Raw genomic sequence first — 230686 nt, 5'->3', positions numbered from 1 at the left:
TTCTATGATCTGCTGGATCAGTTCGACGTGATTACGTGCGACAGTCAGATCATGTATTTTGCGACGAAGTGGCTGGGCACACCCGTTGGCGAGCGGGTGTCTGGCTCGGACTATTTTCCGAAATTTTACACGCGCTACGCCGATGACCCGTCGATGACCGTGTTCCTCTGCGGCGGCAAACCGGGCATTGCCGAGCTGGCCGCCAAGAACGTCAATGAAAAGGTGGGACGCGAGATGATCGTGGGCACTGACAGCCCGTCCTTTGCCTTTGACGAGGATCCGGCAGAGATCGACCGCATGATCGCCGCCATCAATGACAGCGGTGCCACGGTGTGCCTGGTGGGTCTGGCTGGGGCGCGGCAGGAGAAATTCATAATGAAGTATCGTGATCGCATGCCCGGCGTGAAACTGTGGCTGCCGCTTGGCGGCACGATCGATTATGAAAGCGGCACATTCGCCCGCCCGCCCGTCTGGATCACGGAATGGGGGTTTGAATGGCTATACCGCTTGTTAAAGGAACCCCGCGCCCGCTTTCACCGCTACGTGGTGCACGAGCCGCCCTTCTTGTGGGCGGTCCTGAAGCAAAAGCTGGGACGCTACCGGGATCCGTTCAAGAATACATAGAAGCGACAGACCCGGTCACATCACATTAAAGAAAAGCATTGGGACAGTGTAATGAAGAAACTTATAGGCAGCTTTTTGGTATCTCCGGAATTCCAGCGTTCCCTGCTGGCGTTACCGGTCCGCGCCATGGTGCGCGCAACAGACGGTTTCATGAAGTATTCGACCGCGTTCAAGATGGATATGCAGATCGTGGAGCGGCCGCACTATTCTTACTGCATGCTCAAGGCGGCGGAGCTGGCCGTGCGACTGGGACACGACCGAATTTCGGCGATCGAATTTGGCGTCGCGGGCGGCAACGGCTTGGTCTACATGTGCGCATTCGCCGAAGAAGTGAAAAAAATGACCGGGGTCACGGTCGACTGCTATGGGTTTGATACTGGCGAAGGCATGCCAGACCCCGAAGGCGAGGCCGACTTGCCCTATTGGTTCGCAGCCGCGCAGTACCGGATGGATGTGCCAGCGCTCAAGGCGCGTGTCCCACAAGCCAAGCTGGTGTTGGGCAACATCCGGGACAGCATCGACGGGTTCATCGAAGAGTATAACCCAGCACCGATCGGTGCGATCTTTAACGACACCGATTACTGGTCATCGACCCGGGAAAGCTTCCGGCTTTACGACAAGATCAAGTCACATCCTGATGCCTTCCTGCCGCGCCAGTTCATGTATTTTGACGACGTGCTTGGCTCCGAAACCGAGATGTATGGCCCCCACAACGGTCAGATCCTTGCGATCAACGAATTCAACGCGCAACAGGATGCGGTGAAAATTCATCGGAACCAGAACCTGCTGAGCTTTGATCACTTGGCCTACCGGTTCCAGATTTACTACGCACACCTGTTCGAGCATCCGACGTACAACACTTACGTGGGCGGCGAGCGGCAGGAACACCTGCAGGACCTGCTCAAGTTGAAAGCGGCGGGTTAAGGGAAAGCTGCTTTGGCGAAAGGAATTGCATGATGTCTTTTCCAGTGTACTCAACTCCAGAGGACAGAGCATGATTACCCCTGTTTTACTCTGCGGCGGCTCCGGTACGCGCCTTTGGCCGCTGAGCCGCAAGTCTTATCCCAAGCAATTTGCTGCAATTCTGGGTGAGGAGACCTTGTTTCAGGCCTCGGCTCGGCGTCTTTCTGGCCCGAAATTTGCAGCACCCATCGCGGTCACGGCCTCGGATTTTCGCTTTATCGTGACCGAGCAGATGCACGAAATCGGTATTGACCCCGGCGCGATCTTAATTGAGCCCGAGGGTCGCAACACCGCGCCCGCCATTCTGGCTGCGGCCTTCCATGTGGCGGCAAACGATCCAGCTGCGTTGATGTTGGTGGCGCCTTCGGACCATGTTGTTCCGGATGCGGATGCATTTCGCAAGGCTGTAGAAATCGGTTCTGGTCCTGCGCAAAATGGGCAACTGGTGACCTTTGGCATTACACCGACACATCCAGAGACCGGGTACGGGTATCTGGAGTTGGCCTCAATTCCAGAGGGAGACACGCCGGTTTCGCTCACCCGATTTGTAGAAAAGCCTGACGCCGAACGTGCGACTGCAATGGTCGCGGGCGGCCGGCATCTTTGGAACAGCGGGATTTTTCTGTTTCGCGCCTCCGATATCATTGCCGCGTTCGAAGCGCATGCGCCCTCGCTCATTGCGCCTGTGCGCGAAGCCTGTGAAATGGCGCAGCCTGATCTTGGTTTTTTGCGCCTCGCACCCGAGCCTTGGGCGAAGGCCGAGGAGATCTCGATCGACTATGCCGTCATGGAACGCGCTGACAATCTGAGTGTTGTCCCGTTTCAAGCTGGCTGGTCCGATCTGGGTGGTTGGGACGCTGTGTGGCGCGAAACAGATCCTGATGCGGACGGCGTGGCCTTGTCGATTGGTGCCACAGCCATCGACTGCCACGACACGCTTTTGCGCTCCGAAGTCGAAACGCTCGAACTTGTGGGCATCGGCCTCGACAACATCGTCGCTGTGGCAATGCCGGATGCGGTACTTGTTGCCGACAAATCCCGGGCCCAAGATGTGAAGGAGGCCGTGGTTGCCTTGAAGGCAAAACAAGCCTTACAGGCGACAACTTTCCCAAAAGACCACCGCCCTTGGGGCTGGTTCGAAAGCCTTGTCATCGGCCAGCGCTTTCAAGTCAAACGCATCCATGTCCATCCCGGCGCCGCCTTGAGCCTACAAAGCCACCATCACCGGTCCGAACATTGGATTGTCGTCGAAGGAACCGCCAAGGTGACAATCAATGACGACGTCAAGTTGGTGAGCGAGAACCAGTCTGTTTACATTCCCCTTGGCGCCAAGCACCGTATGGAAAACCCAGGCAAAGTACCTATGGTGCTGATTGAGGTGCAAACAGGCAGTTACTTGGGGGAAGACGATATCATCCGTTACGAAGACGTTTATGCGCGTGGGTGAGCCGTCCACGCGCTTGCCGTCTGATGCAAGCCGCATGAATGGCATAATCCAGATCATATGAGGCTCAGCTAAGCGGGCTTTACCGCGCCAAATCCAATTTGCTATTTGTACAGTACGACATCCAATAAATGGGGCTGTCACAGGCTACGAACGCGCTTAGATGTGCAATAAATCGCACCACCAAGCACCCAACATATGTTTCAAGGCCCTGGCTTCAGTGTGGGAAACCATCGGGAAGTCCAGTAGAGCTTCGTCGACAATGAAGGCTTCTCAGAATGTGAAGGTTTCAATTGGGCTGCGGCACATCTGAAAACAACAGCCCGCGGCGTCATGCGATCAATTCTCGGCAAGTGTGGCGCCACATCTAGTCAGATAAAATGAGCCACGGAATGACATTTGATGAACTGCACCTCCCAAACCGTCCGGGTACAAAAATTTGTCTCGCCCGCGAATTCGGAAAGTTATACTATTATGAGCATTGATTAAAGTTGTAGTGATTAGGAATGATTGTGCCTCACGACCCGTTGTATGTCACGCGTCCAACCTTACCGCCGCGCGATGATATTGAGGATCTTTTGAAGGAGATTTGGGACAGCCGCTTTTTGACCAATCGCGGCCCCCTACTGCAGCGTTTTGAAACCGAACTCGAACGTTATCTGGATGTGCCGCATGTCTCCATTGTGGCGAATGCCACATTGGGTTGCATGGTTGCGCTGCGTAGCTTGGGCATTGATCAAGGCGAGGTTATTACCCCGGCCTTTTCATTTGTGGCAACGGCACATGCGGCCCGCTGGGTCGGCTTCGACATCGTCTTTGCTGACATCGATCCTGTAACGCTGAATCTGGATCCCAAAGATGTCGAACGGCGCATCACACCACGCACCCGCGCCATTTTCCCGGTACATTGCTATGCCAACCCTTGTGATGTCGAAGCTTTGGCCGAAATTGGGGCACGCCACAATATCCCCGTGATATATGACGGAGCGCACTGCTTCGGAGCTGTTGACGAAGGCGGTAGCTTGCTACGTCATGGCGATCTTTCAGTCGTCAGCTTTCATGCCACCAAGGTCTTCAGCACTTTTGAAGGTGGCGCCATCATCTCGCATGATGCCAAAACCAAGCAGTTGATCGACCGACTGTGTAACTATGGCATCGTAGATGAAACACAAATTGAAACATTGGGGCTCAATGCCAAAATGAGCGAGCTCCATGCCGCTCTCGGCTTGGCGCAATTGCCCTACGTGGCCAGTGACATTGAGAAAAGAGCCAAGGTTTCGCAGAGGTATTGGGATCAGATGTCAAAGGTTCCAGGCGTTACCTGCGTTTGTCCGCCCAATCGCGCCGGTCTAAACTACTATTCCTTTCCCATCCTTGTGGGGCAGCAGTACCCGATGTCGCGGGATATGCTGTATCAGAAGCTGCAAGACGTAGGCGTCCACGCGCGGAAGTATTTCTATCCCTTGCTGGCAGATCTACCGATGTATTCCGACGTGTCGTCCGGCGGTTTGGACAACGCACGGCGAGCGTCAGAGCAAGTGCTGTGTCTGCCGCTCTACCCTGACTTGGCGTCGACAGATCAGGACAGGATTATTGCCTGCATTTGCGATCCATGCGGCTGAATACGCCCTATCTGAAATGGGGTATCCAGCGACTGGTGGCGCGCCATGCCAAAGACTTGCTGTCACAAGCCAGTCACAGTTGGGAAATCTGCCCAGCAGAAACAGCACAAATTCCGCCTGCCATTTGCCTTGATGGGTCAATGGACCGGGTCACGAGGGTCTCGCCCTGGTGCGATTGGGAAAGACAGTGGCTTCTCGTCAAAGGCGGGCAAGCGGAACATGCCGCAACACGTGCGTACATGATCAAGGATGTGGACCTGCGCGATGCCTTTCTTTACCGCGGAGCGGCCAAGGCTCAACCCGGGTTTGGGGCAGGGCGCCTGTTTTCGAACCAAGCTGGTCACGTGCAAAAGCTCAAGTCGGCCCATATGATGTCGCAATGGGCCGGCAGTCACTATTTTGGCAGTTACATGCGTGATGAACTGCCTTTGGGCCTTTTGCCACCCGAAGGCGCGCCATGTATCACGGTTACCACCAACGCGTATGGGCATGAGGCCGGCTATCGCAAGATTCTGTCCCTGCCCAAACCGCCCCGTACAACTGCAGCTCGGATCAGCGAACTGACATTATATTCGGATTTTTCCCAGAACAGTTCGAAAGCAGCGCGCTATAGGGAACTGCGCCAAAGGGTACAGGATCATTTCAAAGGATCAGACTCAAAGACTCCGAAGGGGGTCTACCTCAAGCGTGGAACAACAGGGGAGCGGCGCGTGGTGGTGAACGAGGCCGCCTTGGAACAGCTCCTCACAAAGTTGGGCTTTGACATTGTCGAACCAGTAAAGCTGACTGCTGAAGAGATTGTGCAGCGTTTGCTCAATGCACCTGTCATCATTGGCGTTGAAGGAAGTCATCTGGCCCATACCATGTACACGTTGGCAGATAATGGAACACTTGTGGTTATCCAGCCACCGGATCGATTTGCGTTGCCCTATAAGGAGTTTGCCGACCGGCTGGAACTTGGGTTTGCCTTCGTGGTTGGACATCCGGCAGAAGATGGATTCACCGTCGATCTTGACGAGATGAAACGCATTTTGGACTTGGTGCCATGCGCGTGATCCCGCAACCAGAATTGATCTTACTGCCCAGCCTCGCCGCACATGAGGACAAGAATGGATCGCTCTTCCTCACCCAAAAGTACCTGGACGGTGTTGCAGAGTTTGAAAAACTCTGGCCCGGCAAAGTAACATCGTTGATCACCGTGGACAAAACGCCGAATTCCGAGATGGATTTGGTTGAAGTTGATCTGAATGTCTCGCCCCCAACACTGGAACGACGGCCGACGGCGGCCGAGGATTTGGTCCGCCGACTACAGAACGTAACGGCTGTGTTGGCGCACCTGGCGCCGCAGGAGGCTGAAACCGCCGAACTGTGCCACCAAATGCAGGTGCCGATCGTTTTCACCAGTGAATACACACCCAAAACAGAAGCGCAGATCGTGGATGCAACCACAACCAACCCAGTGTTGCGGGTGCGACGCAAGCTGTGGATTCGGCAGGCCGAAAAAACCCGCGTTCACATACTTCGCAACTACGCTGCGGGACTGCAATGCAGTGGAACGCCCACCTATGATCACTACAAAGCATTGGTTCCAGACGCCCATCTTTTCTTTGATAACCGTGTGCGCAATGCCCACGTCATATCAGAGGACGATCTGGCCGCCAAAGCGAAGCGGGTTAAAGAGGGTAATCCCTTGCGCCTGGTGTTCGGCGGACGTCTTGTCGCGATGAAAGGTGTCCAGGACCTTCCCAAGGTGGCCCGTGCGTTACGCGAATTGAACATCCCCTTCACACTGGACATTGTGGGTAGCGGGCCTCTGCAAGAGTCATTGCAAAACGAAGTCTCCGCCATGGGTGATCCGAGCATACGACTACGGCCCGCCATGGATTTCAGGACGGGTTGGGTTCCATTCCTGCGCGAGGAAGCAGATTTGTTCATTTGCTGCCACCCGCAAGGGGATCCATCCAGCACTTACCCAGAGGTCATGTCCTGCGGCACACCCATCGTCGGCTATGACAATGAAGCCTGGGCGGGTGTTTTGCGCAGGTCAGGTGCAGGTTGGAGCGTTCCTCTACAAGACAGCGATGCCTTGGCCAAAAAGGTTGCTGAGCTGCACGTAGCGCGGGATGAAGTTGCGCAGATGGCAGTGCTCTCCCGTGATTTTGCTTTGGAAAACTGTTTTGAGAGAACGGAAGTTCAACGCGCCAGACACTTGATGCAAATCGCCTTACCTGAGATGCAAACCGCTTCCAAATCCTGACCAACTTCACAGAGGCGTTCATCACTCGAATGCAGAGATTGTGGCAAACCTAGGAAAACGTAGTTAGCATTCTCAGAGTCGGCACTGCGCGTCACAGCATCAAAAAAGACTGGCACACAAAAGAAAAGGGCCAGCGTGGAGGCTGGCCCGAAGTCTTTCGAATTTTACGCAGTTCAGGTCGTGGCTGTCGCCGTGATGGTGCGCCGCCGACGCATAAGTGCCAAACCACCCAAACCGGTCAGGATCAATAGACCGCCAGCGGGCAACGGCACAGCCGATACCAGATCAAACGTGATGTTTTGCAGGCGGAAGTTGTCATTCCAGCTGTCGACGCCAAAGCCGATGATGGATCCCACCAACTCACCTTCGCCGAACGCGAAAGTGTAAGGGTTATTTGCGCCACCACCCAGATTATCTTCGTACACTACAGGTGTCGAAGGGACAGCCGTGTCTTCGTACACGCCGTAAGCAAACGTGTCGTCGTTGTCCCAAAACGAGAACGTAATGGATGTGATCTGGACTATCAGGTCACCAAAATCGAGGAGAGCGAATTCGTCGGGGCCCGCGCCATCGATTTGGCTGTTGTCCAGACATGAGTTCGCCCAGCGGCAATCATAAACACCGAGACCGCCATTATCGCCGGGACCATCCCAGCTGGACGTCCAGTAGTTTTCGGTATTCGTGATCGTGCCAAATCGGTTCACGCGAACGCCATCAACGGCCACGTCGACCGAGCCGTCTGTGCTTGTGTAGGTATTGGTTCCGCTCGTGTAATATTCATTAACGTCGAAATTGATTGTCGTCGCACTGGCGGTGGAACCAACAAATGCTAAAGCGACTGAAAACACGCACGCGCTCAATCTGTTACTCAGGTCAAAAATCATAACTTCTGTACCACTTCATAAAAACTGGACGCTTCTAACGTCGTCCAAACCGACTTATTAACCGATGTTTAACATGCTTTGCATCTCATGCGCAATCTTACAAATAGCTGATTAAGCATGACTTTTCTCTTTTTGGTTGAATCATCGGAGGCGAAAAGTGTGGGAAGCGTCGGCATTTCCTACCTGAGATTGTTAAATGCTACGCGCGGTTGTGAGCGAAGCATTGAGTTTCTGAGAGCTTCTGTGAACGCCCTCGGCCAATCGAATCAGTTTACTCCGTTGGTGATACGAAGCTGAGCAGCCCTGAAAATGCGCTGATTGAGACCGTCTTGCGTTGGAAGGATATGCACGATTGACGAACACATGCCCTGCACCTCCGGCCCCCGTGCTCGCCTATCTGCGCAGCCCTCTTGTCGTACAATCCGATTTGTGCCACCAAAACCAAGTATTTGGATTGAGTTTTTTGACTTGCACTGCCCGTGCGTTCCCCAAGCATTCAAAAGGTGGGTAAGAGATGGAACGCAAACACAGAGTTTTAGTGATTGCCGAAGCGGCCAATCCGGAATGGACGAGTGTGCCTTTGGTTGGCTGGTCGCTTGCATCAGCTTTGCGTGACGCCGTTGATGCTCATCTAGTTACCCAAGTGCGCAACCGGGATGCAATTGTGCGCGCAGGTTGGGAAGAAGGTATCGATTTCACCGCGATTGATACCGAAGCTTTGGCGCGCCCGATGTATGCCTTGTCCGAGAAAATTAAGCTGGGCTGGTCTGGAACGACAGCGATCGCAGCGGTGACATACCCTTACTTTGAGCGTTTGGTTTGGCAGAAGTTTGGGCAAGATATAATGGCGGGCAAGTATGATGTGGTTCACCGTGTCACGCCCTTGTCTCAATCAGCCAACAGTTCGCTGGCACCAAAATGTGCAAAGGCGGGTGTGCCCTTTGTGGTAGGTCCGTTGAATGGCGGCGTCCCTTGGCCAAAGGGATTTCAGCGTGAACGACGGCGCGAACGGGACTGGTTGTCTTATATTCGCTGGACATACCGGCTTGTCCCAGGACGCCGAGCAATGCTGAAGAGTGCCTCAGCGATCATCACTGGCTCTCAATCCACCTTGAGGGAGATCCCGTCAGCCCATCACCATAAATGTGTGCATTTGCCGGAAAATGCGATTGATCCGGCACGTTTCAACCAGACAGCAGAGCAACCGGGAACACTGCCGTTGCGGGCCTGTTTCATTGCCCGCATGGACCCTTGCAAAGGGACCGACATGCTTGTCGAAGCGGCCGCACCGCTATTGAAAGATGGGCGCATGACACTCGATATGATTGGCGATGGACCGATGATGCCAGAGGTGCGTGCACTGGTGGATCGATTGGGTGTTGCTGATGCAGTTACCTTTCATGGCTGGATTGACCACAAAACGGTCCAGGATATTGCGGCTAAGGCCGATCTTCTGACCTTCCCAAGTATCCGTGAATTTGGTGGTGGCGTCGTGCTGGAAGCCATGGCACTGGGTGTTGTTCCCGTTGTTGTCGACTATGGTGGGCCCGGCGAGTTGGTTGTCCCGGGAACAGGTTTCAAGGTGGCGATCGATGACCGGCCCGTTGTGATTGCGGCGCTTCAAGATCAACTTGAAGCCATTGCGGCTGACCCGACCGTACTGCCCAAATTGGGGCAAGCCGCGCAAGATCGGGCTCTGACGCACTTTACTTGGCCAGCCAAGGCCAAGCAGATCATCGAAGTTTATGATTGGGTACTGGGCCACCGTAAAAACAAGCCCGATCCACTCGCCGCGCGGGAAAGCGCGTGATGCCTGCATGACAAAGCCCCGGTTTTGCCGTAGTTCTATGCCACACTTGTCGTAAATGTACCGCATGACACTGTAATTCTAGCGGACCAAGTGATACAAAGACGCTCCTGCGCGAGATGATTTCCTGGTCGCATAAGGCTGATTTATTTAGGTAGACCATTGAAAACGGATTTGTACCTCAAACATTTCCAGTTTCGGGAGCGTCCATTCACGCTGTTGCCCGACCCCGATTTTATTTTCTGGTCGCGGGGGCACACACGTGCCTTTTCCGTCTTGGAATATGGGCTGATGACCCAAGCGCCGATCACCGTGTTGACCGGAGAAGTGGGCGCGGGAAAAACCACTTTGTTACAAGCGCTTATCTCGCAAGTTCATAGCGATGTAGTTGTTGGTTTGATTTCCAACGCCCAAGGGGGCAGAGGCGAGCTGCTGCGTTGGGTGCTGAACGCGTTCGATCAGCCTGCAGAACCGCAAGCTGACTATGTCGCGCTGTTCCAACAATTTGTGGATTTTGTGCTGGCTCAGTACGCGGCGGGATTATCGGTTCTGCTCATCATTGATGAGGCTCAGAACCTGTCGCCAGAGACACTCGAAGAGTTGCGAATGCTCACAAACATCAACTCGGGCAAGGATGAGCTTTTACAGCTGGTTCTTCTGGGACAACCCGAGTTGCGGGAGGTCATTGCACAGCCCGAGTTGCGTCAATTCGCACAACGTGTGTCGGTCAGCTATCATCTGGAGCCGATGGATCATGACACCAGTTGCAGCTACATACGCTCGCGTTTGCAGCATGTCGGCGGCACGGGCGAAGAGTTTACTGACGCAGCTATGACAGCGATACATCGCGTCAGCGGCGGAATTCCTAGAGAAATCAACAAGATATGCGATCTGTCCCTTGTTTACGCCGTTAGCGCGGAAACGACTGTCGTGGATGAGCGCTTGGTAGACGAACTTTTGGCAGACGGTGTTATCCTTACGGCGCCGGGACGTCCGTTTTTTTTGTCCAGCAGTAGATACGCCGTGGTGCCTGATGGTCTCCCGGGGGAGGCCGCGGAATGAACCTTCCGCTGCGCTTTTATTGGTCACTGTTGATGCGCCGGATGCCGGCTATGATGGCCCTTTTTCTGGTCTGCTCATGCCTTGCTGTTGTAACGGCATTTCAGTTGCCGCCTACCTTTGAATCGACCGCCCGCCTGCAAGTTGATCCGCCGCAAATCCCGGATGAGATGGTGGTCTCAATGGTTCAGACCGAAGCAGCTGAACAGTTGCAGCTTATTCAAGAACAGCTGATGACCCGCGCAAACCTCATCGAGATCGCGCAAAAGTATCAGGTGTTTGACAACATGAGCGCGTTGACCCCCGACAGAGTTGTGCAAGGCATGCGGGACAGCACTCGTATCTTTCGCAGCGGCGGGCGGGGTCAGGCCACGCTGATGTCGCTAACATTCGAGGCCTCAGACGGGCAAACTGCTGCCAACGTTGTAAACGACTACGTGACATTGGTTCTCGAGGCCAACAGCTCGTTCAGGCGCGAGCGCGCGGAAAACACGTTGTCCTTCTTTGAACAAGAGTCGGAACGGCTTGCGGCCGAGATAGACACGCAATCCAACCGCATCATCGAATTCAAGAACCAGAACGTGAATGCGTTGCCGGACGACCTGCTCTATCGGCAGGATCGTCAATCCACGTTGCAAGAGCGTGTGGGCCGATTGGAGCAAGACCGCGCTGCAATTGTCGGACAGCGTAGCGAAATGATCGCTGTATTCGAGGCTACAGGTCGGCTTGGCAATGATACCCGTCGAACACTTTCGCCCGAAGAGCTACGCGTGCAAGAATTGGACGTGCAGTTGGCAGAGGCGCTGACAATTTATTCAGAGTCAAACCCACGAGTTATCCAGCTGCGCGGGCAAATTGCACAGCTTGAACGTAGCATCGCAGGGGCCCAGCCCCGAGAAGGTGAAGAGGTTGAGGACACCGAGTTGTCTTTTCTGGATATCACCCTGGCTGAGATGGATCAGCGCATAGAACAGATCGACCTGGAAATCACACGGGTCAACGACGAGCTTGAGCGGCTGTCCCTCGCGATTGCGGCCACTGCCACCAATTCCATAACCCTGGAACGGCTGGACCGGGATCTGCAAAGCGCACGTGCCCGATACAACACTGTTCTGGAAAACCTGAACCAGGCGCGCATGGCAGAACGGATCGAGATTAACGCCCAAGGTCAACGGATCAGCCTGATTGAGGGCGCGAGCGTGCCGCAGGAACCCTCTGGACCTCCGCGCAAGCGGATTGCAGCTATGGGTGCCGCCATTGGCATGGGGCTGGCACTTGCGTATTTCGTGCTCCTTGAAATTCTCAATCAAAAGGTGCGCCACCCGGCAGAACTACAGGCGCGGTTTCAGATCATGCCGATTGGAGTCATTCCATATTTGGATAGCAGGGCGGAACGTTGGCGTCGCCGCAGCGTGCAGTTGGCAGTGTTGGCGGCCGTCATCGTGGGCGTACCAGCCGCTCTGTATTACGTGCATACCGAACTTGTGCCTCTGGAAATCATTGCAAACCGGGTTCTGGCCCAGTTGGGGCTGGCATGAGCAGAGAGTGTAGAGGGTAGCATCACATGGAAAAGCTTCAGGCAGCCCTCTCAAAGGCCCGCACCGCCCGTCAAAAGACCGGTGGCCCAGCCACTGCAGCCCCCGTCACTTCGCGGCGGCAGCAAGTGCCCAAGGGTTCTTTTGCAGATGATCCCACTCCGGCGTGGGAGGAACTACAGCGCGTGGATCTGGCCCCCGCTGTGCTGCGTCGCCATCGCATCGTTTCGCGTGAAGCAACATCCGATGCCACACCTTTTGATATTCTACGAACTAAGATCGTCCTACAGATGGAACAGAACGGTTGGACCCGGCTGGCCATTACATCGCCGGAACCTAACAGCGGCAAGACGACTTTGGCATGCAATCTGGCGCTCGGGTTGGGGCGACAATCAAGCATGCGCTCAATGCTCTTTGACTTCGACCTCGGATCGCCCGAGGTTCATTCATTCTTTGATCTCAAGATGCGATATGGCCTGCCAGAGGTGATTATTAGGAATGTGGATTTTGCCAAACAGGCTGTCCGCGTGACCGAGAATGTGGCGGTTTCCGTATCGCCTCATCCCGAACGAGACCCCACACGCTTTCTGATGATGGATCGAACCGTTGATCTTCTCGATGAGGTGCAACGCGAATACGCCCCCGACATCATGGTCTTTGACCTGCCTTCTGCTCTGTCATCGGACAAGGCTTTGGCCTTTTTGCAGCATGTTGATTGCGCCTTGATCGTCGCCCGTGCCGAGCAAACCCGCTTTCGTAACTTGGATCGTTGTGAAATGGAGGTTGCCGCCAACACCAATGTTCTAGGTGTTGCATTGAATGGTTGCCGCCGCAGCGCTCTGTCTGCCAATGACATCAATTAATGGGTCCTGCGACCGTCTACGCGGGTCTCAAGCATTTTTAGATTTTTAAGGTTTCAAATTCGTTATGTGTGGCATTACCGGGTTTTTGTTCTCCGGACAGGCAGAAGTCAAAGCGCGATCTGAACCGCACCTGCGGGCGATGATGGACGCTATCTCCCACCGTGGTCCAGACAGTCAGGGGCTTTGGATCGACCCCGAAGCCGGCGTTGGCCTTGGTCATTTGCGATTGGCCATCGTCGATCTTTCGTCGGCGGGACACCAGCCCATGGCATCTGCATGTGACCGATATCAAATTGTCTACAATGGTGAAATCTACAACCACGCGACCCTGAGGCGAGACTTGGAACAAGCGGGCCATGCACCGTCTTGGCGCGGCACTTCAGATACCGAGGTATTGCTTGCAGGTATCACGGCATGGGGCTTCGAAGATACGTTGGCCCGCGCCGAAGGCATGTTTGCCATCGCACTTTGGGATCGCAAGGATCGCTCTTTGACGTTGGCCCGAGATCGGCTTGGGGAAAAGCCGCTGTATTACGGCTGGCAGGGGGGTGTCTTCCTCTTTGGCTCCGAACTCAAGGCCCTGCGCGCCCATCCAGCTTTCCATGGCGAGGTGCGCCGCGATGCACTCACGGCAATGCTGCGCCATGGCCATGTCCCCGAAGATCTCACCATCTATTCTGGTGTGCAGAAGCTGCGGCCGGGCGAGATGGCGACATTGTCAAGTGCGCAACCGGATCCGCGGCGCTGGTTTTATTGGGACGGGGGGTCAGTGGCCTCCATGCCCAAAGGACCTGTACCGACGGACAAGGAGGCGATTGACCAACTTGAGGCCCTGCTCTTGGACGCGGTGGGCAACCAGATGGTGTCTGACGTGCCGCTTGGTGCCTTCCTATCGGGTGGCATTGATAGTTCGACCATAGTGGGCCTGATGCAGCACTTATCAGACCGACCCGTGCACACCTTTTCCATCGGATTTCATGAAGCGCGCTACAATGAGGCTGAGTTCGCCAAGGCAATTGCCCAGCACCTTGGCACTCACCACACCGAGCTTTACGTAGCCGACACCGATCTGCGCGACGTGATCCCGGCATTGCCTGCGATGTATGACGAACCTTTCGCCGACAGTTCACAAATCCCTACGCATTTGGTGGCCAAACTGGCCCGCGAACATGTAACGGTCGCTTTGTCGGGGGATGGAGGGGATGAGCTTTTTGGCGGCTATGATCGTTATCGCCAAGGCGCGGGATTTCTCAAAATTCTGCGCGCCCTGCCCCAGCCGTTGCGCAGCCTCGGCGCTGCAACCATCCGTTCGCTGCCCGCCAGTTTGCTGAACAAAGTGATGGAGCCGATCCGGCCTACACCGCAAGGCAAGGAACCCAATGGCCAGCGCATGCACCGCATTGCAAACTATGCGCGCAGCCGGAATGTCGATGAGTTACATCGCAAGATGGTGTCGGTCTGGCGCTTCCCTGAAGCCGCCGTGATCAATGGTAATAACCCTCCGTCGATCTTGGCTGACCACCTGCCGCCGCGGGGGGATCTTACCGACATCGAACGCATGATGCAGTTGGACATGCTGGCCTACATGCCGGACGACATCCTGACCAAGGTGGATCGCGCGACAATGTCGGTGGCGTTGGAAAGCCGGGCTCCTCTTCTGGATCACCGGGTGGCCGAGTTCATCTGGCCGCTGCCATTGAATATGAAAATCCGCGAAGGCAAATCCAAGTGGCTTTTGCGTCAGGTGCTTTATCGCCATGTGCCCAAAGATTTGATTGAACGGCCCAAGATGGGGTTCGAAGTGCCAATCGGCCTCTGGCTTCGCGGTGGTTTGCGCGACTGGGCCGAAGCGTTGATCACGCCTGACCGACTGAAACGCGAGGGTTTTCTGCAACCGGCATTGATCCGTCAGATGTGGGACCAGCATCAAAAGGGCAGTCACAATTGGGGTCTGCAGCTATGGAACGTACTTATGTTTCAAGCGTGGCTTGAAGAGTTCAGCCTTTCAGGCAACTAGGTGGGGCAGCGGGCAATGTTTCAACGTGTGTTAGGAGGCGACGGGTTGCGCGCTCGGCTGTTGCGCAGCACTGGCTGGACGTTCATCGGTTTCAGCTCCGCGCAAATTCTGCGCTTGGCGTCAAACCTCGTTCTGACAAGACTTCTATTTCCCGAAGCCTTTGGGCTCATGGCGATCATCACCGTTTTCCTGGTGGGTCTGACAATGTTGTCAGACATTGGAATCGCACCATCCATTCAACAAAGTCCCAAGGGTGACGACCCAGATTTCCTGAACACCGCATGGACGGTTCAGGCGATCCGTGGGGGGATCCTGTGGCTGGTGTGCTGTGGATTGGGGCCGTTGGCTGCATGGTTCTACGAAGACGACCGATTATCAATGATGCTGCCTGTGGCCGGGTTGAGCCTGTTGATCGCTGGGTTCAATCCGACACGGATCGACAGCGCCAGTCGCCACCTGATGGTCGGGCGTATGACGATTCTCGACATCATCTCGCAGTTTTTCAGTCTCTTGGTGATGCTACTGTTGGCGTGGACGCTGCGTTCGATCTGGGCGTTGGTGATCGGCAGTGTCACGGGTGCGATCATTCGCCTTTGCATTATGCATCTCTTTCTACCGGGTGCACCAAATCGGTTGCGCTGGGATTCCGAAGCCGCTTGGGACCTGATACATTTCGGGAAGTGGATTTTCCTAAGCACGCTCTGCGGCTTCTTGTTAACGCAAGGAGACAAGGCAATCCTCGGCAAATACATGACCTTGGAAAGCCTCGGTATCTATAACATCGGATACTTCCTCGCAAGCTTCCCCCAAGCGCTTGCGGCAATGGTGATGAGTCGAGTGATGATCCCGCTCCATCGTGAGTGCCCGCCCCATGAGACCCGCGAGAACTTCAACAAGGTACGCAAAATGCGTTTCATGATGACCGCAGCGGTATTCTCAATGCAGTTCACGGCAGCATTCTTAGGCATCTGGGTAGTGGATTTCCTGTATGATGACCGGTTCTTGGCTGCAGGTGGTGTCGTGGTTGCGATCGCTTGCATGGGCGTGCCTTACCTCATCGGGATGACCTATGACTTCGCCGCGCTGGGGCGCGGGGACTCCCGCGGTGTCTTTTTTCTGCTCTTGGCAAAGGCGTCGACCCAAGTCGCATTGTTCATCCTGGGGATGGAGTATTACGGGCTGCCAGGTGCGTTGATTGGTTTGTGGATGTCCCAAATCCTTGTACATCCACTGGTGGTGCGCCTTGCCTACAAACACGGCGCTTGGGACCCTTGGCACGATCTGTTTTTTGCGTTGGTCGCTGCTGGACTAACCAGCTTCATGCTCTGGTTCCATCGCGACGGGCTCGAGGTGCTCTGGGCCTTCTAAAGGCCCTTTTCGGCTTCCGCCCAAAAGGCCGTCCACCGTTTCTGCAAGGAAACAGTCATCCAGTTCTGTTCGTGTAGGCGGGCCGGCGCGAACAAAGCAAAATCCGTTTGGATAGTGTGCCGCGACAGTTTCCCGTCCGGCATGCCCCATGTCAGCATGTTCAAAGCGGTCAAAGCCCAGACATTCGCTAATTCCGGATCCGACAGGCGGGTCGAATGCGCGCCAAGATAGGCACGATAGGCGAACTCGTACTCTGACGGTGCGCGGCGCTGCAATCGCTTCAGGCGCGCGACAACTTGATGTGCAGGCCTACTCGGGATATGCCGCTGCAAGGTTGGGAGCCGCATGTTCATATCAGCAACACCGCCCCCTTCCCTTACACCGTGAAACATCTGGCCCATCTGGTAGTGAAAGTAAGCACGCGGGCCGTGCCAATAATGTTCAATCAAATCCCTGCATTCAGCAATCTCCAACACGTCATGGAGGGCAACGGAACCCGCCAGTTGTTCCGCTGTAAAGACCGACCCATGTTTGCGCAGGTCTTCAAGAATCGCGACCGCAGTTTGCATCAACGAGGCATGTTCCGGCATCAGTCCGTAAACCCCAGCATTATGCATTATCGTTTGTGAGGATATGGGTCGTCCGGCAACGCGGCCCCCACAGTTTTGGATCAGGGCTTTCCATTCTGGCCACTCGGCACTGTTTTCAAGCGGCCCTTCGCATGCATGCATAAGCGCCCGTTCAGGTCCAAAGCGTTCAAACAAATGCTTTGGATGGTTCATGAACACAGTATCGCTATCGATCATCGCGACAGGGGCAGCATACTTTTGCAAAGCATGGTGCATCGTATGAAGCTTGATCGCATGGTGATAGGTGCCTCGCATGCTCCAGTCCGCCATCATCTGGGGCGACAAGAGCAGCGAATCGACAGGTAGGTCTGGCCTTTGGTTGGCCTCATCCGACGCCAATACAATGCGGATGTCGGCGGGGTCGTCCTTGAGGTACTGCCAAGCTGAAAGAATGCTGTACGTCAATTCCAGATGATAGACGCGTTGATCGCCGTAAATCAGAAAAAGCAGAACTTTCAATTATGTTCCTGACCTGTGTGTCGCATATTCGGCGCCGGAAACTGTGACAAGAAACGTTCCGAGCAGGCAAGAAACCCGCTCGCGACCAAGTCTGTTGTACCAGAATAATGCTGATCTTCTACGCTTCGGATGGAAAAGTCGGAATCTTGAATGACATTCAAGCGCTTCTCACCTTCGCCATGTTGCCACGTGCCAAGCGCAACCTGCTGCCGTTCTCGACTTAGGAAAGGTCCAGCAAACTTGTAGTGGCGTACAAGAACGGCAAAGTCCGCGCAGGTTACACGACTGGCAAAGTGTGGATGCGGACGCAGATCAATCCCTGGCAGGTTCTTGACCAATGGATGAATGGTCAGACCACAGTCTTCGCCAAATATCTCACCCCGAATGCCGCCAAACTTGAGCTTGATGGCTGGGTTGGTCACATCATTCGAACTTAGGAACCACCAGACATCGACGTTTTCGCGGTCGTGGTATTCAAACTCGGTAATCCCGTACTCGCTGAACTGATCAAAGCGACGTACAGAGTCCTCATAACTCCAGGACTCGGTTTCCGCCAATGGGTCCGTTGCATACATGTCCAACCTTTGCGCGATAACACATGTCGTGCCGTGCGCATTGCAGTAAGCCGTATACTCAGTGATGTCGCGCCCCTCTCCGTGCGAAAGGTCCAGCAGTTCGTCGCTGTCCAGAAAAAGAAACCAGCCGCCACTGATGACCTCTCGAGCAATCTCGGCGCGCATGTCACATTCATATGCCGCGACCGGTAGCAAGTTGGAAATCACGGTAACACCAGGTTCCTGTGCCAAACGTTCCCGGGTGCCGTCATCGGAACCGTTGTCAATGAACAGGAACTTTTTGACCCCTATCTTTCGATGGTGGGACAACAGCGTGTCCAGATAATACATACCGTTCCTGATCAAGCAGACCATCGCCACGTCAGCCTCGCCCAACACGATCGATGGCGGACCCGAAAGGAGTTTGGAGGCTCGCTTGATCCGTGCTTTTTTCGCTTGTTGCGCATAAACGTAGCGCAGCTTGTCAATTACACGGCTTACAAAAGGCAAGATGCGTATCCACCTTGATACATGTTCGAAATATGCCCGTAGGCCTATAAGCAAGATAGCGCCGTCACAACCGGCATGTTGATTTGATCGCCAAAATTTCACTGAGTGATGCATATCCGAACATCTCAGACACGCTTCGGTACGGCCGCTTACATCGGATTTTCCTGTGTAGCTTTACGGATTGATTCGCTACTGATTCTCTTGCCATATTGGAAATTTCTGAAATTTTTCTGAAATTCACTCGGAAAAGATGAAGCCATTCTATCATCAGTTGAGGGTTTCTGATCGAGCAACAAACCTTTTCAGCGTTTACCACGTTATTGGGCGGATTCACGCTAATTTCACTTTGGCGGCAGGTTAACAAATGGTAAACACGTTACGTGTCGGCACATCTGCTCCCGTCACAAACAACATCGAATTTTCAAAAAGGCCTGACTTTTTTACTGGGCTGACTGTTTTTAACCAAGCCGGAAGGCTCTTGTTTATGACCATTCAATCACACGATTTTCAGAACGAAATCTCTGTTTTCTTCAGGGGGCGCTACAAGTCTCGCCTCGGTGGTTTCTACCACTCCTATGCGAAGCGCTCCCTGGACCTTTTCCTTGTTGTCCTTACAGCTCCTATCGTTGTCCCAATCATTTTGGTTATGGCTGCTTTGGTGGCTATGGACGGTGGCAAACCATTCTATTCACAGCTGCGTATTGGGCGGAATGGGCGTACCTTTCGCATCTGGAAGATCCGCACCATGACCATCGACGCCGATGCGCGCCTGGAAAGCTATCTTGCTGCCAACCCTGATGCTCGCGCAGAATGGGAAAGCACGCAAAAGCTGAAGGAAGACCCCCGGATTACCAAGGTGGGGCGCATCCTGCGCAAGACATCTCTTGATGAACTGCCGCAGCTATTGAACGTTTTCGTCGGGTCAATGTCGCTCATTGGACCCCGCCCAATGATGGTATGCCAAAAGGCACAGTATCCTGGTGTTGCCTACTACTGGCTACGGCCTGGCATTACTGGTTTCTGGCAGATTTCGGACCGCAACGACTGTGACTTTGCAGACCGTGCCCTGTACGATGACAAGTATGCACGAGCAGTGTCATTCGGCACCGATATGAACGTTCTGGCCAAGACAGTGTCGGTAGTGCTCAAAGCAACAGGCCATTGATCTGATCAAACTTTGATTTGCGTCGAGTGTGCTGCCGTAGGTGTGAATTGCCTACGGCAGATCGAACGATTAGAACGATACTTGGTTCAAGTATGGCTCGCCTGACGGGCTAGTTTTTTTCTGTTGTTTCGGGATTTCACCATGTGGCCTCTGCTCGCGCGCAACTTTGTTCTGGCCATAAGCCTGTGCCTGTCTCTCGCGGCCTGCGACACTGCTGAGGAGCGCGCAGAAAAGTATCTGGCCTCTGCGCTTGAATTGATCGACCAAGGCGACTTGGATCGGGCCGCTATCGAACTGCGCAACGTGTTCGAACTGATGGCCAACCATGTTGAAGCGCGCGAAACCATGGCGCAGCTCATGCTCGACAAAAACGACAAGAGCGCTGCTTATGGCCACTATCTGCGACTGGTCGAACAGGTGCCCGACCATGTCGAGGGGCGAACCATTCTGGCCGAAATTGCTTTTGAGGCGCGCAACTGGCAAGAATTCGTGCGCCATGCTGCACAAGCAGTGGCCCTTGCCCCCGATGCTCCACGTAGCCAGATCATTGACCTCGCCCTACGTTACCAAGAGGCGTTAGAGGCACGCGATGGGCCGGCCCGGGATGCATTGCGAGACAAAGCAGAACGCCTTGCCGCAGACAATCCTGACAGCGACGTGCTACAGCAGGTCCTTTTTGACGCCTACATGCGCGACAGGAAGCTGGATCGGGCCTTGGGTCAGTTGGATCGCATGATCGCGAGTAAGCCGGACAACCGGACACTTTACACCCAACGCCTTGGACTGCTGAACGAACTACAGGACTATGCGGCGGTAGAAGACCAGTTGCGGAACATGGTAGCCCTCTTTGCCGATGATGATGGACCCAAGCAAGACCTGATCCGCTTCTACGTGAGGCGCAATCAGGTCAACAAGGCGGAGGCATTCTTTCGCGAAATTGCGGATCCTGCTGCAGAGGATCCAGCTCTGTTTATTGGCCTTGTGCGGTTCTTGCGCGACATGCGCGACCCCGAAACGGCCCACGCGGAACTGATCGCGGCGCTGGAAGTTTCGCCCCAGCCCGACAAATTAAAGATGCTACTGGCAATGCTCGATTTTGAAGCGGGTGCGCACGATAAGGCAATCGCCGACCTGCAAGCTCTACTTGATCAAGCCACGCCATCCGCGCAACCGAACGACATCAAGATCACCCTGGCGCAAATGATGATCCAAACGGGCAATGTGGTGGATGCGAAACGCTTGGTCGATGAAGTGTTGGAATCCGACAGCCGCCATGTTGAAGGGCTCAAGATGCGCGCAACCTGGCTGATCGGTAACGATGCAACCGATGCCGCGATCGCCGACCTTCGTCTGGCCCTCGACAAAGCTCCGAACGACGTGGCCGCACTTACCTTGATGTCGGAGGCCTATGCCCGTGCAGGTAATCGTGATTTGTCATGGGATTTTCTGGCTCTGGCGGTGGATGCCTCCAACAATGCCCCGGCGCCAACCCTGCGCTATGCGCGCGTGCTTGCTGCAGATGAGCGCTATCTGGCCGCGGAAGAAGTGTTGATCGCCGCTCTTCGTCGCGATCGGTCAAATGCCGATCTTCTGGTCCTCTTGGGCGAAGTCTATTTGGCGTCCGAGGATTACTCTCGCGCAGATCAAGTGATCAAACGACTGCGTAGCATTGGAACTGAACGCACTTTGGTTGTTGCCAACGCGCTTCAGGCGCGGCTTTTGGGCAGCCGAGAAGGACTGGAACAAGCACTTGGATTTTTGGAGGAGTTGGCAACCCGGGAGGATTCAGCTCTCAATACTCAAATGACTCTGTTGCGAGCACGGCTTAGTTCGGACCAGACAGAAAAGGCGTTGGAACAAGCCAAGGAGCTGGTCGCCAAACACCCCGAGAATCCGTCCCTCCAGTTCATCTTGGCAACGTCCCATGCAGCCAACGGAAATCTGGATGTTGCCGAAACACTGCTTAGCACGCTCGTACAAGAAGATCCCAACCGCATGCGGGTCTGGAGCCAGCTTTACCGTTTCCAGCGCCTTCAACAAAAAAATGCGGAAGCCAGCCAAACCTTGCGGGACGGGCTCGCGATTGATCCGGACAATCGGGATCTTCTCTGGTTTCAAGCGGCAGAGTTTGAGGCTTCCGGTGATATTGACAGTGCTATTACAAATTACGAACGAGATCTATGAGCGGAACTCTGGCGATCTGATCGCGGCCAACAATCTGGCAAGCCTCCTGGCAACCCACAAGACCGATGAAGACAGCTTTGAACGTGCGTGGATCGTGGCGCGGCGTTTCCGCGACACGAACGTGCCAGCAATGCAAGACACCTACGGTTGGGTTGCCTTCAGACGAGGAAACTTCGAAGAATCCCTACCCTATTTGGAGTTGGCGGCGTCCGCTCTGCCATCAGACCCAATCGTGCAGTTTCACTTGGGGCAAGTCTACGGCGCGTTGGATCGACGGGCCGACGCCATCGCGCAATATCAACAAATGCTTGAGCTTGCCGATGACAATGATCCACGCCCGCAGTTCAAAATAGCCAGGGACGAAGCAGCGCGCCTTGAACAACTGCCAGCGCTGAGCGACTAACTTAGTTCTGCCTTACACCACTGGGCGGGTAGGACGTCACAACGTCCCAAACCGTTTCCTGCATGACCCTCGCAGCCTCTGGCCCCGGGTCATCCGCAGTGCTGCCGTCGGGCAATCGCATATTGTGTGGCAGACCCACGGGCGACCGCCCGTAAAGCACCGCATAGTGGGTCAGCGCCACCAGATACCCACCGAAGTGACTGAAGTGAATGTCGTCATCAAAGAGATCAGTGCGGTCCCGGATGGCCCCGATACCATCCGCGGCTTCGACCTTGCGTACAAAGGACGCCATCACTTGCCCCGCTGGGATGATGTAAATGGGGTTATTGACCTCCTTATAGGCCAGGGCAGGTCGAAGGATTTTCCCTTCCCAATAGCGCTCAAGGTCGAGGTCAAGCCGCTCCAGCCAGCCCTCGGCGTCATCAAGGGTGTGCCAGGTTTCATAGAGATATACGCGGGTATCAGGGTTACCGTCCCAGGCCGCGACCGCCCACTTACGCAGGTAGTCATGCGGGTCATGGTACTTGATGGTATCGCGAATTTCGACCGCCTCCGTCAGAACAACTGCGTCATACTCCCCTGATGCCATCGCCTCTTTCGCGTCGCGATAGGCGGGTGGGCCATTGGATTCTTCAAAACCATTGATCGGAACGTCCGGTTCCCAGTGCTGCTGCAACGGAGATCCCCATCCCAATTGACTGTTATAGCCATGGCCCGTATCGGCCAGTTGCTGCAGCATCATGGGCATGTAAGGGCCAACCAGACTGTGGCCCAGATGATAGACCTTGAGCGGCGCATCAGGAATATCGTTCGGACTGGCATAAAGCGCATTGAACGTCGCCTCATCTACCGGATCGGGGGCACCACAGCGACTGGTCAACCCACAGGCAGACAGCAACAGGAACAGGGAAGCCGTTGATTTGCGCAATATCCTTCTGAGCATAAGAAAAATCCTTAGAGCAAAGTCACAATGCCAACGATCAACTCTTTGGGCAGGACCTTGGAACCAACAATGATCCCGGACCAGTCGTCGCCTCCACTCTTGATGCGCGCCGTGAATTGAGTGCCTTTCAGGGTAACAACAACGTCCTCAAAGCCCAGTAGTTGCCCGGTTATCGGAAACTGCGCCTTATAGACCGCTTCCTTGGCGCAAAAGATGCGCTTGGCACTGAGCCCGTTGTCGGTCCGGTCCCGTTCGTCTGGGGTCAGGACTGTATCCCACAGGTCTGTATCAAGCGGCTCGGCTTCTTCCATATCCACGCCCAGCGCGCGTATGTTTCCACTCCTTGCGACCATGGCTATCGCAGCACTGTTGCAATGGCTGATGGAACCTTCAACTCCTGCTGGCCAACAAGGCGACCTGTCCGGTCTCATAGGTACCGGCATGGGCGGCCAGTCGATGGCTTGCATTGCGCGCCGCGCGGCCGCACGCCCTGCAGCAAACTCGCGCAGGCGTTTGTCGATCATGCGTGTAGTCGCGACGGCTTCAACAGGATCAAGACCGTTGGCCAACCCCTTCGGGTCCGCCACACCTATGCCGACGCTCGGGCCTACATATCCCTGTACTTGCTGACATAGTGCATCAAGCGCACTCATCTCGCCCGACGCCGCCGGGCGCGCATGGCCCGACGTTGAGCCATGGCATCTGCGCGCCCAGATGGCACAGCTTCCACTTCAGGGGCCGTAGCAGGTGCGCTGACTTCTGCAGCGGTCGCAGCCCGGGCAGTTGGCGTGGCGCTCATCTTGGCTTCGACCGCTTGAGCGAGGTCTCCGAGAACCGGGAAACGGAAGATGTCGGTTATGGACAGTCTCGCCACGCCCAGTTGTGCCTTGATTTCCCGATGCGCCTGTACTGCCAGGATCGAGTGACCACCAAGATCAAAGAAGTTGTCGCGCGCGGTGATGTCGCCAACCCCAAGGATTGCGCTCCAGATTCCAGAGATCGCCATCGTGATATCCCCATCAAATCCAGCGGTCGCGGCAGGTGCGTCAGCTTGCGAGCTGGTTTGAGTGGGCGGAACGGAAGCAGGTTTGGGCCGCGCTGGTGCACCCGGTGCAGGCAATGCCTTTCGGTCAACCTTCTTGTTGGGTGTAAGCGGGAAAGCATCCAATACAACAAAACGGTTTGGGATCATGTGGGCGGGCAACACATCTGCCAATGCCGACTTGAGCCCCGGTTCAGTCACCGACCCGTCAGCCAACAGATACGCGACCAGCTGCTGCGCACCGGGGACATCCTCCCGCACCAGCGCAATAGACTGACGCACCCCATCCAGCGTGTCGATAGCGGACTCGATTTCGCCCAGTTCTATCCGGTATCCGCGCAGCTTGACCTGAAAATCGGCCCGTCCCAAGAAATCCAGCTCGCCGCCTGGCAGCCAACGCGCCAGATCGCCAGTACGATAAAGTCGGGCTTTCTGATCGGTTTGGAACGGATCGGGGACAAAGCGTTCCGCAGTGAGTTCCGGACGTTGCCAGTAGCCGCGCGTCACGCCATCGCCACCTATATGCAACTCTCCAGCAACACCAATGGGCTGTGGTTCCATTGCGTCATCAAGGACATAGACCTGCGTGTTGGCAATCGGTGTGCCGATGCCCGCCACTCCTGCATCTGCCGATGCATGGCCCGTGGTCGACCAGATCGTGGTTTCAGTGGGACCGTACATGTTTTTAATATGCGCTTCGGTCAGCGCATTCAGATCGCGCACCAACGCACCGGGCAAGGCTTCGCCGCCGAGCATGAGGTGTTTGACCGGGCGCAATGCGGCACTTGCCGCGTCGTTCATTACCAGCATGCGCGCCATTGAAGGTGTGCATTGCAGATGGGTAACCTTGTGGCGCGCAATCTGCGCGGCGATCGAGAAATCGTCAGCAGCCGGCGCGGTATCCGCATTTGCCCGGCGCACCACCTCCGCCAGCGGCGTCAGCCCGTCCAGAAGCGTGTCCACTTCGATCCCGTAGTCAATAAGACAAGCAACTTCGGTGACACCAATGCCTTTGACCTGTTCGACCCGGGCAAGCGCATCTTCGACAGTGCCGAACAGGCCGCTGTCGTTGAAATACCGTTCGAAAGCGAAATCGAGAATACCTTCCAACTCTTCGTCGGTCAGCGAGCCGAGGTCCAATTGGAATGCATTGTCGACCCCTTCGGGTTTCTTAAACGCTGGAAAGGCCCAGGCATATTGCTTGATCAACCCTGCAGCCGAACGCAGGTAGTCCTTCATCGGTTCGCGCGCGATCTCGCGGGCTTGATCCCGGGTGGCGGCAAGGAAGCTGTGTAGCATCAGCGTCACCTTGAACTGCGCGGGATCATAACCCGCCTCGCGCAAGGCCGCGTGGTAGAGTTTGATCTTGTCGCCAACCTCGTCCACCGATTGCCCCAAGAGGTGGGTTAACACATGGCACCCGTTGCGCCCGGCTTCTTTCCATGTCTCGGGATTGCCAGCAGTCGTGACCCACAGGTCCGGCGTGTCCGAGATTGGGCGCGGCTGGGTGACAACTTCGTGCATCTGGCCGTCTTTGCGCGGGAAGGACACAGGCGTGCCGGCCCAGAGTTTGCGCAAGTCTTCGATCTGGCGGAACATGGCAGGCTTGTTTTCAGGGGGCGTGTTTTCCGGGCGCAGCACGAAGTCATCCGGTTGCCAGCCGCTGGCAATGGCCAGTCCGGCACGCCCGTTGGTGAGGTTGTCGATCACCGCCCATTCCTCGGCAATCCGGGCGGTATGATGCAACGGTGCGACACAAGACCCCGCCCGCACACCGATATTGCGCGTCATGCCGGCCACTGCGGCGCCGGTCACCGACGGGTTGGGATAGGGCCCACCAAAAGCATGGAAATGCCGCTCGGGTGTCCAGACCGCTACAAAACCGTTTTCATCAGCAAACTTCGCGCCTTCCAGAAGCGATCGATACTTGTCGCGCCCCTTTCCGTCGTCGTTGCCCCAATAATACAGACTGAATTCCATACCGCCGGGCACGCCACCCGGGCCAGCTTCGTCCCCGGCCACGAGCGCGCGGCTTTCATCACCCGACAGCACAAGTTTGAAACCACGCGCGAGGGTCCAGAACAGCTCAAGCACCGAAATGTCGAAGGACAGCGACGTAACCGCCAGCCACACGCCGCCAGCCGCGTGGTCGAGCCGGTCATCCATGCCGACAAAGAAGTTGGCCACGTTGCGATGTTCGACCATCACGCCCTTGGGCCGTCCGGTCGAGCCGGAGGTGTAGATCATGTAGGCGAGGTCGGTGCTTGCGACACCGCTTGAAGGGTTCGCGACGGGTTGATCTGCGACGTCTGTGGCAATGTCAAAAACCTGGGTGTCACTGTTTGGAAGCGCCGCTGCCAATTCGGCATTGGTGATCACCACGCCTGCATGACTATCTTCGATGTAAAGCGCTGTACGGTCTGCCGGAAAGGCCGGATCCATGGGCAGATACGCCCCTCCAGCCTTCATGATCGAGAGCGCTGCGATCACCAATTCGGCCGACCTTGGCAAGTGCAGCCCCACGATCACTCCCGGTTTGACTCCCATGGCGATAAGCTTATGCGCGAGCCGGTTGGCAGCTGCATTGAGCGCCTCGTAGGTGAGGCTGTGGCCCTCGAAAGCGAGTGCCTCGGCGATAGGCGTCCGGGCAACTTGTTCTTCGAATGCCTGATGCACGCATTTGGTGCGGTCAAAGTCCGTGGCCGTTGCGTTCCACGTCTCAACTGTCAGCAAGCGTTCAGCGGGCGGCAGGATCGGTAGATTGCGGGCATTGTCGCAGCCGCTCAGGTTTTCCAACACATGGGTCAGGCGCGCAGCATAAAGATCAACTGCCGCCTCCCGAACTCGATTGCCGTCAGCCAGAAGAGTGACCCCTTCAGAGGTCGTTGCAAGTGTCAGTGCCGAGGGACCAACAAGTCCGGCCTCAACGTCATCAGACAGAGCCAATACGGGCAAGGCCGGATCACTGCCCGGAAGGCGCGCAATGAGGTCAGCGGCAAAGGCACCGCGCGCGTTTGCCGCTTCGATATCGGCGGCCAACTTGTCCGTCATCTGAGCAATGCTGTCGTCCAATGTGACCCGCACCGGCACCCATCCCGCCGCATGAGAAGGACCCGAAACAGCCACCGCCAAATCCATGCAGGCATTTTTGGTCATCCGGGTCATCATGATGGCAAAGGCGGCGTGCACCTCTTTCGGCGTCATCCCGGCTGGCACCACAACCGGTCGGGTCACCACCTGCACAGGTCCGGTGGCTTTGGCAATCAATGGAAGATCTGGAGAGGCAATATCCTCGAGCGTCTTACGCCACGCTGGATCAGTCTTGGCTAACGCAGCCAAGTCTTTCTCAAGGCCGCTCTTTTCCGCGTCTGTTGGACTGCGCAAAAAGACACCGGCGCTTGTCACCTCGTTTGGTGTAACAACCTGACCTTGCACATCGGTGATCCGGGTCAACACCAGATCACCCTGTCCTGTGGCGACGACAAGCTGTTCGGCATCCGCCGTAACGACCGTTCCCGGTGCGGCGCCTGAGGGGTTTTCTGAAATGATTGCCGCACGGGCTAGCAAGCGCTGCCCGCCCGCGTCAAAACAGGGCAAAGTCAACGGGTTCCAGTAGTCGCCGTGATCCAACGCCCGAATAAAACGCACAAGATCCCCGGCAGGTTGAGCAAAATCCAAGGTCGGTATTGGGCGTGCGTCTCGTGCAAAATAGCTGCGTTGGCTCAGATCCTGTGGCTGCCGGGCTGGTTCAGGTTTCGACAGTTCAGCCATCAACGCGGGAAAGCTCTCGATCGCTGCGCCGTAGCACTTCGTGTTCAGTGTCAGCGCTGTATCTTCGGGCGTGATCGTGATCGAGGCGCGGGCCAGCACATCACCCTCATCCACGCCACCTTCGATCAGATGCCAAGAGATGCCATGGCTCGTTTCTCCGGCCAGTGCTGCCCAGACTGGTGCGTTCAGGCCTGCGTACTTCGGCAAGGGACCGTCGTGGAAGTTCACGGCACCGCGCTTTGGTAAGGACAAGACCGCATCCGGAATGATGTCGAGATTGGCAATGGATAACAGCCAATCAAAGGTCTGCCCCTCAAGCCGTGTCGCCAAGTCGGCACCGGGCGCCAGTACTGGCACATTTGCATCGGCAGCCCAAACCTTCACATCAGCATTACGTGTGACAATCGCTACAATAGAGTGTCCATCTGCACGCAAAAGCTCGCCGCATTGAATGACAAGGCTTTCGTGACCAATCAGGACTGCTGAAAACTGAGACATTAGTGGACCAAACCCTATGCTTGAGACTGTGACTTGGTTGGAATGCGTGCCGGTGTTGGAGCAGTAAAGAGCGCGCGTAGATCATGGCGCAGCATCGTCGTCAGGAATCCGGGTGCCGTAGAGCGCGCCTTGCCTGTTACTGCACACCGCAGTGTATGCAGCGCACCACCCAGCACATGCAAAAGCGTCGCAAGAACCGCATAAGCCCGCCCATGGCTTTTGGAGAAATAGTACCACCTACTGTCAAACCAATAGTCCGGCACGCGTTGCCATGTCTTCATACCGGTAGAGGCTGATCCTATATGCGCAACCTTGCTGGCTGGCACATAGTCGGTGGCGTATCCCGCACGCGCTGCCCGCAGACACAGGTCTGTTTCCTCAAAATAAAGAAAGAAGGTTTCGTCAAAAAGCCCGATCTGATCCAGCACCGATTGCCGCATCATCATCGACGCACCAGCCAACCAATCAACGGTTCGCGTCTGGGTCGGGGTTTCGATTGGTACCTTATAGTTCTTCAAAAGTCGCGACACAGGACCAAAACGGATCGATCCTTCGAATTCGCTGGCGACGGATGGAAAGCGGAAGCTGGTTAGATGCGTGTCGCCCTCTGGTCCGTGAATATAGCTGCCCGCAAAACCCGCTTCAGGCGTGGCCTCCAAGTGGTCCAGAAGGACGCGAATAGCATCAGAGGCCGGGAAGGCATCGGAATTGAGAATATAGACGTAGTCAGGCGCTGACCCATCCGCGAGGCGCGCTCGGATACCTACGTTGTTGCCCGCGCCAAAACCACCGTTACGGCCCGACTGAAGCACGCGGACCCGGCCCTCGGCACCCCAGCCTTGACCTACGATATGCGCCGATAATTTTTCGAATGACCCGTCCTGACTGTCGTTGTCGACAATCACCAGACCACCCGCGATACCGTCCATAGCGGCAAGAGCGGAGTTTGCCGCCTTTATCGTCATGTCGGGAGTCTTGTAGTTCAAAAGAACGGTTAGAACCGTAGGCCCGGACGCATTCATTCCGCTGCCTCCCGGAAATTTGGTGGTGTCGGCGCGGTGGCCCAATCGGTCTCGGCCGCCTCCAATACCTTTTTCATACGCGCCGCGAGAACACGCACGTTTGGCTCCAGAACCATGGAATCATGATCCCCGGGCACCTCGTGAACCGTCACGCCTGGCACATAACGCGTCCAGTCGTTGTCGGGGAACATATAGTGCCGGTCCTTATCCACCAGCCGCCCCGGTGCCACCTCCCAACGCGCCATGAGGGGAGGACGGAACAGCGTTAGCGGGCCGTCCCACGACGTCACTTGATACTTGCCTACACTTTCAAGGAACGCTGCTTCGATGGCCACGTCATGGAACTGCTGACCCTCTTCGGTCGCTTCTTCCCCTTGGCCACGGCGCTTTTGCAACTCCCAAGCAATACGGTTCTTGGCCCATGTCGAGACATAGGAGACGCCTTCATCCTTCAGATTCAACCAGTTCAGCATGATCCTATCGCGCCGTGACAAGGGTGGACGTACAGGCAGCGGTGTATCGAGCAGGATCACCGAAATGATCTCTTCGCCCTGCGCCTCCAATTGGCGCGCGATTTCGAAGGCAGTAATGCCGCCACCAGAGAAACCGCCCAACATGTAAGGGCCCTTTTCCTGAACTTGCCGCATCTCAGCAATGTAGTCTGCCGCTGCCGCTTCGATTGTGCGGTGGGGTTCCTCGTCGCCGTAAAGTCCACGCGCCTGCAGGCCATAAAATGGTCTGTCCGAGCCCAGCAGATGCGCCAGGTGACGCAGGTTAAGAACATTGCCGAACATGCCAGCCACGAGGAAAAACGGCGTGCGCGGCCCCCCTTCGCCTGCATGCATCGGCACGAGGTGAGTAAAGCGGCGCTCGGGCCGTGCCTCGGCATCTGCCGCCTTGTCGCTGCTGGACTCGGTGTCTTCTGAAACACCCCCACGCTCGGCGATCAGGGCTGCGACCTTTCGGATAGTCGGTGCTTCGAACAGGACCGATATTGGAAAGTCCACGGAATACGTCTTGCGGATCTTGGCGAACAGCCTTACAGCAATCAGCGAGTGGCCGCCAAGATCAAAGAAACTGTCCTCAGCCCCGATTTGATCAACCCCTAAGAGTTCGGCCCAGAAACCAGCGAGGGTGGTTTCGATGGCCCCCTCTGGTTCAACGTATTCACTGTCGAGTTGCGGTCGTTCAAAGGTTTGTCCGCCGCCCGCGCCGCTGTCGTCAGCTTGACCCGCTTGTTCGATCAAGCCCGGTATGTCGAGCGATGACAGGACAACTTGCGGCGTTTTGAGGGCCAAAGCCCGAAGGAACAACATTGCCCCCTCCTCCGCGCGGATCCCCTGTCCGAGGTTGTGGCGCAGACGTTCCTCGGCGGGTGAGAGCGGTTGAACCACCTCCGCTGCAGCCGTTGTTGCAGGCGTATCTTCGGTGGCGGCGAAACCCACACTTGTCTCCATCCGCCGGATGGAAAAGCCCTGGATCTCTACACAGACCTCGCCTTCGGGCGTGACCAGAGTCACGTCAAAGTTGGCAATCTCACCCGTGGCCTTGTTGTCACCTGCGTTGCGCACCCAGGACAGGATACGGTCAGGCAAGTCTCTGAACACCTTGACCGAGCGATAGGAGACGGGGACCCACAGATAGGCCATCGGATCGTATCCTTCGATCAGATCCATGGCCCAACCCGTTGCCAGATCCATCAGGCCCGGATGCAAACGATAGCCAGCGGCAGGATCGTCTTGTGCGACTGTTGGCAATGACAGTTCTGCGAGCCCTTCTCCAGCCCCCAAGGCCGTGGATTGCAATACGCGCCAGCGATCGCCGAATTGCAGATGCGCCTCTTGGGCACCTTTGAGCGCGCCGCCTTCGGGCGCACGCACCGGCGTCGCACAGCGGGCGGCAATTGCAGCAACATCAAGCGGAGCCGGAGCCCGCATTGGCAAGAGGGACAAATGCGCCTGCGCGTTCATCTCCGAAGCACCTTCGGGACCGCTTTCCACCGTCATGTCATAGCCTGTGTCACTGCGCGGCAAGCGCAGGGTGACCGCGCGAGTCTCCGCATCCCCAACAGCAAGCGGGCGCAGGAAATAAAGGTCCCGAATTTCGAAAGCGGCGGTTTCGCCTTGGGCCCGCAGGGCTTGTGCTGCCAGATCAAGATAGCCCGTGCCGGGCATCAAGGCATCCCCTGCCCCAGTCCGGTGATCACCCAACACCCAGCGATCATGCACACTGTATTCAGCGGTGAATATCCGGTGCCCGGCCCGATCAAATGTCTTTTGATCCAGAAGTGGCACGTCCGCAGGCAGCACGGGTGCCTCGGCCCCTGCACCAGTGCGGGCCGCCATCGCATCGGCAGCCATGCCTGTGTCGGCCCAAATACCCCAACCGATAGCTTGAACCCGCGTTTTGCCACCCGCACGGGCCTTGGCATAAGCGTTAAGATATTCGTTCGCAGCGACATAATCGACCTGACCAGCCGGTGCTGTCGCGGTGGAACTTGAGGAAAACAGGACCATCCAGTCGACATCACCGTCGGGGAAAACCTCTTCGATCACCCGTGTGCCGTGCAACTTGGGAGCAAAGACATCTTCGACCTCGGTCATAGTCTTTGTCTGGATCAGCCCATCCTCAATCACACCTGCGGCATGGATGATGCCAGAGACCGGCCCCATCTTCGCCTCGACTTCGGCGCGTAACGCGGTCATGTCCTCGACATTGGAGACATCGGACGCAAGACACAGAACGTCGCCACCGGTCGCCTCAAGATCCTGAACGGCACGGATGCGGCGGGGCAATACATCACCCGGCGCAGTGTTGGCCAGCACCTTTTCCCAGTCCTTGCGCGGCGGCAGGCCGCCTCGAGACACCAGAACGATGCGTGCGCCCACGGTTTCGATCAGCTCCTGCGCCAGCGTAAGACCGATCCCGCCAAAACCGCCAGTTACCAGAACCACGCCACCTTTGGTCAGTCGATCCAAACCCGCGTCACGTGTAGCCAGAACCTGCGGCCGCCAAGACATGGAGTAGCGTTTGGCACTGCGCACCGCAGCCATGCGGTTGTCAGCCGGTGACAGGATTTCTTCGAGAACAGGTTGAACAAAGGCCTCAATGTCCGCTTGCGCACGTCCCTTGACCTGCGGCAAGTCCAGATCCAGCGAGGCCACTGAGATTTGCGGGAATTCGCGTGGCATGACCCGTGCCGGGCCGCTGAGCGTTGCCTTTTCAGGGTAGCTCAGCGCTTCACTCGCCACTTGCACAGCACCTGAGCTCAACACATCCATATGTAGGGGCTGGCTCCACCCCTCGTCGCCCATAGCCTGCGCAAGAAACAGCAGACTGAAGAAGCCTTGCTCCAGATTGCGATGGAAAAACTCGACCCCGGTCGAAAGGTCTCTCGGGTGGTTGCCAGCCAACCATGCAGCACCCGATCAGGCAGGAACGTCCGAGCAACAAGATCCCGGACCAAAGCGTCATAGCTGTCGCGCCCGCGTTCCGGCGACAGGATGTATCCGTCTTCACCCACCCGCGCGAAAGTGTCGCCTGCGCGCACCGTCACGATCTCGTGGCCCGCCGTCCGCAACCGATCCGTGACCCGGTCGCACAACCCGGCCTCATCCGCAAACACCAGCCATCGCTGCGGCGGCACGTCGGACAAGTCGCCCGTCACGTCCACATCGCAAGGGGCGTAGTCGGGACGCCACGACGGTTTCCACCCCCAGCTGTCCGGATCGTCGTTGCGCATCAACCAGGTATTGGCGGTTTCAGTCTGTGGCAGCGCGGGTTCGATGTAATAGGGCGCGCGCTGGAAAGCGTAGGTTGGCAAGGGCAGTTTGACACGCCGGGCCTCTCCCCAAACCTGCGCCCAGTCAATGTCACCGCCAAGCGCCCAGACCCGGCCCAGCATCGCCATGAAGTAGGCGTCATCGGATGTGGTGTCGGCAGAGTGGCGCAACGAACCAATCACCTGATTGACGTCGACACTCGGGTGTTGTCCAGCCAGCGACGACAGCGCTTTGCCCGGACCCACCTCAATAAAGATGCGGTTCTTTTCGGCTAAAGTGCCAACGCAATCGGCAAAGTGCACAGTGCCGCGCAGATGCCCCACCCAGTGTTCGGGATCGGTTGCTTCTGCATCAGTGATCATCTGGCCCGAGCGGTTCGAGGTAAAGGGAATCTGCGGCACACTCAGTGGCATGGACCGCAGATAATCGCCAAACTCCTTCAAAATCGGCTCGAGCATGCGCGAATGCGCAGCGATGTCGATCGGGATCTCGCTGACAATCCACGTCGCGCGCAGTCAACGCCTCTTGCAACACGTCCAGCGCCGCTTGGGGTCCGGTAGCCACCGATAGGTTCGGCGCATTCACAGCGCCAAGGTCCAGATCGTCTCCCAAAAGAGGACGTAGCGCATCGGCAGGCAACGCCACCGACAGCATGCCACCAGCCGGCACGGTATCGAACAAACGGCCACGCAGGTGCACAAGACCGATGCAGTCCTCAAAACGCATGACACCTGCCACGCATGCAGCGGTGTTTTCACCCATGGAGTGGCCCACCAGGGCCGCTGGCTGAACACCCCAACTCATCCAAAGTTGGGCCAGCGCATATTCGCAGATCATGATGAGTGGAAGCTGAACCGAGGGTTGCGTCAGCCTTGCGTCTGCGTCTGCTTCCTGTCCCTTTTCCGGCAACCAGAGCGCGCGAATATCATAGTCCAACTTCGGCGCGAGGATTTCGAGGCCCTTGTCCATCCATTCGGCAAAGACAGGTTCGGTCTCGTAGAGATCACCGGCCATACCGGCATATTGCGCGCCTCCGCCGGGGAACATGAACACAGTGTCAGGCCGGTCCAACGCCGTATGGGTAAAGACCTTGCGGGGGTCTCCATCCAACAACGTTTCTGCCGCCTCCTCATGAGTCTCAGCCACCACGACGCGGCGCCGTTCGAAGGCGTGGCGCCCTTCTTTCAAAGTCCAGGCAACGTCAGCCAGATCCTGCTCTGGATGGGACCGCAAATGTGCCGCGAGGTTGGCCGCATTGCCGTCGAGTGCGGCCTTGGACCGCGCCGACAAAAGCAGCATCTGGAACGGCCAGTCCGATGGCTCAGACGCCGCACGTTCTGGCGCTTCCTCAAGCACGACATGCGCATTGGTGCCACCCACCCCCAGAGAGTTGACCCCGGCTCGACGCGGGCCCTTGTGACTGACCCAATCGCTTAGCGTGTCATTGACCCGGAAGGGGGAGTGTTCAAAATCAATAGCAGGGTTCGGCCTTTCATATCCGAGTGACGGCGGAATCTGTTTGTGATGCAGCGACAGCGACGCCTTGATCAGGCTAGCCACACCAGCTGCAGTATCGAGGTGACCAATATTCGTCTTGACCGACCCGATGCGACAAAAGCCTTTTTCGTCCGTTGTCTCTTCGAAGGCTTGCGACAGGGCGGCTACCTCGATTGGATCGCCCAGATAAGTGCCGGTTCCATGGCATTCCACATAGTCAATCGTGTCCGCGGTCACACCAGACATCAGGTGCGCCTCGGCGATGGCTTCGGCCTGACCATCCACTGAAGGGGCCAAGTAACCGGCCTTGGCGGCGCCATCATTGTTAATGGCCGACCCTTTGATCACCGCGTAAATGTGATCACCGTCTCGTATCGCATCGCTCAGTCGCCGCAACACCACTGCCCCAGCGCCTGACCCAAAAACCGTACCTTGTGCGCGATGATCAAAGGCGTGGCAATGACCGTCGGGGGATAGGACTTCGCCTTCCTTGTAAAGGTAACCGCGATGCTGCGGCAGTTCGATCGTGACACCACCCGCGATGGCCATGTCGCAATCATCGTTCAGCAGCGCCTGCGTTGCGTAATGCGTCGCCACCAAAGATGTCGAACAGGCAGTCTGCACATTCACGCTGGGACCGGTCATGTCGAAGATGTGGCTGACGCGAGTGGCCAGAAAATCCTTGTCATTGCCGGTATGACGCAAAAGGAACATGCCCACGTCGTCCACCAGATCGCGGTTGGAACAGATGTTGAAATAGAAATAGCTGCCCATGCCGCAGCCAGCGTATACTCCGATGGACCCCTTGGACTTAGCCGGCGGGTGTCCCGCATTCTCAAGTGCCTCCCATGCAACCTCGAGAAATTGGCGATGCTGGGGATCCATGATCGCCGCTTCCTTGGGGGACAAACCAAAGAAATCCGCGTCAAAGGTTTCGAAGTTGTCGAGAGGTGCTGCAGCGGGCACGTAGTCGGGCCGTTCGATCAGATGCGGCGCCTCGCCTGCATCCACGAGCTCGTCTCGCGTATAGCGACGGATCGACTCAATGCCCTGGCGCAGGTTTTCCCAATAGGCTTCTGCCCCGTCTGCTCCCGGCAAATGCGCGGCAAGCCCCACGATGGCAATATCCGTTTCAGAGATATCGGGTGCAGCACGGCTCATTGAAATCCACCTGCCTAACAAAAATTCAAAATGCCTTGCCCAGCATAGAACGCCCTGGGCCGTAAATAAATATCGGTATACCAGTAGGGTAAGCGGTGAAGCCAGCCAATAATACTGGATATGCGGCACGAGTGTGGCAGATGTTGGAAAAATGTCTAATCTGAGCGTTTCTGAAAGCCGAAGGGCCCGCCGTTTCTTGCGAGCCCTCTGAGTTTTCTACCTAGGCATGAATGTTCTGGCCTATTCGATTTCCGCCGCACCAATCGATGGCAGTTCGGGACGGCGTGTCCCAGCAAAAGAAATCATTGAGTTAGGTTCAGCCATGGCCGCTCCAAGCGCTGGGGATCCGACCTGCGGAACCCAGATGCGCCCACTATCTGCTGGCGTTGCAAATGTCGTGTCCAAAGTCGTAACGCTGTCGAAGTCGCGATATCCATTGTAACGGGGTGTGAATGCAAAGACGGGTGTCATTGTGCCATCCGGAGGCGAAACATTGACCGCACCATAAAGGGTCCGCGGCACATTCCTGTTCGGCTCGTGCAAGAGATTGTTTTCGTAGGTGATCGTGAAACCGTTCTCGTTGATCAGCGCTCGGGTTTCCCCGGTGCCTCCAAACAGATTGCCACCAGACAGTAAATTCACCATCGTATTGTTGTAGACGAGGCTGGGCGTTGTCAGGTTGCCTGCGGCAATCCCTGCTCCGGAATCACGGAATACAAACATAACGTTGGCATTTATCCCGAAACCACCGATGGATCTGTTGTTACGCTGCACATCCGGTTGGATCAGGAAGTTGTTGCGCCAGGTACTGCCACCATATGAAACGACAGCCAAATCTGTGGACATGAAACCGCCCAGCAGAATGTTTCCGTCGATCATGGCGTTCACATGAGTATCCGGATTGTTTCCATCGCCATTGGCCATGGTCACAACCGGTCCAGCACTTTCCAACACGCTGGCCCCGAGGTTAAGTCGTGCACCGGCGCGCGATGCACTGTCTGCAAACCGAATGCACGGCTGTACACCGTAAACAGAGCCTTGGCTGAACCAGCCATTGCGCGAGAACACGTCGCTTGCCCAAATATGAGCACGCTTCGGACCACCGAAACGGACAGGACCTTGAGTATTGTGCCGCGGAGGCGAGACCCTTGGTCCACCGCCCAAAGCATCGACATGCTGCATCAGCCGCGCGCCGGTATAGGCGCTTGAGACTTGTGTGGAACTGTCAAAGACCGCGTATTCCTGCCAATCGGAAATCGCTGTGTCGTTGATCGTGTACATCGTTTCCCGGTCGCTGTTGGCCGATTGATAGGCAATCGCCCAGCCCGAGAACTCACAACCATCATAAAGTGTGTAGCTGGAACCCGCCCCTGCGGCCAACGCAAACGTCACCGCTGCGCCCGACTCTCTGGTGCTGTCCCACAATCCACGGCAATCGAGACCGGAAAAAACAATGTCAGCTTCCGCATTGCGCGCCGTTCCAGCACGCAATGCATCGTTGAACAACAAGGAACCGTTTCCAAAGCGGCCGCTGTCCAGCGATAGGATCGGCTTGGCTCCAGAACCGGCGTTGGCCTCAATGCGGAAGCTGGTTGGGCTATTTGGGGTGCTATAAAGCGCCAAGTTGCGGGCCGCGGTAATGACGTGGTTCTGCCCACGCTCCAAAATCACACGGCGTGGGCCTGCGCCGCCGGGCATCTGCTCAATCGCCGCTTGGACATTATCGTAACGCACCGCTCCTGCGGGCGCATTGGGATAACCACCGGCCGCACCATTGGTATCGACGAACATCGTGGCTGCGCCCTCAAACACCTCGGACGCAGATCGAATGCGCGGTGTGTCGGACGACGTGCCGCCAATCCGAAAAATGCCAAAACCTACATTGCCCGACGACGGTTCAATAACAGCAACTCGTACAACGAACTCACCCGCATCGCGATATGTGTGCGCGCCCAGCGGCCCACGACTCCAACGGCTGTCAAGATTGCCGCGCTGTACCTGCTCGGGCGCCGTGAATTGATAGCTGTCGCCATAATCCCAAAACACACACTTGTCATGATAACTTGGATCATAGGCCGCATCATCGCTCAGCGTATTTGTGTCGAAACCGGAAAGCGTCAGATCGAACTGGAAAGCCTCGGGCGCTGCCTGCAGGTTACTGCGGCGAGCGTTAATCTCCACGGAAACGCCCGGCGTTGGCTCCAAGTCCCAAACTGAATCACCTTCTGACATTCGGCCCCATGATGTTGTCATCACGCCATCAATGGACACGACACTGCCCATCGGAAATCCTTTAAAGCATACGGATGGCATTGGAATACTCCTATCTGTTTTTGGATTGTGCAAGAAAGCCAAAGGGGTCGGTCCCGCTTAGGGCACCGTGATCTCGTTTGAGCGACTTGCGGTATCGAGCCCCCCTGCGAAGCCGTTACGGCAACGCTGAAGTTTGTGCCCTGCTCACCCGACTGGATGACATAGACGGGGGCGTCTGGGTCACTTGCATCCACCCCGGCTGAATACCGGATCACTGGCACTCCCAGGTCAGGGTCGTAGGCAAACAATGCTGGCGTGATGTTTAAAACATCACCCGGCACAGCAGCAGCGGGAACCTCCAGCTGCGGCGGTACAAGCGCGACAGGGCCTGCCTCTAGCTCCGCCGGAGAGACCCTGTAGGTCCCGGCGTAAGCTTCGCTGGCTTGCTCTACTTGAAAGGTGCGACCGTCATTGCCGTCGATGCGCAACGTGCCGTCGGCTTCAAGCACAATTTCGAACAAGTCCGGAGCGGGTGGTGCGGCAGGGATGTTCACACTGTTCGAAACACTGTTCGTAGCAAGGGCACCTTGAACCGCCGTCGCGGTGATCACGACGGCTGCGCCCTGATCGCCAGCTTGTATGACGTAGAATGGGCTGATTGGGTCGCTTGCATCCACCCCGGCTGAATACCGGATCACCGGTTCTCCCAGGTCTGGGTCATAGGCAAACAACGCTGGCGTGATGGCTAAGGCATCACCCGGCAAAGCACTGTCAGGCACCACTAGCTGCGGTGGCACCAGCGCAACGGGGCCAGCCTCAAGCTCACTGGGCAACACCCTGTAGCTCCCCACATAGGCATCGCTCGCCTGCTCCACCTCAAAGGCACGACCGTCATTGCCGTCAATGCGCAACGTACCATCGGCTTCAAGCACAACCTCGAACCGATCCGGCGGGGGCGGCGCAGCGGGAATGCTCACACCATTCGACACACTGTCCGCGGCAAAGGTCCCTTGAACCGCCGTCGCAGTGATCGTGACAGCTTCGCCCTGATCCCCAGTTTGCACAACATAGACCGGGTTGGCCGGGTCACTTGCATCCACTCCAGCCGAGTATCGGATCACCGGCTCTCCCAGCTCCGGGTCGTAAGCAAACAGTGCAGGCGTGATGGCCAAGGCTTCGCCTGGCGCCGCAGTCGCAGGCACCGCAAGCTGCGGCGGCACCAACACAACCGGGCCTGCTACAAGTGCTGCCGGAGAAACGCTGTAGCGCCCTGCATAGTCGCTCGCCTGCTCCACCTCAAAGGCACGACCGTCATTGCCGTCAATACGCAACGTGCCATCGGCTTCAAGCACAACCTCGAACGGGGACGGTGGGGGCACGGTGATTGCCACTGACAGGTGGGCGCGACGACCGTTGGCGTCTGTGCCACGCTCACGCAATTGAATGGGGCGGCCATAATCCTCGGGCTGCAAGACGTAGGTTGTATCCACAGCACCGCTGATGCCCTTCCCGTCTCGTCGCCACCGGTAGGTGAGGTTGGGAGGAGCAATTCTATCATCGTGAGCCCAAAGCCCAGGTGCCACCATATGAAGCGCACCCGCTTCCTCGTCATAGGCAATTTGCGGACGCACAAGACGCGTGGGGCGGGTATCCAACACGTTGGATTGAGTTGTGTACTGACCAGCGTATTGCGCGGGTGCCTCCACCTGTATAGTCATCCGATCCATGTTAACCGGCAATGGAACCATGTTGTCGATCTCGGACCTAATGGCCAGATCCTGTACCATCTGGCCATTGGCGGTGGCACGCAGGCCGGATGTATTTGCCCCGGCACTCATCCGAACACTGCCTTCAACGGGTAGGACATCGCACGTTCAAGCGCGTTCCAATCAAATGTCAAAATGTCAGGCATGGGCAAAGATTCCTCATGAGCTTAAAACATCGCGCCACCGGCCTGAGACCCATCCAACAGGGGCCACAGGCACAGCGAAATTCGCGTCAAACCAGAGAATTGCTCCAACACTTTTCAAGCCAGTAAAGGCAGCGTTCGTTGCCTGCGAACACCGCGTGTGGCCTGATAACCAGCGCCATTTTATCGCCGTGGTTTGTGCTTAATTTTCAAAGAGAACCGTGGCATACAATGCGATCATTAGACTCGCGACTGCCAGAGGCAGACATGAAATTGAAAACCAATGGATAACAAATCGTGATACCTCCGGTCGCAGCCTTGCTCGGCTGGCCTCTGGTCGTTTGGGCAGCCACACGCGGACGAGGACCTGCATTTGTCCTGATTTTCTGTGTGCTCGGCGGCTATCTGTTTTTACCGGAACAGGGCGGGATCGACCTGCCAGCTGCCGGTGCATTGGATAAACTTACAATACCGGTTTTGTGCGCTTTGCTGTTTTGCGCCTTGAGTCAATCTCGTCAGCCGCAGGACATCACTGTGCTGACCGGCTGGTTTCCAAAACAAATGCTGGTGATCGGTCTGATCAGTGTCTTTATCATCGGATCCATTCTCACGGTTCTAACGAATCCCGACGCCTTCTTTTCCAATGGGCAGTTTCGGCCAGGTCTGCGTATTTACGATGCCGGGGCCATCATTCTAGGGGCGATTTACACAATCCTGCCCTTGTTGCTCGCACGCAAGTTCCTTGCCCACCCGAGAATGCATCGAATGCTGCTCTTGGGATTTTGCATTGCAGGCCTGATTTACACACCACTGATCCTGTTCGAGCTTCGCATGTCGCCACAGCTCAACAACATGGTCTACGGCTTCTTTCCGCATTCCTGGCTGCAACACCTGCGTGGCGACGGATATCGCCCGGTGGTTTTCATGCATCACGGGCTTTACCTCAGCATCTTTCTTGTTGTCGCGGTGATCGCTACGTTCGGGCTCGCCCGTCTCAACACGGGAGCGGCGCGCGCCAAGTTTCTGGCGGCCGGATGTATGCTCTTTGTGATCTTGGTTTTCAGCAAGTCTCTCGGGGCTCTGGTCATTGCAGTTCTACTTGTTCCGCTCGTGCTTTTCTTACCAATGCGGCTACAACTACTGGCCGCGGCAGTGATCGGGTTGATCGCGCTCAGCTATCCCATTGCACGCGGCGCCCATATCGTTCCGGTGGATTGGCTGCTGGCTCAGGCCACCGCTATTGATCCGGAACGGGCTGCATCGCTTGGGTTCCGTTTCCACTTCGAGGAATTGCTGCTGCAACGGGTCGAAGAACGGCGGCTCTTTGGTTGGGGTGGTTATGGACGCTGGATGTTGACCGACCAGGATACCGTAGCAGACGGTGAGTGGATCATCGTCATGGGTGAAAGTGGCTGGATCGGGTATCTTTCTAAATTTGGCCTGCTGGGCCTACCTGCTCTTTTAATCTGGTTCCGCGCACGGCGTGATGGCATCGGGATGGAAAGTGCCTTCATAGCACTGGCGTTGACCGCCGGGATGATCGATCTCATTCCCAATTCTGGCATGACGCCCGACAAATGGCTGTTGGCTGGCGCGCTTTGGGGACGTCTGGAAATGGGGCGTATCAGCGATACAGAGGAACAAACAAGCGAGGCACCGCCGTTGCGTTTTGGGATGCGGCGCCCGGCAACGCAAGCTGACCCGGGACAACCTGCAGGCCCCGCCAGCATCTACACCCGTCAGCGCAAACGGGTGGAGCGGCGCACATGACCCAAACGATCGCCGCCATCATCATTGGGCGCAATGAAGGCGAACGGCTGGTCCGAGGTTTGGCTTCGGTGCAAGGGGTCGAGCGCGTGATCTATGTCGACAGCGGCTCGACGGACGGATCTCAAGAGGCTGCCAGCACGGTTGGCGCCGAAGTGGTCTCACTCGACATGTCGCGCCCCTTCACGGCCGCGCGTGCACGCAACGCCGGACTTGACCGTGTACGCAACAGTGGATCGCGACCAACCTTCGTTCAATTCATGGACGGCGATTGTGAGTTGCAGCCAGGATGGCTCGCATCCGCCACCGCTGCACTCAATAAGGATCCAAGCCTCGGCGTGGTTTTCGGCCGCCGCCGCGAACGCTTTCCCGACGCGACGATGTACAACCGGTTCTGCGACTGGGAATGGGATGTACCCGTGGGACAGGTGCGGTCTTGCGGCGGCGATGCGCTGATGCGCATGGATGCCCTCGATGCCGTTAAGGGCTACAATCCTGGCCTCATAGCCGGTGAAGAGCCGGAAATGTGCGTTCGTCTTCGGGCCGCTGGCTGGACAATACAACGCATTGATCACGAAATGACGTTACATGATGCGGCAATGACGCGGTTTGGCCAGTTCTGGTCACGCGCACGACGGGCTGGCCATGCTTGGGCCGAGGGCGCAGCCTTGCACGGTGCGCGCCCCGAGCGGCATGGCGTCCCGGAAACGCGTAAGGCTTTGATCTGGGGATTTGGTGTACCGCTGTCGATCTTTGCTCTGGCCCTCGTGATCGGTCCAACTGGCCTGTTGTTCTTTGGCGTCTATCCCGCGCGCGCCATCCGCTTCGGGCTGCGCGAAGGCGGGACAACCGAGGCATGGGAGCGCGCCTTTCTGCTGAGCTCAGGGAAATTTCCCGAAGCATTGGGCGTGCTGGAATACCACACTCGACGCTTGATCCGCCGCCCCCGAGGCTTAATCGAGTACAAATGAGGCTCAATGGCGGTCGGCCAATAGTCACTGATCCAACATTGCGATTGAACCCAACAACGCCTTAGCCCCCTCACTACGATAATCAGAGCTGCATGATTTCCAAACGAGGCGTCAAGAAAATGACCGCTATGTCTCCGCCGGCGTCGAGGCGGATACAAACGCATCTTCGTCTTGCAAAAGGTCAGAGCCGAATTACAGACTGGGCAGAACGCGAACCTACCCCGGCCAAAGCGCCGCACGTTCCTTTTCTATCTCGGCCACTGCACGTGTCTTGCCGATCATCAAAGCGCGCATCTGATAGCGTCGGATGAAGGCACGCAATTCTTGATCGCCGTGGCGCTCCGCCCCGCGCAACAACGCAGCCAGATAACCTTGGATAATTGCAAGCCCCCCAAGAACATAGGGCTTTTGGCGCATCTTGTTCACGGCTGACGCAGTCAGAAAAAGGGGGCCCGTACCCATGTAATACTGCCCGAACCCATGCCGGCGTCGACCGGTAAAGATGCCTGCCTGGCTCGAACCCATGGGGCGCAGGTGGTTAAAGCGCAATTCGGGCACATCCCAACTGACCGCTTTCCAGCCCATCATCCGCGCCTTATGGCAGTCGATCCCGTCCCACATCACCTCACGCACAAAACCGCCAAGAGCCTCGAATGCAGAAACGCGGTAAAACTTGGTCATCCCGAGGGACATGTCATCCGATATGTTCTCGGACACCATGTTACCCTTTTCATCCTCGAAATAGGCCTTGCCGGAACAGGAGGCGATACGCGGATCTGCTTCCATTCGCTCCATGAGACCTTCGAAATACCCTTGGGGTAAATCCAGATCCAAATCCAGTTTGCAAAGGTAAGAGAAGTCGGGCGGATTGATCGTGTCGTAGCCGTAGTAAAATGCTTCTATTACCCCTGGGCCGACGGCACGCTGGCCACGATCGGGCTTTGGCACCACTCGAATCCAATCATGACGCGCAGCATAATCCGCGAGAATCTGCGGCGTCGCATCAGAAGATCCGTCGTCCACAATCACCCACAAGGTTGGCCTGACAGTCTGTGCCACCACGCTGTCCAGCGTGCGGCACATGTACTCCGCCTCATTTCGACATGGGGAAATCAACACGTAAGCGCGAGGATCAACCATGGTTCATCGGTCCCAAAATCATTTAATCTATGGCTGCGTTCTTGCCCGTTCATACCTGTCCCTGCAAGGGTTGCTGACTGGCAACGGGAGCTCTTTTTCGCCAGTGTGTCCTGCGAAATGTCTCAACAATGATAGCGCACTAAGATATAGGTGGGTCCGATAACGTCCATTTTTTAACAGAATAGCTTTTCCAGGGAACTCAGGACCGATGACCGCTTACTATAACATCGACCCCGACACACTTTTGATCGACAACGATACGGCAAAGGCCGCCGGCGCCGCCAAGGCAGAGATTTATCAGGCTGCAGAACCCTATCACCACGCCTGCATCGACAACTTCTTGCCGGAAGCACTTCTTGAGAACGTGCTCAACGAACTCGAAACTCTCCCGCCACCAGAAGAAGGGTACAGCCGCGCACAGGAGAACCTGAAGTTCTCATATATTCCTGAGCGTCTGCCAGCTTACACAAAAAACCTGTTCTATGCATTCAACTCGCGCCCATTCATCCTGTTTCTGGAACAGATGACTGGTATCAAGGGGCTTATCCCAGACCCTTATTTCATGGGTGCAGGTATTCACAAAACACTCAATGGTGGGCATCTGGACATCCATGCCGATTTCAACCTCCACGGACCGATGCAGGTAGAGCGGCGACTGAATGTGCTGATCTACCTCAACAGGGACTGGAAAGAGGAATACGGCGGCTCGTTCGAAGTGTGGGACAAGGAAATGACCCGCAAAATGAATAGCTTTGTGCCGAAATTCAATCGGATGGTCTGTTTCTCGACCGGGTCCGACACATTCCACGGCAATCCCGAACCCGTAAACCACCCCGAGGGCGAAGCGCGCCAATCCATTGCGTTGTACTACTACACCGCCACATGGGATGCGACACGCAAGGAGCACACCACGCTCTTCAAGCCTCGCCCCGGCTCCAAAGACAAAGCTGACAGGCTTGTTGCGCGCCGAGCGCTGATGCAGGATATCCTGCCACCTATCGTGTATCGCAAACTGGCCGGACCGCTGAGCCGCATTGGATTCTAAGTCCCTTCCTTGCCCGCAGACAGAAGACCTTGGGCTTTGAAGAAACTGTGTAAGATGGCCCCAAAGTTGGGACAAAACCTCTGCTGAGCAGGCACGGTCGCCCCCAATTGGCAGTTGGGTATATGATGGGTCTTGATTGGATTTGAACGCGCATGCATTCCTCGGATACCATTTCGTCTAGGCACCCAAGCACCGGATTCATGCATTGGGGCACTTTCTGGCTGTTGGTCACAATTCTGGGGGCGATGGCCTTCTTTTGGGACGGAACACGCGCGCTGCTGGCGGCGTGGCAACTGCCTGAATACAGCCACGGACCACTGATCCCGATACTGTCTGGCCTGCTTTTCTTGCGCCAACTAAAGTCGATTCCAGAAAACTCGGGTGCGGTGCGTATCCGTTGGCCCGGCGTGGTGGTCATCCTCGCTGCCGTAGCCCTCGGCAGCTTGGGCAAGCTGGCCAATATCGATGAAATTGTGGCTTACGCCCTGATTCTGTGGGTTGGTGGTGTCCTTCTGATCAGCTTTGGCTGGACAACGGGCAAACATTTCTGGCCCCCTGTTGTGCACTTGGTCTACATGCTCCCACTGCCGGGCGTGCTCTATTACAAGATGACCACTTGGTTGCAGTTCATCTCTTCTGAGCTGGGGGTTTGGTTTTTAAAGCTGTTGTCCGTGCCCGTGTTTCTCGATGGCAATATTATCGATCTTGGCATCATGAAACTACACGTGGCCGAGGCCTGTTCAGGCTTGAACTACCTGTTCCCAATCCTCAGCTTCTCCTACATCTTCGCCGTGCTTTACCGCGGACCGATGTGGCACAAGGCAGTGCTCCTGATTTCTGCGGCACCGATTACAGTGCTGATGAATTCGGTGCGCATAGCCTTGGCCGGCGTGGTCGTGAACGTTTACGGGCCAGATTGGTTGGACGGATTTACCCACTTCTTCGAAGGGTGGGTCATTTTTGCAATCTGCATTGTCCTACTCTTCCTGCTCGCCAAGATAATGCTAGTGTTCCAAAGGCAAAAAATGAGCCTGCCTCAGGCATTGGATCTGGACACAGACGGACTGCTGACCCAAGCAATGCGATTGCGGTTGGTGCAACCGTCTGCGGCGCTGATTGCCTCCTCTTTGGCAGTATTGATGACAATAGCTGTCTTCCAGGTGCTTCCCCAACGCGGCGATTACACTGTGTCTCGTGACAGCTTTGTCTTGTTCCCCCGCAGCCTGGGGAAGTGGCAGCAAGTTGGTCCACAGCAGTTTCTCACACCGGACGTTGAGGCGGTTTTGCGTGCAGACGACTATCTGCAGGTTGATCTGGCTCACAAAGGGTCTTCCGGTCCCAGTATTGGTCTTTTCATGGCCTGGTACAACGATCAGTCCAAAGGTGGCGTACACAGCCCCGAGATTTGTCTACCCGGTGGCGGCTGGGAAATTGCTTGGCTGGAGCGCACCGATATTGCCGCCGAACTCAATAGTCCCACCCCTTTTGAGCTAAACAAGGCAATCATCCAGAAGGGCGAAATCAGAATGATGGCCTACTACTGGTTCGAACAAAAGGGGCGGCGCATCGCTTGGGATTTCGAAGCAAAATACTTGTTGATGGTGGATGGGATTCGTACCGGCCGCACGGACGGAGCCTTGGTCAGGCTGACAACTCCGATCAATCCTGGTGAAAGCGACGCAACCGCTGCTGCACGATTGAACGACTTGGTTGCCGATCTCACCCCGGCCCTACCGCGGTTCCTGCCGGTTGAATAGTCCCTGCGCACGTGTCTCACAGACCTTATGCGCACCATTCCATGGCATAACGACCGGCACCTGATCCCCGGTTGATCCAACCGGTGCATTCTTGCAGGATTCAAGTTGCCGTGAAGTTTTTTGAGGCCTCACAATGCTTAGATCTATTGTTGATTATATTACGACACCTTCGAATTTCCTGATCCTGCTCATTGTTTTGGGTCTGTGCCTGATCGTCATGCGCTGGCGAAGGTTGGGTTTGTTCAGCGGCGCGCTTGGTACGATCGGGCTTTTGATATTTGGTTACAGTTCCGTCGGTGAAGTGCTGATGGCGCCCCTCGTGACGCGTTTTCCGCCTGTTTCACTCGAAACGATCCCTGCCCCCGATGGCATCGTGGTTGTAGGCAGCGGCATCAATGAAGTTCATGCCAAGCATACCGGCGCTTTGTTGGAATTGAAGGAAGACGGGGACGCTGTCCCGATCTTGGGATTGCTTGCACAACGCTATCCGCAGGCGCGTATCGTTGTCACCTCGGGCAGTCCTCTCCCTCCCCCATTGGGACCCGCCTACGGCATCCAACGTATTCTTCAAGAATTCGGTGTCGCCAAAGATAGGATCATCATCGACGCCACATCGACCAACACGGTTGAAAGGGTGCGCAATGCCATAGCCTTGATCGGCGAAGATAGGGGAAAAACCTGGTGGGTCATAACATCTGCCCACCGTATGCCCAGGGTAATGGGCGTTTTTCGAAACATGGGCATGGAACCTGTGCCTTACCCCGTTGACTTCCGTTGGATCCCGCCATTTGACCCGCTCTATACTTACCATTTGACGGATGGGCTGCGGATGACAGACTTGGCGTCTAAGGAATGGAGAGGCCTCGCTCTCTACTGGTATCAAGGGCACACCGATACCTTTTTTCCATCACCCTGAGCATCATCTGTCTTTGGCGACAAAAGCAACTTCTGCCTACCGAAGTGGTTCGCCGAAATCATCTCAGCACCGTATTCCTGTTCTGGCGCCCTTTGTTGTCGTTGGCTGTAACGCAGACACATGCAGCCAGTCCCCTCAGCCGTCCAACGAAACTGCGTTCGAGACACAGTTTTCCTGCTTCGGAGTTTTCAACCATAACGCTTAACACAAACGCAGGGTCATATGACTTCTCCGGCACGTACTTTCTCAAACATGAGTGCCATCGCAGCTGCTGCAGTTGATTTGCTCAACCTGTCCTTGACCACTATCCAAACACGTTTTGAAATGCCGATCATTGGTCGCAATATGCCTACAGCGCGGATAAAATCCCACCAGTCTGGGATTGGACTGCTCAGGTTCCGCCCTCACGACAGAGTTTCTGGGCAAACCTGCAAGACAGCTCACTAATCAAGGATCAGAGTACTTATCTTGATCTCCGCCCCAGCATCTAGCTTGGTTGTGTGGCTCTAACCGATATCCACGGACAGGCAGCCTTTCTGATGTCATTGTCATTTTCAAAGCACCACTGATTAAGGTCAGGCTTCATTGATCTTGGCATTGTGGCACGATCCACCGGTCAAAAAACAGGCGGTGATATGGACGCCTTTTTCTGGCTGATCGATGGGCAGATGACGCATTTGGAGCTCTATTTCCCAAAGCGAAGGTATAAGCGACGCAATCGTATCGAGATCATGTTTGGCCGATTGAAAGACTGGCGACGGGTTGCAACTCGATACACCCGCTGTCCCAAGGCCTTCCTCTCCAAAATCGCCCTCGCAGCTGCCATCATCCGTGGGGTGTGTGGCCCAAACTTAGGAACCATGCAGGCGGTAACGCCGACCAGGAGAGATTCTAGCTCCAGGTCAGTGCCGAATCCATGGGCATCATGTTCCTGCTATTCTGTATCCCACAATTCTAATAATTTTCACGACGGACTATCTGACAACAAACTCAGCGTGAAGTGCTCCAGCCGCTTTTATGCTCTTTAGGATATCGATCATGTCTCGAGGAGCAACGCCAAGTGCGTTTAGGCCCGCTATCACCTCTGACAAGGACGTGCCCCCCGGAACTTCGGCAAGGCCGGGGCCATCTTCTTCTTGTAGATCAACGGTTGTCCGGGGGACGACGACAGTTTCGCCTTCTGCAAACGGGTTGGGCTGTACGGCCAGTGGCTGTTCCTGAACGCGCAATGTCAGGTTGCCTTGCGACACCGCAACACGGGAGATACGCACCTCGTCACCCATCACGATTGTTCCGGAACGCTGGTCGACCACGACCCGAGCTCTGCGCTCCGGTTCAACCGCTATGTTTTCAATTCGCCCCAGTGCGTGCGCAACCGACCTAGCGCGGGTCTGACGAACATCCAAGGCGACAGTGCCCGAATCCAGCATGGTTGCAACAGGTCGACTGAAGACGGCATTGATAGCATCCTCGATCCTCGCTGCTGTTGTGAAGTCAGGGTTGCGGAGGGCGAGCCGCATGTCTGTTAAGTTGCTGAGTTCAAATTCAATTTCCCGCTCAATGCGCGCTCCGGATGGAATGGTGCCTGATGTTGGCACACCTTGCGTAACACGCGCGCCATCCCCTTCGGCAACGGCGCCTCCCGCAATGATTGTGCCCTGGGCAACGGCGTAAATCTCGCCATCCGCGGCGTTCATCGGGGTCATGACCAACGTTCCACCCAGCAGGCTTTTTGCGTCGCCAATCGCCGATACTGTAATGTCAATCTGGCTGCCGCTGCGCGCAAATGGTGGCAAAGTTCCGGTCACGATGACCGCCGCAACATTCTTGGGGCGAAACTGCTCGCCAGTGACATTGACGCCCAGACGTTCAAGGATGTTCGTCATAATATCTTCGGTAAACGGCGCGTTTCTGAGACCGTCTCCGGTTCCGTCCAGCCCAACAACAAGGCCGTATCCCACAAGATCGTTGCCACGCACCCCATCGAAATCGACCAAATCCTTGATCCGAACAGGGCTTGCTGCTGCAACGCCTCCAACAAGCAATGCGATTATGCAGACGAGGGGCCGTATCATCTGATGAAGTTGACCAGTGACAGGTCGGATGTACGAGCGGTGATCGTGTACAAGCTTTGAAGCTGGAATTGGACTGCCTCCAATTGGGTTGCGGTTTCGTAGGGGTCGGCTTCCAGAAGTGCGCCTTTTGCGAGCTGTAGAGACGTATCGCGGGCTGCACTCCGAGCCGTGACCGTATCAATGCGTGCTTCGGCAGCCCCAACGCCGCTTTGAGTCGCTGTCAGTGCCTCTTTCGCCTCCAATAGGCTTATGCCAGCTCTTACAAGCAGGTCACGCTGGTTTCCGGCTGATAGCCCCAAGCCGCTATCAGCCGCCACAGCTGCCAAAGCGACCCCCTTGAACAGGTCGCGAAACACTTGGTTATCCGCTTTCAAATCAACCGAAATTTGTTCATCTTCTGCCAATTGGAATGGCGCGATTGAGGCGTCGGAGCCGGTATATGCCGAGGCGCGAAAACCGGCTGGATCATCAAACCATTGGTCAACAGCTGTTTCGATGTCGGACACGGTTGTGTTGCCTGCGATAGCGGTCCGTAGATCGGCAAGGATCACGTCAGCACTGTTCAGCGCCGACTGATCCGTTGCCGCGCCCGCAAAGATCGATCGTCCTGCGCTGGATGTGTTAAGAACTGACACGAGACTTCTGAACTCGTTTTCTGCATCGGTCGACATTTGCGCCAATACCGGTCCATTGGCGCTGGCTCCGACTGCAAGAAGCGCGGTGCTGAGCTGGCCAACCCCGAAATCCACGCGATCAAGCGCGCTTTGCACTGACGACGCAAATTGTGCGGCTTCTGTTCCCGCCACCTTGTAAGCCGCAAGACCGCGCAAATCGCTTTCTATATCCGACAAGTAGGCAACATTTCCCGCAAGGACCGACTTGGTGTCGCTGACTTGGCCACTTGCCAGTTCCTCAGTCAAGCGGGCCATATCCGCCTTGATGGATGCACCACGTCGTTGCAACAGAAATGTCTGCGCCAGGTCGCCCAATCCGTAGCTGTTCATTGTCAAATCCTCAGAATCATGTCGAACATTTCGTCGACCGTTGAGATGACCCGCGCGTTTGCGGCATAGGCTTGCTCCAGGATCATCAGGTTTTGAATCTCCACATCTGTGTCGACGCCTGCCGCCAGCTCAACTTGCTGCAACTCGGCGAATTGAGCAGAGGCGAATGACATCTGTCGATCTGCTCTGAGCCGTTCAGTCCCGATTTGGGATGACATGCTGACCACGATGTCCTTCAAACTGAGCGGAGCCGACCCAAACTGAGTGGACGCTTGCGGTCGTGTCGTCTCCAGAACATCGGTTAGTGCGATCAAGAGTGTCGCATCACCGGCCTCGCCTGGTGTGGCTGCACCCAAACCGTCGCGCATGCGCCAGGTTTCGCCGCCCTGGTCGGGATCGACCAGCGCATTGAGAGAAAGGCGGCTGGCCAAACCAATTGCGGCTGCAGGATCCATCGGGTTGTTCGCGTCAGTGAACAGCCCCGCATCACCGACCCCGAGCGTGGGATCAACGGTGCTGTCTTCGAAGCGTTCGATCAGATCGCGGGCAACTGCATCGATCTGCAACTGGGCTTTCGGGGCAATTTCGTCCCTTATTTCGAATTGTGCGCCCAACGTTCCACCATGCAAACGACCATTTGCTGAAGACGTGTTTACTGAGATCCCGTTGAGTGTCAGGCCCGACAGCGTTCCATCGTCTATGGACTCGTATGGTGTGACAAGGTTGGCTGGTTCAAAACCAACTTCAACGGCCTGACCTTCGAGCAGTATCGCTCCGCCGACAGAATATAATGACACTGCGCCTCGGTCTCGCGGGATTGTCCGAACCGGGACCATTTCGCTTATCTCATCAATGAATTGCTGGCGCTGATCCTCGAGGGCTGGCAGATCGATGTCATTTACATTGCTTGCCACAATGCGGGCATTCAACGTCTCAACGCCTTTGAGGGCGTCATTCAGTCGCTTGACCTGTGTGTTGATGCTGTGATCGGCTTGGGTGCGTGCATCTTGAATGCCTTGCGCCACCGAATTGATCGATTGGGCGAGGTCCTTGGCCGCGAAAGCCGCCGCCGTGAGACGTTCTGCGGCATCTGGCCTGCTGCTCGCCGTGATCAAGCTTTGTTCGAAATCAGAAATGCGCGCAGCGAGCGACGCCGGATTGTCCGGTGTTCCAACCAAGTCTTCGATCCGCGTCAGTGCCGCCGCCGTCTCACTGCGATAGCCGGTCTCCGCTTCGGCGAGTCGTCGGTCGTTGATAATTTGCTGATCGACATGCCGTGTGATGCCGTTGATCCGCACGCCAACAGCACCGCCACCGCTGTCAGATGAAACCGAGAGCGTTCGCCGCACATATCCCGCAGTGTTTGCGTTCGCAATGTTCCCCGATACGACTTCCGAGCCGCGGCTTACCGCCCGGATGCCCGACATGGCCGAGGAAAGTGCACTGGTCAGTGACATGTTGCCAACTCCCGCCTTCGTTCACTTAGGTCGTCGAAATTACCGTTTGATATTGGTGGTTTCCTGCAACATTTCGTCCACAGTCTGGATGACCTTGGCATTTGACGAATACGCCCGCTGTGTCTGGATCATGGCGGTCAACTCGCCAGCAACATCAACGGCGGATTCCTCGCGCGCATAAGAGACGATATCCCCGGTCGGCCCGTCACCTGCATCCCATAGGAAAAAGCTCCCGCTGTCGGGGGAGGGCAGATATGTCTGCTGATCCAGGGCCACCATGCCGTTTGGATTGGGTAGGTCGACCAGCGGGATTTGAAAGATTGTCCTGCTGATTCCGGTGTCAAAGAAGGCTGTCACAAAGCCGTTCGCATCTACTTCCACACTTGTCATGTTGCCTACCGGGGACCCGTCTTTTGAGATCGACAGCGGTGCAAAGCTGTCTGACAGCTGTGTGAGGCCATCACTTTCGCCCAATTGCCCAATATTGATTTCCAGGGGGCCACCCTCGGCATTGATGACGATATTGCCGGTGGCCGGATCATAGGCTCCGCCGCTTGTCGTTGTGACTGACGCCAATGTGCCGCCAGCAGTCCGGCTGTCATCAAACGTCAGAACGTATTCTCCGACTACTGCCCCGCCCAGGGCTGAGTCGGTCAATTGCATCGTCCATTCATTTGATGTGCCCGTGCCTGGAACCGTCGGTGTGAAACTCACGTTAATGGTTTCAGATGTGCCCAGGTTGTCGAAATACTCGATAGACAGGTACTGTGCTTCCCCCACCGAGCCTGCATCTGTATCGGTGGCAGGCAGATTTACCCCAAGCGACATCGCTGTTGTCGGTTCGCCTGAAAACTGGTTCACATTGATTTGCACGGGCTGAAGCCCATCCGATGTATCCCGTGGGAACGTTGGCACTGTCCCATCGGCGAGAGCGGGCCAGCCAAGCAGAACAAGCCCTGAATCAGATCGCAGATAGCCCTGCGCATCAGTGCGGAACGAGCCGGTTGTGGTCAGCAACATCTGACTATTGCCGTTCGACACGTTCACATCGCTGCTTTGCGCGACAGGCAGCATACCCCGTCCGCGCACGGCAAGGTCTGTTGCATTCGACGTCGATACCAGAGACCCGCGTTGATCGATCAGCCGCGAAGTCGAGGCACGAACTCCCCCGGCGGAGTAGCTTCCACCGCTGGACGAAACGACAAGCGACTGAAAATCAGTCTGAACACGTTTGTACCCGTAGGTCGAAGAGTTCGCGATATTGTCTGAAATGGACGCAAGCCGCGTCGCGTTTGCCTGTAGCCCTGCAACACCTGCATTGAGCGAGGAAGAGATTGTCATGGACACGCCTTTCTGCTGTACCGACCGAATTTGGACAACAGATAGGCGGGCCGCCTTAACGCAGGGCTAACAGATAAAATCCAAGCTATTCCTGCCAATCACTCCCTCAGGAAAATCACCTCCAGCCGGTTGTTGCGAACGGCCATCGGGTTCTTGACGGCGGCTTCGCGGTCCGCGTGCCCGGTGACTCGTTCGATCCGTTCGCCTGGCACCCCTGTTTGTTTCAAAAGCCTACGCATGGCATCTGCCCGCGCCACAGACATCTTCCAGGTTGATCGTTCCGCAACGACAATAGGTTGCGCCTGTACATGCCCTTCAACTGCAATATCGTTTTCGACTGTCCGGGCGGCTTCCATGATCAGTCTGGACAGATCCCGCAACAAAGGCGTTGGGATATCGGTGCCTTCTTCGAACAACGGGGTATCCTCGAGCGCGAATATCTCGACCACCAGGCCCTCATCGGTCAGACGAGTCACGATGTGTCTGAGGTCATTGTCCATGACCTTCGTTTCGCCGCCTTTGCCCAGCAGTTGAGCCTCAAGTGACTCGAATGCTTCATCCTGTGCCGCTGTGAGGTCACCCTGATCACCTGATCCGGTGTCGCCACGTGCCTGCTTGGACTCAGTTGGACGCTTCGATGATGCGCCCGTACCGTTCTGAGGCAGCGTTACCTCGGAAAACACGCTGTCGCCGCCAAACGCACCATCCCCACCGCCGGAAATGCGGTTGATTGGAATCGTCGGCGAAAAGTAGTCCGCGATCCCCTTGCGTTGCTTTTCGGTTGTTGCATTCAGCAGCCACATCAACATGAAGAAGGCCATCATAGCGGTCACAAAGTCCGCATAGGCCACTTTCCAGGCGCCACCATGGTGACCACCGCCGCCTGACACCTTCTTTTTCTTGATGATGATTGGCCGCGCATTGGCTTGCGCGCTCATTTCCCACACCTCATTTTCACCCGATCCGAGGCGTATCACGCAGCATGTTACGGCTGGCTTAACACATAGAATTGTCGACAATTTGCGGCCCATGGTCTTGTGCCGGCGCTCAGGCAGTGCGCAGATATGACATGACCTCTTCCTTGCATGATAGCCGGTATGCGTGGCTGCGGCTTGCGCTGACCCTTGCCATTGCGATGGTCGCCAATGTGGGCATGTGGGCCATCATCGTGATCATGCCTGCCGTTGAAGCAGAATTCGGCGTCAGCCGGGCGTCGGCAAGCCTTCCATATACCCTGACAATGATCGGATTTGCCGTGGGCAACTTTGTTGTCGGACGGGCTGTCGATACCTGGGGTGTGTCGCGTGTTCTGGTTGTCTGCGCCATCGCCATCGCGAGCGGGTACGGGTTGGCCACGCTCAGCGGGTCCATCCTGAGCCTTTCCATGGCGCAATTGCTGATCGGGTTCGGAACGTCTGTTGGCTTTGGTCCGTTGATTGCTGACATCTCGCACTGGTTCCTCAAACGGCGCGGCATTGCCGTGGCGATTGCGGCCAGCGGGAATTACCTGTCTGGCGCCATCTGGCCGATCCTGCTTGCAGACATTCTTGAGGATCAGGGATGGCGCGCGGCCTATGCGGTGCTGGCTATGTCCACGCTCGCCGTGGTCATCCCGCTGGCCTTTGCATTGCGCCGTCAGGTTCCGGACAGCGCTCACCAATTGGCCGAGGCCGCGTCGAGTGCGAATGCGGTCTCATCCGGCCTGTCGCCGCGGGCATTAAGCTGGCTTCTCGGCCTTGCGGGTGTGGGGTGCTGCGTTGCGATGTCCATGCCGCAAGTGCACATTGTCAGCTATTGTGTTGACCTTGGATACGGCCCTGCCGTTGGGGCAGAAATGCTGGCGCTCATGTTGCTGGGCGGAGTTGGGTCACGCTTGGTATCAGGTTTTCTGGCGGACCAGTTGGGGGGTGTTAAAACACTGCTTCTGGGGTCTGTCCTGCAATGCATTGCGTTGCTTCTGTACCTACCGTCGGATGCGCTGATCTCGCTCTATGTGGTCAGCTTGATCTTCGGGCTCAGTCAGGGCGGGATCGTCCCCAGTTACGCTGTGATCGTGCGGGAATACATGCCCGCACGAGAGGCCGGCGCACGGGTCGGGTTTGTCATGATGGCAACCATTCTTGGCATGGCGCTGGGCGGTTGGATGTCGGGCTGGGTCTATGATGTGACGGGCAGCTACCAGATGGCATTCTGGAACGGGATCGCCTGGAACGGGTTGAACATTGCCATCATGCTCTGGTTGCTCAGCCGCAGCAGATCCCAAGGGATGTTGCGCACAGCATGACCTACGGTGCGATAGGGGCGCTTACGCTGCCACAGCTGCGCTTCGGCTGCTAACCCGGTAAGGCGGGACGTGTCGTCCGCCCACGTCAGCCCTTGTCAGGCACCATGGGACCGCTGAGGTGATCCTCTCCCCGAATGCGGGCCAGTTCGATCTGTTTCTGGCGTTCGCGAAAGCGGGCTTTGTCCTCGTCGCTGGTCTCATCCACGCAGTGGTGGCAGCTGACGCCCGCCTCGTATTCCGGACGGGCTTGATCAGCGGGCAGAATGGGCCGACGGCAGGCGTGGCACAGCTGATGCGGCCCCACCTCAAGCCCGTGCCCTACGCTTACGCGCCCATCAAAGACAAAGCATTCGCCCTGCCACGTGCTGTCCTGCGCGGGCACCTCTTCGAGGTATTTCAGAATGCCACCCTTGAGGTGAAACACATCTTCCACACCCTGACCCAGCAGGTAGTTGGTCGATTTCTCGCACCGAATGCCCCCTGTGCAGAACATCGCCACCTTCTTGTTGTGAAAGCGATACTTGTTTTCTTCCCACCACGCGGGGAATTCACCAAAGCTGCGGGTATGCGGGTCAACAGCGCCGTCAAAGGTGCCAATGGCAACCTCGTAGTCGTTGCGGGTGTCGATGACGGCCACATCCTCGCGCCGGATCAGATCGTTCCACTCGGTGGGATCGACATAGTGGCCGACGCGGGCGGCCGGATCGACATCGGGTTGCCCCATAGTCACGATCTCGCGCTTCAGCCGGACCTTCATCTTGCCGAAAGGTGGGGTTTTGCTGGTGCTTTCCTTCCACTCCAGATCGGCGCAGCCCGGCAGGGCGCGGATGTGGGCCAGAACCGCTTCAATTCCCGCACGCGGTCCTGCAATGGTGCCATTGATCCCCTCCGGCGCCAGCAGCAACGTGCCCTTCACATCCTGTCCGCAACACAGCGCGGCCAGCGGCCCCTTGATCGCGGCAGGGTCATCGAAGCGGGTGAAGTGGTAAAGGGCGGCAATGATGTACATGGCCGCGAAATAGGCGATGGGTGTGCCCTTGCGCAAGGGGGCGGGCGGGTGTCACAACGTCGCCAGGCAACGCAAGGAGGCTGATCCATGACCCGCGCCCTTATCGTGATTGACGTGCAGAACGACTTTTGCCCCGGTGGCGCGCTGGCCGTGCCCGGCGGAGATGACATCGTGGCGGGCATCAATGCGCTGATGGCGGACTATGACGCGGTTGTTCTGACACAGGATTGGCACCCGACTGGACATTCTTCCTTTGCATCATCCCATAATGGCAAAGCCCCATACGAGATGATCGACATGCCTTACGGCCCGCAGGTCCTGTGGCCAGATCACTGTGTTCAAGGAACGGAGGGTGCCGCCTTTCACGCTGACCTGAACACGGGCCGTGCCGACATGATCGTGCGCAAGGGATACCGCCCGGCCATCGACAGCTACTCGGCCTTCTTTGAAAACGACCACGAAACGCCGACGGGGCTGGAAGGATACCTGCGCACACGCGGGATCACCGACCTGACCATGGTGGGGCTGGCAACGGACTTCTGTGTGAACTTCTCGGCGGTGGATGCGGCCAAGCTGGGGTTCAATGTGACCGTCCGGACAGACCTCTGCCGCGCCATTGATCTGGATGGATCACTGGCATCGGCACAATCCGGCATGACAGGGGCTGGCGTCACGCTGGCCTGACTTGCCCCCGTGCGCCAGAATGGGGCACAACAGGCCACCAAAGCCAAGGAAGCGCGCCCATGGTCGACATCGCCACCCGTGTCTGGAACCACAAATGGAAGATCGACCCGATCGTGCGGTCGCTCATCGACACGGATTTCTACAAGCTGCTCATGTGCCAGTCAGTGTTCCGGAACAAGCCCGACACGCAGGTGACATTCTCCCTCATCAACCGATCCAAACACGTCCCCCTCGCCAAGCTGATCGACGAGGGCGAGTTGCGCGAGCAACTCGACCACATCCGGTCATTGTCCCTGCGCCGCGGGGAAAGCACGTGGATGCGCGGCAACACGTTCTATGGCAAACGCCAGATGTTCACGCCAGAATTCATGGACTGGTTCGAGGCGCTGCGCCTGCCCGCCTACCACCTCGAACGGCGCGAGGATCAGTACGAGTTGACCTTCGAAGGGTCCTGGCCCGAAGTCATGCTGTGGGAAATCCCCGCGCTTGCGGTTCTGATGGAGCTGCGCGGGCGGGCCGTCCTGAACGAAATGGGCAAGTTCGAGCTCGAGGTCCTCTATGCCCGCGCCATGACCAAGCTCTGGGAAAAGATCGAACGCTTGCGCGGCCATAACGGGTTGCGCGTGGCCGATTTTGGCACGCGACGGCGGCACTCCTTCCTATGGCAGGACTGGTGCGTGCAGGCCATGGGCGAGGGGCTGGGTGCGCAATTCGCAGGCACATCGAACTGCCTGATCGCCAAGAACCGCGATCTGGAGGCCATCGGCACCAACGCGCACGAGCTGCCGATGGTCTATTCGGCACTGGCACAAACAGACGCAGAACTGGCACAAGCCCCCTATGACGTGCTGAGCGACTGGCACGACGAACATGACGGCAACCTGCGCATCATCCTGCCCGACACTTATGGCACCGAAGGGTTTTTGGCCCACGCCCCCGACTGGCTCGCAGGCTGGACGGGCATCCGCATCGACAGCGGAGATCCCGCAACGGGGGCCGAAGTGGCGATCAAATGGTGGCAGGACCGCGGCGAAGACCCGCGCGAAAAGCTGGTCATTTTCTCGGACGGGCTGGATGCAGACAAGATCATCGAATTGCACCAGCAATTCGCGGGCCGGGTCAAAGTGTCCTTCGGCTGGGGCACAATGCTGACGAACGATTTCAAAGGGCTGACCCGCGACGACCGCCTCGCCCCCTTTTCACTGGTGTGCAAAGCGGTGTCGGCCAATGGGCGGCCCACGGTCAAGTTGTCGGACAATCCCAACAAGGCGATGGGGCCGGAGGCCGAGATCGAGCGGTACAAGCGGGTGTTTGGGGTGGGGGAGCAACGGGCGTTGGAGGTTGTGGTTTAAGTCCGCAGCGACCGCGCCGATCCGGCAACCTTGACAAGGCCACAATGCCCACCGCCGACCCCAACAAGACACTGATCCAGCGATGTCGAGGGGTGGGTTACAGACCAAAGCCAGCGTTCAAGACAATCGCCAAAACCAGCCATATCGCCAGCCCGGTCGGGCGGTCTGGTCATGCACGGCGGCTTCGCCTTGAGTCCGTGCTGGAATGCGGTGTGATTGCCTTTGGCTCGGCGCAGATGTCAGATGGTTCGCGTCGGTTGGCTGGTGCCTGACCGGAGCAGACATTCCTCCAAGAAATCTGATGGCAGCTGTGCGAGACAAAGCGGCCCTTTGGGTCTCGGCGACCAATGACGGCTTTGCCCACATTCGACCTATGCTCTTCCTGGTGACTATTCCGACGCAGGTAGAACTGAAGCTACGTTACGCACCGTTTCAGCCTATTTCATAGTGGCTGACATCATCCAGTGCTCCTTTTCGCTCCATTCGAGAATATCGGACAGAATCCCGACTGTGCCGTCGTCTCGGACATCAGCAAGAACCTGAATTGCATTGCGGAGTACATCAATGAAGCGGTGAAAATCGGCGCAATGGTTCGCAAGCATTTCATCTGTCGTCTGGGCGGTCGCATCCTGGGTTGGATTGGATAAGACAAGCAGCTCATCCAATGATGCGGGTGCTTTGCTCCCCAGCACACGCAACCGTTCTGCGATCGCATCGAGGAACCCGTTGAGCGTCTGGTATTGGGTCTCAAACATGGCGTGCAAGCTGCGGAAGTTTGGACCTTCCACATTCCAATGATAGCAGTGGCTCTGCACATAGAGGCGGAAAACCTTGCCCAAGACCGCCTTTATCGTGTCTTCCTTGACTGAGTTTGATTTCATTCTTTGTCCTTTGATTTCTGTCTGCTCGCGTGAACAACGCTGTAATCGTGCCCGCCATCAAAGAAGTCGATGGCGGGCACGGCATAGCTTTGACCTTAGGCAGAGCGTCCCGAGTAAGGGCTGGTTTACAGAGCCGCTGCCTTGATCTGTGCCACAGCTTCTTCAGTGCTCCAGACCGCGTTAGCGATGAAGCGGAAGTTGATGAGGGCAGCGAGGTACCCATCCCCCTCCGGCAGTTGCGCCGCAGCCGTCGCATCCCGCACCACGGCCACTTCGAAACCCTTCTCGATCAATTCGCGCATATGCGATTCCGTGCACAGGTTGGCCGACATACCTGCCAGAATGACTTGATCCACGCCCTGCTTACGCAGTTGCAGCGACAGGTCGTTGGTGTCGTTGCCGTACATCTTGTGGGGCGAGGTCACGATGGTCTTGCCATCGTTGATGTAGGGCTTGTATTGCTCCAACCAGTCTGCGCCCGAGCCTTCGAAACCTTCAATGTCCAGAGGGCCCTTACGGTCAAACATACCGATATTGTGCATTAGTTTTTCCAACGCGCCTTCGAACTTCCAACCATGGTCAGTTGGATAGTAGTAGTGCGGAGACACGGCGGTGGTGATGTCGTACTCTTTGGCCGTACGGAACAGCGTTTCGATGTTTTCAACCGTGTTGTGTTCAGTGACGGACGCGCCGATCACGCCCCAAGTCACACCATCGGGGCTGAGGAAATCGTTCTGTGGGTCGGTCACGACAAGGGCTGCGCGGCTCAGGTCGAGCTTCATGTCAGAGGGCGGCAATGCAGGTTCGGCCGGTTCAGCATAGGGGTTGGCCTTGACTTGCGCGTGAGCGGTTCCTCCCAGCGCAGTGGCAGCAGCCGCTGCAGTCCCTGCCAGTCCGGTGGTCAACGCCGCGCGACGTGACAGTTTCTTGCCGCCGTGGTCATGGTCATCACAATTGCACATAAGGTCTTTCCTTCTTTGGATGTATCGAGAAGCCTTGTGTGTGACAGTCGGTGTGCCTTTTCGTCTTGATTTGGACCAGTCAGGAAAATTTTCGTGACGGCAGAGGAGTTTAAGGCCAAAATCATCGGATGAGCTACGACCACATTTTCGATCAACTCGACATCCGTACGGAACCGTTTGCCATCTGTGAGATCCACGGAACCTGCCATGTTGCCCTCAAGCCAGATGCGGCGGTGACCCTGCACTATATCCTGTGCGGTGAGGGCCAGATCACGATGCGGGGGCAGGCCCCGATCAGAATATCCAAGGGCAGTTTGGTTTTGATCCCTTCACTGAACAGCCACGAGGTCTTGAATGACGGCGCGACGGTCGTGCCTGGACCGTCTTGCAAACCAGCAGCGCTGAACTTGGCGCAGGTCCTTAAATCCGCCCCAGATGAAGGTGACGGCAGTGCCAGCCGCCTGGTCGCACTTTGCGCGCACGTTAATATTGGGCTGATGGGGGCCACGGATGTGGTCAACTTAATCCGTGAGCCGTTGGTAACGCGTGCCGAACCCGGCAGCGACCTGATGGTATTGGTCGACACATTAATGCGCGAAGTGTGCGAGCCAAGCGTCGGCAGCCGCGCTTTGATCCGGGTTCTGTTGATGCAGGCTGTGATTGTCATGATGCGCAAGCGAATGACTGAGCAGGCAGGGACGTTGGATTGGATGGCCGCGCTGCGTGATCCGATGCTGTGGAAAGCGTTGAACGCGATGTTGGACAACCCGGGCAATCCGTTTTCCGTAGAGTCTCTCGCGGATATTGCAGGCATGAGCCGGGCCGCGTTTGCGAAGCGATTTTCTGAAGCGTATGGCGCAGGACCGATGGAGCTACTGCGCAATCTGCGGGTGCGCAAAGCAGGCGACCTACTGCGCAATACAGATTTGCCAATGAAAAGAGTGGCTGAATCTGTTGGGTTTTCCAGCCGCAGTGCCTATAGCCGCGCTTTCGAAGCGACATCCGGCCAAAGCCCCAGTGCATTCCGCAAAGCCGTCAGAAAACCGTGACACCGGTTATCGCCTTTGTCGCGTTTGGCACTCATTCGTGCATCAGGCAGAACAAATAGCCCAAAGCCGACATTGGTTCGAACTGCAGCACACAGCACTCTGGGCTCGAACCGGCCATCTGCAATTAGTTTGCAAAGTCGGCTTGCTCCGCCTTTTGACAACTATTGTTGTGGAGACGAAGGTCGGAAATTTAACAAGAGTAAGAGTGCCCTCCATCCCCAAACCCTAACAAACGGTAAAACCTTCTCTATAACCCATTGAAATCCCATGATCCGAAATCCGTCCCACCATGGGACACCTGATTTCTCCGGGGCCCATCACCCCTCGATCCGGCCCCTCAGGGCCTTCACGTCCCCCCGCATTTTCTTGGCCTTCAACCGGCGTTTTTTTGATCCCAAAGTCGGCTTCGTCGCGATCCTTTTTTCGGCACCACCAGCGCCTTCCGGATCAGATCCACCAGTCTCTGCCGGGCAATCTCCCGATTTCTGGCCTGGCTGCGCGTCTCATCACATTGAATGATCAGCGCCCACTCGGTCGTCCAGCGCCGCCCCGCCAGCCGCCGCAGCCGCGTCTTGACCGGGCCGGGAAGGGAGGTAGCGGAACCAAATTCATCAACTGCCAATTTGGGGAAGATCGAGCGACCCACCCAAATTTCATCTTTGCTCACACAAAGAATGGGCGCGACAGAATTGCCGACGACACAATCATCGCGGATTGAAATGCCGCAAATACACCGTCGGCAGTGGAATTTATTGGAATAAACGTAAGCGATGTTTTGCAAGACACCATGCCGCTGCATGTCAGTCGCAACTTGGGGCGTGCGAGCGAAGCACCAGTCGTTGTGAGCCATACGCTTGATGCCGGTGAGACTGATACGTTTACAATTGAACCCGGCTTCCGGCCATCATCAGTTCACGTAATGGTGGACGTGAACAATGGTAACCGCTTGGGGGCTTCACACGGTGCTTTCTCGTGGACCCGCAACGGCGTCAGGAATGACTTTTTGCACATATTCGCTGCGGCTGAGGATGGAGCGGCTGAACGAGGCTCAATTGTTGGTCCCGCTTCGCCGGAAGTTGTTCAAATAGTGAATCCAGCCAAAGGCAATCCGACGGTAGTGTTGAGTTCAATGCATGGCGCTACAAGGTTTCAGGCTCAAACCGGTCACTGCGACAGAGTGGACTGTCATTCGGTTCTTTTTAATACCCTTGAAACAGAACAAGTTGGGGCTGCTGAGATGATTGATGTGGCTGACAACGTTGACGTTCGCCTGTAGCGATCTCTTTCCTGCGAGGGCGGATGTATATCCGGCTTGAAAGCCTGGGCAACGACCATCACCAGGTGGCGTACGGCCTAAAGCAAATCGCGCCGGCGTTGGAGTTTTTCTCCTCCATTCTGTAGGTCGATGCAGATTCGGCACAACTTGGGTCTGCGCTCTATCGCTCTACCTCGCTCGCATTGGACCCGGGAGCAGCCCAACTCGAAAATGGTCACGACCTTACTGTCTTTGGACAGTTTTTTGGAAGTGAACTCACAGAACTGCAGGGGCATCGCTATGTCGAACTTGGAAGTGGCGGTGCAGGGCACGAACAAAGCCATGACGCACACATGTTCGTTGTCGAGGAAAATGGCGACACAAGCGCGCGGTTTTTCCTGTCCTCTTTGCAACAAGCCAACCAGACCTTGGATTTGGACCTGTTTGCCCTGATGGCGATCCCGGACACGGTCGAGGTGTCGATTATCGGGGTTGAGGACCAGGGCGTGCAGGATTTGATCGGAGCGGATGTTGAACTTTACAATGTGCCGTATTTTCTCAATCCGACAGGCACGCTCACGACGACCCAGACAAGCACCACAGTAAATTTTTCGACAGGTGTTCTTTCAGATGTCGTGCTCGCCAGCTACGAAATTGCGAGGCTTGAATTCGACATGTATGAAACCCGCACCGACGGCACTGCGACCTCTGAAAACCTGATTGCCGAAGCCGCCACGGGCGACATGATTTTTGCCAACAGTGGCAATGACTGGATTCGATCAGGACATGGCCGCGACTTTGTCCATGGTAGCGACGGCAACGATGCAATCTACGGCGGAGAAGGCGCGGACATTCTGAACGGCCGTTCAGGAAACGACTACATTGTTGGAGGAGACGGGATCTTTGCCGACCGGCTCTTTGGTGGTTTGGGAGACGACACTCTCCTTGGCGGTGAGGGCAATAACACATTGGAGGGTGAGACCGGGAGCGACGTCCTAACCGGTGGCCTGGGATTTGACAGTGTTTTCAGGTGGTGCAGGTGATGACACGCTGTCTAGTCTAAATGGTTTTGACCTTTTGTTTGGCGCCACAGGCGATGATGATTTGTCTGGCAATTCAGGCAATGACACTCTGAGTGGTGGTGACGGGAATGACAGGCTTCGAGGCGGTCAGGGAGCTGATGTCTTTGTGTTTGAGAGTGGGAACGACATTGTTCGCGACTATTCTTTGATTGTTGATGCGCTCGAAATCGAAGCTGACTTACTAGATGAAGTGACACCTCAGGGCAGTGATTTGGCCAACTACTCTAATGTTGTGAATGGAAACCTCGTGCTCGATTTTGGCGATGGTCACACCCTGACAATCAACAACGTGACGAACGTTGACCAACTGTTCGATGATGTCATCTATATCTAGTAAGACGTGCGCGTCGTACGCGGTGCGTGGAGCATTTCCGTTTACGCCTACTGCAGGCTTCAACGGAATTTCCTGCGTACTCAATAGTAAGGTAGCTTTGGGGCCGCCGATTATGGCCCTCACCTAGGCCAATCGATATCGGATACACTAGAGCCAACCCTCCTGCATAAATCAAAACTCGGCCTCTTTCCCAATGACCACATTTCATGGATCATCACGCCAGCTGCTTCACAATCATCCAGTAGTTGCAGCATTATGTCATTGCTTTGATAACTTGGAGCTGGATCACCCGACGGATGATTATGCACTAATATGATGGCGCTCGCGTTTATGGTCCGATGAAGTTCCAGGCTACAAAGTTGCTGAAGTCCGGCACGCTTTTGCCATCATACATAATTCCGCGTGCACGCGCAGTTACAAGGCGGCGCAAGTCACGACGAATAGCCGAGATGTTTGACCTAATTTGAGCTTTCGCACAGCTATGTCACTGGAGTTTGACCATTCAATACATCACCGTGTTGAGCGTGATGGAAACAGGTACACCATCTTCGACCTGTGCACTGCCGCGCGCAAGCAGCCAGCCGTCTTCGCGCTCCAAATGCGCAACGACCCGTAGGGTTGGCGAAGCGGAAGAGCTTACGGGCCTTGTCAGGGAAAATACGATCTGACGTGACTTACCGTTGCTTTCGACCCGTATTTGTTGGTCCCCAAGCCGCTTTTTGGCCTGATTGGCAGGGTCCTCCAGAAAGATCTCAATTTGGCCTTCTGGGATAACCTTGCCACCCTCATATGTCACGCCGCCCTGCATATCTCTAGATTGAGCTCCCACTGTTCCGGCAACCACGGCAACACCCGTTAACACTATCCCGACGGACAAGGTACGGCGATTGATCTGGGGTGTCATTGCGGCATCTCCCTTAGCTGATAATTCGATTGCACAGAGCCTGCTGGTACCGGAAAGGGCGCATTGAAAGCGCCCTTTCCACAGCGCGTCAGATGATAATGAAGTTATCTGCCGACAGGTCCAGATTTCTACTCAGTTGCGCAAACTGGATTGCGTCACCATCACCCGAGCCATCACCGTCATAAGACAACGCACCGCTGTCGGTGTTATAGATGATACGGTCATCGCTGTCGCGGGCAACACCCATTGCACTGCTGTGGAACGCTCTGAATGACAGCGCGCCGTCGTCGCCCAACTCCTCGAAGATAAGACTGTCCAGAATGATTAGATCCTCATTGGCTTCGAAATCCCTTATCTGGTCGACATTGCCCTCCCCGAGCTCTGTGGAAAAGCGGAATGAATCCTCTCCCATTCCACCAGTGAGCATATCAGCCCCCAGCCCACCATCCAGCAGGTCGCTGCCTCGACCTCCGAGCAGTACATCGGCACCGGCCTCACCTGGTTCAGCAGGCGCTGGCGGGAAGTCGACCGAGACGTTGAGCGTATATGTCGAGCCTTCTGGGACGGCTTCCGTCCAGCCACCTTCCGTGGACTCTGCCGTCCAACTGCCTTGCAGGATGTAGTAGGTGCCGGTTTCTTCAACGACATAAACCGTGCTTGAGTCCCGGATAGAGGTGGAGCCGGGGTCGCCACCGCCATCGTCATTCTCGGTAACGATATCCCCATTGCTGTCCAGGAGCCGAATCCAACTGTCGTGCACGTTTGGATCGGCGATTCCATCGACGTCGATCGACAGGATTGTGCCGGCTGCAAGTTCGATGCCGTAGTATCCGCCCTGGCCATTCCCTGTGGCTTCGACGGTTGTGTGAAGCACGGTTGTCGAGTCGAAGATGTTTGGGTCTTCAACCAGCGAAAAGTTGTCTGAAATGTCGAATGCAGTGGCTATTGAATTGTTCGTCGCATCCGGTCCAAGCGTGGTGTAGCCGGTGCCCATTCCGGGTGTCGGTAGCGCGTCGCCCTGATAGGCGAAATCGCCGAGCAAGGTGTCATCTCCATTACCACCACGCAACGTGTCATCTCCCCCCTGTCCAGTCAGAACGTTGGCGGCTGCGTCCCCCACGAGTCGATCATCGAAGCCAGACCCGGCCAGATTTTCGATCGAGACATAGGTATCTCCTTCGGATGTTTCATGGCGCAGATTGAGCATGACCCCGCTGGTCGCAGCGGAATAGTCTGCCGTATCACTGCCTGAACCGCCATCCAGCAAATCGCCGCCGCCGCCACCAGTCAACGTGTCGTCACCTGCGCCTGCAGACAGCCCGTTCACTTGGTCGTCGCCAATTAGCCAGTCATCGTGAAACGAGCCCTGCACATTTTCAAAGCCGACGAGGATGTCGTGCTCGATCGCTGTACCGCGGCCTACGATCTGAACAGGTCCAGTGGCATCGCCGCCCATTGCCATGCCATTGGCGAGGTCGACCGTTACGCCGCTTGAGCTGTTTCTGTAGACGACAGTGTCGATGCCTTCGCCACCGTCTAGATAGTCCTGACCGGCGCCGCCGATGATCACGTCATCGCCACCTTCGCCGTACAGAATGTCACCGTCTCTGCCGCCGTCCAACGTGTCGTTGCCATCACGGCCGTTGAAAACGTCTCCGCCACCCTGACCGATGAAGTGGTTGGCCGCGGACGTCCCGATAAAGCGGTCGATGCGGTCATCGGATCCAATCAGGCCCTCAATGCTGTAGAATGTGTCGCCCGATGCGGTGCCGCCATTGGCAAAGTTGGTTTCAAGATTGACGATAAGTTGAAATGGGCTTTCGCGACTGTAATCAACGGTGTCGCTGCCCGCGCCACCCCTGAAGACATCGACGCCAGCCTGGCCGCTCATCATGTCGTCACCATCACCACCATCTAGAAGGTCGTCGCCCTGCCCACCCAGAATGGTGTCGTTGCCATCGCCGCCATAGAGGGCGTCGTTGCCGTCATCGCTCTCGGTCTGGTCCTCGAGATCTTCAATGTCGATGGTGTTGTTGATGTCGCGGCTGGCAAGAGAATCCGTGCCGCCAATTATGATGTCATCGCCGCCAAGCCCAAAGATGGTATTGTCGCCTGCCCCCCCGTCGATCATCTCATCGGTATCGTCACCGAATATGATGCTGGTCAGCGTGTTGTCGCCAGACGCGGGAGGGGTGTCACCATCATCCTCTTCCAATTCGGTGATTGAGCCATCGACATAGATGATGTTTTCGACATTTGCGATATTTCCGATTTCCAGGTCTCTGGACATCACAATGACGGTATCATTGCCGCCGTCCAACTCTTCGCGCACCACGTCGTCGAGGGAATCCACGAAATAGACGTCGTCACCGCCGCCCCCGGCCATCCGGTCACCGCCACCGCGGCCATCCAACACGTTGTCGCCGTCATTCCCGATCAGAATGTCGTCATATTGGCTGCCGATCCCATTTTCGATGTAGTATTCGGTCTCGTCCTCATTGTGGCCCGCAAAGATGGATACGTTGTTGTTGTGGCCATTCACGCTGGAAAACTGCCCGGCGCGCATGTCCAGGATCGTGCCCGCGATCGAGCCGGAAAAGTCCATCGTATCGGTGCCACCGGTGTCATGGATGACAAAGCCGATATCGCGCTGCATCCCCGACGAGGTGAGTTCGTAGCCGTATTTCGTGCTGTTGAACCCATAGACATCATCGCCGGTGTTCAGATTGATTGTCTGATAAGTCCGCACGCCGTCTTCGTCGACGGTCGAGAAGTAGGTGCGGATGACAGCCTCGATATCACCCATCAGCGGGGTCGCTGCGGACCAGCGCGTGTCTTCGCCCACATCGATCCCGTCGAAATAGGACATGACGCTGTATTGCTGCCGGTCATAAGTCCAGGTGGCGTTGTTGAGATAGTTGATCTGCACGCCGCCGGGGCCGCTGTAGTTGTAAAGGCCGGGGTGGTTCAGGCCGAACTCATGGCCAAATTCGTGAATGAAGGTGTCAAAGACATAGCCGCCAATATCGGTCAGATTGGGCTCGGTGTCGTGGAACCTCTGCCCAACGCTGATGTACCGGTTGCTAGAAAAGGCGCTGCCATCACTTTGCTCGCCAATCTCCGGGCTGACGATCTCCATCCAGTCCGTGTCTTCGTCGTATGGTGTGTCATAGACGATTTCGAATTCGAATGGCGTGACCGACGCCCACATCTCGAGCGCGCCAACGGCGGCTTCTTGATAATCGGGATGGTTGCTGAGCTCGGAAACGTTGATCCGGAGCGGTTCTGCGGCGATCTCTGGTGTCAGGCTGCGCGGCAGTGCGCCGAGGTAATCGAGATAGGCTTCGTAATCTTCACTTTTTCCAAAAGGGTTGTCTGGTGTCTGATCGTTGACCCACCATGGTTCACTGGCATCGTCGGTGTTGATTTGCACGTTGGTCGACGTTTGGCCTGACCCTTCATCGGCGGGCGAACCTGGCGCCTCGGACGTGTTGGCGGCGTTTGTGGATTCGGTAGAGTCGCCCGACTCGACAGGAGCCGCGGCGTTTTCGTCGAGTGCCGCAAGATCGGGCATCATCGCTGTAAGAGCGACTGCTTCACCCAAGTTCACCTGGAGCCCAGTCTCTTGAAGACCGATCTTTCCAAAAGAAGACTCTTGTTCGGGGCCGTACCCCAGTTCGCACATCATGCACATTTTCAGATTATCCTTTTGTAAAGACGCCCATGTCGTGAGTTCAGGTCGCCGGGGAGAAAGAGTGACGTTCAGATGCTTTGTTGATCACGTCAAAATGGTTAGACTCCTTGCGTTTAGGGCAGCCGATCAAAGCAGCGCGTGGATTCAGAGAAGACCACTGACTTCGCGCCAGGCTGCGATAGTCCACTTTCCTCTCTTGAGACCGGTGACCCCCAACATCTCATTCCAGAAGGATCGCCGCGTCACAGCCCCTGGACGAAACGCAGCACTGTCAAAGCTGGGATGGTCTTGGCCGAAATTTTGGTCATCACAGTCTTGGCCTTTGTCAAAAGGATTGACCGGCGTCCGCTCGTTCCTCCGCCACTGGTCGCTTGTTTGGTTCGGAGATTGCAACTTCAGTGACTCCTTGAAGAACAACCGAAAGCTGTTACGGCCGTCCAGGTTCGACAAAGCCAGTTATCAACGGGCTTCGCGTGTGCTGACTTCGATGGCAAAGGGGCTGTCTGAAAAACGTGACACCTTCATCAAAAGTTGATGCGGCGTTTCTGGCGTAGAGAAAAATCTACCTACGCTTGTATTTTCGAGATTTGGGCATTGAGTTCAACTGGAAATCTGGATCGCCGCACTATCGGCGAAATTTGGCTTGGCAACTGGAGCGTATGAACAGAATGGTCGTCCCATCTTTAATGCTAAAACCCGGCTGGCCTTGTGAAGCGCACGAGCGGAGGCTCCTCGCGGTTATGCCGCAGGACAGCAGATGTTTCTGTGCATCGAATGTCTCTTATGACGGGTCGCGCTGCAGCATGACGCACGCATGACGAATGGCCGCAATGGGCCGACAGCGCTTGTCGGACGGGTAGATTGAGAGGCAAGTCTGCTCCGAATCCGATATCTGGAAAGAGCCAACATTTGAAACTGCTTCGCCGAACCAATGAGACGCTTTGACTAGACGCGAGATCAACGAGCGATCATTCGATCAAAACGGTTTTGATGATCTCGGTCTGCCCAGCCGTTTCGGGCCGGTTGAGATCGGTCAGGCGATATCTGATCTCGTACTGCCCGGGCTCTTGCAGCGGAAAGCCCGTTACAACTCCGGTGCGCCAGTAGTCGTCACGGATTGGGACGCTATGGATTGGCTGCCCGGTAAACCGCATGGCATCGTTCTGTGCGCCAATCACGTTGCCCTCGGCGTCCCGCAACTCAATATCCAACCTGACCTCGTAGCTGGCAAGCGGTGTGCCGGGTAGGTCGCGCCCTACATAGTCCAGCATCGCATGGAGCATGATCATCTCGCCCGGAGCAAAGGTTGTGCTGTCGCGAGGTACGACTTGTCGTTCGCTCGTCCATGCGTCGGGAACAATCAAGTTGTTGGAAACGACAACCACACCCGGCATCAGGGCTTGTGTTGCGAGGGCTGCACCGTCGATGGAGATCTGCTTAAGATGCGGTGCCTGGAACTCCGCGGGCGTGTCTAGGACGTGCTCAACTACCTTCGTGTAACAGGCGCTGCGCTCAGGGGCGCCTTCAACGGTCGCGACATAATAAACAGGCACTGCGACATCCGCATCTTTGGCGCTGCGGATCAATTGGCAGAGGGGTGCTCGCAGGATCGTCTCGGCGCCATCAAAAGGGGGCTTCTCAGAGGCAACAAGTGTGTCGAGCAGGGTGTCGAACTGTCCGGCTTGGTCGGGGCGCAGGTTGACAGTGAAGAGCCAAGCGAACGGCGGGTCGCCCTCAACAGACGCCGCGACCTCGGCCACGCGTTCCATTGTGGTTGGATCCTTCCCGATCTTCCAGTAAATCCGTTCGCTGGCCTCCGCAACGGCGATGCGCCAATCCGCTTCTGAAAAATCAAAGGCGCCGCCCTGATTGCGGAGCGCGAAGTAAGCCGAAGGCATGGGTTGCCGAGTTGTTTCCTGAGCCAAAGCGACGATAGGTGCTCCAAAGACGGCCAACGACAGAGCAATTGCAAGCCTTTTCATCATGCCGCTAGCGAAGCCGGAACTGCGAGAGCTGTCAATCGACACAGGGCATCGTGCACCCGACCAGCGGATATCCCCCGGGGCTGCGTAATTGAGAAAGTTGGCATGGGACGGACCTGGGTTTGGCGACTTGTTGACCACGAGACGCAGTTCGCGATGCATGAATGTCCGGTTCGGAGCAACCAGCGGGTCGAGATTTTAACGTCTCAGATGTCGGCAATGGGCCGTTCTCGGTGGTAATGATCCTCATATTTTGCGCGGACTCCGAGCGCAAAACCAAACAAATCCAGCTAACGCTACATAACGAACCCTTGCTTTGATGATCGAGGGTGTCAAAAGCCCAAGATCGTTCGACAAAAACAAGACAACCTGCGCCGTCTTACAAGCGGTCATCGGTTACCAATCGCAACCCGAGATGCGCGGGCGGGGAGCCGACGGCGCATCCGCCGCGTGCCGGGTCTCGGATGAGGTAGGACATGGCTGCAACGTGCTCGCCTCCGACGTAGAAGGCAGGGCAGCGGTCTGTGGTAACACTGTCGCCGTAGCAGTCACTGGTCCATTCCCAGACGCTTCCATCAAGATCTGCGATGCCTTCGGGTGAGATTGAAAAGCTGCCTTGTGTCTTGAGTGCGCGCGGCGTTGTGCCGTTGGTCAGGTAAGTTGAGGCCCAGGTAAGGGACGGATCAGTAAAGATCGGGTCTGGTTCTTCCGGCAGAACGGGAGCAGCCATAAGGCTCCATTCGTCAGCGGTTGGCAGGCGATAATCTTGGCCGGTACGGGCGTTGATCCAAGCAATGTATTCCTGAACGTCGACATAGCTCAGCCCGGTGGCCGGGGTTATGGCGGGGTCCATGCCAGAGCGCACGCGTAGCGTCAAAGAACATCCGTTGTCCGCTGTACAAGCGTTCCATTCTGCAACGGTGACTTCGTGTTGTTGCACCAAAATGGTTGCTCCATCCGGCAGCTCAACTGCGCCCTTTGCCATGACGGGCTGCAGTGAAGGGTCGAGGTCGCGCTGCATGAGCGCGACCCCGGTAAAAGCGATGGCCGCCACGAAACCCAAGCCAACCAAACCAAGGGACATTTTGTTATGGGTGATGACGGCAAACATCTCACAGGTCCTTTCTCCTGCCTTTTCAGGTTGTAAATTCCCGTGGGGCCACGACTTGCTCCATCAAGTTGTTGTCCCATTCGCCTTGCACAACAAAGTGTGCGGTGGCACCCAGCATGACGCCTTCGATCAGGTTGTGGTTCAAGTAGGCATACACGCCTGGTTGTTCGAAAGTGTACATCGCGGCCACTGCACTGCCGCCACGCACAAACCAGGTTTCCATGTCTCGCAATGGCGCATCGGTGAACGAACTTTCCCAGACGTAGGTGCCATGGCCGCCGATCAGGTGGGGACGCGAGTCCCGATTGGCCTGATTGTGGATCATCAGGACGGTTTCACCGACATTTGCGGTCAGTGCATGTTCGCCGGTCAGGGCGCCAACAGCGCCGTTGAACACAGAATGCGTCGGGATCAAGCCGCGCATCGCTTCAAGGCTGTCGGCATAGTCGTCGCCTGCCACCTCGTATTTGCGATACTCGCCATTTTCATCCATCGGCAAATAGTAGTCCTGCTCACCGATATATGCGATCTTGTCATATTGGAGCGGATTGCCATCCTTGTCCTTGAGGCCATCGCGCGGCAGCACCATCACGGCGCCATTCATGCCATGGGTCACGTGATAGGGGATCATCGCGCCGCCGGGCGCGCAGTGATAGGTGAAGCAGCCAGGCTTGGTCGCTTTCCAACGCAGCACGGTCTCTTCGCCGGGATAGACGTGGGTCAGACCGCCGCCTCCAAGCGCGCCTGTTGAGGCGTGAAAGTCGATGTTATGCTCCATCATGCTGTCGACCGGGTTGCGGAGGGTCAGCTCGATCATATCGCCTTCATGGCAGATGATGAGCGGACCGGGGACCGACCCATTGTAGGTCAGCGCCCAAACCTCGGCCCCGGTGTCTTCATCAACGACCATCAAGCGTTCGGTGGTCTCCATTGTGATCTCGATGATCTTGGGGCCGCCTGTTGCCACCTGTTCATGTTCGGGCGCAAAGGGTGGAGAGACCAACTCTTGCTTGACGCGGGTATAGCCGGACAGGTCCACAGGCTCTGCTGTGCTGTCTGCCGCTTGCTCACCCGCAGCTTTGTAAATCATGGACGAAGTCGCGTTGATCTTGTTGATCTTTGGCGCGTGTGTCGCTGCCATCGCACCTGCCCCCGTCACGGCAGCAGCTCCTGCGAGCATACTGCCGCGCAAGACGTTGCGACGGCTGGTCTTTACAAGGCCTGGATTGATGAATTTGGTCATGGTTCCCTCCATGGGGGCTGGATGTAGGCGCCAAGACAGCTCGCCGGGGCGCCGTCTGTATTCAGAAATTTGCAAGCTGCGCTTCGAAGCGTTCCTTGGCCTTGCGCGGCACGCGGCCTTCGAAGAAATCCTCGGGTGCGTCCACGTCACCAACAGCGATGGTCATCACCATGCCCATGGCGAAATGCGGCTTGCAGATCACGCCGTAGACGCCTTCGACATCCAGAGTGACTTCGATCTCTTCGTTGATCTTGCCTTTGAAGGCTTCGGCCCCATCGGGCAGCATGCCCTTGTTGACTTCGGCGTTGTGGCCCTTGTCCGCGGCAAGGAATTTGATTGTGTCACCCGGCTGCGCTTGAACGAAGGCAGGTTCGAAAACCATGCGCTCACCCTCGGAGCCCTTGTTCAGCATCTGTACTTCGATTGTTTCGGCGAATGCTGCGCCACTCATCAGTGCGGCAAGTGCCAAACCGATTGTCAGTTTGCGGATCATCTTCATTTCCTTTCAGATCAGCCTTTGTGTTGATCTGAATATTATCGGATGCCGCGGACCGAACTTTGCGCTGGCACAAAGAACGATGCAGAAGACAACGACCCGCACCTTTTCACTTGGGTGCATGGCATCCACTTGCCCGTTGTGGCACGACTATCAAGATGGACGGTCAACCTCGCAAAACTCTGCCGCGGCTGGATGAAAGCCTGCTGACGCACCTTCCGCCGTTTTCAAAGCTGGACAAGCGGCAGATCCGTACAATTCTGGATCAAGCGTCATCGCAACGGTATGAAACCGGAATTGCGGTCTTTGAAGAGGGCGCACCGGCGGAACGCTTCTACATGCTTCTCGATGGGTATGTCCGCGTGGTGCGGATCACGGCCACCGGCGAACAGGTGACAACACTCCATATCCCTGCAGGTCAATTGATAGGAATTGCTAAGGCGATCGGGCGCGACACATATCCGGCGACGGCGTTGACGGCGACGGAGTCACTGGCTCTGAGTTGGCCAACACGGCTGTGGGACAAGTTCGTATCTGAATATGACGGGTTTGCGACCGAGACCTACAGGATCCTCGGGCAACGCGTAGGTGAGATGAACAACCGCATCGTTGAAATGGCAACGCAACAGGTCGAACAGCGGGTGGCGAATGCGCTCCTTAGACTGATCCATCAAACCGGCCGCAAGGTACCCGAAGGGATCGAGATCGACTTTCCCATCACACGACAAGATCTGTCCGAGTTGACCGCCACCACGTTACACACCGTAAGCCGCTTGCTCAGCAGATGGGAGAAAGAGGGCCTTGTGCAAAGCAAGCGCAAACGGATCATGGTGCGCGATTCTCATGCGCTGGTGGTACTCAGTCAGGCATAATGGCTGCTTTCAACTCTGCCATGAATGCATCTTCTTCGAGATGATACGCGGCGCAGGCGTCAATCAATGTATGGAATGGGCCGACTAGACACCCGACACAGAGCATCCTGTACTTTGTAAAAACCGCGATTGTCTGAGGCCAGTGTGTCATGATGTCGGCCAGTGGCAAGTCCGGGTCGTCTATCCTCGACGTGCGCATACCGTCCTCCTTTCTTAAAACGACCGTAGAACTGAAACTTCGCGAAACGTTGCGCTGGCGCAAACTTCACCGGCTTCACACTGGTTAGACAAAAGGTATCCCAACTTGAGGAGGCCTTTCGCATGGCTGAATTTCTAACCAAATCGCGGGCGCGCAACATCTTCTACGGGGGCTCGATCTTCTTCGTAGTGGTGTTCGTGGGGATGACCGTCCACTCCCATAAATACGTCGTCAATGTCTCGACCGCCGGTATGGAGCTGAGCGAAGAGGTGATCCACGGCAAGCACGTCTGGGAGAGACACTCCTGCATCAACTGTCACAGCTTGCATGGCGAAGGTGCCTACTTTGCCCCCGAGGTGGGCAATGTGATGACCCGTTGGGGCGTCCAAGACAGTCCTGAAGATGCCTTCGAAACGCTCAAAGGTTGGATCGAAGGCCAGCCCAGCGGCATTGAAGGCCGCCGTCAGATGCCGCGCTACGAGTTGTCGGATGAAGACATTCGCGGCCTCGCGGAATTCCTGCGTTGGGCAGACCAGACAGACACGCAGGGCTGGCCGCCCAACGACGCCGGATAAGGAGGCGAAAACCATGAAATACGAAACACAAAAAGTTGCGTACTGGTACTTCCTCGCCGCGATGGCTCTGTTTGGCATCCAGGTGCTGGGCGGCCTGCTGGCGGGTTGGGTCTATGTCTCGCCCAACTTCTTGTCCGAGTTGCTGCCCTTCAACGTGATCCGCATGCTTCATACCAATGCGCTGATCGTGTGGCTGCTGCTGGGCTTCTTCGGTGCGGCTTACTTCCTGATCCCTGAGGAGTCAGAGCGTGAAATCTGGTCTCCAAAACTCGCTTACATCCAGCTGATCATCTTGCTGGTCGGAACGCTTGGCGCTGTCGGCAGCTATCTCGTCGGTATCCATGGCGGGCGCGAGTTTCTCGAACAGCCCCTTTGGGTCAAGTTCGGCATTCTCGTCGCCGCATTGATCTTCCTGTTGAACATTTCGATGACAGTGCTTGCGGGCAAAAAAACCGCGATCACCAATGTGCTGCTCATGGGGCTGTGGCTGCTGTCGCTGCTTTGGATCTTTGCCTTTATCAATCCTGACAATCTGTCATTGGACAAGATGTACTGGTGGTTCGTCGTGCACCTCTGGGTCGAGGCGACCTGGGAATTGGTCATGGCGGCAATCCTCGCATTCCTGCTGCTGAAGCTGACGGGTGTCGACCGCGAGGTGGTGGAAAAGTGGCTTTACGTCATCGTCGCCACTGCGCTCTTCTCCGGCATCCTTGGCACTGGGCACCACTTCTATTGGATCGGTTTGCCCGGGTACTGGCAGTGGGTCGGCTCCATCTTCTCAACCTTTGAGGTGATCCCCTTCTTTCTGATGATGAGCTTCGCGTTTGTCATGGTCTGGAAGGGGCGGAAGAACCACCCTAACAAGGCGGCTCTCCTGTGGTCGCTTGGGTCGTCCACCGTCGCCTTCTTCGGCGCGGGCGTCTGGGGTTTCCTGCACACTCTGCACGGCGTTAACTTCTACAGCCACGGCACGCAGATCACCGCAGCGCACGGGCACCTCGCCTTCTACGGGGCCTATGTCGCGCTGAACCTCGCGGTTTTCACCTACGCGATGCCGATGCTGCGGGGACGGGAGCCCTACAACCAGGTGCTCAATATGGGCAGCTTCTGGCTGATGACCGGAGGCATGGCTTTCATGACCTTCGTGCTGACCTTCGCAGGCACGATCCAGACGCACATGCAGCGGGTGATCGGCGATTACTACATGACCGTCCAGGACGATCTCGCGATCTTCTACCTGATGCGGTTCGGCGCCGGTGCAGCTGTCGTGCTGGGTGCACTGCTCTTCATCTACTCGATGCTTGTGGTGCGGAAGGACGAGATCATCACGCCGGGCCCCGCCAACCCTATTCCGGGAGATTGAGCCATGAACATCGCAACCACACCAACCCTGCCGTTCTACCAGCCCACGGGCCGCGAATGCGACCTGTTCGAGACGGCCTATGACAACGGTTTGCCCCTTCTTCTGAAGGGACCGACCGGCTGCGGCAAAACCCGATTTGTAGAACACATGACCGCGAAACTGGGTAGGCCGCTCTATACCGTCGCCTGCCATGATGATCTGTCAGCGGCGGACCTGATCGGTCGGTATTTGCTCAAGGGCGGGGAAACCGTCTGGGTTGACGGCCCGCTAACCCGCGCGGTGCGCGAGGGCGGCATTTGCTACCTTGATGAGGTGGTGGAGGCGCGCAAGGACGTCACCGTGGTGCTGCACCCGCTGACGGACACACGACGGACCCTGATGATCGACCGTACAGGCGAGGAGCTTGTGGCACCGGCGGGGTTCATGCTCGTGGCCAGCTACAATCCGGGCTATCAGAACGTCCTGAAACGATTGAAGCCCTCGACAAGGCAACGGTTTTTGTCGATCAGCTTCGACTTCCCCAAGGCTGAAACGGAAATCGCCGTGGTTGCCAGCGAAAGCCGGCTGGAACCGGGGCGCGTTGCACCGCTCGTTCGGTTGGCGGGGCACATCCGAAATCTGTCGGGCATGGATCTGGAAGAAGGTGTCTCGACCCGCTTGCTGATCTATGCGGCCACCTTGATGGCGGACGGTATGGGGGTGGATCAGGCGCTTGAGGCCGCAGTGATTGAGCCACTCAGCGATGAGCCCGACGTGCAGCAATCGCTGCGTGACCTTGTCAGTACGATTTACGGATAACGCTATGCGTCTTCTTGACCTCATGGAGCCAGAAGAGACGGTCGGCAACCTGTGGCACGATATGGCAAAGGGGATCGGCGCGGATGTTACCTTTCCCGAGGCGGCAGTCACGCTCGCCTCAGTCCGGCCAAGCCTGTCAGTGCTGTTCCGGGCGCTTGCCGGCGCGCCCGGGGTAGAGTTGCGCGAAGCGCCCGCGACACTGATGCAACACCGCCGCCCGTTGCGTCGCAAGCTGGGCGCGGATCGGGACCGCGAATGGAAGCCCAGCTTTGACGGCGAGCGGTTGAATTTGCCGCCCGTGATCGCCGTATTTCCTGACGCGGACCTCAACCGCGCCGCCTATTTCTGGCTGACCGCTCTGGCCGCACACAGCGATCCGGCAACCTTGATATTGCCTGTTGATGGCCCGGCGCATGATTGCGCACAGATCACAGCCAACACAGCTGCGGCTGATGCAGCTTTTGCTGCCTGTCCGGGTCTGCGTAAGGCGTACCGCGGCATGTCGACAATCTGTCTCGCGCTGCGTCCGAAGGTGATCCGCCCCGCGCAAGAGGAGGCGATTGAGACGGCCATTTGCCATCACCTCTGTGCGAGCACCCAAGCCCTTGAGGTCGAACTGTTTTTGCGTAGATATCGGCCCTTTGCACCGGTTCCGATCTGGCTGCATTTTACGCATCCTGGTGCTGGTATTCCCGCAAGCGAAGACAGCGCAGATCCCGTGGCACCGCCACCGACTGCCGCACACACCAGCCGCAAGTTGGGCGCGCGCAAGGAGCATGAACAAAACAACCGCAGCGACAGTTTTATCATGCACCGGTTCGAGTCGATCCTGTCATGGGTCGAGTCGATGAACATCAACCGCAGCGTGGATGACGACAATGACGAGAACGCGCAAAAGGCAGCCGATGATCAGGACGAGATTGTCCTGACCAAACAGGATCGCAAGACCGCGACCCGTCTGCGCCTGCATCTCGATCTGTCGCCTGCTGATGCGGATCACGAGGCGCTGTCTGGCATTCATACCTATCCCGAATGGAACCACCGCTCTCGCAGTTACATGGCCAATCACTGCCGTGTCCTGGATGCACCGGCGCAACCCAATGGCACGGCCTTTATGCCCAACGCGCGCCGGGTGCGGGATGTGCGCCGTCAGTTCGAGGCGATGCGCCCGCGTCGTATCCTGCAACCACGCCAGGTGGACGGCTCAGAGCTGGATCTTGACGCGTTGTTGACCGCACAAACCGATCTGCGCGCCACCGGGCGCGGATCGGATCGCATCTGGCAATCCGCGCGACAGGTTGAGCGCGACTTGTCCGTCGCCTTCCTCATCGACAATTCTAGATCCACCGAGGCCGCCATTGGCGACACCAGCGTGATCGAAGTCGCACGCCACACGATGGCCGCGCTGGCCACCGGCATCGACGCGGCGGGCGACCGACTGGGGATCTGGGGTTTTTCATCGCTGCGCCGTGATCGTGTTTTCCTGAACCGCTGCAAGGGGTTCGACGACGCCATGTCGCCCGAGATCACCGCCAATATCGGCGCGTTGAAGCCCGACCACTACACGCGCCTTGGCGCCGCGATCCGTCATGTGTCCGCGCAATTGGCTGAAGAGGTCTCTGCACGCAAGCTTCTGATCGTTTTGACCGATGGCAAGCCCAACGATCTGGACCATTACGAAGGCCAACACGGGATTGAGGACAGCCATATGGCGGTGCGCGAGGTCCGCAACGCGGGCATGAGCCTGTACGGCATCATCATCGACGAGGATGGGCAGGACTGGTTCACCCGTATCTTCGGGCGCGGGGGGTTCACGCTGTTGCCGGATGCAAATCGCCTGCCCCGAGCCTTACCCGATATCTATCGCACCCTGACACAGGAGACCTGACATGCGCCACCTCATCGGCTTCACCACCCTGTTCTGCAGTCTGGCCACCACCGGCATTGCCAAAGAATTCGATCGCCCGATCCCGCAGGCGCAATCGGCGACCGCCGAATTCTGGTATGCTTTGGCCTGCGTGACCTTTTTGGCGGCCATGGTCGCGGTTCAATGGCTCGTTTCGCGCAGATGACCCGGCAAGGCTGGTCCACGCTGCGTATCGCATTGGCTCTCTATCCGTTCGGAGCGGGGGCCGCCGGGGTCAACGTGTTCTTTGCGTCGTTGATCCTCAGTTGGATCGGCGGGCCAGTGGCCTCAACCGGTTGGTCCATTGTGCTTGGATGCGTCGTCGGCGGTCCTGCAACCTGGTACTTTGCGCGACATATCCGCCACCTGATGGACGTGGCTGACAACACGGAGGCAACATGAAGATCGACATCACCGACGGTCAACCTGTGATCGACGCCCGTGACCTTGGCAAGCTGTTGGAAATCGCGCCGGCGGACGTGCAGGAAAAGATGCGCGCGGGTGAGATTACAAGCAAGTACGAGATCGGGCAGGATGAAGATGCAGGCCGGTTTCGCCTAACGTTCTACTGCGGCGGCAGGCGGGTTCGGTTGACCTGTGCCGACGATGGCACGGTCCTCAGCACGATCCGTACGAATACGGAGACCAATTGATGGTACAATCGTCATCAGAACAAATGCGTGCATGGCGAGGGCCAGCGTTGTTCAGTTTCGGTTTCCGGCCCTTCTTTCTTTTCGGAGCGGTTTGGGTCGCCGTCTCCATGGTGCTGTGGCTCTTTTCTTTGTCCGGGATGATTGACGTGCCGACACGCTTCGACCCGGTCAGCTGGCATGCGCACGAATTTCTCTTCGGTTATCTTGGTGCAATTCTGGCCGGCTTTCTGCTGACGGCCGTACCAAATTGGACGGGTTGCTTGCCGATGGTCGGCAGGCCACTGGCGGCGCTTTTTGCGCTCTGGGGTGCAGGGCGGATCGCGATCCTTTTTTCCGCTGCTCTGCCGGCGGCGGTCGCGCCTGTCATCGATCTGGCTTTCCCGGTGGTGCTGGGTGCGTTGATCTTGCGAGAGATCATTGCAGGCAAAAACTGGCGCAACCTGATCGTCTTAGCCCTGCTGGCCGCGTTTACGATGGCCAATGCGCTCTTCCACCTAGAGGCGCTGGAGGGTGTCTATGCGGCGCAAGGGACGGGCCTGCGACTGGGCGTAGCGACGGCCGTGATGATGATCGGCGTTATCGGGGGGCGGATCATACCGTCCTTCACCCGCAACTGGCTGGCCCATCGTGAAGACCCTGCGCGACCCGCACCACCAATGCAGAGGTTTGACAAACTGGTCTTGCTGTCCAGCTTGCCCATCTTGGTCTTGTGGGTTGTGCACCCATTTGAGTTTCATACAGGCATTGCGCTCTTGATCATGAGCGGGCTACATCTGACACGTCAAATCCGTTGGCAGCCGCATCACACGCTGGGTGAGCCATTGGTATGGGTTCTTCACCTGTCATATGCGTTCATCCCGTTGGGGGCCTTTGCCCTTGGGATGGATCAAATCCTTGGCAATCCCAGCACGGCGGGCGCGCAGCATCTGTGGATGACCGGGGCGATTGGATCCATGACGCTTGCCGTGATGACCCGCGCTACACTGGGTCACACTGGGCAGACCCTCACCGCGTCACGTGCGACTGTCGTGATCTATCTATGCGTGTTCGGCGCTGCCCTGACACGCTTTCTGACGTCGTTAGTAGTTGAGTTAAACTATGCATCGGGTGTCTTGTGGCTGGCTGCGTTTGTGGGCTTTGCCATCGTCTATGGCCCGTCACTGTTGCGCCGGACACCGGAGAAGGCACCTTGAGTTGGGCCGTATATGCGGTTGTTTTCGCACTGTTTTTCGCGACGCATTCCGTTCCGGTGCGGCCTGCCATCAAATCGCGGATCACTGCGCGTATCGGACTGCGTGGTTTTGGCATCGCCTACTCAATTCTGTCCGTTGCGGTGTTGTCTTTGCTGATCTGGTCCGCAGGGCAAGCGCCCTACATCCAGCTTTGGCCACAGATGGGTTGGCAACGCCATGTGGTGCATCTGGGCATGTTGGCCGTGTGCCTGATCCTGGCATTCACTATTGGGCGACCCAATCCATTCTCCTTCGGTGGCGCGCGGCACAACGGTTTCGATCCCGCACGGCCCGGCATCGTTCGCATCACCCGCCATCCCATCTTGCTGGCGCTGGCGCTTTGGGCCGTACTCCATATGCTACCGAATGGCGATTTGGCACATGTGCTCTTGTTTGGTGTGTTGGGGGGTTTTGCTATTGCAGGACGCGCGCTAATCAATGTGCGCAAACGGCGCGAGATGGGGGCAAATCAGTGGGATGCTCTGAACACTGCGGTCGTGACGGCTCCAATTTGCCAAGCACCTGTGTCTTGGGCAAGCATGGTGCTGCGGGTTGCAGCAGGTTTGGCTGCGTTTGTGACGCTACTGAGCTTGCATCCTGTGGTGATTGGCGTTTCGGCATTCTGAACACGTAGAGCCACACTTGGTGGTCGCCCGGCTCTATCGAGTATTCGTGATCAAGATGCCCGACTAGCGAATAACTCAGACAAACGGCAGCTAAATCAGCGGATTGTGGGCCCGGTCAGCACCAAAACTTGCCCCTGCAGCGAATGGCGGCAATGTGGGTTGCGACTACAGAACAACAACAAGGTGTCGAAATGCCGGTATGGGCCGCGAGCAACGCTTATCGAAAGAGCGCATGGCAAGATGCCGCGCCGCCTCTGATGTCTGCAGTGAGCCCACCCTGTGAATTCGAATTTCTCGCTGTGTGCGCTCGCAGCACGAGTATTGGCGCACACGCGGGTTTTCTGTTGCTGCTACGATACTGAGAAACCGGCCATTCATTCCCTGCGCAGCGTAAACAGATAAACCGATTTACGTCTCACCGACATTGCTGCTGTTCCAGGGCATGCCAGGTTAGTGCCGCGCTTTGAGCCGGGGTTTGGTGCCGCGCTCACTTGAGCCTCAAACAGCCTGGAGCGTCCGCGATTGGTTCACCGAATTATTCGTCCGAACATTGGCCATTGCCCAAGCAAGTAGAGTTGTGGTGTCAGCGCGGTGCTGATGTTGGGCTGGGCGGGAGGATTGGAGGGCACGTTAGGCCAAGAGTCCAGCTTCCCGCAGTCACCCCAAAACACCGAGCTTGGAAAAAGAGCGGATGATCGGCCAGAAACGACCGCTACGTCGCAACTTGTATTCGGTCTTTCCGGTTTGCTCTCCGCCGTTCCCACCGATTGTCCCTGCGGCGTACACAGGCGTCCTTCCAATTCCATCAAAAGGTTGCTCTCACGGCATCACGCAGTTCCGGATAGAGTATCCAATTTCCGGGATCTGTTTCGTCGTGCGGCTCGCCCCGGAACGCAAGAAGCGAACTGCTTTCCAAAGCGGCGGACGTCACTTTCGAGATCCGTCTCAAGGGCAAAATAGTCGGAGAACAAACGATCTGCATTCGCGAGTGATCTGTTCGCCGATGTCTGCGACTTGTACCCCGCCGCTTTCGCCAGTTGCTCATCTGTCAGCCCGTCTGCATCTGCTATCGACAATGCCGTCAGCATCGCGCGCTGCGGGCTTGTCAGCGCAGCGTGTCCGAGAGCTTCAGCGTATTCCTCGACGCTCGGTACCGAGATACCTGTGCGCGGGTCTTTTCTACGGGCTTCAATCCTGCGGTTCTCCCTTGCGTCGATGACATCGTGCAAGGCGATGATCGCGGCTTCTTCGGTTTCACCGCTTGCCTCGGCGATCACGCCGCGCGCCTCGGTTGGCGGTTTTGCAAAAGCGCGCGCGACGAATTTACCCGCGAGAACACCGGACTTGATTTGATATCTGCCGTGCTCGCCCACGTGTATTGGAGGCCGCGCTTCTGTCTTGCCGACTTTGGCTTTCTTAGGCTTCGTCATGCCATTGAAAAGGTTTTCACCCCTGTTTGATCGGTGCCCCAAGCTTGAATCTGTCATTGGATATCCCCTTTCGGACGGTAATTTTCGATGCGCGACGTCACTGTATGTCGATGCCGTTAAGACGCAGGCCTATGGCTTTTTGGCGTAGCGCCACGGCGCCAAGCCGCCTGAATTGCGAAGTGGTGAATTGAGTGCGCTGTGAACGCACCAGCTTTTCAAGCACGTCCAGCAGGCTGAAAACGTTCGGATCGGAAACAAGCGGTCGACCAGTCGACGATTTAGTCGCGAGACGGGCGTGCGTATGATCGGATACGATGGTGCTCAGGCTAGAAGCTTCGATTGCGTCAGCGAGGTCACCTTACGCAGGGATGGGCGCTCCGAAAGAGCGCCCCCGGGCAATGCTCAGGCGAGCGCGATGTTAGTCGCACTTTCGCGGCCGTCTTTGCCAGGCTCGATATCGTACGTCACCTTTTGGTCGTCGTTCAAGCTCGTCATCCCCGCGCGCTCGAGTGCGGAAATGTGCAGGAACACATCCTTTCCACCCGATTCCGGCGCTATAAAGCCGAAGCCTTTAGTGGTGTTGAACCATTTCACTGTGCCATTGGCCATGTGAGTTTTCCCTTATGATCGCTGCCCACGACATGCGGCAGCCCGGCTTCTCACGACAATGTCGAGCGCTGTGAGCCGATAAAGGAAAACAGAAAGTCGAATGGAGGTCAGTAGCACTTTAAACGTGGTGCCTGCCCGGGCGCGTTACAAGGTGCGCCTTGTGTGACACCAACCTTTCCTTTGCCAACGGGGCATCGATCTTCTATGGCTAGCAAGCTGCCGGGCACCCTGGTAGCGCGCAAAGGAAAGCCCGCATGTCGTTCAACGACCTGGCAAAGAAAGAGGCCGCCGATAAAAAGGCCTTGCAAGAAAAAGAACCGAAATCACTGACCAAAACGAGCGAAAGTCCCGCATCGGGGACCAAGCCGGTCGATCCGTCACAGGACTGACAGGCGCGTCGTAGGACTTCTGGTTCGCCCAGTTAGAACTAAGTTCGATTCAACAGGATTCCTCCTTCAAGGATCTCGTTGATCAGATCCGCTGCCGCCGCGTGCACGTGCCGTTCCGGTTCAGGGTCCTGTGCGTTTTCGAGGGTTTCAGCAGCATCGCGTAGAATGCCTACGATCTCGCGCTCCGGGAGCAAGTCGCGATCGTGTAACCAAAAGCTGCTTCAACCCACGCTCTTATTGACCAAGTAAACGTCGACTGGGCCTGTGTGAAATACCGCGCTGGCGCTAGAAAACTGTTTTGCCTTTGGGTATTAACAACTTCCGCCAACTAAAGACCTGGTCAGACCCCGGACTGAACTCTGCGCCAGCAGGACGTTCCATTTAAGTGACGCAATATGCGCGAAGATGGCCTTATAGTTCAGCTCGCCATGATCCAGAGCACCTCTGTCCGGCACGGAAGCGAATTGGATATGGCCGATCACGGGCAACAGGTCGGTCAACCGGGTCATCACATCACCCTCTGTCCTGCCGATGTGATAACAATTGAACATAAGCCTGAGGTTCGGCGCGTTGACACGTTCGATGATGGCGCGCGCCTGATCAAATTTTCTGCAACAAACGCGATCACTACAGGGTATGAATTAAGGACGGTCAGCCTGGCGATGATTTGCTAGACTAAGAACGTCGCGCAGTATTGTAAGCGACCCGCAAAAAGGACAAAATCCCGTCGCAAAGGAACGATCAGGTGTCATTTGTCACTGATTTCAGTGGTGAGCCGTGCAGGGTTCGAACCTGCGACCCACTGATTAAAAGTCAGTTGCTCTACCAACTGAGCTAACGGCCCACTAGGCGGCCTATCTAGAAAGGGTCGGCCAAAGGGTCAAGCCGATTCTCGGATGTTTTTCTGCGACATACTGGATTCCCCAAAATCCGGGCGTTATATGCGCCGCATGGCAGATATGGCGACCTCTCACTGGCCCTTCATGAAGATGCACGGGGCGGGCAACGATTTTGTCGTGATCGACGGTCGCAATGCACCCGTTGACCTCACGGAATCGCTGGTGCGCGCATTGGCAGACAGGCATCGCGGCGTCGGGTTCGATCAGCTTGCGCTGATCACTAACGGGTCTGACCTGACGATCACGTTCTACAACGCGGATGGCTCGCAATCAGCGGCCTGTGGCAACGCGACCCGGTGCATCGCTGCACACGAGCTTGCACAGCGCGCGGCAGATCACCTCGACATCCATGTAACCGGACGTGGCATGCTCAATGCGGTGCGAAACGATGACGGCAGCACGGCGGTTAACATGGGCCACCCACAACTGGACTGGCAGGACATCCCCCTGGCCAAGGATGTGGATACACTCTCGCTTCCCATTGAGGGCGATCCGGTTGGCACCGGCATGGGCAACCCGCATTGCACCTTCTTCGTTGATGACCTTTCAACAGTCGACCTCGCCACCATCGGCCCGAAGATCGAGCATCACACCCTCTTTCCCGAACGTACAAATGTGCAATTCGCCCAGGTTGTCGGACCCGACCATATCCGCATGCGCGTCTGGGAACGCGGAACCGGGATCACTTTGGCGTCGGGTTCGTCTTCCTGCGCAACAGCGGTGGCGGCCGCACGGCGCGGCCTAACAGGGCGTAAGGTGCAGATCGACCTTGATGGCGGCACGCTGCACATCGACTGGCGCGACGATGGCGTCTGGATGTCCGGCCCAACGGCCCATGTGTTTGACGGCAAGCTCACGGCAGAATTCCTGCAAAGCCTATGACCGCGCCCGTCTTCTCCAATCACGGCTGCCGCCTCAACGCCTACGAAACTAAGGCGATGGAAGAATTGGCGACCCAAGCGGGTGTCAAGAACGCCGTTGTGATCAACACCTGCGCGGTAACAGCCGAGGCGGTGCGCAAGGCGCGCCAGGACATTCGCAAGCTTCGCCGCACCCATCCAGACGCCAAACTGATCGTCACAGGCTGCGCCGCCCAGACGGAACCCGACACCTTTGCCAACATGGACGAGGTCGACGCAGTCATCGGCAACACGGAAAAGATGCAGGCCAGCACATGGGCGGGGCTCGCCGGTGACTTTGGCACCGAACCCGTGCAGGTCGACGATATCATGTCGGTCACGGAAACAGCAGGTCACCTGATCGACGGGTTTGGCACCCGCAGCCGCGCCTATGTGCAGGTCCAGAACGGCTGCGACCACCGCTGCACCTTCTGCATCATCCCATATGGCCGCGGCAACTCGCGCTCGGTCCCGGCAGGCGTTGTGGTCGATCAGATCAAGCGACTGGTCGACCGTGGCTTCAATGAGGTGGTGCTCACTGGCGTTGATCTCACCTCTTGGGGCGCTGACCTGCCGGGAGAGCCCCAGCTTGGCGACCTGGTCATGCGCATCCTGAAACTGGTGCCCGACCTGCCACGCCTGCGGATCAGCTCCATCGACTCGATTGAGGTGGACGAGGCACTGATGCAGGCCATCGCCACCGAACCGCGCCTGATGCCCCACCTGCACCTGTCGCTGCAGCATGGCGACGACCTGATCCTCAAACGCATGAAACGCCGCCACCTGCGCGACGATGCTATCCGCTTTGCACAAGAGGCCCGCAAACTGCGGCCCGACATGACCTTTGGCGCGGACATCATCGCAGGCTTCCCGACCGAAACCGAAGCGATGTTCGACAACTCTCTGAAGCTGGTCGAAGACTGCGACCTCACATGGCTACACGTCTTCCCCTACTCGCCTCGCCCCGGCACGCCTGCTGCACGGATGCCGCAGGTGAACGGCACGGCTATCAAGGAACGAGCGGCCCGTCTCCGCGCAGTCGGTGAAAAGCAAGTGGTAGAACACCTCGCCGCGCAGCACGGCAAAACCCATCACGTCCTGATGGAAAACCCACACATGGGCCGCACCGAACAGTTCACCGAAGTCACATTCGACACGCCCCAAGCAGAGGGGCAGATTGTCACCACGCGCATATCAGGCGCCCGCGATGGGCAATTGGTGGCTTAGGCCTTGCGCCAGATAAACACGCTCGCCAATGCAATCGCAGCCGGGATCGCCTGAACATAGAGTGTCACGGTAAACGCCAATGCGCCGTACAGGCCTGCAACCAGAACGCACAGCAAAAAGTACGTTGCAATATGGCGTTGCCACTGGGTCGACTGCACAAGCAACGCCCAAATCAGACCACCCGCCAGAAAGAGGTTATACAGACCCTGATTGGCCGCCAGAACCTTGGTTGGGGCGAAAAGCTCGGGTGCCATGAATGTGAACACTTCGGGTCCCCGTGTCTCCCAGGCAAACATTTCCAAATAGCAGAAATAGACATGCGTCAGGGCAACAAGACCAACGAGAATTTTGGAAACAAGAGACATGAGCCCTCCGAAGGAGATGAATGCTCAAAACTGTGATCGAAAGACCCCCTGCCGCGCAAGCAGTTTCCATTGCCTAACAAAAAAGCCCCACCAAAAGGCGGGGCTCTCTATCGCTCATGTCAAAGCGACTTATTTCTTCTTGTAGCGGGCCTTGACCGGCGCCCACAGGCGCTTGTTGGTCAGGTACAGCAACACCGACAGGATGGTCAGGAAGATCACGCCGACAAAGCCAGCCTGCTTGCGTGCCATCAGCTTAGGTTCCGCTGTCCACATCAGGAAGGCAGCAACATCCTCAGACAGGTGGTGCAGGTCCGTCGCATGCCCATCGGCAAACTCCAGATCGTCACCATAAAGCGGCGGCGCCATCGCGATCCAGCCACCGGGGAATGCCTTGTTCTCATAGAGAACAGCGCCCGCCTCTTCCTTCTCCTCGCCCGTATAGCCGCTCAGCAGCGCAACGATGTACTCGGGGCCACCCATGCCCTTCATCAACTGGTTGATGCCCAGACCGTAGGGACCGTGGAAACCGGCGCGGGCCTTGGCCATCAGGCTCAGGTCAGGTGCGTTTTCCAAAGCGGAACCCGGGAAGTTGTCCGACGGACGTGCCGTGCGGAAATCGTCGATCTCCGGGTCAAACACTTCGTAGAACTCGGCATATGCGCGCACTTGATCTTCGGGCAGGCCGGGGCCGCCGTCATCGCTCAGCGTACGCAGGGGCACGTATTGCAAGCCATGGCACGATGCGCAGATCTCGGTATAGATCTGCAAACCGCGCTGCAGCTGGTTCTGGTCGAACGATCCAAAAGGACCGTCAAAGGAAAAGTCGACATCTTCGACATGACCCGCACCGCCAGCGGCGAAGGCACCGGTGGTCAGCGCGAACGCCGCCACCATGCTTGCTGCAAGTTTCTTCAACATCTGCAGTCTCTCCTTATTCCGCGGGCTGAGCCGAAGGTGCAGCGGAACCGCCGTCACCCTTGCTCACCTTGGCGGCAAAGTCTTCTTCGATGGTCGCAGGCTGCGCGTCCGGCTTCTCGATCACACCCAGCAGGGGCAGGATCACCAGGAAGTAGGCAAACCAATACGCCGACGCGATCAACGAGAACGTCGCATAAGGTTCCTCAGCGGGCATGGCCCCCAGCCACATCAAGGCAAAGAAGTCGATAACCAGCAACCAGAACCACCATTTTAGCATCGGGCGATACCGGCCTGACCGCACCGATGACGTATCAAGCCAGGGCGCCAGCGCCATGACAGCAATCGCACCGAACATCGCAAGCACACCAAAGAACTTGGCGTCGATGATGCCGCCGGTCAGTGTTTCCGCAATGATCACAACCCAGACATCCGCCGTAAAGGCACGCAGGATCGCGTAGAACGGCAGGAAGTACCATTCCGGCACGATGTGCGCAGGCGTCGCCAGCGGGTTCGCCTCGATATAGTTATCGGGGTGGCCCAGGTAGTTCGGCATGAAGCCCACGATGGCAAAGAACACCACCAGAATGACCGCCAGCGCGAACAGGTCCTTGATCACAAAGTAGGGCCAGAAGGGCAGCGTGTCCTTCTCGGCGTCCTCTTTCGACGTGCGCCGCACTTCAACACCGGTCGGGTTGTTGTTGCCCGTGGTGTGGAAGGCCCAGATGTGCACGATCACCAGACCGGCAATCACGAACGGCAGCAGATAGTGCAGGCTGAAGAAGCGGTTCAGCGTGGCATTGTCCACGGCAGGCCCACCCAGCAGCCACGTTTGTAGCGCTTCGCCGATGAACGGGATCGCACCAAACAGGCCGGTGATCACGGTCGCACCCCAGAAGGACATCTGCCCCCAAGGCAGAACATAGCCCATGAACGCCGTGCCCATCATCAACAGGTAGATGAGCATGCCGATGATCCACGTGATCTCGCGCGGGGCCTTGTAAGACCCGTAGTAGAGACCGCGGAAGATGTGGGCATAGACCGCAACAAAGAACAGCGACGCGCCGTTCATGTGCAGATAGCGCAGCATCGCGCCGCCGTTCACGTTGCGCATGATGTGCTCAACACTGGCAAAGGCCAGGTCGACATGCGGCGTATAGTGCATGACCAGCACGATGCCCGTGATGATCTGCAACGCCAAACAGAAGGTCAGAACGATGCCCCAGATCCACATCCAGTTGAGGTTCTTGGGTGTCGGGATCATCAGCGTGTCATACAGCAGGCCAACAATCGGCAACCTCTTGGCAAGGCCCTTTTCCCAGGCCGCCTTCGGTTCGTAATGGTCGTGAGGAATTCCAGCCATCAGGTCTCTCCCTTAACCCAGTAGGATCGTGGTTTCGTCCACGAATTCTGCAACAGGAACCGGCAGGTTGGTCGGGGCGGGCCCTTTGCGGATCCGACCAGACGTATCGTAGTGCGAGCCGTGGCAGGGGCAGAACCAACCGCCAAAGTCCCCTGCTCCATCGCCCAATGGGACACAACCCAGGTGGGTACACACACCCATCATCACCAGCCACTCACCCGCTTCATCCATCGAGCGGTTGCTGTCCGAGGCGTCAACTTCGCCCAGGTTTTCATTGCGTGCGATGTCATCCGGCAGGTCTGCCAGATCAACTTCGCGGGCCGCTTGGATCTCTTCTTCCGTCCGGCGACGGATGAACACGGGCTTGCCCAGCCACTTCACGGTCAACTGCGTACCCGGCTCGATGGCGCTGACATCAACGCGGATCGACGACAGGGCCAGAACATCAGCCGACGGGTTCATCTGGTTGACCAACGGCCAGATCGCTGCACCCGCGGTCACGGCACCTGCGCCGGCCGTGGCATAGTACAGAAAATCGCGCCGGGTGCCTTCGTGGTCTTCTTCTACGTGGGACACGGGGGACTTCTCCAGTTTCCAGCGACCCCGAAGGGCCAAATGACGACACAGGCCACGCGCACGCGCAGCCACTTTGTCGCGCTATCTAGCGGGGTGACCCGCCCACGTCCAGCGCGCAATCTGACACACGTGGTCGCAGGTGGGTTGAATTAACCCATTGATAAGATTCGAGACCGCACGGTCCGTTAACCACGTCTTTGGCGCATCACCGGTGTACGGGGGGTGCACAGGGGGTGTACGGATTTCACCCCCATCATGCGCCTTGAATTGCTGGCGTTAACCGCGATTCGGGCGCGTTTGGTGCAAAACACCCACCGAACGTTGCGCGATCTCAGCCTTTTGGGGCGGTCTCCTGCATCGACGGGCGCGCCGCAAATGTCTCGTACCAGCCCGCCAGCGCATCCCGTCCCTTGCGCCAATCCCGGTCGCCATGACGGAAGTCCAGATAGCCCAGCGCGCAGCCCACGCCGATATGTCCGATGTCCATTTTTCCGGCCAAATGCCCCATCCAGCGGGCATTCAGGGCATCGAATGCACCTTCAACCTTGCTCCACTGCGCTTCGACCCACTTCGCCGATTGCTCCGCCTCATCCCGGAACCGCTTTTCGTAAACCATCAGCACAGCCGCTTCCATCATCGCATCCGCCGTGGCCTCCAGCACCAGCGTCTCCCATCCCTTGTCGGGATAAAGGCCCGCCTTCGCCCGGTCGTCCAAATACCGGCAGATGACCTTGCTGTCATAAAGCGTCGGCCCTTCGTCCCGTACCAGCGCAGGAATCTTTCCAACCGGGTTGGCCGCCTTCAGCGTGGCATCGGCACCACCCGGAGCGGCTGTGACCGTTACCGTCTCAACATCATCCGCTTGCCCCGTTTCACGCAGCAAAACCAGCACTTTACGCACAAAGGGGCTGGGCCCCGCCATCAACAGCTTCATCGCGATTCTCCGTGTGAGTTCCCGCGCAGCCTAGGCCCCGCGCATTAGGGCAGCAAGGATGCGCGTCTCCTGCCCAATCCCATAAGCGTCCACGTAGTCAGAGGCGCGCAACCGCACCTCATCCGGCTTGTTCTGGTTCAGCTTCCAGGTGCCATCAACAGCTTCAATCGTCATGCGGCAGGGCACGATCTGGCGCATCATCTTGTCCAGCACGTCGGGCGTCATCTTGTCTGTTTTCCACGGCGCCTTCGGCAACAACTGATCCTCGAAATGCTCCGATTGCCGGTCCAGCATATCGCGCATCTGATCCTGCGGCAGCATCTCGAGGCTGCCAGTGATATGCACGGCCACATAGTTCCACGTGGGCACCTGATCCGGCACTTCGTACCAGTCGGGTGATATGTATCCATCCGCTCCGCTCACCGCGATCTTGGCCTGCATCGGTGCCTTCAAGGCGCGTGCAATCGGGTTCGACCGGACAAGGTGCAGGTCCAGCTGTGCGCCCTGTTCATCAATCAGAAAGGGGATGTGCGACATCATCGGCCCGTCTTCCCCGTTCACGGCCAACACGCCAAAGGCGCGCTCACGCGCAAACGCGATGTTCCGGTCGAGCGTTTCAGTGTGAAAGATCGTGTTCGGGTGCATGATACTGGTCCGTGATACGTCGCGTTCCTCTTGCCTTGGGCGACGTCACTTGGCAACCTGACGCTGTTCTCAGGGCGGGGTGAAATTCCCCACCGGTGGTATGCGGGCCCGATCAAACGGTGACCCGCGAGCCCACGAGCGCCAAGATTGTTCGTACGAATAATCTTGGGTCCAGCAGATCAGGTGAGACGCCTGAGCCGACGGTTACAGTCCGGATGAAAGAGAACGTGCATCGCCAGCACCCAGTCGGGTGCATCATGGCGCTGCACGCAATCGCCTTGGGTGTTTAAGTGTCTGAACCTAAAGGAGATTTCGCATGACACACACCCGCTTCGCCTTTGTCAAAGCCCAGTGGCACGCCGCCATTGTCGATCAGGCTTTGCAAGGTTTCACCGAAATAATCGCATCAAATCAAGTGGATGTCTTCGACGTGCCCGGCGCGTTCGAAATGCCGCTGATGGCCCAAACCCTTGCGGAAACAGGGCAGTACCACGCCGTCGCCTGTGCTGCCTTGGTGGTTGATGGCGGCATCTACCGCCACGACTTCGTCGCCTCGGCGGTTGTCGATGGGCTGATGCAAGTGGGCCTCAAAACCGGCGTACCGATCCTATCGGTGTCGCTCACACCCCACCACTTCCAAGAGACCGAGCATCACCTTGGCATCTACGCCGATCACTTCGTGCTCAAGGGGCGCGAGGCGGCCCAAGCCGCGCTTGGTATCGTGGATGCGCGGCAGGGTCTGCGCTCAGCGGCCTAGATAGGCACGCAGCGCTTCGGGCGGATTGGCCATAACCTCGGCCACCGCCCGGGGCGCCTCTGCCCGGCCCCCATCGACAAAGATCAGATCATCCGCCGACCGCTCCGCATCCTCGGGCGCATGGGTGATCATCAGAACCGTCGCCCCGGCATCCCGCGCAACTTCCGACGTCAAATCCAGCATCTCTGCGCGCAAGGCTGGTCCCAACGCGGCAAAGGGTTCATCCAGCAAAAGCAACGGCTTGGCCTGCACCAGCACCCGTGCGAGCGCAGCCCGGCTTTGCTGCCCGCCAGAGACATCGCCGGGCTTCCGGTCAGCGAAGTCACGCAACCCAACCCGGCCCAGCGCATCCATGACCCGCGCCATTTCGGCCGCATCCAACCGCAAAGCGGGCCGTATCCCAAGCCCGACATTCTGCGCCAGCGTCAGATGTGGGAACAGGTTCCCATCCTGAAACAGCATCGCAATCCCACGCTTGTCCGGCGCGGCAGAAGTTACGTCCTGCCCATCCACCTCGATCCGCCCGGAAGCAATGTCGATATACCCACCAAGGGCGTTAAGCAGCGTGGACTTGCCCGCGCCCGACGGTCCAATCACGGCCACCCTGCGCCCACGTTTCACCGCAAAATTCGCGCTCAAGGCAAAGTCGCCCTGCTCGATCCTCAAATCCTCAACCTTCAGCATGTCGCCGCCCCCACGCATCACAAATCCAGAACATGCCAAAAGCCAAAGCGACCAGCACCAGCGCCGCTCCCGCTGCAGCCTCTGTTCGGTAGCTGCCCATCAGCCGGTACATCTGCAACGGCAAGGTCGCCACGTCCGGGTCCGCAAACAGCGCCACAACGCCAAGGTCCCCCACGCTCAACGCCGCGGTCAGCCCCGCAGCAAAACCGATCTGCGGGCGCAACCTCGGCACCAACACAATGCGCCACAGCGCAATGCCGCGCAGCCCAACGCCCATGGTCAGACGACCGTAATCCTTGAACACCTGCCGCATCGGCGGCAGCAGGATGCGCACCGCGAAGGGCAACGCCATCATCGCGTTGATCAAGGCGGTAACGGGCAGTGCAAAGGCCGTGGGCGACACAAAGGGATAGATCAGTATGAACCATCCCGTCCCGATCATCAGGGGCGACGCGACAAGGCCCAACAGCGTCAACGCCTCCGCCCCGCCCCACTTGGCCTGCGCCAGCCACGCGGCCATTGGCAGCGCCAGAACAAGCAATACAAGGGTACTGACACAAGCGACCCAGATCGTCGTCCATGTGGCACTCAGCACGGAAAGGGGCATGTAAAACAGGCCCACTAGGCCGGACAGCGCAATGGACAAAAGCGGCAGCAACAGGAACCCGGCGGCAAGTGTGATCCAGAACGCATCCCCCCATGGGCTGGGCGCATCCCACCGGCGCACCGCCCGGTCGCGCCCGGCTTGCAGTGCAATGGGCGGCAATATCCAAAGGGCCAGAACGGCCGCAGCGCCCGCCACAGCCAGTTGCAAAAGGCTCAGCACCGCCGCGCGCCCAAGGTCGAAATCAAACTTGAACGCCTGATAGATAGCGAGTTCGATGGTCGTCGCCCGCGGTCCACCCCCAAGGGTCAGCGCAACCGCAAAACTGGTCAGACAAATGACAAAGATCAGGGCAAAGGCCCCCGGCACCACCTGCCGCAGGATCGGCCATTCAATGATGCGAAACACCATGCGCGGCGACAGACCAAGCTGCCCCACCATGCGGAACTGCTCGGCCGGGACAGACTGCCAGCCCTGCAAGATCAGGCGCGTGGCAAGGGGCATGTTGAAGAACACATGAGCCAGTACAACACCATGCGCGCCATAGATCGACACCTCCGGCAATCCCAGCAGGCCAAGCCCCGTGTTCAGCCACCCATTGCGGCCAAAGATGGCCAGCAGGCCCAATACGGCGACAATCACCGGCAGAATGAACGGCGCGCCCAGCAACGTCACCAACAGGGTATGGCCCGGCACCCGCCGTCGCGCGAGCGCCCGCGCCACCGGCACGGCCAACAGAACGGAAATCAGCGCTGACAGGAAGGCCTGCCAGACGGTAAAGCGCACCGCCTGCCACTCGGCAGCGCGCAGGCCGGTGGTGGCTTCAATCCGCTGGCTGATGCCGACAAAGGCGGCAATCACCACCGCGACGACGAAGGCCGCTGCAGTGATGCCAAGCCATGGGCTTATTGGCTGAGCGCGGCGCGCCATGTCTCAATCGCGTCCGCTTGCAGGTCCGCCGCTTCGGTTTCCGAGTAGAACAGAACCTTCTCGGGCAGCGGCAATTCGGACCATCCTTCGGGCCAATCCGCCTGCGGCAGCGCCGATGGCAACGACCAGTTGGCCGTCGGAATGATAGTCTGGAAGTCGCGCGACATCACAAAGGCCAGGAACTGGTCCGCCAGCTCGGGCTGATCGGTGTCCGCAATCTTGCCCACGGTTTCGACCATGAAATAGTGACCTTCGGGGAAGATCGCCGCCTTCTTGGTGAAATCCTCTTCGGCAAACATGTGGTAGGCGGGTGATGTGGTGTAGCTCAGCACCATGTCCGCCTCACCATCCGTGAACAGGCCGTAGGAGGCCGACCAATCCTTGGTCACGGTCAGGATATTGTCCGACAGCGATTCCCACACTTCAGCCGAGCGGTCGCCATAGACCGACTGCACCCACAGCACGAGGGCCAAACCGGAGATGGACGTGCGCGGATCCTGAATGACGATCTTCACATCATCGGGCAGATCCAGCAGCGCATCGAAACTGGCGGGTGGCGCGTCCATCGTGGTCTCGTTGTAGATGAACGCCGTGTGCCCGTAGTTGAAGGGCAGGAAGGTGTCATCGGACCACTCAATCGGCAACGTCAGGGCACTGTTGTCCTGCCCATGCGGCGCGAACAACCCGGTTGCCCGCGCCTTGGCCGTCACGTCCGATGTCAGTCCAATGACCACATCCGCCTTGGTCCGCTCGCCTTCCAGCAACAAACGCGGCACCAGGTCACCGGTCGACCATTCCAGATCACAGGCGCAGATCTTTTCAAACTCCGTCTCGATGATGGGACCAGGGCCCCATTCGGACGTAAAATAATCGCCTGCATAAACAGTCAGAACAGGGGTGTCGGCCAGCGCAGTCGTGGCGCCCAGCGCAGCGGCCAATGTCAAAGCGTGTTTCATCGCATCCTCCAATGCAGAGGCGGCGGGATAAGGGTCTTGGGGTAAGCCAAACCTTCCCTCCGCCGGTGTTAACCGGTTCAGGTTCAACGGGTTCGCATCGCGCATCTCAGCCTGTCGCCAGGCACCCCGAGGTATTGGCAGGTATAGGAGGGCGCCCGCCAGGTAGCAAGCGCCCTTGCATTTCAATCACGCTCTCTAAAAGTAATGGTCCCGCCAACTGCCATCATAGCGTCCACTGCGCAGGCAACAGCGTTTGAACCGCTTGCCCGATCCACACGGACAGGGATCATTTCGGCCAAGTTTTTCACGAAGTTCCACATCGCCCATGCACCATGCGATCACCGGTCTTGACCCGGGTCTCGGACGGGAACGAACGTCTGCGTTTAGCGATCACCTCGAAAGGAGGGACGGTCCTGGGGATCAATGCGTTTTGCCATGTCAGCCTCCATCGGTTTTGCGTGGATCGCCCTGTTAGAATGTTGCAGCGTTCAAAACAACAGGTTTTCAACGGACTTGGCATCGCATCCTGCGCGGCGTATGTCCCCGTGAACCTTGTCGGAGCAGTCCCATGTCGATCAACAGTTTTGGCCATCTCTTCCGCGTGACCACGTGGGGCGAAAGCCACGGGCTTGCGCTTGGCGCGACGGTCGATGGGTGCCCGCCCGGCATCGAGGTGGACGAGGCTATGCTGCAACAGTGGCTGGACAAGCGTAAGCCGGGCCAGAACAAATACACGACCCAGCGGCGCGAACCCGATGCGGTGAAAATCCTGTCAGGTGTGTTCGAAGGCAAGACAACCGGCACCCCAGTGCAGCTGATGATCGAAAACACGGATCAACGGTCAAAGGACTATGGCGATATCGCCGAGAAGTTCCGCCCCGGCCATGCCGACATCACCTACTGGCAGAAATACGGCATCCGCGACTATCGTGGTGGTGGTCGGTCCTCGGCCCGCGAAACAGCCGCTCGCGTGGCCGCCGGTGGGTTGGCGCGGGCAGCCCTCGACATCTTGGTGCCCGGGATCGAAATCAAGGGCTACATGACCCGCATGGGCGCACACGAGATTGATCGGGACCACTTCGACTGGGACCAGATCGACCAGAACCCGTTTTGGGTGCCTGACGCCAAGGCAGCAGAGACATGGGCCGACTACCTGGACGGTTTGCGCAAATCCGGCTCGTCCGTTGGCGCGGTTATCGAAGTCGTCGCGCGGGGTGTTCCCGCAGGCCTCGGGGCCCCGGTTTATGGCAAGTTAGACACTGATCTGGCTGCGGGCATGATGAGTATTAATGCCGTCAAAGGGGTCGAGATTGGCGAAGGCATGTCCGCCGCCATGCTGACGGGCGAGCTGAATGCGGATGAGATCATCATGGGTCCAGATGGCCCCGAATACTCATCCAACCACGCGGGCGGCATCTTGGGTGGCATCTCGACCGGGCAGGACATCATTGTGCGCTTCGCGGTCAAACCAACGTCGTCCATCCTGCAAACCCGCAAGACGATCACCAAGTCAGGCGAAGAGGCTGAAATCATCACGAAGGGTCGTCACGACCCATGTGTTGGCATACGGGCCGTACCAGTGGGCGAGGCAATGATGGCCTGTGTGATCCTGGATCACCTGCTGCTCGATCGCGGTCAGACGGGCAGCGTGCGCGGATCCATCGGCTAGGCCAGCATCACACCAACCGAGCGGACGATATTGTGCAGCGTGTCGTGATCAATCCGCGCGCGCGCCATCGTGCGCAACCCGACATATTGCGCGATGATCATGTCGGCCAGCGCGCCCCGTTCAGCGGTGTTGAGCGTTGCATGTTTCGGCGATGCGCCCAGAGCGACAAAGATACCGTCGCGCAACGCGCCAAGACCATGGGACACCGCTTTGGCAATCTCGTCATCATAAGTGCTGGGCCCGGCGGCCGCCGTGCACAACAGGCAACCACGCGTATCACCGTCGACCACGCGCTGGTATGACCCCCGAAACATGGACATGATACGCTCGGCACCGTTGGGGATGGACGGATCGCTCAGCATGGCGACCCCCTCCTGAACAGCTTGGCTTTCATACCGCGCCAGCACCTGTAGAAAGAGTGTCTTCTTGTCGGTGAATGCCTTGTAAAGGCTCCCGCGCGTCAGGCCCATGCCGTCCAAAAGGTCAGGCAATGATGCCCCTTCATACCCGCGAGCCCAAAAGACATGCATCGCCTTTTCAAGCGCGTCATCTGTATCAAAGGATCTGGGGCGTGCCATGTGAAGTCTCCGGTGTCTGACACTCAATATAGCATTGGGAACCAAATAGTCCAGAACTCACGACTTCGTGTTTTGTACCATTCAGTTCCCAATGCTATCCAACAGTTGGGAACTAACCAGTCCAGAACGGAGATCAACATGTATAACGTAATCAAATCATTCGCCCTGACCCTCGCGATCGTCATTGGCTTTGCCGCAGCACCCGCATCCGCCGAAGCCGTCTCGACCGGCACGTTCACAGGCGCATCGGACCACATCACCACCGGCGCAGTCGAAGTGATCAAGAACGCCGACGGCAGCCACACCATCGTGTTGGGCGATGACTTCAGCCTCGACGGCGCGCCCGATCCGCGTGTCGGCCTGGGCAAAGACGGCTTTTACAACGGCAACACCGACTCGGGCGTTCTGGGCAACCTGACCGGCGCTCAATCCTTCGTTGTTCCCGCAGGCATCGACGTCTCCGAGTTCAACGAAGTCTATATCTGGTGCGAAAAGTTCAGCGTGCCGCTTGGCGTCGCCAAACTGAACTGATTGCTTGCCAATCTTCTCCCGACCCGACAAGGATCGGGGGAAATGAAAGCTCCCACAACTCAGAACAAACCCGGCACTGCCATCGCCCTGAAGCTGATGGCGGTGTTTTTGTTCATGGTGATGGCGGCCATGATCAAGGTGGCAACGCAAAGCGTGCCCGCAGGCCAGGCCGTGTTCTTCCGATCCCTCTTTGCCATGCCGATCATCATCGCGTGGATCTGGAACACCGGTGAGATCTCGCGAGGCCCTGACCCCCAAGAACCTGACCGGTCACATCTGGCGCGGGTTGTTAGGAACAACCGCGATGGCCCTCACCTTTGCCGGGTTGGCCCTGTTGCCGCTGCCCGAAGTGACGGCCATTGGCTATGCGACGCCGATGTTCACGGTCATTCTGGCGGCAATCATGCTGGGCGAACGGGTGCGCCTGTTCCGAATCTCGGCCGTCGCCCTGGGGCTGGTGGGCGTGATGATCGTGATATGGCCACGCCTCTCAGTTGATCCGGGCGCTGCGGGCACGGCAGGCACCATCGGCGCGCTCATGGTTCTGGGCGCGTCCATCTTGCGGGCGCTGGTACAGATCCACATCCGCACCTTGGTCAAGACAGAGCATACGGCGGCGATCGTCTTCTACTTCTCGCTGACGGCGACGGTCCTCAGCCTGTTCAGCCTGCCATTTGGGTGGATCATTCCATCGCGACTGGACCTGATGTTGCTGATCGGGGCGGGACTGATTGGCGGCGTCGCGCAAATTCTGGTCACATCCAGCTTCCGCTTTGGCGCGGCCTCTATGCTGGCACCGTTCGACTATGCGTCTCTGATATTCGCCGCTCTGATCGGCTACGTGATCTTCTCGGAACTGCCCACATCGGCAACGGTCATCGGTGCCTCGCTGGTTGTGCTGGGCGGGGCCATCATCCTGTGGCGCGAACGGCAACTTGGCGGCGGACGCAACCGCGCACGGGCTGTGACCGACCCCAAGGGATAGCGCGCCGGATCACCCGGCGCACCCCGGGTTCAAAGGCGAACGCCTTTCGGCTCCAGCGTGACGCTATACAGCTCGGTATCGGCGCGATCCATCAGGCGCACCGTCATCTCCTGGGTCGCCCCATCAATATCCACGAGGCCAAAAAATTGCAGACCAGCGCTTGGCGGCAGGTTCACCCCCTGCTCCTCGGTCGGGGCTTTCACGAATTTCACCTCGGGGCCAAAGGTGCCATCCAGTTCATTCGGGCCAAATGTACCTGCGTGCAACGGACCCGATACGAACTCCCAAAACGGCTCGAAATCACTAAATTGTGCCTTGTTAGGGTCGTAATAGTGCGCGGCGGTGTAGTGCACATCGGCGGTGAACCACACCGTATTGGCAATGTTCGCCGTCTTGATGAAGCGCAATAACTCGGCCACCTCCAGCTCGCGCCCCTTGGGGTCCGCGCTTGTCCCATCCGCAATCCCTTCGGATCCGGCCTGTTCGCGGAAGTTATCCCATACGATCAACCCGATGGGCTGGTCAGCGGCGATCACCTTCCATGTCGCCGTACTGTTCGCCAACTCGCGCTTCAGCCACACCATCTGCTCGGCCCCCATCACACGCGTGCTGTCGTCCAGCGTGTCGCCCTGGGTCGCCGTGTTCGGCCCGCGATAGCTGCGCAGATCAAGAAAGAAGACATCGAGCATCGGGCCATAGCTGATCTTGCGATAGACACGGCTCGGCTCGGACGGGGTGATGCGCAGCGGTGTCATCTCGTGGAAGGCACGGGTGGCTCGGGCCTGCAGGACATGAACCGATTTCTCGGTGTACCGGTCGTCACCCATCAGGTCCTTACTGTCGGACCAGTTGTTGGTGACCTCGTGATCGTCCCACTGCATGAAGGTCGGAACAGAAGCGTTCAGGGCCTGCACATGCGTGTCCATCATGTTGTATTTCCACTGGTCGCGGAACTCTTGCAGGGTCTCGGCCACCTTGCGCTTGGCATCGATCAGGGTGGTGTTCTGCCAAACCACAGACCCATCCTCTTCCACCGAATCCTCCATCGGTCCGTCGGCATAGACGGTGTCGCCGGAATGGATAAAGAAATCGGGCTCATGCCGGGCCATGGTCGCATAGGTCAGCATACCCTCATCATCGATGCCCCAGCCCTGACCGGCCGTATCCCCCGACCACGCAAAGCGGATGTCACGGCGCGACGCGGGCGCCGTACGAAAGCGTCCGACTAGCGGTTCAGAGGTCGCATTGATGTCCGACAGGTCCATGGCGGTGAAGCGGTAGAAGATATCCTGATCCGACGGCAGCCCATCGACCAGGCGCTTGATCGACATATCGCTGCCCGGGATCGCATCCATCGGCGCAAGGCGGCGCGCATTGGCAAAGCTTTCGGTGGTTGCCACCTCCATCTCGATCCGGGCGGGGCGGTCGGTGCGGGTCCAAATCATGCCCGAAGTCGTGTCGACATCGCCGGATTGAACACCATGGGTGAATGTCGGGCGATCGGCGGCACGGCTGATCGCTGGTGCGGCAAGGAATGCGGTCGTGGTGGCCAGAAAGGCGCGGCGGGTCGGACGAATAAGTGGCATTATTAAGCTCCCTGTTGGTCGAATGTCGCCAGACAACAGGGTTTGGGTGACGTGCGATTGGCGTACACGTAACAGAACAGGCAAGGTTTTGTGACGAGCGGGAATGCGCCTAAGTGCTAGGCCCGCCCCTGTGGTCTGTGACATGCCGATGCCTCAACCACCAAGCCGTCCGGCCCAAATCGCAACGTCTCTGCTGCCAGTACATCACGTTGGTTGCGGTAAGTGATGACCAGCATACCATGCCCATGCAACACATCCACGACCACAAAGGACAACACAGGTTGCGCGGCGAGCGCGCGGCTCCAATAGTCGCGCAACGCCACCTTGCCCCGCAATTCGCCATACCCCACCAAGAGCATCGCCTTGGTCGAGCGAAAGATCACATCCTCGCTGTAGTGGGCAAGGATGCGATCAAGGTCATGGGCGTTCCAGGCGGCCTCCCACTCGATCGCGAAGGCATCGTAGTCCACGCTATGCGCGCACCATTTTTTCGTAGCCTTCCGAGATCTCGCGCGTGATCGCACCAACTTCAAAGTTGTAGTCTGCAATCTCGCCCACCGGAGTGACTTCTGCGGCGGTGCCGGTCAGCCAGCACTGCTCGAACCCTTCCAGTTCTTCGGGCATGATCACACGTTCATGCACCTTGATCTGGCGATCTTCCAACATGCCGATAACTGTCTGCCGTGTCAGACCGTTCAGGAACACATCTGCCTTTGGCGTGTGCACCTCGCCATCCTTGACGAAGAAGATGTTTGCACCCGTGCATTCCGCGACATAACCACGGTAATCCATGAACAACGCGTCCGAACATCCCTTGGCCTCTGCCGCATGCTTGGACGTGGTGCAGATCATGTAAAGACCCGCCGCCTTGGCATGGACGGGCGCAGTCTCGGGCGAGGGGCGCTTCCACTTGGCGATGTCGATCTTCGCGCCCTTGTACTTGGCGTCACCATAGTAGTTGCCCCATTCCCACGCCGCGATGGCCAGGTGCACAGGGTTCTTGGCAGACGCGACACCCATGTCTTCGCCTGCGCCACGCCAGGCCACGGCCCGCACATAGGCGTCGGTCAGGCCATTCACAGTCAGCACTTCCTGCTTGGCAGCTTCGATCTCGTCCACAGTCCACGGGATCTGGAAATCCAGCTCACCAGCCGAGTAGTGCAAGCGCTCGGAATGCTTCCGGCTGAGAAAGATCTTGCCATCATAGGCGCGCTCTCCCTCGAACACCGAGGATGCATAATGCATGGCATGGGTCAGAATGTGGACGTTCGCCTGACGCCAGTCGACCATTTGGCCGTCCATCCAGATTTTCCCGTCGCGATCATCGTAGCCAGCCATGGCGCCCTCCGAATTTGCATATGTTGCGCAATTAGGACCGATGCGGTCACAAAGTTGCGCAAAACCTGCGATTCGATAGCCCTTCACCCTTGGAATGTCAACAAGGCTGACTTAAACTGCCTCAAAAGACGACCAGAGATGGGGACGGGCATGGCCGACGGACGCGGAACTGCTACTGCGGGTGGAGAGAACCTGCTTTTCCTGACGGATGAACAATTGCGTCAGGGGATCGAGGCGATGTTCTTTGCCTATCGCGGGTTCACCGCCGACCCGGATCGCATCCTGTCGGATATGGCCTACGGCCGGGCACATCACCGCGCGATCCACTTCATCAACCGCGCGCCCGGCACGACGGTCAACAACCTGCTCAACATTCTTGGCGTAACAAAACAATCCCTGAACCGCGTATTGCGCACACTAATCGAAGACGGGCTTGTCGAAAGCCGGGTGGGGAAAACTGACAAACGGGAACGACACCTACACCTGACTGAAGACGGTCGCGCTCTTGAAGGGCGGTTGTCAGATGCGCAGCGCGCACGGATGCGAGCCGCTTTCCGCGATGCAGGACCGGAGGCAGTGGCGGGCTTTCGCACCGTGCTCGAGGCAATGATGGACACGGAAATGCATCGAACCTATCAAAGACTGAAGGAGAGCGGTGCATGACTGAATTCGACACCCACCTGCTGATCGTCGATGACGACGAACGCATCCGTAGCCTGCTGCAGAAGTTCCTGATGCGGAACGGATTCCTGGTGACAGCGGCGCGCGACGCCGCCCATGCACGACGGGTACTGTCAGGGCTCGATTTCGACATGATCGTCCTGGATGTCATGATGCCGGGCGAGGATGGGCTGAGCCTCTGTCGCAGCTTACGCGAGACACACGCAACGCCTATCTTGCTACTCACTGCCAAAGGTGAAACCGAAAACCGGATCGAAGGGTTGGAGGCCGGCGCCGACGACTACCTTCCCAAACCGTTCGAACCCAAAGAGCTTTTACTGCGCATCAACGCCATCCTGCGCCGTGTGCCCGATGTGGCACCGGAAGAGGCAGCTCCGAAAATTCTGACCCTCGGTCCCATCCGCTACGACATGGAGCGGGGCGAGATGTGGCAGGGCGAAGACCTCGTGCGCCTCACGGCAACCGAAATGCAGCTGATGAAGCTCTTTTCCGCCAAGCCGGGCGAAGCCATCAGCCGCGCCAAGCTGGTCGAAGACCTTGGCCGCGACCGGGGGCAGGCGCAGGAGCGTGCCGTTGATGTTCAGATCACACGTCTGCGGCGCAAGATCGAAAGCAACCCGAAACAACCCCGCTACCTGCAAACCGTGCGCGGCGCAGGCTACATGCTCGCACCGGATTGACCGTAAGGCGGGTTTTAATCCGCCTTACTCAACAACCCAACGGGACGCACTCCAATGGCAACAGCCCTCCTGACACATGCGGACGGCCTTCTGCACGTCACGCCCACAGGCATGCCGGAACAGGTCGCACGGCTGGACTACATCCAGCGCGCTCTCACCGACCTCGACCTGATCCGAGTCGATCCACCTCTTGCCGACGATGCATCTATCGCGCTCTGCCACCCGCAGGACTACATCGACTTCGTGCGCTCAAAGATCCCCGCCGATGGTTTTGCTGGTCTCGACCGGGAAACCGATGCCGAAACCTTCCTGTCGCCCACATCCTACAACGCCATCTGGCGCGCGGCAGGTGGCGCCGTCAAAGCGGTCGACATGGTGCTGGACGAAGAGGTGCAGAACGCCTTTGTCGCGATGCGCCCGCCCGGACACCACGCGGAACAGTCTCTACCCATGGGGTTTTGCATCTTTGGCAATGTCGCCATCGCGGCCAAACACGCACTGGAAATACATGGCCTCGACCGCGTGGCCGTAGTTGATTTCGACGTACACCACGGCAACGGCACCCAAGCCTTGCTGCAAGATGACCCACGCGCGCTGGTCATCACCTCGCAACAAATGCCGCTCTGGCCCGGCACCGGGGCAGCATCAGATCGCGGCCCACACGGCACCGTCCTGAACATCCCGCTTGCCCCGCACACAGACGGCAACCACGCCATCGCGGAGTACAAACGGCAGGTCATCCCCGCACTGATCAAACATCAGCCCGACGTCATCTTGATCTCCGCCGGATTCGATGCGCATCAGGACGACCCGCTGGCCCAACTCAACTGGACGGCAGACACCTACACCCGCCTCACCGACATGCTGACAGAAACTGCACAAGCCCTATGCAAAGGCCGGGTGGTGTCGGTTCTCGAAGGGGGCTATGATCTGGACGCGTTGGCCGCTTGCGCCCGCGCCCATGTCCAATCGCTGATAAAGGCCGCCCAATGACTGACCGCCCCGTTGACGAAATGAGCTTCGAAGAAGCGATGGCCGAACTAGAACAGGTGCTGGGCCAGCTTGAACGGGGTGATGTGGCGCTGGACGATCTCGATCAAGCTGTATGAACGCGGCGCGGCATTGAAGGCCCGGTGCGAAACCAAGCTGAAAGAGGCCGAAGAGAAGGTGGCTGCCATCACGTTGGACGGTGACGGCAACCCAACCGGGCTGAAACCCGCGGGCGATCTGTAATCCATGTTCCGCCAACGGCTGACGGATGCCGCGACCGCCATTCAGGCGCGGTTCAACGCCGTTCTTGGCGATCTCGACTGCGTGCCTGTGGTCGATGCCATGGCCCACGCAACTAGTGGCGGCAAAAGACTGCGCGGTTTCATGGTGCTGGAAGGCGCGCGTCTGCACGGAATAGACCCTAACAAAGCAATTTGGCCCGCATGCGCCATCGAAGCGCTGCACGCCTACTCCCTCGTCCATGACGATCTGCCCTGCATGGACGACGATGACCTGCGCCGGGGCGAACCCACGGTGCACGTCAAATGGGACGATGCAACAGCCGTGCTGGCCGGTGACGCGCTGCAAACGCTGGCTTTCGAACTTGTCACGCAAAAAGACGTCGGCCCCGGCGATGTCCGCGCCGACCTTGCCCAATCGCTTGCCAAGGCGTCTGGTGCGCAAGGCATGGTGCTGGGACAAGCGCTCGACATCGCAGCAGAAACCGCTGACACGCCCCTTACACTCGACCAGATCATCGCCCTACAACGGGGTAAGACAGGGGCACTGATCGAATGGTCTGCCACAGCAGGCGCGCGTATGGCACAGGCCGACATCACGCCGCTGCAAACCTACGCCCGCGCGCTCGGGCTCGCCTTCCAGATCGCAGACGATGTGCTCGACGTGACGAGCGATACCGCCACGATGGGCAAGGCCACGGGCAAGGATGCCGATGCAGGCAAGGCGACCTTCGTGTCGCTTCTCGGGCTGGACGAGGCGAAACGCCGCGCTGACCAACTCGTGACCGAAGCTTGCGACGCCTTACATATATACAATGCGGACGCTGATACATTGCGGGACGCTGCCCGCTTTGTCGTGACGCGCAACAGCTAGAGAGCCAATGTCAGACCGCCCCAACACCCCGCTTCTCGACACCGTGCACCGCCCCGCGGACCTGAAACGCTTTTCAGACGCGCAACTCCGGCAAGTCGCTGACGAAGTGCGCGCCGAAACGGTGTCTGCCGTGTCCGTGACAGGTGGGCACCTTGGCGCAGGGCTTGGCGTGGTCGAATTGACCGTGGCCCTGCACGCCGTGTTCGATACACCGCGCGACAAGCTGGTGTGGGATGTGGGCCACCAATGCTACCCCCACAAGATTCTGACCGAACGCCGCGATCGCATCCGCACCCTGCGGATGAAGGATGGCCTCAGCGGCTTCACCAAGCGCAGCGAGTCGCCCTATGACCCGTTTGGGGCCGCCCACTCCTCGACCTCGATCAGCGCAGCCCTCGGCTTTGCCGTCGCGCGCGATCTGGGCGGACAACCGCCCGAAGGGTCCGGCGATGCGATTGCAGTTATCGGCGACGGATCGATGAGCGCGGGCATGGCCTATGAAGCGCTGAACAACGCCGGCCACCTGGGCAAACGCCTGTTCGTGATCCTGAACGACAACGAAATGTCCATCGCCCCGCCCGTCGGTGCAATGTCGTCCTACCTGTCGCGGCTCTATGCCCAAAACCCGTTCCAGGACCTCAAGGCCGCCGCCAAAGGTGCCGTAAGCCTGCTGCCAGAACCCTTCCGCGAAGGGGCCAAGCGGGCCAAGGACATGCTCAAGGGCATGGCCGTCGGTGGCACATTGTTCGAAGAACTGGGGTTCAGCTACCTTGGCCCCATCGATGGGCACGACATGGACCAACTGCTGCCCGTTCTGCGCACGGTCAAGGAACGGGCCACCGGCCCCATCCTGATCCACGTGCTGACCAAGAAGGGCAAAGGATACGCCCCCGCCGAAACCGCCCGCGACAAGGGGCATGCTACGGCCAAGTTCGACGTGATCACCGGCGAACAGAAAAAGGCGCCCAGCAACGCGCCCAGCTACACCAAAGTGTTCGCTGAACACCTGATCAAGCAGGCCGAAACGGATGACAAGATTTGCGCCGTCACCGCAGCGATGCCAGACGGCACCGGTTTGAACCTCTTTGCCGAACGCTACCCCAGCCGCTGCTTTGACGTGGGCATCGCCGAGCAACATGGAGTGACCTTCTCCGCCGCCCTTGCCGCTGGCGGGATGAAACCCTTCTGCGCGATCTACTCGACCTTCCTGCAACGCGGCTACGACCAGGTGGTGCACGACGTGGCGATCCAACGCCTGCCCGTGCGCTTTGCCATCGACCGTGCCGGACTTGTGGGGGCCGACGGCGCCACCCACGCTGGAGCATTCGACGTCGCCTACCTGTCCAACCTGCCGGGCTTCACCGTCATGGCAGCAGCAGACGAGGCGGAACTGGCCCACATGGTCGCCACCGCTGCCGCCCATGACGACGGCCCCATCGCCTTCCGCTTTCCGCGTGGCGAAGGCACAGGTGTCGACATGCCCGAACGCGGTACACCGCTGGAAATCGGCAAGGGCCGGATGATCCAGCAGGGCAAGGGCGTCGCCCTCCTGTCTTTCGGCACCCGACTGGAAGAAGTCCAAAAGGCCGCGGAAAACCTGACCGCCAAGGGGATCACCCCCACCATCGCCGACGCCCGCTTTGCCAAACCGCTCGACCGCGATCTGATCCTTGAGCTTGCCGCCAATCACGAGGCTCTGATCACGATCGAGGAAGGGGCAGTGGGCGGCTTCGGCAGCCACGTGGCCCAACTTCTGGCGGAGGAAGGCGTGTTCGACACCGGCCTCAAATACCGCTCCATGGTCCTGCCCGATATCTTCATCGATCAGGCCAACCCGGCAGACATGTACGCGGTTGCAGGCATGAACGCCGACCAGATCGAGGCCAAGGTGCTGAACGTGCTTGGCGTAACGTCAATCGGCGAAGCACGCGCCTGAGGCTTGCGTGAAACGACCGGCTTCGGCCAAGCTGTATGTCACCAAACATGTAGGTGACGCATGAACATCCACAGCCGCCCCGTCCTGCTCTATCGCTGGGTCGTCTTTCTTCTGGCGGCGGGCTACTGCCTGCACCAACTGATCCTCGGGTCTTGGGGCGGTGCGGGCGGACCCTTCCGTTACCTGACCATCTGGGCGCTGTTCCTGTCCTTCTACGCCGCCAGCCGGATGCTGGCGCTGAGCGAACACCGGATCACCCGCAAGCACGAAGTGACGGCCATGTGCGCCGCCGTGCTGAACGTCATGGTCGTGTTTCTCTATTGGCGTCTCTACCTTGCCGATCCCTCTCTGGTGAATGGCGGCAACCCGATCATCTGGTGGCTGGAATACTACCTGCACGCTTTAGGTCCTGCGCTCCAGATCATCGACGCGCTGTTCATCGGGGCCGTGTTCCGCAAGGTCTGGCGGGCAGCGCTGCCGATGGTGGTCATCATCGCAGCATATGTCGCGTGGTCGGAACTGTTCGTGCAGCGGTTCAATGACAAGCCACAAGGCACGGTGACAAGCGGGTTGCCCTACCCCTTCCTCAACTCAATGGAATGGGCAGAACGTGCCACATTCTATGGCGTGAACGCGGCCACGGCTCTGGGCCTGCTGGTCGTCTTCGGGGTTGTCGGCGCGGTGCTCTACCGGGTCCGCCGCCCTCAGGCCGCCGCCTGAGCCAGCCACAACACGGCCAACACCTGCGCGGCCACCGCAATGTGCCCCGCCAGCACATACATCCCGTCATGCGTCAGCAAGCCAAAGGCCATCAAGGCCAACGCACCCGCACCAAAGGACGTGACAAAGGGAAAGAACTCAAGGAATGGCCACTGTAGCGGCATGGCCATGCACAGCATCAGGGTCACAAGGCGCAGCGGATGGCGCGTCAGGATGCGCAGACGCGGATGCGAGTGACGGTCGATCCAGGCCGCAGGACGGCGCAACCATCCCGTCGCAACGTGCAACCGTTCGGCCCGCACGCGCCGGTTCCGCAGAAAGGGCGGCAGCCAAAGCTGTTTACGACCCACGGCCGCCTGTAAAATCAGGGTCAGCAAGATCAGCGAAGACAAGGTGGGCATGCCCGGTATTCCGGACAGGGGTGACACCAACAGGATCGACACGATCAACACAATGGGCATGATCGACTGCTCGCCAATCTCGTCCAGGATATCCTGAACCGAAACGACCTCTCCGCCGCCAGCCTCGTCGACCGCATCCAGAAGGCGCGTCAGCGTGCGGGGATCGTCGCCGGTCATTCCGATTGCTGCAACAAGGCCGTCAAACCAACCTTGTATGTCGGGTACAACAGTTTCACGCCCAGCTCGTCCTTGATGCGATCATTCCGCACCCGCTTGCTTTCAGCATAAAAGCTGCGGGCCATCGGCGTCATCTCGGCCGTTTCAAAGTCTTCGGCTGGCGGGGTCGGCAGCCCCAACAACTGCGCCGCATATTCAATGACATCCTGTGGCGGGGCTGGATCATCATCACAGACATTATAGGCCGTGCCCGGTGCAGGCCTTGCAATGGATGCAGCAACGATTTGGGCAATGTCCTCCACATGGGTGCGCGAAAAGACCTGGTTCGGCTTGATGATGCGCCGCGCCGTGCCCGCCCGCACCTTGGCAAACGGTCCGCGGCCCGGGCCATAAATGCCAGCCAGACGAAAGATGTGCAGCGGCAATCCGGGTATCGCCTGCCACGCCGCTTCCGCATCCTTGCGCCACTGACCTCGACGGGTGGAGGGGCTTAGCGGCGTGTCTTCGTCCACCCATTCCCCGCCATGATCGCCATAAACGCCAGTGGTCGACAAATAGCCGACCCACTCGAACTGATCCGCACGGTCACGTATCTGGTCCCCAACCGCGCGCAAGACCGGATCACCCTCGGCATCCGGCCCGGCCGAAATCAGCAGATGCGTCGCGGACCTGATCGCATCATTCAGATTATCACCGGGAAAAATCAGCGGCTCCACCCCCGTCGCGGTCAAAGCCGCCGCCTTGTCGGCGCTTCGGGTGGTCCCGATCACCCGCCAACCCTGCGGGATCAGCAGTTCTGTCAGTGCCTTGGCGGAATAGCCGTGGCCAAAAGAAAGCAAAGTCTTCGTCATGCCCCATAGGTGGCGCGCACGCGGGCTGCACACAAGCCCCTTGCAAAGCATGTCGCAGGCCCGCCTAATCACCAGATGGCAGATGATCCTTCCCTCGACAGCGCCTATGCGCTCGAAACGCCCGAGGACTCGGTGCAGCTCTATTCCGCGTGGGCAGACACCTATGACAGCGATTTTGCCCGAAACAGTGACTACATTCTGCATGAACAGGTGGCGCGGCACTTCGTGAACACCGGTGGGTTCGGGCCGGTTTTGGACGTAGGCGCAGGCACGGGCCTGTGCGGCGCAGCGCTCGCAGCGCGTGGGGTTACACCAATAGACGGCACCGATATCTCGGCCGACATGCTACAGATGGCAGCGGCCAAGGACATCTACCGCACAACGCGCGTGGAAAACATCTTTGACGGTCTCAAAACGCCGGACGGTCCGTATCAGGGGGCCGTCAGCTCGGGCACCTTCACTAACGGGCATGTAGGACCGGAAGGGATCGACGCGGTCATCGCCGCCGTGCGCCCGCGCGGCTGGATCGTTCTGTCAGTGAACGCACAGCACTTTGCGGCGTCCGGCTTCGATGCAAAACTCACCGCGTTAGAGCCTGATATCGAAGACCTCAGCCTAACCGAGGTTCCCATCTACGGCCCCGACGCAACAGGCGTCCATGCACAGGACACGGCACTTCTGGTCGCCTTCCGCCGCGCCTAGTCCTTGTCGAAAAACGGGGTGACCTGCGCGACGATAACGGCATTCTCGTCCAGCGCGCGCTGCATCAACGCCCGTTCTTCAACGTCGATCTCATGCCCTTCGGCCAATCGCTCATCCAGCGTGCCATAGCCGGTCACATCCAGGGGTGCGGTATCGGCCTGCTTGAGCAGCGCAACAGTCTCCCGCACGGCCTCAGCCTCGTCCACACCGCTGGCAAAACACATCAGCGCGGCGCCGGTCGCACCATCAGGCAGACCATCACCTTCCTTGCGCCCGATCTGCACCAGTAGGGTAAAGACCTGTTGCGGCTTTTTGGGCTTGTTGGGCTTATCAGTCACGCAACAGCTCGTTGATCGACGTTTTGGAGCGTGTCCGCTCGTCCACGCGCTTCACGATGACAGCACAGTACAGGTTGATCCCGTTCTTCGACGGCATCGACCCAGCCACGACAACAGAACCCGAAGGCACTTCGCCATACATGATCTCACCACTTTCGCGGTCCACGATCTTGGTCGATTGGCCGATGAACACGCCCATGCCCAGAACCGACCCTTCGCGCACGATGCAGCCCTCGACCACCTCGGACCGCGCACCGATGAAACAGTTGTCTTCAATGATGGTCGGACCGGCCTGCATGGGCTCCAGCACGCCACCGATGCCCACACCACCCGACAGGTGCACGTTCTTGCCGATCTGCGCGCAGGACCCAACGGTGGCCCATGTATCGACCATGGTGCCCTCGTCCACGTAAGCGCCTAGGTTCACAAAGGACGGCATCAGCACCACACCCGGCGCGATAAAGGCGGACTTGCGTACAACGCAATTCGGCACGGCCCGGAAACCAGCCGTCTTCCACTGGTTGTCGCCCCAGCCTTTGAACTTGCTGTCAACCTTGTCCCACCAGCCGCCGCCTTGCGGGCCGCCATCCTGCTGTTCCATGTCCTTGATGCGGAAGCCCAGCAACACAGCCTTCTTGGCCCACTGGTTCACATGCCAGTCGCCGCTGTCCTGCTTCTCAGCGACACGCAGGCTACCGCTGTCCAGCGCATTCAGCGTGTCTTCGATCGCCTCGCGCGTCTCGCCCGTGGTGGCGGGCGTGATGGTGTCGCGGGCGTCCCACGCGGCTTCGATGGCGGTTTCCAGCTGGGCGTTGGACATCGGAATCTCCCCTGATTGATCGCGGCGCTTAGACAACAATCCGTGGCCCCATGCAATCATATCTGGGCAATGCCCGCATGGCACGCTACGCCTAGTCGAAGCCTGACAGGAGCAGACAGAATGAAAGACGACCACCGCAGCCCGTTCCGTGACGCATACACAGACCGCAAAGCGGCCGAAGGCGCACCAGACACGCCACAGACCCGGTCGCCCGCCTATCCACTGGCCTTCGCCGATCCGGAATTCCTGTGTCGGGACGAACTGCGCCCCGTCCGGCTGCAGCTTGAACTGCTCAAGCCCGAGATGATGATGAATGAACAGGGGATTGAATCAACAATCGTCCTGTTCGGCGGCGCACGCATCCCCGACCCGGTGAACAAGGACGACGCACGCACCCAGACACTGGCCGACCTGTCGTCTTTCTATGACGAGGCGCGCAGCTTTTCCCGGCTAATGACAGAAAAGTCGATTGAAAGCGGCGGCCGTGAAAACGTCATCGTCACGGGCGGCGGCCCCGGCGTGATGGAGGCGGGCAACCGCGGGGCGGTCGATGCAGGCGGGCACTCCATCGGGCTCAACATCGTGCTGCCCTTTGAACAGGCGCCCAATCACTACGTGACACCTGACCTCAGCTTCAACTTCCACTACTTCGCCATCCGCAAGATGCACTTCCTGATGCGGGCACGCGCGATCTGCGTCTTTCCCGGCGGGTTCGGCACATTGGATGAGCTTTTTGAATCCCTCACCCTAATTCAAACAGGCCGGATGGAACGCATCCCTTTCCTGCTGTTCGGCAAGGCATTCTGGGAGAAAATCATCAACTGGGATGCGCTGTCAGACGCCGGCACGATCTCGGCCGACGATCTGGACCTGTTTCGCTTCGTGGACAGCGCAGAGGAAGCGATTGACGTAATCGACAACTGGGGGCCGACCACCAAGCGCGGTGAAGTCCCCGGCCGGTAACAACAGCCCGGTCCTGGCCGCGCGAAACGCGACCAACACAAAGGTATCTTGCGTTCAGGCTGCGAGTTCGGTGGGCAGTTTGCAGACAGCCACACGATGCGGCAGCGTTTCCACAACGTCACCGGTCTCGGTTTCACGAATGCAATAACCATACCCGGCCAGCCGGTGCATCCACTCACGACGCGACAGCGCCTGGCTGCGCTCGCGGCTTACAAGGTCCAAAACCTGCGCTTCTTGAAAGCGGTCTTGTGCAAAAATCATCGACATAACAGTCACTCCATTCCCTTTTCCCTGAGCCTGTCATGCCAACGCACCATGGCGCCATTGGCGCGCAAACAGGAAAAGATTGTGACCATTTCGCGAACAGTTACACGCATGCGTTGTCAAGAACGCCATGTTTTCCGGAAACTTGGCGGGCCAACGCAGGTCGAAAGGTGCCACTTTGGAAACAAACCCAGTCGTCTGGACCCGACGAAATGGAATGGAGCACCTGCCGAGTGGCCGAACTAACTGTTCAATCCGGCCTCCGCCGCAATTTCCTTGCGGCTCTTGCGTGCGCGTTCGGTCGCCGACTTCAACTGACCACAGGCCGCCAGAATATCCTCGCCCCGCGGGGTGCGGATCGGGCTTGCGTAGCCCGCGTTGTAAATAATGTTGGCAAAGGCGCGAATGCGATTGTTCGACGACCGCTTGTAGGGCGCGCCGGGCCATTCGTTGAACGGGATCAGGTTCACCTTGGCCGGAATACCTTCCAGCAACTTCACCAGCCGATGTGCATCTGCGTCCGTATCGTTCACACCATCCAGCATCACGTATTCAAAGGTGATCCGTTCGGAATTGCGGCCGCGCGGATAGGCTTTCAAGGCCTCAAGCAGCGCCTCGATATTCCAGCGCTTGTTGATCGGCACCAGCGTGTTCCGCACGTCATCGGTGGTCGCATGGAAGGACACGGCAAGCTGGCAGCCAATCTCGTTCGCAGTGCGCTCAATCTCCGGCACGACGCCTGACGTACTCAACGTGATCCGACGACGGGACAACTGAATGCCCTCCTCGTCCATGCAAATCTTCATCGCATCACGGACGTTCTCAAAATTATAGAGCGGCTCGCCCATGCCCATCAGCACAATGTTCGACAACAGCCGCGTCTCATCTTTTGGCGCGCCCGGCACCGGCCACTCATCCAGATCGTCGCGCGCCATCATCACCTGCCCGACAATCTCTGCCGCTGTCAGGTTGCGCACCAGCTTTTGCGTGCCGGTGTGGCAGAACGAACAGGTCAGCGTGCACCCAACCTGGGACGACACGCACAGCGTTCCGCGATCCTCTTCTGGGATATAGACAACCTCAACCTCATGCCCACCGGCAATACGGACCAACCACTTGCGCGTGCCGTCAACGCTCACCTGCTTCGACACAACCTCGGGGATCTCGATAACAAACTTCTCTGCCAACGCGGCGCGATACACCTTGGACAGGTTCGTCATCGCATCAAAATCACGCACGCCCCATTGATAGATCCATTGCCAGATCTGCCCCACACGCATCTTGGCCTGCTTTTCCGGCGTGCCATGAGCGATCAACACATCCCGCAATTGCGGACGGGTCAGACCAACAAGGTTCACAGGTCCCTCCGGCAGTTTCCGGGGGATCGTCAAAACATCCTGCGTGATCGGCGCGTCAGCCATGGCTCTATCCATAATTAGGGTGATGCGCCCCTATATAGGAAAAGCAGGGGCAATCAAAAGGATTCGCCCAAATGAAAAAAGAGCGGCGGCCCAAACCACTGCTCTTTCTTCTGGCTTGAAATACCTCGGGGGTCTGGGGGCTGGCCCCCAGTCCGACATCTCACTCAGCCGCAACCGTTTTCTTCGGTTCCCACGCAAACGGGGCAAAGGCCGCATCGGTCGGTGTCTCAAACAGCGCATTGGTAAAGTTGGACATCACCTTCTGCGCATAGATCAGAACGGTGTCGAGGATCGCGCGCTCGCCATACCCGGCAGCTTCGAACGCCGCGATGGCATCCGCACCCGGTCGACCATGGGTGTCACGGATGGCCAGCGTAAAGGTGCGCAGCGCTTCCAGCTTGGCGGGCAATGGTGTTTCGTCCCGCAGAGCGTTCACGACATCCTCGTTGATCTTCTCCATCTTTGCGATGCCGGTATGCGCGGGCACGCAATAGTGACAGGCGTTGGCGACATTCACAGTCATCCAAACCACGGTCCGCTCTTCGGGGGTAAAGGCGGTGCCGTTGATCGCAAGGCGGTGCAGGTGCTGATATCCTTCCAGCAGACCGGGGCTTTCCGCCATCACGCCATGCAGGCTGGGCAGACGGCCAAAGGCCTTGATCGAGTTTTCCAGCAAGGGCTTCGAGGCGTCGGGGGCCGTCTCAAGCGTGTGAACCGTTGTTGTGACCATGGTGATCTCCTTTTTGCGTTAGGACGCAGTGGGAGATAGTAAGGTACCGTACAGTTCCAAACTGCGGAGATAGCCAAAGGGGCCGTGCATCACTGCACAGCCCCTCTCGGTCTTGTGAATTGCAATTGCGCGGGAAATCAGCCGCCGCAGCGCGCCTCGGCATCCTCAACCGCAGCCGTGAAGCCCAGCAACGAAAACGTATCCTTGGTTGTGGTGCCACGGCTGGAAATCCCGGTGACAACCGCCTCGGCGCCACGCTTCATCGCGGTGACAATCTTGGAATCATCCGCAGCCGTTGCAGGCCAAGCCCATTCACCTTCGGTGAACAGTTCAAACTCGTTGCCACTGATATTCACGTTCACGGTCGATCCGGACCGGAACGGATATCCGCCGGTAAAAGCCAACTGGCCCTTGGCCTCCGCGCTCGGACGATAGAACACCATCAGCAGGATCTGCCCACGCGTGGCCGCCACAACGCGGCCTTCGCGGGTGTTGATCACTTCCTTGGGCGTTGCCACACCCCAGCATTCTGTCGGGTTATCCTCGACAAAAACGCTCCAATCGGTTTTCGCCGCAACGCGGTTCGTGCTCTGATCCTGGGCAACGGCCGTTCCCGCAATAAGCGAGAGTGCGCCGACCAAACCGATAACTGTCTTCCTAAATGCCATAACCACAGCCTCCAAGCTGTCCGAAACCTCAATACCTGCACCGTCCCCGGGCGCGCCGTTTTCAGCGCATTCTCTTGCAAGGGCGGCGTTTCTTCTCGACAAGTGGCATATTAGCGCGAAACGCGCGACGCAGGAAAGAATAATTGGCAGGAAATCGCCAAGAAGTGAGGGAAAGATGACGCATCCTGCCCATGGGGCGGTCACACTGGCCGAAATCTGGCGCGGAGCCTTCCTCGAAAGCGCGCATCAGGGCCACGCGGTGGTCTGTGACGACAGCGGCCAGATCGTTGAGGCATGGGGTGTGCCCGAAACGGTCGTGCTGCCCCGCTCATCCGCAAAAATGGTCCAGGCCCTGCCCCTTCTGGAAAGTGGCGCGGCTGCGGCGCACAGCCTGACGCCCGAACACCTGGCCCTTGCCTGTGCCTCACATCAAGGTGCCCCGATACATACGAACAAGGTCGGCGCGTGGCTGTCCGCCATCGGATGTGCAGATGGCGATTTCAAATGCGGCCCGCAGGAATCGCGCGATAACGCAGAGCGCAACGCCATGATCCGTGCAGGTGAAACACCCTGCCGCATCCACAACAACTGCTCCGGCAAACACACGGGTTTCCTCACGCTCGCCAAACACTTGGGCGCAGGCGCCGACTATGTTGACCCCGACCACGCCGTGCAAAAGGCGTGCCTTGAGGCGTTCGAACGCACCACAGGCGAAACCTCCCCCGGCTTCGGCATCGACGGTTGCTCGGCCCCCAACTTCGCCTGCACACTGCACGGCATGGCCCGCGCCATGGCCCATTTCGCCAGCGCAGACACAGACAGCGCCGAAGGACAGTTGCGCCACGCCATGGGGGCCCACCCCGACCTCGTCGCGGGCGAAGGACGCGCCTGCACCCGCCTGATGCGCGCCATGGACGGAAAGGTCGCGATCAAAACCGGAGCCGAAGGGTTTTTCGTCGCGATTCTGCCAGAGCAGAAAATGGGCGTCGCACTCAAAATCACGGACGGCGCCACCCGCGCCGCCGAATGCGCCATCGCGCAAATCCTCGTAAGGCTGGGCGCACTGGATCCGAACCATCCCGAGGCACTCGCTTACACCAGCGCACCCATCCGCAACTGGGACGGTCTGGAAACCGGCCACATGCGCGCCGCGCCCACCCTACTCTAGGACGGAGGACACCTCCGCCTTACATCTCAACAATCGGCGCGACCTCGATCGAGCCAGATCCGTTAGCGACGATCGGGCACCCCTTCGCCATCTCGCAAGCAGCTTCAGGCGTGTCAGCCCGCACAATGGTGTAACCGGAAATGGGATTGGCCCCGCCATCCCCGGCAACCCCCGACGCGCTGACAGTCATCGACTGCCCCACCGGATTGCCACCGTTCACAACGGCCGCGCCCATACCCTCGAACCACTTACCCCAAGCCGCCATGGCCTTCTGGCCCTCTTCCTCGGTCTCGGGAATCGTCCCTCCATGATAGGCAAAAATGAAATCCGGCATCCCCGGTCCCTCCCTGTTGGCTGGGTCCAGAATACCACGATTCGTGGCATACCGTTTCTTCTGACTGCAAATACCACGGGGTGAGGCCGCAAGGCCGAGGGGCAGAGCCCCTTTCAAACGCTTACAAATTCAGACCGCGCATAGCCCTGAAGGTACAACAGCGCAGTCAGATCGCCGAAGTTCACCCGCACATCACATTGTGCCGCCACAGCAGGTTTTGCGTGCAAGGCCACACCCAATCCAGCACGCCCCAACATCTTGAGGTCATTGGCCCCATCACCGACGGCCAGCACGTCGTCTTCGGACAGACCGAGGCGTCCGGTAATCTCTTCCAACGCATCCACCTTGGCCTGCTGCCCCAGGATCGGCACACCAACCTCACCCGTCAGCACGCCGCCTGCGGCCAGCAACGTATTCGCCCGGTTCTCATCGAACCCCAACTTGGCCGCAACAGCCGCGGTAAAGGCGGTAAACCCACCCGACACCAGTGCGGCATAAGCCCCATGCGCCTTCATGGTCGCCAACAAAGTCGGGCCACCGGGCATCAGGGTGATGCGCTCCTCCAGAACCTGACCAATCACGTCTTCAGGCAAATCCTTCAGCAACCCCACCCGCTCCCGGATCGCGGCTTCAAAGTTCAACTCGCCATTCATGGCGCGGGCCGTAATATCCTTCACCCGGTCGCCAACCCCGGCCACATCCGCTAGCTCGTCGATGCACTCCTGCTGGATCATGGTGCTGTCCATATCGGCCAGCAGCATCCTCTTGCGGCGGCCCTCCATCGGCAGGATCACCAGATCAACACCCATCTTTTGCACATCCGCCCAGACATCCCACCGATTGTCCGGGATGGATGGCAGGGAAAAGGCCGCCGCCTCATCTACGGCCAGCCACTGCACATCCCCACCGGCCCACGCATTGCGCAGGTTGTCGATCAAGGCGGGGTCCAGCGACGGGTTGGCGGGATCCGTTAACAGGGTGCAAACAAACATAAGGGTCAGTTTCCGATACGCGACGCGGATGTCGCAAATAAATGTTCAAGCGGCGCTATAGCTCCGCATTCCCGGTTGCACCACCCCGCCTGCACCCGTAAATGCGGCGGTGGGACACCCTTCCCCAACGAAGGGCGAATATCTGCAAGGATAACATCAATGGCTACCACTGCTCCGGCCACGCGGCCGGCAAATCCGCGTTTTTCCTCTGGCCCTTGCGCCAAACCCCCCACCCACACACTTGACGCTCTCGCCGACGCGCCCCTTGGCCGCTCGCACCGTGCCGCCGAGGGCAAATCAAAGCTGAAGCAAGCGATCGAGGACACGCGCGAGATCCTCGGCGTCCCCGCCGACTACAAGATCGGCATCGTGCCCGCCTCCGACACCGGCGCCTATGAAATGGCGATGTGGTCGCTCCTGGGCGAACGACACGCCGAGATGGTCGCATGGGAAAGCTTCGGCGCGGGCTGGGTCACGGACGTGGCCAAGCAGTTGAAAATCGAACACACCGTCCACACCGCCGACTATGGGCAGATCGTGGATATGGCCGCCCTGAACTACGACCACGATGTCTGCTTCACCTGGAACGGCACCACGTCCGGCGTCCGGATGCCCAACGGCGACGCAATCCCCGCAGACCGCGCAGGGCTGACCCTCTGTGACGCCACCTCCTCCGCCTTCGCCATGGACCTGCCCTGGGACAAGCTTGATGTAACCACGTTCTCTTGGCAAAAGGTGCTGGGCGGCGAAGCGGCCCACGGCATGCTGATCCTCAGCCCCCGTGCAGTTGCACGGTTGGAATCGTACACGCCCGTATGGCCGCTGCCCAAAATCTTTCGGCTGACCAAGGGCGGCAAGCTGATCGAGGGGATTTTTGTTGGGGAAACCATCAACACACCGTCGATGCTGGCGGTTGAGGATTACCTCTTCTCCCTGAACTGGGCGCGGTCCGTCGGTGGCCTGCAAGGGCTGATCGGGCGCGCCGAGGCGAACGCGCGAGCGGTCTGGGATTTCTGCGATCAACATGACTGGATCGACAACCTGGCTGTCGACCCCGTGACGCGGTCGACCACCTCCGTCTGCCTCAAGTTCACCGACGGCCGGATCACCGACGGGGCCGCCTTCGCCAAGGCCGTCGCCAAGCGGCTCGCGGATGAAAACGTGGCCCTCGACATCGGCGCCTACCGCGACGCCCCTCCGGGCCTGCGCATCTGGTGCGGCGGCACGGTCGAGACAGCAGACATCCAAGCAATGCTGCCCTGGCTCGCCCACGCGTTTGAGACCGAAATCGCGGCGGGCTGAAGCCCGCCCTACCCCCATCTCCGTAGGGCGGGGTTCACCCCGCCACCTGCAAGGACACGAAAATGCCCAAAGTACTCATCTCCGACAAGCTGTCAGACGCCGCCGTCCAAATCTTCCGCGACCGCGGGATCGAGGTCGATTTCGAACCCGATCTCGGCAAGGACAAAGACAAGCTGGCCGAAGTGATCGGCCAGTATGACGGCCTCGCCATCCGGTCGGCGACCAAGGTCACGCCAACGATCCTGAAGAACGCGACCAACCTCAAGGTCATCGGCCGTGCAGGCATCGGCACCGACAACATCGACAAGGAAGCAGCGTCGAAAAAGGGCGTGATCGTCATGAACACGCCCTTCGGCAACATGATCACGACGGCCGAACACGCCATCGCGATGATGTTCGCCGTCGCACGGCAAATTCCCGAAGCCAGCTCCTCCACCCACGCGGGCAAATGGGAAAAGTCCAAGTTCATGGGCACCGAGCTGACGGGCAAGACCCTTGGCGTGATCGGCGCGGGCAACATCGGTGGCATCGTCTGCGACCGTGCGCGCGGGCTCAAGATGAAAGTCCTCGCCTACGACCCCTTCCTGGGGGAAGAGAAAGCCGACAAGATGGGCGTTGAAAAGGTTGAGCTTGAGGACCTGATCAAGCGCGCCGACTTCATCACGCTGCACGTGCCCAAGACCGAGCAAACGGCCAACATGATCACCGCCGAACGCATCGCCATGATGAAACCTGGTGTCCGGATCATCAACTGCGCGCGCGGCGGCCTCGTAGACGAAGCGGCCCTCGCCGAAGCGCTCAAATCCGGCCACGTGGCCGGTGCGGCCTTTGACGTCTTTGCCGAAGAACCCGCCAAGGAAAACGCGCTCTTCAACCTGCCCAACGTTGTTGTCACGCCCCACCTCGGTGCCGCTACAACCGAAGCGCAGGAAAACGTCGCCCTGCAAGTGGCCGAGCAGATGGCGAACTACCTGCTCACCGGGGCCGTCGAAAACGCACTCAACATGCCATCGGTCACAGCGGAAGAGGCGAAAGTCATGGGCCCATGGGTCAAGCTCGCCGGTCACTTGGGCAGCTTCACCGGCCAGATGACGGACGAGCCGATCAAGGCGATCAACATCCTCTATGACGGCGTCGTGTCCGAAATGAACCTCGACGCGCTGAACTGCGGCGTGATCGCGGGCATCATGAAGCGCGCCAACCCGGACGTGAACATGGTCTCGGCCCCTGTGGTCGCCAAGGAACGTGGTATCCAGATCAGCACCACGAACCAGGACCAATCCGGTGCCTTCGAAGGGTACATCAAGATCACCGTCGTCACCGACAAGCGCGAACGCTCCGTCGCGGGCACCGTGTTCTCGGATGGCAAACCGCGCTTCATCCAGATCAAGGGCATCAATATCGATGCCGAGATCGGGGCCAACATGCTCTACACCACGAACGAGGACGTTCCGGGCATCATCGGCCTTCTGGGCAACACGATGGGCAAGAATGGCGTGAATATCGCGAACTTTACCCTTGGCCGCGCGGCCATCGCGGGCGAAGCCATCGCACTGCTCTATGTCGACGATCCGATCCCCACGGACGTGCTGAAAACACTCGAGGGGACAGGCATGTTCACGCAGGTCAAACCGCTGGCCTTCGACGTGGCTTGACCTGGGCCTGACCCGGGCCTGACGCGCGGGGCGGAGGACACCTCCGCCTTACGATTGTCACCGAACTGAACTAAAGGCATGGGCGATCCATCTTGGAAGACGCCCATGCCGACACCCAGCGCCTATATCTTGTGCACAAGCCCCCGCAGTGGCAGCACACTCCTGTGCGCCCTGCTGCGCGACAGCGGCGTTGCGGGCCATCCAAAATCCTACTTCCACCAACCCGACCTGGACAAATGGCGCGCAGGCCTCGGCCTTGCGCCGGACACACCGCGCCCGGACATCTTTGCAGACGCCATCGCGCAGGGGCGTGGCGATACGGGCATCGTCGGCCTCCGGCTCCAACGCCACAGCGCGCCGTTCTTCTTTGATCAATTGCGTGACGCACACCCGGACGCAACAACAGACAAGGCAGCGGTCGAAACCCAATTCGGCCCGACCCGCTACATTCACCTGCACCGCAAGGACAAAGTGGCACAGGCCGTATCGCTGGTGAGGGCCAGTCAAAGCGGGCTCTGGCACCGCAACGCCGATGGGTCGGAACTGGAACGCACCGCACCTCCGCAGCCACTGCACTATGACCAAACTGCCATCGCGCAAGAGGTGGAGACAGTCAAAGGCTATGATGCAGCGTGGGAGGATTGGTTCACAGAACAGGCCATCACGCCCCTGCGGCTCGACTACGACACGCTGTCCGCAAACCCTGCCGCGACGCTCACACAGACACTCAACCATCTCGACCTGCCACAGGGCGCGCCGGTTCAACCCGCCGTGGCCAAACTCTCCGACGACATCAGCGCAGACTGGATCACCCGCTTCAAATCCGAAACGGACGCCTGAGTGGCTTGCACAACCACGCCCAGCGCCTAAGGTCACCCCATGCCCGGTTTCGACACACTTCTCGCCTTTCTCATCGCCACCGCGATCTTTGCCAACATTCCCGGTCCCGCCATGCTCTACGCCACGGCGCAAACCCTGGCCCGTGGCGCACGCGCCGGGCTGATGGCGGCACTGGGTCTGCATGTCGGGGGCTATGTCCACGTGCTGGCAGCAGCCTTCGGACTCGCACTCTTGTTTGAACTGGTGCCGCCACTTTATGTGGCTCTGAAACTGATCGGGGCAGCCTACCTGATCTGGCTCGGTCTCCAGATGATCCGAACACGCAATGCGCGGGTGAACGCTGCACCACAAGGCGATAGCAACCCGGCCCGCGCGTTTCGTCAAAGCATGATCGTCGAAATCCTCAACCCGAAAACCGCGCTCTTCTTCATGGCGTTCCTGCCACAGTTCTCTGACCCGGCAGCCGCGCTCCCAATCTGGGCACAAATGTTGATCCTGGGCACAGTCGTAAACGTCGTCTTTTCCAGCGCCGACCTTGTCTGCGTGGCCCTCGCTCACCGCATGTCCCGCCTGCTGGCACATACGAGCCGCGCCAGCGCAAGAGTCAAAGCGCTGGGCGGCTCCATCCTCGTCGGTCTCGGCCTGACGGTCGCCCTTGATCGCTAAAGTTCACTCCCAAACACAAACCCCGTAAGGCGGAGGTGTTCTCCGCCTCCTCCCGCTCGAAAGGCCGCCCATGACACCCACCTATGCCATTGGCGACATCCACGGCCAAAAGGCCGAACTGGACCGTGTCCTGTCCCTGATCGAAGCAGACGGGGGCAAAGAGGCTCAGATCATCTTTCTGGGGGACTACACCGACCGGGGACCCGACAGCCGGGCTGTGCTTGATACGTTGATAGAAGGGCGCGACGCAGGCCGGAACTGGACGTTCCTAAAAGGCAATCACGACCGCATGTTCGAGTGGTTCATGGCCAATCCGATCCGGCACGACCCTCATATGATGGTCGAACTTTACTGGCTGCACGACCGGCTTGGCGGCAACACGACGCTGGCCTCCTACGGGGTGGATGCCTCTGGACAACGCCGTGAAAAGGACGTGCAAGCTGATGCAAAGGCCGCCGTGCCCCAAAACCACCTCGACTTCCTGCGAAGCCTTCAACTGACCCACATAATTGGCGATTTGATGTTCGTACACGCTGGTATCCGTCCCGGCGTGGCACTCACCGATCAGACCGAGGAAGACTTGCTCTGGATCAGGCAGGAATTTCACAACAGCGACGCCAACCACCCCAAACTGATCGTGCACGGACACACGCCGGTCGACGCAGCGACGCATTACGGCAACCGGATCAACCTTGATACTGGCGCAGGATATGGCCGCCCCCTGACAGCCGCCGTGTTCGAAGAAGACACTGCTTGGCTTCTGACGGATACGGGACGTCTCCTGCTCAAACCGTAAGGCGGAGGTATCCTCCGCCCCGGCGCATCAAGATGCGCCTTACATCCAATCCTGCTGCACGACTGCGCCCTTGGTCATTCTGCGTCTGTAAGGCGGGGTTCACCCCGCCACTGCCTGCGACACAGCGCCACGGATTAACTATTCGAATCAGCTATTTAGGCAGAAGGTTCACGAAACACGCAGTTTCAGCGGCAAAAATACGCAGTTTCGTCAAACCGGTCCGAAACCCATCTGTTTCACCCGTGGCAAAGACCGCAGTTTCACCGTCAAAATGCGCAGTTTCGCCAGAAACAGGGCCACATGCACACCCTGCCGTCCACGCAAATCTCGGATTAACGCAGCGCACGGTGCTCAGGTCCAATCCAGAACAACCTTACCCGAGGACCCCGATTTCATAGCCGCGAATCCGGCCTCAAACTCCGCCGCCTTGAACCGGTGCGTGATGACCCCCGACACATCCAGCCCGTTCTGCAGCATCGCGATCATCTTGTACCATGTCTCGAAAATCTCGCGTCCATAGACACCCTTGATGGTGATGGCCTTGAACACGATCCGGCTCCAATCGACGGGAGATTTTCCGGGCGGAATCCCCAGCATCGCAATGCGGCCACCCATGGTCATCGCCTCGACCATCTGGTCCAACGCGACCTGGTTCCCGGACATCTCAAGGCCAACATCGAACCCCTGCGTCATACCCAGCCCTGACACCACCTCGGCCAGATCCTGATGCCCTACATTGACCGGCACCACGTCCGCGACGTGGGTGGCAAGGCGCAACCGGTCCGGGTTCACATCGGTGATCACCACATGCCGCGCGCCAGCGTGCCGGGCCACGGCAGCGGCCATGATCCCGATCGGACCGGCACCCGTCACCAGCACATCTTCTCCAATCAAATCAAAGGACAAGGCGGTATGCACCGCATTGCCCAACGGGTCCAGAATGGCGCCGATATCGTCGTCGATCTCATCGGGCAAAGGGACTACATTGAACGCAGGCAAGCGCAGATACTCGGCAAAGGCCCCCTGCTCGTTCACCCCGATCCCCCGCGTCGCCGGGTCTAGGTGGAACTTGCCCGCTCGGCTCTGGCGGGACGTCTTGCCGATCAGATGCCCCTCACCCGAACACCGCTGCCCGAGGGCCAGACTATCCACATTCCGACCCATATCCACGATCTCACCCGCGAATTCATGTCCGGTGATCAAAGGCGTCGGAACAGTGGCCGAGGCCCACTCATCCCAGTTCCAGATATGGATATCGGTCCCGCAAATCCCGGTTTTCTTCACCCGGATCAGCACGTCATCATGCCCGATCTCCGGCACCGGTGCCTCGACTGACCATAACCCTTCACGGGGATGGGTTTTCTCTAATGCTTTCATCGTGTTACGCATCAGATTACCCCAAGGGCTTTGCCCGCCACCTCGAACGCAGCAAGCCCGCGATCCAAGTCGGCGCGGGTCAAAGCGGCATTCATCTGCGTGCGAATGCGCGCCTGCCCGCGCGGCACGACCGGGAAGAAGAAACCCGACACATAAACGCCCTCGTCAAACAGCCGCGCCGCCATGTCCTGCGCCAACTGCGCCTCGCCCAACATGACGGGAATAATCGGATGCTCTCCGGGCAGCAGCTCGAACCCCAACCGCTCCAGCCCCGCGCGCCAGTAGGCTGCGTTATCAAACAACTGCGCGCGCAAATCGTCGCCCTCCTCCACCAACCGGATCGCTTCGATCCCTGCGGCCACAACTGCGGGCGGCAGGGAGTTGGAAAATAGGTAAGGCCGCGCACGCTGGCGCAACAGGTCAATCACCGGCTGGGGTCCCGCGATGTAGCCACCAATGGACCCGCCCAGCGCCTTGCCCAGCGTGCCGGTCAGAATATCCACGTCCACGCCCGCATGGGCCGGGGTGCCTTCGCCCTGCGGCCCCATGAATCCCGTGGCATGACAATCATCGACCATCACCAACGCACCGAAATTGCGGGCCAGCGCAGCAATCTCGGGCAGCTTCGCCAGATAACCATCCATAGAAAACACACCGTCGGTCGCAATCATGATATGCCGCGCACCATCCGCCTTGGCCGCGCGCAACTGCTTTTCCAGAGAGTCCATGTCGCTGTTGGCATAGCGATAGCGTTTCGCCTTACACAGCCGGATACCATCAATGATCGACGCATGGTTCAGCGCGTCCGAAATGACCGCATCCTCTGGCCCCAAGAGCGGCTCAAACAACCCGCCATTGGCGTCAAAACACGCAGCAAACAGGATGGCATCATCCTTGCCTAGAAAGCGGGCCAGACGCTGCTCCAACTCCCGGTGCAAATCCTGCGTGCCACATATAAACCGGACCGAGGCCATGCCGAACCCATGTGTGTCCATCGCACCCTTGGCAGCGGCAATCAGGTCAGGGTGATCAGCCAGCCCAAGGTAATTATTGGCACACAGGTTCAACACCTCGCGCCCACCCACGTCGATCCGGCCACCCTGGGGCGAGGTGATTTCGCGCTCGCGTTTCATCATCCCGTCCGCCTCGATCTGGGCCAGGGTATCGGTCAGATGGGTGAGAAACGCTTGGGTCATGTCGGATGCTCCTTTGCAGAAAAATCTAACATACCGGAGGTGATTCCGGTAGAGCGGATTTCATAATTGCGGACATAAATCCGTGAAAGCGGATTTGTGCCTACGAGTCCTGCACGACCAGGAACGCCCGCGCGGGCCGGTCCGCCTCGATCCGGTGCGGCACATCAGCGGCATAGCGGGCAGTATCCCCCTGCCCCACCTTCTCAGATGCGCCGCCGCTGGTCACACGCAGCTTGCCCTCGATCACGGTCAGATGCTCGCGCGCGCCACGGGCATGGGGTTGGCTGTCCAGCACACCGCCCTCGACAAAGCGTAGTTCATAGACTTCATGCCGCCCGGCTTCTTCAGGTGGGCTGAGAATGCGAATGGTGCAGCCCGCGCCCCGGTTCTCGATACTTGGCACATCCGCCGTGCGCAGCACCTCGATCCGTTTCGCAGCGCCTTCATCGAGCAAACCAGCAAAATCGACCTGAAGAGCGCGGGTCAGGTTCCAAAGCGTCGCAATCGTGGGCGAAGACTCACCCCGTTCGATCTGGCTCACCATCGACCTGGACACGCCCGACAGTTTCGCCACGGCGTCCAAGGATAGCCCCTGCGCCCGCCGCGCATCCTTCAGGCGAGTCGGCAAAAGCGACAATATAGCGTCAGTATTTTCCGTCATGACGGAGTGATGCCAATGCCGTTGCGTCCAAGTCAAGCCCAAGGGGCTGACATGCGACCGACCCATCGTCATATCAGGACACAAAGGGAGGATCATCATGACCCAAGACATCGTACTTCTGGACGGCGCACGCACAGCCATCGGCACCTTTGGCGGATCGCTTGCAGGCACCACACCCATTGACCTTGGCACCGTGGCCGCAAAGGCGGCACTTGAACGGTCGGGAGTCGAGGGCGGACAGATTGGCCATGTCGCCTTTGGTCATGTGATCAACACCGAACCTCGTGACATGTACCTAAGCCGCGTCGCAGCAATGCAAGCAGGCGTGCCCGACACAACCCCGGCCATGAATGTGAACCGTCTGTGCGGGTCAGGTGTGCAGGCCATTGTGTCTGTGATTCAGTCTCTAATGCTGGGCGATGCGGACTTTGGCCTTGCTGGCGGGGCCGAGAATATGTCGCGTTCACCCTTCATCATCCCCAGCCAGCGTTGGGGTGCCAAGATGGGGGATGTAAAGACGCTCGACATGATGCTGGGCGCATTGAATTGCCCCTTCGGCACCGGGCACATGGGCGTGACGGCCGAGAACGTGGCGGCGGAACACGGCATTTCTCGCGACGATCAAGATAGCTTTGCCATGCATAGCCAGGAACGTGCGGCAGCCGCCATCGCGGATGGCCGCTTTGCCAGCCAGATCACGCCGGTCGAAGTGAAGGTCAAGCGCGACACAGTTGCATTTGAAGTCGACGAACATCCCAAAGCGACCAGCATGGAGGCACTGGCTGGGCTGCGCCCGGTGTTCCAGAAGGATGGATCGGTCACGGCGGGCAACGCCTCGGGCATCAATGACGGCGCTGGTGCTGTGGTGCTGGCAACTGCGGACGCCGCTGAGCAGGCAGGTTTGAAACCGAAAGCACGCATATTGGGCTATGCCCATGCGGGTGTTCGACCCGAAGTCATGGGCATCGGCCCCATTCCCGCGGTTCGCAACCTGCTGGAGCGCACCGGCCTCTCACCCGAGGACTTCGACGTCATCGAATCGAACGAAGCCTTTGCAGCGCAGGCCCTGGCGGTGTCCAACGATCTCGGCTTTGATCCCGCCCGCGTGAACCCCAACGGTGGGGCGATTGCTCTGGGTCACCCAGTGGGTGCGACCGGTGCGATCATCACTGTGAAAGCTTTGTATGAGTTGGAGCGGATCGGCGGATCTAAGGCTTTGATCACAATGTGCATTGGCGGCGGCCAAGGCATCGCGTTGGCGATTGAACGGATCGCTTGAGGCATTTGCAGGACTGGGGGCCAGCCCCCAGACCCCCGTCGTATTTTTGGTCAGAAGAAGATCAAAGCAGCGCTTCAATCAGGAGGGTCAAACCGCCCCCTGCCAAAAGGCCAATGACAACCGCCAGTATAATCCAGCGCCAGAAACCATTGCGCTTTTCAGGGGCGGGATTTGATTGTGCGATCAGCGCTTGCTCGACAAGGCGCGGCAAACGCGGGCCAAATCGGGACAGGACGCGCGCGGTGTTATACAAGTCTTTGACCACCGCGCGCGGGCCGATGGATTTCTGAATGTAGTCCGTCACCACGGGCGACGCGACCTGCCAGATGTTCATGTTCGGATTCAGGGATCGCGCAACCCCTTCGACCACCACCATGGTGCGCTGCAACAGGATAAGCTCGGTCCGGGTCTCCATGCCGAAGCGCTCTGTGACCTCGAAAAGGTAGGCCAGTAACCTGCCCATCGAGATTTTGGACGCGTCCATGCCAAAGATCGGCTCACCCACTGCGCGCAAGGCGCGGGCGAATTCATCGACATCTTTGTCGGCTGGCACGTAGCCCGCTTCGAAATGCACCTCGGCCACGCGCTTGTAGTCCTTGCGGATGAAGCCAAAGAGGATCTGGGCATAGACCCGGCGGGTGTATTCATCGATGTGCCCCATGATCCCGAAATCGTAGGCGATGATGTCCCCATTGGGCGCGACCTTAAGGTTGCCCTGGTGCATGTCGGCGTGGAAGTACCCATCACGAAGCGCGTGCAAAAGGAACAGTTTGAGCACACGTTCGCTTAGGTCGACGCGGTCGTGTCCCGCCGCATCTATGGCATCATTGTCGCCCATGGGCACACCGTCCGCCCATTCGAGCGTCATGACCCGGCGGCCCGAATACTCCCACCGGATCTTGGGCAAAGCAAATCCGTCATCCTTTTCGGTGTTGGCCGCGAATTCACCAGCGGCCGAGGATTCGAGGCGCAGGTCCAGCTCTCCCTGCACAACGCCATCGAAATGCGCGATCACGTCCATGGGTTTCAAACGCCGCGCGGCGGGAGCAAACAGCTCGACGATCTTGGCCGCGAAATAGAAGGCGTCGATGTCTTTCTGGAACGCCTTTTCGATGCCCGGGCGCAGGACCTTGACCGCGACGAACCTGTCCTCGTCCGCCAGCTTGGCCTTGTGCACTTGCGCGATGGACGCAGCAGCAACCGGTTCGCTGAATTCGGAGAACAATGTGTCTATCGGCACACCCAGTTCCCGCTCGACCTCTGCCTTGGCATCGGCAGCGGCGAAGGGGGGCAGCTTGTCTTGCAGAACACGCAATTGAACAGCCAGTTCGTCACCCACCACGTCGGGCCGGGTCGACAGGATCTGGCCGAATTTGATGTAAGCCGGGCCCAGCGCCGTCAGAGCGCGAATGGCTGGCGGCATCGACGGGTCGCCCTTGTAGCCCAGCCAGCGGAAGGGCTTGGCCATAGCCTTGGCAACAAAGCGCAGCGCAGGCGGTGCTTCGAAGGCATCAAGCACCACGTTCATGGCCCCGGCCCGTTCAAGGGTCGCGCCTGTTCGGATCAGGCGGATGATATTGTGTGGCCCCCTCATGGGTTTGTCCCCGCGGGGACACTTGCGCTTAACGCAATTTTAACCACAAGATATTGAAAAATCATCAGATTTTCCACCCGGAGTGTAGGCAGGCAACGCCCATCGTCAGATTGCGGTACTTGGCGTTCTCGAAACCGGCATCCCTTATCATGGACAGGAACGTGTCCTGATCCGGGAACTTGCGGATGGACTCTACGAGGTACTGGTAGCTGTCGCGGTCATTCGCGATTATCTGGCCCATGCGGGGGATCACGTTGAAGCTGTAAAGGTCATAGAGCTTCTGCATGCCTTCATTCGGCAGCTGGCTGAACTCCAGCACCATCAGGCGACCGCCGGGTTTCAACACGCGATAGGCTTCGGCCAGCGCATCCTGTGGGCGGGTCACGTTCCGAATGCCGAAGCTGATGGTGTAGACGTCAAACGTGTTGTCCTCGAAAGGCAGGGCCATCGCATCACCCACCACCCAATCAAGGCTGTCGGCCATCTTGTCCGCCTCGGCCCGCTTGCGGCCTTCGACCAGCATGGGTTCGGTCAGGTCCAGCACGGTTGCGTGACCGTAACCGGCACGTTTGAGAAACTTGAACGAGATGTCGCCAGTGCCGCCCGCGACATCCAGCAGCTTTTGACCGGGGCGCGGGGCCAGCCAATCCATCATCGCCTCTTTCCAGATGCGGTGGATGCCGACGCTCATCACGTCATTCATGATGTCGTATTTGCTGGCGACCGAGTTGAAGACCCCCTGAACACGCCCGGCCTTTTCCCCCTCGGGAACGGTTTCAAACCCGAAATGCGTGGTTTTGTCATCGGTCATGGGAAGAGGCGTCTTTCTGTTTTGTCAGCCCTTGTTATAGGCCGCTCGCAGGCATACACAACGTAGCCCAATTGCCGCAGGGAGCAGCGCACATGCCCGAACTGCCCGAAGTTGAAACTGTCCGCCGGGGATTGGCCCCGACGATGGAGGGCGCTGTGATTGCGCGGGCCGATGTGAACCGACCTGATCTGAGGTGGCCGTTTCCGGCCGGGATGGCCGAGCGGTTGAGTGGGCAGCAGGTGCTAGGGTTGCGGCGGCGGTCGAAATATATTTTGGCCGATCTGGCGAGCAGCGAAACGCTGCTGATCCATCTGGGGATGTCGGGGCGGATGCTTGTCTCTGGCGATCCGCTTGGGCAGTTCGTGCATGAGCACCCGGCTGCAGAGAAACATGACCATGTTGTCCTGCATATGGACAACGGGGCGCGCATCACCTTCAACGATCCGCGCCGGTTCGGTGCGATGGATTTGCTGGATACGGCTACGGCCGATCAGCACAAGCTGCTGGCTGTACTGGGGCCGGAGCCACTGGGCAACGCGTTCAACGAGGATCACTTGGTTGAGGCCTTCGAAGGCAAGAACACACCCGTGAAATCCGCGCTTCTCGATCAGAGAATCGTTGCAGGATTGGGCAATATCTATGTCTGCGAGGCGCTGTACCGGGCTGGTATCTCGCCGACGCGAAAGGCGGGGCGGATTTCCAAGCAACGTGTCGCGGCCCTTGTCCCGATCATTCGGGACGTGCTGGCCGAAGCGATTGAGGCCGGTGGTTCATCCCTGCGCGATTTCCGCCAAGCCGATGGAGAGCTTGGGTATTTTCAACATCGGTTTGATGTTTACGGGCGCGAGGGGGAACCTTGCCGCACCCCGGGGTGTTCCCACGAGGTGACGCGCATTGTGCAGTCAGGGCGGTCGTCTTTCTACTGCAGGTCGTGCCAATCTTAGCTTGAAACGGCCCCCGCCCGTGATAAGCGTTACCACTTGAAACACAACAAACCAAAGGCAGACCCATGGCCTATGAGACGATCATCGTCGAAATAGAAGACCACATCGCGAAGGTCACCCTGAACCGTCCCGATGCGCTGAATGCCCTGAATGATCAACTGCTGTCGGAACTGGCGGACGCGATGGGTGGGTGTCAGACCAATGACAAGGTGCGCTGCATCGTCATCACCGGGTCGGAAAAGGCGTTCGCCGCCGGGGCCGACATCGCAATGATGAAGGACAAATCGTACACTGAGGTGTTCACCGAGGATCTGTTTGGCCCGGAAACAGATGCGATTGTGCGCGTCCGCAAGCCGGTCATCGCTGCCGTCAGCGGCTATGCCCTGGGCGGCGGGTGCGAGCTGGCGATGATGTGCGATTTCATCATTGCGTCCGACACCGCCAAGTTCGGTCAGCCCGAGATCAACCTGGGTGTGATGGCGGGCATCGGCGGCACGCAGCGCCTGACCCGTGCCGTGGGCAAGGCCAAGGCGATGGACATGAACCTGACAGGCCGCTTCATGGATGCGGAAGAAGCGGAGCGGTCCGGACTGGTCAGCCGCGTGGTCCCAGCCAAAAAGCTGATGGACGAAGCAATGAGCGCGGCCGAGAAGATCGCCGAGAAGTCGATGATTTCTGTTATGGCCGTTAAGGAAGCCGTGAACCGGTCGTTCGAGACACCGCTGCGCGAAGGGCTGCTGTTCGAACGCCGCGTGTTCCATTCGCTCTTTGCCACTGAGGACCAGAAGGAAGGCATGACTGCGTTCCTGGAAAAACGCGAAGCGCAATTCCGCGACCGGTAAGCGCCGTGCAGGATGACGTTACATCACCCTGCACAGGCTGTCGTTTCATGGTGCACGTTATTTCTGGTTGGCGCCCCTGATCAGGCGAATCGATGCACGGACTTTGCGCCAGTCTTGCGCCTCGTTCATTTTCCCCGCTTCGATTGCAATCCGTTCGCGTTGCGCGACCTCGGCTTCGGCCTTGTCACCATGGGCGCGATACAGGGCATGGGCATACTGAGAAGTGGCCAAGGGTTGTGTCATGTCGTCCTCCGTCAGATTCTCGCTATGGTGGACCATAGCACATCGCGACGGCGTTTTCTTGATTCAAAGCAAGTGTACTGGACAGGCCGTTGACTCTGGTTTGCAAACGGCCTATCTGCGCGGCTTCTGAAACTACCGCACCAATAGATTGGGACGAGATAACATGGCAAATTCGCCTCAGGCCAAGAAGCGGGCCCGTCAAAACGAAAAACGCTTCCAAGTGAACAAGGCGCGCCGGTCGCGCATTCGCACGTATCTGCGCCAGGTCGAAGAGGCGATTGCCTCGGGTGACAAAGACGCGGCATCTGCAGCCCTGAAAGTCGCACAGCCTGAACTGATGCGTGGTGTCACCAAGGGTGTTTATCACAAGAACACCGCATCGCGCAAAATGTCGCGCCTATCAGCACGGGTAAAAGCACTGGGATAATTCCCCCAATGCACGAAGACACGAAGCGTCGCAATTTTGCGGCGCTTTTTTTGTTTTTCCTATGAAAACAAGGGACGCAGAGATTCTTTTTCAGAATCGCTGAGTCAAGTTTTAAGTTCTGTGGACGGCGCGCTCACGAACTTGCTACCAACCTAGGGCGAGTCGTGAGACCGCCTTGGGGGGACAGGCCAGAGACCATTGTGCACGGTACGTACACGGTATCTGGGTAGGGGATGACACAAGTTGTCTGATCCGATTTTGAGCATGGTGTCTGCCATTGCCCGACCTGTCAGAAATATTTGGTGTGCGGACGGCACGTGCGGAAAACCCGGCTAACACGGGAGCGGCATGTGCCACATCTGTAAATATCCGAATGGATCAAAGCTACGCCGTTGGCAGTGGCCGTGTTTTGATCATCCTGAGACTTGGTGCGGGCTGACCCGGCGAGCCGAAGATCGCCGGAGTATGAAATGGCAGAAGGGATGGTTGGTAGCGTATGACACAAGAAAAATGGGGACAGCTGAGACAACGGCTGCTCAAGACGGTAGGCCAAAACAACTACAAGACATGGATCGAGCCGCTGCAGTTTCGAGGACTGCAAGACGGTATTGCGACGTTCGACGTTCCCACGAACTTCATGGGGAACTACGTGAGCCAGAATTTCTCTGATCTTATCCTGCACGAGTTGAAGTCCGAGGATGACAGCATTCGCCGCCTGAGCTTTGCAGTCGCCGCCAATTCCCAAAGCCGCCCATCAGCCGTGGATGCACCGATGACCGAACCCGCTATGACCACCGCTGGGAAATCGACCCGCGCGGCCCTGTCCGCTGCACCGCTGGACAAACGCTTTACCTTTGACAGCTTCGTCGTCGGCAAGCCCAACGAGCTGGCCCATGCCGCAGCCAAGCGCGTCGCCGAGGGTGGCCCCGTTACCTTCAACCCGCTGTTTCTGTACGGCGGCGTCGGTTTGGGTAAAACGCACCTCATGCACGCCATCGCGTGGGAGCTTCAAACCCGCCGTCCCGACCTGAATGTCCTGTACCTTTCCGCCGAACAATTCATGTACCGTTTCGTGCAAGCATTGCGCGATCGCAAGATGATGGACTTCAAGGAAATGTTCCGCTCTGTCGACGTGCTGATGGTGGACGATGTCCAATTCATCGCGGGCAAGGACAGTACGCAGGAAGAATTCTTTCACACCTTCAATGCACTGGTAGACCAGAACAAGCAGATCATCATCAGCGCTGACCGCGCCCCGGGTGAGATCAAGGACCTGGAAGAGCGCGTGAAGTCCCGCCTGCAATGCGGGCTGGTCGTTGACCTGCACCCGACCGACTACGAACTGCGTCTTGGCATCCTGCAGTCGAAGGTCGAACAGCAGATGGCCACCTATCCGGACCTCAAGGTCGAGGATGGTGTGCTGGAGTTCCTCGCTCACCGCATCTCGACCAACGTGCGCGTTCTCGAAGGTGCACTGACGCGTTTGTTTGCCTTTGCATCCCTTGTCGGGCGCAAGATCGATATGGATCTGACGCAGGATTGTCTGGCGGACGTGCTGCGCGCATCCGAGCGCAAGATCACGGTCGAGGAAATCCAGCGCAAGGTGTCCGAACACTACAACATCCGTCTGTCCGACATGATTGGCCCCAAGCGTCTGCGCGCCTATGCCCGCCCACGTCAGGTGGCGATGTATCTGGCCAAGCACATGACATCCCGCAGCCTGCCCGAGATTGGCCGCCGTTTCGGCGGACGCGACCACACCACTGTCATGCATGGTGTGCGCCGTATCGAAGAGCTGAAGCAGTCGGATGGTCAGATTGCCGAGGATTTGGAGCTGCTGCGCCGGTCGCTCGAAGCGTAAAGCTGCCGCATTTGAATCACAGGGCGTCCTTTTGGGGGCGCCCTTTTTCGTTTTCGCGGGCGCCGTGCCTTGACGCCGCCGCGCAGGCACCCGACAAGCAATAAAGTGCTTGTGAAGTGCAACGGTTGGGCTAGTCTGCCCGTCCCGGTGCCAAGGTGGGGAGACGGACCATGAAGATCAGTGTCGAACGCGGTGTGCTGCTGAAAGCGGTGAGCCAGGCCCAATCCGTGGTTGAGCGTCGCAACACCATTCCGATCCTTGCCAACGTGCTGATCGAAGCCGAAGGGTCTGATGTGACGTTCCGCGCGACCGATCTGGATATCGAGGTGGTCGACAAGGCCCCCGCCCAAGTGGAACGCGCCGGGGCCACGACCGTGGCGGCGACGACCCTGCACGAGATCGTGCGTAAATTGCCCGATGGGGCGCTTGTCACCTTGTCTGCTGATACCGCCGCTGGCCGCTTGACGGTCGAAGCCGGACGCTCGAACTTTTCCCTCGCGACCCTGCCCAAGGAAGATTTTCCGGTCATGGCGTCGTCTGAATACGCCTCGAACTTCTCGGTCGACGCGCCAAAGCTGCGCCGCCTGTTCGACAAATCGAAATTTGCAATCTCGACCGAAGAGACGCGGTACTACCTAAACGGGGTCTACATGCACATCGCGGATGGCGATGACGGCAAAGCCCTGCGCTGCGTGGCCACTGACGGCCACCGTCTGGCCCGCATTGACAGCGAATTGCCTGACGGGGCAGCTGACATGCCCGGCGTGATCGTCCCGCGCAAGACCGTGGGTGAGCTGCGCAAGCTGCTGGACGATGATGACATGAAAATCGCCGTGTCGGTGTCGGAAACCAAAGTACGCTTTGCCACTCCCGACATCACGCTGACATCGAAGGTGATCGACGGCACCTTCCCCGACTACACGCGCGTCATTCCCGTGGGCAACACCCGCAAGATGGAAGTGGATGCCTCGGATTTTGCCAAGGCTGTGGACCGTGTGGCAACCGTGTCATCCGAACGCTCGCGTGCGGTGAAGCTGCAACTGGATGAGGACCGGCTGGTTCTGTCCGTGAATGCGCCTGACAGCGGGGCCGCCGAGGAAGAGTTGGCCGTGGCCTATGGGGACGAGCGGCTCGAGATCGGGTTCAACGCGAAGTACTTGCTTGAGATTGCATCCCAGGTAGATCGCGAGAATGCGGTGTTCATGTTCAACTCCTCGGGCGATCCGACCCTGATGCGCGAAGGCACGGACCAGTCGGCGGTTTACGTCGTCATGCCGATGCGTGTCTAAGATCTTTCGGCGAAAAATCTTGCCTCCGGCGGTGGTATTTTCAGTCAGAAGAAACGAGGGACAGTCATGACGCTGTCCCTTTCTGCTTTGACCCTGTCGCATTTCCGCTCGCACAAGCTGGCGCGGCTGGAGTTGGATGCACGTCCTGTGGCGATTTTTGGGCCGAATGGGGCGGGCAAGACCAATATTCTTGAGGCTGTATCCCTGTTTTCACCGGGTCGGGGCCTGCGTCGATCTTCGGCAGAGGATATGACCCGGCGGCCCGAGGCCCTTGGCTGGAAGCTGTCCGGTGTTCTGCATTCCTTGCAGCAGGTGCATGAGGTCGAGACGTGGTCCGAAGGTGGGGCCGCACGGCAGGTGAAGATTGATGGCAAAACGGCACCTCAGACCGCTTTGGGCCGGATTGCGCGCGTGCTGTGGCTGATCCCCTCCATGGATCGCCTTTGGATCGAAGGGGCTGAGGGGCGACGGCGGTTTCTGGATCGGATGACCCTGTCTTTCACCCCCGATCATGCGCAGGTGTCGTTGGAGTACGAAAAGGCCATGCGCGAGCGGAATCGCCTGCTCAAAGACATGGTGCGCGACCCGCATTGGTATGCGGCACTGGAACAGCGCATGGCTGAAACGAGCACCGCCATTCATGCCAACCGATTGCGCGCGCTGGATGCGCTGGCAGACGCACAACGCGGTGCACAGACAGCATTTCCTGCGGCGGATTTGACCTTGCAACCGGGTGAATTGGGGATGCCTGAAACCGTCGAAGATATGCGCACCGCTTTAGCAGATGGACGCAACCGTGATCTGGCTGCCGGGCGTACGTTGCTGGGGACACATCGTGCGGACTTGTACGGCGTCTATGCAACCAAGGACGTGCCCGCCAAGGACTGTTCGACCGGCGAACAGAAGGCATTGCTGGTGTCGCTGATCCTGGCCAATGCGCGCGCGCTGGCGCAGGATTTCGGGGCGCCGCCGCTGTTGCTGCTGGACGAGGTCGCCGCGCATCTGGACGCGAACCGGCGGGCGGCACTTTATGACGAGATTTGTGCGCTGGGCGCGCAGGCGTGGATGACGGGGACGGAAACGGAACTCTTCGACAGCCTGGGTGAGCGGGCGCAATATGTCGAAGTGACCGAAGCGGATGGTGTCAGCACGGTGAGCAGGCCATGACGCTGACCGGGTGGGACCTTGCCTTGTATGCAGGTGCGCTGGCCGTGTTGTTCCTAACGCCCGGGCCCGTCTGGGTTGGACTGATCGCGCGCAGCTTGTCAGGTGGATTTCAGGCGGCGTGGCCATTGGCGCTGGGTGTCGTGGTCGGCGACGTTCTGTGGTCGCTTCTGGCCATCTTCGGGATCACCTGGATCTTGTCGATCTATGGCGGCTTTCTGGGTGTCTTGAAGTGGGTTGCTGCGGGGATTTTTCTGCTGATGGGCGCGCTCGTGATACGCTCAGCGGACAAGAGCATCGGAACTGACAATCGCCTCACACGCCCCGGCATGTGGGCCGGGTTTCTGGCCGGGCTGGCGGTGATCCTGGGCAATCCGAAGGCTGTTCTGTTCTACATGGGCATGCTGCCGGGGTTCTTTGATCTGACGCGGCTGACAGCGTGGGACGTGGTGACCATCGTGGTCCTGTCAATGATCGTGCCATTGCTTGGGAACCTCGCCATGGCCCTGTTCATCGACCGCGCACGACGGATGGTATCATCGCCCAATGCGTTACGCCGGATGAACCTGATCGCAGGTGCTTTGCTGATCTGCGTAGGCCTGATCATCCCCCTGACCTGACACGTAAAATCTTGTGTCACTTGCGTGACATCCCCCCTGAAAAACCGTATATTTAGCGCAACCACTCAAGGGGCACATAAATGGCAGATAACGAGCAAACCCCCGAAGACTACGGCGCGGATTCTATCAAAGTTCTCAAAGGCTTGGAAGCGGTACGGAAGCGTCCGGGCATGTATATCGGTGACACCGATGACGGCAGCGGTCTGCACCACATGGTGTACGAGGTTGTCGACAACGGCATTGACGAGGCTTTGGCAGGTCACGCGGACGCCGTGACAGTCACGATTCACGCGGATTCTTCGGTGTCTGTCAGCGACAACGGGCGTGGGATTCCGGTGGGAATTCACGAAGAAGAGGGCGTGTCTGCGGCCGAAGTCATCATGACCCAACTGCACGCGGGCGGGAAATTTGACAGCAACTCCTACAAGGTGTCGGGCGGCCTTCACGGCGTTGGTGTGTCAGTGGTGAACGCGCTGTCGGTCGAGCTTGACCTGCGCATCTGGCGCGACGGCAAGGAACATGTGGCGCGCTTTGCACATGGTGACACGGTTGAGCATCTGAAGGTGGTGGGCGATGCCGGTGGGCGCACAGGTACCGAAGTGCGGTTCCTTGCATCGACCGACACGTTCTCGAACCTCGACTATTCCTTCGACACGCTGGAAAAGCGCTTGCGCGAACTCGCCTTCCTGAACTCAGGCGTGCGCATCATTCTGATTGATGAACGGCCCATCGAACATCTGCGGTCCGAGCTGTTCTACGAGGGCGGCGTCAGGGAATTTGTCAAATACCTCGACCGGCACAAGTCCTCAGTCATGCCCGAACCAATTTTCATTAACGGTGAAAAGGACGACATCGGCGTCGAAGTCGCGATGTGGTGGAACGACAGCTACCACGAGAACGTCCTGCCGTTCACCAACAACATCCCGCAACGCGATGGCGGCACGCATATGGCTGGCTTTCGCGGCGCGCTGACGCGGACGATCAACAACTATGCGCAGTCCAGCGGCATCGCCAAGAAAGAGAAGGTGAACTTCACCGGCGATGACGCCCGCGAGGGGCTGACCTGCGTGCTGTCCGTCAAAGTGCCTGACCCGAAATTCTCGTCCCAGACGAAGGACAAGCTGGTGTCGTCCGAAGTGCGTCCGGCGGTCGAAGGGCTGGTGAACGAAAAACTGGCCGAGTGGTTCGAAGAGAATCCGAACGAAGCGCGGATCATCGTTGGCAAGATCATCGAAGCGGCCCTCGCCCGTGAAGCGGCCCGCAAAGCGCGCGAATTGACCCGCCGCAAGAACCCGATGGACATGAACTTCCTGAGCTCGAAGCTGAAGGATTGTTCCGACAAGAACCCGGCCAACACCGAGGTTTTCCTGGTCGAGGGTGACAGTGCCGGCGGATCGGCCCAGACGGGTCGGGACCGCAAGACGCAAGCCATTCTGCCGCTAAAAGGGAAAATCCTGAATGTTGAGCGCGCCCGTTTCGACCGGATGCTGAGTTCGCAGGAAATCGGCAACATGGTCATGGCGCTGGGCACCGGCATTGGCCGGGACGAATTCGACATCTCCAAACTGCGCTACCATAAGATCGTAATCATGACGGATGCTGACGTGGACGGTGCACATATCCGGACGCTGCTGCTCACGTTCTTCTACCGTCAGATGCCAGAGCTGATCGAAGGCGGATATCTCTACATCGCGCAACCGCCGCTCTACAAAGTCGCGCGTGGCAAGTCCGAAGTGTACCTCAAGGACGAGGCCGAGATGCAGGATTATCTGGTCCAGCAGGGCATCGACGGGGCCATGTTGCGCCAAGGCAATGGCGAGGAAGTCGTAGGTCAGGACCTTGTCCGTGTGGTCGAAGAGGCGCGGCAATTGAAACGCGTGCTGCAAGCCTTCCCGACCCATTACCCACGCCACATTCTGGAACAGGCCGCCATCGCGGGCGCGTTTGTACCCGGTGCGGTGGATGCCAACCTGCAAAGTGTGGCTGACAAGGTGGCAAAACGGCTGGACCTGATCGCGCTTGAATGGGAGCGCGGCTGGCAAGGTCGGATCACGCAGGACAAGGGCGTGCGTCTGGCGCGTATCCTGCGCGGAGTGGAAGAGGTCCGCACGCTTGACGGCCCGATGCTGCGGTCAGGTGAGGCGCGCAAGACCGGGTCGTTCACCGAAGGGCTGCAAGATGTCTATGGCACCCCGGCCACCCTGATCCGCAAGGACCGCGTCCAGTCGATCATGGGGCCGATGGACCTGCTGAATGCCATCCTTGAAGAAGGCGAACGCGGACTGTCCCTGCAACGCTACAAAGGTCTGGGCGAGATGAACCCCGATCAGTTGTGGGAAACCACGCTGGACCCCGATGCGCGCACATTGTTGCAGGTGAAGGTCGACGATATGGCCGAGGCCGACGATCTGTTCACCAAGCTGATGGGCGATGTGGTGGAACCGCGCCGCGAGTTCATCCAGAAGAACGCACTGAGCGTCGAGAATCTGGATTTCTAGACACCCGCCCGGCGGTGGCGCTGCCCTCCGTGCTTTGTAGATACGACCGAAAGCCAGGATATGTTTTCTAAGGAAAAACTGGAATACCGCCAACTTCCCTTGCCCGACCGGCAAGAATTCGACGATGCCGAGATGCTGCGCCGCGTTGAGGAGTTTCGTGATTTCATGGCCCAGCGTCACACGGTGCGGGACTACTCCACACGACCGGTGGCCCAAGAAGTGATCGAAGCTTGTGTGGCAGCAGCGGGTACAGCACCCTCGGGTGCCAACCACCAGCCTTGGCATTTCGTAGCCATCAGCGATCCCGCTATCAAGCGTCAGATCCGCGAAGCGGCAGAAGAAGAAGAGCGCAAGTTCTATGACGGTGGTGCAAGCGACGAATGGATCAAGGCACTGGAACCCATTGGCACCAATGCTGATAAGCCGCACCTTGAGGATGCGCCTTGGCTGATCGTGGTCTTTGCCCAGCGCTATGGCACATTCGATGACGGCACGCGGTATAAGAATTACTACGTCCCCGAAAGCGTCGGCATTGCGACTGGCATGCTGCTGACGGCCCTACACACGGCGGGACTGGTGACGCTGACCCACACACCAAACCCGATGAAATTCCTGGGCGATCTGCTGGGCCGACCAGACAGTGAAAAGGCCACGATGATCATTGCGGTCGGCCATGCATCTGACGATGCCACGGTGCCTGCCGTCGCCAAGATCAAGAAGCCGCTGGACGAAATCCTGTCCGTCCGCTGACCGCGCCATTCTTGTTCTCGTTAACCTGCCCCATTTCTGCCGCCAATTCGCGTCAGGATAGAAGCTATTGATTTGACTAGAGGCTTTTCATGGCACAGGGACATGACGTATTTGCGGCGCGGCTTGCCCGTCTGAACGAAACCCACGCAGAGCACGAGGCGCGCCAGAGCGCTTCGGCCAAGGCTGCGCGTGGTCGGGTACCGGATTGGGCGCGCAACCTTGTCTATCCGGGGTCCATCGTCGGCGCGTTGGTTGTTGGCGTCTTTACCGTGGTGCTGTCCCGCTACGCGATGTTCCACGCAAACGGCGCACCAGACCCAAACGCTGATGCCGACCTGACAATGATCATGGACGGGGGGCTGGCCCTCGCAATTGCCTTTGTCTTGCGGTCCGCCCTGCATCTGACGGCCAAGGAACACCTGGCCGCCAAAACAGCAGGTATCTGGATCGCTTTGACGTGCATGCACAATCTGGTCCATGCCTATCCCAATGTATGGGCCACCGCCTTTTCCCCGGAATGGGTCGAACGCACCACATCCATGACAGAACCGCGGTCATTCTATGTACGAGGGTTCACCTTCTCTTTCGATGACATGGGCGGCGCCAGAAATGATGACGGATCCACCAATTCGGAAGGCCCATCCACCAGCAAACCCGAGATCAAGATCAATCGCCACTGATTCATAGATCGGCGATCTTTTGACGGGGAAAAACATATGAACTTTTTCCTTTGTTTTGGCACCCTTGCTGCACTAACCTCCCGTCCAAGGTCACACATGGTGACCAAGTCCAACTGGTGGGAGACAAGATATGGGCAAAAGGGACGAGTTGATCGCGCAATATGCTGACGATCTGAAGAATAAATGTGGCATGACGCCGGATATGGATCTGCTGACCAAGGTCACAATTGGCTGCGGCCCATCGATCTATAATGCCGATGCGTCCACCGTTGCGGCCAGCCAGCCGGATGAGCTGGAAACAGTGAAGAACAACTTCCTGATCAAGAAGCTGGGCCTTGCCGATGGTCCCAAGCTGGACGAGGCAATTGCTTCGGTCATTGAGACTTATGGAAAATCCGAGCGGAACAAGTATCGCGCGGTGGTCTACTACATGCTGACCAAGCACTTTGGTAAAGAATCCGCCTACGGTTAACACCAAGGACACGGCATTAATCAAAGGGACACCCGCCTTAAGCGGGTGTTTCTTTTTTGGATCGAATGTCACGTACTATGGATTTGAGATTGCCAATCCGATCTGCTAATTATTGAGACATCCGACCAGAAGGTCAGACCCGATATTCAGTTTACTTGTGGTGGCTCTTGGGAGTGTCCGCCGGGGTGAAGAAGGGTTCTGACCATTCCGGGTCAGAACCCTTTTTTCTTAGAGTAGCGTCAAGACGGCACCGATCACGGTACAGCCAAATGTGGCATATCCGCCGTCGATCAGCGTCAACCGAAAGGGCCGCGCGCCAAAGGCGTAGAACGTCGCGATCCATGGCGCCACCAGGAACAGCCCAACACCAAAGCCTGAAACCAGCCCCTCACCAAAGCTGTCGATCCCGCTCAGCACAAACACGTGGCGCATCATTCCTGCGACCAAAATCGCACCCACAATGCTCGTGATATAGGGCAGCGGGTCTTTCTGATTGGCTGGCGCATCACCTGCTTCATTCAGCGCCACACCAGATGCCGCCATCCACGGTTTGGCCAACACCGTGTACCAGATTGCGCCAAACATGAATCCAGCGATACCCGCCACCAAAACTGCCAAAAATCCCATGTTTCCCTCCACTTTCGGCTATTTGTGCCTCCAGCCTGCCAGAGGATGGGAAAATTCCAAAGCGTTTAGGTACTCACACCAGCCATCTCGCAAACCACGGCCCATTCTGCATCGGTCACGGGTTGCACAGACAGGCGCGAACTACGGACCAGCGCCATCTCGGCCAGACGCGGATCAGCTTTCACCATTTCGAGCGTCACGGGGGTTTGCACGGGGCCAATCGCCTTGATGTCCACGCATTCCCACCGCGGGTCATCAATGGTGCTATCCGGATGCGCTTCAGCGATCACTTCGACGATGCCGACCACCGCCTTTTCCGTCTGCGAGTGGTAGAAGAAGCCACGGTCGCCTACCTTCATCTCGCGCATGAAATTGCGCGCCTGGTAGTTGCGCACGCCATCCCATTCTTCGCCTTCATCACCCTTGGCAACCTGTTGATCCCAGCTCCAGGTCGAGGGTTCGGATTTGAACAACCAGTACCTCATGCCCCGATCACCTGTTTCCATGCCTTGATCTGCACGTCCTGAAACAGGCCCGCCTTGGCATAAGGGTCATTGTCGGCCCATGCATGCGCTGCGCCCGCATCTGCCACATCCAACACGATTAATGACCCGCACGGATTGCCCTCCGTATCCAGAAACGGCCCCGCCTGTTTCACAACGCCTGTGCTGTCGAGGTAGTCAAGATGGGCAGGACGGTTCTCCATCCGCACGTCCAGCGCGCCCTCCTTGTCATGGGCCATCAGGGCAAAAAGCATATCATTCCTCCTTCAAAGGGCGGGCCATCAGGCGGGTCATGGCACCGGACACGTCCACCACGCCATCCACCAGATCCGCCACGGTGTCACAAATCGGCAGATCGAGGGCATGTTTGGTCGCCACATGCCGCAATGCGCGGGCGGTCGCGGCCCCCTCGACCGTTGTCGCCGCATCAAATTCCGTTCCCGCGCCAAGGGCAAGCCCCAGACGGTAGTTGCGCGACTTATCCGAGGTGCAGGTCAGTGTCAGATCACCCAAACCACTAAGCCCCATCAAGGTTTCGGGTTGCGCGCCAAGGGCCATCGCCACGCGTTGCATCTCGGCAAAGCCCCGCGTCAAAAGCGCCGCCCGCGCGCTATCGCCAAGCCCCGCGCCCATCACCGCACCACACCCGATGGCGATCACATTCTTGAGTGCTCCACCCAATTCAACGCCGGTCACATCCGTCGTTCGATACAAGCGCAACATCGGGGTCGCCAACACATCTTGTAACGCGCGGGCGGCTTCAGGGTTTTCGCAGGCCAGCGTCAGCGCAGTGGGTAAGCCGCGCGCAATATCGACGGCAAAGCTGGGGCCACTCAGGACCGCAGCGTTGCGTGCGCTGGATAGGATGGCAGACGGTCCAAGGCCAGTCGCCACCTCAATCCCTTTACAACAGGCCACCGCATCGCGATGCGACAGGTCCCGGTGTTCAATCAGATGGCGCAAGCTTTGCATTGGTACCGCGAACAACAGCGTGTCACAGGCCAAAGCAGTCTCTAACTTAAAGGAAATCGTAATATTGTCTGGCAAATCGACACCAGGCAACCGACGGTCATTCCTACGGTTTGCCTGCATATCACTCGCGTGACCGGCGTCTCTTGCCCACAGCGTAACAGCCTTATGCGGCGCGAGGGCCACGGCCAGTGCCGTACCAAAGGCACCGGCGCCGACAACGGCAACGCTCATGCCTTGGCCCCTTTCTTGCCCGATCCCAGCATGGCCGTACTCTTGGTATCAAGCGGCATACGCGGACGCGCCGAAAGGTCCATCCCGTCCGGTGCACGCAACCGCATCTGTTCAATCCCCGCGGCGGCAATCATCGCTGCATTGTCTGTGCACAACGCCAGGGGCGGTGCGTCGAAAGCCACGTTTGCCTCGGCACAAACAGTCTCTAACACAGTGCGAATGGTCATGTTTGCCGCTACCCCGCCCGCCACACAGAAGGTCGGTATGACCGGTGCAAGATCAAGATAAACCTCAAGCGCGCGCTTGGCCTTTCCCGCCAGACTGTCCGTGACAGCCGCCTGAAACGAAGCCGCCAAATCCGCCTGATCCCGCACCGTCAAACCGCCCTGTTTCGCGATAATATCATCGCGTGCACGCAACACCGCTGTCTTGAGACCGGAAAAGCTCAAATCGCAGCCGGGTTTGTTGGACAGAGGCCGAGGAAAGGCAAAGCGCTTGGCCTCCCCATCCTGCGCAATCGTTTCAATCGCAGGTCCGCCGGGTTGGCCCAATCCAATCAATCGCGCCACCTTGTCGAAGGCTTCGCCCGGAGCGTCATCAATGGTGCCGCCCAACCGCTTGAAATCATCCGGTCCGCGCGCAATCAGGAACTGGCAATGCCCGCCCGACACCAGCAGCATCAGGTAAGGAAAGGCGATACCCGAAGACAAGCGAGGCGTCAGTGCGTGCCCGGCAAGATGGTTGATGCCGTAAAGCGGTTTGCCCGTGGCCGCCGACAACCCCTTGGCCGTCATCACGCCTGCGACCACGCCACCGATCAGGCCCGGACCGCAGGTGGCCGCAATGGCATCAATGTCGCACAGCCCGATACCGGCCTGCTCCAAAGCCTGCGCCACACTCATATCCAAGCGCTCGGCATGGGCACGGGCGGCAATCTCGGGCACAACACCGCCGAAATCGGAATGCAGGTCGGCCTGGCCAAAGACCACCGATGACAGCACCTCCATGTTCCCGGGCACACCGCGCACGACAGCCGCTGCGGTGTCGTCGCAACTGCTTTCAATTCCCAGAACTGTCGCTACCTGCGTCATGACCCATCCGTTGCACCAAAGGCGCGTGCGGGGTAACAGCATAAGCCGTGGCAAACAATGCATCTCACCTACCGGTCACCTTGCTGATGACCCGACCGCGCGCAGCAGCCGAGCGGTTTATGGCAAAGATGCCCGATGATCTGAAGGCGCAGGTCAGTCCGTTGTTTAGTCCGCTGTTAACGATTGTGCCGGTTGCCGACAGTCAGGCAATCGAGGCTGATGAAGCCGCCATCTTCACGTCTTCCAACGGCGTTATTCATGCGCCTGCAGGTGCCGGGCGCATGGCCTATTGCATCGGCACTGCAACGACCGAGCGAGCAAAGCAACATGGCTGGTCTGCGCAGATGGCAGGTCAGACGGCGGATGAGCTGGTTGCAACGCTGATCGACACCCCCATGACACGCCATTTTGTGCACATCCGCGGGCAGCATACGCATGGGGACGTTGTCACCCGCTTGCGGTCCGCAGGACAGCAGGTGCGCGACTGCATCGTGTACGACCAAGTGCCGCAATTATTGTCAGCCGCTGCCCATGAGGCGCTTATGCGGGAAGAGTTGACCATTGTTCCCCTTTTTTCGCCCCGCACCGCCATGCAATTTGCCAACCAAGCGCCGCGCTCCACATCCATGCGTGTGGTTGCACTGAGCAGCGCGGTGGCTGACGCGGCTCGACCTGTTCACGTTGACAGCGTTGCGGTGCGACCTGACGCCACGGCCATGTATGAAGCGATCCGACAGGCCATCTGTGCGGGTTGAGGGGCGCGGGGGCGCAGGGTAGAGTTTGATGCGGTGCAGAAACCGCACAGAAGAATCGGAAGGGGAATTCCTTGGCCAAACGCAAATTTCCGGAGAAGGGCCAACAAGACGACCCCAAGGCCGAAGCGCCCGACACTCCAGACGTAGAAATCTCTGCGCAGGACGCGGCGGATGCAGCGCAGGATAAGGTTGCCGAAACACCCGATGCACTTGCACTGACGGAAGACGCGCGGGTTGATGAGGAAGTAGTGAGCGCGGAGCCTGTCGACGAAATCGAAGCTTCGCCAGAGCCAGAGCCAGAGCCAGAGCCAGAGCCGGAAAGTGTTGCACCAACCCCGGTGCCGCAACCCGCGCCTGAACGGCGGAGCGTCGTGCCCATGATCTTTGCCGGGATCATCGCTGCATTGGCGGGCTTTATCGCGGCCCGGTCCGATATCCTCGAACCAATCTTCCCCGGCCTCGCCACACAGGCTGGCGCGGACCCCGAACTGGTTGAGCAACTGAACGGAACAGTCGCAGACCTGACTGCCCGCCTTGATCAATCAACCGAACAGATTGCAACGCTGACGGCTCAGGTCGAAACCCTGTCACAAGCAGACGCGCCAGTGGACCTTGGACCGCTGGAACAGCAAATTACTGCCTTGTCCGACCGCATCGACGGCCTTGGGTCGCAATCGGGCACAGCGACCATCGTGCCTGATGAGGCAATCGACGCCGCCCTGTCCGACCTGCGCGCCACGGCATCCGCCCAACAGGATGAAATCGACAGGCTTCTGGCCGATGCACGGCTGGCCCGTGAAAACGCCGAAGCCTCTGCAAGCGCGACACTGGCGCGTGCCGCCATCAATCGGGTCCTTGCTGCGGTCGACAATGGTGGACCATTTGCTGCCGCGCTTGGCGATCTTGAGCAGGCAGGGGTATCTGACATTCCCGACGCTCTGCGTGCCGCGGCCGCCGACGGAGTGCAGCCACTGTCAGATTTGCAGGCATCTGCGCCTGACGCGGCCCGCGACGCGCTGGCCGCCGCCCGCGCTGAAGAAGAGGGTGGCGGACTGGGCGCGTTCTTTGAGCGTCAGCTGGGTACTCGGTCGATTCTGCCGACGGAAGGATCAGACCCGGATGCCGTCCTGTCGCGCGTAGAAGCCGCTGTGCGCGATGGCCGTTTGAGCGACGCACTGGCCGAAGCAGAAACACTGCCGGAGGCGGCACAAGAGGCGCTGGCGCCTTGGTTGGAACAGGCGCAACAGCGTCACGAGGCGGTCACCGCCGCAAACGCATTGGCGCAACGCCTGTCGGCACTCTGAAGGGGCCTTTCATGATCTGGTCATTGGTAAAAATCATTATTTTTGTTGTTGCGGTTGCCGCCCTCGCGCTTGGCGCCGGATGGCTTCTGGAAACAGAAGGCGGCATACAAATCGTCGTCGCGGGCAAGGAATATACGCTGGGGCCGCTGCAATCGGTCATCGCACTCGTGGCACTCGTGATCGCTGTCTGGATCGGGCTAAAGCTGCTGGGTCTGCTGATCGCCACGTGGCATTTCCTGAATGGCGATGACACCGCCCTGTCCCGATATTTCGAACGGCGCAAATACGCGAAAGGCTATGATGCACTGGCCGAGGGCATGATGGCGCTGGCGTCGGGCGAAGCCCGCACAGCGCTGGCCAAGGCGGAAAAAGCGGATCGTTACCTCGACCGCCCCGAACTCACCAGCCTGCTGACCGCACAAGCCGCCGAAATGGCGGGTGATCGGAAGAAGGCGGAAGAAACCTACCGGAAGCTGGTAGCAAACGACGCGACCCGCTTTGTCGGCGTGCGCGGGATCATGAAGCAGAAGCTGGCCGATGGGGACACCGAAACAGCGCTCAAGCTGGCGGAAAAGGCATTTGCCATCAAACCCAAACACGAAGAAACGCAGGACATCCTGCTCAAGCTTCAGGCGGACAAAGAGGATTGGAAAGGCGCACGCGAAACCCTAAGCGCCAAGCTGAAACACGGATCTTTGCCCCGCGATGTGCACAAGCGACGTGATGCCGTGCTGGCCCTGAGCGAAGCCAGGAAAGTCCTGGATCAGGACGAAACAATAGAAGCGCGCGAAGCGGCAATCGAAGCCAACCGCCTGTCGCCTGACCTGATCCCGGCAGCCGTTATGGCCGCACGTGGGTATATCGAAAAAGGTCAGAAGCGATACGCCACGCGTATCCTGAAAAAGGCGTGGAATGCCCAGCCACATCCAGACCTTGCCGCGGCGTTTGCCGAGGTTGAGCCAGACGAGGACACAGCAGCGCGCCTGAAACGGTTTGCCGCTCTGACCAAGTCCAACGCCGATCACCCCGAGGCGCGCATGCTGCTGAGTGAACTGAACATCGCGGCGGAGGATTTTCCTGCAGCGCGGCGCGCGCTTGACGATCTGGCCGAAAGCGATCCAACCACGCGATCGCTGACGCTTATGGCCGCCATCGAGCGGGGCGAGGGGGCGACCGATGCCGTTGTACAGGGCTGGCTTGCACGTGCATTGACAGCACCACGCGGACCACAATGGGTGTGCGACAACTGCCACAACATCCACAGCGAATGGGCGCCCACATGTGGCAATTGCAGCGCCTTCGATACGCTGACCTGGAAACGGCCACCGAACGCCGAACTCAGCTTGCCTGGCGGGACCGAAATGCTGCCGCTTCTGGTTGGAGCGCCTGCTAAAAAATCAGACGATGCAGTCACCGTCGTGGATGATGAAAATGTGATTGAGGTAGAGGATTTAGGCAATCCCGCCACTCAAAACACATGATCTGGTGTGTGCGCCTATTGTGGTTGGGCAACGCCTTCGGCAATTGACCGCCCGTGGCGGAGATTCTTTTGTGTTCCGCCGATGTTTCCGGCTAAACGTGCTCTGAATACGCTGCCGTAGTCGGCCCAGGGGGACATATTGTGCGACATCCAATTCGCTTCTTAGCGTCTTTGTTTATTATTGCGGCGGTTTCCGCCTGTACACTGCCCCGCGGTGCAGCCGTCCAAAGCGAGATTATCCGCAACCAGAACAATGAAGAAGCGGTGTTTTCCGTCGTGCCCATCGGGCAGGACAACGTGGCGCAACTGGCCAAGTGGCCCGCAACCGGTTGGGCAGGGCACTACCATTGGTTCAGCCGCGACCCCGGTCCAAAGTCCAACATCATTCGGGCAGGTGACACGATTGACCTCGTGGTCTGGGACAACCAGGAAAACTCGCTTCTGACCAGCGACGTTCAGCAGAATGTCGAGCTGCCAGGCATCACCGTTTCACCAGATGGGATGATCTTTGTTCCCTATATTGATCAAGTGAATGTGGCCGGTTCGACCCCCGACACGGCCCGCCGCCAGATTGAGGACAAGTTGCGTGTGGTGATCCCCGATCCACAGGTACAGCTTACTGTCGTGTCCGGTCCGGACAACTCGGTCGACGCGGTACGTGGCTTCAATGCACCCGGCAATTACCCTCTGCCCAATCGCAACTATTCGATCCTCAGCCTGATCTCGGCAGCCGGCGGTATCTCTGCAGACTTGGAGAATCCGCTGGTGCGGGTCATCCGCGATGGGAAATCCTATGAAATCCGAGTAGACGACTTGCTTCAGAGGCCCTCAGCAAATGTCATCCTGCGTGGTGGTGACCAGATCATTGTGGAAGAGGACGAGCGGTATTTCGTGGCGCTGGGCGCAACAGGGTCCGAAAGCATTGTGCCGTTCACCAAGGAACGCATCAACGCAATCGAGGCGCTGGCGCTTGTCGACGGCATCGACGCCGGACGCGCGAATCCCAGGGGCGTGCTGATCCTGCGGGACTATGCGTCCAAGGATCTGCGGACCGACGGTTCAGGCCCGGAGAAAACACAAGTGGTGTTCGCGGTTGACCTCACCTCGGCGGACTCACTCTTTGCCGCACGTAAATTCAACGTGAATCCCGGCGACCTCGTGATGGCAACCGAAAGCTCCGTGACTTCGATCCGGACCGTGTTTGGTCTGATTGGATCGATCGTCGGCGTCGGCAACGCGCTGGACAACAACTAAAAGGGGCCGCGCATCGCGCGACCCCTTTGCAAGCGATAGGGCGGGGCAATCCCCGCCCTTTTTTCGTTAGTAGCGATAGTGCTCAGGCTTGAACGGACCCTCGGGTGCGACACCGATATAAGCCGCCTGTTCAGGGTCCATTTGCGTCAGCTTCACACCGATCCGATCCAGGTGCAGACGGGCCACTTTCTCGTCCAGATGCTTGGGCAGGATGTAGACATCGTTCTTGTACTCGTCGCCCTTGGTCCACAGTTCGATCTGCGCCAGCACCTGATTTGTGAAGGATGCCGACATGACAAAAGACGGGTGGCCCGTCGCATTGCCAAGGTTCAGCAGACGACCTTCGGATAGAAGGATGATGCGATGCCCGTTCGGCATCTCGATCATATCCACCTGTTCCTTGATATTGGTCCACTTGTGGTTCTTCAGGCTCGCCACCTGAATTTCATTGTCGAAGTGGCCGATGTTGCCGACGATGGCCATGTCCTTCATCTCGCGCATATGCTCGATGCGGATCACGTCCTTGTTGCCGGTGGTGGTGACAAAAATATCGGCGCTCGCCACAACATCTTCCAACGTGGTGACCTGGAAACCGTCCATGGCCGCCTGCAAGGCGCAGATCGGGTCAACCTCGGTTACGATCACGCGGGCACCGGCACCAGCCAGTGACGCGGCTGACCCTTTGCCAACATCGCCATAACCCATCACCACGGCGGTCTTGCCAGCCATCATGGTGTCCGTCGCGCGGCGAATGCCGTCGACCAGCGATTCCTTGCAGCCATATTTGTTGTCGAATTTCGACTTGGTGACGCTGTCATTCACGTTGATCGCGGGGAAGGGCAACTGCCCGTCACGCACCAACTGGTACAGACGGTTCACACCGGTTGTTGTCTCTTCCGAGACGCCCTTGATCTGATCGCGCATCTTGGTGAACCAGCCAGGGCTTTGCGTCATCCGCTTGGCGATCTGCTTCTTGATCACTTCTTCCTCTTCCGAGGTTGGCACGGGAATGATGTCTTCGCCCGCTTCGGCACGTGCACCCAGCAGGACGTAAAGGGTCGCGTCGCCGCCATCGTCCAGAATCATGTTTGGGCCATCAGCGAACTGGAACGACTTGTCCAGGTAATCCCAATGCTCCTCCAGCGATTGACCCTTGATCGCAAAGACCGGAACCCCGCTCGCCGCAATGGCCGCTGCCGCGTGGTCCTGCGTCGAAAAGATGTTGCAGGATGCCCAGCGCACATCGGCACCCAGTTCAACCAGTGTTTCGATCAGAACAGCGGTCTGGATCGTCATATGCAGCGATCCAACGATGCGGGCACCGGCCAGTGGCTTGCTTTCGCCATACTCAGCGCGGCATGCCATCAGGCCAGGCATTTCCGTTTCGGCGATGTCCAGTTCCTTGCGGCCAAACTCGGCCAGGGCAATGTCTTTAACAATGTAGTCCTGCGACATGTGTCTTGTCCTTCACAAATAGGGTTGGACCGCAGATAGCACTCACCCCCGACAGGGGCAATCGCGCGTTCGAAGGTTGCGATATATGACAATGGAACCGCGTCGAGCTTTCAAACCGACCAAAGCTTTCGCACGGCCTGTACCTGCGTTAGGACGGGACGACACCGGAGAAAGATATGCCCAAACAACCCCGTGCTTGGCAGCGCATGCTGTCGGGCCGCAGGCTGGACCTGCTGGACCCAACCCCCATGGATATCGAGATCGAGGATATCGCCCATGGCCTCGCCTTTGTCGCACGTTGGAATGGGCAAACGGCGGGGGACTATGCGTATTCCGTGGCCGAGCATTCCCTTTTGGTAGAGACGCTTTTTGGTCGGATATCGCCCAATGCGCCTGCCAAGTGGCGCTTGGCCGCACTTTTGCATGATGCGCCCGAATACGTGATCGGCGACATGATCTCGCCCGTGAAAACCTCGGTTGGTCCGGGGTACAAAGTGCTTGATGAACGGTTGGAAGCGGCGGTGCATATCCGGTTCGGTCTGCCCGCAAAGGTGCCACAGACAATCAAACGACAGATCAAGAAGGCCGACAGGATCAGCGCCTGGATGGAGGCCACCCAGATCGCCGGGTTTACTGAGACCGAGGCGAGCAAGTTTTTTGGCAAACCGGATCAGACTCTGATCGATGGGCTACAAATTGTTCTGCGCCCACCGGTGGACACCCGAAACGCGTTCACCACACGCCACACAGAACTGCTTGAGAGTTGCTTATGATCAATGTTCGCCCTGCCATCGCCCTTGATGCGCCTTCCATGGCCGCGCTCCTCAACGCCATCATCGAACAGGGCGGAACGACGGCCCTGACAACCAAAGTTTCAGGCGACGATTTGGCAGATTGGATGGCAGCAAATGACGGGCGCGGGGCGTGGCATGTGGCCGTAAATGAATCCGAACAGGTCGTGGGCTTCCAATGGATCGAAAGCGCCAACTACCTCCCACCGGAAGCCGCCGAAATCGCTACCTTTGTGCAGATGGGTCAAACCGGCCTTGGCATCGGATCAAAACTCTTCGACGCGACGCGCAAGGCGGCCAAAGACATTGGCTATGTCTGGATCAACGCAAATATCCGCGCCGACAATGAAGGCGGGCTAATCTACTACCAGTCCCGCGGGTTCCAAGACTACGGCCGGATCGATGGGTACGAGATGGCAGACGGCCATATCGTGGACAAGATTCTCAAGCGCTACGACCTCTAAATCTCTTAACGCTTCGTTACCCCACCTCTACGGTGGGGGTGTACGGGGGCTGCACACATGGTGCACGGGGGGTGACAGGCCGGAACATTGCCTCAAATTTTAAAAATAAAAACCTGTGGCCCAGCGCAAAACGCACCGTCCAACCCTTCCCTGTTTCAAAAAAATCCTCGGGGGTCTGGGGGTGGAAAACCCCCAGTCCAACACCTCAACGAGGCGAGCGTTTTGCCAAGATGCGTTGCAACGTCCGCCGGTGCATGTTCAGGCGTCGCGCCGTCTCCGACACGTTGCGATCACACAATTCATAGACACGTTGGATATGTTCCCACCGCACGCGATCCGCGCTCATCGGGTTCTCCGGTGGGGGTGGTAGGTCATCGCCCTTGGCCAAAAGCGCATTGGTGATGTCCGTCGCATCCGCAGGCTTTGACAGGTAGTCGGTCGCACCGATCTTGACCGCTGCAACCGCCGTGGCAATGGCGCCATAGCCGGTCAGCACGACAACCCGCGCATCAGGCCGTTTGTCACGCAGCACTTCCACCACGTCGAGCCCGTTGCCATCCTCCAACCGAAGGTCAACGACCGCGTATGCAGGTGGGCGCGCCGTCGCGATCGCTTTGCCTGCCGTCACGCTATCGGCGGTTTCGATCTCGAAACCCCGTTTTTCCATGGCCTTAGCCAGACGCCGCAAAAACGGTTCGTCGTCATCAACCAGTAAGAGCGATTTATCCTCGCCCAGGTCCGGCAGTGCTGCATCCGGCATCAAATTCTCCAGTTCCCGCTTATTTTTCTGGCTGGAGTGGAATATGGCCCGTGCAACTCATGGGGTCAAATTATTCCGGAAAATCAGGCGTTTTCAACGAAGCACGCGACGCGATCAGCCATTGCGTCGGCGCTTATGTCACGGCGAAAAAACTCCACAAAACCATGCTCAGGCAGCACAAGATACGTGAACGTCGAATGGTCCACGAGGTAGAATTCGTCCGACTTATCATGCGCCTTGTAATATGTTCGGTATGTTTTGCTGGCGGCATCGGTTTGTTCCAGTGATCCCGTCAGGCCAATCATCTTCTCATGCAAGTTATAGGCAAAGTCGCCGACAATCTCCGGCGTGTCCCGTTCGGGATCAACCGTGATGAAAACGGGTGTTACCGACATGCCGCGTTCGGCCAGTACGTCCACCGCTTCGGCATTGCGGGCGGTATCCAGTGGACAAACATCCGGACAGAACGTGTAGCCGAAATAGATTAGGGTCGGTTCCGTGATCACATCGTGATCCGTCACGGTTTGCCCTTCCGCGTTGACCAGTTCAAACGGACCGCCAATTCCGTTACCGTCACCCGCGACCTGGGTCGCATTGCATTGGGCAAATACGGTCTCTTCGCCACCTGACTGGCTGACCCACCAAAGCCCCGCCATAAAAAGGGCAGCGACAATGGCAGCGACGGGTGCGATGATGCGGGTCATATTCGGCCTCCGGGTTGGGGTAGTTCTTAGCTATCAATCCCGGGCGCGAGTTCAAGAAACGAAGAAGTGACACAATGGCGCAACCTGACATTGGCCTGCTGACCGGGCAGCAACGATCAAACTGGATTCGTCTGCGCACAATGATCCTGCTGCGCTGGGTTGCGATTGTCGGACAGCTCGTGGCCCTGACGGTCGCGCAGCGGCTGTACGGCCTGCAGCTCGAGCTGGGCCTTTGTTACCTAGCCGTTGGCGTGTCTGTTATTGGCAACCTGATCGCGATCTTCATCTTTCCCGAAAACAAGCGTCTCAACGAGTTTCAGAACCTGCTTATGGTTCTGTTCGACGTGCTGCAGCTTGGCTTCCTGCTGTTCCTGACCGGGGGGTTGAACAATCCGTTTGCCTTGCTGCTTTTAGGGCCCGTCACCATTTCGGCTGCCGTTTTGACAACGCGGTCAACCCTGCTGGTCGGGGCCACCGCCATCGTTATTGTGACCATTCTGTCGGACTATCACCTGCCATTGCGAACGCAGGATGGATTCATCCTTCGCATTCCGGATCTGTTCGTATTTGGAAACTGGATCGCACTTGTGATCGCGATCTGTTTCATCGGCTTGTATTCCCGCCGTGTCACGTCGGAAATCCATTCCATGTCGGATGCCCTGTCCGCCACACAGTTGGCCCTGTCGCGTGAACAGAAGTTGACCGATTTGGGCGGTGTGGTGGCCGCAGCCGCGCACGAGTTGGGAACCCCGTTGGCTACAATCAAGCTGACCAGCGCCGAATTGATCGAAGAATTGGACGATCGCCCGGAACTGAAAGAAGACGCCGCACTGATTCGCCAGCAGGCCGACCGCTGCCGCGACATTCTACGTGACATGGGCCGTGCAGGAAAAGATGACCTACACTTGCGCCAGGCCCCGTTGATGACGGTCGTACAAGAAGCCGCGGAGCCACACACCCACCGCGGAAAGCTGGTGCAATACACACACGACCCAGATGCGGGCGATGAAATCGACCAACCTGCGATCTTGCGTCAGCCCGAAATCATCCATGGGCTGCGGAACCTTGTTCAGAACGCCGTCGACTTCGCACGCTCGACCGTGTGGATCGAAGCGCACTGGACCAACACGCAAATCACGATCCGTATCATGGATGACGGCCTGGGTTTCCCTCCGCAGCTTCTAGGCCGCATCGGCGACCCCTTTGTCCGTCGCCGCAAGTCATCCACAGAACGTACCCAACGACCCGAGTATGAAGGAATGGGTCTGGGACTGTTCATCGCCAAAACGTTGCTCGAACGGTCGGGCGCCGAACTGACCTTTACCAATGGCGCAGATCCATATGCGGCGCGGGAACAGCACGACAACCATATCGGCGCCATCGTCGAGGTCGTCTGGCCAAGGAAAAAGGTGGATGCGCGAAGCGGTGAAAATGCCGTTTCGATGGGCCGGAACGAACAAATCCGGGCATGAAAACCGACCTGTGTTAAGAACGCGTTAACCCTGTTGGCCGGATAGTTCAGTCAGTTTGGAGAAAGGTTACGCGATGGCACTGTTAGAAGTTATCGTGATGTTCGGTTCCGCCTTGTCCGCCGTGACGGCAGCCATCTTGTATCTCGGTCGCACGCCGGTGCGCGCTGTTCAATCCACAGAACCCGAAGTGCCGGGTCTATCCTTCTTGTTCGATGGCGTCGATTTGGAACACGCCTCACCACAGGCTGAGATCGCAATGCGGCGCGAACCAGGCGTGACCGATTGGCAGGCGCTGAAAGCGGGGCTGAGTTCGAGGTTTCCGGGCCTTCCAGACGCCGACGATATCCAGTCAGTTGAAACATTGACACTTCAAGCTGCCCGCAGTGACGACGGTGCGGTTCTGCGCCTCCACCGCGAGGCGGGCATGACCCGCGTAGAGATAGAGGATCAGGTCAGCGCGGATCCAAACGCGAAACACGCCATCCAATCTCTGGAGTCCGAGTTGAAAAACCTGCGCTTGGCAGCGACGGCCGCGCCCTATCCGATATGGCTGGCGGATGAAACGGGATCCATCACATGGCGAAACGCAGCCTATGGAACACTTGAAAAGGCGGCAAAGGGTATCGACGCAGATGATGCATCCCCAATCTTTCAATTTGATCCAGACGACCTGACCGGAAAGTCTTCGGTACGGGCGCCAGTACAGATGGACGGCAATGGAACGACTGAGTGGTACAGCGTAACAGCGACGCAGGCTGGCAAGGCCAGCGCGTTTCACGCTGTGGACATCAATGCCGTGATCCAGGCTGAAGTCGCACAGCGCAACTTTGTCCAGACACTGGCCAAAACATTTGCACAATTGTCCATCGGGTTGGCGATCTTTGATCGCAACTGCCAATTGGCCCTATTCAATCCCGCCCTTGTCGATCTGACATCACTGCCAGCAGAGTTTCTGAGTGGACGCCCCGACATGCTTTCGTTTTTTGACAGGCTTCGGGACAATCGCGTGATGCCGGAACCAAAAAACTATGGCTCATGGCGTCAGGAAATCTCAGAGATGATTAACGCCGCCTCACACGGCAGCTATCACGAGACCTGGACACTGGATACCGGCCACACCTACCGCGTCAGCGGACGGCCTCATCCCGATGGCGCCATCGCCTTTTTGATCGAAGATATTACGGCCGAGATTTCGCTAACCCGCAACTTCCGGGCGGAGCTTGAGCTGGGACAATCACTGATGGACACGTTTGAGGATGCACTGGTTGTGTTTTCGTCGGCTGGCGTTTTGACGTTCTGCAACGCCGCCTATCGCGAGATGTGGAAGCTGGACCCGGACAACAGCTTTGCCGACGTCACCATCGTGGATTGCCTGCAAGCCTGGCAGGACCAATGCAAACCTGACCCTGCGTGGGGCGACATGCGCGATTTCGTTATGAAGGTTGGCGAACGCGCGCCTTGGGAAGCCGAAGTGCAGCACAAGAACACCGGTGCGATCCGCGCGCAAATCTCTCCAATCGTTTCAGGCGCCACGGTGATCCGTTTTTCCGAGTTGGTCGGTCAACCTGTGGCAACAGATCCTGCACCGTCCTGACCATTCAGACTTGCAGCGCACAAGGATGCCAGTAGGTTGACGGGATGACGCCCGCCACCCTCACCTTTCATTGGCCATCCGAAGAAGAAACCACGCGTGCCGGGGCGGCACTTGGCCCTCTTCTTCGCGCTGGTGATGTCGTCTTGCTGGAGGGTGATGTCGGGGCGGGCAAGACCCATTTTGCACGCGCCGTTATCCAATCCGTACTTCTGGAACCCGAAGATGTGCCATCGCCCACCTTCACGTTGGTGCAGGTCTATGACACTCGGAACGGAGCGCTTTGGCACACGGACCTATACCGTGTGTTAGCAGATACCGAGATAGACGAGCTGGGCCTGATGGACGCTTTTGAAGATGCGATTTGCCTGGTTGAATGGCCTGATCGATTGGGTCCTTTGACGCCAACCAAAGCGTTGACCATCACGATCCAGCACGATGGCAAAGGTCGCACAGCGACCTTGCAGTGGACCGATCCACGTTGGTCGGATCGTTTGGAACAGGTCACTGCCAATGCTTGACCGTGCACATCTGAGAACGGGTTTTCTCGACGGTTTGGGTTGGAGCAGGGCCGAGTCTGAACTGGTCGCCGGAGATGCATCAAACCGACGGTATGACCGGCTCACATTGAATGGTGAAACGCGCATCCTGATGGACGCACCGCCACACAAGGGCGAAGATGTGCGTCCGTTCGTAAACATCACAAACTACTTGCGCAGCGTGGGTCTTTCAGCGCCGCAAGTCTACGGTGAAGACACCACGCAAGGTTTCCTGCTTATCGAAGATTTGGGCGATGACTTGTTTGCCCGACTGATCACGGCGGACAAAAGCCGCGAAGGACCGCTTTACGAAGCGGCGATTGACGTATTGCTACATTTGCACATGGCAGCGCCGCCGGATTTGGCACGCTATAACGCGCGTTTTATGACCGATGTCGCCTGTTTGAGCTTTGATTGGTACCAGCGGGGCGCCGTCGGATCAGTTGATGTAGGCGCACGCGCTGCATTCGATACGGCTATGTATGCGGCCCTCGAACCTCTGGATTCTGAAAAACCGGTGCTCGTCCAGCGGGACTACCACGCTGAAAACCTGATCTGGTTGCCCGAGCGCTCAGGGCTGAAACGTGTTGGCCTTCTGGACTATCAGGACGCGATGCTGGGCCATCCCGCTTATGATCTCGTGTCCGTGCTGCAAGATGCGCGTCGCGACGTGTCGCTGGACGTACAAACAAAAATGATTGACCGATACATAGCGGCGGCAAAAGTCGAACCACCAGCATTCCGCGACGCCTATGCCCTGCTGGGCTTACAACGCAACCTGCGTATTCTTGGTGTTTTTGCACGACTATGTCTTGCACGAGGCAAACCCCATTACATCGATCTGATCCCGCGGGTCTGGGGTCATATCGAAACCGGCCTTTCACACCCGATTGCAGCCAATATCGCACCGATTGTCGAAGCAGCATTGCCCGCGCCAACCCCCTCCATTCTGCAAAGCCTCAAAGACCAATGCCAAACACTTCCCCAGCCGTAATGATCTTTGCGGCCGGGTTCGGGACGCGCATGAAGCACCTGACCCAATCGCAACCCAAACCGATGATCCCTGTAGCGGGCAAACCTCTCATTGATCATGCGCTTGAGACTGCAGAGGCGGTCAAGCCGCCACGTGTGGTCATCAACCTGCATTATTTGCCACATGTGCTTGAAGCGTATCTGGCCAATCGCCCTGTCATTACGTTACGGGAAGAACCCGATATTCTTGAGACAGGCGGCGGGCTACGCAACGCCTTGCCGCTGCTGGAAGGTGACCCGGTTCTGACCCTGAATCCAGATGCGATCTGGGCAGGACCAAACCCGTTGCGCTTGTTGCTGGACACCTGGAACCCGGAACAGATGGATGCACTGCTGATATGTGTCCCGCTCGCACGGGTACATGGCCGGAACGGCGGAGGGGATTTTCGCCTGAACCAAGATGGTCGCCTGCATCGCGGTGGCGACATGGTTTATGGCGGCGCACAGATCATGAAGACGGACCTTCTGAACAAGGTGGAAGAACATGCGTTCTCTCTGAACGTCCCATGGAACATGATGGCCGAACAGGGACGCCTTTTCGGTTTGTCCTATTCCGGTCATTGGTCCGATGTCGGCCACCCCGACGGAATCACGATCGCCGAAAATATGTTGCGGGACCACCATGTTTGATCCATCGGACAAGGCCCGTCTGTTCGGATGCGCGCCCGGCATCGACTTCCCCCTTGCTGTAATACGCGGGCTTGAAGACCGCTTGAGCAGTGCACCACCTGAAGCGTGGGCGAAGGTCACGTTGCTGGTCAACACCACGCGTATGGCCAGACGCTTGCGCACATTGTTTGACGAGGGGCCCTCACGTTTTCTGCCTCGCATTCGTATGATCACGCAGCTGGATGATCTGATGCCGGGTTCACCCTTGCCGGCCGCCGCTTCGCCCTTGCGGCGAAGGCTTGAGCTGGCCACGCTGATCCAGAACCTGATCGAACGCCAACCAGATCTCGCACCTGACGCGGGGCCTTTTGATCTTGCCGACAGTCTGGCCACCCTGATGGACGAGATGCAGGGCGAAGGCGTGAGCGCAACCGATATTGCGCAACTGGATGTGTCTGATCAGTCTGGACATTGGGCGCGCGCGCAGCAGTTCATCGCCATCGCGCAGGACTACATCGACGCCAGCAGCAGCGCGCCGGACCCCGAGGCCCGGCAACGTGAAACCGTTCTGCGGTTGGCTGATCACTGGGCGCATACACCACCCACAGATCCATTGCTTGTTGTCGGTTCAACAGGGTCGCGCGGCACGACGTTGTTGCTCATGCAGGCAGTGGCCGCACTGCCGCAGGGCGCAGTGTTGCTGCCCGGTTTCGATGATCACATGCCCGGTCACGTTTGGGGTGCTCTGGCCCAAGATCAGACGGCGGAAGATCACCCGCAATTCCGCTTTCTAAAACTGTGTCGTGCGCTCGACCTACATCCGTCGAATGTTGAACCATGGACACCGTTGGCCCCGGTCTCTGCATCACGCAACGCGCTTGTTTCGCTGGCGCTGCGCCCAGCGCCCGTTACAGATGCATGGCGAGAGGAGGGGCCAAAACTGACCGAACTTGGCCCGGCCACGGACGCCATCACGCTTGTCGAGGCTGATACCCCGCGCGCCGAGGCGATTTCCATCGCCATGCGCTTGCGGCAAGCCGCCGAGGCAGGGGAAAAAGCGGCTCTGATAACGCCAGATCGCATGTTGACGCGGCAGGTCACAGCGGCGCTGGATCGCTGGGACATCCTACCCGATGATAGTGCCGGCACGCCCCTGCACCTGTCACCGCCAGGACGGTTATTGCGCCATGTGGCAGCGCTTTTTCAAGCTCCGTTGGACGCCGAAGCACTGCTGACCCTGCTTAAGCATCCGCTGTCTCACTCCGGCGCCGATCGAAACTTGCACCAACTGAACACGCAAAGACTTGAATTGCGGATCTCGCAAGGACGGCCTGCCATATCCCAATCCAGAAGGCTTGATGCGCTGTGCCCTGAAGGCCACCAAGCACGTGGAAGAGATCGAACCATGGGCTGCGTGGATAAGCGACATTCTGTGTGGTCGCGAAATCGCCGGAACTCTGACGTTGGAGACTTGGGTTTCACTGCATCGCACCCTTGCCGAAACGCTGGCGCAGGGACCAAACGGCGCGGATGCGGGCGAGCTATGGCAAAAGAAGGCCGGTCAGGCAGCGCGAAACGTAATGGATGGCTTGGCCGAACATGCGGGTTACGGCGGTGAGATGTCTGCCCGCGACTACACGGCTCTGGTCGCAACCGCTTTGCGCCAGGGCGAGGATGTACGGGACCGCGATATGCCACACCCGAACATTATGATCTGGGGCACGCTTGAGGCACGTGTTCAGGGGGCTGACCTTGTGATCCTTGCCGGGTTGAATGACGGAACGTGGCCCGAACCGCCAGCGCCCGATCCATGGCTGAACCGAAAGATGCGCTTTGATGCCGGTTTGCTGCTACCTGAACGGCGCATTGGCCTATCGGCACATGACTTCCAGCAGGCAATCGCCGCACCGGAGGTCTGGCTGACCCGCTCCATCCGGTCGGATGATGCGGAAACAGTGCCGTCACGTTGGATAAACAGGCTGCGCAACCTGCTGCAAGGATTGGCGGTACAGGGAGAACCGGATCACTGGGACGCCATGAGGACTCGTGGCGCACATTGGTTGGCGCTGTCCCGGGAATTGGATCGAGCTGGAGAGGCTCCAAAGGCGCACCGCCCCTCACCTTGTCCACCCGTGTCCGCGCGTCCTCGTCGGTTTACCGTGACTGAAGTCCAGACGCTGATCCGCGATCCCTATGCCATCTACGCCAAGCATGTACTGCGCCTGCGGGCATTGCGACCCCTGGTGCAAACACCGGATGCGCTGTTGCGCGGAATCCTGTCGCATGACGTGATGGAACGTTTCGTGCGCAAGACATTGAACGACAGTGCCGCCTTGACCGTCGACACGCTCATGGCGCACGCCCGCGGCGTCCTGAACCGGGACGTACCCTGGCCTGCCGCCCGTGCATTATGGTTGGCGCGGTTTGGGCGGGCAGCCGAGTGGCTTGTTGAGACAGAAATGGTGCGGCAGTCCATCGCAACGCCCACGTTGTTTGAGAATAAGGCGGTTGGAAAACTGACCCTGCAAGCTATCAAAACCGAGTTGGAGGGACGTGCGGATCGGATAGATGTGGATGATGCCGGATCAGTTATTTTGTATGACTACAAAACCGGTGCGCCCCCAACCAAAGATCAGCAGAAGCATTTCGACAAGCAATTGTTGATCGAAGCGGCCATGGTCGAGGAAGGTGGGTTTGCCACCCTAGGTCCACGCCCTGTCCGTGCTGCACAATTCATCGGGATGGGCAGCAATCCCAAGACCGAAGATGCGCCATTGGACGTTGAGAGACCGGGCCAGATCCTTGCAGAACTCGCCGGGTTGCTGAGTGCGTATCTTGAGGGGGACAAGGGCTATACCTCGCGTCGCGCACTCTATGAGGAGCGCGAAGCACGGGATTATGATCAACTGGCGCGCTTTGGTGAATGGGATGTGACACAAGAACCGACGCCAGAGGTGCTGACATGACAGGACTGGCAAACGAAGCCACCCGCCGTCAGCAAGAGGCAGCGCAGCCCATGCAATCGACGTGGCTGTCGGCGAATGCGGGATCCGGCAAGACGCGCGTTTTGACGGACCGTGTTGCGCGCCTGCTTCTGGAAGACGTGAAACCGCAGAACATCTTGTGCCTGACCTACACAAAGGCAGCAGCGTCCGAGATGCAGAACCGTCTGTTTCAACGGTTGGGCGCATGGGCCATGCTGGACGACGACTCCCTGCGATTGGAGTTGGTGGAGCTGGGGTTGGAGCATACCCTAAACACACAAGAGTTAAGCCATGCACGCACCCTTTTTGCCATGGCAATCGAAACCCCCGGTGGGCTGAAAATTCAGACGATTCACTCTTTCTGTGCGTCTCTGTTACGGCGTTTTCCGCTGGAAGCGAGGGTCAGCCCACAGTTCACAGAGATTGAAGATCGTGCCGCTGACCTTTTGCGGGCCGAACTTGTGGATCAGATGGCGGATGGCGAGGACGCAGACGTGCTTGGGCGTCTTGCTGCTCAGTACAAGGGCGAAGATTTTCTTGCGCTTACCAAAGAGATCGCAAGCAAAGCAGAGAAATTCGGCGATCTGAGCATTGGTGACGCGCTTGCTTTGCTTGGACAATCTTCTGATCTGACACATGACAGTATTGTCGATACTACCTTTGCGCCGGGCGATTGGGACATGTTGCAAGACCTGTTGCCGATTTTGGCGACGCAAGGTGTCACTGACAAAGCTGTCGGTGAGACGCTAAAGGAAATTGTCGCTCTCGACACCGAAAGCCTTTCGATTGCGGAGGCCGCGTTTCTGACCCAAGCTGGAACCCGCAAGAAGCGCTTTCCAACGAAATCAACACAACAACAGGCTGCACATCTTCTGCCGCAGCTTGAGGCCCTGATTGAAAGGGTTGAGGCGGCACGCGAGGCGCGCCTCGCCCTTGATGCAGCTGAACACACCGTTGCTCTGCACCAGTTCGCCCGCAAGTTTGCCAGGCGGTACACGGAAGCAAAGCAACGCCGCGGTTGGCTGGATTTTGATGATCTGATCCAGAAGGCGCAGCAGCTGCTCAGCGATGACCGCGTGGCGGCGTGGGTTCTATATCGGCTCGACGGTGGTATCGATCATATCCTCGTGGACGAGGCACAGGATACCAGCCCGACCCAATGGGATGTGATCCGACGTCTGGCCGAGGAGTTTTCAAGCGGAGAGGGCGCGCGAACAGACGTGACCCGCACAATCTTTGTTGTGGGTGACAAAAAGCAGTCGATCTATTCCTTCCAAGGCGCTGACCCGCGTGAGTTTGATCGGATGCAATCGGAATTTGGCTCTAAACTAGCTGAATCGGATCAGAAGTTGTGGGGTCGAAGCCTTGATTTTTCGTTCCGTTCGTCGCCGGCCATACTGAATCTAGTCGACAGAGTGTTTCAGTTCGAAGAGGGCGCCGGGTTCGGCGAAGGCGAACACATCGCCTTCAACACCGATTTGCCCGGGCGTGTAGATCTGTGGCCGCTGGTACCAAAACCTGAAAAAACACCGGAACGGGAATGGTATGATCCCGTGGATCGGCGCAGTCCGGAACACCAGTTTCGCACACTGGCAATGGCAGTCGCCGGGCAAATCAAGCAGATGCTGGATGAGGGCACATTGATCCCGGATGCAAAGGGGTCAAGACCCGTGCAACCGCGGGATTTCCTGATCCTTGTCCAACGGCGCGGCGGCATCTTTCCCGACATCATTCGCGCCTGCAAAGAGTTGGGGCTTCCCATCGCTGGGGCGGATCGCCTCAAGGTGGGGGCGGAAACCGCTGTCCGTGACCTTGGTGCACTTCTGTCGTTCCTCGCTACGCCCGAGGACAGCTTGTCGCTGGCGACTGCACTACGGTCACCTCTGTTCGGGTGGTCTGAACAGGATTTGTACACCCTTGCGCATCACCGAACCGAAGACGAATTGTGGCGCAGCTTGCGCACAAAAACTGAGGATTACCCTCAAACAGTCTCGGTTCTGCGGGACTTGCGGGACAATGTCGACTTTTTACGTCCCTATGATCTGATCGAACGCATGTTGACCCGACATCGCGGACGTCAGCGGATGCTGGCACGGCTGGGAACCGAAGCAGAGGATGGGATCAACGCGCTTTTGTCCCAAGCATTATCGTACGAACGCAGCGAAGTGCCCAGCCTGACCGGTTTCCTGACTTGGATGGAAACAGACGACCTTGAAGTCAAACGCCAGATCGACAGTGCATCGAACCAGATCCGGGTGATGACGGTACACGGATCAAAGGGGCTGGAAGCGCCCATCGTGATTCTGCCCGAATGCGGCAAACGCGACTTTCAGGTCCGCAACAATATCATCGACATCAATGATACACCCGTCTGGAAGATGCCATCGACCCAACTGCCGGCACGGATGGCAACCCGACTGGACGAGATGAAGGCAGCGCAGCGGCAAGAGTCCCTACGTTTGCTTTATGTGGCCCTAACACGAGCAGAGAAGTGGTTGATTGTCGGAGCAGCGGGCGAGCTTGATAGAAATGGTGACGACTGGCATCAACGCGTTCAGGCCGGCATGGAGGCAGACGATGCAACCGCGCTGGACACGCCGGTAGGTTCAGGCCTGCGTCTGCAACATGGCGATTGGGCGTTTTCAACAACAAGCATCGGGATGGCAGAAGCTGAAACGGGTATCTCCCTACCGGCCATTTATGAGGAAGCTGCGCCAAGCCCAGCGCCACTGCCAGAAACGCTGTCACCATCGGATTTGGGTGGTGCCAAGGCGCTGCCCGGTGATGGGCTTGATGAAGACACCGCCAAGGCCTTTGGAACTGCTGTACATGCGTTGCTGGAAGCACCCGAAATAGGTGCGCGGGCATTGCGTGACACCAACCTGGCCGATGACCTGAAAACTGAGGCTCAGGCGCAAGCAGATCGCATTCGATCTGATCGAACGCTGTCATGGCTTTTTGCTGATGATGTGCTGGCCGAGGTGCCCGTGACCGCATCGCTTGGAAAACGCCGAATGCACGGAATGATCGACCGGCTGCACGTGACCTCGGATACTGTGCACGTGATCGATTTCAAGACGAACCGCGTCATTCCGGAAAAACCAGAGCAAACACCGGAAGGTGTGTTGCGACAGATGGGCGCCTATGCCCATGCAATGGCTCAAATTTATTCTGATCGCACCATTCGGCTGAGCATTCTGTGGACTCATACAGGCACATTGATGTCCATTCCGCACGATATCGTGACGTCGGCGTTGTCGGGCACGCCATATCTTGACGATGCTGTGGGGGGTACCTAGGTTGCCAGCCTACGCTTGAGCCTGGCAGGAGAACTCACATGGCAACCGTGGCAGTCACAGACGCAACTTTCGACGCCGAAGTCAAAAATTCCGATGTCCCCGTTGTGGTGGACTTTTGGGCCGAATGGTGTGGCCCGTGCAAGCAAATTGGCCCAGCCCTCGAAGAGCTGTCGGCCGAAATGGCAGGCAAGATCAAGATCGCCAAGGTGAACGTGGATGAAAACCCGAACTCACCTGCGCAGATGGGTGTCCGAGGTATTCCGGCACTTTTCATCTTCAAGAACGGTGAAATCGTATCGAACCGTGCAGGCGCCGCACCCAAAGCCGCGCTGCAAAGCTGGATCGAAGAGAGCATCTGAGAATTCCGAGGGCATCCGCAAGACGGGTGCCCTTACTCTATCGGCCAACCGGCAGCGGACAGTTTCGCAGCAATCTTGGCCTCAGCGCTACCATGGCCTCCGTTGATTGCCATGTGCTGCCACACCCACCACAGATATGCGGCGTAATCAGGCCGGTGCGACTGGATGCGGTCGAATGCATCCGAGTCTTGCCCATCTAGCATCACGTGATGAAAGTCGGTTTGACCAAACGTGACTGCACGCTTCCCGAAAAACATGCCATCGAACGCGACGCTCGACGTCATCGTCACAATATACGAGCAGCGTGGCAGCAAGGCGTCCCGCCCGCCAGTCTGAATGCTGAGGTCCGGGTCACGCCTTTGCACTTCATTCAGTGCCGTCATCTCATCCGGGCTGTAGGTTTCTTTTGGGTGCAAGGTCGCAATGATCCGCTTTCCGGGGCAGGCGGCGCGCGTCTGGACGAGCATGTCGATCGGACTGCAGGATTGAAAGGAACGGTGATCCGTCAGGCGGCCCTGTAGCGGCACGTAGATGAAATCATCGTCACCGACATGATCAAGCAGCGGCCCACAAATCCGCGCCTGCCAGTAGGAAAAGAAACGCCGCGCATCTTTTTGAGGGCAAGCCAGAGGATCGAAACGCGCCTGCGCAACATCCCACTCCCAGCGCTTGTCAGACGCCTGAATTTGCCAAAACGGATAGTGATAGACGCGGCGAAACGTCATCGCACGCTTGTTTGGCGGCGGCGTCATCTCGCAAAGCGCATAGCCACGTCGCGTGCCCGCCTTCAAGCGCTCGGCCATTGTGTTCGCATGATAGGATATCTCGTATCCGGTTCGTTCCAACACATGCACAATCTTGGCGATGAAGTTGTGTTCTCCATTCCTAGCCCGGCGACGCGTGCCATCATTAAGGTAAAAGCGAACACGTTTGGGGTGCGACATGATCAGACCCTAGGCGCAGCGGATCGAGCGAGCAACCGGCCCTTGCCCGTCCGTGAGCTGACCGCCATATATCCCCCCAACTGTTGAAGGAGAGCCAAATGGCCAGCTCAGACTTTCCCGGATGGCACGGGACCACGATCATCGGTGTTAAGAAGGGCGGCGAAGTCGTCATTGCCGGGGATGGCCAGGTGTCTCTTGGACAGACTGTCATCAAGGGGACGGCGCGTAAGGTGCGTCGACTTAGCCCTGGTGGATATGATGTGGTGGCGGGTTTCGCCGGATCCACGGCGGATGCATTCACCTTGCTAGAACGACTGGAAAGCAAGCTGGAAGCAACCCCGGGTCAATTGGCGCGTGCGAGCGTCGAGTTGGCCAAGGACTGGCGCACCGACAAATACCTTCAAAAGCTTGAGGCGATGCTGATCGTATCGGATGGCGCCGACATGTTCGTTATCACTGGCGCAGGTGACGTCCTGGAGCCTGAGCACGATGTAACAGCGATCGGATCTGGTGGAAACTACGCCCTTGCCGCGGCACGTGGCATGATGGACAGCGACCGTAATGCCGAAGCCGTCGCGCGCGACGCGATGCAAATCGCGGCCGACATTTGCGTTTATACCAACGGCAACCTGACAGTGGAGAAGATCAGCAAATGACCGAGATGACATATACACGTCTGGGCAACAGCGGCTTGATCGTGAGCCGCATGTGTTTTGGTACTATGACCTTCAACCATGGATCGGAGTGGATTCCCGGTGTTGCAAAGGTCGGTCAGGACGCCGCGACCAAGATGGTCAGCCACGCTCTGGATGCCGGCGTGAACTTCTTTGATACCGCCGACGGTTATTCGAGCGGTGAATCGGAAGATATTCTTGGGAAAGCGTTGGGAAAGCGCCGAAACGAGGCCGTGATTTGTACAAAGCTTGGCTTTCGTCAGACAGATCAGGTGGGGGATGCAGGTCTAAATCGCAGTCATGTCCTCAAGCAGATCGACGGTAGTCTAGACCGTATGGGGATTGATCACATTGATCTTTTGGTGCTGCACAAAACCGATTTCACGACGCCAATGGAAGAAACTCTGGCCGCACTTCAAACCGCCATTGAAGCAGGCAAGGTGCGCTATGTTGGTGTATCGAACTGGCCCGCCTGGCACATGGCCCGCGCCGTGCAGTACCAGCGCGACCACAGGATGACACCCTTCATCGCCGGACAGTATCTGTATAATCTGGTGGCACGGGATATCGAACTGGATGTCTTGCCCATGATGGCCGAGATGGGCGGTGGGCTTATGGCCTGGTCACCTCTGGCTGGCGGTTTGCTGTCGGGCAAGTACGATCCGGAGAAACTGGAGGAAGGCGACGGACGGTTGAGTGAAGGCGGCGATTTCCTTGGCATCGACACCGCAACCGCTCGCAAGATGATTGGAGCTCTGGCCGACATTGCGAAGACACACAATGTACATCCGGCAACCGTGGCCTTGGCATGGTTGCTTGCCCAGGACCGCAGCCACAGCGTGATTTTCGGCGCCTCGAAGATGAGTCATCTGGATGCGGCCTTGGCCGCGCCGGAGCTAGAATTGACTGATCACGAATTGGCGAAACTGTCCGGCATCGCGCCTCCAGCCAAGAGATATCCGCATTGGTTCGATGCGATGATGACGGATGAACTGAATACCAAAATTCTATCATGAACGAAAAAGGCCGCTGCGTTTGCAGCGGCCTTCCTCTTGATAAACAGCAGGATCAGTTCAGTTTGGCAACGCCCAGCGGAACGTTGAATTTCTCGCACCAGATCCACACTTCGTTATACGTGGCGGCGTCGATCCCGTCTGGAACATCAAATGTCTGCTTGCCTGAATTGGCTTTCAGCAACCCCATAAGTGTGTCGCTGTCATAGCCATCACGGCCCAGCGCAACCTTGGGATCTGGGGCACCATCGAACCAGAAGTCGTCCAGAAGGATTACCTGGCTTTTGCCATTCTTGGTCACGACTTCGGCGCGACCCTTCGTGACATGATTGCTTTTGCCGGTGAATTCACCGATGCGGCCATGTCCACCAGCTAGCGCAAAAGTTGGTAGTGCAGTGGACGCCATCAGGGTGGCGGACCCAATTAGGAATGAGCGGCGGTTGGTCATGGGATAATCTCCGAGGATTCAATTCGATGGGGCCAAGGTACGCCTAAGCCGCGACAAAATAACCCAACCTCTCGCGCAAGTGATGCTGTGTTGATGAAATGCCCGTCAATCGTTGCGTTTCGCCAGTTTTCGCATAGGTAAGTCGGGAAACTTGTAACAAACGGGCCGCTTGTGACTGACCTGACCCCCCGCGAAATCGTCTCAGAACTTGATCGATTCATTATTGGCCAGAAAGATGCCAAGCGCGCAGTTGCTGTTGCGCTGCGGAATCGCTGGCGCAGAAAGCAGCTAGATGATGATCTTCGGGATGAAGTTTATCCCAAGAACATCCTGATGATCGGTCCAACCGGCGTCGGTAAGACCGAGATCAGCCGCCGTCTGGCCAAACTGGCACGTGCGCCATTCCTGAAGGTCGAGGCAACCAAGTTCACCGAGGTTGGATATGTTGGCCGCGATGTTGAGCAGATCATTCGTGATCTCGTGGACGCGGCCATCGTGGAAACACGAGAATACATGCGGGAAGACGTGAAGGCCAACGCACACCAAGCGGCCGAGGAACGGGTCATCGAGGCCATCGCTGGCACAGATGCCCGCGATGCCACCCGCGAGATGTTCCGCAAGAAGCTGAAGTCAGGCGAATTAGACGACACCGTGATCGAGCTGGACGTCGCCGACACCAGCAACCCGTTCCCGACCATGGACATTCCCGGTCAACCTGGCGGCGGCATGGGTATGATGAACTTGGGCGACATCTTTGGCAAAGCGATGGGCGGACGTACCGTGCGCAAAAAGCTGACAGTCGCGCAAAGCTATGACGTGCTGATTGGCGAAGAAGCCGACAAACTGCTCGACGACGAAACCGTGACCAAGACGGCGTTGGAGGCTGTTCAGGAAAACGGCATCGTTTTCCTGGATGAGATCGACAAGGTCTGTGCCCGCTCTGATGCGCGCGGCGCGGATGTCAGCCGCGAGGGCGTTCAGCGTGACCTGTTGCCGCTGATCGAAGGAACCACCGTCAGCACAAAACATGGGCCGGTGAAAACCGACCATATCCTGTTTATCGCATCAGGCGCTTTCCATATCGCAAAACCCTCCGACCTGTTGCCGGAGCTGCAAGGCCGGCTGCCCATCCGGGTCGAGCTGCGCGATCTGACCGAAGACGATTTCGTACGGATTCTGGAAGAAACGGACAACGCACTGACACTGCAATACGCTGCGTTAATGCAGACCGAAGAGGTGACGGTGACCTTTGAACCCGAAGGTATTCGCGCCTTGGCTCGTATTGCTGCAGACGTGAACAAGAGCGTCGAGAACATTGGTGCCCGTCGTCTTTACACCGTGATGGAGCGTGTTTTCGAAGAGCTTTCGTTCAATGCACCCGACCGCGCCGGAGACAAAATCACCGTTGATGCGGATTTCGTGGAAACGCATCTCGGCGAACTTGCGCGATCCACGGACGTCAGTCGTTACGTACTCTAGCTGTTTGCTCCCTGCTCGGGTACATCCCATGGGATGATCGGGCAGGGGCATTTGATGCGCGCGATTCTATTTGTTCTAGTTTTTATCCTTGCTGCATGCAGCGACAGGACAGCTTCGCCTATTTTGCCAGAGGCTAAGTCTATCGGCAAAAACCGCGACGTGTTCATCGGCACCACACGCAGCATGAATGCGGCCGGAGAATTTGGGATTGGCAGGTCTGCTTCCTTGAATCTGTTGCAGGCCACGGTATCGCTTCCGCCCGGTCGTACATTGGGTAGCGTATCGGACGGTCAGGAGCGCCCGAAACCAGACCGCGATTTTACAATTGCCGCATTGAACATCTACGAATCAAACGATGTATTTCGCAAAGCTCTGGCTGCTGATCTTGCATCGCATCCCCCATCCGAACGCGACGTGACCCTGTTCGTTCATGGGTTCAACAACAGTTTTACCAACTCCGCTTTCCGGATTGCGCAAATGGCAGAGGACCTAGAGTTGCCTGGTACCCATGTCACCTATTCATGGCCCAGCCGTGGTAACCCACTTGGGTATGAATATGATCAGGACAGCGCACTGTTTGCCCGCGATGGCCTTGCTGATCTGATGCACTTGATCCGATCTGTGGGACAGCCAGACATCGTCCTCGTCGCTCATTCGATGGGCAGTGCATTGGTGATGGAAACGCTCCGCCAGCTCGACATCGCGGAGCCCGGTTGGGTAGGCCGGAATGTCAGTGGTGTGATCCTTTTGTCCCCCGACATTAACGTCGATGTCTTTCGCAGTCAGTTTTCTCGTATCCAGACGGCACCGGATCCTTTTGTTGTCATGGTATCACGTAAGGATGCAATCTTGCGCCTGTCATCACGACTGCGCGGCGAAAGGACCCAACTGGGCAACATCCAAAACACTGACGCCGTCGCAGACTTGCCGATTACGGTCGTCGACGTGACCGCGTTCAGCGATCGGAAATCCGGCAACCATTTCGTTGCGGCGGGATCGCCCGCTTTGATCCAGCTACTTCGCCGCTCATCTGAACTGGACAGTGAGTTCTTGCGCGGACGGGCCGGGTCGGTGCTGACCATTCCGGGCGCGCGCCGCATCCAATCCCCGCCACGCCGACCCTCAACCAGTGCAATCCGCAGCAAGGCCCGCTAGTGGCGACCATTTCAGGGTCGCAGCCTCTAGGCCACTTTCTGAAGAGCAACCGGCAATGGCTGGCGGCTGGTGCGCTGTTGACCTTGCTGTCATCCTTTGGGCAGACATTTTTCATCTCGATCTTTGCTGCACAGATCCAGAGTGACTTTTCCCTTACCCACGGAAGCTGGGGCGCAATCTATGGTCTTGGAACCGCTGCATCCGCTGTGGTCATGATCTGGGCAGGCGGCCTGACAGACCGTTTCCGAGCTCGGAGCTTGGGTATGATCGTGCTCGCGTTGCTTGCTGGGTCGTGCCTGTTGATGGCTGTTAATCCATACGCTGCATTTCTGCCTATCGTGATATTCGCGCTGCGTCTGACCGGGCAAGGTATGACAAGCCACATTGCAATTGTCGCGATGGCGCGCTGGTTCGTGGCGACGCGCGGCCGGGCACTTGCGGTAGCGACTTTGGGCTTTTCTTTGGGCGAGGCAATTTTGCCACTGCTCTTTGTGGCATTAATGGCATTTCTGGATTGGCGCGTGTTGTGGGTTCTGGCTGCTGCCATCGCACTACTGGGTGTACCCATCCTGTGGCGTCTGTTGGGGGAAGAACGCACACCACAATCCATGGCCGACGAAAACCAGAGCGTCGGGATGAAAGCCCGCCATTGGACACGCACAGATACGTTAGGTCACCCGCTGTTCTGGTTCATGGTGCCGGCGCTGATTGGCCCGGCTGCTTTCAACACTGCATTCTTCTTCCAGCAGGTCTATTTTGCGGAGATCAAGGGGTGGTCACACCTGTCCCTTGTGGCTTTGTTTCCCATTTACACCGTTGTCGGAATCGGGGCGATGATCCTGTCCGGCATCGCATTGGATCGGTTCGGCACTGCCCGGCTGATCCCCTTTTTCCAGCTGCCAATGGTTGTGGCCTTCGTAACCTTTGCACTTGCACAATCGCTGGCTGCGGCCGCCATCGGCTTCGTGTTTCTGGCCCTGACAACCGGTGCAAACTCGACCTTACCCAATGCGTTCTGGGCGGAGTTCTATGGCACCCGCCACATTGGTGCGATCAAGGCAATGGCTGCTGCGGTCATGGTGTTGGGCTCAGCAATCGGACCCGGTCTCACTGGTGGGCTGATCGACTTGGGCGTTGATCTGAATGTGCAATACGTAGGTGTGGCTGCCTATTTCCTGTTGGCGACTGCCAGCATGTGGATCGGAATACAGCGGGCACGCAACGATCTACCGCTGACGGCGTAGATACACATAGTATGCGCCGCCACCGCCATGGCGAACGTTGGCCTGACTGACCTGCAACACGACCGAAGACAAAGGTGGCATGGACAACCATTGCGGCACCTGATGGCGCAGGACGCCAAAACGCACTGGTATGGGGCTATCATCATCGCGGTTCTTGCCTTTGCCCGTCACAACCAGAACCAGTCGTTTGCCTTGAGACTGCGCAGACAAAATAAACCGCGTAAGCGCGGGGTGCGCGCGATCAAGAGTCATACCATGCAGGTCCAGCTTACCCTCAGGTTTGAGTTTGCCGCGCTTCATCTGGGTGAACGCCTTGCGATCCATCTGTACTGGTTGGGTCGCAACTTGGTCCACGATGGACGGTGTCAGGTTGACCGCGGTGGTTGGCCTAGAAGCAGATGGTTTGCCCAGCGCCGGGGTAACTTCAAACGTATGCTTCAAGCGCGGTTTCGGCGCAGGCGTTGTGACGAAATCATCTGGATGAAATGGCTTTTCAGGGTGCAAACGATCGGTCCTGTCCGCCACTTTTCGCCACAGCTCTTCTTCGTCTGGGCGCAACTTGCGGCGGGTCATATCGCGCTCTCGGGCAACAGGGCATAGGCACGTTGGATCGGCATCAACACCATCATCCGACCTGGATCGCGCAAGCGCCCAGCCTCGCGGCCCGCCTTGTCCCCGGTGCCAAAGAACACGTCGGCCCGCTGTGCACCCTTGATGGCTGACCCGGTATCCTGCGCGATCATCAATCGTCGCAAGGGTCCATTCCCGTCTTTTTCGATCCATACGGGAGCGCCCAAAGGAACAAAGGCCGGATCAACCGCGATGGACCGCATCGTCGTGATAGATCGGTTCATTGCTCCCAAGGGACCACGATCTGCCGGAACCTCACTGACTTCACGGAAGAAAACGTAGGATGGGTTGTGATAAAGCAGCTCCTCACCCACGATCGGATTGTTTCGAACATAATTTCGAATGACCTGCGCGCTGACCTGATGAGCCGCATAGGTGCCGCGGCGTACCAACTCAGCCCCGATAGAGCGATACTTGTGCCCATTGGCTCCGCCATACCCAACGCGCATCATTTGACCGTTAGGCAGACGGATGCGACCGGATCCTTGAATTTGGAGAAAGAACAGCTCAACCGGATCATCGACCCAGGCAATCTCGAGGCCACGGCCCTGCATCACTGGCCCTTCAAGAATTTGGCGACGGGTCAACCACGGACGTATGTGCCGGGCTTCGGGCGGCATGGCGTAAACCGGGAAGCGATAACGTGCACTGCGGCGGCGTGATCCGTCCAGCTCTGGCTCAAAGTATCCTGTGAACAGCGCTGCGGCGCCATCCTCGATCAAAACAGGGCGAAAGAAGAGTTCAAAAAACGCGCGCGCATCCGGCACATCCCCAGCCAATGCACACAAAGACCGCCAATCGGGGTCATCCATATCCTGGCACGTATTGCGAAACGTGGTCAGCGCTGCGGCGTGATCATCCTGCGCCCAACCATCCAGTGCGGCAAAGTCCAACACCGTGTACTTCACATCAGAGGCAGCGGCGGTCATGGTCCAGAAAATCGCGCAGAATGTTAAGGCGCAGGAACGTACTACGCGTCTGTAGACACCAGTAGCCAATTCGGGTCGTTTGCCCCCATGGTTCTGGCGAAGGCCCATGTGTCCTTCTGCCTCTTCACCTCAGTTAGGCTACCTTCTACGATATCTCCGCCCTGATCGCGAACAGCGGATTTCAATTCTGCAACATAACGGATGGTAAGCTCACCTTCGCCCGTTTCAGGATCAAAGGTGGCGTCCATCAGTTTCAGTTCCCGGACACCGATAAATTCGGCCTCGATGGTCAGACCTTGATCCTCGCGGGCAGCAACACCATCCACGAACGACTCATAAATCTCTTCTGACAGGAAGGGTTGAATATCGGCCAAATCACCCTGTTCATATCCCATTACGATCATCTCATAAGCGCCGCGGGCACCCTGTAAGAAGTCAGACACCTGAAAAGATGGTTCAACCCGTTTCATTTCCGCCAGCGCTTTGGCGGCGTTGCTGTCTTCGTCAACATGGTCGGTGATATCCAGGTCGGGGCCGCCCTCAATCACTTCAAAATCATGTTTGCCAGAACGCTCAGACACCTGTTTCGGAGCGGGGGGCTGTTCGAATCCTTCGCGCGTTCCCAGCACGTTTTTCAAGCGCAGGATCAGGAAAACAGCGATGCCAGCAAGGACCAGCAACTGGATAAGCGGAGAATTCATTAATGCCTCGTCATTCGGGGTCGGGTGGCAACAGCCTCGTCGGACCCTTATGTAGGTGCACGGGAGGCGCAAGTCCACTGTACGGCTCCTTGTGGAAACGAAAGGATAACACGGATGTGGCTGTTTCTGGCCTTTCTTCTGGTCCCATTGATCGAGATTGCCCTGTTCATACAGGTTGGCGGTGCCATTGGTTTGGGCTGGACCCTTCTGATTGTGGTCGTCACGGCTGTTCTGGGCACCATGCTGGTGCGTGCTCAGGGAATACAGGCGCTGGGGCAGGTAAAATCGTCTTTCAACCAGATGCGCGACCCAAGCGAAGCACTGGCGCACGGTGCAATGATCCTGTTTTCCGGTGCCCTGCTGCTGACCCCGGGTTTCTTCACGGATGCGGTCGGGTTTGCACTGCTTGTGCCGGGCGTGCGGCTTGCAGTTTTCCGTTGGGCACGCAGCCGCATCAACGTCACCACATTCTCAACTCACGGACAAAGACCGCCGCGGCCAGACATTGTTGAGGGTGAATACACCGAAGTTGATCCCGATCAGCGTGAAGTTCGGGGGCCATCAGGCTGGACCAAGCATTGAGGCCAGGGGCCCAAGCTGATACGAAGCGCGGGATTTATCGTTTCCCTCGGAGAAAGAGCTGATGGCCGAAGAACAAGCCACACCACCCGCAGCACCGCAGATGCGTGTGCTGGGCCAATATATTCGCGACATGTCATTTGAAAACATTGTGTCGCAAAAGGGCGCAGCGCCGGACGTGCAGCCCGATGTACAGGTGCAAGTCAATCTGGACGCCAAGAAGCGCGGCCAGGAGAACCAGTACGAAAGCGCGATCAAGCTGAACGTGACATCAAAGGCCAAAGAAGGGGACACCGTCCTTTTCGTTCTGGAAGTTGACTATGTTGGCATGTTCCACATTGAAAACGTACCAGAAGACCAGCTTCATCCTTTCCTGCTGATCGAATGCCCTCGCATGATCTTCCCATTCCTGCGCCGTGTGGTCAGCGACATCACGCGCGACGGTGGCTTCCCGCCGCTGAACCTTGAGAACATCGACTTCGTATCTCTTTATCGGAACGAAATCGCGCGCCGTCAGAAAGAGGCAGCGCCGGCCGAACAGCCGATCAACTGATAGATGTGAATATGCAGGAAGGCCCGGTCATCGCACCGGGCCTTTCTTATTTCGGCCAAAGGGCGTCATCGCCCAGTTTGGCGACAAACGCCGCATGGGCCTCACGCTCTTGTCCAGTCACCCGAGATGGCAAAGCACGTGGGCGGGGCGGCGGCGTCCAGCTTTCGACCTCAATCGTATTGGACCCAGACCCAGATGACGTCGACAACCCGAAGTCGGGCTGACGTCCGCCAATCAGCTCCAGATAAACTTCGGCCAGGATTTCACTGTCGAGCAAAGCGCCGTGCAGTGTTCGGGCGGAGTTGTCGATTCCAAACCGACGGCACAATGCGTCCAGTGAAGCAGGTGAGCCGGGAAAGCGGCGGCGCGCTATGTCTAGCGTATCGATAGCGCGATCAAATGGAAGTTGCGGCAGCCCTATCCATTTCAGTTCGGCATTCAGAAACTTCATATCGAAGGCTGCGTTGTGGATCACCAACTTTGCATCACCCACAAAGTCCAGGAATTTTTGGCCCAGCTCCGCAAACTTTGGCTTACCGCGAAGGAAGTCGTCGCCCAGCCCGTGCACTTCGAACGCTTCCTGCGGCATCAAGCGCTCAGGATCGATGTATTCGTGAAACACGTTATCCGTTGGGACATGGCCGATCAGCTCAATGGCGCCGATTTCAACAATCCGGTCGCCACCTTCGGGGTCAAACCCGGTCGTTTCGGTGTCGAGAACGATTTCACGCATGTCACAACCCGCTTTTTATCTGCTGAACCACAGAATGAACCTGAGCACGGGCATGTTCAACCGTGTCGGTTTCGATCACAAAATCGGCGCGATCACATTTTTCAGCACTTGGCATCTGTTTTTCCAGGATTGCATAAAACTGGTCTTCGCTCATCGTTCCACGTGCAAGAACACGCGCCTTTTGTACTTCGGCGTCCACGTGAACAACGGCGACAGCGTCCATCGCTGCATCACCACCTGTTTCAAACAGAAGCGGGATGTCAAAGACGACGATTTCGGCGTTTGTTGTGGCAACAAACTGCGCCCGGTCATCGGCAACCAGCGGGTGAACGATTGCTTCAATCCGGGCCAAGGCACTTGCGTCCTGCGAGATGATGGCGCGCAACGCATCGCGAGAGAGGGCTCCATCCACGACAGCACCAGGGAATATGTTTCCAATTGGGGCAACCGCTGCGCCGTTTTGCCTATACAGACGGTGAACAGCGGCATCGGCATCCCACACTGCACACCCTTCGCCCTTGAACATCTGGGCTGTTGTGGATTTGCCCATTCCAATGGATCCGGTCAGCCCAAGTTTGAATGTCATCTCAAAGCCGCCGCACGCGCGGCACTGTCCACTGCTGGCCGATGACCAAACCAACGCTCAAAGGCGGGCACTGCCTGGTGCAGTAACATACCAAGCCCATCAACAGTCACACAGCCCGCAGCCTCTGCCGCCGCAAGCAAGTCGGTCTTCAGCGGCGTGTAAACAAGATCAGTGACAAGGGTGTCGCGCCGAAGACCATCCAAGGGGATGCGCATTGCAGGTTTGCCGATCATTCCGAGTGACGTTGTGTTCGCCACAAGTGCCGAGTCCTCAAGAATGTTCCCTGCCTGAACCCAATCTACGACCGACACCTTCTTTCCAAAGTCGTCAGCCAGCTTTTCTGCGCGAACCCGGGTGCGGTTCGTCAAAAGAATTTCAGGAGCCCCAGCATCCAGAAGAGATGCGATAACAGCACGCGCTGCACCACCTGCACCCAATACAGTTGCGGGACCGGCATGTGGTTGCCAGTTAGGCGCGCCCGCTTTCAGGTTTTCAATGAAGCCATACCCATCCGTGTTGTCAGCATGGATTTGACCGTCCTTACGAAAAATCAGGGTGTTCGCCGCACCGATCAGCGTCGCACGATCTGTGACAAGATCGGCAATCTCCAACGCCGCCTCTTTATGGGGAATGGTGATGTTCACCCCGACAAAACCGGCTTTGGGCAAGGTCCGCAGGACGGTTTCCAAATCCTGCGCGGAAACGTCCATGGGGATATAGTCACCCCGCAACCCAAGCGTCTTGAGCCAGTGGCGATGCAATTGTGGTGATTTCGAATGTGAAATGGGGGATCCGATGACGCCCGCCAAAGGAATTTTATCGCTCATCCTTGCATGCCTTTGATTATCCGTCGATCACACCGCGCAGCGCCAGGAACGCCAGAAGCTCCAACAATGGCATCCCAAGGACGTTGAAATAGTCCCCTTCGATGCTGTGGAACAGGCGCACCCCCTCGGCCTCTAGTTGATATGCGCCAACTGAGTGACGAATGTCATCCCAATTCCGTTCGATGTATCCATCAAGGTACGCATCGGACACATTTCGCATGCGCAAACGGACCTGTCCCACATGACGCCAGATGGGTTTGCCGTCATGATAGATGACAGCTGCCGACAACAGCATGTGGCGCTGTCCCCGCATAGCACGCAGTTGCGCGGCGGCATCCATCCGGTCAATCGGCTTCGACAGAAGATCGTTGTCGAAAGAAAGAACCTGATCGCATCCAATGACCATGGCGTCCGGCCGTTTGTCAGCCACCTTGCGGGCCTTCATTTCGGCCAACGCATCGGCGATGTCGCGCGGTGACGCGTGCTCGGCGATCAAGGCAGCTTTAACCGCTTCTTCATCTATTCGAGGCACCATGACTTCGAATTCAACCCCCGCGTTTTGCAGCAATTGGGCCCGAATGCTGGAGCCCGAAGCAAGAACGATGGGGGTGATCATGTGGATATCCTTGTGTGTCACACCTTGTGAACTGCGGGATCAAACATGTGAAAGCAAGCCGGATGTCGGGATCACATGAGGTACTTGATGTCTTGAGCCAGATTCACCACGAGCCTTCCCGAGTGCGAAAGAACAAATGACGTGTTGAGGGCAACAGGTGTTGTCTGGTGTTACCCACAGGTTTTTCCATCCCTTTGATTTGCGTATTTGTAGCTTAAGCTGTTGTTTTAATTTTATTTTCCAAGATGTTCAATCCTTGTGCATCTTTGAGGACAAACATATCAAGTTGTGCACAAACCTTTGGGAAAATTAGTAATCCACAGAAATCCGGCACCCTACAAAATCATCATCCTTTTTCTTTCTCTTATTTATTTATAAGGGTGGGTCGGAACACAGAGGGCCGGACTATCATGGATTTTCTGATAACCTTTTATCCATGGATCAAAGCGTTCCATATCATGTCGGTTATCGCATGGATGGCAGCATTGTTCTATTTACCCCGCCTCTATGTCTACCACTCTGAAAGTGTCGGGTTGGAGGGTGAGACGCATGCGCTGTTCCAAACTATGGAATACAAGCTGCTCAAGGTGATCATGAACCCGGCCATGATCGCAACATGGGTGTTTGGCATTCTTCTCGCTTTGATCCCTGGTGTGATCGATTGGGGTGCTGTGTGGCCTTGGACCAAGCTGTTTGGCATTCTCGCCATGTCTGGCTTCCATGGTTGGTTGTCCGCGCAACGCAAGGTGTTCACAGCAGGTGGACCAATTAAGACGGGGCGGCAGTATCGAATGATGAACGAGGTGCCCACACTTCTCATGGTGCTGATCGTTCTGTCCGTGGTCGTGAAATTCTGAAACCGTTGACTTAAGACGCGACAGCCCCTATCTGCAACATCGCACCCCGTCCGGGGACCGCACACAGCTTTTACAATTGACTGGACGCGCACCGCTTGAACCAAGCGGGCCAAGAGTATTCCCATGACCGCAGAACGCCTCGCCCTTGCTGAACTCAAGGCGCAAAGCCCTAAAGACCTCCTTGCTACGGCAGAGGAGCTGGAAATCGAAAACGCCTCGACCATGCGGAAAGGCGAGATGATGTTCCAAATCCTGCGTGAACGCGCGGACGAGGGATGGGAGATTTCCGGCGACGGTGTGCTGGAAGTTCTGCAAGACGGCTTTGGCTTCCTGCGCTCGCCCGAAGCAAACTATCTTCCGGGTCCTGATGACATTTATGTCTCGCCCGATATGATCCGCCAGTACTCGCTGCGGACTGGCGACACGATCGAAGGGGTGATCAAGGCCCCTGACGACAATGAACGCTACTTTGCCCTAACCAATGCGACGAAGATCAACTTCGAAGAGCCGGAAAAGGCCAGGCATAAGATCGCGTTTGACAATCTGACGCCGCTATATCCGGATGAGCGTTTGACGATGGAAACAGACGATCCCGCGACCAAAGATCGGTCGGCGCGGATTATCGACCTGGTTTCACCTATCGGGAAAGGGCAGCGTTCCTTGATCGTGGCACCACCACGGACGGGTAAGACGGTTTTGCTTCAGAACATCGCGTCTAGCATCGAAAAGAACCACCCGGAGTGCTACCTGATTGTTTTGCTGATCGATGAACGGCCTGAAGAGGTCACGGACATGCAGCGTTCGGTCAAGGGTGAAGTCGTCAGCTCGACCTTTGATGAACCTGCTACGCGCCACGTCGCCGTGTCTGAGATGGTTATCGAAAAAGCTAAGCGGTTGGTTGAACACAAACGAGATGTTGTGATCTTGCTGGATTCGATAACAAGACTTGGTAGGGCTTTCAACACTGTGGTGCCGTCGTCTGGTAAAGTTCTGACCGGTGGTGTGGATGCAAATGCCCTGCAACGCCCCAAACGGTTCTTCGGCGCGGCGCGGAATATCGAGGAAGGTGGATCGCTGACCATTGTCGCGACGGCTCTGATCGATACGGGTAGCCGGATGGACGAAGTGATCTTTGAAGAATTCAAAGGCACGGGTAACTCGGAAATCGTTCTGGATCGCAAGATCGCAGACAAGCGCGTGTTCCCAGCCATCGACATCCTCAAGTCCGGCACACGGAAAGAGGATTTGTTGGTCGACAAGAACGACCTGACAAAAACCTTTGTTTTGCGTCGTATCCTAAACCCGATGGGGACAACGGATGCGATCGAGTTCCTGATCTCGAAACTCAAGCAGACTAAGACAAACAGTGAATTCTTCGATTCCATGAACACCTGATCTGTCGGCCGGAGGTAGGGGGATGGATACAATCTTTGCCCTTGCTACGGCGCAGGGTCGTGCAGGTGTTGCGGTCATTCGTATATCGGGACCGGAAGCCAAGTCTTGTGCTGAGCAGCTGTGCGGGTCGCTGCCCGGGGCTCGGCAAGCTGTGGTGCGTATCCTACGCGATGACGTTGGTGAAACGCTTGATCAAGCACTGATCCTTGTTTTCGACACGCCGGCCAGTTTTACAGGCGAGGATGTGGTTGAGTTTCATTTGCATGGAAGCATCGCCGTTATCTCTGCCGTGCTTCGTGAACTTGGGAAGTGCAATGCGCGGATGGCAGAGCCGGGTGAATTCACGCGTCGTGCGCTTGAAAACAATAAGATGGACCTTGCGCAAGTTGAGGGTCTTGGAGATCTGATTGAAGCTGAAACCGAGGCACAAAGGCAGCAAGCGTTACGCACAGTGTCAGGTGAGCTGGGGCAGCGCATTGAAACGTGGCGTAGCCAACTGATCCGAGCCGCGGCGTTGATCGAAGTGACAATCGACTTCGCTGACGAGGAGGTGCCGGTTGATGTTACGCCAGAGGTTCAAAGCCTTTTGACGGCTGTTGAACAAGATATCTCCGATCAACTGAATGGCTTTAGTGCTGCAGAACGAATTCGAACAGGCTTTGAAGTGGCCATTGTTGGCGCGCCGAATGCTGGAAAGTCGACTTTGTTGAATGCGCTGGCGCGTCGCGATGCTGCGATAACGTCTGAGGTCGCTGGCACAACAAGAGATGTAATCGAGGTCCGTATGGACCTTGGTGGACTGCCGGTGACCTTGCTTGACACAGCCGGATTACGGGATTCTGGCGATGAGATTGAGGCGGAGGGAATAGCAAGGGCAATTTTGCGTGCCAGTGCCGCGCAGTTGCGGATCTTCCTTGCTGAGCCAGGGGAGCATCTGAGTGTTCCTGTTTCAAAAGGGGATATTGTACTGGCTCCAAAGGCGGATCAAAGAAACGACGATGTGCCAGCGATCTCAGGACTCACTGGGCATGGTGTGGATGAGCTTGTATCAAGTGTCACTGCCACGCTATCCGAACGAGCGCAGAATGCTGGACTGCTCACTCATGAACGGCACCGCGCTGCGATGACAAAAGCCTTGTCGACGCTGTCTTCTGCATCAGCGTTGGTTGGTGTCGGGCCAGAACACTATGATATTGCGGCAGAGGAAATGCGGGTTGCGATTCGGTCCTTGGAAGCTGTGGTTGGTCGGGTTGATGTTGAGAATCTGCTGGACGAGATATTCTCGAGCTTTTGCTTAGGTAAATGATGGAGTGTTTCACGTGAAACATTTTGATGTGGTTGTCATTGGTGGTGGGCATGCGGGAACGGAAGCCGCCCATGTTTCGGCACGAATCGGCGCCTCGACTGCCTTGGTCACCATGAAAGTATCGGGAATCGGCGTGATGTCTTGTAATCCAGCCATTGGTGGGCTGGGGAAGGGGCACCTTGTTCGTGAAATCGATGCAATGGATGGGATCATGGGCCGTGTTGCTGATGTTTCCGGAATTCAGTTTCGTCTTTTGAATAGGCGCAAAGGGCCCGCAGTTCAGGGCCCTCGCACACAGTCGGATCGCGCTGTGTATCAGGAAACCATGCTTAAGATGATGCAAACCACACAAAACCTCACAATTGTTGAGGGCGAAGTGGTTGATTTGTTCATGAAAGGCGACGTTGTTTCAGGTGTGTGTCTGGCAGATGGGTCAGAGATTTCAGCTGAAGCTGTTATTCTGACCACGGGCACATTCTTGCGTGGCACGATTCATATTGGTGATAAGTCGTACTCCGGTGGGCGTATGGGCGATGATGCCTCAGTCCCCCTTGCTGATCGAATTGACGGGTTTGGACTTCCCACGGGGCGGTTGAAAACGGGTACGCCACCAAGGCTGGATTCACGCACGATCAATTGGGATGGGTTGGATCGGCAAGAGGCCGATGATGATCCATCGCTCTTTTCCTTTTTGTCCTCAACCGCGCCCCTCCGGCAAATCTCTTGCGGGATAACGCATACAAACAGCAGAACACACGACATCATCCGGGAGAATCTTGATCGATCTGCCATGTATGGCGGTCATATCGAGGGGGTTGGACCAAGATACTGTCCGTCTATCGAAGACAAGATTGTGCGGTTTGCTGACAAAGAGTCCCATCAAGTGTTCTTGGAGCCCGAAGGGCTGAATGATCACACAATCTATCCCAATGGAATTTCAACATCTCTCCCGGCTGAGATACAGGTTGACTACGTGCAATCGATGACAGGCTTGGAGCAGGCAAAGATTTTGCAGCCAGGGTATGCGATTGAATATGACTATGTGGATCCCAGAGCGCTGAACGCTGACCTTTCTGTCCGAGATGTGCCTGGCTTGTTCTTGGCAGGGCAAATCAATGGTACGACAGGTTATGAAGAGGCAGCAGCACAAGGTCTTGTGGCTGGTCTAAACGCTGTGCGTCGCGTCAAAGGTGTCGAGCCAGTGCACTTCCGCCGCGATCAAAGCTATATCGGTGTGATGATCGACGATCTCACCACGCGCGGTGTTGCTGAGCCGTATCGCATGTTTACATCCCGTGCCGAGTTTCGGCTTTCGCTGCGCGCTGACAATGCCGATCAGCGACTGACTGAATTTGGCCGCGATTTGGGATGTGTGTCGGATAGGCGCATGTCATCTTATGCGCGCAAGAACGAACAACTTACGTCGATGAGGGACCTCCTCAGCGAAACTGAGTTCACACCGAAGCAAATTGCGGCTCAGGGTATTCGGATCAATCAGGACGGAACCAAAAGAACGCCATTTCAGGTGTTAGCCTTTCCAGACGTGACTTTTGAGCAACTGGCAGGGCTTGTACCCGACATCTTGGAGTTTCCACAGCCCATTCAAGAGCAGGTTGCGCGCGACGCGCTTTACGCAAACTATATTGCGCGCCAGCAGAAGGATGTTGAAAGACTGAGGAAAGATGAACTTCTGAAAATCCCGGTTGGCTTTGATTACACGGCTATCTCTGGCCTGTCGGCAGAACTCCAAAGTAAGCTCGAGCGCGTTCAACCGGCTGATTTGGCCCAAGCAGCGCGCATTGATGGCATGACACCTGCAGCGCTTGCACTTGTTCTTGGACGGATCAGGTTTCTGGAAAAGATGTCAGCATGATGCAGACGCCAGATTGGTGGGGTGGGAGTGTTTCACGTGAAACACTCGACAAGTTTCAGGCATATGCAGATCTGATCCGCAAATGGACCCCGAGGATCAACCTCGTTTCGAAATCGACGATTTCCGATATTGAAGCGCGACATATTTGGGATGGCGCACAAGTCTTCACGCCGCGGTCTGGAGTTTGGGTTGACTTGGGAAGTGGTGGCGGTCTGCCGGGCGTAATTATTGCAATTCTTGCGCAATCGAATGGGCTGGATACTTCGGTCTTGTTGGTTGAAAGCGATCAGCGCAAGGCCACATTCTTGCGGACATGCGCGCGCGAGTTAGATCTGCCCATGAAAATCGTGGCACGCCGCATCGAAGAGGTTGAAGGCTTGCAGGCACCGACCATTTCGGCGCGCGCGTTGGCGCCCCTGGACACGCTGCTTTCTCTTGCATCACCACACTTAGCAGTTGGAGGACTATGCCTTTTTCAGAAGGGCGCTCAGTGGAAGGAAGAAGTCGAAGCCGCAAAGCAAAACTGGCGGTTTTCATACGAAGCGATGCCAAGTAAAACAAACGCAGAAGCAGTCGTCCTCAAAATCAAGGATATTACGCGTGTCTGACCCGACGCGCCCACCCGGGCCCAAGATTATCTCTGTTGCAAATCAAAAAGGAGGCGTGGGCAAGACAACCACGACCATCAATTTGGCAGCGGCACTTGTGGAGATTGGCAATCGTGTACTGGTTGTTGATCTGGATCCACAAGGCAACGCGTCTACCGGTCTCGGGATTGAGATGGAGGACCGTGAGCATACAACATATGATCTGCTGTTGGATGACGTCCCACTGAAGGACGTTATTCTCGCCACAGACATCGACGATCTTGCCATTGTGCCAGCAACGGTCGATCTGAGCTCTGCGGATATTGAGCTGATTTCGAATGAAAAGCGCAGTTTTCTTTTGCATGATGCGCTTCGGCAAACGGATATGGATGCTTACGGGTTTGACTTCATCCTGATTGACTGTCCTCCATCTCTGAACCTTTTAACTGTGAACGCGATGATCGCGTCGAACTCTGTTCTTGTTCCGCTCCAGAGCGAGTTTTTTGCGTTGGAGGGGCTGTCGCAACTGATGCTGACGGTTCGAGAGGTACGACAAACGGGCAATCCCAATCTGCGGATTGAAGGTGTCGTGCTGACGATGCACGATGCGAGGAACAACCTGTCGCAGCAGGTGGAACAGGATGCACGGGACAATTTGGGCGATATTGTTTTCAAGACGCGTATTCCCCGAAATGTACGTGTGAGTGAGGCGCCGTCCTTTGCGATGCCGGTATTGTCTTACGACAGTACTTCGAAAGGCGCGGTCGCCTACCGTGACCTGGCCAAAGAGCTGGTCGCCAATAACGCAGCAGTAGGAGCCTGACATGGCAAGCAACGACAAGAAACGTGGTTTGGGGCGCGGGCTTTCTGCATTGATGGCAGATGTTGCGGAACCAGTTTTGACAGATACCACATCCGGTGGCTTGGGCGAGCAACGCGTCCCGATCGAAAAGATCAAGCCCAACCCAAACCAACCACGACGTCAGTTCGATGCTGGTCCGTTGGAGGATCTGGTTGCATCCATCAAAGAAAAGGGTGTCTTGCAGCCCTTGATCGTTCGGCCTGCCGGAGATGAGTACGAGATTGTTGCCGGCGAGCGCCGCTGGCGCGCCGCGCAACAAGCACAGCTTCACGACCTTCCGGTTCTGGTGCGCGATTTCTCGGACACCGAAGTCCTGGAAGTGGCGATCATCGAAAACATCCAGCGGGCTGACCTGAACCCCATCGAAGAAGCTGCTGGCTATAAGCAGCTGATGGACCGTTTCGGTCATACGCAAGAGAAGATGGCCGAGGCACTGGGCAAATCGCGCAGCCATATTGCAAACCTGTTGCGGCTGCTGCAGCTTCCCGATGACATTCAAGCCTTTGTCGTTGATGGGTCGCTGAGTGCCGGACATGCCCGGGCGTTGATTACTGCAGATGATCCCAGTGCGCTTGCCAGGAAGGTGATTGCTGGGGGGCTATCGGTTCGCGCAACCGAAGCACTTGTTAAGAAAGCATCGGAAGATGTCAGCGACAACATCTTCAAGGGATCATCCAAGCCCAAAGCACCAAATAAGGACGCTGATACGCGCGCTCTTGAAGATGATCTGTCGGCGGCAACGGGGGTAAAGGTGTCTTTGACGCACAAGCCGGACAGCGAATCTGGCACTCTGACACTGCAATACGAGAGTTTGGACCAGCTCGATGACCTGTGTCGGCGTTTGAGTTCTACCTAGTCATTCAAAAGGGTGCGCAATACGCCGTTCAACAGGCTAAACCCCTGATTTGTAACGGATAATATACGGCCTCTTTGGATGACAAGGCCCATATCGGCAAGTTCACTTATTCGGGTGCTGTCCAATGGTTGATTGGCCAGTTGAGTATACCGATCCAAATCAACGCCTTCCGCCAATCGAAGGCCCATCATTAGGAACTCAACAGCCTGATCCACGCCCGACAAGACTTCTTCGTTTGTTCTGTTGTCGTCACGAAGCCAAGCTGCAGGCATTCGCCGTTGCTCAGTTGCCCGTCGTTGTCCTTGCAGCGTCAGCCGACCATGTGCGCCGGGTCCGATACCCGCGTAGTCACCGTATCGCCAATAGATCAGATTGTGACGAGATTCCGCACCATCCCTAGCATGGTTCGACACTTCGTATCGCGGCATTCCAAACTCTGAACACACATCCTGCGTCAGGCTGTACATGTCTGCCGACAAATCATCATTCGGGAGGCCACTCAGCTTTCCGCGTTTGTACCGGTCACCAAATGCCGTACCTGGTTCAATGGTAAGTTGGTACAGTGACACATGATCCAACCCAAGGGCCAAGGCCTTTCTCAACTCTGCTTCCCATTGGGTGAGAGACTGGTTTTGGCGACCGTACATCAGATCAAAGCTAACTCGGTCAAAGGTGGAGCGCGCGATTTCAAACGCAGCCAAACCTTCGGCAGCTGTGTGCAAACGCCCAAGCGCACGCAGATCCGGATCGTTCAACGCCTGTATGCCCATGGATACCCGATTCACACCGGCAGAACGAAATGCAGCGAACTTGTCTGCCTCAACAGATGTGGGGTTGGCCTCAAGTGTGACCTCGACATCATTGGCGAGCGGCCATGTCTTTGCGACGGTACCAAGTATGGCTTCGGCCGTTTTCGGGGCCATCAAGCTTGGTGTGCCGCCGCCGAAAAAGACGGACCGCAAAACGCGGGTCTTGGTCCGAACGCCGACGCGTTCAACCTCTGACACGAGGGCATCACGCCAAGCATCGTGATCCACTGATTGAGTTACATGGCTGTTGAAATCGCAATATGGGCATTTGGCCGCGCAAAACGGCCAGTGGATGTAAAGGCCAAAGCCACCCGCTTCCCAATCCTCAGCCAAAGCAGCCTGCAATCAGTTTCTTGAAGCTGTCCGCGCGGTGGCTGACCGCATTTTTTTCATCCGAAGGCATCTCGGCAAAAGTGCGATCATAGCCGATCGGCTGGAACATTGGGTCGTACCCATGGCCAAGCTGACCACGCACCGGCCAAACCAACGTCCCTTCAGCCGTCCCGGCGAAGACTTCCTCGTGCCCATCCGGCCAAGCCAGAACAAGGGTGGAGCAGAACCGCGCTGTCCAAGGCTGCCCGGCCCCAAGTTCCAACAATTCGGAGTGGGTACGTGTCATGGCCATCATGAAATCACGGCCGTTTGGCGTTTCTGCCCAATCCGCAGTGTATACGCCTGGCGCGCCGCCAAGGCCGTCAACCTCGATGCCGGAATCGTCGGCAAGCGCTGGCAAACCTGTCGCCTTAACGGCAGCAACCGCCTTGATCCGGGCATTGCCAACAAATGTGGTTTCCGTTTCTTCGGGCTCCAGTAACTTCATTTCTGCCGCGCCAACGACCTGCACTCCGAAAGGCTGGAACAATTGCTCCATCTCTTCCAGCTTTCCGGCGTTGTGGGTGGCGACTAGAATTCGGTCTCCTTCGAACCGTCGGGTCATGTGGTTGCGCTTTGTTGCATGGCCACCAACTCGCTGACTCCCTTATCGGCAAGGTCCATCAGCGCATTCATCTGATCGCGGCTAAAGGTGGCGCCCTCGGCACTCATTTGGACTTCGATCAGTTGTTTGTCACCGGTCATGATAAAGTTGCCGTCGACGCCTGCTTCGCTGTCTTCGGGGTAATCGAGATCAAGCACGGGTTGACCGGCATAGATACCGCAGCTGACAGCCGCGACCGGGGACACCAGCGGATCAGCCACTACGTCTCCGGCTTTCATCAACTTGTTCACTGCCAGTTTAAGTGCCACCCAGCCACCTGTAATGGATGCACAACGTGTACCGCCATCAGCTTGCAGCACGTCGCAATCGACAGTGATCTGGCGTTCACCCAGGGCGACGCGATCAACCCCAGCCCGGAGAGATCTGCCGATAAGCCTTTGTATTTCAACGGTTCGACCGCCCTGCTTGCCCGAGGCCGCCTCCCGGCGCATCCGTGTGTTGGTTGCGCGCGGCAGCATTCCGTACTCTGCTGTCACCCAGCCAAGCCCGGATCCCTTGATGAACGGAGGCACGCGATCCTCGATCGTTGCAGTACACAGTACATGCGTGTCGCCCACTTTGATCAGGGCCGACCCTTCGGCGTGTTTTGTAAAGCCTGTTTCGATGGAAACGGACCGCATTTCGCTCAGTTCTCGACCGGAGGGGCGCATGTGATTTCCTTATTTCATGTATGAAACGGGGATAGCCTTGGGTCGTGCCCACTGGCAACCCCGATTGACCTTTGAAACCTGCGCCCTTTAATACCAATCGATGACCGATACACAGAAACTTCTGGACGAGATGAACGATCGCTCACGCGAGGTGTTTCGCCGTGTGGTCGAAGGGTATCTGGATTCCGGGGATCCAGTAGGTTCACGCACCTTGACCCGTGACTTCAGCGAAAAGGTCAGCGCTGCAACCATCCGCAATGTAATGCAGGACCTCGAATTCATGGGCCTGCTCAACAGTCCGCATATCAGCGCCGGACGAATCCCCACACAGCTCGGGTTGCGCATGTTTGTCGATGGGTTGCTGGAGGTTGGAGTCCCGGACGACTCGGACAAGGAAAAGATAGACGCGACGCTTGGATCGAACGAACGGGATGTAAGCGGCTTGCTGGACCGCGTCGGCTCTGCCTTGTCTGGCGTCACACACGGCGCATCGCTGGTCCTGACACCCAAACACGAAGCGGAAATCAAGCATTTGGATTTCGTGCCGCTGGGTCCCGAACAAGCGTTGGTTGTCCTGGTGTTCGCAGATGGGCATGTTGAAAACCGTTTGTTTCAACCCCCCGGGCAAACGCCATCTTCAATGCGCGAGGCGGCAAACTTCCTGAACGCAATGATCGAAGGCCGAACCTTGAGCGAGGTGAAGACCATCGTTCAGCGTGAGATCGTGGATCGTCGGCAAGAGATCGATGCGCTGTCGCGTGCCTTGGTCGAAAGCGGGCTAGCCACGTGGGAAGGTGAGGGGGACACGCCCGAACGCTTGATCGTCCGCGGTCGGTCCAACCTTCTCGACGAATCGACACAAGCTGAAGACTTGGAGCGTATCCGCACGCTGTTTGACGACCTGGAACGTAAACGGGACATCGCTGAATTTTTGGACCTGACCCAGGACGGCGATGGTGTGCGCATTTTTATTGGCTCAGAGAACAAACTTTTCTCACTTTCGGGTTCCTCTTTGGTGGTTTCCCCATATATGAACGCGGATCGAAAGATTATCGGAGCGGTTGGGGTCATCGGACCCACGCGGCTGAACTATGGCCGGATCGTTCCGATTGTGGATTACACAGCCCAGCTGGTCGGGCGCATGCTGACCGACCGCAATGAAAGGTGAAACATGGCTGAGCCCAAGAACGACGATTTTCTTGACGACATCGATATCGCCGCGGAAGAAGAATATGCCGAAGAGATGGCCGAGATTGATGATGAAGCGCTTGAGCTTGATCAATTGCGTGCCGAGCGGGATCAACTGAAAGACCGCTTCATGCGTGCGTTGGCAGATGCCGAAAACGCGCGCAAGCGGTCTGAAAAAGATCGGCGCGAGGCCGAGAATTATGGCGGGTCGAAACTGGCGCGCGATATGCTGCCCGTCTACGACAATATGAAGCGCGCGCTTGAGTCGGCGACCGAAGAACAGCGCGAAGTGTCTGCGGCGCTGCTTGAGGGCGTCGAGTTGACCATGCGCGAGCTGCTGAACGTGTTCAAGAAGCATGGGATTGAGCGGATTTCGCCCGAAGTCGGCGACACCTTTGATCCTCAGCATCACCAAGCGATGTTCGAAGCGCCCGTGCCAGGTACCAAGGCTGGAGAGATCATTCAGGTCTCTGCCGAAGGGTTCATGTTGCACGACCGTCTGCTGCGCCCGGCGCAAGTTGGCGTGTCTTCTACGCCTGCAAGCTGACGTCTCAACAATCTGACAAACAGCAAAGACGCGGTCAGGATTTGGCCGCGTCTTTCAGTTTGTAGATGATGTCGAGCGCTTCCCGCGGAGTCAGCTCATCCGGATGAATGTCTTCGAGCATCTCTAGCGCGGGCGAATTCACCGTTTTCACAGGCTGTGGCGCCGGCGTTGCTGAGAACAGGGGCAAATCGTCGATCAAGGTTTTTTGTGTCGCACCACCTTCGCGTTCACCACTTTCCAGCGCATCCAGAACAACGCGGGCGCGGGCAATAACTACTGGAGGCAGTCCAGCCAGTTGTGCGACCTGAACACCGTAGGATCGGTCGGCTGCTCCACGCTTAACTTCGTGCAGGAAGATGACCTCCCCATCCCACTCCTTGACTGACACGGTCGCATTCTCGACTCCGTTCAGCTTGCCAGCCAGCGCCGTCATCTCGTGATAATGTGTGGCAAACAGCGCCCGCGACTTGTTCACATCATGCAGATGTTCCAGCGTCGCCCATGCAATTGACAGCCCATCGTAGGTGGCCGTTCCGCGTCCGATCTCGTCAAGAATAACAAGTGCACGATCATCCGCTTGATTCAGAATTGCCGCCGTTTCCACCATCTCGACCATGAAGGTTGAACGACCCCGGGCCAGGTCGTCGGACGCGCCCACGCGGCTGAAGATTTGGCTGACCAGACCGATATGTGCAGAGCGGGCCGGAACAAAACTGCCCATCTGTGCCAGAATTGCGATCAGTGCATTCTGTCGCAGGAATGTCGATTTACCCGACATGTTTGGCCCGGTCAAAAGCCAAACCGCTGCGCCGTCGTCTGAATTGAGTTCGCAGTCATTGGCGATGAATGGCGATCCACCCTGTTGCGAAAGGGCGTGTTCCACAACTGGATGACGTCCACCCTCTACCGCGAATGCACGTGAGCTGTCGAGCTCCGGCTTGCACCAGTTCTTTGACGTCGCCAAATCAGCAAGTGCAGTTGCCAGGTCAATCTCGGCAAGTGCCCTTGCCGTCTGACTGATTTTGGCCGCTTGATCCAAAATTAGTAACCTTAGGCCTTCATAGAGACGCTTTTCGATCTCAAGCGCCCGACCGCCAGCGTTCAGAATGCGGGTTTCCAGATCGGACAGCTCTACAGTGGTGAAACGCACCTGATTGGCCGTCGTTTGACGGTGAATGAAGGTTTCGTTGAGCGGCGCCGACATCATCTTGTCCGCATGCGTTGCCGTGACCTCGATAAAATAACCCAGTACGTTATTGTGTTTGATCTTGAGCGATTGGACGCCGGATTGCGCGGCATAGTCCTGTTGCATCTTGGCGATAACTGATCGGCCTTCGTCACGAAGTTGTCGCGCTTCATCCAGTTCTTCGTCACAGCCTGACGCGATGAACCCCCCATCTCGCGCAAGAAGCGGAGGGTCCGCCACCAAATCATTTTCCAGTCGATCAATCAGATCTGAATGACCGGCCAAATCCTTGAACGCGCCTGACAGAAGTGGCGGCATCTCCTCTGGACGCGTACCAAACAAGGTTTGCGCCTGCGCCAAGCCGTTGCGGAGGGCAGCAAGGTCACGCGGACCTCCTCTGTCCAAGGACAGTCGAGATAGCGCGCGATCCATATCCGGCACGCGCTTCAGCGCGTCCCGGGTTGCTTGAGTGAAACTGGTATGCTCAACACTAAAATCTACCGCACCCAAGCGATCAGAAATTGTCTCTAACACGCGGGAAGGAGAGGCCAGACGCCGCTCCAGCAAGCGCGCACCGGCCGCCGTGACGGTTTGGTCGATCACAGACAGCAACGACCCGCTGCGCCCGCCGGACAAGGCGGATGTTAGTTCAAGATTGCGACGGGTCGCGGCATCGATCTGTACGGTTCGCGCCTGAACCTCCTGCCGCGGCGGGCGCAGCAGGGGCAGTTTACCCTTCTGCGTGATCTCAAGATATTCGACCAACGCACCCATCGCTCCGATTTCGGCCCGTGCGAAGTTTCCGAACGCATCCAATGTCTGCACATTGAACAGTGCACCCAGGCGCTCTGCTCCGGCCGAGCTGTCAAAGGCCGCGCCGCCGAGTGTTGTGACTGAAATGCCGAACTCCTCGACCAAAGGGCGCAAATCGGCTTCCTTCGCGTCGGTGACGATCAGTTCGGATGGCGCAAGACGTGCCAATTCAGGCCCTAACAAAGCCAAATCGAGCGACATCACAGAAAATGCGCCCGTCGAAATATCAACCCAAGCCAGCGCCCCTTGGCCCCGCACATCAGCAAATGCAGCGAGGAAATTATGTCGCCGCGCCTCAAGCAACGTATCTTCGGTCAGCGTACCGGGTGTCACCAACCGCACCACATCGCGCTTTACGACGGACTTCGATCCGCGTTTTTTTGCTTCTGCCGGACTTTCCATCTGCTCGCATACGGCAACCCGGAACCCTTTTCGGATCAGGGTCAGCAGATACCCCTCGGCAGAATGCACCGGTACGCCGCACATCGGGATGTCCGCGCCGTCATGCTTGCCACGCTTGGTCAGTGCGATGTCCAACGCCCCGGCTGCCGCAACCGCGTCGTCAAAGAACATCTCGTAAAAATCGCCCATCCGATAAAACAAGAGCGCACCGGGATGCGCTGCCTTGATCTCAAGATATTGCGCCATCATCGGCGTGACTGACATGACATCCCCCTGTTCGTCGCGCGACATTACAAACGGTGTGACCCGAGTAAAAGCCAAAGTCGATTGAGGCGCGGCATCCGGCAGGTTAAGAGGCCATGGTGTCACGGGAGGACAGCCGCACATGAGCAAGACAAAGGTCACGCCGGAGGATGCATTGGCGTTCCACATGGAACCCACACCCGGCAAATTCGAGATCCAGGCCACAGTGCCAATGACGACCCAACGGGATCTGAGCCTTGCGTATAGCCCGGGCGTTGCTGTCCCGTGTGAGGCTATCGCTGAAAATCCCGAAACGGCTTATGATTATACGAACAAGGGTAACCTTGTGGCGGTCATTTCGAATGGCACTGCCGTTCTGGGACTTGGCAACTTGGGCGCGCTGGGATCAAAGCCGGTAATGGAAGGCAAGGCCGTCCTGTTCAAACGCTTTGCCGACGTGAATTCCATCGATATTGAACTCGATACCGAAGACCCGGATGCGTTCTGTCAGGCCGTCAGGCTGATGGGACCCACCTTTGGCGGTATAAACCTCGAGGACATCAAGGCGCCCGAATGTTTCATCATCGAACAGCGCCTGAAGGAAGAGATGGATATCCCGGTCTTCCACGATGACCAGCACGGCACCGCCGTGATTTGTGCGGCAGGGTTGATCAACGCGCTGCACATTTCGGGCAAAAAGATCGAGGATGTGAAGATTGTTCTGAACGGGGCAGGGGCCGCAGGGATCGCGTGTATTGAGCTGCTGAAATCCATGGGCGCACGGCATGAGAACTGCATCGTTTGCGACACCAAGGGCGTCATCTACCAAGGTCGGACCGAGGGGATGAACCAATGGAAGTCAGCCCACGCAGTGAAGACCGAACTGCGAACGCTTGAAGAAGCGATGAAGGGCGCCGACGTATTCCTGGGCGTGTCCGTCAAAGGGGCGGTCACACCTGCGATGGTCGAAAGCATGGGCGACAATCCGGTCATCTTTGCTATGGCAAACCCTGATCCCGAGATTACACCTGAAGAGGCGCATGAGGTGCGGATGGATGCCATCGTTGCCACCGGGCGCAGTGACTACCCGAACCAGGTCAACAACGTGCTTGGGTTCCCGTACTTGTTCCGCGGTGCCTTGGACATCAACGCCCGCGCCATCAATGACGAGATGAAGATTGCCTGCGCACATGCCCTTGCTGCTTTGGCGCGCGAGGACGTGCCGGACGAAGTTGCGCTGGCTTATGGCAAGTCCCTGTCCTTCGGGCGTGACTATATCATCCCGACCCCTTTTGACCCGCGCTTGATCCATCGCATTCCACCCGCCGTCGCAAAGGCTGGGATGGATACAGGTGCGGCCCGTCGCCCGATCATCGACATGGAAGCCTATGAACTCAGCCTTAAGTCGCGCATGGATCCGACGGCCAGTATTCTGACGGGCATCAACGCTCGGGCACGCGCTGCCCAGGCCCGCATGATCTTTGCCGAAGGCGACGATCCCCGCGTCTTGCGCGCCGCAGTGATGTACCAACGCAATGGATTTGGCAAAGCCTTGGTTGTCGGTCGTCAGGACGACGTCAAAGCCAAGCTGGAAACCGCTGGTTTGGGTGATGCCGTGCGCGAGTTGGATGTGGTGAATGCCGCAAACACCACGCATCTGGATGCCTACAAGTCGCATCTCTATGACCGGCTGAAACGCGGTGGGTTTGACCGGCAGGACATCCATCGCCTTGCAGCAAGGGACCGCCACGTGTTTGCAGCGCTCATGCTGGCGCATGGGCATGGCGACGGTATTGTGACGGGCGCAACGCGCAAGTCTGCGCATATTCTGGACCGTATCGGTCACGTTTTTGATGTGAACGAGAAAAGCAAAGCTGCAGGTGTTACCGCGCTCATTCACAAAGGTCGCATCGTATTCATCACGGATACGTTGGTGCACGAGTGGCCGGATGAAGAGGACCTTGCGGATATCGCAGAGCAGGCTGCCGTAGTCGCCAGGAATATGGGTTTGGAGCCGCGAGTCGCTTTCGTGAGTTTCTCGACATTCGGGTACCCGGTGTCGGAGCGGGCCGAAAAGATGCACAAGGCGCCAGTCGTGCTGGATCAGCGCGGTGTGGATTTTGAGTACGAAGGCGAGATGACCGTTGATGTCGCCCTAAATGCACAGGCGCAAGCAGCCTACCCATTCTCGCGTCTGACCGGACCGGCCAACATTCTTGTTGTTCCAGCGCGCCACTCTGCCAGCATTTCGGTCAAGCTGATGCAAGAGATGGGTGGGGCGACTGTTATTGGCCCGATCCTTGCTGGAGTGGGAGGATCGATCCAGATCTGTTCGTCAGTTTCAACGGCGAATGATATTCTCAATATGGCCGTTCTCGCCGCGTGCAAGGTGGGCTGATGGCAGTCTGGAACCTTGGCTCAATCAACGTCGATAATGTCTACCGGGTGCCGCATCTGCCAGCGCCCGGAGAAACCTTGGGCGCAAATGATTTCAGCCAAGGTCTGGGTGGTAAAGGTGCCAACATGTCTGTTGCCATTGCTCGCGCTGCAGCGCGGGTGGCTCATATCGGCGCTGTTGGAGTGGACGGGAAGTGGACCGTTGAACGGTTGATGGAATACGGCGTCGACACACGCTGGATCGAGGTGTTGAAAGATACCGCGACCGGACACGCGAACATCGCGGTTGCTGACGATGGTGAAAATCAGATCGTACTATTTTCAGGCTCTAACAAGGCAATTACCGACGAAATGATCGGTGGTGCGTTGGCTGAGGCGTCGCCCGGCGACACATTCCTGACCCAGAACGAAACCAATGGACAACGCGTTGCCGCAGAGATGGCAAAGCGGTTGGGATTGAAAGTCGTATATGCCGCTGCGCCGTTTGATGCGATGGCCGTGCAACAGGTCCTCGCCTTTGTTGATCTGCTTGTGTTGAACGAGGTTGAAGCCGAACAGCTTGAGGAAAACTTGGATAAACCGCTCGCTGCGCTGGGCGTGGACGACATTGTGGTCACGTTGGGCGCCAAAGGATGTCGGTGGTTGAATGCAGCGGGCCAGGAAACGCATGTTCCCGCCGTTTCAGTGACACCGGTCGATACAACCGGGGCCGGGGATACGTTCACGGGCTATCTGGTGGCTGGATTGGACCGCGGTATGCCTATGCGTCAGGCGCTTGGTCTTGCGACACAGGCGGGCGCGCTCATGGTCACCCGCCTTGGTACCGCCGATGTCATTCCCGATCTAAAAGAGATCGAGGATGCAAAACTGGGTTAACTTCCAGCGAACGGGGCGGCATCACCCCACAGCTGTTTGACCCGCGCATCACGGCCGCACGCTTCGCGATAGGCTTTGTAGGCGTTCGCCTTGGACTTTGGCCCAAAGCGCGTGAGGATCAGCCCCGACTGCTTGTAGTAGTCCTGATGGTAGCCATCTGCAGGGTAGAATTCGGCCGAACCCAAAACTGGCGTTACGATTGTTTGGCCCAACTCGGCCTGCGCTTCGGCCTTGGCCGCCTCGGCTTCGGCCGTCTGATCCGCGGTGGCAAAGATTGCGGTCCGGTAACTGTCACCGCGGTCGCAGAATTGCCCACCCGCGTCTGTTGGATCAACTGATCGGAAGAACATGTCGTATAGCGTTGCTGCTGATACTTTGGCCGGGTCATAGGTGATTTGTACGGCCTCGTAGTGGCCGGTGCCACCTTTGACAACCTGCTTGTAAGTCGGGTTGGCGACCGTACCGCCCGCAAAACCTGATACGGCTTCCGTGACGCCGTTCACCTTCTCAAAATCGGCCTCAACGCACCAGAAGCAGCCGCCTGCCACGGTGATCGTTTCTAACTGTTGGGCATGACCCACTTTGGATTGTGCGAGCAGCCCGAGTGCAATCATCAGACTAAGGGATACAGTTTTAAACGTGCGAAGCGATGTCATGGCATGTCTCCTCTTTGGCGACAGAATTACCTTACCGTCACACACTCTCAACTCACAGGACAGAGAGGTCGCGCAAGCGTGAGGTTGTTTACCAAACAGTCAAACCGACCTAGCCTCGTGGCATGACGATACGCATTGCCATGTGGTCTGGTCCACGCAACCTGTCGACTGCCATGATGTACAGCTTTGCCGCACGCGGTGACTGCCGGGTGGTGGATGAACCATTTTATGCCGCATATCTGGATCAGACTGGAGCTTATCACCCAATGCGTGATGCGGTTCTGAGGTCGCAGGACCGAGACCCCGAACGGGTTGCCGAAACGCTCGTTTCGCCAGTATTAGAGCCTGTTTTCTATCAAAAACACATGACGCATCACATGTTGCCCGATTGGAACGATGCGTGGATGGCAGCCGTCCAACATGTTTTTCTGATCCGTCATCCGGCGCGTGTGGTAGCCAGCTATGCGCGCAAGCGCGAAGCGCCCGTGCTTGACGATCTGGGGTTCGTTCAGCAGACGCGGATTTTTGATCAGGTCGGGGGCGGGGTAGTTGTGGATCCAAGCGATATCCGCGCCGATCCAAGCGACATGTTGCCGAAGCTTTGTAACAAGATTGGCGTGCCCTGGACTGAAAACATGCTGTCCTGGCCTGCCGGGGGTCACTCTGGGGACGGCATTTGGGCCGCGCATTGGTACAACGCCGTGCATGCCTCAACCGGGTTTGATGGTGCTGAAGGGACCTTGCCGGTGTTGGAAGGTGCCTATGCTGATCTGGCGGATGCGGCGATGCCCCATTACGAGGCGCTCGCCGCACACAAGATCACTTGAGCCGACGCTCGCGTGCGGCCAGCAGTTTCAGACGCAGGGCGTTCAGTTGAATGAAGCCTGCAGCATCCTTCTGATCGTATGCACCCGCATCATCTTCGAAGGTCACGTGCGCCTCAGAGTACAGCGAATGATCTGACCACCGGCCAACCGTGCGCGCCAGACCTTTGTAAAGTTTCAGGCGGACAGTGCCGGTCACATGTTCCTGGCTCTTATCGATCAGGGCTTGCAGCATTTCGCGCTCGGGCGAGAACCAGAAGCCGTTGTAGATCAACTCGGCATAGCGCGGCATCAGCTCGTCCTTGAGGTGCGCAGCACCTCGATCGAGTGTGATCTGTTCGATCCCACGATGCGCTTCCAGCAGGATTGTGCCACCGGGTGTTTCGTAAATCCCGCGCGACTTCATGCCCACGAACCGTCCTTCGACCAGGTCCAGACGACCGATGCCGTGCTTGCCACCCAGCTCGTTCAGTTTGGTCAGAACAGTCGCCGGAGACATCATTTCCCCGTTGATAGAGACTGCATCGCCCTTTTCGAACCCAACCTCGATGTACTCGGGCGTGTCAGGCGCATCCTCGGGGTTCACGGTGCGCTGATAGACGTAGTCGGGCGCATTCTCTGCCGGATCCTCCAGAACTTTACCCTCTGACGAGGTGTGCAGCAGGTTGGCGTCCACGCTAAACGGGGCTTCGCCACGTTTGTCCTTGGCGATGGGGATCTGGTTTTTTTCGGCGAAGTCGATCAGTTTGGTCCGGCTCGACAGATCCCATTCACGCCACGGAGCAATGACCTTGATATCAGGATTCAGAGCGTAGGCAGCCAATTCGAACCGAACTTGGTCATTGCCCTTACCGGTCGCACCGTGCGCAACGGCATCGGCACCTTCGGCAGCGGCAATTTCAACAAGACGTTTGGAAATCAAGGGCCGCGCGATGGATGTGCCCAACAGGTAAAGCCCTTCGTACAGCGCGTTTGCGCGGAACATTGGAAAAACGAAATCGCGCACGAATTCTTCTCGCACATCTTCGATGTAGATTGCAGACGCACCCATCATCTCGGCCTTGGCGCGAGCGGGCTCCAATTCCTCGCCCTGACCCAGATCGGCGGTGAAGGTCACAACCTCACAGCCGTATTCGGTCTGCAACCATTTCAGGATGATCGAAGTATCAAGGCCGCCGGAATAGGCCAGCACAACTTTTTTGGGTGCGCTCATCGTCTGTCTTCCCTTGCAAGAGTTGCGTGCCGATAGCTGTTTTGCGGCACAGGGGCAAGATTGACCCGTGCTGTCCACGCCGCTACGTCAGTGAGATTGCCGCAAGTGGATCAAAACATGAGCTTTCAGGATGATGCCCGCGCCGGTGCTGCCGCGATGCGTAAGGTTTTTCCGGCGACGCCCCTGTTGCGGAACGACGTGCTGTCCGGGCGCTTTGGGGCAGATATTTGGCTAAAGCGCGAGGATCTGAGCCCGGTCCGATCTTACAAACTGCGTGGCGCATTCAATGCGATGCGAAAGGTGATGCAGGACGACGCTGTCTTTGTTTGCGCAAGCGCTGGCAACCACGCCCAGGGTGTCGCGTTTATGTGCAAGCATTTCGGAGTGCGTGGAGTCATATTCATGCCCGTTACGACGCCACAGCAGAAAATCATGAAAACCCAGATGTTTGGCGGTGATCATGTCGAAGTGCGTCTGATCGGTGACTATTTCGACGACACGCTTGCATCGGCTCAAGCCTTCTGCGCCCAAGCGGGGGCCCATTTTCTGTCGCCCTTCGATGATCAGGACGTGATTGAAGGGCAAGCATCCGTTGCGGTCGAGATTGAAGATCAGTTGGGGCGCCCCCCGGATCATATCATCTTGCCTGTTGGCGGCGGAGGGTTGTCCGCCGGAACGCGCAATTTTTTTGGGGACCGCGTCGCCTACACCTTTGTTGAACCGTCCGGAGCGCCGTCATTGGCCAAGGCACTTGCCGCTGGCCGTCCGATCGATGTCTCTCCGATCAGCAACTTTGTGGACGGGGCGGCCGTTGCGACCATTGGGGCACGTACTTTCGAACGTCTGAAATCTGCAGACCCTGCCGACGTGATTGATATTCCCGAAGATCGAATCTGCACGACAATTATCGATATGCTAAATGTCGAGGGGATCGTTCTGGAGCCCGCGGGCGCTTTGGCTATCGAAGCGCTGGGCGATGTCGCACACAAGATCGCGGGGAAAACCGTTGTATGCGTGACCTCTGGTGGCAACTTTGATTTTGAACGCTTGCCTGAAGTAAAGGAACGGGCGCAGCGCTATTCCGGGGTTAAGAAGTACTTTATTCTGCGTATGCCGCAGCGTCCGGGCGCGCTGAAAGACTTTCTGAACATACTGGGCCCGGAGGACGACATCGCGCGATTTGAGTATCTCAAGAAATCCGCACGCAACTTCGGTTCCGTTCTCATCGGGATTGAAACGAAACGGCCTGAGAATTTCGACCGCTTTCTGGCCGAACTTGATGCGGGGGGCTTCATCTATACCGACATTACCAACGATGAGACTCTGGCTCAGTTCGTGATTTAGGCGGGTTGACCTTATGAAAGCCCATCAGTGAAAGCAGCTTTAGACGCATCGAAACTGTCCAGAATGGCGGGCACGTCCACTTCGGCCGCTTTCCCCTTTGCCGACATCGCTTCACCCTTGTGACAGAGCGTGGAAAAATCAGTGAAACCGAGATTCAAAGCGCTGCCTTTGAGCGCATGCAGATCATCTTCGAGTCGGGATAGATCCGGCCCATCACGCAAACCATCGATGATGCCAGTCACCTCTTCAATAAAAAGCGGTACAACCTCTTCGAAATCTTCTTCGCCGATTTCGGCACGTAAAGTGCTTACTCGTTCCCAGTCAATCATGGCTGTCTCCAACAATTGCGTCCGCTTTTGAGCATGAGGACCCTTAAGGAATGGTGACCGTTAAAGGTTTAGGCAATCAGCAACGGTGCTTCACGGGGTGTTAAGCGGCTCTGACTATCAAGCGTTCAAGCAGTTGGAATACACAGCAAATGACCGTTGAGTTGATCCAGCAGGAGGTGCCTCCTGCACCCGATGATACCGATGCACCGCAGCGGATTTTGATCGTTGATGACAGTCGTTTGCAACGCAAGATTCTGTCCAGTTCGGTCAAACGTTGGGGATTCGAGGTTCACGAGGCGGGATCCGCTGAAGAAGCGATTGAGATATGCAAGCATACGCTGCCTGATCTGGTGCTGAGCGATTGGATGATGCCGGGCATGAACGGGCTGGAATTCTGTGATGCGTTCCGAAAGGTGAGCCAGGACAGGTACGGCTACTTCATCCTTTTGACGTCGAAGAGTGAGAAGGCCGAGATCGCGATGGGCCTTGAAGCGGGTGCGGATGATTTCGTCACCAAGCCGGTTGACGCGAACGAATTGCGGGCGCGGATCGCGGCGGGTGAGCGTATTCTGCATATGCAGCGCGAGCTGACGGAAAAGAACCGGCTGATCACCGACACATTGGATGAATTGCAACGTGTGTACGATCTCGCTCGACAGCGATTTGCAAGAAGCCAAGAAACTTCAGCAGTCGCTTGTGCGTGAGCGGTACAAATCGTTTGAAACAGGCGACTTGAGCCTGATGTTGCGGTCCAGTGGTCACGTGGGTGGTGATCTGGTGGGCTTCTTTCCGGCGCAGGTGGGGCATCTGGGCCTGTTCTCGATTGATGTGTCTGGCCATGGGATCAGTTCCGCCCTGATGACGGCCCGGCTTGCGGGATACCTGTCTGCAGCTGCGCCCGATCAGAATGTTGCCTTGCGGCGGTGTGATGACGGAACATATGCGTTTTTGCCCCCGGAGGATGTGATTGAAACACTCAACGATCTTGTCCTCGATGAGATGGAGACCGAGCACTATTTTACCCTTCTTTTGGCTGATGTGGACTTGAACACTGGTCATGTTCGTATGGCGCAAGCAGGTCATCCGCATCCTGCGGTACAACGACGGGACGGGTCCATTGAACAGGATGGACCTGGTGGTTTTCCGGTTGGGCTGATGTCGGGAATTTCATTCACGCAATTCGAAGCCCAATTGCATCCCGGTGATCGCATCCTGCTTTTGTCCGACGGCGTTACCGAATGCCCCAGGGACGATGGTGACATGCTGCAAGAGTCAGGATTGGAGGATATGATGCGGGATTTGTCAGACGTCACAGGACCCGCATTTTTCGAAGCATTGCTTTGGCGTCTCACTGAGTTTGCCGGCGAAGCCACATTCCCGGACGATGTATCTGGCATATTGTTCGAGTATCGTGGCCCGGATCAGCCGAAGTAGCGTCTCAGGAACATCCGGTCCCCGTCATTATAGACGGCCTCCATCGCAATTTCTGGAGCCATCCACGCGACAGTATGATCCGGCTCAATAGGATTGCCTAGGCGCATGACGGGTCGCGCAACGAAAACGTGGCAGATCTTTTCGGCCCACAGGTCGTATTCGGGCATGAAGGTGAACCGCCGAAAGGCTCCCAACCTGAGAGGTGACGCAATGCGCCACCCGGTTTCTTCATACACCTCTCGATGAAGGGCCTGTATGGCGCTTTCGCCCGGATCGATGCCACCGCCCGGCAATTGAAACTCCCGCTCGGGCGTACTCTGCAAAGTCAACAAAAGCGATGCACCGCGTGGCAGGATGGCATAGGCGCCGGGTCTGGTGGTGTACCTGCGTTTCGGGTCGGGCTGCTGGCCAAATCGTCGGATCATGCGCCCCCCTTTCAGTTTTTGCTCGCTGCCTTATATAGTCGCGATATGCCAATGACTGGCGCCAAAGGAAACCCCAATGACACTCGGTTCGCAACTCGCGTGGGACGATACCGTCCTGCCATTCCAACTTGATGCTTCCGACATTCGCGGACGCGTTGCGCGTCTGGACGGAGTGTTGGATGGCATCCTGAAACAACATGATTACCCCGCACAGGTCGAAGCGCTGGTCGCAGAGATGGCTTTGCTGACGGCATTGATTGGCCAGACGATCAAGCTGCGCTGGAAGCTGTCGTTGCAGGTCCAGTCCAAGGGGCCGGTTCGCATGATCGCGACCGACTACTATGGGCCCGAGAAGGAAGGCGACATTGCCCGTATCCGCGCATATGCCAGCTTTGACCGGGACCGGTTGACGGATAGCAGCCCCTTTGACCAGGTGGGTGACGGCTACTTTGCCATCATGATCGACCAAGGCACCGGGATGACGCCCTATCAGGGAATTACACCGTTGGACGGCGGATCACTTGCGGCTTGTGCCGAAACGTACTTTGCCCAATCGGAACAGTTGCCAACCCGCTTCCAGTTGAGCTTTGGCAAGTCAACGGAACCGGGTGCGCCTGAGCGCTGGCGCGCGGGCGGCGTCATGCTGCAGCACATGCCCAAGGCGTCGCCCTTTGCCGCAACGTCCGAAGGAAATGGTGATGTACTGCGGTCTGATGATCTGCTGGAGGGCGACGAGTCCGAGAATTGGAACCGTGTAAACATCTTGTTGGATACGGTCGAAGAGATGGAGTTGATTGGCCCGCAACTGGCGCCAAACGATCTGCTTTTGCGCCTATTCCACGAGGAAACCCCACGTGTCTTTGATGCGCAGCCTGTCCGGTTTGGATGCACCTGTTCCGAGGATCGCGTGCGCCAAAGCCTGTCCATCTACTCGGCACGGGATATAGAGAAGATGACCACCGAAGACGGTCGCGTCACTGCAGACTGCCAATTCTGCGGCGCGCACTACGATCTCGACCCGGCCACAGTGGGATTCGAAGCGGAAACCCAGGACGGTGCCTGATCTTCTTGACCAAACACGTGCGGCGCTTGAGCAATCAGGCGCCGCATCGTCGGATTTTGATCTGAACAGCGGAGTCGATCTGCCGGCTGGTCGAAAACTACGCCCGGCTGCCGTGTTGGCCCCGATCATCGAGGGACGGAACGGGTATGAATTGATCCTCACCAAACGGTCTTCGGCACTCAAGCATCATCCGGGGCAGATCGCGTTTCCCGGTGGCAAGCGTGACGAGAGCGACCGGGACCTGATTGAAACTGCACTCCGCGAAGCGCGCGAAGAGATCGGGTTGCTGGATCGCAATGTCGATGTGCTCGGCACCTTTGCCCCTCACGAGACTGTAACGTCGTTCAATGTGACCCCAGTGATTGCTCTTGTGAAAAACGAGTTCGAGGCGACACCGGAAGCTGGTGAGGTGTCAGAAGTATTTCGCGTTCCGCTCGCCCATGTGCTGACGGTCAACAACTACGTTGTCGAAGCCCGTCGTTGGCGTGGTCAAAAGCGGATGTATTACACCGTCCCCTACGGACCCTATTACATCTGGGGCGCAACCGCGCGTATATTGCGGGCATGGACGGACCTTCTGCCACACACTTAGACCCGGAATCGGATTTCCTGAGCAATCCGGCTGCACAAGCGCTTTGTGTTGCTATGGAGAATGGCGGTCACCGCGCCTATTTCGTGGGCGGCTGCGTGCGCAATGCGGTGATGGGCGTTCCGATCTCGGACATTGATATTGCAACGGATGCATTGCCGGATCAGGTTATGGAGCTGTCCAAAAGAGCCGGCTTTCGCGCCGTCCCTACGGGCATCGACCACGGCACAATAACGGTGGTTGTTGAGGATCAACCATTCGAAGTGACAACATTTCGCCGGGACGTTGAGACGGACGGACGGCGTGCTGTCATCGCGTTCTCGACTGACCTGGCCGAAGATGCGCGCAGACGCGATTTTACTATGAACGCGTTGTACGCGGACCGGCATGGTCAGCTTGCCGATCCAGTGCATGGTTTGCAGGATGCGCGTGCTGGTCGGGTCCGGTTTATCGAAGACGCCGGGCAACGCATTCGCGAGGACTACCTGCGCACCCTTCGCTTCTTCCGGTTCAGCGCACAATATGCCCCAGCAGATGCAGCTTGGGATGCGGACGCGCTTGCCGGGATCGCCGAAAATCTGGACGGTCTGGAAAGCCTGTCGGCCGAACGGGTTGGGGCCGAGATGCTGAAACTGCTAGGCGCTCCTGACCCAGCCCCGGCTTTGTCCATCATGCAACACACAGGTGTTTTGGGGAAGATTCTGCCTGGTTCTGACCCCACTTATGTGGGGCCGCTGGTTCATTTGGAGCAGATGGTTGATGCTCCGATTGATCCCATTGCGCGCCTCGCGGCGCTGGGCGGTCAGGATGTTCAGGACCGCCTGCGGTTGTCGCGCCGCGATCAGCGTCACCTCGATTCGATCCGCACCCTATCCACGGCAGTGGGCGGTCCCAAAGTCCTCGGGCAGATGGGTGGTGTGGACGCCGGCCGGGGCGCGTTTCTGCTTCGGTCCGCCTATGGAAATGTGCCAATCACGACTGCGCAAATTGATGATGTTGCAACCGGGGCGGGTGCTGTTTTTCCGATTAAAGCCAGTGATTTACCGCACCTTAGCGGCCCAGCGTTGGGCGCTGAACTCCAGGCGCTGAAGCAGATATGGCTCGACTCGGACCTGTTAAAAACAAAACATGACTTGTTGCACCCGTGACAATTCAAAGTCCCGACGCTATGTCATGTGGGAACCTGATGGAGCGCAAGATGGTACTAGGAATCTGGAACGACGCCTGATCGTCGCTGACTGTCCTTTGTGACGCACCGGGCCATTGCCCGTGTCACATGCCTATTGCACTAAAATTCCACGGAATACGTCATGTTTAAGTTCTTTGAATCGCTCGTCGATCCTTATCTTCCCTACGCTGAAAACGACACGCCGCCGACCAAGCTGTGGCCGTTTCTGCGCGAGTACCTAAGGCCGTTCCGGGCGGTGATTGCCGTCACCTTTGCCTTCAGCACGGTGGTGGCATTCGGGGAAATTCTGCTGATCTGGTATGTGGCCCGCATCGTGGACCTGCTCGCACAGGGTACGCCCGAGATGATCATTCCGGAGTATGGCCTTGAGTTCACATTTGTTGCGCTCTGGGTTCTGGTGCTGCGCACCGTCATGGGATTTGTCGATGTAGCGCTGTTGCATAACACTCTCTTGCCCAACCTTGGTACGCTTATCCGCTGGCGATCGCACAGGCACGTGCTGCGCCAGTCGGTTGGCTGGTTCGAGGACGATTTTGCCGGGCGTATCGCCAACCGTATCATGCAAACGCCACCTGCCACGGGCGAGGCGATGTTCCAGGTGCTTGATGCCGGGTCATTCTTTGCGGTGTCGGTCATTGGTGCGGTCATCCTTCTGATGAGCTTTGATCTGTGGCTGGCGCTGCCGTTGATCTTTTGGATTATGGGTTATCTGCTTTTGCTACGCTGGGTCATCCGCCGTGCGGGTCCTGCGGCCAAGGCCAGCTCGGATGCGCGTAGTGCAATCACTGGCCGGGTTGTCGATAGCTACTCTAACATCCATTCGGTCAAGATGTTTGCGCACCATGATCGCGAAGTCGACTATGCCAAAGAGGCAATCGAGAACGCGCGTCAAACGTTCATGAAAGAAATGCGCATCGTCGTTAAGATGGATGTGTGCCTGACGGTCTTGAACGCCATGATGATCGTGTCGATGGGCGCGCTTGCGATCTGGCTGTGGATCGGTGGTTTCACGACCGAAGGCATGGTGGCCGCCGCCCTGACGATCGCATTGCGGCTGAACAACATGACCTATTGGATCATGTGGGCCATGACGTCTCTGGTTCAGAACCTCGGCATTATTTCCGAGGGGATGGAGACGATTGCCCAGCCCGTCACCCTTGTGGACGCGCCGGATGCCAAACCACTGGAATTGACCCGCGGTGAGATCACCTTGCGCCGGCTGACGCATCACTACGGGCGCGGCAGCGGCGGGTTGCAGGAGGTCTCGACCGTCATTCAACCAGGTGAAAAGGTCGGGCTCGTGGGGCGGTCAGGCGCTGGAAAATCGACTTTGGTGAAGTTGCTCTTGCGCTTCTACGATGCCGAAGATGGGCAAATCATCATCGATGGTCAGGACATCGCACAGGTGACCCAAGACAGTCTGCGCTTGAACATTGGGATGGTGCAGCAGGACAGTTCGCTTCTGCACAGGTCCGTGCGTGACAATATCCTTTATGGTCGACCTGACGCGACCGAGGAGGAGATGCGGGCCGCCGCCCGTCAGGCCCAGGCGCATGATTTTATCCTCGACCTCGCTGACCCCGAGGGACGCACGGGATATGACGCGCAAGTTGGCGAGCGGGGCGTGAAGCTGTCGGGCGGTCAGCGCCAGCGCATCACCTTGGCCCGTATCATTCTCAAGAACGCGCCGATCCTTGTGCTGGACGAGGCGACAAGTGCGCTTGATAGCGAGGTTGAGGCGGCGATTCAGGACACGCTTTATCAGATGATGGAGGGCAAGACAGTGATTGCCATTGCGCATCGCCTGTCCACCATCGCTGAAATGGATCGCATCCTTGTTCTTGATGACGGGAAAATCGTTGAAGACGGATCACATGACGCGCTTTTGGCCAGGGGCGGGCTATATGCTGACCTCTGGGCGCGCCAATCCGGCGGGTTTCTCGCGACCGAGGCGGCAGAGTGAAGATTTCAAACTGGATAGAGTCGTTTCGACGGGCGGAAGGTCCGCCACCGCAAACACTGTGGCCTTTTCTGCGCTGGTGCGTGTCCGGGGCGTGGCCAGCCCTTTGGTTGGCCGCCTTGTGTTCGGCTGCGGCTGGCGCGCTTGAGGCTGGCACAGCGTTGATCCTTGGTATGGTGATCGACGCGACAGTAGACTTGGGAACTGACGGGTTCTTTTCAGTCTCTAATATAGGTCTTGTGGCGGGTGCGTTGGCCTTTTTCTTGATCGCGCGACCAATCCTGTTCGGGCTGAGCGCGGCTACAAACGCAATCATCGTGCAGCCAAATGTGAATCCTCTGGTTCTTTCGCGCCTGCACCGCTGGACATTGGGCCAGTCCGTCACGTTCTTTGATGACGATTTTGCCGGCCGCATCGCGCAAAAGCAGATGCAGGCCGCGCGCGCCGTAACCGATATCGTATCGGAGTTCATCAACGTGGTGGCATTTGCGCTCGCGTCATTGGCCGGTTCGATCCTGTTGCTTCTGGCAATCGATTGGCGTGTGGCCGTTGGGTTTGCTATCTGGCTGGTCGCTTACTTTTCCCTGATCCGGTGGTACCTGCCGCGTGTGCGCAAGCGATCCGCCGCAAGGGCGGCGGCGCGTGCCATGGTGTCGGGGCAGGTCGTGGATACGATTACCAACATCAAGACCGTCAAGCTGTTCGCCCACGATGATCACGAAGATCAGGCAGCCTTGGACGCCATGGGTCGGTTCCGCAAAACCTCAGTGGATTTTGGCATCCTGTCCGCATGGTTCCGCTTTGCCCTTATGGCACTGGCGGGTCTGTTGCCTGTGTTCCTGCTGGGCGGCACGATCCTGATGTGGCGACAAGGGATCGCGACCCCTGGTGACATTGTTGCGTCAGGCGCTATTGCGATCCGCATTGCGCAGATGACCGGATGGGTCAGCTTCACCCTTATGGCGATCTATTCCAATGTGGGTGAGGTAGAAGATGGGATGCGTACCCTGACCCCTCGCACCCGCGTGCAAGACGCGGCAGACGCTTTGCCACTTGTGGGCGTGAAGGGAGAGATCCGCTTTGATCATCTCGGTTTTTCCTATGGGCGGGAAACGGGCGGGATCACCGATATCAACATGCACATTGCCGCTGGCGAAAAGGTCGGAATTGTGGGCGCGTCGGGCGCTGGTAAATCCACACTCGTTTCGCTTCTTTTGCGTCTCTATGAAGGGGAAAAGGGCCAGGTTCTGATTGATGAGAATGACATCAGCCGCGTGACCCAAGACAGCCTGCGCCACAACATTGGCATGGTCACCCAAGAAACGGCGATGTTTAATCGATCCGCGCGTGAAAACATCCTTTATGGTCGCCCTGACGCATCCGAAGATGACATGATCGCTGCCGCAAAGAAGGCAGAAGCGCATGACTTCATCCTTGATTTGCAGGATCACAAGGGGCGCACGGGATATGATGCTCATCTGGGTGAGCGCGGCGTGAAGCTCTCGGGCGGTCAACGCCAGCGCATCGCCTTGGCCCGCGCCATCCTCAAAGATGCTCCGATCTTGGTGCTGGACGAAGCCACAAGTGCACTTGATAGCGAGGTTGAGGCGTCTATCCAGTCAGCCCTGTCCCGCGTGATGGAGGGTAAGACCGTGCTCGCTATTGCTCATCGTCTATCAACCTTGACCGAGATGGACCGGATCATCGTCATGGATGAGGGTCGCATCGTCGAAGAAGGGCCGCATGATACTTTGCTGGCCAAGGGCGGGCTATATGCGCGCTATTGGCGGCGTCAGTCCGGCGGCTTTATCAGCACGCGTGCTGCTGAATAGGGCTTTTGCAAACGGACAGGTCCGGTTAGGCCACGGCACATGACAACTGTGACGATTGAACGACTTGGTCAGCAGGGCGATGGTATCGCGCCTGGACCGATCTTTGTGCCGCTCGCTCTGCCGGGTGAAGTGGTGAGCGGGATATTGGATGGAACACATCTGACAGAGCCTCGGATTGACACGCCGTCGGCTGATCGCGTGTCACCGCCCTGCCTCCATTTCCGATCCTGTGGTGGCTGTCAGATGCAGCACGCAAGCGATCAGCTCGTGGCTGATTGGAAGCGCGATATCGTGGTCATGGCGTTAAAAAGCGTTGGATTAGAGGCTGATATTCGACCGACAGTAACCTCGTCTGACCGGTCGCGACGTCGTGCAGTTTTCGCGGCACGTCGCACAAAGAAGGGGGCTATGGCCGGGTTCCATGCCCGCAAATCAGATGCCATCATTCCCGTGCCCGATTGCATCCTTGTGACACCAGCACTCCTGGCTGGATTGAAACTGTCCGAAGACCTTGCCCTGGTCGGGACCAGCCGTAAGGCAGAGCTTGCTGTCACCGTGACAGACAGTCTGGAAGGTTTGGACGTGGCCGTCACCGGCGGCAAGCCGCTGGACGGCCCGCTGCGGATCACATTGGCAGCACTCTGCGAACAGTATCGCCTGGCCCGGCTGACTTGGGACGACGAGTTGATAGGTATGCGCGTTCCTCCAGCGCAAAGGATGGGCAAGGCGCAGGTTGTTCCGCCGCCCGGTTCATTCCTCCAGGCCACAGAACACGGGCAAATGAAACTGACGGATCTGGTCAAAGAGATTGTCGGACCAACCAAATCGGTGGCGGACCTTTTTGCGGGTTGCGGTACCTTTGCGCTGCCCCTCGCGGAAAGCGCCGAGGTGCATGCGGTCGAAGGATCGTCTGAAATGATGCATGCCCTCGATGTGGGTTGGCGGCAGGCACAAGGACTTAAGCGGGTCACAACTGAAACCCGCGACCTCTTTCGTCGCCCCCTATTGCCTGATGAGCTTTCCCGCTTCGATGCTGTCGTGATCGACCCGCCACGCGCTGGGGCTGCTGCGCAGATTGCTGAACTTGCCGTGGCGCAGGTGCCTGTCATTGCCCATGTGTCGTGCAACCCACAGACCTTTGCACGTGATGCCGAAACTTTGTGCAACGCAGGATATGTGCTGGATTGGGTGCAGCCGGTGGACCAGTTCCGCTGGTCGGCCCATGTCGAACTTGTCGGTGCCTTCCGTTTGGCCCATATCGCCGCGTGAAGGAGACCACATATGGACCGCATCGCCCTTGCCCGCTGGCTGGAAAGCCCGCGTGTTACCAACACAATTATCGCGATCATCATCCTGAACGCCATAACGCTAGGGCTTGAGACGTCAGAGGCAGCGATGTCAGTTGCGGGTGGATTGATCGTCGCCATCGACAAGGCGTGCCTAAGCATCTTCACGGCTGAAATCATCGTGAAACTGATCGCTTATCGCGGTCGGTTTTTTCGCAATGGCTGGAATCTGTTCGACTTCGTGATTGTCGGGATCGCGCTGGTGCCAAACGCGGGGGGGCTGTCGGTCTTGCGCGCCCTGCGGATCTTGCGGGTTCTGCGCGTCATTTCGGTCGCGCCCAGCCTGCGCCGCGTGGTCGAAGGATTTGTGACTGCCCTGCCCGGTATGGGCAGTGTGTTTTTGTTGATGGCGTTGATCTTTTACATTGGCGCAGTGATGGCAACAAAGCTGTTTGCAAGCAGCTTTCCCGATTGGTTCGGTGATCTTGGCCTGAGTGCCTACTCTCTTTTCCAGATCATGACCCTTGAATCGTGGTCAATGGGCATCGTCCGCCCAGTGATGGAAGTGTATCCTTATGCGTGGATTTTCTTTGTTCCTTTCATCATGGTCACGACCTTTGCCGTGGTGAACCTCTTGGTCGGCCTGATCGTCAATTCGATGCAGGATGCGCATGCGGAGGAAAGCAATGCGGCGACGGACAGTTACCGAGACGAAGTACTGAAGCGCTTGGATGCGATTGAAGAGCAGTTGAAGGACAAGTGATCACAGTCTGGTGATCCGTGCGGGCAAAATCTGGCTAGGCGTGCCGACATAAACCGTGGTATTTTTGGCTCAAATACAAAAACGACGCATTGGGACAGGATTTTCATGAAGCGCAGACATCTGATGATGGGCGGGGCCGCAGCTATGACGTTGGGCGCCTGTTCTTCTCGAAGCAAATTCAAAAGCTATAACGGGCCTGACATCACTTACATCGTGGTGAACAAGGAAGCGCGGCGCATGTATCTTTTGAATGATGACAAGGTGCTCAAGGATTATGTGATCGACCTTGGATTTGCACCGATCGGCGACAAGTTCTTTGAAGGCGACGGTCGCACACCCGAGGGTACTTACCTTATTGATCGTCGCAATCCGAACAGCCAGTTTCATTTGTCGCTGGGTATTTCATACCCAAACGCACGGGACCGGGCGGAGGCGGCGGCATTGGGCAAGCCGCCCGGCGGAGATATCTTTATTCATGGCGAGTCCAGCCCACTCAAGCGGCGGCGTAGTGACTGGACATGGGGCTGCATCGCCGTTCCAAACCGCGAGATGGAAGATGTTTACTCCATGGTCCGCAACGGCACGCCGATCCAGATCAACCCGTAGTCAGCTCGCAGGCGTGGTGATAATCACCGCGTCCTCTTCAGTAGAATCTGTTGCTGTCTCTTCGGGATTGGGTGTGGGATCAGGCACAAGGCGGGATGCTGACGGGTTGGCTGTAGGAATCAGAGGTGTGTTGGAAGGGTTGGCCATCACCATGGTCCACCAAATCTTGCCGTTTCTCTCCTGGAACCAGGCGAGATCCCATGTCTTGTGCTTGCGGGGAAAGGATCGTCCGGCGCGTGTCCGGCTGTTCCATCCATGCGGCCAGGGTCTCAAGCTCGGTCTCGTATGTTTCCGAGATGTTTTCGCCGATAAGGCTTCCGGTGTAGCCCACGCGCTGCAGGCGATCGATCGGTGATGAACCATCAGAGCCAAAGTGCCACGGGCGATTCTGCAAAGACATATCCCGTGAGTGCGTCGCGGCTGCAGCGTTCAATTGAGGATCAAGCTCAACCGGTGCAGCACCCTGTGCGCTGCGCAATGCATTAACTGAATCCAGCATACGGAACTGGAGCTTGGCCGTATCACCGTTGCGGATACGATAGAGTTGGGGCAGCGCACGTCCATCGTCGCCAAGCGTGGGCGCTTCGGGTGTTGTACAGGCCGCAAGTGTAATAAGAGCGACCAGAAGGACCGAGAAAATTCGCATTGTTCCTGCACATCATCTTTGTTGTTTATAACTCGATAGCGGCTTGAACGTTGCATTACAAACCCACATCGGCGTGATGCTGCGTGATGACATCTGTTTGATTTGCGACTGCGGCTTTCAGGCAATATTCTTCCGCCGATTGGCAGGATTACACCAACGGAGAGACATTCAATGTCCAAGAAATCGTATAATACACCAAGTCGGCGTGCTTTTTTGGCCGGCTCCGCTGCGTTGATTGGCGCGCCTGCGCTGGCACAGAACATTCCCGCCGGCCAGGCATCACGTGACCCGACATTGTCCGCTCGACGCAATATATCCAGCTTCCGTTCGCTGGACTGGCAGCCTTATTTCGACAACCTGCGCAACGGGGCGATCCTGGTCGATATCGACAGTCGTGCGGTGCATTACTGGAACGCAGAGCAGACAGTCTACAAGCTCTACCCTTCCAGCGTGCCGCTGACTGATGATTTGACCCGTCGCGGTCGTACCCGTGTGATCCTCAAGGATCCAAAGCCGGATTGGCGCCCAACACCGTCCATGAAAAAGCGGAACCCCGAGTGGCCCGACTATATCGGTCCCGGTCCTGAGAACCCGCTTGGTACGCGGTCACTGCACCTGAGTTGGACCTATTACCGGATCCACGGCACCCACGATACACGCAAGATTGGTCGCAAATCTTCGAACGGATGTATCGGTTTGTACAACGAACACATCGAAGAGCTGTACGAAATGGCGAACGTCGGAACTCAAGTGTTGCTAATTTGACGACATTAAGGCGGATCGGCGGCTAAGTCCCTGAAACATGGTTTTCAATCGCCCGGTATTGCTGTTTACAGAGACTCACGAGGTAAGTCTTGGGTGCGTTCCAACGATAATTGTTGGTGCGCGTAACTGGAGGTTAATATGAAAAAACTCGTTCTCGCTGCTGCTCTGACTGCTGCTGCTTCGACCGCATTCGCCGGCGCACCTGCCGAGCCTGTCATCGAAGCACCCGTAATCGTTGAAGAGACGCAAAGCTCCTCAGGTGGCATCATTCTGCCCCTGATTCTGCTTGCCGTTGTTATCGCTGCAGTTGCAGACTAATTATCGGTAAAACGAATTAAGAAGGCGGCTTGTAATGAGCCGCCTTTTTATTTTTGCCTGTGTCGACTCAGTCCAGCCAGCCGCGCAGGTTTTCGCGTATGATTGTGCCTAACGCGTCAATATGCGCATCGTCATCATTTAGGCACGGAACATAAATGAATGACTCGCCACCCGCCTCTTCAAAGCTTTCCTTGATCTCTTCGTTGATCTCTTCAAGGGTCTCGATGCAATCAGCTGAGAATGCAGGGGCACATACGGCGATGTTCTTTTTTCCAGCTTCGGCGAGCCGCGCCACTTCTTCGACAGTATAGGGTTTTAGCCACTCTTCCGGCCCGAACTTTGACTGAAAGGTTGTTGTGATTTCGGTATCACCCCAGCCAAGCCGCTCTTTCAACAGGCGAGTCGTTTTCTGGCACTGACAATGATAGGGATCGCCCTCCATCAGGTAGCGCAGTGGCACGCCGTGATAGCTGCACACCAGAATGTCCGGGCGCGTATCCAGATTGCCGTAGGCGCGCTCAATGGATTGGGCCAGTGCTTCAATATATTTTGGGTGCTCAAAGTAGGGTTCAACTGTTCGCGTGGTCGGCTGCCACTTTTCCTCCATCAATGCGCGAAAGAACTGGTCGTTTGCGGTTGCCGAAGTTGCCCCTGCGTAGTGTGGGTAAAGCGGGAAGAACAGGATCTTCTGGCAACCTGCCTCGACCATCTCGCGCACTTTGGATTTGGTCGACGGATTGCCGTAACGCATGCAGAAATCAACCATGACCTGATCGCCATACTTTGCGTGCATGGCATTCTTAATCTTGGCTGTCTGATCCTTGGTGATGGTCATCAAGGGGCTTTCGCTCGCCTCTTCGTTCCAGATGGACTTATACGCAGCGCCTGACGAAAACGGACGTTTGGTTAGGATGATCAGTTGCAGAAGCGGCTGCCAGATCCACGGGCTGTAGTCGATGACGCGTTTGTCCGACAGGAACTCACCCAGATAGCGGCGCATTGACCAGTAGTCGTAATTGTCAGGTGTTCCTAGGTTGGCAAGCAGGATGCCCACCCGCGCCGGCGGAATGGCCGGGTGATCGTCCGCCGCATGGGTTGGGCGGGTCGCAGTTTTGCTGGTATCAAGCATCTGGGTCATATCCTGGTCTGCAATGGGCCTGAGATAAACGGTTTTACTTACAGGTCAATCTGGCAGCGACGTTTCGTCCGTGCGAAGTGCATCCGCCAAACGCGCCTGTGCTGATCCGGGACGTAGTGCTTTTTGTTGACTGTCATCAGGTGCCCATCCGGTAAGAACAATCAGCTCGAAGCTTGCTATAACTCCGTCGTTATCCCCGGGAAACGTCGTTGCATAGATGTCCGCAGCACGTTTCAGAATGCTGGATCGGGGCGGAATGCGTGACCGCGCGCTCAGGGCGTTGTTCTCGCCCATGGCGCGCAAGTCACGCATCAGATGCCACATGGATTGATATTGGACGCGCAGTGGAACTGTGTCTGCCACGGGCAAGGCCAAACCGGCCCGTTGCAAGAGCGCGCCAAGGTCGCGCACCTCTGCCATTGGCGCTACGCGTGGGGACAGGCCCCCGGTTTCGGCAATCTCGGCCTCGGCAAGACAAGCTCGCAATTCGTGCAAGGTTTGCCCACCCAAAGCCACGGCCAGCAATAACCCATCGGGCCGCAACGCGCGGCGGCATTGAATCAACTGACCCACGGGATCATTTGCCCAGTGCAAGCCAAGGCTATGGATCAACAAATCGTGTTCATCATGTGAAAAGGGGAGCGTCTCGACCTCTTCTACAACCCGTGCTGCGCCCAGGCGTCCTTGCCACACCTCTGGAAACGCGGCCACGATTCCGGCTGATGAAAAGGATTTGTTAACCATCGCCACACGATCCTCGACCTCATCCCGCGCAGCCTCTTGCAGGAACAGGGCAGAGGCGTCGGCGCGGGCACGGTTGCGGGTCAAAGCCTGCAAGTCGGTCAATGGAGCGGGCTGCGTCATGGCGGCATAGGTAGGACAGGCATGAGGCTTTTACAAACAGCACTCACTGCGATCTATCCCCCGCGTTGCCTGGGGTGCGGAGACATGGTGGACAGTGACTTTGGTCTATGTGGTGTCTGCTGGAGTAAGACCGCCTTTGTGGGTGGCACGGTATGTGACAGTTGCAGTACGCCTTTGCCCGGCTCCGCACAGGACGAGGTGGTGCATTGTGACGCCTGCTTGCGCGCTCCAAAGCCTTGGAAACATGGGCGTGCGGCGCTGATTTACACCGGCATGGGGCGCAAGCTGATTCTACAACTTAAGCATGGGGATCGACAGGAAATCGCCAAGCCCGCAGCGGGATGGATGCAGCAAGCAGTGGCCGGCATGGCGGCTGACAATGCGCTTATTGCGCCGGTGCCCCTTCATTGGATGCGGTTGGTGAAGCGCCGCTATAACCAGTCGGCTCTGATTGCGACACACCTGTCTGCGATGACCGGACATGAGGTTTGTGCCGATCTTCTCGAGCGCCCCCGTCGCACGCCATCCCTAGATGGCAAGACCAAGGCCCAGCGTGCCGATATCCTTGATGGCGCGATCAGGGTCACGCCGCGCCGTCGTCACCGTATCGTCAACAGGCCTGTCATACTTGTCGATGACGTCATGACAACGGGTGCAACTCTGGCCGCCTGTGCCGAAGCCTGCCGTGCGGCAGGTGCAACAGAGGTGTGCGTGGCTGTACTGGCGCGGGTTGCGAAAGATGCCTAAGTACGCCCCAACTTGATATTTGCGCCAAAAGGACCTGCGCCATGAAAGCTGTCGAAATCTATACGTCGCCCTTGTGTGGCTTTTGCCACGCGGCCAAACGTCTGCTGAACGAAAAAGGTGTGACCTTCTCCGAAGTGAACGTGCTTGCCCAGCCGAAGCGCAAGGCTGAGATGATTCAACGCGCCAAAGGTGGCCGGACCGTGCCGCAGATCTTTATCGGCGACACCCATGTGGGCGGCTGCGACGACCTCTATGCGCTCGAGCGTGAAGGCAAGCTTGATCCGCTGCTTGCTGCATAAATGAGAACGGCTCTGCTGCAGCTGAATGTATCTGACGATCCGGAGGCGAACCTGCCCCGGACAGTACAGATGGTGCAGCAGGCCGTCGATATGGGTGCCGAGTTCATCCTGACCCCCGAGGTCACGAACTGCGTCAGCACGAGCCGCACACATCAGCATGATGTGCTGCACCATCAGGATGATGACCCGACCCTTGCTGCGCTACGTGATCTGGCCAAGCAAAACGATGTACATATTCTGATCGGTTCGCTTGGGCTTAAGAGTGATACAGAAGACAAACGGTTGTTAAACCGTTCCTTCTTGATTTGTCCCCGCGGGGACATCGTCGCGCAGTACGACAAAATTCATATGTTTGACGTCGCGATCAACAATACAGAGACGTTCCAAGAGTCGGCAGGATACCAACCTGGCAACCGTGCTGTATTGGCCAAAGCAGACTGTGGCGCCGTTGGGATGGCCATTTGCTATGATATGCGCTTTCCCAGATTGGCTGACGCTCTGGTTACAGCGGGGGCACAAATTCTGACCTTTCCGGCTGCCTTTTCGCCCGTCACCGGTGCGGCCCATTGGCACAGTTTGCTGCAAGCGCGCGCGATCGAAGGCGGGGCTTGGGTCTTGGCCCCCGCCCAGACAGGCACGCATTCCAGTGCTTTGCACAAGACCCGGGACACCTACGGACACAGTCTGGTTGTCGATCCTTGGGGCGAGGTCGTACTTGACGCAGGCACGGCGCCCGGCATTTATGTCTTTGATCTAGACTTGGAAAAGGTGGCCGAGGCCCGCCGTCGTATCCCCTCGCGGGACAACGCGCGCGCTTTTGAAGGCCCCTGATGGCGCATGAGCACGGAAAAAAACGCACTTGCCATTTCGCTGTTCAGCGAAGTGTTGGCGGCGGACCAGATGGTTCGCAACCGCCTGAGCCGCGTGTTGCCCAAGGGTATGGAGATCTCCCATTTTTCTGTTCTGAACCACCTTGCTTGGCACGAAGGTGAGCGTAGCCCGGCGCAACTGGCCGAAACATTTAATGTGACCCGCGGGGCCATGACCAACACGCTCAGCCGATTGGAATGGTCCGGTTACATCCATATCCGCCCCGACTGGGACGATGCCCGCCGCAAGATGATCGCCATCAGCCCTGCCGGTCGGCGCGCCCGTGATCAAGCGTTGAGCGCGATCGCCCCCATGGTGGGCGATGTGATCGACAAGCTGGGCGAGGCCAGCGTGCGTGCCACGTTGCCGATCCTGCGCCAACTGCGCGAGCAGATGTCCAATAAACCTAAGCCGGATTGATGCTGGCCGTGACGTAGTTCACGCTCAGATCTGTGTCCGACAGTTTCCAACCCCATGTCAGCGGATTGAAGATGAACCCTTTGCGATCCACCGGGTCGAGGCCAGCGTTCCGCATCAAATCAAAGAGTTCGTCCGGGGTGATGAACTTGTTCCATTCATGTGTGCCCTTCGGCAGCCATCGCATCACATGTTCAGCCCCGATAATGGCCATGAGATAGGATTTGGGATTCCGGTTGATTGTCGAACAGATATGCAACCCACCTGGCTTCAGAAGTTGGCGACAGGCGGTCAGGTAGCCAAGGGGGTCGGCCACATGTTCTACGACCTCCATGTTCAAAACGACGTCGAACTGCTCACCGGCGGCTGCCATATCCTCGGCCGTGGTGTGGCGATAGTCGATGGTCAGGCCAGACTGTTCGGCATGAACCTGTGCCACGGGGATGTTGCGCTCTGCCGCATCCGCGCCCACGACCTCTGCCCCCAAACGTGCCATGGGTTCGGACAACAGCCCGCCACCACATCCAATGTCCAGAATGCGCAGCCCTTCGAATGCCTTTGGTCCGGTCAGATCCCGATCAAACTCCGCAGCAATTTGTGTCGTGATGTAATCCAACCGGCACGGGTTCAGCATATGCAGCGGCTTGAATTTCCCGTTCGGGTCCCACCAATCCGCTGCCATCGCCTCGAATTTTGCGATTTCCGACGGGTCAACGGTGGTTTGATGCGTTTGCATTTGCGTCTCCGTATGCTCATGTGGCTCTCAAGCCCTATGTAGGTCAGTAATGGACAAACACAGCGATCAAAAGCGCGCGGTACAATATCTGTACCCGCCTATGGACCCCTACGACCAACGGATGTTCGAAGTTGGGCAGGGGCACCGGATTTATGTCGAGCAATGCGGCAATCCAAATGGTGTGCCTGTCGTCGTTCTGCATGGCGGCCCCGGTGGCGGGTGCAGTCCGGCGATGCGGCGGTACTTCGACCCGGAACACTACCGGATTATCCTGTTTGATCAGCGTGGATGTGGACGGTCCCGTCCGCACGCTTCGGTGATGAACAATACGACGTGGCATCTGGTTGATGACATCGAAATGATTCGCAAGACTCTGGACATAGATGCTTGGATTGTCTTTGGCGGCAGTTGGGGTGCAACCCTGGCCCTGATCTATGCCGAAGCGCACCCGTCGCGCGTCCGCAACCTAGTTCTGCGGGGCGTGTTTCTGATGACGCAGGCCGAGTTGGATTGGTTCTACGGCGGCGGGGCAGGCAAGTTCTGGCCCGAGGTCTGGGCCAGGTTTGAAGGGCTGATCCCGGAAGACGAACGGGGCGATCTGATTGGGGCCTATCACCGGCGGCTGTTTTCTGGTGATGTCGCGCTTGAAACGCGCTTTGCCCGCGCATGGTCGGCTTGGGAGAATGCGTTGGCGTCTATCCATTCCTCCGGGTCGGGGCTGAAGCCCCCGGGGACTATGCACGCGCCTTTGCACGGCTTGAGAATCATTACTTCACCAATGCCGGTTTTTTGGAGTTTGACGGTCAAATCCTCGCCCATGCGGGTCGGATCAAGCATATTCCCGGCACAATTGTGCAAGGCCGCTATGATATGATCTGCCCCCCGGACAGTGCTTATGCGCTGTCGCAGGCGTGGCCGATGGGTGAGCTAAAAATGGTCCGTAATGCCGGTCATGCCTTGTCTGAGCCGGGGATTTCGGCTGAACTGGTGCGCACTATGGACAGGATCGCAGGAAAATGACTCGGATCGACCGCCGCGCGCTCTTTGCATCAGGTGCTGCCGCAGCCTTGCTGGCGGCAACCGGTGCGTCTGCGTTGCCGCGTCGGGGTGGGCGGTTGCGGGCGGCCTTGTCGCCTGACTTGTTCGATCAGGCCGTCACTGCGACCTTGTTCGACAACCTAACCGAGATTGCAGCCGATGGGACCCTGCGCGGTGAGTTGGCGACAGACTGGTCGTCTGATGCAGATGCCCGCGTTTGGCGGTTCGGCCTGCGTGACGGTGTAACATTCCACGATGGCACTGCCTTTGATGCGTCCGCCGTGTCGGGTTTGATCTGGAATATTGAGGTGTTGGACCCACTGACCCTTCAGATCACTTTGGACGCGCCCAACCCGAGCCTGCCCTATCTGATGGCGCAGCCGGGGTTCGAGGTGCGTGGTGCCACGGGAACTGGAATGTACGAAGTCCAGAAACTTGATGAGGGCCGCCATTTCATTGGCACTCGGGTGAGAAACCACTGGAAGCAGAACGCCGGTTGGTTCGACAGCGTGGAGTTCGTTCAATTCAGCGCTGACAAGGTGCGCGGCGAAGCGCTGCGGGATGGGCTGGTCGATGTGGCTGATGTGGTTGTTTTGGATGACTACGCAGACCCCCGTGATTTCCAGACATTGCCCAATGCACATGTCGCGACACACATTGCTAGTCGATCGGTTACAGTACCCGTGACGGTCGGAAAATCCTGGCCGCTGGACAACCTGCGTATGGCCGAGCGGTGGTGGATGACCTGAGGGGCTTGCAGACTCACCCCCTCATGCGTATATGCCTTTCAACAGCGGCGCGCTGGGGTCCAAACCCGACGCTCCACCGGGAAACATCAACGGGCCGCGCGCCCGTTTTTTTGTGCTTGGACACTATGACCAACGACCTGATCGCCAAAGCAGCCATCGACCGCAGATTGGCCGAGATCATCACTCCGGTGATCGAGGATCTGGGGTATGAATTGGTGCGCATTCGGCTGATGAGCGGCAAGGAAACGACGTTGCAGATCATGGCCGACAAGCCCGATGGCGGTATTGAGGTCGACGATTGCGGTGCAATCTCTACTGCGGTCAGCGCGACACTGGATGTCGAGGATCCTATACTGGATGCCTACACGCTCGAAGTGTCGTCACCCGGTATTGACCGCCCGCTGGCGCGTCTCAAGGACTTCGACATGTTCGAAGGCTACGACGCGAAACTGGAAACAGACGAGCTGATCGACGGACGCCGCCGCTTCAAGGGTGTGCTGGCAGGTGTCGAGGATGACGAGGTGCTGATCAACGTCCCGGGTGGCGGCAACGGCGAAGAGATCACCATCGGCCTCAAGTTCGATTGGTTGAGCGATGCCAAGCTGGTCCTGACGGATGAGCTGATCAAGGAAATGCTGCGCCAGCGCAAAGCTGCGGGCGTGTTGAACGAAGACAATTTTGACGAGATTCAGACCGAAGGGTCAGAGGAGGAAAGCTGATGGCCATTACATCTGCAAACCAGCTTGAGCTGCTGCAAACCGCAGAAGCTGTTGCGCGCGAAAAGATGATCGACCCAGGTTTGGTGGTCGAGGCGATGGAAGAATCGCTCGCCCGCGCCGCCAAGTCCCGCTACGGCGCCGAGATGGATATTCGTGTGTCGATCGACCGCAAGACGGGTAAAGCGACCTTCACCCGCGTCCGCACCGTGGTCGAGGAAGAAGAGCTGGAAAACTACCAGGCTGAGTTCACCATTGAGCAAGCGAAGCAGTACATGGAAAACCCCGCCGTCGGTGACACCTTTGTCGAGGAAGTCCCCCCGGTCGAGATGGGCCGCATCGCCGCGCAATCTGCCAAGCAGGTGATCCTGCAAAAGGTGCGCGAGGCCGAGCGGGATCGTCAGTTCGAAGAGTTCAAGGATCGTGCGGGCACCATCATCAATGCGCTGGTCAAGCGCGAGGAGTACGGCAACGTCATCGTCGATGTGGGTGCCGGCGAAGCCATCCTGCGTCGCAACGAAAAGATCGGTCGCGAATCGTACCGCCCGAATGATCGTATCCGCTGCTACATCAAGGATGTGCGCCGCGAGCAGCGCGGCCCGCAGATTTTCCTGAGCCGCACAGCGCCCGAGTTCATGGCCGAGCTGTTCAAGATGGAAGTGCCAGAGATTTATGACGGCATCATCGAGATCAAGGCCGTAGCCCGCGACCCCGGTTCGCGCGCGAAGATCGCTGTCATTTCCTATGACAACTCTATCGACCCTGTCGGTGCCTGCGTTGGTATGCGCGGCTCTCGCGTGCAGGCCGTTGTGAACGAGCTGCAAGGCGAAAAGATCGACATCATTCCATGGAATGAGGATCAACCCACGTTCCTCGTGAACGCATTGCAACCCGCGGAGGTGAGCAAGGTGGTTCTGGATGAAGAAGCCGGTAAGATCGAAGTTGTTGTGCCCGAAGAGCAGCTTTCGCTGGCCATCGGTCGTCGCGGTCAAAACGTGCGTCTGGCGAGCCAACTGACCAACCTTGACATCGACATCATGACCGAAGCCGAGGAATCGGCGCGTCGTCAGGCCGAATTCGAACAGCGCACCAAGCTATTCATGGACAATCTGGATCTGGACGAGTTCTTTGCTCAGCTTCTGGTCTCAGAAGGGTTCACCAACCTCGAAGAGGTGGCTTACGTCGAACTGGATGAACTGCTGGTCATCGACGGTGTGGACGAAGGCACCGCTCAAGAACTGCAGGCCCGCGCCCGTGACGTTCTGGAAGCGCAAGCCAAGGCGGCGCTGGACAACGCACGCAGCATGGGTGCCGAGGACAGCCTTATTGAATTCGATGGGCTTACACCCCAAATGGTAGAGGCGCTCGCCAAAGACGACGTCAAAACCCTCGAAGATTTTGCAACATGCGCAGACTGGGAACTGGCCGGTGGCTGGACAACCGTCGATGGCGAACGTCACAAGGACGATGGTGTTCTGGAACCTTTCGATATGTCTTTGGAAGAGGCACAGCAATTGGTCATGACGGCGCGTATCCTTCTGGGCTGGGTCGACCCCGCTGAATTGGAAGCTGAAGCAGCGGAAGAAGACGGCGAAGAACTGACCGAGGAGGCCGAGGCCTGATCTCAGGCCTCGGGTGGGCCTGATGGGTCGCGGTGGCGTCTCAAAGGATCGGTCGGATGGACCGGAGCGCAAGTGCATTGCCACGGGCGAGGTGCAACCCAAGTACGGGTTGATCCGCTTTGTCGTGGGTCCGGATGCACAGATCGTGCCGGACATTGCGGGCAAGTTGCCCGGTCGTGGTATTTATGTCGCCGCGGACCGGTCGGCCTTGGACAAGGCTGTTAAGAAGAAATTGTTTGCGCGGGGCGCCAAGCAACCCGTGCAGGTGCAAGACGATCTGATCGACGAGGTCGAGCGGCAGTTGGCGCGGCGTGTGGTCGATTTGATCGCATTGTCCCGCAAAGGCGGACGTGCTGTGGCGGGCTATGAAAAAGTCAAGAATATGCTCCAGATAGAAGAGGCGCATGTTCTGATCCAGGCGGTTGATGGTTCGGGCCGTGGCAAGTCCAAGTTGAGTACGCCGCATTTCGGAACGTATATCGGCTGGCTGACGGCAGATGAGTTGGGTTTGGCCTTTGGCCGTCAAACTGTGATACATGGGGCGCTCGCCTCTGGTGGACTCACGCAACGTGTTGTAGAGGAAGCCAACCGTTTACGCGGCGTGCGCGAATATGACGGCGGCAAGGGCCGCCGGGAAGGATAGACGAGCTTTATGAGCGATACTGACGGGAAGAAGACTTTGGGTCTGCGCAGCGGCGCGCGTCCGGGCAATGTGAAACAAAGTTTCAGCCACGGGCGGACCAAGAATGTCGTCGTCGAAACCAAACGCAAGCGCGTTGTGGTGCCCAAGCCGGGTGCTGCAAAGCCTGCTGGCGCTGGTGGTGGTTCTGCTGGTGATCCAAGCCGTCGCCCTGCTGGTATTTCTGATGCCGAGATGGAGCGCCGCCTGAAGGCCGTGCAAGCCGCCAAGGCACGCGAGGTCGAAGAGACCGCAAAGCGCGAAGCCGAGGAAAAAGCCCGCGAGGCTGAACGCGAGCGTCGCCGTGCCGAAGCGGAAGCCAAGGAACAGGCCGAACGCGAGCGCGAGCAGGCCCTGAAGGCCAAGGAAGAAGAAGAGAAGCGCAAGGTGGCCGAAGCTGCTGCCGCCGCGCAGGCTGCTGCAGCAGCCCCGACCGAGGCGCCGAAGCCGGCGCAGCGGCAAGCTCAACCCGCATCCACGCCGCGCAAGACAGACCGTGATCGTGACCAGCGCCCCAACAACCGGGGACGCGGTGATGATGGTGGACGCCGCTCTGGCAAGCTGACTCTGAACCAAGCCCTGTCGGGTGATGGTGGTCGCCAGCGGTCCATGGCAGCTATGAAGCGCAAGCAGGAACGCGCCCGGCAAAAAGCAATGGGTGGTTCGGTTGAGCGTGAAAAGGTCATGCGCACTGTGAACCTGCCTGAAGCCATTGTCGTTTCGGAACTGGCAAACCGTATGGCCGAACGCGTAGGCGATGTGGTCAAGGCGCTGATGAACAACGGCATGATGGTCACGCAGAACCAGACCATTGACGCCGATACCGCAGAGCTGATCATCGAAGAGTTCGGCCACAAGGTACAACGTGTGTCTGATGCCGACGTCGAAGACGTGATCAAGGAAATAGAGGATAGCGACGAGGATCTGCAAGGTCGTCCGCCGGTCATCACTATCATGGGTCACGTTGACCACGGTAAAACGTCGCTTCTGGACGCAATCCGCGATGCCAAGGTTGTTGCTGGCGAAGCCGGTGGCATTACCCAGCATATCGGTGCCTATCAGGTGAAAACCGATGGCGGCGCGGTGCTGTCCTTCTTGGATACACCCGGTCACGCGGCCTTCACGTCGATGCGGTCGCGCGGTGCACAGGTCACCGATATCGTGGTTCTGGTGGTTGCGGCGGATGACGCCGTGATGCCGCAGACCATTGAGGCCATCAACCACGCCAAAGCCGCCGAAGTGCCGATGATCGTGGCAATCAACAAATGCGACAAGCCCGAGGCGAACCCGGACAAAGTGCGTACTGACTTGCTGCAGCACGAAGTCATCGTCGAGAAGATGTCGGGTGAGGTACAGGATGTTGAAGTGTCCGCCATCACCGGTCAGGGACTTGACGAGTTGCTGGAGGCCATCGCGCTTCAGGCCGAGATCCTCGAACTGAAAGCCAACCCTGATCGTGCCGCCCAAGGTGCGGTGATCGAGGCGCAGCTTGATGTTGGCCGCGGTCCAGTGGCCACCGTTCTGATTCAGACAGGTACGCTGCGTCAGGGTGATATTTTTGTTGTGGGTGAGCAGTACGGTAAGGTCCGTGCGCTGATCAACGACAAGGGCGAGCGCGTGAAAGAGGCGGGCCCGTCGGTGCCGGTCGAGGTTCTGGGCTTGAATGGCACGCCCGAGGCAGGCGACGTTCTAAACGTGACAGAGACTGAAGCGCAGGCGCGCGAAATCGCCGAATATCGTGAGAAAGCGGCCAAGGACAAACGTGCGGCGGCTGGTGCGGCGACGACCCTCGAACAGCTGATGGCGAATGCCAAGGCGGATGAGAATGTCAGCGAATTGCCAATCCTTGTCAAAGCGGACGTACAAGGGTCTGCCGAGGCCATTGTTCAGGCGATGGAAAAGATCGGCAACGACGAGGTGCGCGTGCGCGTATTGCACTCGGGTGTTGGCGCCATCACCGAAACTGACGTCGGTTTGGCCGAGGCGTCCGGTGCACCGATCATGGGCTTCAACGTGCGTGCAAGCGCGTCGGCCCGGAACACGGCAAACCAGAAGGGTGTCGAAATTCGCTACTACTCGGTCATCTATGATCTTGTGGACGATGTAAAAGCCGCCGCTTCTGGCCTGCTGAGCGCCGAGATCCGCGAGAACTTCATCGGATATGCTGAGATCAAGGAAGTCTTCAAGGTGTCTGGTGTCGGCAAGGTCGCGGGTTGTCTGGTCACCGAAGGCGTGGCGCGTCGATCCGCGGGTGTACGCTTGCTGCGCGACAACGTGGTTATCCACGAAGGTACGTTGAAAACGCTGAAGCGCTTCAAGGATGAAGTGGCCGAGGTTCAGTCGGGTCAGGAATGCGGTATGGCGTTCGAAAACTACGACGATATCCGCCCACAAGATGTGATCGAGATCTTCGAACGGGAAGAGATCACGCGGACGCTCGAGTAAGCACCCTGCAATTGGAAATGAAAAAGGGGACGGTGCAGAACACCGTCCCCTTTTTCATATTGTCGCGTTAGGCAGCTTGCGAAACGGGAGTTCCAGAGTAGTGAGCCCCGTCAACTCTGACAGTCACTCGTCCATCCGGAAGGGTTCTGACATAGATCCCCTGAATAAGAATGGCGCTGCCCATAGCAATCGTGCGTAGCATGACTTTCCTCCCCAAAAAGAAAGTTATGCTTCAACTATAAGTACGAAGGTTAATAAGTCATCAACAATGTTACAAAACCGTCACTTTTTTTGACAGTTTAAGAATATTGTTACCCGATGTTACAGCCAATCTCGGAGAATGGGGATCAAGGGCAGGTCGGCTGCGGGCATAGGATAGTCTCGCAAGTCCTTCGGACGGACCCATTTTAATGCCTGCCCTTCCTGTGATTTCGGCGTGCCGTCCCATTTTCTACAGGCAAAGAGTGGCATCAATAGATGAAAATCATCATAGCTGTGGCTTGCGAAAGTGAGGGGGGCCAGACACGATTGCCAGGTATCAATCCCCAATTCTTCCTGCAATTCGCGGATCAGGGCTGCTTCGGGTGTTTCCCCGACCTCGACCTTGCCCCCCGGGAACTCCCACAACCCGGCCATGGATTTTCCTTCAGGGCGCTGCGCGATCAATACGCGACCGTCCACGTCGATCAACGCGACGGCAGAAACAAGAACTGTTTTCACGACCGATAATCCGCGTTGATGTCAATGTATCCGTGGGTCAAATCGCAAGTCCAAACGGTAGCGTCTCCTGATCCCATGCCGCAATCGACGCGGATGCGGATGTGATCACCCTTCATATGCGCTGCTGCATCTTCTTCGCGATAAGTCGCACTGACCCAACCATTCTCTGCAACCAGGATATCCCCGAACCAGATCGACAGCGCATCACGATCCGCAGGTGCACCTGATTTGCCAACGGCCATGACGACGCGGCCCCAGTTGGGATCTTCCCCGGCGATGGCTGTTTTGACGAGCGGCGAGTTGGCGATGGACAGGCCATGGGTTTTGGCTGCTGCTTTGTCCGTGCATCCAGTCACTTCAATTTCTACGAACTTCGTCGCCCCTTCGCCATCGCGGACAACCTGGTGTGCCAAATCCAACATGACCGCATGGAGCGCGTGCGCGAAGTCTGCATTTCCGGCAACATCCACACCACTGACCCCTGTTGCAGCAACCAGCAGGCTGTCCGAGGTTGAGGTGTCGCTATCCACCGTGATGCAATTGAAGGTTTGATCAGAGGTTTGGCTTACCAATCCCTGCAACTCATCTTGCCCAATCTTCGCGTCTGTAAAGATATAGACCAACATCGTGGCCATATCTGGCGCAATCATGCCGCTGCCCTTGGCGATGCCAGCGATCTTCACGGATTTCCCATCGATGGTTACCGTTTGGGTGGCACCCTTAGGGTACGTGTCCGTCGTCATGATGGCCGCAGCGGCATCCCCAATCGCGGCCGATGACTGGCTATCCACCAAATCCGCCAGATGTGCCGTGATCCTGTCGTATGGCAATGGCTCGCCAATGACCCCTGTGGATGCTGTAAAGATACGGCTTTCCGGCAGGTCTGCAGCGTCCGCGGTTGCACCAACCAAGGTTGCCACGGCATCCGTTCCATTTCTGCCCGTAAAGGCATTGGCGTTGCCGGCGTTCACAAGAATGGCCGCGCCCGTATCGCTGGAGTGTCCCAGCTTTGCCTGACAATCCAGAACCGGTGCGGCGCGTGTCGATGATTTTGTGAACACACCTGCAATCGTCGTTCCCGGAGCGCATATGGCAAGCATAACATCCAAGCGTCCGGAGTAACGCACCCCCGCAGCAGCTGCTGCGAAGGTCACTCCGTCAATGGGTGGCAGGTCGGGGAAATGATCGGGTGCCAGAGGCGATCGCGGCAGTGCGCCAGCCATATGTTATTCCACCAGCGTCAAGTCGGACAGCACCGATGGATCGACTTCGGCAGCACCTGATTGATCGATCTGCGCACCGGCAGTCAGTTCCGCAACGTAGGTTTCGACGGTGGTACCGCGCACTTCCTCGGTCAATTCTTCGCGCACCTCATCCAGCGCTGGGGCGTCCGGGGTGCGCGTCTCGTTCAGGATGATCACATGCCAGCCAAATTGTGTTTGCACGGGGTCCGATACTTCGCCCACTTCAAGCGCGATGACAGCGGCTTCGAAGCTGGGGACCATGGCACCACTGCCAAACCAGCCAAGTTCACCACCATTTGGACCGGATGGACCGGTCGATTTGTCACGTGCGGTGGCAGCAAAATCCGCACCGCCTTCAATCTCTGCTTTGATCGCCTTCGCCTCTTCCTCGGTTTCCACAAGGATGTGCGAGGCGTTGTATTCTTCCTGCGGTGTTACGCCTTCGTACTTGGCGTCATAAGCGGACTGGATCGCCTCGTCCGTCAGCTTCTCTTGAAACAGGCTTTCCAGTTCTTCGCCCGCCGTCAAGGAACGTGTCTCATTTTCGATCTGCAGTTCGGTGCGTTTCGGCAATTCGCCATCAAATGCTTGCGACAGCAGGGTCTGGTTGATCAGCTGTTCAAGGATGCCGTTGAACAGCACATCGTTGGGCAGTTGTTGGAATTGTTGCGGCAAAGATGCGCGTGCCACGATCATGTGACCGATGGTGATATCAGTGCCATTTACAGTCGCCACAACCGTGTCTGCATCCTGTGCAGCGGCAGGCAACGCCATAGCGGCGACCAGACCAAGCGCTGGCAGGGAAAGGAAACGTTTTTTCATGGAACAGTCCTTGGGCTTCGGCGCCCCACCTGAGGCGCGCATTGACACGGTTTCGCGTGACCCTTACATCGCCCTATG

At 57.7% G+C, this 230686-nt stretch carries 215 protein-coding genes, 1 tRNA gene, 8 pseudogenes and 2 riboswitches (1 of these 226 running past the window's edge); of the genes and pseudogenes, 128 read left to right on the top strand and 96 right to left on the bottom strand.

Annotated elements, in window-relative coordinates; translation table 11 throughout:
- The 6 genes from ACZ1HN_RS04650 to ACZ1HN_RS04625 all read left to right on the top strand — a co-directional run.
- Positions 1–624, top strand: partial view of a WecB/TagA/CpsF family glycosyltransferase gene (locus ACZ1HN_RS04650; RefSeq protein WP_299704973.1) — the 3' portion only. Its footprint begins 159 nt before the window's first position; 624 of the gene's 783 nt are visible here — the last part of the coding sequence; its start codon lies beyond the left edge, outside the window; it ends in the stop codon at positions 622–624.
- A 51-nt stretch (positions 625–675) separates the two neighbouring features.
- Positions 676–1548 (top strand): hypothetical protein, encoded by an 873-nt coding sequence (locus ACZ1HN_RS04645; RefSeq protein ID WP_472729381.1) that lies wholly within the window; start codon positions 676–678, stop codon positions 1546–1548.
- Between the two features lie 70 nt (positions 1549–1618).
- Positions 1619–3034 (top strand): mannose-1-phosphate guanylyltransferase/mannose-6-phosphate isomerase, encoded by a 1416-nt coding sequence (locus tag ACZ1HN_RS04640; RefSeq protein WP_472726651.1) that lies wholly within the window; start codon positions 1619–1621, stop codon positions 3032–3034.
- A 503-nt stretch (positions 3035–3537) separates the two neighbouring features.
- A complete protein-coding gene (locus ACZ1HN_RS04635) occupies positions 3538–4653 on the top strand; it encodes a DegT/DnrJ/EryC1/StrS family aminotransferase (protein ID WP_472726650.1) in 1116 nt (371 codons plus the stop codon).
- A complete protein-coding gene (locus ACZ1HN_RS04630; RefSeq protein WP_472726649.1) occupies positions 4644–5708 on the top strand; it encodes a glycosyltransferase 61 family protein in 1065 nt (354 codons plus the stop codon). The genes ACZ1HN_RS04635 and ACZ1HN_RS04630 overlap by 10 nt, the downstream gene beginning before the upstream one ends.
- 272 nt (positions 5709–5980) lie before the next feature.
- Positions 5981–6910: a glycosyltransferase gene (locus ACZ1HN_RS04625; RefSeq protein ID WP_472726648.1), complete on the top strand. Its 930-nt coding sequence runs from the start codon at positions 5981–5983 to the stop codon at positions 6908–6910.
- Positions 6911–7083: 173 nt separating this feature from the next.
- Here ACZ1HN_RS04625 and ACZ1HN_RS04620 read toward each other — a convergent pair whose 3' ends face one another.
- Entirely contained in the window at positions 7084–7758 is a 675-nt protein-coding gene (locus ACZ1HN_RS04620) for a VPLPA-CTERM sorting domain-containing protein (protein WP_472726647.1), read from the bottom strand.
- A gap of 550 nt (positions 7759–8308) precedes the next feature.
- Here ACZ1HN_RS04620 and ACZ1HN_RS04615 point away from each other — a divergent pair.
- The 6 genes from ACZ1HN_RS04615 (at position 8309) to ACZ1HN_RS04590 (ending at position 16443) form a co-directional block, all read left to right on the top strand.
- Positions 8309–9604 carry a glycosyltransferase family 4 protein gene (locus tag ACZ1HN_RS04615; protein WP_472726646.1) on the top strand — a complete coding sequence of 432 codons (1296 nt, stop codon included), beginning with the start codon at positions 8309–8311 and terminating at the stop codon, positions 9602–9604.
- 288 nt (positions 9605–9892) lie between these two features.
- Positions 9893–10663: an ExeA family protein gene (locus tag ACZ1HN_RS04610; protein ID WP_299204271.1), complete on the top strand. Its 771-nt coding sequence runs from the start codon at positions 9893–9895 to the stop codon at positions 10661–10663.
- Positions 10660–12198 (top strand): GumC family protein, encoded by a 1539-nt coding sequence (locus ACZ1HN_RS04605; protein ID WP_472726645.1) that lies wholly within the window; start codon positions 10660–10662, stop codon positions 12196–12198. Before ACZ1HN_RS04610 ends, ACZ1HN_RS04605 begins: the two co-directional genes overlap by 4 nt.
- Before the next feature lie 26 nt (positions 12199–12224).
- A complete protein-coding gene (locus tag ACZ1HN_RS04600; protein ID WP_472726644.1) occupies positions 12225–13058 on the top strand; it encodes a CpsD/CapB family tyrosine-protein kinase in 834 nt (277 codons plus the stop codon).
- Between the two features lie 64 nt (positions 13059–13122).
- Positions 13123–15075: an asparagine synthase (glutamine-hydrolyzing) gene (gene asnB, locus ACZ1HN_RS04595; RefSeq protein WP_472726643.1), complete on the top strand. Its 1953-nt coding sequence runs from the start codon at positions 13123–13125 to the stop codon at positions 15073–15075.
- 15 nt (positions 15076–15090) lie between these two features.
- Complete coding sequence (locus ACZ1HN_RS04590; protein WP_299204283.1) at positions 15091–16443, top strand: oligosaccharide flippase family protein; 1353 nt, start codon at positions 15091–15093, stop codon at positions 16441–16443.
- On the opposite strand, the gene ACZ1HN_RS04585 is transcribed toward ACZ1HN_RS04590, so the two are convergent.
- Both ACZ1HN_RS04585 and ACZ1HN_RS04580 read right to left on the bottom strand, forming a co-directional pair.
- Positions 16440–17531 (bottom strand): hypothetical protein, encoded by a 1092-nt coding sequence (locus tag ACZ1HN_RS04585; protein WP_472726642.1) that lies wholly within the window; start codon positions 17529–17531, stop codon positions 16440–16442. The genes ACZ1HN_RS04590 and ACZ1HN_RS04585 overlap by 4 nt on opposite strands.
- Entirely contained in the window at positions 17528–18595 is a 1068-nt protein-coding gene (locus ACZ1HN_RS04580; RefSeq protein ID WP_472726641.1) for a glycosyltransferase family 2 protein, read from the bottom strand. The genes ACZ1HN_RS04585 and ACZ1HN_RS04580 overlap by 4 nt, the downstream gene beginning before the upstream one ends.
- 364 nt (positions 18596–18959) lie before the next feature.
- Here ACZ1HN_RS04580 and ACZ1HN_RS04575 point away from each other — a divergent pair, with 364 nt between their 5' ends.
- The 3 genes from ACZ1HN_RS04575 to ACZ1HN_RS04565 all read left to right on the top strand — a co-directional run bounded on the left by ACZ1HN_RS04575 (position 18960) and on the right by ACZ1HN_RS04565 (position 22347).
- Entirely contained in the window at positions 18960–19760 is an 801-nt protein-coding gene (locus ACZ1HN_RS04575; protein WP_472726640.1) for a sugar transferase, read from the top strand.
- Between the two features lie 141 nt (positions 19761–19901).
- On the top strand, positions 19902–21944 hold the full coding sequence (locus ACZ1HN_RS04570; RefSeq protein ID WP_472726639.1) for a tetratricopeptide repeat protein: 2043 nt from the start codon (positions 19902–19904) through the stop codon (positions 21942–21944).
- Positions 21913–22347: a hypothetical protein gene (locus ACZ1HN_RS04565; RefSeq protein ID WP_472726638.1), complete on the top strand. Its 435-nt coding sequence runs from the start codon at positions 21913–21915 to the stop codon at positions 22345–22347. Before ACZ1HN_RS04570 ends, ACZ1HN_RS04565 begins: the two co-directional genes overlap by 32 nt.
- A gap of 1 nt (position 22348) precedes the next feature.
- Here the strand turns inward: ACZ1HN_RS04565 and ACZ1HN_RS04560 are convergent, their stop codons facing one another.
- The 7 genes and pseudogenes from ACZ1HN_RS04560 to ACZ1HN_RS04530 all read right to left on the bottom strand — a co-directional run bounded on the left by ACZ1HN_RS04560 (position 22349) and on the right by ACZ1HN_RS04530 (position 40154).
- Positions 22349–23290, bottom strand: coding sequence for a hypothetical protein (locus ACZ1HN_RS04560; RefSeq protein WP_472726637.1), 942 nt, complete (start codon positions 23288–23290; stop codon positions 22349–22351).
- Between the two features lie 11 nt (positions 23291–23301).
- Positions 23302–23943 (bottom strand): 4'-phosphopantetheinyl transferase family protein, encoded by a 642-nt coding sequence (locus ACZ1HN_RS04555; protein ID WP_472726636.1) that lies wholly within the window; start codon positions 23941–23943, stop codon positions 23302–23304.
- A complete protein-coding gene (locus ACZ1HN_RS04550) occupies positions 23940–28601 on the bottom strand; it encodes a MupA/Atu3671 family FMN-dependent luciferase-like monooxygenase (protein ID WP_472726635.1) in 4662 nt (1553 codons plus the stop codon). The genes ACZ1HN_RS04555 and ACZ1HN_RS04550 overlap by 4 nt, the downstream gene beginning before the upstream one ends.
- 14 nt (positions 28602–28615) lie before the next feature.
- Positions 28616–29623, bottom strand: coding sequence for a glycosyltransferase family 2 protein (locus ACZ1HN_RS04545; RefSeq protein ID WP_472726634.1), 1008 nt, complete (start codon positions 29621–29623; stop codon positions 28616–28618).
- Positions 29620–36063 (bottom strand): annotated as a pseudogene (locus tag ACZ1HN_RS04540) (type I polyketide synthase). Before ACZ1HN_RS04540 ends, ACZ1HN_RS04545 begins: the two are co-directional and overlap by 4 nt.
- 240 nt (positions 36064–36303) lie before the next feature.
- A complete protein-coding gene (locus ACZ1HN_RS04535) occupies positions 36304–38346 on the bottom strand; it encodes a hypothetical protein (protein WP_472726633.1) in 2043 nt (680 codons plus the stop codon).
- Complete coding sequence (locus tag ACZ1HN_RS04530; RefSeq protein WP_472726632.1) at positions 38316–40154, bottom strand: hypothetical protein; 1839 nt, start codon at positions 40152–40154, stop codon at positions 38316–38318. Before ACZ1HN_RS04530 ends, ACZ1HN_RS04535 begins: the two co-directional genes overlap by 31 nt.
- Positions 40155–40726: 572 nt before the next feature.
- On the opposite strand from ACZ1HN_RS04530, the gene ACZ1HN_RS04525 reads away from it, so the two are divergent.
- Positions 40727–41995 carry a hypothetical protein gene (locus ACZ1HN_RS04525; RefSeq protein WP_472726631.1) on the top strand — a complete coding sequence of 423 codons (1269 nt, stop codon included), beginning with the start codon at positions 40727–40729 and terminating at the stop codon, positions 41993–41995.
- Positions 41992–42963, top strand: a complete 972-nt coding sequence (locus tag ACZ1HN_RS04520) for a glycosyltransferase family 2 protein (RefSeq protein ID WP_472726630.1) — start codon at positions 41992–41994, stop codon at positions 42961–42963. The genes ACZ1HN_RS04525 and ACZ1HN_RS04520 overlap by 4 nt, the downstream gene beginning before the upstream one ends.
- Positions 42964–43179: 216 nt before the next feature.
- Here ACZ1HN_RS04520 and ACZ1HN_RS04515 read toward each other — a convergent pair whose 3' ends face one another.
- Positions 43180–44103: a glycosyltransferase family 2 protein gene (locus ACZ1HN_RS04515; RefSeq protein WP_472726629.1), complete on the bottom strand. Its 924-nt coding sequence runs from the start codon at positions 44101–44103 to the stop codon at positions 43180–43182.
- Between the two features lie 208 nt (positions 44104–44311).
- On the opposite strand from ACZ1HN_RS04515, the gene ACZ1HN_RS04510 reads away from it, so the two are divergent.
- The 3 genes from ACZ1HN_RS04510 (at position 44312) to ACZ1HN_RS04500 (ending at position 47821) form a co-directional block, all read left to right on the top strand.
- Complete coding sequence (locus tag ACZ1HN_RS04510; RefSeq protein ID WP_472726628.1) at positions 44312–45148, top strand: 2OG-Fe(II) oxygenase; 837 nt, start codon at positions 44312–44314, stop codon at positions 45146–45148.
- Positions 45149–45300: 152 nt separating this feature from the next.
- Positions 45301–46905 (top strand): VPLPA-CTERM-specific exosortase XrtD, encoded by a 1605-nt coding sequence (gene xrtD / locus ACZ1HN_RS04505; RefSeq protein WP_472726627.1) that lies wholly within the window; start codon positions 45301–45303, stop codon positions 46903–46905.
- A gap of 133 nt (positions 46906–47038) precedes the next feature.
- Positions 47039–47821: a YdcF family protein gene (locus ACZ1HN_RS04500; protein ID WP_472726626.1), complete on the top strand. Its 783-nt coding sequence runs from the start codon at positions 47039–47041 to the stop codon at positions 47819–47821.
- Between the two features lie 218 nt (positions 47822–48039).
- Here the strand turns inward: ACZ1HN_RS04500 and repC are convergent, their stop codons facing one another.
- Positions 48040–48204, bottom strand: a complete 165-nt coding sequence (gene repC, locus ACZ1HN_RS04495) for a replication initiation protein RepC (protein ID WP_472729277.1) — start codon at positions 48202–48204, stop codon at positions 48040–48042.
- Between the two features lie 306 nt (positions 48205–48510).
- Between repC and ACZ1HN_RS04490 the strand changes: the two are divergent.
- Positions 48511–48651, top strand: a pseudogene (locus ACZ1HN_RS04490) (transposase); the annotation flags it as partial.
- A gap of 144 nt (positions 48652–48795) precedes the next feature.
- On the opposite strand, the gene ACZ1HN_RS04485 reads toward ACZ1HN_RS04490, so the two are convergent.
- The 5 genes from ACZ1HN_RS04485 to ACZ1HN_RS04465 form a co-directional block, all read right to left on the bottom strand.
- On the bottom strand, positions 48796–49896 hold the full coding sequence (locus ACZ1HN_RS04485; protein WP_472726625.1) for a flagellar basal body P-ring protein FlgI: 1101 nt from the start codon (positions 49894–49896) through the stop codon (positions 48796–48798).
- Positions 49893–50900, bottom strand: coding sequence for a flagellin (locus tag ACZ1HN_RS04480; RefSeq protein ID WP_472726624.1), 1008 nt, complete (start codon positions 50898–50900; stop codon positions 49893–49895). Before ACZ1HN_RS04480 ends, ACZ1HN_RS04485 begins: the two co-directional genes overlap by 4 nt.
- 2 nt (positions 50901–50902) lie before the next feature.
- Complete coding sequence (gene flgK, locus ACZ1HN_RS04475) at positions 50903–52357, bottom strand: flagellar hook-associated protein FlgK (protein WP_472726623.1); 1455 nt, start codon at positions 52355–52357, stop codon at positions 50903–50905.
- A 39-nt stretch (positions 52358–52396) separates the two neighbouring features.
- Positions 52397–53698, bottom strand: coding sequence for a flagellar hook protein FlgE (locus tag ACZ1HN_RS04470; RefSeq protein WP_299204343.1), 1302 nt, complete (start codon positions 53696–53698; stop codon positions 52397–52399).
- A 98-nt stretch (positions 53699–53796) separates the two neighbouring features.
- Positions 53797–54636, bottom strand: a complete 840-nt coding sequence (locus ACZ1HN_RS04465) for an OmpA/MotB family protein (protein ID WP_299204346.1) — start codon at positions 54634–54636, stop codon at positions 53797–53799.
- Positions 54637–54767: 131 nt separating this feature from the next.
- Here ACZ1HN_RS04465 and ACZ1HN_RS04460 point away from each other — a divergent pair, with 131 nt between their 5' ends.
- Entirely contained in the window at positions 54768–55982 is a 1215-nt protein-coding gene (locus tag ACZ1HN_RS04460; RefSeq protein WP_299555779.1) for an MFS transporter, read from the top strand.
- Positions 55983–56067: 85 nt separating this feature from the next.
- Here the strand turns inward: ACZ1HN_RS04460 and trhO are convergent, their stop codons facing one another.
- On the bottom strand, positions 56068–56991 hold the full coding sequence (trhO, locus tag ACZ1HN_RS04455) for an oxygen-dependent tRNA uridine(34) hydroxylase TrhO (protein ID WP_472729276.1): 924 nt from the start codon (positions 56989–56991) through the stop codon (positions 56068–56070).
- Positions 56992–57078: 87 nt separating this feature from the next.
- On the opposite strand from trhO, the gene pncA reads away from it, so the two are divergent.
- From pncA to ACZ1HN_RS04440, 3 genes are read left to right on the top strand one after another with little or no spacing between them, the layout of a single operon-like run.
- Positions 57079–57675, top strand: a complete 597-nt coding sequence (gene pncA, locus ACZ1HN_RS04450; protein WP_472726622.1) for a bifunctional nicotinamidase/pyrazinamidase — start codon at positions 57079–57081, stop codon at positions 57673–57675.
- Positions 57676–57734: 59 nt separating this feature from the next.
- Positions 57735–59027: a nicotinate phosphoribosyltransferase gene (pncB, locus tag ACZ1HN_RS04445; protein WP_472726621.1), complete on the top strand. Its 1293-nt coding sequence runs from the start codon at positions 57735–57737 to the stop codon at positions 59025–59027.
- Positions 59028–59071: 44 nt separating this feature from the next.
- The gene (locus ACZ1HN_RS04440; protein WP_472726620.1) at positions 59072–59299 is read left to right on the top strand and encodes a hypothetical protein; all 228 of its coding nucleotides are present in this window, start codon (positions 59072–59074) and stop codon (positions 59297–59299) included.
- A gap of 165 nt (positions 59300–59464) precedes the next feature.
- Here the strand turns inward: ACZ1HN_RS04440 and ACZ1HN_RS04435 are convergent, their stop codons facing one another.
- A complete protein-coding gene (locus tag ACZ1HN_RS04435; protein WP_472726619.1) occupies positions 59465–59866 on the bottom strand; it encodes a Dps family protein in 402 nt (133 codons plus the stop codon).
- A 167-nt stretch (positions 59867–60033) separates the two neighbouring features.
- Positions 60034–60870 (bottom strand): cysteine hydrolase family protein, encoded by an 837-nt coding sequence (locus ACZ1HN_RS04430; RefSeq protein ID WP_472726618.1) that lies wholly within the window; start codon positions 60868–60870, stop codon positions 60034–60036.
- A 128-nt stretch (positions 60871–60998) separates the two neighbouring features.
- Between ACZ1HN_RS04430 and ACZ1HN_RS04425 the strand changes: the two genes are divergently transcribed.
- Positions 60999–61919 carry a helix-turn-helix domain-containing protein gene (locus tag ACZ1HN_RS04425; RefSeq protein WP_472726617.1) on the top strand — a complete coding sequence of 307 codons (921 nt, stop codon included), beginning with the start codon at positions 60999–61001 and terminating at the stop codon, positions 61917–61919.
- Positions 61920–62236: 317 nt separating this feature from the next.
- Here ACZ1HN_RS04425 and arfB read toward each other — a convergent pair.
- Positions 62237–62511: pseudogene (arfB, locus tag ACZ1HN_RS04420) on the bottom strand (alternative ribosome rescue aminoacyl-tRNA hydrolase ArfB); the annotation flags it as partial.
- Between the two features lie 327 nt (positions 62512–62838).
- On the opposite strand from arfB, the gene ACZ1HN_RS04415 reads away from it, so the two are divergent.
- The 3 genes from ACZ1HN_RS04415 (at position 62839) to ACZ1HN_RS04405 (ending at position 64590) form a co-directional block, all read left to right on the top strand.
- Positions 62839–63195, top strand: a complete 357-nt coding sequence (locus ACZ1HN_RS04415; protein WP_472726616.1) for a hypothetical protein — start codon at positions 62839–62841, stop codon at positions 63193–63195.
- 332 nt (positions 63196–63527) lie between these two features.
- Positions 63528–64217 carry a calcium-binding protein gene (locus ACZ1HN_RS04410; RefSeq protein WP_472726615.1) on the top strand — a complete coding sequence of 230 codons (690 nt, stop codon included), beginning with the start codon at positions 63528–63530 and terminating at the stop codon, positions 64215–64217.
- A complete protein-coding gene (locus ACZ1HN_RS04405; RefSeq protein ID WP_472726614.1) occupies positions 64177–64590 on the top strand; it encodes a calcium-binding protein in 414 nt (137 codons plus the stop codon). The genes ACZ1HN_RS04410 and ACZ1HN_RS04405 overlap by 41 nt, the downstream gene beginning before the upstream one ends.
- A gap of 119 nt (positions 64591–64709) precedes the next feature.
- Here the strand turns inward: ACZ1HN_RS04405 and ACZ1HN_RS04400 are convergent, their stop codons facing one another.
- From ACZ1HN_RS04400 to ACZ1HN_RS04370, 7 genes are all read right to left on the bottom strand, one after another.
- On the bottom strand, positions 64710–64898 hold the full coding sequence (locus tag ACZ1HN_RS04400) for a JAB domain-containing protein (protein WP_472726613.1): 189 nt from the start codon (positions 64896–64898) through the stop codon (positions 64710–64712).
- Between the two features lie 194 nt (positions 64899–65092).
- A complete protein-coding gene (locus tag ACZ1HN_RS04395; protein WP_299204357.1) occupies positions 65093–65494 on the bottom strand; it encodes a hypothetical protein in 402 nt (133 codons plus the stop codon).
- 88 nt (positions 65495–65582) lie between these two features.
- On the bottom strand, positions 65583–69104 hold the full coding sequence (locus ACZ1HN_RS04390) for a M10 family metallopeptidase C-terminal domain-containing protein (RefSeq protein ID WP_472726612.1): 3522 nt from the start codon (positions 69102–69104) through the stop codon (positions 65583–65585).
- Between the two features lie 1052 nt (positions 69105–70156).
- On the bottom strand, positions 70157–71173 hold the full coding sequence (locus ACZ1HN_RS04385) for a hypothetical protein (protein ID WP_472726611.1): 1017 nt from the start codon (positions 71171–71173) through the stop codon (positions 70157–70159).
- Between the two features lie 376 nt (positions 71174–71549).
- On the bottom strand, positions 71550–72281 hold the full coding sequence (locus ACZ1HN_RS04380) for an SUMF1/EgtB/PvdO family nonheme iron enzyme (protein WP_299746821.1): 732 nt from the start codon (positions 72279–72281) through the stop codon (positions 71550–71552).
- Between the two features lie 25 nt (positions 72282–72306).
- Positions 72307–73524 carry a copper-containing nitrite reductase gene (gene nirK / locus ACZ1HN_RS04375; protein ID WP_472726610.1) on the bottom strand — a complete coding sequence of 406 codons (1218 nt, stop codon included), beginning with the start codon at positions 73522–73524 and terminating at the stop codon, positions 72307–72309.
- Positions 73525–73585: 61 nt separating this feature from the next.
- Positions 73586–74017 carry a pseudoazurin gene (locus ACZ1HN_RS04370; RefSeq protein ID WP_472726609.1) on the bottom strand — a complete coding sequence of 144 codons (432 nt, stop codon included), beginning with the start codon at positions 74015–74017 and terminating at the stop codon, positions 73586–73588.
- 161 nt (positions 74018–74178) lie between these two features.
- Between ACZ1HN_RS04370 and ACZ1HN_RS04365 the strand changes: the two genes are divergently transcribed.
- On the top strand, positions 74179–74892 hold the full coding sequence (locus tag ACZ1HN_RS04365; protein WP_472726608.1) for a Crp/Fnr family transcriptional regulator: 714 nt from the start codon (positions 74179–74181) through the stop codon (positions 74890–74892).
- Here ACZ1HN_RS04365 and ACZ1HN_RS04360 read toward each other — a convergent pair.
- Positions 74879–75091 carry a DUF1858 domain-containing protein gene (locus tag ACZ1HN_RS04360; protein ID WP_472726607.1) on the bottom strand — a complete coding sequence of 71 codons (213 nt, stop codon included), beginning with the start codon at positions 75089–75091 and terminating at the stop codon, positions 74879–74881. The two genes, ACZ1HN_RS04365 and ACZ1HN_RS04360, sit on opposite strands and share 14 nt — an antisense overlap.
- Before the next feature lie 122 nt (positions 75092–75213).
- Here ACZ1HN_RS04360 and ACZ1HN_RS04355 point away from each other — a divergent pair, with 122 nt between their 5' ends.
- The 9 genes from ACZ1HN_RS04355 to ACZ1HN_RS04315 are packed head-to-tail and all read left to right on the top strand — an operon-like array spanning position 75214 to position 82244.
- Positions 75214–75666, top strand: a complete 453-nt coding sequence (locus ACZ1HN_RS04355) for a c-type cytochrome (protein ID WP_472726606.1) — start codon at positions 75214–75216, stop codon at positions 75664–75666.
- 13 nt (positions 75667–75679) lie between these two features.
- Positions 75680–77029 (top strand): cbb3-type cytochrome c oxidase subunit I, encoded by a 1350-nt coding sequence (locus ACZ1HN_RS04350; RefSeq protein WP_472726605.1) that lies wholly within the window; start codon positions 75680–75682, stop codon positions 77027–77029.
- A gap of 3 nt (positions 77030–77032) precedes the next feature.
- Positions 77033–77827, top strand: a complete 795-nt coding sequence (locus tag ACZ1HN_RS04345; protein WP_472726604.1) for an AAA family ATPase — start codon at positions 77033–77035, stop codon at positions 77825–77827.
- A gap of 4 nt (positions 77828–77831) precedes the next feature.
- Entirely contained in the window at positions 77832–79715 is a 1884-nt protein-coding gene (locus ACZ1HN_RS04340) for a nitric oxide reductase activation protein NorD (protein ID WP_472726603.1), read from the top strand.
- Position 79716: 1 nt separating this feature from the next.
- Positions 79717–79899 (top strand): protein NnrT, encoded by a 183-nt coding sequence (locus tag ACZ1HN_RS04335; RefSeq protein WP_472726602.1) that lies wholly within the window; start codon positions 79717–79719, stop codon positions 79897–79899.
- Entirely contained in the window at positions 79878–80135 is a 258-nt protein-coding gene (locus tag ACZ1HN_RS04330) for an NnrT protein (RefSeq protein WP_472726601.1), read from the top strand. Before ACZ1HN_RS04335 ends, ACZ1HN_RS04330 begins: the two co-directional genes overlap by 22 nt.
- On the top strand, positions 80132–80386 hold the full coding sequence (locus ACZ1HN_RS04325; protein ID WP_299601193.1) for a DUF6522 family protein: 255 nt from the start codon (positions 80132–80134) through the stop codon (positions 80384–80386). Before ACZ1HN_RS04330 ends, ACZ1HN_RS04325 begins: the two co-directional genes overlap by 4 nt.
- Before the next feature lie 23 nt (positions 80387–80409).
- Positions 80410–81579, top strand: a complete 1170-nt coding sequence (locus tag ACZ1HN_RS04320; protein WP_472726600.1) for an NnrS family protein — start codon at positions 80410–80412, stop codon at positions 81577–81579.
- A complete protein-coding gene (locus ACZ1HN_RS04315; RefSeq protein WP_472726599.1) occupies positions 81576–82244 on the top strand; it encodes an NnrU family protein in 669 nt (222 codons plus the stop codon). The genes ACZ1HN_RS04320 and ACZ1HN_RS04315 overlap by 4 nt, the downstream gene beginning before the upstream one ends.
- An 827-nt stretch (positions 82245–83071) precedes the next feature.
- Here ACZ1HN_RS04315 and ACZ1HN_RS04310 read toward each other — a convergent pair.
- Both ACZ1HN_RS04310 and ACZ1HN_RS04305 read right to left on the bottom strand, forming a co-directional pair.
- Positions 83072–83731: a hypothetical protein gene (locus tag ACZ1HN_RS04310; protein WP_472726598.1), complete on the bottom strand. Its 660-nt coding sequence runs from the start codon at positions 83729–83731 to the stop codon at positions 83072–83074.
- A 345-nt stretch (positions 83732–84076) separates the two neighbouring features.
- Positions 84077–84283, bottom strand: a complete 207-nt coding sequence (locus ACZ1HN_RS04305; protein WP_299705074.1) for a cold-shock protein — start codon at positions 84281–84283, stop codon at positions 84077–84079.
- Positions 84284–84537: 254 nt separating this feature from the next.
- On the opposite strand from ACZ1HN_RS04305, the gene ACZ1HN_RS04300 reads away from it, so the two are divergent.
- Positions 84538–84672, top strand: a complete 135-nt coding sequence (locus tag ACZ1HN_RS04300) for a hypothetical protein (protein WP_299705076.1) — start codon at positions 84538–84540, stop codon at positions 84670–84672.
- Positions 84673–84983: 311 nt separating this feature from the next.
- On the opposite strand, the gene ACZ1HN_RS04295 is transcribed toward ACZ1HN_RS04300, so the two are convergent.
- Both ACZ1HN_RS04295 and ACZ1HN_RS04290 read right to left on the bottom strand, forming a co-directional pair.
- A complete protein-coding gene (locus tag ACZ1HN_RS04295) occupies positions 84984–85256 on the bottom strand; it encodes a hypothetical protein (RefSeq protein WP_472729275.1) in 273 nt (90 codons plus the stop codon).
- Positions 85257–85440: 184 nt separating this feature from the next.
- A tRNA-Lys gene (locus ACZ1HN_RS04290) sits at positions 85441–85516 on the bottom strand.
- 97 nt (positions 85517–85613) lie between these two features.
- Between ACZ1HN_RS04290 and dapF the strand changes: the two genes are divergently transcribed.
- Complete coding sequence (gene dapF, locus ACZ1HN_RS04285; protein WP_472726597.1) at positions 85614–86453, top strand: diaminopimelate epimerase; 840 nt, start codon at positions 85614–85616, stop codon at positions 86451–86453.
- Positions 86450–87697: a tRNA (N(6)-L-threonylcarbamoyladenosine(37)-C(2))-methylthiotransferase MtaB gene (mtaB, locus tag ACZ1HN_RS04280; RefSeq protein WP_472726596.1), complete on the top strand. Its 1248-nt coding sequence runs from the start codon at positions 86450–86452 to the stop codon at positions 87695–87697. Before dapF ends, mtaB begins: the two co-directional genes overlap by 4 nt.
- Here mtaB and ACZ1HN_RS04275 read toward each other — a convergent pair.
- The 6 genes from ACZ1HN_RS04275 to ACZ1HN_RS04250 all read right to left on the bottom strand — a co-directional run bounded on the left by ACZ1HN_RS04275 (position 87694) and on the right by ACZ1HN_RS04250 (position 92495).
- Positions 87694–88062: a DUF1304 domain-containing protein gene (locus tag ACZ1HN_RS04275; RefSeq protein WP_472726595.1), complete on the bottom strand. Its 369-nt coding sequence runs from the start codon at positions 88060–88062 to the stop codon at positions 87694–87696. The genes mtaB and ACZ1HN_RS04275 overlap by 4 nt on opposite strands.
- 129 nt (positions 88063–88191) lie before the next feature.
- On the bottom strand, positions 88192–88980 hold the full coding sequence (locus ACZ1HN_RS04270) for a cytochrome c1 (RefSeq protein WP_472726594.1): 789 nt from the start codon (positions 88978–88980) through the stop codon (positions 88192–88194).
- A gap of 13 nt (positions 88981–88993) precedes the next feature.
- Positions 88994–90340, bottom strand: coding sequence for a cytochrome b (petB, locus tag ACZ1HN_RS04265; RefSeq protein WP_472726593.1), 1347 nt, complete (start codon positions 90338–90340; stop codon positions 88994–88996).
- A gap of 12 nt (positions 90341–90352) precedes the next feature.
- Positions 90353–90916, bottom strand: coding sequence for a ubiquinol-cytochrome c reductase iron-sulfur subunit (petA, locus tag ACZ1HN_RS04260; protein WP_299553079.1), 564 nt, complete (start codon positions 90914–90916; stop codon positions 90353–90355).
- 331 nt (positions 90917–91247) lie between these two features.
- The gene (locus ACZ1HN_RS04255) at positions 91248–91850 is read right to left on the bottom strand and encodes a glutathione S-transferase (RefSeq protein WP_472726592.1); all 603 of its coding nucleotides are present in this window, start codon (positions 91848–91850) and stop codon (positions 91248–91250) included.
- 30 nt (positions 91851–91880) lie between these two features.
- A complete protein-coding gene (locus ACZ1HN_RS04250) occupies positions 91881–92495 on the bottom strand; it encodes an FMN-binding negative transcriptional regulator (RefSeq protein ID WP_472726591.1) in 615 nt (204 codons plus the stop codon).
- Between the two features lie 61 nt (positions 92496–92556).
- Positions 92557–92726, top strand: a riboswitch (FMN riboswitch).
- 85 nt (positions 92727–92811) lie between these two features.
- Between ACZ1HN_RS04250 and ACZ1HN_RS04245 the strand changes: the two genes are divergently transcribed.
- Positions 92812–93252 carry a 6,7-dimethyl-8-ribityllumazine synthase gene (locus ACZ1HN_RS04245; RefSeq protein ID WP_472726590.1) on the top strand — a complete coding sequence of 147 codons (441 nt, stop codon included), beginning with the start codon at positions 92812–92814 and terminating at the stop codon, positions 93250–93252.
- Here ACZ1HN_RS04245 and ACZ1HN_RS04240 read toward each other — a convergent pair.
- The 4 genes from ACZ1HN_RS04240 to ACZ1HN_RS04225 all read right to left on the bottom strand — a co-directional run bounded on the left by ACZ1HN_RS04240 (position 93241) and on the right by ACZ1HN_RS04225 (position 96753).
- Positions 93241–93936, bottom strand: a complete 696-nt coding sequence (locus tag ACZ1HN_RS04240) for a thiamine ABC transporter ATP-binding protein (protein WP_472726589.1) — start codon at positions 93934–93936, stop codon at positions 93241–93243. The genes ACZ1HN_RS04245 and ACZ1HN_RS04240 overlap by 12 nt on opposite strands.
- Positions 93923–95470, bottom strand: coding sequence for a thiamine/thiamine pyrophosphate ABC transporter permease ThiP (locus tag ACZ1HN_RS04235; protein WP_472726588.1), 1548 nt, complete (start codon positions 95468–95470; stop codon positions 93923–93925). The genes ACZ1HN_RS04240 and ACZ1HN_RS04235 overlap by 14 nt, the downstream gene beginning before the upstream one ends.
- Entirely contained in the window at positions 95446–96426 is a 981-nt protein-coding gene (locus ACZ1HN_RS04230; protein WP_472726587.1) for a thiamine ABC transporter substrate-binding protein, read from the bottom strand. The genes ACZ1HN_RS04235 and ACZ1HN_RS04230 overlap by 25 nt, the downstream gene beginning before the upstream one ends.
- 37 nt (positions 96427–96463) lie before the next feature.
- Positions 96464–96565: riboswitch (TPP riboswitch) on the bottom strand.
- 56 nt (positions 96566–96621) lie between these two features.
- Positions 96622–96753 carry an SEC-C metal-binding domain-containing protein gene (locus ACZ1HN_RS04225; protein ID WP_366141823.1) on the bottom strand — a complete coding sequence of 44 codons (132 nt, stop codon included), beginning with the start codon at positions 96751–96753 and terminating at the stop codon, positions 96622–96624.
- 241 nt (positions 96754–96994) lie between these two features.
- Between ACZ1HN_RS04225 and aroC the strand changes: the two genes are divergently transcribed.
- On the top strand, positions 96995–98095 hold the full coding sequence (gene aroC, locus ACZ1HN_RS04220) for a chorismate synthase (RefSeq protein ID WP_472726586.1): 1101 nt from the start codon (positions 96995–96997) through the stop codon (positions 98093–98095).
- Here the strand turns inward: aroC and ACZ1HN_RS04215 are convergent.
- Entirely contained in the window at positions 98092–98673 is a 582-nt protein-coding gene (locus ACZ1HN_RS04215; protein WP_472726585.1) for a TetR/AcrR family transcriptional regulator, read from the bottom strand. The two genes, aroC and ACZ1HN_RS04215, sit on opposite strands and share 4 nt — an antisense overlap.
- Positions 98674–98811: 138 nt before the next feature.
- On the opposite strand from ACZ1HN_RS04215, the gene ACZ1HN_RS04210 reads away from it, so the two are divergent.
- A complete protein-coding gene (locus ACZ1HN_RS04210; RefSeq protein ID WP_472726584.1) occupies positions 98812–99204 on the top strand; it encodes a DM13 domain-containing protein in 393 nt (130 codons plus the stop codon).
- Positions 99205–99263: 59 nt separating this feature from the next.
- Here the strand turns inward: ACZ1HN_RS04210 and ACZ1HN_RS04205 are convergent, their stop codons facing one another.
- A complete protein-coding gene (locus ACZ1HN_RS04205) occupies positions 99264–99431 on the bottom strand; it encodes a hypothetical protein (RefSeq protein ID WP_472726583.1) in 168 nt (55 codons plus the stop codon).
- Between the two features lie 2 nt (positions 99432–99433).
- Here ACZ1HN_RS04205 and ACZ1HN_RS04200 point away from each other — a divergent pair, with 2 nt between their 5' ends.
- On the top strand, positions 99434–100189 hold the full coding sequence (locus ACZ1HN_RS04200) for a DMT family transporter (RefSeq protein ID WP_472726582.1): 756 nt from the start codon (positions 99434–99436) through the stop codon (positions 100187–100189).
- A 29-nt stretch (positions 100190–100218) separates the two neighbouring features.
- Here ACZ1HN_RS04200 and ACZ1HN_RS04195 read toward each other — a convergent pair whose 3' ends face one another.
- The 3 genes from ACZ1HN_RS04195 to ACZ1HN_RS04185 all read right to left on the bottom strand — a co-directional run bounded on the left by ACZ1HN_RS04195 (position 100219) and on the right by ACZ1HN_RS04185 (position 103113).
- Positions 100219–101775, bottom strand: a complete 1557-nt coding sequence (locus ACZ1HN_RS04195; RefSeq protein ID WP_472726581.1) for an alkaline phosphatase D family protein — start codon at positions 101773–101775, stop codon at positions 100219–100221.
- A 116-nt stretch (positions 101776–101891) separates the two neighbouring features.
- Positions 101892–102245, bottom strand: coding sequence for a nuclear transport factor 2 family protein (locus ACZ1HN_RS04190; protein WP_472726580.1), 354 nt, complete (start codon positions 102243–102245; stop codon positions 101892–101894).
- Position 102246: 1 nt separating this feature from the next.
- On the bottom strand, positions 102247–103113 hold the full coding sequence (locus ACZ1HN_RS04185; protein ID WP_299770356.1) for a branched-chain amino acid aminotransferase: 867 nt from the start codon (positions 103111–103113) through the stop codon (positions 102247–102249).
- A gap of 150 nt (positions 103114–103263) precedes the next feature.
- Here ACZ1HN_RS04185 and ACZ1HN_RS04180 point away from each other — a divergent pair, with 150 nt between their 5' ends.
- From ACZ1HN_RS04180 to ACZ1HN_RS04150, 7 genes and pseudogenes are all read left to right on the top strand, one after another.
- Positions 103264–103776, top strand: a complete 513-nt coding sequence (locus ACZ1HN_RS04180) for a MarR family winged helix-turn-helix transcriptional regulator (RefSeq protein ID WP_299203547.1) — start codon at positions 103264–103266, stop codon at positions 103774–103776.
- Positions 103773–104474, top strand: coding sequence for a response regulator (locus tag ACZ1HN_RS04175; RefSeq protein WP_299203544.1), 702 nt, complete (start codon positions 103773–103775; stop codon positions 104472–104474). Before ACZ1HN_RS04180 ends, ACZ1HN_RS04175 begins: the two co-directional genes overlap by 4 nt.
- A 54-nt stretch (positions 104475–104528) precedes the next feature.
- Positions 104529–105467 (top strand): histone deacetylase family protein, encoded by a 939-nt coding sequence (locus tag ACZ1HN_RS04170; RefSeq protein ID WP_299700422.1) that lies wholly within the window; start codon positions 104529–104531, stop codon positions 105465–105467.
- A pseudogene (locus ACZ1HN_RS04165) lies at positions 105464–105707 on the top strand (exodeoxyribonuclease VII small subunit). The gene ACZ1HN_RS04170 and the pseudogene ACZ1HN_RS04165 overlap by 4 nt, the downstream one beginning before the upstream one ends.
- A 3-nt stretch (positions 105708–105710) precedes the next feature.
- The gene (locus ACZ1HN_RS04160; RefSeq protein ID WP_472726579.1) at positions 105711–106577 is read left to right on the top strand and encodes a polyprenyl synthetase family protein; all 867 of its coding nucleotides are present in this window, start codon (positions 105711–105713) and stop codon (positions 106575–106577) included.
- Positions 106578–106584: 7 nt separating this feature from the next.
- Entirely contained in the window at positions 106585–108513 is a 1929-nt protein-coding gene (gene dxs, locus ACZ1HN_RS04155; RefSeq protein ID WP_472726578.1) for a 1-deoxy-D-xylulose-5-phosphate synthase, read from the top strand.
- A gap of 60 nt (positions 108514–108573) precedes the next feature.
- Positions 108574–109233 (top strand): androgen-induced gene 1 family protein, encoded by a 660-nt coding sequence (locus ACZ1HN_RS04150; RefSeq protein WP_472726577.1) that lies wholly within the window; start codon positions 108574–108576, stop codon positions 109231–109233.
- Here ACZ1HN_RS04150 and ACZ1HN_RS04145 read toward each other — a convergent pair.
- Positions 109218–109811, bottom strand: a complete 594-nt coding sequence (locus ACZ1HN_RS04145) for an exopolysaccharide biosynthesis protein (protein WP_472726576.1) — start codon at positions 109809–109811, stop codon at positions 109218–109220. The two genes, ACZ1HN_RS04150 and ACZ1HN_RS04145, sit on opposite strands and share 16 nt — an antisense overlap.
- The gene (locus ACZ1HN_RS04140; RefSeq protein WP_472726575.1) at positions 109808–110662 is read right to left on the bottom strand and encodes an SDR family oxidoreductase; all 855 of its coding nucleotides are present in this window, start codon (positions 110660–110662) and stop codon (positions 109808–109810) included. Before ACZ1HN_RS04140 ends, ACZ1HN_RS04145 begins: the two co-directional genes overlap by 4 nt.
- Before the next feature lie 75 nt (positions 110663–110737).
- On the opposite strand from ACZ1HN_RS04140, the gene ACZ1HN_RS04135 reads away from it, so the two are divergent.
- Positions 110738–111364: a class I SAM-dependent DNA methyltransferase gene (locus ACZ1HN_RS04135; protein WP_472726574.1), complete on the top strand. Its 627-nt coding sequence runs from the start codon at positions 110738–110740 to the stop codon at positions 111362–111364.
- On the opposite strand, the gene ACZ1HN_RS04130 is transcribed toward ACZ1HN_RS04135, so the two are convergent.
- Entirely contained in the window at positions 111361–111702 is a 342-nt protein-coding gene (locus ACZ1HN_RS04130; RefSeq protein ID WP_472726573.1) for a hypothetical protein, read from the bottom strand. The genes ACZ1HN_RS04135 and ACZ1HN_RS04130 overlap by 4 nt on opposite strands.
- Entirely contained in the window at positions 111695–112522 is an 828-nt protein-coding gene (gene dapD / locus ACZ1HN_RS04125; RefSeq protein ID WP_299770369.1) for a 2,3,4,5-tetrahydropyridine-2,6-dicarboxylate N-succinyltransferase, read from the bottom strand. The genes ACZ1HN_RS04130 and dapD overlap by 8 nt, the downstream gene beginning before the upstream one ends.
- A gap of 120 nt (positions 112523–112642) precedes the next feature.
- Between dapD and ACZ1HN_RS04120 the strand changes: the two genes are divergently transcribed.
- Complete coding sequence (locus ACZ1HN_RS04120; protein WP_299600923.1) at positions 112643–113485, top strand: LOG family protein; 843 nt, start codon at positions 112643–112645, stop codon at positions 113483–113485.
- Between the two features lie 54 nt (positions 113486–113539).
- On the opposite strand, the gene ACZ1HN_RS04115 is transcribed toward ACZ1HN_RS04120, so the two are convergent.
- The 4 genes from ACZ1HN_RS04115 to ACZ1HN_RS04100 all read right to left on the bottom strand — a co-directional run bounded on the left by ACZ1HN_RS04115 (position 113540) and on the right by ACZ1HN_RS04100 (position 116568).
- Positions 113540–113752 (bottom strand): hypothetical protein, encoded by a 213-nt coding sequence (locus ACZ1HN_RS04115; protein WP_299203509.1) that lies wholly within the window; start codon positions 113750–113752, stop codon positions 113540–113542.
- 239 nt (positions 113753–113991) lie between these two features.
- Positions 113992–115170: a dual-specificity RNA methyltransferase RlmN gene (rlmN, locus tag ACZ1HN_RS04110; RefSeq protein WP_472726572.1), complete on the bottom strand. Its 1179-nt coding sequence runs from the start codon at positions 115168–115170 to the stop codon at positions 113992–113994.
- A gap of 160 nt (positions 115171–115330) precedes the next feature.
- Complete coding sequence (locus tag ACZ1HN_RS04105) at positions 115331–115900, bottom strand: carboxymuconolactone decarboxylase family protein (RefSeq protein ID WP_299600915.1); 570 nt, start codon at positions 115898–115900, stop codon at positions 115331–115333.
- Between the two features lie 137 nt (positions 115901–116037).
- Positions 116038–116568, bottom strand: a complete 531-nt coding sequence (locus ACZ1HN_RS04100) for an invasion associated locus B family protein (protein WP_299203500.1) — start codon at positions 116566–116568, stop codon at positions 116038–116040.
- Positions 116569–116743: 175 nt separating this feature from the next.
- On the opposite strand from ACZ1HN_RS04100, the gene ACZ1HN_RS04095 reads away from it, so the two are divergent.
- On the top strand, positions 116744–117736 hold the full coding sequence (locus tag ACZ1HN_RS04095) for an asparaginase (RefSeq protein WP_472726571.1): 993 nt from the start codon (positions 116744–116746) through the stop codon (positions 117734–117736).
- A gap of 19 nt (positions 117737–117755) precedes the next feature.
- Here ACZ1HN_RS04095 and ACZ1HN_RS04090 read toward each other — a convergent pair whose 3' ends face one another.
- Both ACZ1HN_RS04090 and serB read right to left on the bottom strand, forming a co-directional pair.
- On the bottom strand, positions 117756–118070 hold the full coding sequence (locus tag ACZ1HN_RS04090; RefSeq protein WP_299600907.1) for a YciI family protein: 315 nt from the start codon (positions 118068–118070) through the stop codon (positions 117756–117758).
- A gap of 113 nt (positions 118071–118183) precedes the next feature.
- Positions 118184–119062, bottom strand: coding sequence for a phosphoserine phosphatase SerB (serB, locus tag ACZ1HN_RS04085; protein ID WP_299700456.1), 879 nt, complete (start codon positions 119060–119062; stop codon positions 118184–118186).
- 159 nt (positions 119063–119221) lie between these two features.
- On the opposite strand from serB, the gene ACZ1HN_RS04080 reads away from it, so the two are divergent.
- The 5 genes from ACZ1HN_RS04080 to ACZ1HN_RS04060 all read left to right on the top strand — a co-directional run bounded on the left by ACZ1HN_RS04080 (position 119222) and on the right by ACZ1HN_RS04060 (position 124321).
- On the top strand, positions 119222–120364 hold the full coding sequence (locus ACZ1HN_RS04080) for a phosphoserine transaminase (protein WP_472726570.1): 1143 nt from the start codon (positions 119222–119224) through the stop codon (positions 120362–120364).
- A 62-nt stretch (positions 120365–120426) separates the two neighbouring features.
- A complete protein-coding gene (serA, locus tag ACZ1HN_RS04075; protein WP_299700468.1) occupies positions 120427–122019 on the top strand; it encodes a phosphoglycerate dehydrogenase in 1593 nt (530 codons plus the stop codon).
- A 78-nt stretch (positions 122020–122097) separates the two neighbouring features.
- A complete protein-coding gene (locus ACZ1HN_RS04070) occupies positions 122098–122859 on the top strand; it encodes a Stf0 family sulfotransferase (RefSeq protein ID WP_472726569.1) in 762 nt (253 codons plus the stop codon).
- A 39-nt stretch (positions 122860–122898) separates the two neighbouring features.
- The gene (locus tag ACZ1HN_RS04065) at positions 122899–123525 is read left to right on the top strand and encodes a LysE family translocator (protein ID WP_472726568.1); all 627 of its coding nucleotides are present in this window, start codon (positions 122899–122901) and stop codon (positions 123523–123525) included.
- A 70-nt stretch (positions 123526–123595) separates the two neighbouring features.
- On the top strand, positions 123596–124321 hold the full coding sequence (locus ACZ1HN_RS04060; RefSeq protein WP_472726567.1) for a metallophosphoesterase family protein: 726 nt from the start codon (positions 123596–123598) through the stop codon (positions 124319–124321).
- A 351-nt stretch (positions 124322–124672) separates the two neighbouring features.
- Here the strand turns inward: ACZ1HN_RS04060 and tdh are convergent, their stop codons facing one another.
- The 3 genes from tdh to ACZ1HN_RS04045 form a co-directional block, all read right to left on the bottom strand.
- The gene (tdh, locus tag ACZ1HN_RS04055) at positions 124673–125710 is read right to left on the bottom strand and encodes an L-threonine 3-dehydrogenase (RefSeq protein ID WP_472726566.1); all 1038 of its coding nucleotides are present in this window, start codon (positions 125708–125710) and stop codon (positions 124673–124675) included.
- On the bottom strand, positions 125710–126894 hold the full coding sequence (locus tag ACZ1HN_RS04050) for a glycine C-acetyltransferase (RefSeq protein WP_472726565.1): 1185 nt from the start codon (positions 126892–126894) through the stop codon (positions 125710–125712). Before ACZ1HN_RS04050 ends, tdh begins: the two co-directional genes overlap by 1 nt.
- A 100-nt stretch (positions 126895–126994) precedes the next feature.
- Positions 126995–127555 carry a helix-turn-helix domain-containing protein gene (locus tag ACZ1HN_RS04045; protein ID WP_472726564.1) on the bottom strand — a complete coding sequence of 187 codons (561 nt, stop codon included), beginning with the start codon at positions 127553–127555 and terminating at the stop codon, positions 126995–126997.
- 97 nt (positions 127556–127652) lie between these two features.
- Between ACZ1HN_RS04045 and ACZ1HN_RS04040 the strand changes: the two genes are divergently transcribed.
- Entirely contained in the window at positions 127653–128834 is a 1182-nt protein-coding gene (locus ACZ1HN_RS04040; protein ID WP_472726563.1) for an acetyl-CoA C-acyltransferase family protein, read from the top strand.
- A 61-nt stretch (positions 128835–128895) separates the two neighbouring features.
- Here ACZ1HN_RS04040 and ubiB read toward each other — a convergent pair whose 3' ends face one another.
- Both ubiB and ubiE read right to left on the bottom strand, forming a co-directional pair.
- A complete protein-coding gene (ubiB, locus tag ACZ1HN_RS04035) occupies positions 128896–130428 on the bottom strand; it encodes a 2-polyprenylphenol 6-hydroxylase (protein WP_472726562.1) in 1533 nt (510 codons plus the stop codon).
- 64 nt (positions 130429–130492) lie between these two features.
- Entirely contained in the window at positions 130493–131239 is a 747-nt protein-coding gene (gene ubiE, locus ACZ1HN_RS04030) for a bifunctional demethylmenaquinone methyltransferase/2-methoxy-6-polyprenyl-1,4-benzoquinol methylase UbiE (RefSeq protein WP_472726561.1), read from the bottom strand.
- A gap of 92 nt (positions 131240–131331) precedes the next feature.
- Between ubiE and mutM the strand changes: the two genes are divergently transcribed.
- A complete protein-coding gene (gene mutM / locus ACZ1HN_RS04025) occupies positions 131332–132183 on the top strand; it encodes a bifunctional DNA-formamidopyrimidine glycosylase/DNA-(apurinic or apyrimidinic site) lyase (protein WP_472726560.1) in 852 nt (283 codons plus the stop codon).
- Between the two features lie 65 nt (positions 132184–132248).
- A complete protein-coding gene (locus ACZ1HN_RS04020; RefSeq protein WP_299700501.1) occupies positions 132249–133025 on the top strand; it encodes an enoyl-CoA hydratase in 777 nt (258 codons plus the stop codon).
- 57 nt (positions 133026–133082) lie between these two features.
- Here ACZ1HN_RS04020 and ACZ1HN_RS04015 read toward each other — a convergent pair whose 3' ends face one another.
- Positions 133083–133268: a hypothetical protein gene (locus tag ACZ1HN_RS04015; protein ID WP_189367178.1), complete on the bottom strand. Its 186-nt coding sequence runs from the start codon at positions 133266–133268 to the stop codon at positions 133083–133085.
- Positions 133269–133431: 163 nt separating this feature from the next.
- Between ACZ1HN_RS04015 and rpsT the strand changes: the two genes are divergently transcribed.
- From rpsT to ACZ1HN_RS03970, 9 genes are all read left to right on the top strand, one after another.
- The gene (rpsT, locus tag ACZ1HN_RS04010) at positions 133432–133695 is read left to right on the top strand and encodes a 30S ribosomal protein S20 (RefSeq protein WP_299203452.1); all 264 of its coding nucleotides are present in this window, start codon (positions 133432–133434) and stop codon (positions 133693–133695) included.
- Between the two features lie 496 nt (positions 133696–134191).
- Positions 134192–135556, top strand: a complete 1365-nt coding sequence (dnaA, locus tag ACZ1HN_RS04005) for a chromosomal replication initiator protein DnaA (protein ID WP_299600870.1) — start codon at positions 134192–134194, stop codon at positions 135554–135556.
- A 170-nt stretch (positions 135557–135726) separates the two neighbouring features.
- Entirely contained in the window at positions 135727–136845 is a 1119-nt protein-coding gene (gene dnaN / locus ACZ1HN_RS04000; RefSeq protein ID WP_299203446.1) for a DNA polymerase III subunit beta, read from the top strand.
- Between the two features lie 66 nt (positions 136846–136911).
- A complete protein-coding gene (gene recF / locus ACZ1HN_RS03995) occupies positions 136912–138012 on the top strand; it encodes a DNA replication/repair protein RecF (protein ID WP_472726559.1) in 1101 nt (366 codons plus the stop codon).
- On the top strand, positions 138009–138629 hold the full coding sequence (locus ACZ1HN_RS03990; protein ID WP_299203440.1) for a LysE family translocator: 621 nt from the start codon (positions 138009–138011) through the stop codon (positions 138627–138629). The genes recF and ACZ1HN_RS03990 overlap by 4 nt, the downstream gene beginning before the upstream one ends.
- Positions 138630–138709: 80 nt before the next feature.
- Positions 138710–141127 carry a DNA topoisomerase (ATP-hydrolyzing) subunit B gene (gyrB, locus tag ACZ1HN_RS03985; RefSeq protein WP_472726558.1) on the top strand — a complete coding sequence of 806 codons (2418 nt, stop codon included), beginning with the start codon at positions 138710–138712 and terminating at the stop codon, positions 141125–141127.
- A 60-nt stretch (positions 141128–141187) separates the two neighbouring features.
- Positions 141188–141877 (top strand): nitroreductase family protein, encoded by a 690-nt coding sequence (locus tag ACZ1HN_RS03980; RefSeq protein ID WP_299600862.1) that lies wholly within the window; start codon positions 141188–141190, stop codon positions 141875–141877.
- An 89-nt stretch (positions 141878–141966) separates the two neighbouring features.
- Positions 141967–142557, top strand: a complete 591-nt coding sequence (locus ACZ1HN_RS03975; protein WP_299770408.1) for a hypothetical protein — start codon at positions 141967–141969, stop codon at positions 142555–142557.
- A gap of 130 nt (positions 142558–142687) precedes the next feature.
- Positions 142688–143029, top strand: coding sequence for a DUF2853 family protein (locus ACZ1HN_RS03970; protein WP_299600857.1), 342 nt, complete (start codon positions 142688–142690; stop codon positions 143027–143029).
- A gap of 228 nt (positions 143030–143257) precedes the next feature.
- On the opposite strand, the gene ACZ1HN_RS03965 is transcribed toward ACZ1HN_RS03970, so the two are convergent.
- The 5 genes from ACZ1HN_RS03965 to tsaD form a co-directional block, all read right to left on the bottom strand.
- On the bottom strand, positions 143258–143656 hold the full coding sequence (locus ACZ1HN_RS03965) for a DUF1761 domain-containing protein (protein ID WP_299746631.1): 399 nt from the start codon (positions 143654–143656) through the stop codon (positions 143258–143260).
- Positions 143657–143721: 65 nt separating this feature from the next.
- A complete protein-coding gene (locus ACZ1HN_RS03960) occupies positions 143722–144141 on the bottom strand; it encodes an EVE domain-containing protein (RefSeq protein ID WP_189367190.1) in 420 nt (139 codons plus the stop codon).
- Positions 144138–144413, bottom strand: a complete 276-nt coding sequence (locus ACZ1HN_RS03955) for a YciI family protein (protein ID WP_472726557.1) — start codon at positions 144411–144413, stop codon at positions 144138–144140. Before ACZ1HN_RS03955 ends, ACZ1HN_RS03960 begins: the two co-directional genes overlap by 4 nt.
- A gap of 1 nt (position 144414) precedes the next feature.
- Positions 144415–145362 carry an NAD(P)H-dependent glycerol-3-phosphate dehydrogenase gene (locus ACZ1HN_RS03950; RefSeq protein WP_472726556.1) on the bottom strand — a complete coding sequence of 316 codons (948 nt, stop codon included), beginning with the start codon at positions 145360–145362 and terminating at the stop codon, positions 144415–144417.
- Positions 145359–146453: a tRNA (adenosine(37)-N6)-threonylcarbamoyltransferase complex transferase subunit TsaD gene (gene tsaD, locus ACZ1HN_RS03945; protein ID WP_472726555.1), complete on the bottom strand. Its 1095-nt coding sequence runs from the start codon at positions 146451–146453 to the stop codon at positions 145359–145361. The genes ACZ1HN_RS03950 and tsaD overlap by 4 nt, the downstream gene beginning before the upstream one ends.
- 86 nt (positions 146454–146539) lie before the next feature.
- Here tsaD and ACZ1HN_RS03940 point away from each other — a divergent pair, with 86 nt between their 5' ends.
- From ACZ1HN_RS03940 to ACZ1HN_RS03925, 4 genes are all read left to right on the top strand, one after another.
- Positions 146540–147208, top strand: a complete 669-nt coding sequence (locus ACZ1HN_RS03940) for a uroporphyrinogen-III synthase (RefSeq protein WP_472726554.1) — start codon at positions 146540–146542, stop codon at positions 147206–147208.
- A 71-nt stretch (positions 147209–147279) separates the two neighbouring features.
- Positions 147280–148512 carry a COG4223 family protein gene (locus ACZ1HN_RS03935; RefSeq protein WP_472726553.1) on the top strand — a complete coding sequence of 411 codons (1233 nt, stop codon included), beginning with the start codon at positions 147280–147282 and terminating at the stop codon, positions 148510–148512.
- Between the two features lie 11 nt (positions 148513–148523).
- Positions 148524–149993 carry a heme biosynthesis HemY N-terminal domain-containing protein gene (locus tag ACZ1HN_RS03930; protein ID WP_472726552.1) on the top strand — a complete coding sequence of 490 codons (1470 nt, stop codon included), beginning with the start codon at positions 148524–148526 and terminating at the stop codon, positions 149991–149993.
- A 170-nt stretch (positions 149994–150163) separates the two neighbouring features.
- Positions 150164–151246 carry a polysaccharide biosynthesis/export family protein gene (locus ACZ1HN_RS03925; protein ID WP_299770417.1) on the top strand — a complete coding sequence of 361 codons (1083 nt, stop codon included), beginning with the start codon at positions 150164–150166 and terminating at the stop codon, positions 151244–151246.
- Positions 151247–151312: 66 nt separating this feature from the next.
- Here ACZ1HN_RS03925 and ahcY read toward each other — a convergent pair whose 3' ends face one another.
- Entirely contained in the window at positions 151313–152701 is a 1389-nt protein-coding gene (ahcY, locus tag ACZ1HN_RS03920; protein WP_299700541.1) for an adenosylhomocysteinase, read from the bottom strand.
- Positions 152702–152877: 176 nt separating this feature from the next.
- Here ahcY and ACZ1HN_RS03915 point away from each other — a divergent pair, with 176 nt between their 5' ends.
- Together ACZ1HN_RS03915 and ACZ1HN_RS03910 are read left to right on the top strand one after the other, a co-directional pair.
- Entirely contained in the window at positions 152878–153474 is a 597-nt protein-coding gene (locus tag ACZ1HN_RS03915) for an HD domain-containing protein (RefSeq protein ID WP_299203402.1), read from the top strand.
- On the top strand, positions 153471–153956 hold the full coding sequence (locus ACZ1HN_RS03910) for a GNAT family N-acetyltransferase (protein WP_472726551.1): 486 nt from the start codon (positions 153471–153473) through the stop codon (positions 153954–153956). Before ACZ1HN_RS03915 ends, ACZ1HN_RS03910 begins: the two co-directional genes overlap by 4 nt.
- Positions 153957–154161: 205 nt before the next feature.
- On the opposite strand, the gene ACZ1HN_RS03905 is transcribed toward ACZ1HN_RS03910, so the two are convergent.
- Positions 154162–154716 (bottom strand): ActR/PrrA/RegA family redox response regulator transcription factor, encoded by a 555-nt coding sequence (locus ACZ1HN_RS03905; protein WP_299203398.1) that lies wholly within the window; start codon positions 154714–154716, stop codon positions 154162–154164.
- An 83-nt stretch (positions 154717–154799) separates the two neighbouring features.
- Positions 154800–155420 carry an SCO family protein gene (locus ACZ1HN_RS03900; RefSeq protein ID WP_299770421.1) on the bottom strand — a complete coding sequence of 207 codons (621 nt, stop codon included), beginning with the start codon at positions 155418–155420 and terminating at the stop codon, positions 154800–154802.
- A gap of 74 nt (positions 155421–155494) precedes the next feature.
- Between ACZ1HN_RS03900 and regB the strand changes: the two genes are divergently transcribed.
- The 8 genes and pseudogenes from regB (at position 155495) to trxA (ending at position 167305) form a co-directional block, all read left to right on the top strand.
- On the top strand, positions 155495–156892 hold the full coding sequence (gene regB, locus ACZ1HN_RS03895) for a sensor histidine kinase RegB (protein WP_299203394.1): 1398 nt from the start codon (positions 155495–155497) through the stop codon (positions 156890–156892).
- 73 nt (positions 156893–156965) lie between these two features.
- A complete protein-coding gene (locus ACZ1HN_RS03890) occupies positions 156966–158486 on the top strand; it encodes a PAS-domain containing protein (protein WP_472726550.1) in 1521 nt (506 codons plus the stop codon).
- 44 nt (positions 158487–158530) lie between these two features.
- Positions 158531–159004, top strand: a complete 474-nt coding sequence (gene tsaE, locus ACZ1HN_RS03885) for a tRNA (adenosine(37)-N6)-threonylcarbamoyltransferase complex ATPase subunit type 1 TsaE (RefSeq protein WP_472726549.1) — start codon at positions 158531–158533, stop codon at positions 159002–159004.
- On the top strand, positions 158997–160016 hold the full coding sequence (locus ACZ1HN_RS03880; protein WP_472726548.1) for an aminoglycoside phosphotransferase family protein: 1020 nt from the start codon (positions 158997–158999) through the stop codon (positions 160014–160016). Before tsaE ends, ACZ1HN_RS03880 begins: the two co-directional genes overlap by 8 nt.
- Positions 160016–160684 carry a nucleotidyltransferase family protein gene (locus tag ACZ1HN_RS03875; RefSeq protein WP_472726547.1) on the top strand — a complete coding sequence of 223 codons (669 nt, stop codon included), beginning with the start codon at positions 160016–160018 and terminating at the stop codon, positions 160682–160684. Before ACZ1HN_RS03880 ends, ACZ1HN_RS03875 begins: the two co-directional genes overlap by 1 nt.
- Positions 160677–163629 (top strand): annotated as a pseudogene (gene addB, locus ACZ1HN_RS03870) (double-strand break repair protein AddB). The gene ACZ1HN_RS03875 and the pseudogene addB overlap by 8 nt, the downstream one beginning before the upstream one ends.
- On the top strand, positions 163626–166946 hold the full coding sequence (gene addA, locus ACZ1HN_RS03865; protein WP_472726546.1) for a double-strand break repair helicase AddA: 3321 nt from the start codon (positions 163626–163628) through the stop codon (positions 166944–166946). The pseudogene addB and the gene addA overlap by 4 nt, the downstream one beginning before the upstream one ends.
- 38 nt (positions 166947–166984) lie before the next feature.
- The gene (gene trxA, locus ACZ1HN_RS03860) at positions 166985–167305 is read left to right on the top strand and encodes a thioredoxin (protein ID WP_299203380.1); all 321 of its coding nucleotides are present in this window, start codon (positions 166985–166987) and stop codon (positions 167303–167305) included.
- A 32-nt stretch (positions 167306–167337) separates the two neighbouring features.
- Here trxA and ACZ1HN_RS03855 read toward each other — a convergent pair whose 3' ends face one another.
- The gene (locus ACZ1HN_RS03855) at positions 167338–168249 is read right to left on the bottom strand and encodes a hypothetical protein (RefSeq protein ID WP_472726545.1); all 912 of its coding nucleotides are present in this window, start codon (positions 168247–168249) and stop codon (positions 167338–167340) included.
- A 98-nt stretch (positions 168250–168347) separates the two neighbouring features.
- Between ACZ1HN_RS03855 and hslV the strand changes: the two genes are divergently transcribed.
- Positions 168348–168905 carry an ATP-dependent protease subunit HslV gene (hslV, locus tag ACZ1HN_RS03850; RefSeq protein ID WP_299203375.1) on the top strand — a complete coding sequence of 186 codons (558 nt, stop codon included), beginning with the start codon at positions 168348–168350 and terminating at the stop codon, positions 168903–168905.
- Positions 168902–169939, top strand: coding sequence for an aldo/keto reductase (locus ACZ1HN_RS03845; RefSeq protein ID WP_472726544.1), 1038 nt, complete (start codon positions 168902–168904; stop codon positions 169937–169939). The genes hslV and ACZ1HN_RS03845 overlap by 4 nt, the downstream gene beginning before the upstream one ends.
- Before the next feature lie 52 nt (positions 169940–169991).
- Here ACZ1HN_RS03845 and ACZ1HN_RS03840 read toward each other — a convergent pair whose 3' ends face one another.
- Positions 169992–170384 carry a DM13 domain-containing protein gene (locus tag ACZ1HN_RS03840; RefSeq protein ID WP_299203369.1) on the bottom strand — a complete coding sequence of 131 codons (393 nt, stop codon included), beginning with the start codon at positions 170382–170384 and terminating at the stop codon, positions 169992–169994.
- A gap of 171 nt (positions 170385–170555) precedes the next feature.
- Here ACZ1HN_RS03840 and hslU point away from each other — a divergent pair, with 171 nt between their 5' ends.
- From hslU to ACZ1HN_RS03825, 3 genes are all read left to right on the top strand, one after another.
- Positions 170556–171863 carry an ATP-dependent protease ATPase subunit HslU gene (gene hslU, locus ACZ1HN_RS03835; protein WP_299700568.1) on the top strand — a complete coding sequence of 436 codons (1308 nt, stop codon included), beginning with the start codon at positions 170556–170558 and terminating at the stop codon, positions 171861–171863.
- A gap of 225 nt (positions 171864–172088) precedes the next feature.
- Positions 172089–173018 carry an alpha/beta hydrolase gene (locus tag ACZ1HN_RS03830; RefSeq protein ID WP_472726543.1) on the top strand — a complete coding sequence of 310 codons (930 nt, stop codon included), beginning with the start codon at positions 172089–172091 and terminating at the stop codon, positions 173016–173018.
- Positions 173018–174262, top strand: coding sequence for an MFS transporter (locus ACZ1HN_RS03825; RefSeq protein ID WP_472726542.1), 1245 nt, complete (start codon positions 173018–173020; stop codon positions 174260–174262). Before ACZ1HN_RS03830 ends, ACZ1HN_RS03825 begins: the two co-directional genes overlap by 1 nt.
- Here ACZ1HN_RS03825 and ACZ1HN_RS03820 read toward each other — a convergent pair.
- The 3 genes from ACZ1HN_RS03820 to ACZ1HN_RS03810 are packed head-to-tail and all read right to left on the bottom strand — an operon-like array spanning position 174245 to position 176522.
- Positions 174245–174835, bottom strand: a complete 591-nt coding sequence (locus tag ACZ1HN_RS03820; RefSeq protein WP_299700577.1) for a Smr/MutS family protein — start codon at positions 174833–174835, stop codon at positions 174245–174247. The two genes, ACZ1HN_RS03825 and ACZ1HN_RS03820, sit on opposite strands and share 18 nt — an antisense overlap.
- Positions 174832–175821, bottom strand: coding sequence for a murein transglycosylase A (gene mltA, locus ACZ1HN_RS03815; RefSeq protein WP_472726541.1), 990 nt, complete (start codon positions 175819–175821; stop codon positions 174832–174834). Before mltA ends, ACZ1HN_RS03820 begins: the two co-directional genes overlap by 4 nt.
- Before the next feature lie 41 nt (positions 175822–175862).
- The gene (locus ACZ1HN_RS03810; protein ID WP_299203348.1) at positions 175863–176522 is read right to left on the bottom strand and encodes a Tim44/TimA family putative adaptor protein; all 660 of its coding nucleotides are present in this window, start codon (positions 176520–176522) and stop codon (positions 175863–175865) included.
- Positions 176523–176636: 114 nt separating this feature from the next.
- On the opposite strand from ACZ1HN_RS03810, the gene ACZ1HN_RS03805 reads away from it, so the two are divergent.
- Both ACZ1HN_RS03805 and secB read left to right on the top strand, forming a co-directional pair.
- Positions 176637–177104, top strand: a complete 468-nt coding sequence (locus tag ACZ1HN_RS03805; protein ID WP_472726540.1) for an FxsA family protein — start codon at positions 176637–176639, stop codon at positions 177102–177104.
- A gap of 61 nt (positions 177105–177165) precedes the next feature.
- Positions 177166–177654 (top strand): protein-export chaperone SecB, encoded by a 489-nt coding sequence (gene secB, locus ACZ1HN_RS03800; RefSeq protein ID WP_299600789.1) that lies wholly within the window; start codon positions 177166–177168, stop codon positions 177652–177654.
- A 46-nt stretch (positions 177655–177700) separates the two neighbouring features.
- On the opposite strand, the gene dnaQ is transcribed toward secB, so the two are convergent.
- Genes dnaQ through ACZ1HN_RS03780 form a run of 4 tightly spaced genes read right to left on the bottom strand, consistent with a single transcriptional unit; the run spans position 177701 to position 180416 of the window.
- The gene (dnaQ, locus tag ACZ1HN_RS03795) at positions 177701–178387 is read right to left on the bottom strand and encodes a DNA polymerase III subunit epsilon (RefSeq protein ID WP_472726539.1); all 687 of its coding nucleotides are present in this window, start codon (positions 178385–178387) and stop codon (positions 177701–177703) included.
- Between the two features lies 1 nt (position 178388).
- Positions 178389–178973, bottom strand: a complete 585-nt coding sequence (gene coaE / locus ACZ1HN_RS03790) for a dephospho-CoA kinase (RefSeq protein ID WP_472726538.1) — start codon at positions 178971–178973, stop codon at positions 178389–178391.
- Positions 178970–179800 carry a shikimate dehydrogenase gene (locus ACZ1HN_RS03785; protein WP_299203333.1) on the bottom strand — a complete coding sequence of 277 codons (831 nt, stop codon included), beginning with the start codon at positions 179798–179800 and terminating at the stop codon, positions 178970–178972. Before ACZ1HN_RS03785 ends, coaE begins: the two co-directional genes overlap by 4 nt.
- A gap of 16 nt (positions 179801–179816) precedes the next feature.
- A complete protein-coding gene (locus tag ACZ1HN_RS03780) occupies positions 179817–180416 on the bottom strand; it encodes a Maf family protein (RefSeq protein WP_472726537.1) in 600 nt (199 codons plus the stop codon).
- Positions 180417–180826: 410 nt separating this feature from the next.
- Between ACZ1HN_RS03780 and ACZ1HN_RS03775 the strand changes: the two genes are divergently transcribed.
- From ACZ1HN_RS03775 to ACZ1HN_RS03745, 7 genes are all read left to right on the top strand, one after another.
- Entirely contained in the window at positions 180827–181273 is a 447-nt protein-coding gene (locus ACZ1HN_RS03775; protein WP_472726536.1) for a CopD family protein, read from the top strand.
- 123 nt (positions 181274–181396) lie between these two features.
- Complete coding sequence (gene rho, locus ACZ1HN_RS03770) at positions 181397–182668, top strand: transcription termination factor Rho (protein WP_299203324.1); 1272 nt, start codon at positions 181397–181399, stop codon at positions 182666–182668.
- Positions 182669–182690: 22 nt separating this feature from the next.
- On the top strand, positions 182691–183974 hold the full coding sequence (gene mnmE, locus ACZ1HN_RS03765) for a tRNA uridine-5-carboxymethylaminomethyl(34) synthesis GTPase MnmE (protein ID WP_472726535.1): 1284 nt from the start codon (positions 182691–182693) through the stop codon (positions 183972–183974).
- Positions 183975–183978: 4 nt separating this feature from the next.
- Positions 183979–185847, top strand: a complete 1869-nt coding sequence (gene mnmG, locus ACZ1HN_RS03760; RefSeq protein ID WP_472726534.1) for a tRNA uridine-5-carboxymethylaminomethyl(34) synthesis enzyme MnmG — start codon at positions 183979–183981, stop codon at positions 185845–185847.
- The gene (gene rsmG / locus ACZ1HN_RS03755) at positions 185844–186455 is read left to right on the top strand and encodes a 16S rRNA (guanine(527)-N(7))-methyltransferase RsmG (protein ID WP_472726533.1); all 612 of its coding nucleotides are present in this window, start codon (positions 185844–185846) and stop codon (positions 186453–186455) included. Before mnmG ends, rsmG begins: the two co-directional genes overlap by 4 nt.
- Positions 186448–187257 (top strand): ParA family protein, encoded by an 810-nt coding sequence (locus ACZ1HN_RS03750; RefSeq protein WP_299203312.1) that lies wholly within the window; start codon positions 186448–186450, stop codon positions 187255–187257. The genes rsmG and ACZ1HN_RS03750 overlap by 8 nt, the downstream gene beginning before the upstream one ends.
- A 1-nt stretch (position 187258) precedes the next feature.
- The gene (locus tag ACZ1HN_RS03745) at positions 187259–188152 is read left to right on the top strand and encodes a ParB/RepB/Spo0J family partition protein (RefSeq protein WP_472726532.1); all 894 of its coding nucleotides are present in this window, start codon (positions 187259–187261) and stop codon (positions 188150–188152) included.
- Here the strand turns inward: ACZ1HN_RS03745 and hemW are convergent.
- From hemW to rph, 3 genes are read right to left on the bottom strand one after another with little or no spacing between them, the layout of a single operon-like run.
- Complete coding sequence (gene hemW / locus ACZ1HN_RS03740; protein ID WP_472726531.1) at positions 188149–189294, bottom strand: radical SAM family heme chaperone HemW; 1146 nt, start codon at positions 189292–189294, stop codon at positions 188149–188151. The genes ACZ1HN_RS03745 and hemW overlap by 4 nt on opposite strands.
- On the bottom strand, positions 189287–189898 hold the full coding sequence (gene rdgB / locus ACZ1HN_RS03735; protein ID WP_472726530.1) for an RdgB/HAM1 family non-canonical purine NTP pyrophosphatase: 612 nt from the start codon (positions 189896–189898) through the stop codon (positions 189287–189289). The genes hemW and rdgB overlap by 8 nt, the downstream gene beginning before the upstream one ends.
- Positions 189895–190608, bottom strand: a complete 714-nt coding sequence (rph, locus tag ACZ1HN_RS03730; protein ID WP_299600764.1) for a ribonuclease PH — start codon at positions 190606–190608, stop codon at positions 189895–189897. Before rph ends, rdgB begins: the two co-directional genes overlap by 4 nt.
- Positions 190609–190708: 100 nt before the next feature.
- Between rph and hrcA the strand changes: the two genes are divergently transcribed.
- Both hrcA and ACZ1HN_RS03720 read left to right on the top strand, forming a co-directional pair.
- Entirely contained in the window at positions 190709–191776 is a 1068-nt protein-coding gene (gene hrcA / locus ACZ1HN_RS03725; RefSeq protein ID WP_472726529.1) for a heat-inducible transcriptional repressor HrcA, read from the top strand.
- A gap of 3 nt (positions 191777–191779) precedes the next feature.
- Positions 191780–192343, top strand: coding sequence for a nucleotide exchange factor GrpE (locus ACZ1HN_RS03720; RefSeq protein ID WP_299700620.1), 564 nt, complete (start codon positions 191780–191782; stop codon positions 192341–192343).
- A 34-nt stretch (positions 192344–192377) separates the two neighbouring features.
- Here ACZ1HN_RS03720 and mutS read toward each other — a convergent pair whose 3' ends face one another.
- A complete protein-coding gene (gene mutS, locus ACZ1HN_RS03715; protein WP_472729274.1) occupies positions 192378–195008 on the bottom strand; it encodes a DNA mismatch repair protein MutS in 2631 nt (876 codons plus the stop codon).
- Between the two features lie 121 nt (positions 195009–195129).
- On the opposite strand from mutS, the gene ACZ1HN_RS03710 reads away from it, so the two are divergent.
- Positions 195130–197385, top strand: coding sequence for an NADP-dependent malic enzyme (locus ACZ1HN_RS03710; RefSeq protein WP_472726528.1), 2256 nt, complete (start codon positions 195130–195132; stop codon positions 197383–197385).
- Positions 197385–198260, top strand: coding sequence for a ribokinase (locus ACZ1HN_RS03705; RefSeq protein WP_472726527.1), 876 nt, complete (start codon positions 197385–197387; stop codon positions 198258–198260). The genes ACZ1HN_RS03710 and ACZ1HN_RS03705 overlap by 1 nt, the downstream gene beginning before the upstream one ends.
- Here the strand turns inward: ACZ1HN_RS03705 and msrA are convergent.
- Positions 198257–198916 (bottom strand): peptide-methionine (S)-S-oxide reductase MsrA, encoded by a 660-nt coding sequence (msrA, locus tag ACZ1HN_RS03700; RefSeq protein WP_472726526.1) that lies wholly within the window; start codon positions 198914–198916, stop codon positions 198257–198259. The two genes, ACZ1HN_RS03705 and msrA, sit on opposite strands and share 4 nt — an antisense overlap.
- 128 nt (positions 198917–199044) lie before the next feature.
- Between msrA and ACZ1HN_RS03695 the strand changes: the two genes are divergently transcribed.
- Entirely contained in the window at positions 199045–199743 is a 699-nt protein-coding gene (locus tag ACZ1HN_RS03695; protein WP_472729273.1) for a sulfotransferase-like domain-containing protein, read from the top strand.
- Here ACZ1HN_RS03695 and ACZ1HN_RS03690 read toward each other — a convergent pair.
- Positions 199736–200953 carry an argininosuccinate synthase gene (locus ACZ1HN_RS03690; protein WP_299203277.1) on the bottom strand — a complete coding sequence of 406 codons (1218 nt, stop codon included), beginning with the start codon at positions 200951–200953 and terminating at the stop codon, positions 199736–199738. The genes ACZ1HN_RS03695 and ACZ1HN_RS03690 overlap by 8 nt on opposite strands.
- Before the next feature lie 117 nt (positions 200954–201070).
- On the opposite strand from ACZ1HN_RS03690, the gene ilvA reads away from it, so the two are divergent.
- Positions 201071–202297 (top strand): threonine ammonia-lyase IlvA, encoded by a 1227-nt coding sequence (gene ilvA, locus ACZ1HN_RS03685; protein WP_472726525.1) that lies wholly within the window; start codon positions 201071–201073, stop codon positions 202295–202297.
- An 11-nt stretch (positions 202298–202308) separates the two neighbouring features.
- Here the strand turns inward: ilvA and ACZ1HN_RS03680 are convergent, their stop codons facing one another.
- Positions 202309–202626: an Hpt domain-containing protein gene (locus ACZ1HN_RS03680; protein WP_299203271.1), complete on the bottom strand. Its 318-nt coding sequence runs from the start codon at positions 202624–202626 to the stop codon at positions 202309–202311.
- A 149-nt stretch (positions 202627–202775) separates the two neighbouring features.
- Between ACZ1HN_RS03680 and ACZ1HN_RS03675 the strand changes: the two are divergent.
- Positions 202776–204060 (top strand): annotated as a pseudogene (locus ACZ1HN_RS03675) (PP2C family protein-serine/threonine phosphatase).
- On the opposite strand, the gene ACZ1HN_RS03670 reads toward ACZ1HN_RS03675, so the two are convergent.
- Complete coding sequence (locus ACZ1HN_RS03670) at positions 204048–204485, bottom strand: NUDIX hydrolase (RefSeq protein ID WP_299203265.1); 438 nt, start codon at positions 204483–204485, stop codon at positions 204048–204050. The pseudogene ACZ1HN_RS03675 and the gene ACZ1HN_RS03670 sit on opposite strands and share 13 nt — an antisense overlap.
- A gap of 76 nt (positions 204486–204561) precedes the next feature.
- On the opposite strand from ACZ1HN_RS03670, the gene hslO reads away from it, so the two are divergent.
- The 8 genes from hslO (at position 204562) to ACZ1HN_RS03630 (ending at position 213773) form a co-directional block, all read left to right on the top strand.
- Complete coding sequence (hslO, locus tag ACZ1HN_RS03665; RefSeq protein WP_472726524.1) at positions 204562–205548, top strand: Hsp33 family molecular chaperone HslO; 987 nt, start codon at positions 204562–204564, stop codon at positions 205546–205548.
- Positions 205541–206140, top strand: coding sequence for a CoA pyrophosphatase (locus ACZ1HN_RS03660; protein ID WP_299746520.1), 600 nt, complete (start codon positions 205541–205543; stop codon positions 206138–206140). Before hslO ends, ACZ1HN_RS03660 begins: the two co-directional genes overlap by 8 nt.
- A 53-nt stretch (positions 206141–206193) precedes the next feature.
- Complete coding sequence (locus ACZ1HN_RS03655; protein WP_472726523.1) at positions 206194–207285, top strand: CCA tRNA nucleotidyltransferase; 1092 nt, start codon at positions 206194–206196, stop codon at positions 207283–207285.
- Between the two features lie 162 nt (positions 207286–207447).
- On the top strand, positions 207448–209289 hold the full coding sequence (locus ACZ1HN_RS03650) for an ABC transporter ATP-binding protein (RefSeq protein ID WP_472726522.1): 1842 nt from the start codon (positions 207448–207450) through the stop codon (positions 209287–209289).
- On the top strand, positions 209286–211118 hold the full coding sequence (locus ACZ1HN_RS03645; RefSeq protein WP_472726521.1) for an ABC transporter ATP-binding protein: 1833 nt from the start codon (positions 209286–209288) through the stop codon (positions 211116–211118). Before ACZ1HN_RS03650 ends, ACZ1HN_RS03645 begins: the two co-directional genes overlap by 4 nt.
- Positions 211119–211157: 39 nt before the next feature.
- The gene (locus ACZ1HN_RS03640; RefSeq protein WP_472726520.1) at positions 211158–212387 is read left to right on the top strand and encodes a class I SAM-dependent RNA methyltransferase; all 1230 of its coding nucleotides are present in this window, start codon (positions 211158–211160) and stop codon (positions 212385–212387) included.
- A 12-nt stretch (positions 212388–212399) separates the two neighbouring features.
- Complete coding sequence (locus tag ACZ1HN_RS03635; protein WP_299203243.1) at positions 212400–213167, top strand: ion transporter; 768 nt, start codon at positions 212400–212402, stop codon at positions 213165–213167.
- Positions 213168–213272: 105 nt separating this feature from the next.
- Positions 213273–213773, top strand: coding sequence for a L,D-transpeptidase family protein (locus ACZ1HN_RS03630; RefSeq protein WP_299203240.1), 501 nt, complete (start codon positions 213273–213275; stop codon positions 213771–213773).
- A 138-nt stretch (positions 213774–213911) separates the two neighbouring features.
- On the opposite strand, the pseudogene dalA reads toward ACZ1HN_RS03630, so the two are convergent.
- Positions 213912–214419: pseudogene (gene dalA / locus ACZ1HN_RS03625) on the bottom strand (divisome-associated lipoprotein DalA); the annotation flags it as partial.
- Positions 214420–214590: 171 nt separating this feature from the next.
- Between dalA and ACZ1HN_RS03620 the strand changes: the two are divergent.
- Positions 214591–215184, top strand: a complete 594-nt coding sequence (locus ACZ1HN_RS03620; protein ID WP_299203232.1) for a L,D-transpeptidase — start codon at positions 214591–214593, stop codon at positions 215182–215184.
- A 138-nt stretch (positions 215185–215322) separates the two neighbouring features.
- Positions 215323–215502, top strand: a complete 180-nt coding sequence (locus ACZ1HN_RS03615) for a hypothetical protein (RefSeq protein ID WP_472726519.1) — start codon at positions 215323–215325, stop codon at positions 215500–215502.
- A gap of 67 nt (positions 215503–215569) precedes the next feature.
- On the opposite strand, the gene hemH is transcribed toward ACZ1HN_RS03615, so the two are convergent.
- Positions 215570–216631: a ferrochelatase gene (hemH, locus tag ACZ1HN_RS03610; protein WP_472729272.1), complete on the bottom strand. Its 1062-nt coding sequence runs from the start codon at positions 216629–216631 to the stop codon at positions 215570–215572.
- A 54-nt stretch (positions 216632–216685) separates the two neighbouring features.
- Positions 216686–217504: a methyltransferase domain-containing protein gene (locus ACZ1HN_RS03605; protein ID WP_472726518.1), complete on the bottom strand. Its 819-nt coding sequence runs from the start codon at positions 217502–217504 to the stop codon at positions 216686–216688.
- Between the two features lie 21 nt (positions 217505–217525).
- Between ACZ1HN_RS03605 and ACZ1HN_RS03600 the strand changes: the two genes are divergently transcribed.
- The 4 genes from ACZ1HN_RS03600 to ACZ1HN_RS03585 are packed head-to-tail and all read left to right on the top strand — an operon-like array spanning position 217526 to position 219840.
- Positions 217526–218251, top strand: a complete 726-nt coding sequence (locus ACZ1HN_RS03600; RefSeq protein ID WP_472726517.1) for a ComF family protein — start codon at positions 217526–217528, stop codon at positions 218249–218251.
- Positions 218252–218292: 41 nt separating this feature from the next.
- On the top strand, positions 218293–218550 hold the full coding sequence (gene grxC / locus ACZ1HN_RS03595) for a glutaredoxin 3 (RefSeq protein ID WP_299203221.1): 258 nt from the start codon (positions 218293–218295) through the stop codon (positions 218548–218550).
- Positions 218551–219381, top strand: coding sequence for a carbon-nitrogen hydrolase family protein (locus ACZ1HN_RS03590; protein WP_472726516.1), 831 nt, complete (start codon positions 218551–218553; stop codon positions 219379–219381). It abuts the gene before it with no gap.
- A gap of 6 nt (positions 219382–219387) precedes the next feature.
- Positions 219388–219840 carry a MarR family winged helix-turn-helix transcriptional regulator gene (locus ACZ1HN_RS03585; RefSeq protein ID WP_299770500.1) on the top strand — a complete coding sequence of 151 codons (453 nt, stop codon included), beginning with the start codon at positions 219388–219390 and terminating at the stop codon, positions 219838–219840.
- Here ACZ1HN_RS03585 and ubiG read toward each other — a convergent pair.
- Entirely contained in the window at positions 219827–220573 is a 747-nt protein-coding gene (gene ubiG, locus ACZ1HN_RS03580; RefSeq protein WP_472726515.1) for a bifunctional 2-polyprenyl-6-hydroxyphenol methylase/3-demethylubiquinol 3-O-methyltransferase UbiG, read from the bottom strand. The two genes, ACZ1HN_RS03585 and ubiG, sit on opposite strands and share 14 nt — an antisense overlap.
- Positions 220574–220622: 49 nt before the next feature.
- Between ubiG and pip the strand changes: the two are divergent.
- The 6 genes and pseudogenes from pip to infB all read left to right on the top strand — a co-directional run bounded on the left by pip (position 220623) and on the right by infB (position 227822).
- Positions 220623–221593, top strand: a pseudogene (gene pip / locus ACZ1HN_RS03575) (prolyl aminopeptidase).
- A complete protein-coding gene (locus ACZ1HN_RS03570) occupies positions 221590–222360 on the top strand; it encodes an ABC transporter substrate-binding protein (protein ID WP_472726514.1) in 771 nt (256 codons plus the stop codon). The pseudogene pip and the gene ACZ1HN_RS03570 overlap by 4 nt, the downstream one beginning before the upstream one ends.
- Before the next feature lie 125 nt (positions 222361–222485).
- Positions 222486–223079: a ribosome maturation factor RimP gene (gene rimP, locus ACZ1HN_RS03565; protein WP_472726513.1), complete on the top strand. Its 594-nt coding sequence runs from the start codon at positions 222486–222488 to the stop codon at positions 223077–223079.
- Positions 223079–224698 carry a transcription termination factor NusA gene (gene nusA, locus ACZ1HN_RS03560; RefSeq protein WP_299203200.1) on the top strand — a complete coding sequence of 540 codons (1620 nt, stop codon included), beginning with the start codon at positions 223079–223081 and terminating at the stop codon, positions 224696–224698. The genes rimP and nusA overlap by 1 nt, the downstream gene beginning before the upstream one ends.
- A 22-nt stretch (positions 224699–224720) precedes the next feature.
- Positions 224721–225341: an RNA-binding protein gene (locus ACZ1HN_RS03555; protein ID WP_472726512.1), complete on the top strand. Its 621-nt coding sequence runs from the start codon at positions 224721–224723 to the stop codon at positions 225339–225341.
- A 9-nt stretch (positions 225342–225350) separates the two neighbouring features.
- Entirely contained in the window at positions 225351–227822 is a 2472-nt protein-coding gene (gene infB, locus ACZ1HN_RS03550; RefSeq protein WP_472726511.1) for a translation initiation factor IF-2, read from the top strand.
- Positions 227823–228143: 321 nt separating this feature from the next.
- Here infB and mutT read toward each other — a convergent pair whose 3' ends face one another.
- Genes mutT through ACZ1HN_RS03535 form a run of 3 tightly spaced genes read right to left on the bottom strand, consistent with a single transcriptional unit; the run spans position 228144 to position 230608 of the window.
- Positions 228144–228542, bottom strand: coding sequence for an 8-oxo-dGTP diphosphatase MutT (gene mutT, locus ACZ1HN_RS03545; RefSeq protein WP_472726510.1), 399 nt, complete (start codon positions 228540–228542; stop codon positions 228144–228146).
- A complete protein-coding gene (argJ, locus tag ACZ1HN_RS03540) occupies positions 228539–229765 on the bottom strand; it encodes a bifunctional glutamate N-acetyltransferase/amino-acid acetyltransferase ArgJ (RefSeq protein WP_472726509.1) in 1227 nt (408 codons plus the stop codon). The genes mutT and argJ overlap by 4 nt, the downstream gene beginning before the upstream one ends.
- Positions 229766–229768: 3 nt before the next feature.
- Positions 229769–230608, bottom strand: a complete 840-nt coding sequence (locus ACZ1HN_RS03535; RefSeq protein ID WP_472726508.1) for a foldase protein PrsA — start codon at positions 230606–230608, stop codon at positions 229769–229771.
- Between the last annotated feature and the right edge of the window lie 78 nt (positions 230609–230686).

The organism is Tateyamaria sp. GN1-10 (assembly GCF_055693845.1).
This window is presented reverse-complemented; position numbering and strand designations above follow the sequence as displayed.

Coding starts and splice junctions, on each gene's coding strand:
- ACZ1HN_RS04060 (WP_472726567.1), top strand. CDS start 123,596: ATGACACCCACCTATGCCATTGGCGACATCCACGGCCAAAAGGCCGAA.
- ACZ1HN_RS04465 (WP_299204346.1), bottom strand. CDS start 54,636: ATGAGCGCGCAAGCCAATGCGCGGCCAATCATCATCAAGAAAAAGAAG.
- ACZ1HN_RS03890 (WP_472726550.1), top strand. CDS start 156,966: ATGGCACTGTTAGAAGTTATCGTGATGTTCGGTTCCGCCTTGTCCGCC.
- ACZ1HN_RS03705 (WP_472726527.1), top strand. CDS start 197,385: ATGGCAGTCTGGAACCTTGGCTCAATCAACGTCGATAATGTCTACCGG.
- ACZ1HN_RS04100 (WP_299203500.1), bottom strand. CDS start 116,568: ATGGCATTTAGGAAGACAGTTATCGGTTTGGTCGGCGCACTCTCGCTT.
- ACZ1HN_RS04320 (WP_472726600.1), top strand. CDS start 80,410: ATGCGTGCATGGCGAGGGCCAGCGTTGTTCAGTTTCGGTTTCCGGCCC.
- ACZ1HN_RS03690 (WP_299203277.1), bottom strand. CDS start 200,953: ATGAGCGCACCCAAAAAAGTTGTGCTGGCCTATTCCGGCGGCCTTGAT.
- tsaD (WP_472726555.1), bottom strand. CDS start 146,453: ATGACGCAGGTAGCGACAGTTCTGGGAATTGAAAGCAGTTGCGACGAC.
- ACZ1HN_RS04050 (WP_472726565.1), bottom strand. CDS start 126,894: ATGACCCAAGCGTTTCTCACCCATCTGACCGATACCCTGGCCCAGATC.
- ACZ1HN_RS04115 (WP_299203509.1), bottom strand. CDS start 113,752: ATGTCGATGATTTTTGCACAAGACCGCTTTCAAGAAGCGCAGGTTTTG.
- ACZ1HN_RS04090 (WP_299600907.1), bottom strand. CDS start 118,070: ATGCCGGATTTCATTTTTGCCTATCATGGAGGGACGATTCCCGAGACC.
- ACZ1HN_RS04305 (WP_299705074.1), bottom strand. CDS start 84,283: ATGGCCAATGGCACAGTGAAATGGTTCAACACCACTAAAGGCTTCGGC.
- recF (WP_472726559.1), top strand. CDS start 136,912: ATGACGCTGTCCCTTTCTGCTTTGACCCTGTCGCATTTCCGCTCGCAC.
- dnaN (WP_299203446.1), top strand. CDS start 135,727: ATGAAGATCAGTGTCGAACGCGGTGTGCTGCTGAAAGCGGTGAGCCAG.
- ACZ1HN_RS04425 (WP_472726617.1), top strand. CDS start 60,999: ATGAGCTACGACCACATTTTCGATCAACTCGACATCCGTACGGAACCG.
- ubiG (WP_472726515.1), bottom strand. CDS start 220,573: ATGCAAACGCATCAAACCACCGTTGACCCGTCGGAAATCGCAAAATTC.
- ACZ1HN_RS04480 (WP_472726624.1), bottom strand. CDS start 50,900: ATGAACAGCTACGGATTGGGCGACCTGGCGCAGACATTTCTGTTGCAA.
- ACZ1HN_RS03615 (WP_472726519.1), top strand. CDS start 215,323: ATGAAAAAACTCGTTCTCGCTGCTGCTCTGACTGCTGCTGCTTCGACC.
- ACZ1HN_RS04415 (WP_472726616.1), top strand. CDS start 62,839: ATGGTGGACGTGAACAATGGTAACCGCTTGGGGGCTTCACACGGTGCT.
- regB (WP_299203394.1), top strand. CDS start 155,495: ATGGCGCAACCTGACATTGGCCTGCTGACCGGGCAGCAACGATCAAAC.
- addA (WP_472726546.1), top strand. CDS start 163,626: ATGACAGGACTGGCAAACGAAGCCACCCGCCGTCAGCAAGAGGCAGCG.
- rho (WP_299203324.1), top strand. CDS start 181,397: ATGACCGCAGAACGCCTCGCCCTTGCTGAACTCAAGGCGCAAAGCCCT.
- argJ (WP_472726509.1), bottom strand. CDS start 229,765: ATGGCTGGCGCACTGCCGCGATCGCCTCTGGCACCCGATCATTTCCCC.
- ACZ1HN_RS04150 (WP_472726577.1), top strand. CDS start 108,574: ATGAACATCCACAGCCGCCCCGTCCTGCTCTATCGCTGGGTCGTCTTT.
- ACZ1HN_RS04515 (WP_472726629.1), bottom strand. CDS start 44,103: ATGGTTGATCCTCGCGCTTACGTGTTGATTTCCCCATGTCGAAATGAG.
- ACZ1HN_RS03590 (WP_472726516.1), top strand. CDS start 218,551: ATGAGAACGGCTCTGCTGCAGCTGAATGTATCTGACGATCCGGAGGCG.
- ACZ1HN_RS03775 (WP_472726536.1), top strand. CDS start 180,827: ATGGATTTTCTGATAACCTTTTATCCATGGATCAAAGCGTTCCATATC.
- ilvA (WP_472726525.1), top strand. CDS start 201,071: ATGAGCTTTCAGGATGATGCCCGCGCCGGTGCTGCCGCGATGCGTAAG.
- ACZ1HN_RS03840 (WP_299203369.1), bottom strand. CDS start 170,384: ATGACCAACCGCCGCTCATTCCTAATTGGGTCCGCCACCCTGATGGCG.
- ACZ1HN_RS04170 (WP_299700422.1), top strand. CDS start 104,529: ATGGCAACAGCCCTCCTGACACATGCGGACGGCCTTCTGCACGTCACG.
- ACZ1HN_RS03570 (WP_472726514.1), top strand. CDS start 221,590: ATGACTCGGATCGACCGCCGCGCGCTCTTTGCATCAGGTGCTGCCGCA.
- ubiE (WP_472726561.1), bottom strand. CDS start 131,239: ATGACCGATGACAAAACCACGCATTTCGGGTTTGAAACCGTTCCCGAG.
- coaE (WP_472726538.1), bottom strand. CDS start 178,973: ATGACATTCAAACTTGGGCTGACCGGATCCATTGGAATGGGCAAATCC.
- ACZ1HN_RS03980 (WP_299600862.1), top strand. CDS start 141,188: ATGTTTTCTAAGGAAAAACTGGAATACCGCCAACTTCCCTTGCCCGAC.
- ACZ1HN_RS03960 (WP_189367190.1), bottom strand. CDS start 144,141: ATGAGGTACTGGTTGTTCAAATCCGAACCCTCGACCTGGAGCTGGGAT.
- msrA (WP_472726526.1), bottom strand. CDS start 198,916: ATGACATCGCTTCGCACGTTTAAAACTGTATCCCTTAGTCTGATGATT.
- ACZ1HN_RS04570 (WP_472726639.1), top strand. CDS start 19,902: ATGTGGCCTCTGCTCGCGCGCAACTTTGTTCTGGCCATAAGCCTGTGC.
- ACZ1HN_RS04350 (WP_472726605.1), top strand. CDS start 75,680: ATGAAATACGAAACACAAAAAGTTGCGTACTGGTACTTCCTCGCCGCG.
- ACZ1HN_RS04140 (WP_472726575.1), bottom strand. CDS start 110,662: ATGACGAAGACTTTGCTTTCTTTTGGCCACGGCTATTCCGCCAAGGCA.
- ACZ1HN_RS03855 (WP_472726545.1), bottom strand. CDS start 168,249: ATGTCGCACCCCAAACGTGTTCGCTTTTACCTTAATGATGGCACGCGT.
- ACZ1HN_RS03680 (WP_299203271.1), bottom strand. CDS start 202,626: ATGATTGACTGGGAACGAGTAAGCACTTTACGTGCCGAAATCGGCGAA.
- ACZ1HN_RS04345 (WP_472726604.1), top strand. CDS start 77,033: ATGAACATCGCAACCACACCAACCCTGCCGTTCTACCAGCCCACGGGC.
- ACZ1HN_RS04255 (WP_472726592.1), bottom strand. CDS start 91,850: ATGAAGCTGTTGATGGCGGGGCCCAGCCCCTTTGTGCGTAAAGTGCTG.
- ubiB (WP_472726562.1), bottom strand. CDS start 130,428: ATGAGGGGGCCACACAATATCATCCGCCTGATCCGAACAGGCGCGACC.
- ACZ1HN_RS04180 (WP_299203547.1), top strand. CDS start 103,264: ATGGCCGACGGACGCGGAACTGCTACTGCGGGTGGAGAGAACCTGCTT.
- ACZ1HN_RS04040 (WP_472726563.1), top strand. CDS start 127,653: ATGACCCAAGACATCGTACTTCTGGACGGCGCACGCACAGCCATCGGC.
- ACZ1HN_RS04250 (WP_472726591.1), bottom strand. CDS start 92,495: ATGCACCCGAACACGATCTTTCACACTGAAACGCTCGACCGGAACATC.
- rlmN (WP_472726572.1), bottom strand. CDS start 115,170: ATGGCTGACGCGCCGATCACGCAGGATGTTTTGACGATCCCCCGGAAA.
- grxC (WP_299203221.1), top strand. CDS start 218,293: ATGAAAGCTGTCGAAATCTATACGTCGCCCTTGTGTGGCTTTTGCCAC.
- ACZ1HN_RS04370 (WP_472726609.1), bottom strand. CDS start 74,017: ATGATCCGCAAACTGACAATCGGTTTGGCACTTGCCGCACTGATGAGT.
- ACZ1HN_RS03880 (WP_472726548.1), top strand. CDS start 158,997: ATGCTTGACCGTGCACATCTGAGAACGGGTTTTCTCGACGGTTTGGGT.
- ACZ1HN_RS04615 (WP_472726646.1), top strand. CDS start 8,309: ATGGAACGCAAACACAGAGTTTTAGTGATTGCCGAAGCGGCCAATCCG.
- aroC (WP_472726586.1), top strand. CDS start 96,995: ATGTCGATCAACAGTTTTGGCCATCTCTTCCGCGTGACCACGTGGGGC.
- ACZ1HN_RS04070 (WP_472726569.1), top strand. CDS start 122,098: ATGGGCGATCCATCTTGGAAGACGCCCATGCCGACACCCAGCGCCTAT.
- ACZ1HN_RS04225 (WP_366141823.1), bottom strand. CDS start 96,753: ATGGGCGATGTGGAACTTCGTGAAAAACTTGGCCGAAATGATCCCTGT.
- ACZ1HN_RS03780 (WP_472726537.1), bottom strand. CDS start 180,416: ATGATCACCCCCATCGTTCTTGCTTCGGGCTCCAGCATTCGGGCCCAA.
- ACZ1HN_RS03905 (WP_299203398.1), bottom strand. CDS start 154,716: ATGCCGGATGCAGCACTGCCGGACCTGGGCGAGGATAAATCGCTCTTA.
- ACZ1HN_RS04535 (WP_472726633.1), bottom strand. CDS start 38,346: ATGGGCAGTGTCGTGTCCATTGATGGCGTGATGACAACATCATGGGGC.
- ACZ1HN_RS04310 (WP_472726598.1), bottom strand. CDS start 83,731: ATGACAGATTCAAGCTTGGGGCACCGATCAAACAGGGGTGAAAACCTT.
- ACZ1HN_RS04120 (WP_299600923.1), top strand. CDS start 112,643: ATGAAAGACGACCACCGCAGCCCGTTCCGTGACGCATACACAGACCGC.
- trxA (WP_299203380.1), top strand. CDS start 166,985: ATGGCAACCGTGGCAGTCACAGACGCAACTTTCGACGCCGAAGTCAAA.
- rdgB (WP_472726530.1), bottom strand. CDS start 189,898: ATGACCCGACGGTTCGAAGGAGACCGAATTCTAGTCGCCACCCACAAC.
- mutM (WP_472726560.1), top strand. CDS start 131,332: ATGCCCGAACTGCCCGAAGTTGAAACTGTCCGCCGGGGATTGGCCCCG.
- ACZ1HN_RS04385 (WP_472726611.1), bottom strand. CDS start 71,173: ATGATGAAAAGGCTTGCAATTGCTCTGTCGTTGGCCGTCTTTGGAGCA.
- infB (WP_472726511.1), top strand. CDS start 225,351: ATGAGCGATACTGACGGGAAGAAGACTTTGGGTCTGCGCAGCGGCGCG.
- ACZ1HN_RS04530 (WP_472726632.1), bottom strand. CDS start 40,154: ATGAGTGCCGGGGCAAATACATCCGGCCTGCGTGCCACCGCCAATGGC.
- ACZ1HN_RS04575 (WP_472726640.1), top strand. CDS start 18,960: ATGGTAAACACGTTACGTGTCGGCACATCTGCTCCCGTCACAAACAAC.
- ACZ1HN_RS04145 (WP_472726576.1), bottom strand. CDS start 109,811: ATGACCGGCGACGATCCCCGCACGCTGACGCGCCTTCTGGATGCGGTC.
- ACZ1HN_RS04365 (WP_472726608.1), top strand. CDS start 74,179: ATGGACGGTCAACCTCGCAAAACTCTGCCGCGGCTGGATGAAAGCCTG.
- ACZ1HN_RS03955 (WP_472726557.1), bottom strand. CDS start 144,413: ATGCTTTTTGCCCTGATGGCCCATGACAAGGAGGGCGCGCTGGACGTG.
- ACZ1HN_RS04020 (WP_299700501.1), top strand. CDS start 132,249: ATGGCCTATGAGACGATCATCGTCGAAATAGAAGACCACATCGCGAAG.
- ACZ1HN_RS03670 (WP_299203265.1), bottom strand. CDS start 204,485: ATGATCCGACGATTTGGCCAGCAGCCCGACCCGAAACGCAGGTACACC.
- ACZ1HN_RS04640 (WP_472726651.1), top strand. CDS start 1,619: ATGATTACCCCTGTTTTACTCTGCGGCGGCTCCGGTACGCGCCTTTGG.
- ACZ1HN_RS03810 (WP_299203348.1), bottom strand. CDS start 176,522: ATGAATTCTCCGCTTATCCAGTTGCTGGTCCTTGCTGGCATCGCTGTT.
- gyrB (WP_472726558.1), top strand. CDS start 138,710: ATGGCAGATAACGAGCAAACCCCCGAAGACTACGGCGCGGATTCTATC.
- dnaA (WP_299600870.1), top strand. CDS start 134,192: ATGACACAAGAAAAATGGGGACAGCTGAGACAACGGCTGCTCAAGACG.
- ACZ1HN_RS04160 (WP_472726579.1), top strand. CDS start 105,711: ATGTTCCGCCAACGGCTGACGGATGCCGCGACCGCCATTCAGGCGCGG.
- ACZ1HN_RS03640 (WP_472726520.1), top strand. CDS start 211,158: ATGACAACTGTGACGATTGAACGACTTGGTCAGCAGGGCGATGGTATC.
- dapF (WP_472726597.1), top strand. CDS start 85,614: ATGCGCCGCATGGCAGATATGGCGACCTCTCACTGGCCCTTCATGAAG.
- serA (WP_299700468.1), top strand. CDS start 120,427: ATGCCCAAAGTACTCATCTCCGACAAGCTGTCAGACGCCGCCGTCCAA.
- ACZ1HN_RS04270 (WP_472726594.1), bottom strand. CDS start 88,980: ATGTTGAAGAAACTTGCAGCAAGCATGGTGGCGGCGTTCGCGCTGACC.
- pncA (WP_472726622.1), top strand. CDS start 57,079: ATGACCCGCGCCCTTATCGTGATTGACGTGCAGAACGACTTTTGCCCC.
- ACZ1HN_RS04230 (WP_472726587.1), bottom strand. CDS start 96,426: ATGAAACACGCTTTGACATTGGCCGCTGCGCTGGGCGCCACGACTGCG.
- ACZ1HN_RS03635 (WP_299203243.1), top strand. CDS start 212,400: ATGGACCGCATCGCCCTTGCCCGCTGGCTGGAAAGCCCGCGTGTTACC.
- flgK (WP_472726623.1), bottom strand. CDS start 52,357: ATGTCACTGACCAGTGCACTTTCCTCGGCCATGTCGGGCATCCGGGCG.
- tdh (WP_472726566.1), bottom strand. CDS start 125,710: ATGCGTAACACGATGAAAGCATTAGAGAAAACCCATCCCCGTGAAGGG.
- ACZ1HN_RS04460 (WP_299555779.1), top strand. CDS start 54,768: ATGACCTCTTCCTTGCATGATAGCCGGTATGCGTGGCTGCGGCTTGCG.
- ACZ1HN_RS04325 (WP_299601193.1), top strand. CDS start 80,132: ATGAAGATCGACATCACCGACGGTCAACCTGTGATCGACGCCCGTGAC.
- ACZ1HN_RS03845 (WP_472726544.1), top strand. CDS start 168,902: ATGACCGAGATGACATATACACGTCTGGGCAACAGCGGCTTGATCGTG.
- hslV (WP_299203375.1), top strand. CDS start 168,348: ATGGCCAGCTCAGACTTTCCCGGATGGCACGGGACCACGATCATCGGT.
- ACZ1HN_RS03990 (WP_299203440.1), top strand. CDS start 138,009: ATGACGCTGACCGGGTGGGACCTTGCCTTGTATGCAGGTGCGCTGGCC.
- ACZ1HN_RS04410 (WP_472726615.1), top strand. CDS start 63,528: ATGTTCGTTGTCGAGGAAAATGGCGACACAAGCGCGCGGTTTTTCCTG.
- ACZ1HN_RS04015 (WP_189367178.1), bottom strand. CDS start 133,268: ATGACACAACCCTTGGCCACTTCTCAGTATGCCCATGCCCTGTATCGC.
- petB (WP_472726593.1), bottom strand. CDS start 90,340: ATGGCTGGAATTCCTCACGACCATTACGAACCGAAGGCGGCCTGGGAA.
- ACZ1HN_RS04635 (WP_472726650.1), top strand. CDS start 3,538: ATGATTGTGCCTCACGACCCGTTGTATGTCACGCGTCCAACCTTACCG.
- ACZ1HN_RS04330 (WP_472726601.1), top strand. CDS start 79,878: ATGGCTCGTTTCGCGCAGATGACCCGGCAAGGCTGGTCCACGCTGCGT.
- hslO (WP_472726524.1), top strand. CDS start 204,562: ATGACACTCGGTTCGCAACTCGCGTGGGACGATACCGTCCTGCCATTC.
- ACZ1HN_RS04300 (WP_299705076.1), top strand. CDS start 84,538: ATGTCGTTCAACGACCTGGCAAAGAAAGAGGCCGCCGATAAAAAGGCC.
- xrtD (WP_472726627.1), top strand. CDS start 45,301: ATGCATTCCTCGGATACCATTTCGTCTAGGCACCCAAGCACCGGATTC.
- rpsT (WP_299203452.1), top strand. CDS start 133,432: ATGGCAAATTCGCCTCAGGCCAAGAAGCGGGCCCGTCAAAACGAAAAA.
- ACZ1HN_RS04500 (WP_472726626.1), top strand. CDS start 47,039: ATGCTTAGATCTATTGTTGATTATATTACGACACCTTCGAATTTCCTG.
- ACZ1HN_RS04555 (WP_472726636.1), bottom strand. CDS start 23,943: ATGAGTGCGCTTGATGCACTATGTCAGCAAGTACAGGGATATGTAGGC.
- mltA (WP_472726541.1), bottom strand. CDS start 175,821: ATGACCGCCGCTGCCTCTGATGTGAAGTACACGGTGTTGGACTTTGCC.
- ACZ1HN_RS03950 (WP_472726556.1), bottom strand. CDS start 145,362: ATGAGCGTTGCCGTTGTCGGCGCCGGTGCCTTTGGTACGGCACTGGCC.
- secB (WP_299600789.1), top strand. CDS start 177,166: ATGGCCGAAGAACAAGCCACACCACCCGCAGCACCGCAGATGCGTGTG.
- ACZ1HN_RS03975 (WP_299770408.1), top strand. CDS start 141,967: ATGGCACAGGGACATGACGTATTTGCGGCGCGGCTTGCCCGTCTGAAC.
- dxs (WP_472726578.1), top strand. CDS start 106,585: ATGTCAGACCGCCCCAACACCCCGCTTCTCGACACCGTGCACCGCCCC.
- asnB (WP_472726643.1), top strand. CDS start 13,123: ATGTGTGGCATTACCGGGTTTTTGTTCTCCGGACAGGCAGAAGTCAAA.
- ACZ1HN_RS04240 (WP_472726589.1), bottom strand. CDS start 93,936: ATGCTGAAGGTTGAGGATTTGAGGATCGAGCAGGGCGACTTTGCCTTG.
- pncB (WP_472726621.1), top strand. CDS start 57,735: ATGGTCGACATCGCCACCCGTGTCTGGAACCACAAATGGAAGATCGAC.
- ACZ1HN_RS03650 (WP_472726522.1), top strand. CDS start 207,448: ATGTTTAAGTTCTTTGAATCGCTCGTCGATCCTTATCTTCCCTACGCT.
- hrcA (WP_472726529.1), top strand. CDS start 190,709: ATGACCGATACACAGAAACTTCTGGACGAGATGAACGATCGCTCACGC.
- ACZ1HN_RS03940 (WP_472726554.1), top strand. CDS start 146,540: ATGACCCGACCGCGCGCAGCAGCCGAGCGGTTTATGGCAAAGATGCCC.
- ACZ1HN_RS04600 (WP_472726644.1), top strand. CDS start 12,225: ATGGAAAAGCTTCAGGCAGCCCTCTCAAAGGCCCGCACCGCCCGTCAA.
- ACZ1HN_RS04080 (WP_472726570.1), top strand. CDS start 119,222: ATGGCTACCACTGCTCCGGCCACGCGGCCGGCAAATCCGCGTTTTTCC.
- nusA (WP_299203200.1), top strand. CDS start 223,079: ATGGCCATTACATCTGCAAACCAGCTTGAGCTGCTGCAAACCGCAGAA.
- ACZ1HN_RS04520 (WP_472726630.1), top strand. CDS start 41,992: ATGACCCAAACGATCGCCGCCATCATCATTGGGCGCAATGAAGGCGAA.
- ACZ1HN_RS03910 (WP_472726551.1), top strand. CDS start 153,471: ATGATCAATGTTCGCCCTGCCATCGCCCTTGATGCGCCTTCCATGGCC.
- ACZ1HN_RS04380 (WP_299746821.1), bottom strand. CDS start 72,281: ATGTTTGCCGTCATCACCCATAACAAAATGTCCCTTGGTTTGGTTGGC.
- ACZ1HN_RS03605 (WP_472726518.1), bottom strand. CDS start 217,504: ATGACGCAGCCCGCTCCATTGACCGACTTGCAGGCTTTGACCCGCAAC.
- ACZ1HN_RS04195 (WP_472726581.1), bottom strand. CDS start 101,775: ATGCCACTTATTCGTCCGACCCGCCGCGCCTTTCTGGCCACCACGACC.
- ACZ1HN_RS04545 (WP_472726634.1), bottom strand. CDS start 29,623: ATGAATGCGTCCGGGCCTACGGTTCTAACCGTTCTTTTGAACTACAAG.
- ACZ1HN_RS04105 (WP_299600915.1), bottom strand. CDS start 115,900: ATGGTCACAACAACGGTTCACACGCTTGAGACGGCCCCCGACGCCTCG.
- ACZ1HN_RS04235 (WP_472726588.1), bottom strand. CDS start 95,470: ATGGCGCGCCGCGCTCAGCCAATAAGCCCATGGCTTGGCATCACTGCA.
- ACZ1HN_RS03820 (WP_299700577.1), bottom strand. CDS start 174,835: ATGACCCGCCGCAAGTTGCGCCCAGACGAAGAAGAGCTGTGGCGAAAA.
- nirK (WP_472726610.1), bottom strand. CDS start 73,524: ATGACCAAATTCATCAATCCAGGCCTTGTAAAGACCAGCCGTCGCAAC.
- ACZ1HN_RS04210 (WP_472726584.1), top strand. CDS start 98,812: ATGTATAACGTAATCAAATCATTCGCCCTGACCCTCGCGATCGTCATT.
- ACZ1HN_RS03720 (WP_299700620.1), top strand. CDS start 191,780: ATGGCTGAGCCCAAGAACGACGATTTTCTTGACGACATCGATATCGCC.
- rimP (WP_472726513.1), top strand. CDS start 222,486: ATGACCAACGACCTGATCGCCAAAGCAGCCATCGACCGCAGATTGGCC.
- ACZ1HN_RS04590 (WP_299204283.1), top strand. CDS start 15,091: ATGTTTCAACGTGTGTTAGGAGGCGACGGGTTGCGCGCTCGGCTGTTG.
- ACZ1HN_RS04245 (WP_472726590.1), top strand. CDS start 92,812: ATGACACACACCCGCTTCGCCTTTGTCAAAGCCCAGTGGCACGCCGCC.
- ACZ1HN_RS04560 (WP_472726637.1), bottom strand. CDS start 23,290: ATGCTCAGAAGGATATTGCGCAAATCAACGGCTTCCCTGTTCCTGTTG.
- ACZ1HN_RS04550 (WP_472726635.1), bottom strand. CDS start 28,601: ATGTCTCAGTTTTCAGCAGTCCTGATTGGTCACGAAAGCCTTGTCATT.
- ACZ1HN_RS03745 (WP_472726532.1), top strand. CDS start 187,259: ATGGCAAGCAACGACAAGAAACGTGGTTTGGGGCGCGGGCTTTCTGCA.
- rsmG (WP_472726533.1), top strand. CDS start 185,844: ATGATGCAGACGCCAGATTGGTGGGGTGGGAGTGTTTCACGTGAAACA.
- ACZ1HN_RS03620 (WP_299203232.1), top strand. CDS start 214,591: ATGTCCAAGAAATCGTATAATACACCAAGTCGGCGTGCTTTTTTGGCC.
- ACZ1HN_RS03555 (WP_472726512.1), top strand. CDS start 224,721: ATGGGTCGCGGTGGCGTCTCAAAGGATCGGTCGGATGGACCGGAGCGC.
- mtaB (WP_472726596.1), top strand. CDS start 86,450: ATGACCGCGCCCGTCTTCTCCAATCACGGCTGCCGCCTCAACGCCTAC.
- ACZ1HN_RS04335 (WP_472726602.1), top strand. CDS start 79,717: ATGCGCCACCTCATCGGCTTCACCACCCTGTTCTGCAGTCTGGCCACC.
- ACZ1HN_RS03965 (WP_299746631.1), bottom strand. CDS start 143,656: ATGGGATTTTTGGCAGTTTTGGTGGCGGGTATCGCTGGATTCATGTTT.
- ACZ1HN_RS03585 (WP_299770500.1), top strand. CDS start 219,388: ATGAGCACGGAAAAAAACGCACTTGCCATTTCGCTGTTCAGCGAAGTG.
- ACZ1HN_RS04440 (WP_472726620.1), top strand. CDS start 59,072: ATGCCCACCGCCGACCCCAACAAGACACTGATCCAGCGATGTCGAGGG.
- ACZ1HN_RS04430 (WP_472726618.1), bottom strand. CDS start 60,870: ATGTGCAATTGTGATGACCATGACCACGGCGGCAAGAAACTGTCACGT.
- rph (WP_299600764.1), bottom strand. CDS start 190,608: ATGCGCCCCTCCGGTCGAGAACTGAGCGAAATGCGGTCCGTTTCCATC.
- serB (WP_299700456.1), bottom strand. CDS start 119,062: ATGTTTGTTTGCACCCTGTTAACGGATCCCGCCAACCCGTCGCTGGAC.
- ACZ1HN_RS03600 (WP_472726517.1), top strand. CDS start 217,526: ATGAGGCTTTTACAAACAGCACTCACTGCGATCTATCCCCCGCGTTGC.
- mnmE (WP_472726535.1), top strand. CDS start 182,691: ATGGATACAATCTTTGCCCTTGCTACGGCGCAGGGTCGTGCAGGTGTT.
- ACZ1HN_RS04610 (WP_299204271.1), top strand. CDS start 9,893: ATGACCCAAGCGCCGATCACCGTGTTGACCGGAGAAGTGGGCGCGGGA.
- ACZ1HN_RS04360 (WP_472726607.1), bottom strand. CDS start 75,091: ATGCGCACGTCGAGGATAGACGACCCGGACTTGCCACTGGCCGACATC.
- hemH (WP_472729272.1), bottom strand. CDS start 216,631: ATGCTTGATACCAGCAAAACTGCGACCCGCCCAACCCATGCGGCGGAC.
- ACZ1HN_RS04395 (WP_299204357.1), bottom strand. CDS start 65,494: ATGACACCCCAGATCAATCGCCGTACCTTGTCCGTCGGGATAGTGTTA.
- ACZ1HN_RS04065 (WP_472726568.1), top strand. CDS start 122,899: ATGCCCGGTTTCGACACACTTCTCGCCTTTCTCATCGCCACCGCGATC.
- ACZ1HN_RS04510 (WP_472726628.1), top strand. CDS start 44,312: ATGACCGCTTACTATAACATCGACCCCGACACACTTTTGATCGACAAC.
- ACZ1HN_RS03785 (WP_299203333.1), bottom strand. CDS start 179,800: ATGAGCGATAAAATTCCTTTGGCGGGCGTCATCGGATCCCCCATTTCA.
- ACZ1HN_RS04645 (WP_472729381.1), top strand. CDS start 676: ATGAAGAAACTTATAGGCAGCTTTTTGGTATCTCCGGAATTCCAGCGT.
- ACZ1HN_RS04185 (WP_299770356.1), bottom strand. CDS start 103,113: ATGGCTGGCTACGATGATCGCGACGGGAAAATCTGGATGGACGGCCAA.
- ACZ1HN_RS03630 (WP_299203240.1), top strand. CDS start 213,273: ATGAAGCGCAGACATCTGATGATGGGCGGGGCCGCAGCTATGACGTTG.
- ACZ1HN_RS03930 (WP_472726552.1), top strand. CDS start 148,524: ATGATCTGGTCATTGGTAAAAATCATTATTTTTGTTGTTGCGGTTGCC.
- trhO (WP_472729276.1), bottom strand. CDS start 56,991: ATGTACATCATTGCCGCCCTTTACCACTTCACCCGCTTCGATGACCCT.
- dapD (WP_299770369.1), bottom strand. CDS start 112,522: ATGTCCAACGCCCAGCTGGAAACCGCCATCGAAGCCGCGTGGGACGCC.
- ACZ1HN_RS04135 (WP_472726574.1), top strand. CDS start 110,738: ATGGCAGATGATCCTTCCCTCGACAGCGCCTATGCGCTCGAAACGCCC.
- ACZ1HN_RS04605 (WP_472726645.1), top strand. CDS start 10,660: ATGAACCTTCCGCTGCGCTTTTATTGGTCACTGTTGATGCGCCGGATG.
- ACZ1HN_RS03710 (WP_472726528.1), top strand. CDS start 195,130: ATGAGCAAGACAAAGGTCACGCCGGAGGATGCATTGGCGTTCCACATG.
- ACZ1HN_RS04470 (WP_299204343.1), bottom strand. CDS start 53,698: ATGACAATCTCTTCCTCGCTCAATGCAGGTGTTGCAGGGCTACAGGCA.
- ACZ1HN_RS04355 (WP_472726606.1), top strand. CDS start 75,214: ATGGCTGAATTTCTAACCAAATCGCGGGCGCGCAACATCTTCTACGGG.
- dnaQ (WP_472726539.1), bottom strand. CDS start 178,387: ATGCGTGAAATCGTTCTCGACACCGAAACGACCGGGTTTGACCCCGAA.
- ACZ1HN_RS03915 (WP_299203402.1), top strand. CDS start 152,878: ATGCCCAAACAACCCCGTGCTTGGCAGCGCATGCTGTCGGGCCGCAGG.
- ahcY (WP_299700541.1), bottom strand. CDS start 152,701: ATGTCGCAGGACTACATTGTTAAAGACATTGCCCTGGCCGAGTTTGGC.
- ACZ1HN_RS04045 (WP_472726564.1), bottom strand. CDS start 127,555: ATGACGGAAAATACTGACGCTATATTGTCGCTTTTGCCGACTCGCCTG.
- ACZ1HN_RS03970 (WP_299600857.1), top strand. CDS start 142,688: ATGGGCAAAAGGGACGAGTTGATCGCGCAATATGCTGACGATCTGAAG.
- ACZ1HN_RS03655 (WP_472726523.1), top strand. CDS start 206,194: ATGGAGAATGGCGGTCACCGCGCCTATTTCGTGGGCGGCTGCGTGCGC.
- tsaE (WP_472726549.1), top strand. CDS start 158,531: ATGACGCCCGCCACCCTCACCTTTCATTGGCCATCCGAAGAAGAAACC.
- ACZ1HN_RS04630 (WP_472726649.1), top strand. CDS start 4,644: ATGCGGCTGAATACGCCCTATCTGAAATGGGGTATCCAGCGACTGGTG.
- ACZ1HN_RS03535 (WP_472726508.1), bottom strand. CDS start 230,608: ATGAAAAAACGTTTCCTTTCCCTGCCAGCGCTTGGTCTGGTCGCCGCT.
- ACZ1HN_RS04275 (WP_472726595.1), bottom strand. CDS start 88,062: ATGTCTCTTGTTTCCAAAATTCTCGTTGGTCTTGTTGCCCTGACGCAT.
- ACZ1HN_RS03900 (WP_299770421.1), bottom strand. CDS start 155,420: ATGACCCGCATCATCGCACCCGTCGCTGCCATTGTCGCTGCCCTTTTT.
- ACZ1HN_RS03805 (WP_472726540.1), top strand. CDS start 176,637: ATGTGGCTGTTTCTGGCCTTTCTTCTGGTCCCATTGATCGAGATTGCC.
- ACZ1HN_RS04215 (WP_472726585.1), bottom strand. CDS start 98,673: ATGGCACGCCCCAGATCCTTTGATACAGATGACGCGCTTGAAAAGGCG.
- ACZ1HN_RS04340 (WP_472726603.1), top strand. CDS start 77,832: ATGCGTCTTCTTGACCTCATGGAGCCAGAAGAGACGGTCGGCAACCTG.
- mutS (WP_472729274.1), bottom strand. CDS start 195,008: ATGTCAGTCACGCCGATGATGGCGCAATATCTTGAGATCAAGGCAGCG.
- ACZ1HN_RS04095 (WP_472726571.1), top strand. CDS start 116,744: ATGACGCATCCTGCCCATGGGGCGGTCACACTGGCCGAAATCTGGCGC.
- ACZ1HN_RS04175 (WP_299203544.1), top strand. CDS start 103,773: ATGACTGAATTCGACACCCACCTGCTGATCGTCGATGACGACGAACGC.
- ACZ1HN_RS04485 (WP_472726625.1), bottom strand. CDS start 49,896: ATGATACGGCCCCTCGTCTGCATAATCGCATTGCTTGTTGGAGGCGTT.
- ACZ1HN_RS03875 (WP_472726547.1), top strand. CDS start 160,016: ATGATCTTTGCGGCCGGGTTCGGGACGCGCATGAAGCACCTGACCCAA.